We start from the raw sequence: 219,476 nt of genomic DNA, 5'->3' as shown, positions 1-219,476 counted from the left end.
TGCCGTCGAGATCGAAGACCAATGTCGGCGCGCCGACCATCCGCCTACCCCTTCTCCGCAAGGCCCCGCCCGGCGCCGTCTCGCGATTGCCGCATCGGCGTGTAGACTGCGCCCTGTGATTCGTCGAAGGAGTGTAACCTTGCGCGCAGCCATTCGTCTCCTCTCTCTCGGGGCCGCCCTGGCGGCGCCGGTCTTCTTCGCGTCCACCGGCGCGGCGCTCGGCGGCAATTATGAATTTCTCGCCGCCCCGCAGACCGATCTCAACCGCGTCTTTCGGCTCGACCGCGCCAGCGGCGAAGTCGGAGCCTGCCAATATGGGCTGAAGGACGGCGCCGCCGTCGGCGTCACCCTCTGCTATCCGCCGGGCGAGGGCGCCAAGGCCGGGCAATTCAGCGAATACGCCCTCATCGCCTCGCGCCACACGGGCGAAGGCGGCGTGTTTCGCGTCGATCTGCGCTCGGGGCAAATGTCGATCTGCTTCGTCTTGAACGAGAGCTCGGTGGTCTGCACCCCACCGGCGAAATAGCTCGGAGTCTTCTCATGTTTCATGAAAAGACTCCGAGCTTTTGTTTTGACGCGCTTCCAACGCCGAACCGGCGCCCACTTCGGCTGTAGACGCTCTAAGCGTTCGCGCCGGTCTCCGGCCAGAACAAGAGCTCGGCGGCAGAGACAAAGGCGACGAGGCCGCCCAGCAGGCCGAGAGCCACGGCGGCGGGGACATTGTGCTCGAAGCGCAGCAGCCAGGGCGCGAAAGCGGTGAGCGCGCCGAGCACGACATTCACCTCGCGAAAGAGCCGCGTGTAGCTGGTAAGCGCGATCGCCGCGGCGACGACGATAAAGCTGCCGGCGATCCAGCTCACCGCGGCGGCGGTCATATCGTCATGATAGCCGAAGGCCCAGGGCGCGATGCAGACGATCCCACCCAGGATCAGGCAGGCGATGTCATAGGGACGGCCTTCTCCTCGGGGACGGCCCTGCCCTCGCTCGATTGCGCTCGGATCGCTCATGCGCGCCTCCCTTGCCGCGAGCCCTGCGGATCGGGGAGACATAAGGCGCAGGCGGCGCCCTGCCAGAGGCATGGAGGGGCGACGATCGACGCCCGATAGGCGCGCGGCGAAATCATCGCGCCATTGCGAGTCCCAGCGATGCGAGCCCGCGCTCTACTGGACCGCGAGCCCTTGAGCTCGCATCGGCGCGTCGATCGACTCGATTATGTCCCCGTGTCGCCTTAGGATGCGCCATGACGATCAAGATCTACATCGACGGCGACGCCTGCCCCGTGAAAGATGAAACCTACAAAGTCGCCTCTCGCTATGGTTTGCAGACTTTCGTCGTCTCCAACAGCTTTATGCAAATCCCGCGATCGCCGCTGATCGCCCGGATCATCGTCGACGCCGGAGCCGATGTCGCCGACGATTGGATCGCAGAGCAGGTCGTCGCCGGAGATGTGGTCGTCACCAGCGATATTCCTTTGGCTGGACGCGTATTGGCGAAGGAGGCGCATGCGATCGCGCCCTATGGCCGCGCCTTCACGCAGGACTCGATCGGTCTGGCGCTCGCGCAGCGCTCGCTCATGGAGCATATTCGCTCGACCGGCGAAATCACCGGCGGCCCACCGGCATTTTCGTCCGCCAACCGATCGCAATTCCTTCAAGCCTTGGACCAGGCCATCGCCCGAGAGCAGAGACGGCGGCGATGAGCCGATCGGCGCTTTCCGCTGAGAGCTGTAGGGAAAGGCCTTGCCGTCCCTCCTAATCGCTCATGATGCGAACAATACGAGTGATGCAAAAATGAAAGTCTCGACCGCCGAATTCATCAAGAACTACGGCACGCTGGCGGACAAGGCCCTGTCGGAGCCGATCACCATCACCAAGAACGGTCGTGACAGGCTGGTGATGATCTCCGCCGAGGAATACTCCCGCCTCGAGCGCCGCGACCGGCGTGGTCAAGCTGGAAGAGTTCACGGAAGAGGAAATCGCCCTCATCGCCAAGGCGGAGGTTCCGCCCGGTCATGAACGCCTCGATGAGGAGTTGAAAGACTGGCGGCCGTGAGCTGGCCGGTTCCGCAGCCGGGACTGGTGATCCGCTATTCGCATCTGTGGGAGAGCGAGGCCTTCTCCGAGGACAGAACTATTGGACCGAACCTTCGCGCTCTAAAATCAGCCGGACTCCTCAACCTCGCGCCACGCCAGTGCATGGCGCGACTCTTTGGTTCGGGATGGGGAGCGGTGAAGTATGACCCGTTGCGGTCATTGAAAATTGACGCTTGCAAAACCTCTACCCTTTGCAAGGCCTGTTCGCACCAGAGTTAGTCCAAAGGCACCCGCTTAATGGACGCGAGATCAAGGTGTCCAGCACGGTCGCCCACCAGCGACGCCAGAAATGAAGCAAACTCTTTCTGGAAACAGGCAACGTTCTGCCAGTTGTCATGAACGGCCTGCAATATAGCAGGTTCGCATTTGGCGTATTGGCAGATATTGGCGTTTAACACTTGAGCTGCCCATGCAAGCTGGCAGGTCGCATATCCGCCCATCATGGCGCTGGCCACATCGGTCAAGGAATCCTCCATCTCGCCTGTGGAAACCCTGATGTTTCCGTTTGTCCGACGGACTTGAAATCCGAGTTCGGACGAAGCAGGGTTCCCGTGCTTCAGCGCTGATAGATAGCGGAAGATTGACTGCTCCACGGTCCGCCCCTGCTCGTCGGCGAAAACTGCGCTAATGGCGTTGGTAACGTTCTGCGTCACGCTTTGACGGGCGTTTTGATGCTCAACCCAGCGGGTGGCCCACTTCACGTCTGTAGCAGCGTAAGCTAGGTCGAGCTTCGCCTCGAACTGCGACAGCAAAATTATACCTGCTTCGGTCGGGTGCTTTGCTTGAGTGAGAATCAACGCCGCATCGCGCAACCTGATGATGCGCGCGAAGATAATCATCGGCACGAAAATAGCCTCGTTAATCTTTACCTTTTCACGGTAAAAATAGCCGTTGATTTCGCCACAGAGTGCTGTTGCGTCGTGGTGAACCTTGATGGTGAACTCCTCATAGTCTGCTGTCATGTCGATGTTGCCCCTTGCTCCGTGGATAGCTTGGCTTCCTGCTGCCGCGCCTGCCACGTCGCGACAAGAAACGTCGCCATTGCGCCCGCGAGATTAACCGCAAGTTCGGCATGTCGCGCTTGGGGGCGGGCGCGCTTCGGCCCCTGACTATGGGCGTCGCCAAGCTTGTTGCGGATGGAGCCGATCGATTCCACGATCGACTGGCAGCTTCCCAAAATCTGCTTGAAAATCTGCTCCGTGTGTTCGTCTGGGGCGAGCTTAAGCGTCTTGGCGAGTTGCCGGTAAAGCACCGGCAAATCGTCGTCGTCCTTGAAGACGGCATTCGCCTCGTGAAGAATCCATTTGCAGGTGTCTTCCAGCAAGGTGCGGGCGAGCGTGATGGCGGCACGTGGATCCGAAGCCCTTCGCGAGAGCGCTTCTTGCCAGCGGGCGGCGATCTCGTCTGGATTGAAGGCGTGAAGCGCCTTGGCAATCTCGGCGTCGGCTGGGGTGGATCCAGCTGATCCGAGATGGCGAACCTTGAAAATCGGGCTGCCGGACATTTTGTCCGCTTCCTCAATACGAAAACCATCATACGCGAGATGGCGATTCAAGCGAGCGGCAAGGTCATACTGTTCGGGCAATTCGCGTGTTAAAGGATCGAGAACCGCTTCGAGCAACTGAAAAAACTTGGCCTGCGAACAATCATAGATACCCAGAACTTCGAGCACCTGAGAATTGTCGAGGTCGTCATTCAAAAAAAAATGTCGGCGCAAATAATCGGCCATCTGATATTCGTCGAGCCGCGGTGAAGGTGAAGGTGAAGGTAAGGTGTCGATTGGCCAGAGTTTTCTGAGAAATTCAATTTCGTCCAAGGCTCCTGCAAGAGGCACTTTGTCGAGTTCCCCCACAATGCGGCGGCGGGTGAGCGGCGTAATCGTTGGGCCGCTTTTCTCGTCGATTTTCGCGAGGGCCTCACCAAGGTCGGCGTGGTCTTCCTCGTCTTGAATGGCGCGCGCGACTTTCAAGATTTCATCGGCGGGAAGGGACTGAACGCGCTGCATGACGTATTTGTATTTGCTACGAAAAGCTTCTTCTCCGGTGCCTTCGGCAAGGCCATAGCGAACACAGACGCCGGGAACGTCGTAGGCTTTGTGATCAGAAATGACGGACGCGATTAGATGCCGCAAATTCTTGATCGTGGCTGCAGCAGGCCCCTTCGTCATAGCGCAAGCCTCGACATCGTAATTCTGCTCACATTGAACCGGCGCGCCAAGTCTGCCTGCATTGCCGTACCGTCCGCAAGAGCTTTGCGAGCTTCTTCCCGTTGATGGCGCGTAAGGGCAGGGGGCCGCGCCCCATGTGAACGCGGCGCGCCTTTGCGCGCTCGCGGCCCTCGCCGGTGCGGGCTCGGATGAGATCGCGCTCGAACTCGGCCAAGCCGCCCAACACAGTGAGTATAAGCCGTCCGTGCGCCGTCGCGGTATCGGCCCATGCGTCGGCCAAAGATCGGAATCCGGCTCCGGCCTTCGCCACAGCGTCGAGCACGTTGAGAAGGTCGCGCGTCGATCGCGCCAGCCGGTCGAGGCGCGTCACAAGCAACACGTCGCCCTTGCCCAAGGCGGCGAGCGCTCGGCGTAGCTGGGCGCGGTCGGTCTGCGCGCCGCTGGCCATCTCCCTGAACACCTTCTCGGCTCCAGCGGAGCGTAGCGCCTTCACCTGAGCTGAGCGTCAACGCTCTGGTAGGCGGTCGAGACGCGGGCATATCCGAAAACCGTCATGCTGACAGGGTAGAAAAGCGCTAAACTTTTGCAACAAACTTTTGCACGCGCCAAGCCCCTGAAAAACAAGGCGCAGCGTGTGTTACAAAAGTCTTGATTTATGGTACCTAGCTTTCAACACTCAGGCATATTCTCAATCATGCCAATAATAATTGCCGTGCCGTTTTCTCTTACCTGCACACAAACCCGCTCTCCTTGGAATATCTCCAATGTCCCGTCCATCAAGTAGGTGACTTCGCACGTTCCGCCATCGTTAAATTCCATGATGTGCATTACGCGCTCGCCGATTTTGTTTATGATATACGACTTTATGTCTATGATATTGTTTATTCCAATTCGCCTAATAGCTTCGACGTTTATAGTCGCATCGCCATCGACGTGGATGTGTGGTTCCTCTGCCATTGCCGCCTCCTGTTGTTGCGTGGGGCCTACCTACCGGCTTTGTTGCAGTCGCATAAGGCCCAATATGGAACCCTCCCGGAATGTCCGCTCCTGGCGCATCACTGCCCCCGAACACCACGCCCCCCAACCGCGTCAGGTGTTGAATCGGAAATGCAGCACGTCGCCGTCGATGACGACATATTCCTTGCCCTCGAGCCGGAACTTGCCCGCCTCCCGCGCCCCCGCCTCGCCGCGCAGCGCGACATAATCCTCATAGGCGATCGTCTCGGCGCGAATAAAACCCTTCTCGAAATCCGTATGGATGACGGCGGCCGCCTGCGGGGCGCGCGTGCCCTGCTCTATGGTCCAGGCGCGCGCCTCCTTGGGCCCCACGGTGAAATAGGTCACCAGCCGCAGCAGCGTGTAGCCGGCGCGGATGACGCGGTTGAGGCCGGGCTCGGCGAGCCCCACCGCCTCGAGATAATCCTTCTGCTCCTCGGCCGGCAGCACGGCGATCTCGCTCTCGATCTTGGCCGAGACGACGACGCTCGCCGCCCCCTCCTCGCGCGCCCGCGCCGCCACTTTCTCGGAGAAGGAATTGCCCTCGGCCGCGGCGCCTTCCTCGACATTGCAGACATAGAGAACCGGCTTGGACGAGAGCAGGCCGAGCCCGGCGAGCGCGCCGCGCTCCTCCGGCTTGATCTCGACGATGCGGGCCGGCCTGCCGTCGCGCAGCAGGTCGAGGCAGCGGCGCATGAGGTCGAGCAGCTCCTTGGAGTCCTTGTCGCCGCCCTTGGCCTTTTTCTCGAGCGGGATCACCCGCTTTTCCAGGCTGTCGAGATCGGCGAGCATCAGCTCGGTCTCGATCGTCTCTATGTCGCGGATCGGATCGACGCCGCCCTCGACATGGGTGATGTCGCCATCCTCGAAGCAGCGCACCACATGGGCGATGGCGTCGCATTCGCGGATATTGGCGAGAAACTGATTGCCGAGCCCCTCGCCCTTGGAGGCGCCGCGCACCAGCCCGGCGATATCGACGAAGGTGAGGCGCGTCGGGATGATCTGCTTGGAGCCGGCGATCTCGCAGAGCTTGTCGAGGCGCGGATCGGGCACCGCCACCTCGCCGACATTGGGCTCGATCGTGCAGAACGGGTAATTGGCCGCCTGCGCCGCCGCGGTCTGCGTCAGCGCGTTGAAGAGGGTCGACTTGCCGACATTCGGCAGGCCGACGATTCCACATTTGAAGCCCATGGCGTCCGGTTTCCTCGCGCGATCTCGCTGCGGCGCGGTATGGGCGGGGCGGGGCGAAAAGGCAAGGGCCGCGCGAAAGACGCTGCGGCGGCGAGGAAGCGGACGAAAACGCCGATTTCGAAGAATTGGTTTCGCGCGATCGCGGCCGCATCTTCGCCCGGCGGGTTGACCGCGAGCCCGGCAAGGCGGAAAAGCTGCAAAAAGCAATGCGTCGGCAATTTTCGGGCGCGACTCTGGCCGGAACACCATGCGACACACGTTTCGAATTCGACAGGCCGGTCGCGCCTTCGCGACATTCGCTGCGGCGGGACTGCTCGCCTCGACGCCGATTCTCGCTCTGGCGCAGACCGCCGCCGCGCCATCCGCGCCCGCCGCGGCGGCGCCGGCCGCCGCCCCCGCCGCTCCTGCGCCGCAGCCCGCCGCTCCCGCGCCGGCGCCCGCCCCTGCGGCGCCCGCTGCGGCCGAGCCCGCGCCCGCCGCCGCGCCTCAGACCGCGGCCGCGCCCAAACCGAAGCCAAAACCCAAGCCCAAGCCCGCGCCGCCGCGGGAGATGGCGCTCTCCGACGATCCGACCCCGGCGCTGCAGCCCGAGACCTTCTTCGCCACCTCGCTCGCCTCCGAGCGCTACGCCGCGATCGCCGACGCCGGCGGCTGGCCGAAGGTGGGGACGCCGCTACAGCCCGGCGCGCGCGGCAAGGCGGTGGCGGCGCTGCGCCGGCGCCTTTCGGCCGAGGGCGATCTGCCCGCGGAGGCGGCCGGCGGCGAGGCCTGGGACGCAGCGCTCACGCAGGCGGTGAAACATTTCCAGTTCCGCATGGGACTGAGGCAGACCGGGGCCGTCGCCGGTGCGACTTTGCGCGAATTGGACGTGCCGGCCTCGGTGCGCTTTCGCCAGCTCGCCTCCTCGGCGCAGCGGCTCGCCGGCAATGATTTCCCCTTCGGCCCGCGCTATGTCGTGGTCAACATCCCCTCCGCCGCCGTCGACGCCGTGGAGAATGGCCATGTCGCGCGCCGCTATACGGCGATCGTCGGCGATGTCGAGCATCCCTCGCCCGAGGTCGAGGCCAGGATCGGCGCGGTCAATCTCAACCCCACATGGACGGTCCCGGTCTCGATCATCAAGAACGAGATCATGCCCAAAATGCAGAGGGACCCGTCCTACCTGGCCAAGGCGCGCATTCGCGTCTTCGACAATCGCGGAACGGAGATCGAGCCAAAATCGATCAATTGGGCCAATGAGCGGGCCGCGAACTATACGCTGCGCCAGGATAGCGGCGCGCAGAACTCGCTCGGCTCGATTCGCATCGCCATGCCGAACAAGCACGCCGTCTATATGCATGACACGCCGAGCAAGCGGCTCTTCTCGAGCGATTATCGCTTCCTCTCGCATGGCTGCGTGCGCGTCGAGGGCGTCTATGACCTCGCCGCCTGGCTGCTCGAGGGCGCGCCGGGACAATGGGACAGAGCCGCGATCATGGCCAAGATCGGCAGCGAACGCCAGGACGTGACGCTGCCCAAGCCCGTGCCGGTCGTCTGGGTTTATATGACCGGATGGGCTTCCGCGAATGGAACCGTTCACTTCCGCAACGATATATACGGAGTGGACGCGGTGGGCGAAGCGCGCGGAGAGCGCTGATTCGATCTTCGCATCGGAGGGACGGATAAATGCGCGGCGCTTCGATCGTTTTCGCCCTGGCCTTCTCAGGGGCTCTCTGTGCGACGCAAGCCGCAGAGCGGCGCTCCCCTCCGCCGCGGACGGCGGAGACCGTCGTCCTCCCCGTGCAATATTGCGAGAAAATGTGCCCGCAGGACTTCGCGCCCTGCGATCCGCCTTATTTCAAGACCGCGGATTCGCGCTGCGCGCAGGTGGGCGTCGGGCGCTGAGGCGCGAATCCTTCCCCCGCGAAGGGGGAGAAGGTGGCCTCGCGAATGCGCGACGGATGGGCAGGCGCTGTGCGTCGATAAACGGGCGGGGACCCTCATCCGACCCGGCTTCGCCGGGCCACCTTCTCCCGCGAGCGGGAGAAGGATTCGCTTACTCGTCCAGCCCGCGCGCGCTCTCGTGCCAGCGCGAGAGCGCGAGGCGCGACAGCGCCGTCAGCGCCGCATAGATGACGACGCCGGCGAGCGAGACCAGCGCCAGCGCCGCAAACATGCGCGGGATATCGAGGCGATAGCCCGCCTCTGAAATGCGGAAGGCGAGGCCCGCTCCCTGCCCCGCGGCGCCCGCCGCGAGCTCGGCTGCTATCGCGCCGATCAGCGCCAGCCCGCCGCCGATGCGCAGACCCGCGAAAAATTGCGGCAGCGCCGCCGGCGCGCGCAGAAAGACGAGCTTTTGCCAGGGCGAGGCGCGATAGAGATCGAACAGCTCGACGAGCGCGCGATCGACCGAGGCGAGGCCGAGCGAGGTATTGGCGAGTATGGGGAAAAAGGCGACGAGAAAAGCGCAGACAAGCACCGCCTCGCCGGGCGCGAGATAGACCAGCAGCAACGGCGCTATGGCGATGATGGGCGTCACCTGCAGCACGATGGCGAAGGGCATGAGCGCGCGCTCCATCCATCGCGATCGCGAGATCAGCAGCGCCATTGTGACGCCGCCGATCGTCGCCAGCGTCAGCGCCTCCAGCGCCGTCGTCAGAGTGACGATGAGCGAGGAGAAGAGAATCTCGCGATCCCTCACCAGAGTTTCGGCGATGAGGCTCGGCGCCGGCAGCACATAGGGCGGAATGTCCCAGATGCGCACCATCGCCTCCCATGCGGCGAGCGCGCCCATCAGAACGGCGAGCGGCAGCAGCGCGTCGCGCAGCGGAGACCTCTCCCGGGACCGGGCGGCGCTCATTGCTTCTCCTCCCCATAGGCGCCGCGCAGGGCGGCCGAGGCGCGCCGGCACAATTGCGCGAATTGGGGGCTCGTGCGGAATTCCTCGTCGCGCGCGACGGCGGGGTCTATGTCGATCGTATCGACGATCGTCCCGCCGCGGGCGGAGAGCGCCAGAATGCGCGTCGAGAGATAGACGCTCTCATAGATGGAGTGGGTGACGAAGACGACCGTCGTGTCGAGGCTTCGCTTCATCGCGAGCAGATCGTCGCCGAGGCGAAACCGCGTCACCTCGTCCAGCGCGGCGAAGGGCTCGTCCATCAGCAGCAGCCGCGGCCGCGTGACCAGAGCGCGGGCGATGGCGACGCGCATCTTCATGCCGCCGGACAGCTGGCGCGGCAGCGCCGTCTCGAAGTCGGAGAGGCCGACGAGCGCCAGCGTCTCGCGCACCAGCGGCGCGGCTGTTTCACGCGTCTTGCCGGCGAGGCGCAGCGGCAGATAGACATTGGCGAAGACATCGGCCCAGGGCAGCAGCGTCGCCTCCTGGAACACGAAACCGATGTTGTGCGCCGCTTGCGGCTCGCGCCAGTCGAGCATGCCGGCGCTCGGCGTCGCAAGGCCGGCGACGAGCCGCAGCGCCGTCGATTTGCCGCAGCCAGAAGGCCCGAGCAGCGTCAGAAACTCGCCCTTGCGAAGATCGAGGTCGAAATTCTCGAGCGCCATGACGCCATTGGCGAAGCTCTTGCCGATCCCGCGCAGCGAGACGAGAGGCTCCGCCAATGTCGCGACGCCCGCCGTCACTCCACCCCCGCCGCCCGGGAGGGGCGCAGCTCCAGCCCGACCTTCTTATTCACGAAGCGCGTCGTATAGCCCTCGGCGATGGCGAGATCGGCCGGGAAGACGCCGGCCTTGGCCATTTTCTCGAAGAAGCTGCGCACACGCGCGTCGGTCATCGCGCCGAGGCCGAGGGCGATCGAATCGCCGGAATCGACGATGCCACGCTCCTTCAGCTTTTCGACCGAATAGGCGAGCTGGCCCTCGGACATTTCCGGATTATCCTTGCGGATGGCGGCGTTGGCGGCGCTATTGTCACCGTAGATGTAATGATACCAGCCGATGATGGAGGCGTCGACAAAGCGCTGCACGAGATCGGGCTTGGCCGCGATCGTCTCCTTGCGCGCCTCGATCGTCGTCGAATAGCTGTCATAGCCATAATCGGCGAGCAGGAAGACATTCGGCGTAAAGCCGCCCTGGCGAGCGATCTCGAAAGGCTCGGAGGTCAGATAGCCCTGCTGGATCGACTTCTTATCGGCGAGGAATGGCGCCGAATTGAAAGTATAGGGCTTGATCTTCTCTTCCTTGAAGCCGTAAGCTTGGCGAAGCCATTGATAGACCGAGACGAGATTGTCATTGCCAATAAAGGCCGTCGCCTTGGGCAGATCCTCGAAGCGATCGAAGTCCGCGCCCGGATGCGACATGAAGATGATCGGGTCCTTCTGGAACATGGATGCGACGGCGACGATGGGCGCCTTCTGCTGCACGGCGGAGAAGGTCTGAATGAGATTGGCGCCCATGCAGAAATCGACGCGGCCGGCGGCGAGCAGCAGCCGGGCGTTGGATTGCGGCCCGCCCTGCAATATTGTGACGTCCAGGCCGTATTTGGCGTAAGTGCCGTCGACGAGGGCTTGATAGAAGCCGCCATGCTCGGCCTGCGCCCGCCAATTGGTGGCGAAGGAGACCTTGTCCAGCGCGAGGGCCGGAAGGGCCGAGAGGAAGAAAGCCAAAGCCGCGATCTTTGCTGCGAAGCGGTTCGTCATCGATTGCCTCACCTCGATTTTTTCAACAAACTCGGGGCGCATCCTTCTCCCACTTTGTGGGAGAAGGTGGCCCTGCGGAGCAGGGTCGGATGAGGGCCGAGCGGGCTCCAGTCGACGATCCGAACCGCGCGCCAATGCCGATGGGCCCTCATCCGACCTCGCTTCGCGAGGCCACCTTCTCCCGCATGCGGGAGAAGGATGCGCCCCATCGCCCCCGCTATGGCGAACCCCGCCCGAAAGGTCTACCCTCTCCGCCATGCTCCCGTCCCGCTATTGGATCGACCTCACCACCCACGACTTCCGCGACCTCGAGATGGAGCGCGTCATCGCCGTGCTGCCCATCGCCGCGGTAGAGCAGCATGGGCCGCATCTGCCGGTCGGCGTCGACTCGGACATCATGCGCGGCATGATCGAGCGCGTCGCCCTCCGCCTGCCGGACGATCTCGACGCGCTGTTCCTGCCATTGCAAGCGATCGGCGTCTCCATCGAGCATGGCGACTTTCCCGGCACGCTGAGCCTCTCTCATGAGACGGCGCTGCGCCTCCTCTGCGAGATCGGCGAAGGCGTCGCCCGCGCCGGTTGCCGCAAGCTCGTACTCCTCAATTCGCATGGGGGCAACTCGGCGCTGCTCTCCCAGGCGGCGCTGGAGCTGCGCGCCAGCAAGGGGCTGCTCGCCGTCTCTTGCTCCTGGCACCGCTTCGGCTATCCGGACGGGCTGTTCGGCGAGGAGGAGGTCCGGCTCGGCATCCATGGCGGGGAGATCGAGACCTCGCTGATGCTGGCGCTCGCGCCTGATTTCGTCGATATGGCGCAGGCGCGCCATTTCCGCTCCGCGAGCCTCGTTTTCGAGCGCGACTTCACCTGGCTGCGAGCCGACAGGCCGATCGGCTTCGGCTGGATGACGCAGGACCTCTCCAAGGAGGGCGCCATCGGCGATGCGGCGGCGGCCAGCGCCGCCAAAGGCGAGGCCGCGGCCGACTATTGGGCGACCGCCTTCGTCGAGCTTCTGCGCGACGTCGAAGCCTTCGATCTGGAGCGCTTCGCCAAAGCGCCGCGAGACGACGACGAAACCTAATTTATTTTCAGCCTGTTAATAAATAGCGCGCATTCGCCCGCCCCGCTCGGCGAAAACGCGGCGCGCGGCCGAAAACGCCGCAGGGAAGCGGCCTTCCGCCGTCTTTGGAGGCTTTCGCCTCGGCGCGGTTCGGTCTACAACGCGCGCAACTGCGCAGCCAGACGCCAGAGAGGCCCCGACATGACCGAAATCATCGATATTCACGCTCGCGAGATACTCGATTCGCGCGGCAATCCCACGGTCGAGGTCGAGGTCACGCTGGAGGACGGCTCCTTCGGCCGCGCCGCCGTGCCCTCCGGCGCCTCGACCGGCGCGCATGAGGCGGCGGAGAAGCGCGACGGCGACATGACCCGCTATCTCGGCAAGGGCGTGCTGGACGCCGTGCAGAGCGTCAATGAGGACATAGCGGCCGAGCTCACCGGATTCGAGGCCGAGGATCAAGTGGCGGTCGACGAGGCGCTGATCGAGCTCGACGACACGCCGAACAAGTCGCGGCTCGGCGCCAACGCCATTCTCGGCGTCTCTCTCGCCGTCGCCAAGGCGGCCGCCGACGCCTCCTCGCTGCCGCTCTACCGCTATATCGGCGGGGTGCAGGCGCGCGTGCTGCCGGTGCCGATGATGAACATCATCAATGGCGGCGTCCACGCCGACAATCCGATCGACTTCCAGGAATTCATGATCCTGCCGGTCGGCGCGCCGACGGTGCGCGAGGCGATCCGCTGGGGCGCGGAAGTCTTCCACACGCTGAAGGCCGCGCTGAAGAAGGCCGGACTCTCCACCTCCGTGGGCGACGAAGGGGGCTTCGCCCCCAACCTCCCCTCGGCCGAGGCGGCGCTCGACATCATCGTCGAGGCGATCGTGACGGCCGGCTTCGTGCCGGGCGAGGACATCTATCTCGGCGCAGACGTCGCCTCGACCGAGTTCTTCAAGAACGGCAAATATGTCTATGAGGGCGAGAAGACGACGCGCAGCGTGGAGGAGCAGGTCGCCTATCTCGCCAAGCTCGTCGAGGCCTATCCGATCGTCACCATAGAGGACGGCATGGCCGAGGACGATTGGGAGGGCTGGCGCCTGCTGACCGACACGCTCGGCGACAAGATCCAGCTCGTCGGCGACGATGTCTTCGTCACCAATGTCGAGCGCCTGGCGCGCGGCATCGATGAAGACGTCGCCAATTCGCTGCTGGTGAAGGTCAATCAGATCGGCACGCTGACCGAGACGCTGGCCGCCGTCGAGATGGCGCATCGCGCCGCCTATACGACGGTGATCTCGCATCGCTCCGGCGAGACCGAGGATTCGATCATCGCCGACATCGCTGTGGCGACCAATAGCGGCCAGATCAAGACCGGCTCGCTGGCGCGCTCGGACAGAGTGGCGAAATATAATCAGCTCATCCGCATCGAGGAGGAGCTGGGCCCGGCGGCGATCTACGCCGGCCGCAGCGCGCTGAAGGCGCTGGTGTAAAGCCCCCTCCCTCACCCTCCCCCGCTCACGCGGGAGAGGGAATCGGCGACGTTGCGCGAACTTTGGATGAAGGCCCGAATCTGCTCCCTCTCCCGCAAAGCGGGGGAGGGTTGGAGAGGGGGCCTTCGATACGGATATTCGGCTTTCCCCCATGCCCATGGAAAAGACCTTCGACCCCTCGACCATCGAAGCGCGGATGCGCGAGCTCTGGGAAGAGGCGGGCGCCTTTCGCGCCGGCCGGCCGGAGCGCGCCGACGCGAAACCCTTTTCCATCGTCATACCGCCGCCCAATGTCACCGGCTCGCTGCATATGGGCCATGCGCTCAACAATACGCTGCAGGACATTCTGGCGCGCTACCACCGCATGCGCGGCGACGATGTGCTGTGGCAACCGGGCACCGACCATGCGGGCATTGCGACGCAGATGGTTGTCGAGCGCAAGCTCATGGAGCGCCAGCAGCATCGCCGCGAATTGGGCCGCGCGAAGTTCTTGGAGGAAGTCTGGGCCTGGAAGGCGGAATCGGGCGGCGTCATTGTCGAGCAATTGAAACGGCTCGGCGCCTCCTGCGACTGGTCGCGCGAGCGCTTCACGCTGGACGAGGGACTTTCCCGTGCGGTGGTGAAAGTCTTCGTGCAGCTCTATCGCGACGGGCTCCTCTATAAGGACAAGCGCCTCGTCAATTGGGACCCGAAGCTGCTGACCGCCATCTCCGATCTCGAGGTGCAGCAGATCGAGGTAAAGGGCCATTTGTGGCACTTCAAATATCCGGTGGTCTATCACGACGGCCAGCCGACCGGCGAGTTCATCACCGTGGCGACGACGCGCCCCGAGACCATGCTCGGCGACACGGCGGTGGCCGTGCATCCCGAGGATGAGCGCTACACGAAATTGGTCGGCAAGAATGTGCGCCTGCCTCTGGTCGGCCGTCTGATCCCCATCGTCGCCGATGAATATTCGGACCCCGAGAAGGGCACGGGCGCGGTGAAGATCACGCCCGCGCATGACTTCAACGATTTCGAGGTCGGCCGCCGGCATCAGCTGCGTCTCATCAATGTGCTCGACGCCGAAGGCGCCGTGACGCTGAAGGACAATCACGATTTCTTCGACCATGTCGCGCCCTCGCCCGAGCTCGACCTGACGGTCGAGCAGTTGCACGGCCTCAGCCGAGAGAAGGCGCGCGCGCGCGTCGTCGCCATGATGGAGGAGCACGAGCTGCTCGCCGAAGTGTCGGACCATAAGCATATGGTGCCGCATGGCGACCGCTCCGGCGCGGTGCTGGAGCCGCGCCTCACCGACCAATGGTATGTGGACGCCAAGACGCTCGCCGGGCCGGCGCTGGAGGCGGTGCGCTCCGGCCGCACGAATTTCGTGCCGAAAAATTGGGAGAAGACCTATTTCGATTGGCTCGAGAACATCCAGCCCTGGTGCGTGTCGCGCCAGCTCTGGTGGGGCCATCGCATTCCCGCCTGGTATGACGAGGACGGCAATGTCTTCGTCGAGGACAGCGAAGAAGCCGCTTTCGCCGCCGCACGCGCGAAGCACGGACGCGATGTGGCGCTGACGCGCGACGAGGATGTGCTCGACACTTGGTTCTCTTCCGCGCTCTGGCCCTTCTCGACGCTCGGCTGGCCGGATGAGACGAAGGAGCTTTCGCGCTTTTATCCCACCAATGTGCTGGTGACGGGCTTCGACATCATCTTTTTCTGGGTCGCCCGCATGATGATGATGGGCCTCTATTTCAAAAAGGAGGTCCCCTTCCACGACGTCTACATTCACGCCCTCGTCCGCGACGAGAAGGGCGCGAAAATGTCGAAGTCGAAGGGCAACGTCATCGACCCGCTGCATCTCATCAACGAATATGGCGCCGATGCGCTGCGCTTCACCCTCGCCGCCATGGCGGCGCAGGGGCGCGACATCAAGCTGTCGACGCAGCGCGTCGTCGGCTACCGCAATTTCGCGACCAAGCTGTGGAACGCCTCGCGCTTCGCCGAGATCAACGGCTGCGCGCGCGTTTCCGGTTTCGATCCGAAGAAGAATGAGATCACGCTCAATCGCTGGATCGTCAGCGAGGCGGCGCGCGCTTCCGCCGAGATCGCCACGGCGATCGAGGCCTATCGCTTCAACGACGCGGCCGGCGCGGCCTATCGCTTCGTCTGGAACGAGTTCTGCGATTGGTATCTGGAGCTCGCCAAGCCCCTGCTGCAAGGCGAGGATGGCGCGGCGAAGGACGAGACGCGCGCCACCACGGCTTTCCTGCTCGATCAGGTCTATGCGCTGCTGCATCCCTTCATGCCCTTCATCACCGAGGAGCTGTGGGGCGTCAAAGGATTCGAGGGCCCGGCGCGCGAGACGCCGCTGGCGCTGGCGCAATGGCCAGATCTCGCCGGGCTCGAGGACGCCGCCGCGGAAGCGGAGATCGGCTGGATCGTCGATCTCGTCTCGGAAGTGCGCTCCGTGCGCTCGGAGATGAATCTGCCCGCCGGCGCGGAGGTCGCGCTGGTTCTGGTCGGCGCCGACGCGGAGGTTCAGGCGCGCGTCACGCGCTGGGACGAGACCGCGCGCAAGCTCGCGCGTCTTTCGGCGATCTCCTTCGCCGAGGCCGCGCCGGGAAGCAGCGCGCAGCTCATCGTGCGCGGCGTTCTCGCCGCCATTCCGCTCGAGGGCGTCATCGATTTCGCCGCGGAGAAGACGCGTCTCGCCAAGGAGACCGCCAAGCTCGAAGGCGAGGCGAAAAAGATCGAGGCCAAGCTCGGCAACGCCGATTTCGTCGCGCGCGCGCCGGAAGAAGTGGTGGAGGAGAATCGCGAGCGCCTCGAGGAAGCGCGCGCCCGCATCGAGAAGCTGACGGCGGCAGCGAAACGCCTCGGTTGATAGCCAACGCGTCAAAACAAAATCCCAGAGTCTTTCCGCGTTTCAATGAAACACGGAAGAACTCTGGAAACGCTTAATCGGCGCAGTAAGGCGCTCCGTTGGTTCCGATCGCGGCTTCGTTCGCTATGTCGTCGATCGCGCTCAGGACGATCTCCTCGAGCGTCGCCGGCCCGTCCCGCCCTATGGCGTAGAGGGCGTCATCCACATTCTGCTCGACTGTGTGCAGGAAAAGCGCGTCCGGCCGCTCACGTCCCGATTGCGCGAGGGAGAGGTCACGCATAGCGAGCGCGAATTGCGCGCGCGTCGCCAGAAGCGTCCTCGCCAGAGACAGAGCGAGCGCGAATTGCCGCTCGCCGAAAGTGCGCTCCCCTCCTCTTCGCGACGCCGTTCCGGGCCTCTCGGTCGCGCGATTGTCATTGCCGATCGACGGGAAGCCCGATGCCGCATCGAACTGGCGATCCAATCGTCTGAACACTTCCGCATCACGCGCCGAGGCCCGTCGGACGAAGTCTTTCCAACTGCAAATCATGGGCGCCAACTACACAACATGGGCGCAACAAGCCCCACGGTGACACGCTACATCCCGCGTGTTAACCGTAAATGGAAACAAGCTCTGCGCCGAAAATCCCGCATTCGCGCGTCTCTGTCAAGCATATATGAGAGAATGCGTGCCGGAAACGAAAACATATCCCGTATTCGATAGAGGCGGGCTCGCGCACAGATTGGGCCAGGCGGTCGATCTTGCGGGCGGCCCGGCCAAAGTCTTGCGGGACGCCGGGGTCACATCCTCTACTTATAGTCGCTATCTCAATGGAGATAGCGAGGCCTCGGCCGAGAAGCTCGGCCGCATCGCCGAGGTGACGGGGGTCTCGCTCGACTGGCTGGTCCTCGACCGCGGCGCTCCCATATTCGAGGCCGGCGCGGCGCCGCCGGCCATTCCCCTCGGCCCGGATATGGCGCAAATCCCGCTGTGCCGAATCGGCGAGGAGGCCGGCGGCGAGCTGGCGAGCGGCGAGAGACTCGCCTTTCCGCGCGCTTTGCTGCGGCGCCTCGCGACAGAGGCCGAGGCGCTCGAATTTCTGCGCGCGCGGGGCGACTCCATGCGCCCGACGATAGAAGACGGGGCGATCGTGCTGATCGACCGCTCGCAGCGCGACATTATCGGCGACGCGATCTATCTCGTCGCGCTCGACGACGCGCCGCTGATCCGCCGCGTTCGCCGCAATGTCGACGGCGCGCTCACGCTCATCTCCGACAATCGCGCCTGCTACGAGCCGGAGCGATTGGAGCGCGCCGACGCCGACAGGCTGTGCGTGCACGGCCGCGTGCGCTGGACCGAAACGCTGCTCTGACGCCCGCGCGAAAAGGGCGCGCCGCGCATTTGCGTCCCCGCAATCCGCCGGGGGTATCCATCGCGCGGGATCGGGACTATCTTGCCACGCTCCATTCGCCCTCTCGACGAGAGGGCTCGGCGTCACATGCTGCGTGCGCGATGACTCTCACACATAAGCCCGTCGGTCCTGGCAGCCACGTCTTTCTCGTCGACGGCTCGTCCTTCGTCTTCCGCGCCTATTTCCAGTCCATCCGTCAGGACGCGAAATATAATTATCGCAGCGACCGGCTGCCGACCGGCGCGGTGCGGCTGTTCTGCGCCAAGCTGTTCCAATTCATTCGCGAGGGCGCGGCCGACGTCACGCCGACGCATCTCGCCATCATCTTGGACAAATCGGAGAATTCCTTTCGCAAGGAAATCTATCCCGACTATAAGGCGCATCGCCAGGACCCGCCGGCCGATCTCGTCCCGCAATTTCCCCTGATGCGCGCCGCCGTGCGCGCCTTCGGCCTCTTGCCGATCGAGCAGGACGTCTATGAGGCGGACGATCTCATCGCCACATACGCCCGCCAAGCGCGCGCGCGCGGCGCCGATGTGCTGATCGTCTCCGCCGACAAAGACCTCATGCAGCTCATCGACGATAGAGTTTCGATGTACGATCCGGCCTCCGGCGCGCGCGAGGAGCGGCGCATCGGCGTTGCGGAAGTCATCGATTATTTCGGCGTGCCGCCGGAAAAAGTCGTCGATGTGCAGGCGCTCGCCGGCGATTCAACCGACAATGTGCCCGGCGCCAAGGGCATTGGCGTGAAGACCGCCGCGCAGCTCATCAATGAATATGGCGATCTCGACACGCTGCTCGCGCGCGCCGGCGAGATCAAGCAGCCCAAGCGCCGCGAAGTGCTGACCGACCCTACGAGCGTCGCGCTGATCCGCACGTCGGAGAGACTGGTGAAGCTCGTCGACGACGCGCCGCTCGAGATTCCGCTGGACGATCTCGGCCTGCATCAGCCGGACGGCAAGACGCTGGTCGCCTTCCTTCAGGCGATGGAGTTCACGCAGCTCACGCGCCGCGCGGCGGAGATCTATGGCGTCGAGGCGGGTGAGATCGAGCCGGACCCGGCCTTCGTCGGACCGGCGGGCTGGCGTGGCCGCAATGGCGAGGTCGTCGAGGCAGAGGCGGCGGCGCCTGCGCCGTCGGAGCCGAACGCGCCCACCGCGCCTGCGGGAGAGACAGGCGGCTTCACGCCGCAAGCGCTCGCCGAGGCGCGGCGCGAGCAAGGCGTCGCGACGAAGATCGACCGCTCTCTCTATGAGACGGTGACGACGCTGGAGCGTCTCGACGCCTGGATCGCGGAAGCTTTCGCCGCCGGCGTCGTCGCCATGGATACGGAGACCACCTCGCTCGATCCGATGTCCTGCGATCTCGTCGGCGCTTCGCTGGCGACCGCGCTGGGACGCGCCTGCTATATTCCGCTCCAGCATGTCTCGCCGAACGGCGCCGATCTGCTCGGCGGCGAGCCGCCGCCCGCGCAAATTCCGCTCGCAGACGCGATCGCGCGCTTGAAGCCGCTGTTCGAGGCGCGCGGCGTGCTGAAGATCGCGCATAATATGAAATACGACCTCCTCGTTCTGGCGCGCCACGGCATAGATGTCGCGCCGATCGAGGACACGATGCTGCTTTCCTATGTGCTCGACGCCGGCCGCAACAATCACGGCCTCGACGAATTGTCGAAGAAACATCTCGGACATGAGTGCATTCCCTTCTCGGCGGTGGCCGGCTCGGGCCGCACATTTATCGGCTTCGCGCGCGTGCCTTTGGACAAGGCGACAGAATATGCGGCGGAAGATTCGGATGTGGCGCTGCGCCTCTGGCGCGTGCTGAAGCCGCGCCTCGCCGCCGAACATATGGCGAGCGCCTATGCGACGCTGGAGCGGCCCATGGTCGGCGTGCTCGCGGCGATGGAGCAGCGCGGCGTCGCCATAGACCGCAATATTCTCTCGCGCCTCTCCGGCGAATTCGCGCAGGATATGGCGCGGCTTGAAGCCGAGATCTACGAGCTCGCAGGCGAGACGTTCAATCTCGGCTCGCCCAAGCAATTGGGCGATATTCTCTTCGGCAGAATGGGCCTGCCCGGCGCGAAGAAGACCGCGACCGGCGCCTGGTCGACATCGGCCAGCGTGCTCGACGAGCTCGCCGAGAGCGGCAACACATTCGCCGCGCGCATTTTGGATTGGCGGCAGCTCTCCAAGCTGAAATCCACTTACACAGACGCGCTGCCGAGCTTCGTGAACAAGGAGACGCATCGCGTCCACACGTCATATGCGCTGGCGGCGACGACAACGGGACGGCTCTCCTCCTCCGATCCCAATCTGCAGAACATTCCCGTACGCAACGAGGCCGGCCGCAAGATTCGCAAGGCCTTCGTCGCCGAGCCCGGCAATGCGCTCATCTCGGCCGATTATTCGCAGATCGAATTGCGGCTGCTGGCGCATATCGCCGACATTCCGCAATTGCGGCAGGCCTTCGCCGAGGGAATAGACATTCACGCGATGACGGCGAGCGAAATGTTCGGCGTGCCGGTGCAGGGCATGCCTTCGGATGTGCGCCGCCGGGCCAAGGCGATCAATTTCGGCATCATCTACGGCATTTCCGCCTTCGGCCTCGCCAATCAGCTCGGCATTCCGCGCGAGGAGGCGGCCGCCTATATCAAACGCTATTTCGAGCGATTCCCCGGCATTCGCGGCTATATGGACGCGACCAAGAAGATTGTGCGCGAGACCGGCGTCGTCACCACCATCTTCGGCCGCAAATGCCATTTCCCGCGCATCGGCTCATCGAATGCGTCAGAGCGCGCCTTCTTCGAGCGCGCGGCGATCAATGCGCCGATACAGGGCGCGGCCGCCGACATCATCCGCCGCGCTATGGCGCGCATGGATGCGGCGCTGGCGCATGAGAAGCTGAGCGCGCGCATGCTGCTGCAGGTGCATGACGAATTGGTGTTCGAGGCGCCGCTGGAGGAGACCGAGGCGACGATTCGCCTCGTCAAGCGCGTGATGGAGGAGGCCCCGCATCCGGCGGTGACGCTCTCCGTGCCGCTACAGGTGGAAGCCCGCGCCGCGCAGAATTGGGACGAGGCGCATTGACCGGGCGTCCGTCATTGCACGCGTCTCTGCGCTCCTCGCAATGACGGACGGCGTCGCGAAGGACGATCAGAGCCGTTTCACGCCTTCCTCGAAGGTGATGACTTCGTAAGTCGTGTCGTATTTCACGCCGCCATCGATGATCGTGTCGATTTTTTCGGGCGTATCATATTTCTTCATCTTGGTCTTATCGAGATAGAACAGCTCGATGAGCTCGTTATAGACCGATGTGTCGTCGATCGGCAGCACATAGAGCGGCACGCCGCCGAAGCTGATCTGATAGCGCGAGGCGCGATCGAGATCCTTGACATAGATGAAATATTTTCCTTCGGGCTTCACATTCGCGCCGAGGCTCTCGACGAGAGCGGGAAGCTGCTTGAAGCTCGTGAGCGACCCGGCGATGAACGACAATGCCGTGTCGCCATCCTCCGCCCCCGCGATGACCGCCTCCAAAGTGACGGGCGGGTCGAGCGTGAGGGCGATCTCGCCACGGAAGCCGAAACGCCCGGCGTGATGCGTCGCCGCTTTGTGCGAGGGTTTCAGAAGGCGGCCTTCCGCCTCGAGACGGCCGAAGGCTGTGGATTCGATGGAGGTCATGTCGACTTTCAGTTGTCCGTCCAGTCGCGAAAGATTCGAGACAATGACGGCCGAGATCGGTGGAGGCTCGCTTCGTTCGAACGCGTCTCGAGAGGGGGCGTGCGCGCCCGATGGGGCCGGGTTCGTCGATGTTCGAGACGGATAGCGCGAACGGAAGTTGCTCGAATCGCGAGCGAAAAGCTTCCTGTCAAAGGCGTATAGAGCCGGCGCGGTCTAGACAGCCGTCATGGCTTTCGATCCGCGTGGCGCGCAGCGCTCCCACCACTGACAAGCATTTATCACGCCAGGTTTCGCGCGGTTTCTCGGTCATTGCGCGAAGCAGAGCGACGACGCGGCTTTTCCCGATTCACAAGCCGATGTCGTCATGCGGCCGCTCGTTCTTCTCGAGGCCGATGCCGAAACGCGTCCACAATTGCTCATGCACATAATAGAGCGCGATCTTGGAAACGATTTCTGCGCCGGTGATCGCCGCCGCGATCTTCGAATCCTGCGTGAAGGCGAAAGCGACGCCGAAGGTCACGAGGCTGCCGGGCACGCGCCAGGACAAGGATTTGATCAGGCTTCGCAGCGGCGTCTGGCGCAACAAATCCGGCGGTGGCACGCCCTCCATCGAGGCGTAGCTCGCCTCGACGCCATTGCGCGCGCTGCGCTCGGTCCAGGCCGATTGCTTCACCATGCCGACGGCGACCGTCTCATTGGTCACGCGATCGATGAGAATGAATCCGCCGGTTTCACGATTCTTGTCATAAGGGTCGCAGACGACCGCCGTGTCGAGCCATAGCTCCGCTTCGCCGATCTCGTTGAAGGCGAGCGTCACGGCCGGATCGGTCAGCGGCTCGGCGAGCCCGCTCTCGATCTCGATATGAGCGGAAACCGTCTTCACGAAGGCCGGCGTCGTTCGCGTGCCGAGCTTCAACAAATAGCTCTTGTCGACGGTGAGCGGCTCGCGCACCAGCCACAGGAGCTTGGCCGACAGTCGATCGCCGATCTTGGCCGGCGACACCGGCGAGACGATCATGTCGCCGCGCGAAATATCGATCTCTTCCGTCAGCGTCAGCGTGACCGACTGACCCGCGACCGCATGAGCGAGATCGCCGTCGAAAGTGACGATACGCGCGATGGTCGTGTCGCGTCCGGCGGGCAGAACGCGGACGATATCGCCCGGCTTCACATTGCCGCCGGCGATAAAGCCCGAGAAGCCGCGGAAATCATGGGTAGGCCGGTTCACCCATTGCACGGGGAAACGGAAAGGCAGCACGCGGGCGTTGTCGTCCGGCGCGACATTCTCGAGATAGGCGAGCAGCGGCGGACCGGAATACCAGTCCATCTTCTTGCTGGCGTGCACGAGATTGTCGCCGTCCTTGGCGACGAGCGGAATCACCGCGATGGTGAGGAAGCGCAAATGCTCGGCGAAGGCGCGGAAGTCGCGCTCGATCGCGTCGAAAATCTCCTGCGAATAGGAGACGAGGTCCATTTTGTTGACGGCGACGACGACATGGCGCACGCCGAGCATGGAGACGATGACGCTGTGCCGGCGCGTCTGATCGAGCAGGCCCTTGCGCGCATCGACGAGCAGCACGGCGAGTTCCGCCGTCGAGGCGCCCGTCGCCATATTGCGCGTGTATTGCTCATGGCCGGGCGTGTCGGCGACGATGAATTTGCGCTTTTCCGTCGCGAAATAGCGATAGGCGACATCGATGGTGATGCCCTGCTCGCGCTCCGCCGCGAGACCGTCGACGAGCAGCGCGAAATCGAGATCGTCGCCCTGCGTGCCGTGCTTCTTCGAATCCTTCTCGAGCGCCTCGATCAGATCGTCGGCGGCGAGATCGGCGTCATAGAGCAGGCGGCCGATCAGCGTCGACTTGCCGTCATCCACCGAGCCGCAGGTGATGAAGCGCAGCAAGGGCTTGTCGGCGGGCGCCGGGCCGGCGGGGGCGCGCAGCGGCGCGGGCGTGGCGAGGCCGCCGTGCATCAAAAATAACCCTCCTGCTTCTTCTGCTCCATGGAGGAGGAGCCGTCATGGTCGATGAGCCGGCCCTGCCGCTCGGAGGAGCGGCTCGCGCGCATCTCGGCGATGATCTCTTCCAGCGTCGCCGCGGAACTCTCGATCGCGCCGGTCAGAGGATAGCAGCCGAGTGTGCGGAAACGGACTTTTCTCTGCTGGATCGTCTCGCCGGGCTGCAGCTTCAAACGATCGTCGTCGACCATGATCAGCATGCCGCCGCGATCGATCACCGGCCGCTCCTTGGCGAAATAGAGCGGCACGACGTCTATCCCTTCGCGCGCGATATAGTCCCACACATCCGCCTCGGTCCAATTGGACAGAGGGAATACGCGCAGGCTCTCGCCCGGCCCTTTGCGCGCATTGTAGAGCCGCCAGAATTCGGGGCGCTGCGCCTTGGGGTCCCAGCGATGCTGCGCATTGCGGAAGGAGAGCACGCGCTCCTTGGCGCGGGATTTCTCCTCGTCGCGGCGCGCGCCGCCGAAGGCCGCGTCGAATTTCCATTTGTCGAGCGCTTGTTTGAGCGCATCGGTCTTCATGATCTGCGTGTGGAGCTGCGATCCATGCACGGTGGGATCGATGTTCATCGCGACCCCTTCCGGATTGGTGTGGACGAGCAGCTCCAAGCCCGTCTCCGCCGCACGACGATCGCGAAAGGCGATCATCTCCTTGAACTTCCATGTCGTGTCGACATGCAGCAGCGGAAACGGCGGCTTCGACGGGTAGAAGGCCTTCATGGCGAGATGCAGCATCACCGCCGAATCCTTGCCGATCGAATAGAGCATCACCGGCCGCTCGCATTCGGCGACGACCTCGCGCAGGATGTGAATGCTCTCCGCCTCGAGCCTATCGAGATGGCCGAGCGGCTTGGCCGCCAGCGCATTCATCGCATGCTCTCCGGCGCCGGCCCGCGCGTCAGACGTCCATTTGGCCCGACATGCAGGCCGCACTCTTTCTTCTCGTCCTCTTCCCACCACCAGCGGCCGGCGCGCTCGCTCTCGCCGGGCTCGAGCGCGCGCGTGCAGGGCGCGCAGCCGATGGAGAGGAAACCCTTGGCGTGCAGCTCGTTCACGGGAACGCTGAACTCCTCGGTCGCGGCGGCGATGGCCTCGCGCGTGTAATCGGCGAGCGGATTGAGCTTGACGAGCTTGCGCTCTATGTCGAGCTCGATGAGGTTCACCCCCTCGCGCGCCTGCGACTGATCGGCGCGCAGCCCCGTCACCCAGGCGGAGACGCCGGCGAGCACGCGCGAGAGCGGCTCCACCTTGCGCACATGGCAGCAGGCCTTGCGGTTCTCGACCGAGCGATAGAAGCCGTTGACGCCATGCTCGGCGACGAATTCCGCGAGCGGCAGCGCCTGCGGATAGACGGCCTGGATGCGGCGCGCATAGCGCGCCTCCGTCTTCTCCCACAGCGCGATCGTCTCTTCGAAGAGACGCCCGGTGTCGATGGTCACCACATCGATCTCGAGGCCCTGCGTGAAGATCGAATGGGTGACGAGCTGATCCTCTATGCCGAAGCTGGTCGTGAAGACCATGCGCCCGGGAACGACCTCGCGGGCGAGCTTCAAACGATGATCGAGATCGAGCGCCGCCAAGCGCGGGGTGAGAGTTTCGACGATCCACGGCTTCATGCGACGCCCTTTCGTCGGCGTTCGAGAATGGACGCGCCTCCTGGAACGCCGCGCTGATAGGAGAGGCTGCGCGCCTGGCGCGCCTTCGCCCAATTGGCCTCGCCGTGACGCGCGGCGAGCTCGTCGGGGATCTCGATCGAATCGAAGCCGCTGCCGATCGCGTGCAAATATTGGTCCGGCGTCAGCTTTCCGCTCGCCCGCAATTCGCCGGAAAAACCCTCGCGGCGCAGCAGCCGCCCCAGCGAGAAGCCGCGCCCGTCGGTGAAGGCCGGAAAGGCGATGTCGATGAGCGCGAGACGCTCGAAAAAGGGAGCCAGCGTCTTCGGATCTGTCGTATTGGCGACATAGATGCCGACCGCGGCGAGCCGCGCATCGTCGAGCGCCGCCGGAAGCCGCCCGAGCGAGACGATCACCTTGCCGGAGCCGGGCAGAGACTCCTCATCGGCGAGGCGGCGCCACTCGTCCGCGATGAAAGCGCCGTCAGATACCAGAGCCATCCTCGCCCTCCCGGCGCGCCGATTCCTTGAAGCGCTTATGGCCCAAGCGCCGCCAAGTGTCGATGAAAGCTTCGCCGTCGCGCCGCTCGGCGAGATAGAATTCCACCAGGCTCTCGATCACGTCCGGCACCTCTTCCGCTAAGACGCCGGGGCCCAGCAATTCGCCGATCGACGCCGACAGCGTCGGGTCGCCGCCGAGCGTGATCTGATAGGATTCGACGCCCTTCTTCTCGAGGCCCAGAATGCCGATCGCGCCGACATGGTGATGGCCGCAGGCGTTGATGCAGCCGGAAATCTTGATCCCGAGCTTGCCGATGAGACGCTGACGCTCGAGATCGGCGAAACGCTCCGAGATCGCCTGCGCGATCGGAATGGAGCGCGCCGTCGCCAGCGCGCAATAGTCGAGGCCCGGGCAGGAGATGATGTCGCTGATGAGCCCGGCGTTGGCGGTGGAAAGGCCCGCCGCCTCGAGATCGCGCCAGAGAGCGAAGAGCTCATCCTGCTTCACATGCGGGAGAATGATGTTCTGCTCATGGCTGACGCGCAATTCGCCGAAACCATATTTATCCGCGGCGTCGGCGAGCGCGCGCATCTGCGCGGCGGTGGCGTCGCCCGGAATGCCGCCGATCGGCTTCAGCGAGACCGTGACGATGGCGTAGCCGGGAATTTTGTGAGGTGCGACATTCACCGCGGCGAAAGCGGCGAATTGCGCGTTCTCCGCCGCGGCCTGCTCGAAGCCTTCCGATCGCGCGGGCAGAGCCTCATAGGCGGGCGGCGAGAAGGCGGCGACGACGCGGGCGAGCTCCTGCGCGTCATAGGCGAAGGGCGCGCGATCCATGGCGGCGAACTCCGCCTCCACTTGCGAGCGGATCTCGTCGAGCCCGGTCTCATGCACCAAAATCTTGATGCGCGCCTTGTATTTATTGTCGCGGCGGCCGAAGCGGTTGTAGACGCGCAGCACCGCCTCGAGAAATGCGAGCAGATCGGCGCGCGGCAAAAACTCGCGCAGCACTTTGCCGACGAAGGGCGTGCGGCCGAGCCCGCCGCCGACGATCACCTCATAGCCGATCTCGCCGTTCGCATTCTTCACAATGCGCAGGCCGATGTCGTGCACCTTGATCGCGGCGCGGTCATGCTCCGCCCCGCTCACCGCGATCTTGAACTTGCGCGGCAGAAAGCTGAACTCCGCATGGGCGCTCGACCATTGGCGCAGAAATTCCGCCGTCGGCCGCGGGTCCTCGAGTTCATCGGCGGCGACGCCGGCGAAATGATCCGCCGTGATATTGCGGATGCAATTGCCCGAGGTCTGGATCGCATGCATGTCGACATCGGCCAGCGCCTCGAGAATATCGGGGACATCGACGAGCTTGGGCCAATTATATTGGAGATTCTGCCGCGTGGTGAAATGGCCGTAGCCCTTGTCCCATTTGTCGGCGATATAGGCGAGCTGCCGCATCTGCCGCGAGGTCAGCGCGCCATAGGGAATGGCGACGCGCAGCATATAGGCGTGCAGTTGCAGATAGAGCCCGTTCATCAGGCGGAATGGGCGAAATTCGTCCTCCGTCAGCGCGCCGGCGAGGCGCCGCTCGACCTGGCCGCGGAATTCGGCGACGCGCTCGCGCACGAAGGCGCGGTCATGGTCGTCATAGGCGTAGATCGTCGGCGCGGCGTTGGGGCGCGGCGGCAAGGCCGGATCATGCGCTGTCATCGGTCCTCCGCTCCTTGCAGCCACGCCTGTTTCCCGAGGTCGCGCCGCACGCTCGGGCCAGTGGCGCGGAACTTCTCGCGAAAATGCAGCGGCGTCGGCGCGCCGGCCGCATCCACCGAAACCTCGACGAGATAGGCGTCGACGACGCGATTGGCGGCGACATCGGCTTTGCCGACCGCGTCGAGCGTCGCCGCTTCAGCGGCGTCATAAGCAATTTTCGCGCGCAGGAGATCGCGCTCCCAGCCCTCCGCGCCCAGGAAGACGACGTCGCCCTCGGCGAGATCGCTGGCGATGAGGATTTGCGGGTTGGCCGGCCGGGTCATGTCGGCTCCTTGACCAGAGTGAGCTTCAACCCGTCGAGCTCGTCCGACCAGATGATCTGGCAGGAGAGCCGCGAGGTCTCGTGCAGGAACGGCAATTCGTCGAGCTTGTCGATCTCGTCGTCGCGCGGCGGGGCGACCTTGCCGGCCCATTCGGGATCGAGCACGATATGGCAGGACGCGCAGGCGACCGCGCCGCCGCATGTGCCTTCCATGCCCATTCCATAGTCGCGCAAAATCTCCATCAAGCGCCAGCCTTCCACAGGCTCGAGCTCATGGGTGACGCCGTCTGCATCCTCGACCCGGATCACGCTCATCCTCTTCTCCGAGCAGGCGCATTCGCGCCCTTCCATCGGGTGTCGGCCCCGCGCAGAACCGCGCCGGGCAAAGCGGCCCCGCCAGCCGCCGCATGGAGCGGAGACCGTCGTGCGAACCGCAGTCCTTCGACAATGTGAGCCCTACTTATTCGAGGTCGCTGGAATGTCAATTCACTATAAGACAGCGCCGGGCCTCGAAAAACTACAAACGGGCTTCGTGGTATCAACCGGAAAGGTTTCGATCGCGCCGGCCGCCGCGAGAAAAGGCTCGGCGCGCGCAACTCATAAATGGTAAGGGATTTCTGTTCCTGCCGCCCGAACGCGGGCGCGAGCGATATAGGTGCTAGGCCATGGCTCAAAGACCGACCAAAGATTCCAAGCAGAGTTCGGCGCGTGAGGAGCGGCCGCCGATCGTGCGGGAGAAGGCGCCCCCGCTCGCGCCTCCGAGAAGCCGGCCGACGCTCATTCTGGTCGGCGCCGACAAGGGCGGCGTGGGCAAGACCACGATCTCGCGCGTGCTGCTCGACTATCTCGCCGCGAATAATGTCCTGACCCGGGCGTTCGACACCGAGACCCCGCGCGGCACGCTCTATCGCTTTCATCCCGATCAGACGAGCGTCGTCGACCTCACCTCGACGTCGGACCAGATGAAGATCATCGACACTCTGGCAACGGCTCAGATCAAGGTCAGCGTGGTCGACGTTCGCGCCGGCGGGCTGGAGCCCGCCCTGCAGGCGCTGCAGGACACCGGCTTCCTCGATGCGGTGGCGGAGGGAGAAGTCGGCTTCATTCTGTTCCATGTGCTCGGATCGTCCATCGCCTCGCTCGACGAGATCGCAGAAGTCGCGCCCTATGTCGAGGACGCGGACTATTTCCTCGTGAAGAACCATGTCAACGACACCACGTTTTTCGAATGGGACCCGGTGACGCACCGCAAATATTTCGAGAAAGTGGAGACCGCGGGCGAGATCACCATCCCCAAGCTCAATGAATTGTCCTATGAACAAGTGGAGATCGCCGGCGCGCCCTTTTCCACCTTCGTCGCCAATCGAACGGCGGAAGGAGAGCCTGCGGACCATTCCTTCGTCCTTCGCGGCTATGTCCGCACCTGGCAGAACCGGATCGCCGACGAATTCGATCGCATCCGTCTGCTGGATCGGATCGCCGGCAGGGAGGGCGCATAGCGCCGAACTCGGGTGAGCGGTAAAAGCGAGAGCCTCGGTCGGCGCCGAGAGAGTGAGAGATGAGTCGACGCACTTTGGTGTTCGTCGCCTGTTCCCCGCATCCGCGTTCGGGCGTTTCGACGACCGCGCGGCTGCTGACGGACTTCTATCTCTCGCGCCTCACCGAGGTCGAAGGCTTTGACACCGATCCCCACGCTCCGCGCTATCACGAATGGTTTCCGGATCGCACGCGCGTCATCGACACCGCCGACATACGCGGGCAGATCTCTTTGTTCGACCGGCTGCTGGTCGACGACGGGATCCCCAAGATCGTCGATGTCTGGCAGCGGGCCTATGATCGTTTCTTCAAGACGGTGAAGGAGATCGGCTTTGTCGAGGAGGCGCATATGCGCGGCGTCGAGCCGATCCTCCTCTTCCACGTCGACCAGACCGACTCCTCCCTCGCCAGCGCGAAATCGCTCGCCGCCGCCTGGCGCGACCTCTCCATGGTCGTGGTTCAGAACGAGGGCGCCGCGCCGCTCGGGGCCTATGCGCATGAGACGCTCGGCCATTATCCTTCGACGCGTAAATTCGTCATCGGCCCGCTGGACGGCGCCGTAGCGAAAGCTCTGGATGCTCCCGATCTTTCGCTGAGCCGTCTGCTGGTGTCGCCGCCGCCGGAAATGTCCATCGTCATCCGAGCGGCGCTGAAGACATGGATCGCGCCGATCTTCACGCAGTTTCGCAGCTTCGAGCTGCGGCAGGAACTCGACGGCGCGCAATTCCTGAAATAGCCGAAGGGGCGGCTCGCCTCGTCCCGACGAGACGTGCGACGTCAGGCCCTCAAAACATGAGCGAGCCTGAAGGCTCGCGATCCAAGGCGAATTCTGGACCGCGAGCCTTCAGGCTCGCTCTTTCACACGAGCCCGGAGAGAAGCCCCGGCGTCCGGAGATCGGTCTCCGCTCGCCGGCGGCCGTCAGAGACCGAGGGCGGCCTTCAGCTCCTGGAGCTGGCCGAGCTTTTCGGCCGCGACGCGGCGCGCCTCGTCGCTCTTGGCGTCGGCGACATCCTCGCTCGCATCCTTGATATCGGCGTCGATCTTGGCGGCGTCGAGCTCGGCGACCGGAATGGCGTATTCGGCCAGAATGGTGAAGCCGCCGACGCCCACATCAGCAAAGCCGCCGCGCACGAAGAGCTTCGCCTTATTGCCGGCCTCGTCGATCTCGACGACGCCGGGCTTCAGTACCGTCATCACCGGCGCATGATTCTCGAGGACCGTGAACAGGCCTTCGGCGCCGGGCGCGACGACGGCGTCCACCTCTCCCGAGAACAGCAGCTTCTCGGGAGAGACGAGTTCGAAGTGGAACGTGGCCATGAAGGGCTCCGTCGTTCGAGCAGGATTTCGGAATAGCGGGAACCGGCTTTCCGATGACCATCCCGCCAAAAATAAGAACTCCGAGCGGACATGCGTCGCAAGCGACGCATGTCCGCTCGGCGATTAGAAGATCAAGCCGCTTCCTTGGCGAGCTTGGCGGCCTTCTCGACCGCTTCCTCGATCGTGCCGACCATATAGAAGGCGGCCTCCGGGAGGTGATCGTACTGGCCCTCGACGAGGCCCTTGAAGCCCTTGATCGTGTCGGCGAGCGCGACGAGCTTGCCCGGCGCGCCGGTGAACACTTCGGCGACGTGGAAGGGCTGCGACAGGAAGCGCTCGATCTTGCGGGCGCGCGCCACGGTCAGCTTGTCCTCTTCCGAGAGCTCGTCCATGCCGAGAATGGCGATGATGTCCTGCAGCGACTTATAGCGCTGCAGAGTGGACTGAACCTTACGGGCTACGTCGTAATGCTCCTCGCCGACGATCGCCGGGGAGAGCATGCGGGAGGTGGAGTCGAGCGGATCGACCGCCGGATAAATGCCCTTTTCGGCGATGGAGCGGTTCAGCACCGTCGTCGCGTCGAGATGGGCGAAGGAGGCGGCCGGCGCCGGGTCGGTCAGATCGTCGGCCGGCACGTAAATGGCCTGCACCGAGGTGATCGAGCCCTTGGTCGTCGTGGTGATGCGCTCTTGCAGCGCGCCCATGTCGGTGGCGAGGGTCGGCTGATAGCCCACCGCCGAAGGAATGCGGCCGAGCAGAGCCGACACTTCCGAGCCCGCCTGAGTGAAGCGGAAGATGTTGTCGACGAAGAACAGCACGTCCTGGCCCTTGTCGCGGAAGTCCTCGGCGACGGTGAGGCCGGTGAGAGCGACGCGGGCGCGGGCTCCCGGGGGCTCGTTCATCTGGCCATAGACCAGCGCGGCCTTGGAGCCGGCGGCGGAGCCGTTGACGGGCTTCTTGTTGACGCCGCCCTCGATCATCTCGTGATAGAGGTCATTGCCCTCGCGCGTGCGCTCGCCGACGCCGGCGAAGACGGAATAGCCGCCATGCGCCTTGGCGATATTGTTGATGAGCTCCATGATGATGACGGTCTTGCCGACGCCCGCGCCGCCGAACAGGCCGACTTTGCCGCCCTTGGCGTAAGGCGCGAGCAGGTCGACGACCTTGATGCCCGTCTCGAGGATCTGCGCCTCGGTCGCCTGCTCGGCATAGGAAGGCGCCGGCTGGTGAATGGCGCGCCGGGCGGTGGTGACGATCGGGCCGGCCTCGTCGACCGGCTCGCCGATCACATTGATGATGCGGCCGAGCATCTCGTCGCCGACCGGCACCGAGATGGGGGCGCCCGTGTCGGCCACCGGCGTGCCGCGCACGAGGCCTTCCGTCGAGTCCATGGCGATGGTGCGAACCGAGTTCTCGCCGAGATGCTGCGCCACTTCGAGAACGAGGCGATTGCCCTGATTGGTGGTCTCCAGAGCATTCAGGATTTCCGGCAGATGATCGTCGAACTTCACGTCGACGACAGCGCCGATCACCTGCGTGATGTGACCCGTGGGCGTGGGGGTAGCCATTGTCTCGTCCTCTCGGCTGTTGTTCTGGTCAGAGCGCTTCGGCGCCCGAGATGATCTCGATGAGTTCCTTGGTGATGATCGCCTGGCGCGAACGATTGTAGAGCGTCGTCTGCTTTTTGATCATGTCGCCGGCGTTGCGCGTGGCGTTGTCCATCGCGCTCATGCGCGCGCCCTGCTCGGAAGCGGCGTTCTCGAGCAATGCGCGGAAAATCTGCACCGATATGTTGCGCGGCAGCAGCGTCGCCAGAATCTCGTCCTGGCCGGGCTCATATTCGTAGGACGCCTGCGGGCCGCTCGCCGCCGCGTCGTTCTCATTGGCGGAAATCTGCGCCGGGATGAGCTGCAGCGCTGTCGGAAACTGCTGAATCACCGATTTAAAGCGCGAGAAGAACAGCGTCGCCACGTCGAACTCGCCGGTCTCGAACAGATCGATGACCTTGCGGCCGATCGCGTCGCCCTGCTCGAAGCCGAGCTGGCGTATGCCGCGCAGCTCGACCAGCTCGATGATGTTCTTCTCGTAATTGCGGCGGAGCTGGTCATAGCCCTTCTTGCCGACACAGAGAATCTTCACCGTCTTGCCCTGGCCCTGCAGCCGCTGGATATGCTCGCGGGCCAGACGCACGATCGAGGAGTTGAACGCGCCGCAGAGGCCGCGCTCGGCGGCCGCCACGATGAGAAGATGCGTCTCGTCGCGGCCATTGCCGGAGAGCAGCACCGGCGCGCCGGAGGAGACGCCCCCGGCGAGATTGGCCAGCACTTTCTCGATGCGCTCGGCATAGGGACGCGCCGCCTCGGCCGCCGCCTGGGCGCGGCGCAGCTTGGCCGCCGCGACCATCTGCATGGCCTTGGTGATCTTCTGCGTCGCCTTGACGGAAGATATGCGGTTTCGAAGATCCTTCAACGAGGGCATGAGAAAACCCGTCTCATTGCGACCAGAACCGACCCGTCGTCATTGCGAGAAGCGAAGCGGCGATGCGATCGCAGAGCCGCCGGGCGGCTCTGGATTGCTTCGCTTCGCTCGCAATGACGGGCCATTGCTTCCGGTCCTTGGTTGCGCGCGTCAGGCGAAGGATTTCGCGAAGGCGTCGAGGACGCCCTTCAGCTCGGCGGCCGTCGCATCCGGCAGATCCTTCGTCGTGCGGATCGTGTCGAGGATGTTCGCATGCTGGGTGCGCAGCAGCGCCAGCAGACCGTCCTCGAAAGCGCGCACGCGAGCGACCGGCAGCGGATCGAGATAGCCGTTGACGCCGGCGTAGATCACCACCGTCTGCTCTTCCATCTTCAGCGGCGAGAACTGCGGCTGCTTCAACAGCTCGGTCAGGCGCGCGCCGCGATTGAGAAGACGCTGCGTCACCGCATCGAGGTCGGAGCCGAACTGAGCGAAGGCGGCCATCTCGCGATACTGAGCGAGCTCGCCCTTGATCTTGCCGGCGACCTTCTTCGTCGCCTTGGTCTGCGCCGAAGAGCCGACGCGCGACACCGAGAGGCCGACGTTCACCGCCGGGCGGACGCCCTGATAGAACAGATCGGTCTCGAGGAAGATCTGGCCGTCGGTGATCGAGATGACATTCGTCGGAATATAGGCCGACACGTCATTGGCCTGCGTCTCGATGATCGGCAGAGCGGTCAGCGAGCCGGAGCCGCGCTCGTCATTGAGCTTGGCGGCGCGCTCGAGCAGACGCGAATGCAGATAGAACACGTCGCCCGGATAGGCCTCGCGTCCCGGAGGACGGCGCAGCAGCAGCGACATCTGGCGATAGGCGACGGCCTGCTTCGAAAGGTCGTCATAGACGATCACGGCGTGCAGGCCGTTGTCGCGGAAATACTCGCCCATGGCGCAGCCGGCGAAGGGCGCCAGGAACTGCATCGGCGCCGGATCGGAAGCGGTGGCCGCCACGATGATCGAATAGTCGAGCGCGCCGCGCTCCTCCAGCACCTTCACGAATTGCGCGACGGTCGAGCGCTTCTGGCCCACCGCGACATAGACGCAGTAGAGCTTGGCCTTGTCGTCGTCGCCGTCGTTCAGCGACTTCTGGTTCAGGATCGTGTCGAGCGCGACGGCGGTCTTGCCGGTCTGGCGGTCGCCGATGATGAGCTCGCGCTGGCCGCGGCCGATCGGGATCAGCGCGTCGATGGCCTTGAGGCCGGTCGCCATCGGCTCATGCACCGATTTGCGCGGAATGATGCCGGGCGCCTTCACGTCGACGCGGGCGCGCGTCTCGGCGTTGATCGGGCCCTTGCCGTCGATCGGATTGCCGAGCGCGTCCACGACGCGGCCGAGCAGACCCTTGCCGACCGGAACGTCGACGATCGCGCCGGTGCGCTTGACGGTCTGGCCTTCTTTGATCTCGCGGTCGGAGCCGAAGATGACGACGCCGACATTGTCGCTCTCAAGGTTGAGCGCCATGCCGGTGATGCCGTTCTCGAACAGGACGGTCTCGCCGGCTTGGACATTGTCCAGACCATAGACGCGGGCGATGCCGTCGCCGACGGACAGGACCTGACCGACCTCGGCGACTTCGGCCTCATTGCCGAAATTGGCGATCTCGTTCTTGAGGATCGCGGAAATCTCTGCGGCGCGGATAGCCATCAGCCGACCTCTTTCATGCGTGTTCGAATGGAATTGAGCTTGGTCTTCAGCGATGCGTCGAGCATGCGCGAGCCGATTTTGACGACGAGACCGCCGATGATCGCCGGATCGACCTTCACTTCGAGGTCGATCGTCTTGCCGCCGGTGACGCCGAAGAGCGCAGCGCGCAGCGCGCTCTCGTGATGCGAGGCGAGCGGCGCGGCCACGGTGACGTCGGCGCGCACGATGCCCTTGGCGGCGTCATGCAGCTTGCCATAGGCGGCGACGACGGCGGGGAGAAGGAAGAGGCGACGTTTTGTCGCGATGAGCTTCACGAAATTGGCCGCGACGCCCGTGACGCCGGCGGCGTCGAGAATGGGAGAGAGAGCCTTGATCTGCGTCTGCGCAGAATACACCGGGCTCTTGATGAGGCGCTCGAGATCCTTGCTCTCGTCGATCAGCGCGGCGAAGCCGCGCAGCGCCGTCGCGATCTCGTCGGTGGAGCCTTTCTCCACCGCGAGATCATAAAGGGCGGAGGCATATCGCCCCGCTACTCCGGATAGATCGTCTCCGCCTGAAGCCACTTGCGTATCGCTCTCGGATCGCCGTCACTCGAGGCGCCTCGCGCGCAACGCAAATATGCGTGCGACGAAATCCGCAATGGCCTCGAACAACGTGTATTGTCGGGGGAAGGAGCCAAGGGCGACGCCCCAGCTCCAAGGCGATCGTCCCCTAACACAGCATATTTTGCGGCGCAACCCTGGGACGGCTGCGGCGAGGGCAGTTTTCAACGATCGCCCAAAAAAGCGTCACGTCTCCGTCATCGCGCGCGGACCGTCGCCTTGGCCTTTGACAAGGTTGAATTTTTTGGCGCTTCTCGTTTTCTTTGGCGCCGGCGCGCGGGCCTCGGGCGCTTGCGCTCCTCGCGCGCCCATGGCACTGCGAAATCGAAATCCACAGTCGGAGCGAAATCCACAATCGGAGAATTTCATGACGCGAGCGGTGGTCGGCATCATCGGAGGATCGGGCGTCTATCATCTGCCCGGCTTGCAGGATCTTCGCGAGGAGCGCGTCACGACGCCGTGGGGCGATCCTTCCGACGCACTGCATTTCGGCCGCATCGGCGCGACGCAAGTGGTGTTCCTGCCGCGTCACGGGCGCGGTCATGTGTTCTCGCCCTCGGGCATAAACTATCGCGCCAACATTCATGCGCTGAAACAGGCGGGCGTCACCGATCTCGTCTCCGTCTCGGCGTGCGGCTCGTTCAAATCGGAACTCTATCCTGGTCTCTTCGTGCTGCCGGATCAATTCGTCGATCGCACTTTCGGCCGGCAATCGTCGTTTTTCGGCAATGGTTGCGTCGCGCATGTCTCGCTGGCGCATCCGGTCGCGCCTCTGCTCGCCAAGCGCATCGCCGCCGCGGCGCGCGCCGAGACGATCGAGCATTCCGTCGGCGGAACCTATGTCTGCATGGAAGGCCCGCAATTCTCGTCCTATGCGGAATCGCTGACCTATAAGGCCGCGGGCTATGACGTCATCGGCATGACCGCCATGCCGGAGGCCAAGCTGGCGCGGGAAGCGGAGCTCTCTTACGCCACCATCGCCATGGTCACGGATTTCGACTGCTGGCATCCCGAGCACGACAATGTCGACGTCGCCGCGGTCATCGCGGTGGTGCGCGACAACGCCGACAAGGCGAGCCGCCTGCTCGCGCGCCTGCTCGCCGATTTCCCGCAGGAGCACGAGCCCTGCCCCATCGGCTCGGACCGCGCGCTCGACAACGCGATTCTGACGGCGCCCGACGCGCGCGACCCGGAATTGTTGAAAAAGCTCGGCGTCATCGTCGCGCGTGTGAGCGGCGCGGCGGCGTGACGATGTCGTTCAGCCGCGGTTAATGGCGAATTGGCGAGCATGGGCTCCGATAGAAGGAGCATTTCATGCGGATTTTTTCTCTCTTCGCCATTTGCGCGCCGCTGCTCGTCGTAACCTCCGCCCATGCGGCGGAGCGCGCGCATTGGGATTTTCCCGTCGCCGAGGTCCACGGAACGGCGACGCAGAACGTCAAGCCCGATCACGCCGATATTCAGCTCGGCGTCTTCGCCGATAAGCCGACGGCCGCCGAAGCGACGGCCGAGCTCGCGCGCCTGTCCACAGCGCTCATGCAGGACATAGAAGCGGCTGGCGTCGCGCGCAAAAATATCCGTTCGAGAAACGTGCAAGTGGCGCCCCTCTATTCCGAGGAGCGCGACCCGACGAATCGACAAATCATCAAGCGGAGCGCGACAGGATTTCGCGCCTCGACGGATGTCGTCGTCTCGACCTCCGACGTCGATCACGTCGGCGACATCATCGGCCGACTTCTCGGCGCCCACGCCAATCGGCTCAATGGCGTCTGGTTCCGCGTCACCGACAGGTCGGAGCGCGAGGAGATATTGCTCGGCAACGCGATCGCCAATGCGCGTCATCGCGCCGAGCTGCTCGCCGAAGGCGCTTCGATGAAACTCGGCGAGCTGGTGGCGATCGACCTCAATCCAGAATTCGCAATGAGCGAAGCGGCCGACCTTCCCAGCATGCGCCCCGATTCCGGTCCGCGCGCGATCACCATTCCCGTCGATCCGGGCGACGAACGCATAGAGGCGAGCGTGAAAGGCGTTTGGCGGCTGCTGCCGAAATAGCGCGCGAGGGTCCGACGCCGCGTCAATCCTCGCAATTCTCCAGCCACACATCGGCGGAGCCGCGCCGCTCGCAGAGACCCGCGAGATATTTTTCGATGCGGCGCACGCGCTCGGCGTTGGCGGGCGTGCCCGGCGCATAATCCTTCGGATCATTCCCGGCGGCGATGAGCGAGAGAAACTCGTCGTCGTCCAGTTCCGCGAGCGGTTTGCCGAACCATTTGCGCGCCGCCGGGTCGAAGCCGTTCACATCGATGAAAGCAGCGATCTGGGCGCTCTTCGAGGTCAGCGGGCCGACGGCGAATTGCGCGATGAGCGTCTGGCGGATCTTTCCGAAGCCCGGCTTGAAATCGGCGAAATAGAGCTTTTTCACCACGGATTGCGCGACAGTGGTGGCGAGCGGCGCGCTCCAATCGACGCCGCCATGCGTCCAGAAGCTCGGGTCCTGCACCGCGAGCAGCGTCTCTATGCGCGCCCGTGAAAATCCGGGGGGCAGTTTGGCGCCATTGCCCGTTTCCGCCTCATAGCGTGCGAACAACGCCGGCGTGGCGACGCGGGCGAGCGCCACCGAGACCGCCTCATAACCGATGACGGCGGCGAGTGCCGCCCCCGCGAAGGCGGCAAGGGCCGACCCCGCCGTCGCCGCCCCGAACGATCGAGCCCTTCTTCGCGCATCCAACATATGACAACTCCCGCCGATACTCCCGCCGCGTCTCGCCGATCGGGAGATTTGCGAGGAAAATGGGCGGCGACGCGACGAGCCCATGGCCATCTCGCGGCCGAGGCGACTGCGATTGCGGCGACGGGGAGCAAACGTCTTTCGACCGTGAATGCACCGTGAAGCAGCGGTCCGCGTCGAGCGTTACGAAGAACTCATCGAGGCGCAGGAAGGTCGGCGCCCCGAGTAGAGCCACGGGACGCCGGGAGAGAGCAGCTCAGCCCCCGCAGTTCTCTAGCCACACATCGGCGAAGCCCCGCCTGTCGCAGAGCCCGGCGAGATATTTCTCGATGCGGCGCACGCGCTCGGCGTTGGCGGGCGTGCCCGGCGCGTAATCCTTTGGACTATTGTTGGTCGCGACGAGCGAGAGAAACTCGTCGTCGTCCAATTCGGCGAGCGGCTTGCCGAACCATTTTTGCGCCGCGGAATCGAAGCCGTTCACATCGATGAAAGCGGCGAGCTGCGCATTCTTAGAGGTCAGCGGCCCGACCGCGAATTGCGCGATCAGCGTCTGCCGAATCTTCGAGAAGCCCGGCTTGAAATGCTCGAAATAGAGCCGCTTGACGAGGGATTGCGTGACCGTGGTGGCGAGCGGCGCGCTCCAATCGACGCCGCCATGAGTCCAGAAGCTCGGGTCTTGCACCGCGAGCAGCGTCTCGATCCGCTCGCTCGAAAGTCCTTCGGGCAGTTTCGCGCCATTGTCGGTCGCCGCCTCGTAGCGGGCGAAGATCTCCGGCGTCGCGGCGCGGGCGAGCGCGACGGAGACGGCTTCATAACCAGCGAGCCCGAGAAGCGTCGCGACCGCGGCCGCCACCAGGATCGAAAAGAGTCTTCGTTTCGAATCAGCCATGTAAATGTCTCCTCTTTCGAACATCATGATCTTTGCAGTGAAAAGGGGAGGCGTCTCGACGATCCCGCGGCCGGAATGTGGCAAGGGCGCCCTCGCGGTGGCAGGCGGACGAGATGCCTTTCGGCCGAGAATGAGCTATGAAGCGACGAGCCGAACAAAATCCGACGAGATTTCGCACATGACCCTCGCCTCCACGATTCGCACGATTCCCGACTATCCCAAGCCCGGCATCATGTTCCGCGACATCACCACTCTGCTCGGCGACGCCAAGGCGTTTCGCCGCGCGGTGGACGAGCTGGTGCAGCCCTGGGCCGGCACGAAGATCGACAAAGTGGCGGGCATGGAGGCGCGCGGATTCATTCTGGGCGGCGCCGTCGCGCATCAATTGTCGGCCGGCTTCGTGCCCGTGCGCAAGAAGGGCAAGCTGCCGCACACGACCGTCTCCATCGCCTATTCGCTGGAATATGGCGTCGACGAGATGGAGGTGCACGAGGATGCGGTGACGAAGGGCGAGCGGGTGATTCTCGTCGACGATCTCATCGCCACCGGCGGCACGGCGGAAGGCGCCGTGAAGCTGCTGCAGAAGATCGGCGCGGAAGTGATCGCCGCCTGTTTCGTCATCGACCTGCCAGAGCTCGGCGGCGCGAAGAAGATCGAGGCGCTCGGCGTGCCTGTGCGCCGGCTCGTCTCCTTCGACGGGCATTGATTTTGTCGGCCGGGAGCGCTTTTAGCCGCGCCTCGGCCGCTCCTTCGCCAATATCGCGTTTCGTAATCCGTATTTCGCTGATTCTGTAACGACCGCCATGACGTCGAAACCGTCGCGCCCCATCCTGCTCGCCACGGCGCTCGTTCTGAGCTTCGTCGAGATCGGCGTTTTTGCCGCCTTCGCGTCGCGCGGCCCCGCGCAGCGTGCGGAGGCCGCGTCCGAATCGATCGTCGCGGCGCCCGCCGCGAGCGCGCCGCCGCGCGCCGTCGAGCGGCGCTCCAGTCCCTTCGGGGCCGTGCTGCAAAATCTGCGCGGCGCCATCGTCGAGACCGCGCGGCTCGAGGAGCCCGCCCGACGGGACGAGGCGCCGCCGCCGACTGTCGCGGAGCCGATCGCGCCGCCGCCGTCCTTCCTCATGTCGCCGCCTCCTGTCCGGCCGCCGGAGCCGGAGCTTTCCATCGCCGCCCCGCCCGGCGATGCGCCGCTGCCGCCGGCCCGGCCGCGCAATCTCGCGGTCGAGCCGTCGACGACGCCATTGCCGCCCGTCGCCGTCACGCCGCCGTCGGCGCCCGTGGCCATGCCGGCGCTCGCTCTCGCCGCGGCTCCGCCGGCCAATGAGCTGCCGCCCCTCACGCGCCGAGACGACGGGAATTTTCGCATGGGCGCGGCGGTCTATGTCCGCATTTTCAAGAAGGAAGGCGAGCTCGAGCTCTGGCAGAAGCAGGGCGGACATTATGCGCTCTATCGGACCTATCCGATCTGCAAATGGTCCGGCCATCTCGGACCGAAGCTGAGATCCGGGGATTATCAATCACCTGAAGGTTTCTACAGCGTCTCGGCGCGGCAGCTCAATCCGAACTCTCACTATCATCGCGCCTTCGACATCGGCTTTCCCAACGCCTTCGACCGGCAGAACGGCCGCACCGGCGGCGCGCTGATGATCCATGGCGCCTGCAAATCGGTCGGCTGCTTCGCCATGACCGACAAGGTCATAGAGGAGATCTACGGGCTGGTGGAGGCGGCGCTGCGCGGCGGCCAGCACGAGGTCCCGGTCCACATCTTCCCCTTCCGCATGACCGATACGGCCTTCGCCCAGGAGACGCAGGGCGATTGGACGACTTTCTGGTCGGCGCCGCCGGAGCATCAGCAATGGAGCGGCTTCTGGCGGAATTTGAAGGAAGGCTATGATCTCTTCGAGCAGACCGGCGAGCCGCCGACCGCCTATGCCTGCGGATCGCGCTACGCCTTCGGTCCCGCCGGCGGCTCCTGCCGTCGCATCGCCGGCTGGTGATCGATCCCTCGAGCTGCGCGTATGTGACGCTCCACCACCGGCTTCCGTCGACCGTGCCGCTGACGCCGGAGCTGCGACTGCGGCTGCTGGCACGAATATCATTTCGAGCGCCAGCCGCTGCTGTCCATGACGAGCTCGACCAATCTGGACGAAACCGGCCGCTCGAGCCACATTGGGCGCAGACTGCCGGCCGGGGCAAAACGGGAGACGCCGATGGAAGCGACGCAGGAGAATGGTCGCGCGACGGTCGTCACCGACGCCGTGGCCAAAGATGCGCCTCGAGACGCGCTCTGGAACCATATTCTCCGCGAGGCCGAGGACATGCTGGCGCGCGAGCCGGCGATGGCGAGCCTGCTGCTGACCTTCGTGCTCAATCGGCGCTCCTTCGAGGACGCCGTCGCGCGACGATGTGCGGCGCGTCTCGGCGGCGCGGTGACGGAGGACCTGCTCTTCGACGCCTTCGCCCGCGCGCTCGACGCCGATCCCACGATCGGCGAGGCCTTTCGCGCCGACATAAAGGCCGTCGTCGAGCGCGACGCCGCCTGCGGCCGGCTGATCGAGCCGCTGCTGTTCTTCAAGGGCTTCCACGCGCTGCAGACGCATCGGCTGGCGCATTGGCTGTGGCGCAACGGCCAGACCGATTTCGCCCTCTATCTGCAGAGCCGCTCCTCGGACGCCTTTCAGACCGATATTCATCCGGCGGCGCGCTTCGGCCGCGGCATATTTCTCGATCATGCGACCGGGCTCGTCGTCGGCGCGACGGCCCTGGTCGAGGACGACGTCTCCATTCTGCAGAGCGTGACGCTGGGAGGAACCGGCAAGGAGAGCGGCGATCGCCATCCCAAGGTGCGGCGCGGCGTGATGATCGCCGCCGGCGCGAAGATTCTCGGCAATATAGAGGTCGGCGCCTGCTCGCGTGTCGCGGCGGGTTCTGTCGTTCTGCATCCGGTGCCGCGCAATTCCACCGTCGCCGGCGTCCCCGCCAAAGTGGTGGGAACCGCCGGCTGCGCCGAGCCGGCGCGCGACATGGATCAGTTTCTGAACGGCCTGTCGTACGATTCGTTCAGCTATTCCATCTGAGCGCTCAGCGCACGGCCGGCGCCTGCTGGCCGACGCGGCCAGCGAGCTGCGCGAAGGAGAAGCCTTCGCCTTCCGCCGATTCGCGCAGAGCGAGACGCAGCAGCCGCGCGGGAAAACAAATGGCCTCGACATTGGCGTCGCGCAAATCGCGCGGCCGCAACGGATCATTGGCGAGCGAAAGCTCGACGTCGACGAGCAGAGCGTCGATCTCGTCCTGCCCGAGCGCGCCCTTGTCGCGCAATGCGCCGAACAGAGCCGCGAGTATGGCGTAGACGCCCTCGAGCTGAAGATTGGCCGTGTTCATATGTCGCCTCCCACGCCCCTTCAGCGTAACCGCCGGCGCGGCGATTCGATCCATCTGGCGGAGAAAATTCTTTGGACCATCATCGCGAGAGCCGAGCGACGATGCGATCCATAGCCACGAGGCGGTTGCCGGATCACTTCGCACCGCTCGCGATGACGGCCGCTTTCTGATTGCGTGAGCCACAACCCTCGCCCTCATGCCGAGGAGGCGGCACAGCCGCCGTCTTAAAAGCACGAGGGGCGAGTTCCAGAAGGCGACGCGTGACGCTTCTCTCGCCCTTCGAGACGCGGCCTCCGGCCGCTCCTCAGGATGAGGGAAGCTTCGGATGGCTCGATGGATTACGAGGCGCTCCAGCGCAGCACGGGCTTGCGCGCGGCGGCGGCTTCGTCGAGGCGGCGGCGTGGGGCGTGGCGCGGCGCTCGCGTGAAACGGCCCGTCTCGCCGCGCTTCGCGCTGGCGACGAGATCACGCAAAGTCACGACGAAGAGATCGAGCGAGCGCTTCGATTCCGATTCGGTCGGCTCGATCAGCATGGCGCCGTGAACGACGAGCGGGAAATAGATCGTCATCGGATGATAGCCCTCGTCGATTATCGCCTTGGCGAAATCGAGCGTCGTGACGCCGGTTCCCTCGAGAAAAGAATCGTCGAACAGCACCTCATGCATGCAGGCGCGATCGCCGAAAGGCTGACTCATCACATCGCGCAGCGCGGCGCGCAGATAATTGGCCGACAGAACGGCGTCGCGCGAAGCCTGGGCGAGCCCGTCCGCGCCATGCGACAGAATATAGGCGAGCGCGCGCACGAAGGTTCCGAATTGTCCGTGGAACGCCGTGAGCCGGCCGAGGCTCTGCGTTCCACGCGCGTGCTCGACGAGCCGAATCGTCTCGCCCTCGCGCAGGAGAAACGGAACCGGCGCGAAAGGCGCGAGCCGTTCCGAAAGAACAACGGGTCCCGAGCCCGGGCCGCCGCCGCCATGCGGCGTCGAGAAGGTCTTGTGCAGATTGAGATGCATGGCGTCGACGCCCATGTCGCCCGGACGCGCGACCCCGGCGATGGCGTTGAAATTCGCGCCGTCGCAATAGAAGTAACCGCCCGCCTCATGCACGCGCCGCGCTATGGCGACGACATTGCGCTCGAACAGGCCGCACGTATTCGGATTGGTGAGCATGATCGCTGCGACATCCGGGCCGAGCGCGGCGGCGGCCGCCTCTTCGCACACCACGCCATCGGCGCCCGCCTCGATCACGCGCGGGCGAAAGCCGAGCAGAGCGGCGCTCGCCGGATTGGTGCCATGCGCCGATTGCGGAATGAGAATCGTCTTGCGCGTCTCGGCCTCGCCGCGCGCTTCGAGCGCCGCCTTGATCGCCATGAGGCCGCAGAGCTCGCCATGCGCGCCCGCTTTCGGCGAGAGAGCGATCGCGCTCATTCCGGTGAGCGCGAGCAGCCAGCGCGACAGCTCCTCCATCAGCGCGAGCGCGCCCCGCGCCGTCGATTGCGGCTGCAGCGGATGAATATCGGCGAAGCCCTCGAGCCGCGCCATTTTTTCGTTGAGACGCGGATTATGCTTCATCGTGCAGGAGCCGAGCGGGTAGAGCCCGGCGTCGATCGAATAATTCTTGCGCGACAGACGCACATAATGGCGCATCGCCTCGGGCTCCGAGAGGCCCGGCAGGCCGATCGGCCGCCGGCGCTCGAGACCGCCGAGCCGCGACGCGAAGGGCGCGGGCTCTTCCATATCGACGCCGGTCGTATCCGTGCGGCCGATCTCGAAGATCGGCGGCTCCTCCTGATCGAGCCCGCGATTTCCCGAGAAGGTCTCGAAAGCGGAATCCTCTCTATGATCGAGCATCAGAGCGCTCCTCTCAATGCGGCGACGAAGGCCTCGTGATCCTCCGCCGTATCGACCTCGGTGCTGGCGACGATGAGAAGATCGTCGAGACCTTCGCCCGGCAGCAGACGCGAGACCGGAACGCCGGCGAGCACGCCCGCTTCCGCCATATGCTCGACGAGCCGCGCCGCCTCGCCCGGAACACGCAAGGTGAATTCGTTGAAGAAGCTCTCATTGAGCGTTTCGACGCCGGGAACGCCCGCGAGCCGCTCGGCGAGATCGACGGCGCTCGCATGATTGACCCGCGCGAGACGCCGCAGCCCCGCTTCGCCGAGCAGGCTCAGATGAATGCTGAAAGCGAGCGCGCAGAGATTGGAGTTGGTGCATATGTTAGACGTCGCCTTGTCGCGACGAATATGCTGCTCGCGCGCCGAGAGTGTCGCCACATAGCCGCGGCGTCCGTCGGCGTCGACGGTCTCGCCGCAGAGGCGTCCCGGCGTCTGGCGCAGATAGGAAAGCCGCGTCGCGAACAGGCCCAGATAGGGCCCGCCGAATGAGAGCGGATTGCCGAGCGACTGGCCCTCGCCGACGACGATATCCGCGCCCATCTCGCCCGGCGGCGTCAGCAGGCCGAGCGAGACGACCTCGGTGAAGACGGCGATCAGCAGAGCGCCGCGGCGGTGGCAGGCCTCGGCGATCGGCGTGAGATCGCGTAGATTGCCGAACACGTCCGGCGTCTGCACGATGACGCAGGAGACGCTGTCGTCGATCGCCGACGCAATGTCTTCCCTCGCGCGCACGTCCGGCGCGAGGGCGACGATCTCGTCGCCGGCGAAATGCGAGATCGTGCGCAGAACCTCCGCATAATGCGGATGCAGGCCGCCGGAGAGCACGGCCTTGCGCCGCTTGGTGATGCGATGCGCCATCAGCGCCGCCTCGGCGCAGGCGGTCGAGCCGTCATACATGGAGGCGTTGGCGATCTCCATGCCGGTCAGCATGGCGACCTGCGTCTGAAACTCGAAGAGATATTGCAGCGTGCCCTGCGATATCTCCGGCTGATAGGGCGTGTAGCTGGTCAAAAACTCCGAGCGCTGGATCAGATGATCGACGCTCGCCGGAATATGGTGCTTATAAGCGCCTGCGCCGATGAAGAAGGGCGCGCGCGAGGCCGAGAGATTGCGCTTCGCCATAGCGGCGAGCAGACGCTCGATCTCCATCTCCGATTTTGCGCGCGGAAGATCGAGCGGCCCGTCGAGACGCAGCTCCGCGGGCACATCGGCGTAGAGCGCGTCGACATCGGCGACGCCGATCGCGGCGCGCATCTGCGCGCGATCCTCTTGCGTCAAGGGCAGATAGCGCATGGCTCACCCCTCGCTCTCGAGAAAGGCGCGATAGGCGTCCTCATCCATCAGCTCGTCGAGCTCGACGGGATTCTCGACGCGCAGAGTCACCAGCCAGCCGTCGCCGAGCGGATCCTTGTTCACCGCATCCGGCGATGATTCGAGCTGCTCATTGACGGATGCGACCTCGCCGGAGACCGGCGCATAGACCTCGCTCGCCGCCTTGACGCTCTCGATCGTCGCCAATTGCTCGCCTTTGGCGACGCGCTTGCCCGGCGCGGGCAGCTCGACATAGACGATGTCGCCGAGCTGCGACTGCGCGAAATCGGTGATGCCGACGATTGCGAAATCGCCGTCGATGCGCACGAAATCATGATCCTTGGTGTAGCGCTCGCCGCTCATGATCTGTCCTTTCCGGTGGGATCGCGGAAATAGCGATGGGGAACGAAAGGCATCGACACGACCTCGACCAGGACGCGATTGTCGCGAAGGCGACCTTCCAGCCTGGCGCCGGGCGCCGCGAAGGCCGCTTCGACATAGGCCATGGCGATGGGTCGCGAGAGCGTCGGCGAATAGCCGCCCGAGGTGATGCGACCGACGACGCGCCCATCCGGCGCCGCGAGCGTCGCGCCTTCGCGCAATGGCGCCCGGCCTTCGGGAAGGAGGCCGACGCGTTTGCGCGCCGGACCCTCGGTCAAAGCGGCGCGAATGCGCGCATAGCCGGGGAAACCGCCCTGCTCGCGGCGGCGCCGAGCAATGGACCAGGCGAGGCCGGCCTCCACCGGATCGGTCGTCGCGTCCAGATCATGCCCATAGAGGCAGAGCCCCGCCTCGAGCCGCAGCGAGTCGCGCGCGCCGAGCCCGGCCGCCGCGACATCGGGATGGACGAGCAGCGCCTCGGCAAAGGCTTCGGCGAGATGATTGGGGACGGAGATTTCGAAACCATCCTCGCCCGTATAGCCGGAGCGCGATGCGAAAACGCCCGCTCCGCCAAACTCCGCGGCGCGCCAGCCCATGAAGGGCGTGTCGGCGATATCGGGGAGGATATCGGCGAGCGCGGCGGCGGCGCGCGGCCCCTGCAGCGCGAGCAGCGCGCGGCCGGCGAGGACGCTGAGATCGAGCGGCAGCTCCTGTCGCAGATAGGCGAAATCCTGAGCCTTGGCAGCCGCATTGACGATGAGGAGCAATCTTTCGTCACGCCCCGGTAGGCGCGTGATCATCAGATCGTCGAGCACGCCGCCATCCTCGGCGAGAAGCTGGCTATAGCGCGTGCGTTCGGAAGGAAGATCTCGGATATCGGCGGGAACGAGGCTCTCGATCAGCCCGGCGGCGCCGCGGCCGCCGAGAATCGCCTGGCCCATATGGGAGACGTCGAAAAGGCTGGCCTTTTCGCGCGTGTGCAAATGCTCCGCAACGACGCCGGCCTTATAGTGAAGCGGCAGCTCATAGCCCGCGAAAGGCGCCATGCGCGCGCCGAGACGACGATGCAAAGCGTCGAGCGGCGTCTTTTCCAGCGGTGTGAGCGTGGTTGGGGCGAAGCTTTCGCTCAATGGGCGCTCCCGACAGTCGGCGTTCCGCATAGGGCGGATTTCTCCGCCCGGCTCGCGCCCCCTCTGTCTGGAGACCTGAGAGATTCCCTGCAGCGCAGGTTACGCCCGTCGGTGGGCGCGGACGAGCCGCGCCACTTTCCAGAGTGTCTCTTACTTCGCGGTCCTTTTGCCTGAGCGTTTCCGGGGCGGTTGCGCCTTCGGCTCCGGCGCGAGCGCCGGTCTCTTCCGCGAAGATCGACGAGACACTGTAAAGATGAGATCGAAACGCGCGCACGTCAAGCCTCGCGGGCCGGGAAACGCTGCGTCGGTCGGTCGCGCCCTTCAGCCGGGCGCGTCACTCTTCACAATCGGTCGACAGGATCACCTCATCCGGCAATCCCGCCATCGGACTCTTCTCGAAATTCACGCCGACGAGGCGCGCGCACGCCCCGTCTCCCTCGAGAACGACCACGGCTTCGCTCGGCATGTCCTTGAGCGCTTCGATCAATTGCACGACCGTCATCGAACATCCTCACGTCTATTTTCCGACGCGTCGCCACGCGGCGCGTCGGCCGCGCTCAGCCGAATTTGAACAGCACGCCATAGCCGCCGCGCGGATAATTCCACACGATATCGCCCTGCGGCTCGCAGAGGACGCGGCAGGTGCCGCATTCGAGACAGCCGTCCGGCGTGATCTCGACTTGGCCGGAGGCGTTCTGCTCATAGCAGCCGGCCGGACAGATCTTGGTCATCGCCACGAGATTCTTCGACGGCGTCGTGTGCGGTTGCACGACGATATGGGGTTTTCCCTGATCGACGAGATAGCGGTTCTGGAACAGCTTCTCCTCGACTCGCGCAGCTTGCGTCGACATCGCAATTCCTCCTCTCAGCGCCAGGCGCGCGCCAGACGCCATGCATCTCCGACTAAACCCGTCAGCGAGCGCTTCTCGCGGAAGGCTCGGACCGACGCTTTTTCCTTCTCGATCTTCGGCGTGCCGTCGACGCGTAGGAAATTTTCCATCGCCTTCGACACGAGTGTCGGATAGGTGAGGAAGAAATTCTGCGCCTGCGTGTGCAACAACGCCGGCATGTCCTTGTATTTCTTCAGATCCTTCATGACGAAGCTATCGTCGAGGAATTTCTTGTAGAGCGCCAGATTCTGCTTCGTCATCGGATCGCGGCGCGACTTCACCTGGAAAATCGCCTCGCCCGCGAGCCTGCCAGACGTCATAGCAAGATTCGAGCCTTCTCTATGGATGGCGTTGTTGAGCTGGGCGGCGTCGCCGACGACCACCCACCCGTCGCCGAAAAGCTCGGGAATCGTGTTGAAACCGCCCTCGGGAATGAGATGAGCGGCATATTCCTTCACTTCCGAGCCTTCGATCAGCGGCGCGATCGACGGATGCTTCTTGAAATTCTCCAGCATGCCGTAGGGCGTCTCCTCATGTTCGGCGAAATCCGACACGAGGCAGCCAAAGCCGACAGAAATGCTCTCTTTGTTCGTGTAGACGAAGCCCATGCCGGTCATCCCCTTGGAGATGGTGCCGGCCGCCTCGATGACGACGCCCTCGTCGCCATGCAGATTGAAACGCGCTTCGAGCGTCTCGCGCGGCAGGAAGTGCATCTCCTTGACCGCCAGAGCGACATGCTCGGCCTTGGGCGTCGGACGCAGGCCGGCGCGCGCGCCGAGCAATCCGTTGACGCCCTCGGCGATCACGACGACATCGGCGAACACAGTGCCGCCGCTGCGGTCGGTGCGCACGCCGATGACCTTGCCATAGGCGTCGCTGACCAGCTCCATCACCGTCGTCTCGCAGATGACGATCGCGCCCTTCGACTGCACCTGCTTGTTGAACCAGCGGTCGAACTGCGAGCGGATGATGGTGTAGCGGTTCGGCTTCTCCTCGTTGAAGTCATCCGAACGATATTGCATGCCCGTATGCGAGCGGTCGGTCATCATCCAGAAGCGCTGCTCGATGAGATGCCGCTCGAGCGGCGCCTCCTCGCGGAAGTCCGGAATGATCTTCTCCAACATGTCGGCATAGAGAATCCCGCCCTGCACATTCTTGGAGCCCGGATACTCCCCGCGCTCCAGCTGGAGAACGTTGAGACCACGCGAGGCCATGGTGTAGGCCGCAGCGTTGCCGGCCATGCCGGCCCCGATGACGATCGCGTCGAATTTTTCTTCGATCATGACAATCTCCTCGGGATCAGCCGGCGAGCCGGTCGGCGTTTTCGGGCGAGAGCCGCTTGCGGAAAGCTTCCGTCAACGCAGGCAGCAGGCGAATGGCGTCGGTGACGATGCCGATATGCGCGAAATCGAAGATCGGCGCATTCTTGTCGGTGTTGATCGCGACGATGCAATCGGCGCCCTCGACGCCGACGCGATGCTGGATCGCGCCGGAAATGCCGGCGGCAATATAGAGCTTGGGCCGGATCGACTTGCCAGTCTGGCCGATCTGGCGGTCCGAGGTGATCCAGCCTTTCTGCACCAGCGGACGCGAGCCGCCGAACTCCGCGCCGAGCGCGGAGGCGAGATTGCGCACGAGCTGATAATTCTCCGCGCTCTGCAGGCCGAGACCGCCGGCGACGACGACGTCGGCGAAAGCGAGATTGCTCTTCGACGACTCACGGTCCGGGATGAACTTCAGCAGCTTGGTGATGATCTTGTCTTCGTCGAGATCGGCCTTGAACTCGACGACGCGGCCTGTGCGCGTCTCGTCGCGCGTCGGCGTCGGCAATTGGCGCGGACGCACCGTCGCCATTTGCGGGCGATAGTTCAATGTATAGATCGTGCAGAGCAGCGAGCCGCCGAAAGTCGGACGCGTCGCCGCCAGCGAGCCGTCGGCGTCCACCGCGAGCTCGGTGCAGTCGGCGGTGAGGCCGGTCAGCAGCGTCGTCGCCACGGAACCTGCGAGATCGCGGCCGAGCGTCGTGGCGCCGAGCAGCAGGATCTCCGGCTTATGCGTGTTGACGAGCTGAGTGACAGCCTTCGAATAGGGCTCGTTGCGATAATCGCCGAGAATCGGATCCTCGACGAGATAGGCGAGATCAGCGCCGTAGACGAAGGATTCCTGGACGGCCTTGCGTGCCGCCTCGCCCGGCGCACTGAGCACGACGGCGGCGAGATCGACCTTCAGCTGATCCGCGAGCTTGCGGCCGGCGCCGAGCAGCTCCCAGGACACCGGATGCACTTCGCCGCGCTCCAGCTCGACGAACACCCAGACGTGCTTGTAGCCGCGGAAATGCTCCGGGAGCTCCTTCTTCGCGCTGGCGCGGCTCTGCTGCGGCGCGGCGGGGGCGGGCTTGTCGGACATTTTCGCTTCTCCTTTAGAACCCACTGGCCAATTTCGTCATGTCTTCCTCGAGCGCCGGATGGCGCTTGAAGATCGCCTCGAGCAGCGCATCGGCGGATTCCCCGGCGTTCTTTTCCGGCTCCACGAAGGCGGCGCGCTCGGTCCGCACCGGCGGAGCGAACACTTTCTTGACGATCGTCGGCGAACCTTTCAATCCGCATTTCGTAAGATCTTCGATCTCGGCGTCCTTGGCGCTCCAAGTGACGATCTCGGCGCGGGCGGCGCGCAGAGAGTCGGAGATCGAGCCGCGGCGCACCTCATTGGTGCCCTCGAGCATGGCGATGAGACAAGGCATTTTGGTCTTCAGAACCTGCGTGCCGCCCTCGGCGCGCCGCTCGATGACGACCTCGCGCTTCTCCGCATCGGCTTCGACGATTTTGGAGACATAGGTCAACAGCAGAAGGTTGAGACGTTTCGCCACACCCGGGCCGACCTGCGCGGTGTCGCCGTCGATCGTCTGCTTGCCGGTGAAGACGAGATCGAGATCGCCCCAGGTCTTCTCGATCTTGCGGATCGCCTGAGCGAGCGCGTAAGTCGTCGCCAGAGTGTCGGCGCCGGCGAAGAAACGGTCGGTGAGCAGAACCGCGCGATCGGCGCCGATCGCCAGCGCTCTGCGCAGCGAATCCGCCGCCATGGGCGGGCCCATGGTCAACACCGTCACCTCTCCGCCGAATTTGTCGCGCAGCTTGAGCGCCTCTTCGAGCGAGAAGAGATCATAAGGATTGATGATCGTCGGCACGCCCTGGCGCATGATCGTGTTGGTGACAGGATGCACGCGAATCTGGGCGCTGTCGGGAACTTGCTTGATGCAGACCAGTATCTTCATGAGAATCTCCCTCTCGCCATCCCGACTGATGTTTCGATCGTCATCCGTTCGACGTGGTGACCGTGCTAAGAGGCACGAAGGGCTTCTTCGGCTCCTCCTTCGGCTTTACAGCGTCCTTATGCACTTTGAAAAGCCGTTCTTCGATCGGAGAGGATTTCGTGAAATCCTGATAGGCCTTCGCCAAGAAATCACGGCAGGCTTCGCGCACCTCGTCGTCGGACGCGCCCTCGGGCGCCGCCTTGTGAAGATACTCGCCCATGCGTCGCAGAATATGCAGACGCGAGTGTCGCACGATGTTGGGGTCGTATTCGACGCCGAGAAGGTCGAAGAATTCCTCGGCCGCCGACAATTTGCGCAGATCGTCCAAAATGCTCATGGCTTGTTGTCTCCGAATTGCCGGTGGGAGCCCTCGCTGACCCGCGCCTGAAGATGCACGAGCCGCGCTTCGAGAAAATCGATGCGGTCGATGAGCACGGAAATCGCGTCTCCGACCGGATCGGGAATGAGATGGTGCTCGAGGTCGATGCGTCCATCGGGGCCCGAACGTCGACGCTGCTCGCGCACGATGCGACCGGGAATGCCGACCACGGTCATCTCCGGCGGAACATCCTCTATGACCACGGAATTGGCGCCGATGCGCGCGCGCGGTCCGACGCTGATCGGACCCAGTATCTTCGCGCCGGCGCCGATCAGCACGCCGTCTCCGACAGTCGGGTGACGCCGGCCGACAGACCAGGACGTGCCGCCGAGCGTGACGCCGTGATACATTGTGACGTCATCGCCGATCGTCGCCGTTTCCCCGATCACCACGCCGGCGCCGTGATCGATGAAGAAGCGTCCGCCGATCGTCGCGCCTGGATGAATGTCGATATTGGTGACGAGACGCGCGAACCATGACAGCGCGCGCGCGGCGAATTTATGGCCCCCGCGCCAAAGACGATTTGCGATGCGATGCCAAATCAGCGCGTGCACGCCCGGATAGAGCAGCACCACTTCCCAAGTGCTGCGCGCCGCCGGATCGCGTTGCGCGACACAGCCTATGTCCTCGCGGATCAGCGCGAAAAGACCTTTGCTCGAAGCGACGCGGGGCGTGGCGACGATGGAAATGGGGCTCATGACACGCCTCCCACATCATGCTGCGCCGCGATTGCCGCTTCCGCTTGCGCGCGGTCCACGAGGCGAATGAACTCGCCACGATTGACCGGTCTTTTCTGGTCCAGAGCACGCCGCTTGACGTGATCGAGAAGCCGGGCCGCCGTATCGCGGTCGAGAGCGACGCCGATCTCGGCGCATTTCTTCTGGATCGCGCTCAGGCCCGAATGCTTGGCGATGACGATGCGATGCCGTCGCCCGAGCCGAGCAGGATCGAGACCCTGATAGGTGCGCACATCCTTCATCAGCGCGGCGACATGAATGCCCGATTCATGCGTGAATATATCCGAGCCGACCACCGCCTTGGCGCGTCCGATCTTCCGTCGCGCGGCCGCGGCGACCAGACGGGCCACGCCTTGCAGCCGCTTGAGATCGATATTCGTGCGGCCATGCGCGACATGGCCGAGCGCGACCGCGACCTCCTCGAGAGCGGCGTTGCCAGCCCGCTCACCGAGACCGAGCATGGTGACGGATGCATGCGTCGCCCCGCCGCGCACCGCGGCGAGCGTATTGGCGGTGGCGAGACCGACATCGTCATGGCCATGGAACTCGATCGGCAGATCGGTCTCCTCGCGCACCCGACGGATCGATTCATAGGTCGCGAAAGGATCGAGCGTCCCGAGCGTATCGGCGAAGCGAAAACGCGTCGCCCCCGCGGCCGCGGCGGCGCGCACGATCCGACCGATGTCGCGTGGATCGGCGCGAGAGGAATCCTCGCCGCCGAGAGCGACGCTCAGCCCCTTCGAACGCGCATAGGCGACCACTCGCTCGACGCGCGCCGCAGCGCCTTCGACATCTGTCGAGAGCTTCACGCCGATCTGCAATCTCGACATAGGGGACGAGACATTCACATGCGAGACATTGGCGGACAACGCCGCGTCGACGTCGCGTTCGCTCAGTCGGCACCAGGCCATGACGCGGCATGGCAAGCCGTCCGCCGCTATCGCGGCGATCGCCTCGATCTCGTCCCGGCCCATCGCCGGCGTACCAGCCTCGATCTCGTCGACGCCGACAGCGGCCAGCGCTCGCGCGATCGCGAGCTTTTCCGCGGCGGTGAACGCCACGCCCGGCGCCTGCTCGCCATCGCGAAGCGTCGTGTCATTGATGAAGATATAGGGTTGATCGGAGTTCACGGCGGTCGCGCCTATCACGCAAAAACGGGCTTGGAGTCGTTCGTCTTCTTCTCGGCGTCGGCCCAGAAGGGCGACATTTCACGGAGCTTCTCGACGATTCCGGGCAGCGCCTCGATGACGCGATCCACATCCTCCGCGACATTGTCGCGAGAGAAGGAGAAACGCACCGCGCCATGCAGCGCCGCCTCCGGAATCTCCATGGCTTTCAGCACATGGCTCGGCTCCATCGACCCCGACGTGCAGGCAGAACCCGAGGACGCCGCGACGCCGCTGCGATTGAGATGCAACAGGATCGCTTCGCTCTCGACATATTCGAACGCGAGATTGGCGGTGTTCGGCAGACGATCGTGACGATCGCCGTTCACGATGCAATTGGGCACACGCTGGAGGACCGCTTTCTCGAGCCGATCCCGCAGCTCGCGCACGCGGCCCTGCTCTTCCGCCATGTGCGCCAGCGCGAGCTCCGCCGCCTTGCCGAGCCCGATGATCGCCGGAACATTCTCGGTTCCGCCGCGACGGGCCCGTTCTTGATGGCCGCCGCGGATCAGCGGCTTGAAGCGCGAGCCCTTTTTCACATAGAGCGCGCCGATCCCTTTCGGCCCATGCAGCTTGTGCCCTGACAGCGACAGCATGTCGATCGCGCTGTCCTTCAGAGAAATCGGCGTCTTGCCGACGGCTTGCACCGCATCGGTATGGAACAGCGCGCCATGCTCCTTGGCCAGCTCGGCGAGGCCCTCGACGGGAAAGATCGTTCCCGTCTCATTGTTCGCCCACATCAGCGACACGACGGCCACTTTGTCCGACAATGCGACGCGATAGGCGTCGATGTCGAGCTGGCCCGCCTTGTCGACGCCGATGAAATGCACCTTGGCGCGGCCGGTCTTCTCGAGGTGCTCGCAAAGCGACAGAATCGCAGGATGCTCGACCTTGGAGGTGACGATTTCGTTGCGATCCGGCAAAGCCTCGAGCGCCGAGAGGATCGCAGCGTTGTCGCTCTCGGTGCCGCCCGAAGTGTAGATGATCTCGTGATCATGCGTCGCGCCCAGCAGCTGCTGAAGCTGCTGCCGCGCCGCCTTCACCGCGGTCCCGACCTCCGCCCCGAAGGAATGAGCCGAAGACGCGTTGCCGAAATGCTCCGTGAAGAAGGGGAGCATTGCTTCAACGACCGCCGGATCGACTCTGGTCGTCGCATTGTTGTCGAGATAAATCGCCTTCATGACGAACTCCTCAATGAGCGTTCCGACCGACCGGTATCACGCGCATGGGCACGCCCAATTTCGCGATGAGCCGCTCTTGTATTCCCGAAACGGTGACGCTCGCCATCTGACAGCCGACGCAGGCCCCGGTCAGGCTGACGAGCACATTCGAGCCGTCCACGTCGATCAATTCGCAATCGCCGCCGTCCTTGCGCAGATAGACGCGAAGGTCCTCGATCGTCTCCTCGATCAAACGAATCTTCTTCAAATTCGTCATCCCCGCGGGGGAAGGCGAGGACGACGCCGGCGTCAGCGGCGACGCTTCGGCGGCGGGACGCACGGGAGCCGCCGGACGAGGCGCGGCGGCGCTGGCGGGACGCATCGCAGCGCTGAAGAGATTGACCGAACCCGCCGAACGGGGCGCCGCGGGCGCTTGCGGAGCCGCCGCCGAGACCGCCTCGTCGGGGCGCACGCTCACCGAAGCTTGGTCGGCGAGCGCGGCCGCCGCTGCGATCTCGGAGGTGACGCGCAGAATTATATCCTCGACCTGCTCGTAACAAGTCGTGCAGCCTGAGCCCGCCTTTGTGAAGACGGCGACCTGCTCGACCGTCGACAAACCATTGTCTCTTATCGCGCGCTCGATCGCCACAGCGTCGACCCCGTGGCATTTGCAGACGAGCGCGCCTTCTTCGTGCTCGGACCGCCAGACCTCGCCGCGAAAATTCGCGATCGCCGCCTGAAGCGCCTCATGTCCCATTACCGCGCAATGCATCTTCTCGGGCGGCAGGCCCCCGAGATAATCGGCGATGTCGCGATTGGTGATCGCGCGCGCCTGCTCCAGCGTCTTGCCGATGACGAGCTCGGTGAGAGCCGAGGAGGACGCGATCGCCGAGCCGCAGCCGAAGGTCTGAAATTTGGCCTCGAGAACGATCTCGGTGACCGGATCGATGTGCAGCATCAGCTTGAGCGCGTCCCCACACGACAAGGCCCCGACCTCGCCGACCGCATTGGCGCCGAGGAGAGCGCCCGCGTTCTTCGGATTGAAGAAATGCTCCTTGACCGTGTCGGAATATTCCCACATCGCCGCTCTCCCGAAGACGATCAACCGAACGACTTGCCGCAGGAACAGCTCGACTTCGCCTGGGGATTGTCGAAAGTGAAGCCCGCACCCTCGAGCCCGCTCACGAAATCGACTCGCGTGCCGTCGAGATAAGCGAGGGAGCCCTCTTCGACGAAGACCTTGACGCCGTCGCGCTCGAACACATGATCGGCAGGATTGCTCTCATTGACGAGACCCATCGTATATTGGAAGCCCGCGCAGCCGCCGGCCTCGACCATGATGCGCAGCCCCTCAACCTCCTGCCCGGCGCCCGCAATTGCCGAACGCACTGCGTTCACGGCATTGTCTGTGAGTTCGATCATTTGCTTAACCTCTTCCCGGAAAATCATCCGAGTTGGAGGAAGCAACCGCTATGCCAGACCGGTTTGCCATCTCGATTCAGTCGATTCGCAGGGGTTCCGCCTGTCCGCATTCCCACAATGTCGGAGTTCGGACAGGGATAGCGATTCTGCATCGAATCACGCAGAAAACGGCCAGAAAAGCCTGGCCGCGCCGCCGTCGAAATTGGATGAAATCTCGAGACAGATCAGGAATCCGAGGGCTTACCGTGGGAAAGCCGCGCCAGGGCGCTCTCGCCGCTCTCGTCGCCGAAGCAATCGTGGAAATCGCTGCACTCACGGCAGGTCGGCGCGGCGCAAAGGACAAAGCCTTCCATCTCACAAAGAGACCGATAGAAGAACTTCTTCCATTTCATATGGTTGCTGTTGCGCTCGGCGAGGCTCGGAAAGCGCTCTCGCATCAAACGACCGAGCTCGTCGCGCTTGGTCAAGCCGAGGTCCTGCCACAAATGTCGTGGCGACATTGCGCGCTTGGTCAATATCGAGGCCAACCAGCCGGCCTCTTCCGAGGCGTCGACCCGGAACCGCTCCAATAATTGCCGAATCTGGTCTTCCTCATCGTCCAGAGAGACCGATTCCGGTTCCGCGGAAAGGTCGATCAGCGCATGGGCTTCGGGCGCCCAGCGATCGATCAGACGTGCGAGATCCGCGCGTCCGAGCGCTAACGATTGACCGAGCGTCCCCGAACGTCCCCCAGCTTCGCTCAGGCCGAGCGCCAACACGCAGCAGAATACATGCGCCGTGAAAGGGTCGTCGCGTCCGGAATCGCTCGGACGCGACCGCAAGCGCACATAAATGTCCGTCGGGTCGAGGCTCGGCGGAAGGAGCCCGCTCTCCGATCGGCGATCTTCGGAGAGAAAGGCCATTGGCTCAGCCAGCCAGCTGATCGACAGGGACGTGCGTCTGGCAGTCCTTCGGACAGACCTTCGAACACGCCGAGCACCCGATACAATCCTGCTCGCGCTCGACCTTCATGATCTTGCGGTTGAGCTCGCCGTCGAAATCGTCGTCATCGTCATCCGTGACGATGCCGAGGATCGCGCCTTCGGCGTCCACGCCATAAAGCGCCATGACGTCCTGCGGGCAGACTTTGAAACAGCGACCGCATCCGATGCATGTCGCTGGATTGATGTTGGTCAAATAGGACGGCGTCCAATCGGCGCCGCCTCTCGTCTTGAACGCCCCCATCACGCCGTCTCCAATTCCTTGAGTTTCTGGCGCGCGGCTTCGAGAGCCGCATACGCCTCATAGGCTTCCTGCGCGACGGTGAGAATTGTGCCCCAATTGATCGGCAATTCTTCCGACAGATCGTGCAGATTCATCTTCATATTCGTCGCCTTGGCCGAGAGTTTCTTGATCTCGGCCTTCAGCTCGTCGACGGAGCTCATCTTCATCTCTCCTTCGATATCAATAACGAGCCACTTCCGGAAACTTCTGGACCATTTCGACGCCGGCGTCGACGAGCTTCGTGCCTTCGTCCGCGAGCTTCTCCAACGTGTCGAAGCCGAAACGATGCACATCGCGCAACTGCTTGTTGACGACGATCAGCCGGCCCGCGATGAGCACCTGCCGGCCGAAGCCCTCATGGCTCATTTTGATCATCGGCTGAACCATCACGCCCGTCGCGCGCTCGATCGACAGGGCGACGGCGTTATAGAAAAGCTCGACGCGCCAGAGGATCTCGGGGTCCGGATCGCCGATGAGGGGGAGCTGCTTGCGTGCTTCCTTGTCGACGATGTAGGGCTTGATGAGATCGAGGTCTTTCTTGTTCTCCCAGGTGCCGTGCGTATCCTGCGCGCGCCACTGCTTGACGAGCTCCTTGATGAAGAAGCTGTTCGCCGCGTCATTTGCGGTAATCGTCTCGGTCTCAACCATTTGCAGCCTCTTCCTCGAAATCGAAGGTTCTTTCCTGACCCCTCGCCATGACCTTGCGCAGCCATGGCGGCGGCGCGCCCTGCAGAACCACCTTGAGCTTTTCCAGCAGGTCTATGATATTCTCCGGCTGCGACACCTTCATCGGATGTATGCCCGAGGCGACGACGCGCGCGGCGCCTGAGCCGCCGATCGCCGCGATGTAGAGAATTGCGCAGTCCTTGATCGCCTCGAGCTTGGGCTGCAACTTGTCCTCGTTGCCGTCCTCCTGGAGATCGCCCTGGAACTGGATCGCCTCGATGAAGCTGTGTCCTTCCGCGGTGAGCTCATATATCGCGATATTCTTAGCCCAACCGAAATGGGCGTCGACCCGTTCGAGGTCCTGGGTGGCGAATGCGACTTTCATGCTGCCTCCTCGTGGTCAAGCCATCGCGGTCAGTTGGACGAGCTCCGGAGTTGGCTCGCCCCCGAAATGCGTGACATTCTCGTCCTCACGGCGCCAAGTGTCGGGGCCTGGCTCATGCGCCTGTGAGATGAACATATTGCCTATGTTGAAGATGAGCGTCCGCGTGCCGCGGTAGCCCACGGTGAGCTCATGCCCGGCGCCGAGCCGATCGAATGTCGGGAGCCCCAGTCGAAACAACGGGACACCGAGACGCTCCGACGCTTGCCTCCCATGCGAATGGGTCATCATCAGATCCGCGCCTTTGGAACGATGCTCCAAATCCTCGAGATCGCCGATGAGCACTTCGTCGATCGCGAGCTTTTCGAGCACTGGGGATTGCGTCGTCGTGATCGCGGCTTGAAGCTCGGCCCCCATTTCGGTGAGCCATGAGCCGATCGCAAACAAAAGGTCGGGCTCAGCGCCGATCGTCACCTTGCGTCCGCCGAAATGGAAATGGCCATCGAGCATGGCGTCGACCAGCTGCCCCCTCTGCCGCTTGAACTTCTGAGGAACAGGCCGCCCGCTGATGCGCGACAAGAAGCCGATCAATTCGTCATTGGGCGCCAGCCCCGTCAGGCGGTCGAAGAGCACGAAAGGAACGCCGGTGCGCCGCTCCAATGTCGTCGCCGCGAGGCGCATCTGCTCGCCCACCGCAATCGTCCAAGCGGCCGAGCCCATCGCCGCCATTGCCTCTCGCGTCGTTCCGCCGAGCGTGGTCGGCGTGAAATCTTCGGGCAAATGACCGTCGAGCGATCCGGACAGATCCGGAAGGAATGTCGGCTCGAGCCCGAAGCTTTCGATGATGTCGCGCAATTCATCTATGTCGCCCGGCGTCAGATGGCAGCCGGGAAGGACATTGACGCGCTGCGGCGCTCTTTGAGCCGACTTTTCATTCACCGGAACAAACGCCTCGATCAGCTTGGCGACAGTCTTCCCCCAGCCGTCCTGAAACGCGTCTTTGAAATCCGGCGTCGAGACATAGACGATGCCCATGTGATCGAGCTCGGGGTGGCGCTGCCGAACGATCTTGATATAGCCGTCGACATCGTCGCCCTTGGTCTCCGTCACGCCGGTCGAGCATATGCCGATGACATCCGGCTTCGCGCGCTTCGCTATGTTGACGATCGCTTCCTCGACATTCTCCAAACCGCCCAGAACAGTCGCGACTTCGCTCATCGCGGTCGTCTGGAGCGGAATGGCTTCACGAAAATGGCGAACGAACAGCACGAGCCCAAAAGATGTGCAACCTTGCGATCCATGCAGCAATGGCATGCATCCATGCACACCCATGAAAGCGAGCGCCCCGCCAATCGGCTGGCTCATCTTCAACGGATTGACCGCGCAGGCCTTTTTGGAAGTTTCGACTCTAGCCATCGGAGCGCCTCACGCCGCTTTTGATGCAGGAACCGCGCCACTGGCGTTGGCCGCTTCGATCATCTGCTCGAGCGTGTCGCGGCATCCACCGCAGCCCGTGCTCGCATGGGTCGCCTCGGCGAGCGCCTCGACCGTCGTCAGCGAACCCGCCGAGATCGCATCTTCGAGGGCTCCGACGTTCACATTATGGCACTTGCAGACGCGCTTCTCGCGGCGCACTTGCTCTGCTTTCACGGGATCGGCCGCCAGCTCCGCCGCCTCCGCGGCGATCGCCTCGTTCGCCCGATCTTCCCAGGTCTTTTCCTGCCACGGCGGCGGTCGCCGAACCTGCTCCCACACCGGGTTGAAGAACGCCTTGTCGATCTCGTGAACGAGCTCGACCATGCCCTCATAGCCGGCATAGGCGTGGTGCCGCTCTTGATTGATATCGAGCCACGGCATCTTGGCCTTGAGCGCGATGAACTGAGAGCGTCCGCCCGACAGCATGATATCCGCCTGCGCATCTTTGAGCATTTTATACATTTCGCGCGGCGTCATATCGTCGATCATATGGGCGTCTTGACCCATCAGCTCCTTGATGCGCTCCTTGTCCTCCTTGGTGGACTTTTTGACGCTGGTGCCGACGAGCTCCATACCCGCTTCTTGCAGGGCCGCGACGACGGACCAGGATTTCACGCCGCCGGTTATCAGCAGCACCTTCTTGCCGAGCAGCCGCTTCTTATAGGGCGCGATGCGCTCCCATGCGCGCGCCTCTTCGCGCGCGATCACGGCGTCGGTGCGATCCTTCAGCTCGGCGGGCGCTCCCTTTTCGACCAGCAGGCGCGCGATCTCACGGAGCGAATCGCTCATATCGCCGATGCCGTAGAAAGAACCTTCGAAGAAGGGAATATCGTAGCGCTCCTCCATCTTACGCGCGACATTGATCATCGCTTTGGAGCAGACCATCATCGCCGCCTTGGCGCGATGGGAGGATGCGACCTCCTGATATTTTCCGTCACCGGAAATGCAGGAGAGAATACGAATGCCGAGCTCGTCGAGAATCGGCTTCACCTGCCACAACTCACCCGCGAGATTATATTCACCGATGATGTTGATGTCGTAAGGCGTGGTGTATTCCGGCTCCTGCGTGCCGATCACGTGATCGAGGATCGCCTCGCCGGCGAGCTTGTTGCCGAGATTTTTCGGTCCGACGAAGCCGGGCGAATTCACCGGGATGACCGGCTTGTTGAATTTCTTCGCCGCCGCTTTGCAGACCGCGTCGATGTCGTCGCCGATCATAGCCGGAACGCAGGTCTGATAGACGAAGACCGCGGGCGGATCGTATTTGTCGATAATTTCTTTGATCGACTTATAGAGGCGCTTCTCACCCCCGAAGACGACGTCCGTTTCGCCGATGTCCGTGGTGAAACCGGTTCGATAGAGGCTGGAGCCGGATGTCTTGGCTCCGCGATTGTCCCATGAATTGCCTTCGCAGGCTATGGGCCCATGGACGAGATGGGCTACGTCGGTGATCGGCTGAAGAGCGATCTTGGCGCCGTCGAAGGCGCATCCACCGGCTGCGGCGCCGGGCGCCAATTGCTTCGTGCAGCCTTTTTTTCGCTCTTTCTCGGATTTGCCCGCGTTCTTATCGCAACCGGGCTCGTTGAAAACGTCTTGAACTTTTGCGGCCAGCGTGCTCATCCGCGCCTCCTGCAAAGGCCATCGCCTCCCACTCTGCGCACGAATTGCGCCAGCGCGGCGACCGACCTGACGGATCAGGCTCTTGTTGTTCCGCCGGACCGAGACGCTGCTCGACCCGGCGGAAGTTCGTGAACGTCAGCGAATGATGTCGAAGCTATAGTCCGACTTCGCGACGACGTTGGTGTTGCGATCGATCTCGTCGAAGACCTTGTCGAGCAGCCACACCAGGACGTTCAGGCCGCCCTGATAACCCCACACCGGATAACGGTGATAATGGTGGCGATCGAAGACCGGGAAGCCGATGCGGATCAGCGGCGTGCCAGTGTCGCGCTCGAGATACTTGCCGTAGGTGTTGCCGATCAGGAAGTCGACCGGCTCCGTGAACAGCAGCGACCGCATATGCCAGAGATCCTTGCCGGCATACGCCGTGCAGTTCTTGCCGAAAGGCGAGCTGGCGAACAATTGCTTCATCTTCTCTTCCCAGAGCTTGCCGCCATTGGAGGCAAGCACGGTGATCGGCTCGGCGCCGAGCTCCATCAGGAAGGAAGCGAGGCCGTAGCAGAGATCCGGATCGCCGTAGATCGCGAAGCGCTTGCCGTGCAGATGCGCGGAAGAGTCGGCGATCGCGTCGACGAGACGACCGCGCTCGCGGGTCAGCTCCTTCGAGATCGGCTTGCCGGTGACTTCCGAGACCTTCATCAGGAACTCATCCGTCGCGCGGACGCCCACCGGGTGATGGAACGAGTAGGTCTCCTGGCCGCTGGCGGCGATGAGCGGCAGCGTCTTCTCGGTCGAGAAGTGCTGCATCGAGAAGGTCGCCTTGGCATGGATCGCATTGGCGGCGTCTTCGAGCTTCGTGCCGCCGTCATACATGCGGAACTCGCCGTCCGTCGGCGTATCCCAAACATCGCTCGGATCGCCGAGGATCGTATATTCGACGCCCATCGACTCGAAGATGCGCTTCACTTCGCGGATATTGCCGACGACATAGCCGTCGAAACCGCCGATGAAGTTGATCGAATTGTTGGGAACGCGCTCGAGCTTGGGAGCCGTGCCGGCCTTGCCGTTCCAGAAATGCTCGACGATGCCCTTCATGACATTGTCGTAGCCGGTGACATGGCTGCCGACGAAGGCCGGGGTATGCGCGAACGGAACGTCGTAATCGGCGGGAACCGAGCCCTTTTCCTTGGACGTCTTGATGAAGGCGTTCAAGTCGTCGCCGATGACTTCCGCCATGCACGTGGTCGAGACGGAGATCATCTTCGGCTTATACATATTATAGGTGTTGGCGAGGCCGTCGATCATGTTGTTGAGGCCGCCGAACACCGCCGCGTCTTCCGTCATCGAGGAGGAGACGCAAGACGTCGGCTCCTTGAAATGACGCGAGAAGTGCGAGCGGTAATAGGCCACGCAGCCCTGCGAGCCATGCACGAACGGGATCGTGCTCTCGAATCCGAGCGAGGCGAACACCGCGCCGAGCGGTTGGCAGGCCTTGGCCGGATTGACGGTGAGAGCTTCGCGAGCGAAGTTCTTCTCCTGATATTCCTTGGTCTTGGCCCACTCGCGGACGCGCTCGACTTCGGCGTCGGGGTGATGATTCTCGAACTCTTTCTTCTTCTTCTCGAACATCTCAAGATATTCCGGCTGGCGGAATAGGTTGAAATGGTCGAGGACGTTGTCTGCATTCTGTGGCATGTCGATTCCCCTCGTTGTCCGCGAGCTCCCGCTCTCTCGGACCGAGGCGGCGACCCGGCCTCGGTCTCTCCAACGCGAACGGGGGAAGCCCCCGTTCGCGAAGAGAGCGTTTGCAACTCAGTCGATCAAGCCGCCCAAGGCGCCTTGGCGAATTTCCAGACGGGCGAATTGATCGCCATGTCCATGTCGCGAGCGAAGATCGCGAAGCCGTCATAGCCGTGATACGGGCCCGAGTAGTCCCAGCTGTGCATCTGACGGAAGGGCACGCCCATCTTCTGGAAGACGTACTTTTCCTTGATGCCCGAACCAACGAGGTCCGGCTGGATCTTCTCGACGAACTTCTCGAACTCGTAGCCGGTCACGTCGTCATAGATCAGCGTGCCGTCTTTCACATAGTGAGTCGTGCGCTGATAATCGTCGTTGTGGCCGAACTCATAGCCGGTGCCGACGATCTCCATGCCGAGATCCTCATAGGCGCCGATCACGTGACGGGGACGGAGACCGCCCACGAACAGCATGACCTTCTTGCCTTCGAGACGCGGACGGTACTTCGCGATCACCGCGTCCATCAGCGGACGATATTTGGCGATGACGCGCTCGGCGCCTTCCTTGATCTTGTCGTCGAAGTGGCTGGCGATCTTACGCAGCGACTCCTCGATCTTGGACGGTCCGAAGAAGTTGTACTCGACCCACGGAACCCCGTACTTCTCTTCCATGTGACGGGAGATGTAGTTCATCGAGCGATAGCAGTGCAGGACGTTCAGCTTCGCGCGCGGGGTTGCTTCCAGCTCCGCGATCGTGCCGTCGCCCGACCACTGCGCAACGACGCGCAGGCCCATTTCTTCGAGCAGAATGCGCGAAGACCAGGCGTCGCCACCGATGTTGTAGTCGCCGATGATCGCAACGTCGTAAGGAGTCGACTCGAACAGGGCCGGCTTGCCTTCCATCTTGTCGAACACCCAGTCGCGGATCGCGTCATTGGCCAGATGATGGCCGAGAGACTGCGACACGCCGCGGAAACCTTCGCAGCGCACCGGAACGATCGTGTGGCCGTTGTATTCCTTGGTCTTGGCCTTGGAAACAGCCTCGATGTCGTCGCCGATGAGGCCGATCGGGCACTCGGACTGGACGGAGATGCCCTTGTTCAGGGGGAACAGCTCCTGGATCTCGTCGATCAGCTTGGCGAGCTTCTTATCGCCGCCGAACACGATATCCTTCTCCTGGAAGTCCGAAGTGAACTGCATCGTGCCGAAGGTGTCGATGCCGGTCACGCCGATATAGTAGTTACGACGCGACGCCCAGGAATACTGACCGCAGCCCACCGGGCCATGGCTGATGTGGATCATATCCTTGATCGGGCCCCACACGACGCCCTTCGAACCGGCGTAAGCGCAGCCACGGATCGTCATCACGCCGGGGATCGACTTGATGTTGGACTTAACGCCGCAATCCGGCTTGCCATCCTCGAAGGTGCCGAGGTGCTTCGCACGACGCTTGGCGGTTTTTTCAGGATAAACTTCGAGAACCTCTTTGATCAGCGCTTTATTGCGCGCCTTGAGGTCTTCGATCGATTCGGGTTGAGCCAGGCTCATGACGCCATCCCTTTCCAATTGGCCTTGTCTGAAAGATCGGCCCGGCCCCGAATGAGGCCGGGCCTTCGACTTTCAGGCGAATTACGCGATCGCAGCCAGTTCGGCCGCGGACTTGCCGACCTGCGACTCGTCGACCGCCTTCATGACGCCGTGCTCCATGAGGAGGTCTTCGAGTTCGTCCATCGTGATCGGGGTCGGGATGATGCCATTGCCCTTATTGGCATGGACCTTCACCGAGAGGTTACGGTAGTGCTGAGCCTGCGCAGAGTCGGGCGCATATTCGAGGACCGTCATGCGGCGCAGCTCGGCGTGCTGAACGATATTGTCGCGCGGCACGAAGTAGATGAGCTGGGTGCCGAGCTTCTTGGCCAGGGACTCGGCCAGCTCGTATTCCTTGTCGGTCTGGCGCTCGTTGCAGACCAGCCCGCCCAGGCGCACGCCGCCGGAGTTCGCATACTTCAGAATGCCCTTGGAGATGTTGTTGCCGGCATACATGGCCATCATCTCGCCAGACATGACGATGTAGATTTCCTGCGCCTTGTTCTCACGGATCGGCATCGCGAAGCCGCCGCAAACCACGTCGCCGAGCACGTCGTAGGAGACGTAGTCGACGCCGTCATAAGCGCCCTGCTCCTCGAGGAAGTTGATCGAGGTGATGACGCCGCGGCCCGCGCAGCCAACTCCCGGCTCCGGACCACCGGACTCGACGCAACGAATGTCCATGAAGCCGACCTTCATGACGTCCTCGAGCTCGAGATCCTCGACCGAACCGGCCTCGGCCGCGAGCGACAGGATGGTGTCCTGGGCCTTGGCGTGCAGGATCAGGCGGGTCGAGTCGGCCTTCGGATCGCAGCCGACGATCAGGATTTTGTGGCCCGATTGAGCGAGAGCCGCGAGGGTGTTCTGGGAGGTGGTGGACTTGCCAATACCGCCCTTGCCGTAGAACGCGATCTGTCGAAGTTCTGACATTTCTGTCTCCTTAAGATACCGTTTCATTGCGATCGGTGCGCACGGCGCGCAGGCCGAAGTCGATTCGTCCGACCGAGCCCGACGCCGGTTGCGGGATCGCCCCCTTGGTGATCGGGGCCGCCCAATCCGCAGCCACTCGCCTTGCGGGCCCTGTCTCGCAAGCCGCGTGCCAGCCCAGCGACGCGCATCTATATCTTTTATATTCAAATAGTTGGGTGTCCATGGGATGCGGCTTTGGGGAGGTGTGTCAAAGCCGACAGTCATGCGCGGAATCGGACGAAGGGCATTTAGGCGACAGGCTCGTTCGGAACCATTGTAAGATTCGGACATGCCTATGGAACAATGTCTCATTTCCCACGGCATAACGATTGCTTAGAAAGAGGGCAGGAAAACCACGGAGCAGGTGAGATGCAAATCGGCGTCGAAACTTCCAGGGCGGTCGAAAACAAGCGCATTTTCGTCGTCGACGACGACGAGATTATTCGGGCGGCGCTTCAGTTCATGCTGCACGACGAATATGAGACCCATGAGATCGGCTCGCTCGACGCGGCGATCGAGAAGTCCGCGTCGAATAAGCCGGACCTTCTCATTTTGTCGGAAAATGTCGTGAAGGCCGCAGGCCTGCCGATTTTAGCGGAAATCCCGAAGCGGATCGCGGGAGTGAAAGTTCTGGTGATCGTCGATTCTCTTCAGAGCGGTTTCGGCAAGGAGAGCCACGCGGCCGGCGCGCATGGCTATATCGTCAAACCGCTGACCGTCGAATTCGTGCGGCAGAAGGTCGACGTGCTCCTCGGTCGCCGGCAGGGCGTGGCGATACCGCTGAACGTCCTCTGAATCGAAGACCTCCAAATACGCCGAATGAGGCCGGAGCCTCGGCTCCGGCCTTTTTCTTTTCGGCCGAAGATGTTTCGTTGTGGTCGAAAAAAAGAAAACGCCCGCGGCGAGCGCGGGCGTTGCAATGTCCATTTGGTCTGCCGCTCTTTTAGAGCTGCGGCACGATAATCAATCGCTCGACTGGATTCCCGTCGATGAAATGCGATTGTACGATTTCATCGATATCTTCCGGAGTGCGCGGAGCGTACCAGACACCCTGCGGATAAACGACCATCAGCGGGCCGGCGCGGCAAAAGCCCAGGCATGCCGTCGCCGTCATCGAGACATCCGGAAGCGGCTGTGCGCCGAGCTTGGCCTGCAAGCGATCCCACAGCGGCTTGGCGCCGGAGGTCGTGCAACTGCCGCGCGGGTGTCCAGGCGGCCGCTGCTGAAAGCAAGTGAACACGTGGTATTTGAACACTACCGGAAGATCTTCGAGCATTTTCAATTCCTGATGGTCGTGGCCGAGCGCCGGGGTGGCGGTCACGCGGCCGCGTCGGCGGTCGAAGCGGCCACAGCTTGGCCGGTGAGGCTGGCGACGAATTCGGCGAGCGGCGTCTCGATCCGCTCGATATTCTGCTCGCGGAGGAACTTCGCCTCGTTTTTGGTCAACGGGCCTTCGATCACCGCCCAATGCTGATCGGAAGAACGCTTCATGATCTGACGCGCGAAATTTCGCTCGAGCTGAGTCGTGAAGCGGCAACCGAGAAACAGGAAGTTGCGCCCCTTACGGACCGACTGCACGGTCTCGGGAATAGGCGTTTGAATGTCGATCTCTGTCAGGACTTCGACATAGTCCGAGTCGGAAATGACGTAATTCGACGCCGGTCTGACCGAGCCGATCGGTTGATAGAGCAGCGTTTCCCAGGACAAAGTCTCCGGAGGCGCCTCGGCCGGGGCTTTCGCGCCGGAGCCGTCGCGGACGAACTCTTTATTGGGCACGAGCGACAAGTCGGAACGGAAATAATTGACCCAATAGCCGAAATGCTCCGCCTGCGACACGCCTTGGACAATGCCCCAATTCTTTCTGACCGCCAGCGCCTTTTGCGGCAGATCGTCGTACCAGGCGTTGACGACGAGCGGCAGGATGGAGCGTTCGGCGAGCCATTTGTGCAGGACGCTCGGCTCAGGCGTCTGCTCGAAGGCTTTGTTCATCGCCGCGGAGATCGTCTTGCGATGCTTGAAGTTCTCTATGTATTGCGCCGCGGCCGTCAGATTGTTGCGAATCTTGTGCGGCACGGTCGCGGATTTGGTCAGCTGCACGACCAATTCTTCGGGGGCGGCGGGAATCGGGGTCCCGTCTATCGCCAGCGTGAGCACGCCGGGTCCGAGATAGGGAATCACGAGGCCTCGCTCAAACCCCGTTTTGATTGCGCTCAGCACTTGTGTATCTCCTCTCGTCGAACCCGGATTGCTCGTCTTGTCACTGAAGAGTGGCGCTCTTGGCGAGTTCGAGCTCTTCGGGGGTCAGCTTGAACGCGCCGCGACCGCCGGACAGGGCCATGAAGTCCATGGCATAGGCGTTCGTCAGCTTGGTGAACCACTCCTGGCTGGACAGGCTCGCGGGACGCTCGCCAATCTCCAGCACGGTGCCGTCGTTGAAGAAACGGACATGAATGATGACAGATTTGTCGCTCATTTTGATTCCCCTTCGGTTTTCAGCGACCGGAGTCGAAGCCGAGAAGCTCGACCGTGACGTTTTCGGTTCCGAAATTGACTTGGCAAGCGAGACGCGACTTCGAACCCACGCCGACGATCGAATCCAATCGCTCGTTCTCGGCGCGAGTCGTTTTCGACACGCTCTTCCTTCCTTCCTGGACGAAGAGATGGCAGGTGCCGCATTTGGCCTCGCCGCCGCATTTGCTGGATATGCTCTCACCAGCCGCGAGAATTGCGTCCAGAAGTCTGCTGCCCTGCTCGGCCTCGATGGTTTTGCCTGACGGCAGAATGGTCAGTACCGGCATGTCGTTCACTCCTCCTTGCCAAAGGTCCTCACGACTTACATCCAGCAAGTTTCGAACCACTCTAAATTTCACGTCGAACGCCGCGTGGGCGTTCGCTCCAGGCTGAAAATAGCGCGTCGATTTCGGGGATTGGGGGTTTTCATCCGCGAGCGGGGGCGGCTCTGCGCTACTCGCGACGCAGTCACGTCCGTTTCTCGACAATCACATCGCGGAAGATGGCGCGCCGGCCCGCGGGCCGGCGCCTCACTCAGAGATAGATGGCTGCGCCGGCGCCGATATTGATCGAGGCGTCCTTCATCGTGCCGACGATAAAGGCGATCTGATTTTCGGTGAGATGCGCATGGAACGGCAGCGCCACCGCACGGTCGGCGACTTTCTCCGTCACGAAGAAATTGCCGCGGCGATAGCCGAGATCGAAATAGTAGCGCTGCAGATGCAATGGATGCGAATAGGCCGCACCGTCGATCTTTTCGGTCTGCAGATCTTCGATGATCTGGTCGCGGCTCGAACGCGAGAAACGCGTGCCGAGATGCACGACATAGAGGAACCAGTGAACTTCGTCGACGTCCGGCGCGATATAGGGATCCTTGATCCCTTCGAAGGATTTCACATATTGATAGAACCAGCGCTCCACGCGCGTCCGTCGCGCCAGCAGCAGCTCCAGGCGCCGAAACTGCGCGAGCCCGAGCGCCGCCGTGATGTCGCTCATCGCCGCCTGCATGGGCGGAAACGCGCCGAGCACGACGGAAGAGCGCTCCGCGACGCGGCGACTGCGCAGATTGCGAATCGTGGAGGCGCGATCGTCGTCGTCGGTGACGATCATTCCTCCCTCGCCGCAGGCGATGACGCCCGGCTGCGAAAAGTCGAAGACCGAGCAATCGCCGAAGGAGCCGACCAGCTTGCCTTTGTAGATCGAGCCGATCGCCTCCGTCGAATCTTCGATCAGCGCGATCTTCTTCGCGTCGGCGAGCTGGCGAAACGACTCCCAAGGCGCGGGATGACCATTGGTGTTACCCGCGACAATGGCCTTCGTCCGCTCGGTGATGACCGCTTCCGCCTTCTCCGGCGCCAGCGTGCCCGCCCAATAGTCGATGTCTGCGAAGACGGGCCGCGCGCCCGTCAGGGCGATCGCATGTGTCGTCTCCCGGAAAGAATGGGCCGAGGCGACGACTTCGTCGCCCGGGCCGATTCCATAGGAGCGCAGCGTGAGCAGAAGGCCGATCGTGCCGCTGGAGACCGCGATCGCATGCTTGCGACCGAGATAATTGGCGAATTCCGCCTCGAACTCTTCGACTTTGGGTCCAGCGGAGAGCCGCGGCGAAGTGATCGTCTCGACGACCGCGTCCAGATCGCTCTGGGCGAGATCCGGATCATTCATCGGCAGAATGGTCGTCTTCATGCTCGCTCACCTTTTCGGGGCAACCACCAATCCAGTGGCGACAGACGGATCTGCCGTGATCTTGACGCAATGGTCGCGCGCGTCAATCAGGAACAGATCGCAGTTTTCGTAGCTGCGATACGGCGTCTCGTCCTGGATGTCCGCTTTGTCGCATCTCATCGCCGTGAGGCCGGGAGCGACTTGTCTCAGAGCGGAAACGGCCGCCTGATCGGCGGCCGCCGTCGCGAGCGTCGCATCGATCGCCTCAAGTTGCTCGGTCGCGATCGGCATTCTTCAGTCTCCACTCACTTTTTTGGCTTCGACCGTGATCGGAAGCGACGTTTCCGCCGCCATCTCCGGCAACTGAAGCACCCAACCATTCGCGAGGGTCACCGTGCCGCCCCACAATTGAGGGCTTTCCTGTTCGACGATCGGCTCTTCGAGATCCTTCTTCGGCACATAGGCCGAAAGAATACCGTCGGAGCCTCTGCGGATCATGACTTTCACACTGCGCCTCGCTGTTGAATTGACCCTAGTTCTGTAGCAATGTTCATACCGCGAGTCGTGTGAAAAATCGCCGCGTCAGACAGGCTCGATCTCCTCCTGGAGGCAGCCGATCACGACCTTTTCACCGAACTCGACGATATAGATCGGCGTATCGCTCTCGACATGCTCGCCTATTTGGACGATCTCGCCCGGATCTCCGGCCTTGACCAGGAGAGCGTCGGGTTCGTGGCCCGGATGCGAACCATCGTTGAAGAGATCGACAGTGGCGCGCACCCGCATGCCCCAGTCATATCGGATGCTCATCGCTTCGCCTCGTCGGTCGCGGCCTCGACGGCCTCCAACTCCTTTTTGCGCATGCCGACCTTATAGCCCGTATCGACGAATTCGACGCCATAGATGTAGAATTGCTGCAAAAAGGTGCCGATGCTCGAGACGTAGCCGATCTCGCCCTTTTTGACGAGAACCTCGCCGACGTCCTTGCCCGCGAAGGTCCCGTCGTTTCGCACCACCTTTTTCGACTTGACCTTTTCGCCATAGTTGAAGACAGGCGGGTCGTTGAGCTCGACGGAGCCGTCGTCACGGTTGATGTTGCTCATATCCGTTCCTCGATTTGACTGTGGTTGCGCTCGAAAACCTTCTTGCCGGACGGGTCCGGCGTCTTGCCGAGCCGCGCTTCGGCTGTTTCCCTCACGATCGGATCTTCATCCGAGAGCAGCGGTCTAATGTCGGCGACGGCCGCGCGCCGCGCCACCTCATAACGGACGCGCCAATCCGGATCGGCGATGAGATCGGGTAGCTGGGCCACGTCGAGCCGCTGCGCCGCCTCGAAGCGCACGCCGGCGTCGATATCCGTCGTCATGCGCTTTAGCGCCTGCGGCGCGATTCGCTCGGCCACCACGCGCCGCACCTCGACGTCGTCATCCTCGATCATCAGAACGAGAAGATCCGGCGAGATGCGCCGCGCGACCACTTGGCGCACATAATAGTCTCGATCTTCGATCATCGGCAGAAGGTCGACGGGATCGAGCCGATGAGCCACCCTTATGCGCACCTCGCGATGCGGATCGGTGCGGAGCTTGAGAAGATAGCGATTCGGCAAGCGCCGCGCTGCGCTCCAGCGCACCGCCTCTTCGGGATCGTCGAGCAGCGCCGGCAAGAGAAATATCTCGGCCGCCTTGGCGGCGCAGGAACGCACCTCGAAATAGGGATGCGCGAGATAATGCCGCGCAATTTCTGGATTCCAGTCGAAGAAACGGTCGATCCGACGTGCGTAGCGATCGAACAGGCATGCCCGCAGCGGCTTGCAGCGGCCCTGCGCCAGCAGTTCGTTATGGGGGCATGCGGCGCAATCGACAGGAACGCCCAGCCAGTCGATGGCCTCGTCGATCTCGTCAGTCGACATCTTCGGCCTCCATTCCTGCGAGAACGGAGAGGAGAAGCGTCGCGCCGACCTTATCGGTCGGATCGAGCTCCAGCAGCTTTTGCGCGGCCTCGCGCCCTTCCTCATATTCCCCCAGGCGCAGCTGCAGATAAGCATAGCCTTTGAGCACGAACATGAAAAAGCGCGGCATCACCGCTTCGTAATTGGCGAAATCGCCATCGCCCTTCTGCACCTCGCGCCAGTCCAGCGGCAAGGAATTGTCGATCGCCGCGCGCGTGAGGCAGGTCTTGGCGATCTCGAGAGTGTCCTCGAGACGATTCTTGTAGAAGTAAAATCGGTAGAGCCCGATCAGCACGGCGACATGAGTCGGCGCCAACCGACGCGCCTCGAACAAATGCTGCTCGGCGACTTCGCCGAGGTGATAGGTCAGCGCCGCTTCGCGGAGATGGTGCTCGGCTTCCGCCGGCAACCCGGCTCCGAACACGGGAGAAGAGAGGATTTCATCTCCCGTATCGAAGGCCTCGCTGCGTAGAGCGCCATCTCCGTTCAACATGAAGCGTTCCTATCCACTCACGCCACGGGGATCCCCGGCAGCTCGACGACGCTCTGCGTCGACGAGCACCCACAGGCCTTCGCTTTCGGATCGATGAAAGAGAAGCCAGTGGAGGTGGCGGTCTCCTTGAAGTCGATCGTCACGCCATCGAGCAGCAAACGGCTCTGCGCAGGCAGAAACAGCTTGAAGCTCGGGAAGTCGAACGCCTGCTCGCCTTCGCGAGGGGCCGGCTGGACGGAGAACTCCGCGCTCATGCCCGAGCAGCCGCCCGGAGACACATGGAGGCTGAGACCAAAGCCCGGACCGCCGTCGAACATGACGAGGCGACGGATGAACTTCTCCGCGGCGGGAGTGAACTCGATATTCATGCCGCGCCCCCGGCCGCCTGATACCGCGGGAGAGAATTGTCGATGACGCAAGTGTCATCGACAGGGCACACCGCGACGCACTGCGGCACATCGAAATAGCCGATGCATTCGGTGCACTTCTTCGGATTGATGACGAAGGTTCCGTTTTTCTCGGAGATCGCCACATTGGGGCATTCCGCTTCGCACGCCGAGCAGGACGTGCATTGCGAAGCAACGATCTTATAGGTCATTCGCTTGCTCCTCCATCGAGCCGTCACTGAGTTCGAGAGGTGAAGATTCCCGATAACTCGAATTCTTCATGCATTCGCGGTTTCGACCGAAGCACGGGCCGCGAGGCGGCTCGTGCTTCGGTACCGGCGAACGCCGGTCGTTTTGTGTCAGGCCGTGATGAAGGCGCCCTGACGGAGAGTCGCGTCGCCGCGCTCCTTATGCTCGATCTCGCCGCTTTTCACACGATCGAGATAGCGCTTGAAGTAGGTGATCGCCGATTGCTCGATGAACTCGAAGGCGAATTCATCGACGGGGTCGATGCCGGCCTTGACGAGATCGTTCTTCGGGCAACCGCCGATCTTGGCCACGAACACAGCCGTGCAATCATTGATCGCGCGGATGATCGTGTCGAGGCTGTCCTCTTCGCCATAACCGCCCTGGCAATACAGGTCGACGCGGCGATGACCGACGAACTTCGCGCCATGGGTGCTGAGCTCGTAGATCTGGAACTCCTTGGCATGGCCAAAGTGCTCGTTGACGCGGCCGCTGCCCTTGGTCGCCACGGCGATCAGGATCTTGATGTCGACATTGTCCTCGCCGGCGAGCGTCGCCAGCTCGGCGTTCTTGGCCGCCGCGACCTTCTGGCGCTCTTCCTCGACCTTCGTCTGATAAGCCTTGCGGCTCTCGAGATCGTAGGTCACTTCCATCGCCATGATCTTGTCGGTCGTGAACTCCGCGCTGCGATCCTCGCCGAGCAGGCCCACCGCGTCGGCGCGGCACTGGCGGCAATGCCGCATCATGTTCATCTCGCCTTCACAGCTGTCCTGCAGCGCCTTCAGCTCCTGAGCCGTCGGGCCGCGCTGGCCGTTGAGGCCGAACACGGTGCCGTGCTCGGGGGACGAGATGAGCGGCATGATGTTGTGCAGGAACGCCCCGCGCGACTTCACGGCCCTGTTCACCTCGACGAGATGCTTGTCGTTGATGCCCGGGATCATGACCGAGTTGACCTTGCACAGAATGCCGCGCTCGGTCAGCATCTCGAGACCGCGCATCTGATGCTGCGTCAGGATCTCGGCGGCCTCGCGGCCATAGATGCGCTTATGCTCCCAGTAGATCCAGGGATAGATCTGCGCGCCGACGTCCGGATCGACCATGTTGATGGTGATCGTGACGTGATCGACATTGTATTTGGCGATCGTGTCGACATGCTCGGGCAGAGCCAGACCATTCGTCGACAAGCAGAGCTTGATGTCGGGAGCGGTCGCGGCGATCAGCTCGAAGGTCTTGAAGGTCTTCTCCGGATTGGCGAGCGGGTCGCCCGGGCCGGCGATGCCGAGAACGGTCATCTGCGGGATCGTCGACGCGACGGCCAGAACCTTCTTGGAGGCCTGCTCGGGCGTCAGCTTCTCGGAGACGACGCCGGGGCGCGACTCATTGGCGCAATCATATTTGCGATTGCAGTAGTTGCACTGGATATTGCAGGCCGGCGCGACAGCGACGTGCATGCGCGCATAGTGGTGATGCGCCTCTTCGCTGTAGCAAGGATGGTTCTTGACTTTGTCCCAGATTTCCTGCGGCAGGTCGTTTTCACCAGCCGCCGTGCCGCAGCTCGCTTTGCCGCTGCCGCCCGAGGTGCCGCAGCCCTTGTGCTCAGCCACTTTCTGCATCACGTCGTCGATCGATTCAGCCCCGCCGACGTCGACGGTTTCAGTAGATAGAGATTCCATGTTCGGTTCCTCACGAGTTGAAGAGTTTCAAACCCTTGCGGAACGCAGTCGCGACATATCCGTCTGCCATTGCACCGGCGCTGTCGCGGAAGCGGTGTCCGGGCACGAGGTTCGCAACAAGCATGCCATGCCGGAATATTCTTCTAACAACTTGAAATTATGAGATAAGCTTCGATTGTTTGGAAGCTGTCCAAATCCCGACACATGTCGGAAAGCGTCGGATGCGGCTGTCGCTAACGCGACACTTTGACGCGAAGGCGAAAAGCCTGCGCCAGACTCGCCTCGCGCACAGCGTCCAGCCGTCGTGCGACGGGGTTTGCGGGATCTCGCAGCCGGGGCGTCGGGCGCGAGCGGCGGCGACGGCCTTCCGGGCCGCCATCGCCTTCGCCGAGGGCTCAGTCGCTCGCTTGGCGCGACAATTGCCTGCCGGCGCGGCATGAATGACCTCACCCGTGAAAACGATCTCGTCGACTTCGGTGAACTCTCGCCGGCGGTCAATGAACTCTTGCAAAAAGGCGTCCTGGCCTATCGGAGCGACCGGGCGCGCGCGGACGAATTGTTCCGCGAGGCGCTGGAGCTGTCTCCCCAGGAACTGCCCGCCTATTACTGCCTTTATAAGATTCATACTTATATGGGAAACCTCGAGGTGGCCTGGTCGGTGGCCAATCTGGGCCTCGTCGAGGCGACCCGCCAAGCGGGCTGGTCGGTCGATCCGCGGCTCTGGCCGCCGAAAGAAACGGCGCCGGGCTCGGCGGAACGCTTTGCGCTGTACACTTTGAAGGCGTTGAGCTTCATTCAGCTCAAGCGTGGCAATAAAGCGGAAGCTATGGAAAACCTGGGGATTTTGAAGATTCTCGATCCATGCGGATATGTCGGCTGGACGGTTATCTATGAGCTCGCGCAAGGCGTTGCCTGACCTGGCCGGGGCGGGAGCGCGCGCCCCAGCCGCGCCGCGGCGTAGATTTTGTCTCGGTAACGGCACGTTAGTTGCTAAACATTCCAGGGTGAACTATCGATTCCCGCGGAACGTCAGGCACGTCTATGGGATACGAAGCTGGAAGCAGCATGAACACGGCTCAGGCTCGCGCGTTCGACCCGAGCGAATCTGCTCTCGTCGGAATCTACGAAATCTCGAAGCTGTTGGCGTCGCCCAACCGGCTCGAGAAGACTCTGGCGGGGGTGCTGGCGCTCTTGTCGAGCTTTCTCGACATGCGCCATGGCCTCATCGCTCTGCTCGACTCGCATGGCGACCCCGAAGTGGTCGTCGGCTCAGGTTGGAGCGAGGGGAACGCCAAAAAATTCTTCGAGCATCTCCCCGAGCGGGCGGTCGGCCAGATCGTGGCGACCAAAATGCCCCTGGTGGTCGAGAATGTCGCCGCCTCGCCTTTGTTCGAGGGAACAGATCTCTCCGAATGGGGTCCGACGGATGGTCAGCCCTTTTCGCTGATCGGCGTGCCGATCAAGGAAGGGGACGCGGTCGTCGGCACTCTGACGGTCGATCGGGTCTATAGCGACCGCTCCTCGGTTCGCTTCGATCATGACGTCCGATTCCTGACAATGATCGCCAATCTCGTCGGGCAGACGCTGCGGCTCCACAAGCTGATCGGTCGTGATCGCGATCGGCTGATGCAGGAGAAGGCGCGGCTCGAGAAGGGCGACCGCCCCGCGCATATCGAGGCGAAGCTGGATGGCATCAAGGGGATCGTCGGGGAGAGTCCGGCGGTGCGCGCCGTCGTGGACAAGATCCGCATCGTCGCCAAGGCCAAATCGACCGTGCTGCTGCGCGGAGAATCGGGCACCGGCAAGGAGCTGTTCGCCGCCGCGATCCATAATCTCTCGCCCCGGCACAGCAAGCCCTTCGTCAAGCTGAACTGCGCCGCTCTGCCGGAGAGCGTGCTCGAATCCGAATTGTTCGGGCACGAGCGCGGAGCCTTCACCGGCGCCGCCGCCTTGCGCAAGGGCCGGTTCGAGCTCGCTGACGGCGGCACGCTGTTTCTGGACGAGATCGGCGACATCACGCCCGCTTTCCAGGCGAAGCTCCTGCGTGTGCTGCAGGAGGGCGAGTTCGAGCGCGTCGGCGGCACGCGGACGATGAAGGTCGATGTGCGCTTCGTCTGCGCCACCAACCGCAATCTCGAAGAGGCGGTGCAGAAAGGCGAGTTCCGCGCCGATCTCTATTACCGCATCAGCGTGGTGCCGATCTTTTTGCCGCCGCTGCGTGAGCGCAAGGGCGATCTGGCGCCTCTCGCCAGTGAATTTCTGAAGCGCTTCAACCATGAGCAGAACGTTCATCTGACCCTGTCCGACTCGGCGATGGAAGTGCTCAACGAATGCAACTTCCCCGGCAATATTCGCGAGCTCGAGAACTGCGTTTATCGCACGGCGACGCTGGCGCGCGCCGACTCCATCGTCGACAAGGATTTCTCCTGTCGCAATGACGGCTGCTTGTCCTCGGTGCTGTGGAACGGCTCGCGTGAATCGTCGATCGGGGGGCTGCATCCGCCGAGCTTCACGCCGCTGCCGATCGTCTCCAAGCCGCTGGCCCCGCCGCCTCCTCCGCCGGCGCGGCCTCCGGTGGTCCGGCCACCGGTCGAGGAGCCGGCTCCCGTCGCCACGGCGCCCGCCGCCCCCTGTCCGGGAGCGGAGAACTGTACCGTCATCGACGCCGACCATCGCTCCGACCGCGACAAGCTCATCGAAGCAATGGAGCAGGCGGGATGGGTGAAGGCCAAAGCGGCCCGGCTTCTCGGCCTGACGCCCCGGCAGATCGGCTATGCGTTGCAGAAATATGATATCCCCGTGAAGAAGTTCTGATTCGAGGAAAGAAGACGGCTCCCAAAATGGCCGCAGAACCAGAAAGAATAAGCGACGATCCGCTCGATTGGCGCGGTCGCCCCATCCGCTGCCGGGAATGCTCCCATGTGGCGCTCAATCTCGAGGGGCTTTGCCGCAAGGGATCGGCCTGCGTGCGCGACCGGCGAGCCAAGCGCGTCGATCTCTTCTTCCGCGGACATCCGCATCTCGCGGACGCCTATCTCGATCACGTCTATTTCGAGGTGCGGGCGCGCGCGGCGCGCTATGCGTCGGTCCTGCGGCTCCCGCCGCTGCTCGACGATCCGGAGCCCGAAGTTCGCGCCACCGCGGCCTCGCGCCTGCCGGCCTCGCGCGTCGCCCGTCTCGCGCATGATCCCGAACCGCGCGTGCGCATCGTCATCGCCAATCGGCTGGAAGGCGCGGCGCTGCTCGCAATGTATTCGGACCCGGATTATCTGGTCCGCATTCACGTGGTCCGCCGGATCTCGCCGGATCTGCTGCCGATCGCCGTCCATGACGAGGATCCGGAAGTGCGGCGTTGGGTGGCGCGTCGCCTGCCCGAGGATCGGCTGCATCTTCTCGTCAAGGACCCGGAGCCGCTCGTGCGTCTCGTCGTCGCCGAGCGCCTTCCGGAGGATCGTCTCGACGCCATGAGCAAGGACGAGGATTTGCGCATCCGTTTCACAATCGCGGAACGATGCCCACGCGAGATGCTCGGCTCCTTCCTCGACGACGAGGACGAATTGGTGCGCGCCTGCGCGCAGACGCGGCTGGAAAGCGACTGACCACCACGGCCGCGCCGCGTCCAGAGCGTCTCCAGCCGAAGTGAACGCCGGTTCGGCGTTGGAAAATCGTCAAAAAAAAAGCAATCCAGAGCCGGAGCGCCTCTGGATTGCGTGGTCGAAATCGAGATTTCAGGGTCGCGTCAGACCGGCCGGTTCTCGTTGCGATTGCGCACCGGGCCCATAACCGCCAGGCCCTGCTCGTAGGTGATCTTCTCGAACGTCTGGTCGAAGGCGATGCCGGCATTGGCGACGGCGTCGATCTTGCCGCCGATCGACAGCTTCTTCAGATCGTTCTTCTCGATGTAGAACAGCTCGAGCAACTCGTTATAGACCGTCGATTCGTCGATCGGCAGCACATAGAAATTAATGCCGTCGATCTCGACCTGATATTTGCTGAGCAGGTCGATGTTATTGGCGAAGATGAAATATTTGCCGGTCGGGCTGAGCAGCCCCTTCAGCACTTCGGCGACGTTCGCGAGATGCTCGAAGGAGAGAAGCCACTGCGCGAAGAAGTCGAAAGTGGGCTTGCCGGCGTCCGCCACCGCGATCACCTGATCGGAGCACAGTTCCGGCGGACGCGCCTCGTCGGCGAACTGCTGGGCGAATTTCAACGCCAGCTTGCCGCGGAAACCAAAACGCCCCGCCTTTTCGGTCGGGCCCTTATGGACCGGGCTGAGCAGCCGCTTCTGCTGGTCCAAAGTCGAAAACGCCGTATCAGTGATGCTTGTCATGTTGGTTACCCGGATCGTTACGTAGCCAATCCGCCAGTTTGGCGAAGTTCTGCTTCAATGTGTCTCGCAGTCTCACATCATCGACCACCTCTTCGAGCGCGCCCGTCATGCAGGCCATCCACGCGTCGCGCTCGGCGGGTCCGATCGCGAAGCCCATGTGACGCATGCGCAGCCGGGGGTGTCCCCGCTGCTCCGAATAGCTCTTTGGTCCGCCCAGCCATTCGGCCAGATAGAGCTTCAGAACCGCCTTGGTGGGGCCGAGATCCACCGCATGCATCGCGCGAATGTCACGCGCCTGCGGCAGAACGTCCATATTGCGATAGAACGCCTCGACGAGACGATCGACCGCTTCCTGGCCGCCGATGACGTCGAATGCGGTCTTTGTCGATTGCACGGCGTCCATTGTCATGCCTCGCGAGCTAGCAATTCATATGCCGAGGCCTGGGCCTAACGCGATGCGCGCGATTGCGCAACGCCGCCCGGCGGAACGGGCCGCCCGGATCGACGCAGACGGAAACGCCGCCCGAATCCTGCCGCGACATGAGAATAATAAGGCAGAGCAAGGCGCAATTTTATGCATTTACGACTCGGGCGCCCGATTTCGGCGCTGCTCGCCCTTGACAGGGTGGGGCGCCGCTTCCTATTTCATCGCTAGCCTGTTGGCACTCGTCACCCCTGAGTGCTAATAGGCATTTTACGCAATCTTTCGCCCGTGCGTTCCGGCCGGGCTCTGCAACGCAAGGAAGACGACATGGCGTTCCGTCCCCTCCACGACCGGGTCGTGGTCAAGCGCCTCGAAGGCGAAGACAAGACCAAAGGCGGCATCATCATTCCCGACACTGCGAAAGAGAAGCCCGCCGAGGGCAAGATCATCGCCGTCGGCCCCGGCTCCCGTGACGAGAGCGGCAAGCTCGTCGCCCTCGACGTCAAGGAAGGCGACCGCGTGCTGTTCGGCAAATGGTCCGGCACCGAGGTCAAGATCGACGGGGAAGATCTCCTCATCATGAAAGAAAGCGACATTCTGGGCGTCATCGCCTGATCCGGCCGACCCTCGCCCAATCCTTCTTCCAACGGAGCTGAACGACAATGGCAGCCAAGGACATTCGCTTTTCCTCCGACGCGCGCGACCGTATTCTGCGCGGCGTCGAGATTCTCAACAATGCGGTGAAGGTCACCCTCGGTCCCAAGGGCCGCAACGTCGTCATCGAGAAGAGCTTCGGCGCGCCGCGCATCACCAAGGACGGCGTCACCGTCGCCAAGGAGATCGAGCTTTCCGACAAGTTCGAGAATCTCGGCGCGCAGCTCGTGCGTGAGGTCGCCTCCAAGCAGAACGACACCGCCGGCGACGGCACCACGACGGCGACCGTGCTCGCCGCTTCCATCGCCCGCGAAGGCGCCAAGGCCGTCGCGGCCGGCCTCAATCCGCAGGATCTCAAGCGCGGCATCGACCTCGCGGTCGAGGCGGTCGTCGCCGATCTGAAGAAGAACTCCAAGAAGGTCACCTCCAACGACGAGATCGCCCAGGTCGGCACCATCTCGGCCAATGGCGACAGCTATATCGGCCAGGAGATCGCCAAGGCGGTGCAGAAGGTCGGCAATGAGGGCGTGATCACGGTGGAAGAGGCCAAGAGCCTCGACTCCGAGACCGTCATCGTCGAGGGCCTGCAGTTCGACCGCGGCTATCTCTCGCCTTACTTCATCACCAACGCCGAGCGTCTCGTCGCGGAGCTCGAGGACCCCTACATCCTCATCCACGAGAAGAAGCTGTCGACTCTGCAGCCGCTGCTGCCGATCCTCGAGGCCGTGGTGCAGACCGGCAAGCCGCTGCTGATCATCGCCGAGGACGTCGAAGGCGAGGCGCTCGCCACGCTCGTCGTCAACAAGCTGCGTGGCGGGTTGAAGATCGCCGCCGTGAAGGCGCCGGGCTTCGGCGATCGCCGCAAGGCGCAGCTCGAGGACATCGCCATTCTGACGGGCGGCCAGGTCGTCTCCGAGGATCTCGGCATCAAGCTCGAGAGCGTCACGCTGCCCCTGCTCGGCAAGGCCAAGCGCATTCGCATCGACAAAGAGAACACGACGATCATCGACGGCGCCGGCGACAAGAAGGACATCGAGGCCCGCGTCGCCCAGATCAAGGCGCAGGTCGAGGAGACCACCTCGGACTATGACCGCGAGAAGATGCAGGAACGTCTCGCCAAGCTCGCGGGCGGCGTCGCGGTGATCCGCGTCGGCGGCGCGACCGAGGTCGAGGTCAAGGAGAAGAAGGACCGCGTCGACGACGCGCTCAACGCCACCCGCGCCGCTGTGCAGGAAGGCATCTCGCCCGGCGGCGGCGTCGCGCTGCTGCGCGCCATCGCGGCCCTGACAGACGTCAAGGTCGCCAATTCCGACCAGCAGACCGGCGTCGCGATCGTCCGCAAGGCGATCCAGGCTCCGGCCCGCCAGATCGTCGACAACGCCGGCGGCGACGGTGCGGTCGTGGTCGGCAAGCTCCTCGAATCCACGGACTATAATTACGGCTATGACGCCCAGACCGGCGAATATGGCGATCTGGTGAAGCTCGGCATCATCGACCCGACCAAGGTCGTGCGCACGGCGCTGCAGGACGCGGCCTCGATCGCCGGCCTCATCGTCACCACCGAGGCGACGATCACCGAGCAGCCGAAGAAGGACAGCGGTCCGGCTCTGCCGCCCGGCGGCGGCATGGGCGGCATGGATTTCTGATTTTCCATCCCCGACCAGTCCAAGAAGGCCCCGGAGAAATCCGGGGCCTTTTTTGTCGCATCCACGAGCATGTGCGTCGCCGCACGGCCAAGCGCGCCGAAACGCCCGAAAAGAGAGATGTTCCCGATAGGAGCGCCCCCGGGCGTCGAGATCGGGCGGCACAGAAAGCGGCGACATATCGCCGCCCTCGCTCACAAGGGTCTCACGAAAATGTTCAAGCGCTCGATTTTCGCACTCGGCCTCGTCATCGCCGCCGGCGGCTCCGCCTCCGCCGTGATCTCGCCCAATGGCGTTTCTCTGAACGGCTTCTCGACGAACGGCTTCTCGACGAACGGCCTGCACCTCAACGCCCTCACCACGAATGCGTTGAGCGACAATGCGATCACCCTCAACGGATTGCATGTGAACGCGATCACGGCCAATGCGCTGACGTCGAACGCGCTGGTGGAGAATTCGCTCGTGCAGAACTCTCTGACCCAGAACGCTCTGACCCAAAACGCGCTGATCGACAATGGCGTGAAATTCAACGGCTTGGCCACCAGCCCGCTCTCCAATGACGGCCTGCGCGTCATCGCGATCGAATTGCCGGCTCCTGCGCAGACCGCCAAGTAATCTTTACAGACGCGGGCGGGCCGGCGCGCGCCGGCCTTCCTGCGGCTCTTCGAAAGCGTCGCATCATGCAGAAGAAACTCTTCGCCGCGCTATCGGTCGCCTTCGTGGCGGCGACGTCCCCCCTTTGCGCTGCGGAGCTCGAGCTTCTGGACGTCGAGGGAACGCAGTTCGAGGCGAGGCTCTCCGACGGACGCGTGCTCTCCTCGTCCGCTCTCGTCGGCGCGACGCTCACCGTCGCCAGAGGCGCCGGAGCATTGAAGATTCGCATCGACGCCGTCGAACGCGATCCCGGCGACCTCCAGCGGGCCGTCCCGCCGTCGGAGGCGGTCATGCTGCACAGCCTTTCCGTCCAGGGGCCGGACGGCGAATGGAAAAATCTCTGCGATCCCGGCCCGGACGGGCGCCGCCAGGGCTTTCCCGTTCCCGGCCGCGCCAAGGGCGACGGAACCATAGGCGCCGCCGAGCCCGGCGTCTTCGAGCTCACTTGCACAGGCGGGGCTCAGGGAAAATGCGTGCGCTTCGGCTATCGCCCCTGGGAGAAGCGCGAGGATGGAATCTCCATGCGCGACGTCTACAACGCCTGCATCCGGCTGGTGCGCGCCGATTACTCCGGCGACGGCAAGGGCACGACGCGCAACGGCCAGCCGATCGACATTTATGATTTTCTCGGCGTGCAGACGCCCGGCAATGATCCTGGGCATGATTTCGAAGCCGGTTTCTCGCCCGCGGGCGCCGTCTGCGTTCGCCATGTCCGCGTCAAGGCGAATACGAGCCTCGAAGCGCTCGAAGCGCAAACGCCGCGCCTGAAAGGCCGCACCGGAGACATATGCACAGAGGAATTCGCGCGCGCCAATGGCGCCGTCCTTTTCGTGCGCTCTCCGCCCTGAGACGTAGCGGGCGCGACAATTGCGACATTGCAGGATCGCGCCGCCTCGTCTAGCATTATCCGGCTCCGCCCCTCGACGGGCAGAGCCGCAACGCGAGAGCACGACGGGGGAGAGGAATGGCCGATCATCACGAGACTTCGACAGATATGGCGGAGCACCTCGCCACCTATCGCGGCTTTCTGACGATATTGAAAGTGGGAACCGCCGCCTCTGTCATCAGCCTGCTGCTGATGTATTTCTTCCTGGCGCGCTGACAGATCGGCGATCGGCGCGCTGATCGACCGGATTTTCTCTACAGTTTCTGACCGAATGCGAACCGCGCGGCCATCCGGCCGCGGGGAACCGAATCTCCTCGCAATGGAGTTTCGTCAATGCGCATTGCTGTTCAATCCGAGACTGACAAAAATGAGACGCGCGTCGCAGCGACGCCGGAAACCGTAAAAAAATTCAAAGGCCTCGGCGCGGAGGTCGTGGTGCAGTCGGGCGCGGGCGCGATTTCCGGTTTCTCCGATGCGGATTACGCCGCAGCCGGCGCGACGATCGCGCAGAACGCCGCCGGCGCCGCGGACAATGCCGAGGTGGTGCTGCGCGTGCGCCGACCGGCGCCGGGCGAACTCTCCGGCGTAGCGCGTGGCGCGGCCGTGGTCGCCATCGCCGATCCTTTCGGCCATGAGAAAGAGCTCGCGGCCCTCGCCCAGACCGGCGCCACCCTTTTCGCCATGGAGCTCATGCCGCGCATCACCCGCGCGCAGGTCATGGACGTTCTGTCCTCCCAGGCCAATATCGCCGGCTATCGCGCGGTCATCGACGCCGCGGCGGAATATAGCCGCGCCATTCCGATGATGATGACGGCGGCGGGCACGGTTCCGGCCGCCAAAATTTTCATCATGGGCGTCGGCGTCGCCGGCCTGCAGGCGATCGCCACGGCGCGCCGGCTCGGCGGCATCGTCTCGGCGACCGATGTCCGGCCCGCCACCAAGGAACAAGTGGAATCGCTCGGCGCGAAATTCGTCGCAGTCGAGAATGACGAGTTCCGCCAGGCCGAGACCGCCGGCGGCTACGCCAAGGAAATGTCGCCGGAATACCAGGCCGCGCAGGCCGAGCTCGTCGCCGCGCATATCGCCAAGCAGGATATCGTCGTCACGACGGCGCTGATCCCCGGCCGCCCGGCGCCGAGACTCATTTCGGCGGCGGCGGCGCGCTCCATGCGCGCGGGCTCGGTCATCATCGATCTCGCCGCCGAGCGCGGCGGCAATTGCGAGCTGACCAAGCCGGGAGAGACCATCGTCGACAATGGCGTGAAGATCGTCGGCGCGGTCAATCTCGCCGGCCGCCTGCCGGCGACGGCGTCGAGCCTCTACGCAAAAAATCTTTTCGCCTTCGTCGAGACGCTGATCTCCAAAGAGACGCAGGCTCTGGCCATCGATTGGACCGACGAATTGGTGAAGGCGACGGCCCTCACCCGCGACGGCGCCGTCATCGATTCGCGATTTGCGGCTTGATTTCCACGGGCCCACGAGGCCCGCGCGAAGAAAGGGCGTTGTGACATGGCATCCGACACGACACAGCAATTGCTCGAAACGGCCCGCCGCGCAGCCGAAGCGACGCGCCAGCTCGCCGATCAGGCGCAATCCTATTCCGATCAGCTGGCGCAGGTGGCGGCGGCGGCCTCCTCGCACGGCCTCGCCGGCGGCGTCGATCCCGTCGTCTTCCGCCTCGCGATTTTCGCGCTGGCGGTATTCGTCGGCTATTACGTCGTCTGGTCGGTGACGCCGGCGCTGCATACGCCGCTGATGTCGGTCACCAACGCCATCTCTTCCGTCATCGTCGTCGGCGCGCTGCTCTCTGTCGGCGTCGACTCTTCCGCCGACACATCGGGCGGCTCCTCGGTCGCGCGCTGGCTCGGCTTCATCGCGCTCGCCCTCGTCAGCGTCAACATATTCGGCGGCTTCCTCGTCACCGAGCGAATGCTGTCCATGTATAAGAAGAAGGGCTGAGCCATGAGCGGCAATCTCGCGGTCCTTCTCTATCTCGCCGCCGGCATATTGTTCATTCTGGCGCTGCGCGGCCTCTCCTCGCCCGCGACCTCGCGGCAAGGCAATCTCTACGGCATGATCGGCATGGGCGTCGCCGTCGGCACGACTCTGCTGCTGCGCCTGCCGACCCTCGGCGCGCTGATCCTGATATTGATCGGCGCCGGAGCGGGCGGCGGCGTCGGCGCCTATGTGGCGAAGCATGTCGAAATGACGAAGATGCCGCAGCTCGTGGCCTTCTTCCATTCTCTCGTCGGCCTCGCCGCCGTGCTCGTCGCGGGCAGCGCCTTTTTCGCGCCGCAAGCTTTCGGCATAGGCGCGCCCGGCCATATAGAAGGCGGCAGCCTTTTCGAAATGTCGCTCGGCGCGGCGATCGGCGCGATCACCTTCACCGGATCGGTCATCGCCTTTCTGAAGCTCGACGAGCGCATGAGCGGCAAGCCGATCCTGCTGCCCGAGCGTCACACGATCAACATTCTGCTCGGCGTCGCGCTCATCGGCTTCATCGTGCTGTTCGCGACGACGGAGAGCGGCTTCTGGCTGTTTCTCATCATTCTCGTCTCGCTCGCGCTCGGCGTGACGCTCATCATCCCCATCGGCGGCGCCGACATGCCGGTCGTCGTGTCCATGCTCAATTCCTATTCGGGCTGGGCGGCGGCGGGCATCGGCTTCACGCTCGGCAATCTCGCGCTCATCATCACCGGCGCGCTGGTCGGCTCCTCGGGCGCCATCCTCTCCTACATCATGTGCAAGGGGATGAACCGCTCCTTCGTCTCCGTCATTCTCGGCGGCTTCGGCGGCGAGACGGTGGCGGCTGCGGGCGCGGTGGAGAAACGCCCGGTCAAGCAGGGCTCGGCGGAGGACGCCGCTTACATCATGCAGAACGCCGGCAAGATCATCATCGTGCCGGGCTATGGCATGGCGGTGGCGCAGGCGCAGCACGCGCTGCGCGAGATGGCGGACCTCCTGAAAAAGGAGGGCGTCGAGGTGAAATACGCCATTCATCCGGTCGCCGGCCGCATGCCCGGCCATATGAATGTTCTGCTGGCCGAGGCCAATGTGCCTTACGACGAGGTCTTCGAGCTCGAGGACATAAATTCCGAATTCGGCCAAGCGGATGTCGCCTTCGTCATCGGCGCCAATGACGTGACCAATCCCGCCGCCAAGACCGATCCGCAATCGCCGATCTATGGCATGCCGATCCTCGATGTCGAGAAGGCTAAGACGGTTTTGTTCCTCAAGCGCGGCATGGGCTCCGGCTATGCGGGCGTCGAGAATGAGCTGTTCTTCCGGCCCAATACGATGATGCTGTTCGGCGACGCCAAGAAGACCGTGGAGCAGATCGTCAAATCGCTGGCGCATTGATCGAAGGATTGCCCCCTCTCACCTCCCCCGCTTTGCGCTATCGAATAATGCACACATCCTCCTCGCCCCCGCGACGTCATGGCCGGGCTTGTCCCGGCCATGACGGCCGCAGCGTCTCGGGATGGGTGAATCCGATAGCGGGAAGGGTCGAGGGGGCGCTCAGCGCCGCCCGGCCTGACTCGCGATACGCAGCAACGCCCGTCCCGCCTCCATCTCGGCGAGTGACGCATTGGCGCGGGCGCGCTGATTGGCGTCGCGCAAGGCCGGCAGCAGAGCCGCTACTTTCGCCGCGGACCAGATGCGCAAATGCTGCTCGAGCTGCGGCCGCTGCGAGAAGCCGAAGCCGCTGCGCATCAAAATCGTGATCCCGAAATCCGGCCGCCCCTCGCGATCCACGGTGAGCCGCGCGCGATGCAGCGCCATCGCATAGCGCAGCGCGCCGCCCAATAATTGCCCGGCGTCGCCGCCACCGGCGACCGCTCTGTCGAAGGCTTCGCCCGCGGCCCCCGCCTCGCCCGAGAAAGCGTCGAGCACCAGCCGGTCAGCGGCGATATTGGAGGCGTGCGCGACAATGTCCTCGACATCGCCCGCGTCGATCGTCGTCGCGCCATGCTTGTAGAGAATCAGCTTGGCGAGCTCGGAACGGCTCATGCGGCGATCTTCGCCGAGCGCGGCCTGCAGCAGCAGCCGCGCCTCCGGCGTGACGGAAAAGCCCGCCTCGCGCAGGCTGTGATCGATCAGCGCATGCAGGTCCTGCTCGTCGTCGGGATTGCACTCGACGGCGGCGGCGAGCTTCGACGGCTCGATCAGCTTGCGCAAAGGCGCGTCGCGCTTCAGCGCGCCGGCGGTGAGCACGATGGCGCAATCCACTGGCGGCGCGGCGAGCAATTGCTCGAGCGGCGAAAGAATGGATTTGCCGCCCGTCTCGACGATGATCGCCCGGCGGCCGCCGAACAGCGGAATCGTATTGGCTTCGTCCAGCAGCGACAGCGGATCGGCGGCGACGGCGTCGCCGCTCATTTCGACACATTGGAACGGATCATGCCGATCGTCGACGCGCTGCGCGACAATGGCGAGCGCACGTTCGCGCACGAGGCCGGCGTCGGCGCCGTGGAGCAGGAACAGAAAGACCGACGCCGGCGGCGCTTTCACGAAGCGCTCGGCGTCGCGGTTCTTGATGGCGGTCATGAGCGCTCGGGAGCCAGCGAGTAGCGAATAGCGAATAGTTCTACTCGCTATTCGCTATTCGCTCCTCACTTCGACAACGCTGTCGCCACACGCGTGCGGATCATGTCCGAAATGACTTTCGCATCGCGAATCTCGCCGTCGCGCGCGGCGCGCACATTGGCGAGACGATTGCTGAAACGGTCATAGCTCGCGACGCCGAAGGCGACGCCGGAGGTGATGACATGCTCATCGGCGATATTGATCAATTTATATTCGGCGTCGACGACCACCGTCGCCGATGTCGCGCGGCCGGTGACCGTGTCGAGGATCGGCGTCTGCACGCGCTCCTTCAGCGCGACCATCAGCCGATAGCGCGGCGGCACGTCCGAGCCCGTGCCGTTCAAGGCGAAGATCAGCTCGTTGCGGACGTAATGGCCGATGCGGTCCGGGATCGGATCGACCGCGACCGCCTGCAGCTCCGCCGCAAGCGGCGCGTCGGTTCCGATGGGGCCATAGAGCGGCTGCACCGTGCAGGCCGAGAGCGCCAGCGCGGCGAGGGCGGCGGCCATCGGCTTGGACCGCCGGCCTTCAGGCTCGCTCTTTGCGCTGCGAGCCTGAAGGCTCGCAGTCCTGGCGCGCCGTTCAAACGACCACATTGACGATCCTCTTGGGAACGAGAATGAATTTCTTCAACGGCTTGCCTTCCATAGCGCGCAACACGGCCTCCTGCGTCAGCGCCTCCTCGCGGATCGTCGCCTCATCGGCGTCATGGGCCACGAGAATCTCCGCGCGCTTCTTGCCGTTCACCTGCACCGGCAAGCTTATCATGTCCTGCGCGACGAGAGTAGGATCGGCCTCCGGCCAGGGCGCCAGGGAAACGATCTCGGAATGGCCGAGATCGCTCCAGCACTCTTCCGCCACATGCGGCGTCATCGGCGCGATCAGCTGCGCGAACACATCCGCCGCCTCGCGGAAGGCGAAGGCGAGATCGGCGGAGACCGGAACCGTCTCCACCTTGTCGAGCGCCGCGGTCAGCTCATTGGCGTATTCGCGAATGCGGGCGATCGCCGTGTTGAAGCGCAGGCGCTCGATATTGTCGCCGACGGCGGCGATGGTGCGATGCGTCGCCTTGCGCACATCGAGCGCCGCCGCGCCGAATTCGGCCGGCGCGCTGGCGCCGACGGGCGCCGCGGCATTGGCGAGCTCGCCCGCGAGACGATAGACGCGCTGCACGAAGCGCCAGGCGCCCTGCACGCCCTCCTCCGTCCACACCACATCGCGATCGGGCGGCGAATCGGAGAGCACGAAGAGCCGCGCCGTATCGGCGCCATAGCTGGCGATAATGTCGTCCGGATCGACCGTATTGCGCTTCGACTTGGACATTTTCTCGATCGCGCCGATCGCGACCTCTTCGCCGCCATCGATGAGGAAAGCGCGGCGGCCCTTGTCGCTGGTCTCGAAACGCAGCTCGCTGGGCGCGACCCATTTGCCGGAGGCGGCGCGATAGGTCTCATGCACCACCATGCCCTGGGTGAAGAGGCCGGCGAAGGGCTCGGCGACGCCGCCATGGCCGCTGTCGCGAATGGCGCGCGAGAAGAAGCGCGAATAGAGCAGATGCAGAATCGCGTGCTCGATCCCGCCTATATATTGATCCACCGGCAGCCAGCGCGCGAGCTGCTCCGGCGCGGCGGGCGCCGACTCATTGTGCGGATCGGTGAAGCGCGCGTAATACCAGGACGAATCGACGAAAGTGTCCATCGTGTCGGTTTCGCGCCGCGCCGCGGCCCCGCATTTCGGACAGGCGACATTGTTCCATGTCGGATGATGGTCCAGCGGATTGCCCGGCCTGTCGAAGGTCACGTCTTCCGGCAGCTTCACGGGAAGATCGGCGTCCGGCACGGGCACGACGCCGCAATCCGGGCAATGGATGATGGGGATCGGACAGCCCCAATAGCGCTGCCGCGAAATGCCCCAATCGCGCAGCTTGTAATTGATCTTGCGCTCGCCCTGCGGACGGCCGTGCAGCTGCGCGGCCTCGAGACGCTTGGCGACCTCCTCCTTCGCCTCGGCGACGGTGAGCCCGTCGAGGAAGCGTGAATTGACGAGCCGTCCCTCGCCGTCGAAAGCGGTCTCACTGACGATGAGAGTCGCGGGATCGACGCCCTCCGGGCAGACGACAGGAGTCGCGCCGAGGCCATAGCGTAGCGCGAAATCGAGGTCGCGCTGGTCATGCGCCGGGCAGCCGAAAATCGCGCCCGTGCCGTAATCCATCAGGATGAAATTGGCGACATAGACGGGCAGCGTCCAGGAGGGATCGAAGGGATGCGCGACGCGCAGGCCCGTGTCATAGCCCTTCTTCTCGGCGGTCTCGATCGCCGCGACCGACGTGCCGATATGGCGGCATTCCTCGGCGAAGGCGGCGAGCGCCGGGTCGCTCGAAGCCGCGGCGCGGGCGACTGGATGATCGGGCGCCAGCGCGACGAATTTCGCGCCGAACAACGTGTCCGGCCGTGTGGTGAAGACCTCGATCTCGCCCGTCGGGTCATCGGCGATGGCGAAGCGCGCCAGGAGGCCCTCGGAGCGGCCGATCCAATTGCGCTGCATCAGCCGCACCTTCTCCGGCCAGCGGTCGAGCGTGTCGAGCGAGGTGAGAAGATCATCGGCGTATTTGCCGATGCGCAGGAACCATTGCGTCAGCTCGCGCTGCTCCACCAGCGCGCCGGAGCGCCAGCCGCGGCCGTCCACCACCTGCTCATTGGCGAGCACGGTATGGTCCACCGGGTCCCAATTCACCTTGGACTGCTTGCGGTCGACGAGGCCGCCGGCGAGGAAATCCAGGAACAGCTTCTGCTGATGCTTGTAATAGGCGGGATCGCAAGTGGCGATCTCGCGCGACCAGTCGAGCGACAGGCCCATGGATTTGAGCTGCGTCCGCATGCTGGCGATATTGGCGTAGGTCCAGGTCGCGGGGTGCGAGCCGCTCTGCTGAGCGGCGTTCTCCGCCGGCAGGCCGAAAGCGTCCCAGCCCATGGGATGCAGCACGTCGAAGCCCTTGGCGCGCTTATAGCGGGCGATGACGTCGCCCATGGAATAATTGCGCACATGGCCGACATGGATGCGCCCCGACGGATAGGGGAACATTTCGAGCACGTAATATTTCGGCTTCTTCGCGTCGCCGGAGGTGAAAACCTGCCGCTCGTCCCAAATTTTTCGCCATTTGGGCTCGGCCGCGGCGAAGTCGTAGCGTTCTGGTCTCATGGGTCCCGAGCGGTCCTGATCGAATTGTGGAGTTTCGCCTGTAATGCCGGGCGGGGCGGGGCTTGTCAAAGGCGCCTCTCGCCGGGAAGCGGGGCGCGTGCTATATCCGGGCCATGTCGGCGCAAGTGCTCTTCAACCCTCCGACCCGGGAAGGGTTTTCGCCCGAGCAGGGCCTCCAGCATCAGCCTGATCTCTGCGGAGGGGCAATCGCCGAGCGCGAGATGCCGGAGTCCGCGTGTCTGCTGGAGCTGAGAAAAGCAATTTTCGAATCAGAAGCGCGCGTGAGATTCGCGATCGTTCAAGCGAAGAACGAAACGCTGCGCTGGATGTTCGGATACCTCGTCGTGCTGATCGGCGCGACGTACATTATGGTCAAATTCGTCCGCTGAGGCCGCATCTTCCATGACCGTCGTCGATCGGCTGACCGCCGCCAAGGACGCCATCTCCTCACGGGCCCGCGATTGCGGCCGCGACCCGGCCGAGATCACCCTCGTCTGCGTCACCAAGACCTTTCCGGCCGAGGCCGCGGTTCCGCTGCTCGAGGCTGGCCATCGCGTCTTCGGCGAGAATAAAGTGCAGGAGGCGCGCGCCAAATGGGGCGAGCTGCGCCAGCGCTTCTCCGGCGTCGAGCTGCATCTCATCGGCCCGCTGCAATCCAATAAGACGCGCGAGGCGGTCGAGACCTTCGACGTCATAGAGAGCGTCGACCGCCCCAAAATCGCCGAGGCCCTCGCCGAGGAGATGCGCCGCCAGGACAAGCGCCCACGCCTGCTCGTGCAGGTCAACACCGGCGCCGAGCCGCAAAAGGCCGGCGTATTGCCGCAGGAGGCCGACGCCTTCATCGCCGAGTGCCGCGAGAAGCACGGGCTCGAGATCGCCGGCCTGATGTGCGTGCCGCCGGTCGGCGAGCAGGCCTCGCCGCATTTCGCCCTGCTCGCGGAGATCGCCGCCCGCAACGGGCTGAAAGAGCTGTCCATGGGCATGAGCTCGGATTACGAGCTCGCCATTCAGCTCGGCGCCACGCATGTGCGCATCGGCTCGGCCATCATGGGCGAGCGCGACTATTCGAAGCCCTAACCCACCACGATCCGCACGCCTTTCGCCAGACGCGGCAGCAGCCGCGCCATATCGCGCGCCCGCAGCGCCACGCAGCCCGCCGTCGGGCCCAGCGACTCCGTCGCTATATGGAAGAAGATGGCGCTGCCGCGCCCCAGCACGCGCGGGCGGATGTTGTAGTCGAGCACGCCCACGACATCATAGAACCGATCCTGGCGCCAGAGCCGCTCATGGCCGAGCGGCGTCGGCCCGCGCAGCGGCCGATTGTAGAGGAAGGACCGCGCATCGTCGCACCACAGATCCTGCGGGGCGACGAAACGCGCCGGCGTCCCGCGCGGCTTCGCGGCCCGGCCGCGCCGCAGATAGACATAGAGCAGTTCGTGACTGCCGGCCGGCGTCGCGCCGTCGCCCTCGCGCTTGCGGCGCGTCACCCCGGAGCGGCCGAGCGCGCAGGGCAGAACCAGATCGCCCGCGATCAGCCGGCCCTCATGCGGGCGCCCACCGATCCGCCGCGCGACCTTCAGCGCCGCGATCCCGCCGCCGCGGCGGGAAAAAACCTGCCTCATCCGTCTCTCCGTCCTGTCCCCGCCCCGCCTCGTCTTGAACGGAGCCCGCCCTTGGCCGATCATGTTCGCCAGAGCCAGCCCCCGGTAGCGCCATGATCGAAGCGCCGACGCCGCATCCCCGCACCATACTCCTCCTCGCCGTGGCGGGATTGCGCGCGTCTCTCGCGGAGCAGCTCGCGCGCTATTCCGAATTCGCGGTTCGCCCCGCCGCCTCTCCCGAGGAAGCGACGCGCCTGCTCGCCGCCGGCGGCTGCGACATTCTGCTCGTCGACGCCGAGATCGGCGAGGCCTTTGCGCGAACCGCCGCAGAGCGCTTCTGCGGGCCGATCCTCGTCATCGGCGCGGCGAACGCCCCTGCGACTGCGGACGCGCCCGAATATATCGCGCGGCCGTTTCGTTTCGCCCGCCTTCTCTCCCGCCTGCGCGCGCCCGCGCCCGCCGAGGCGCCGGAGCGCCCGATCGTCGTCATCGGCGCCTATCGCTACCGGCCCGGCGCCTTCGAGCTCATCGACGCCGCGCAAAGGCGCCTGTCGCTCACCGAGAAGGAAGCCGAAATACTGACGCGGCTCGCGGCGGCGCGCGGCGCCTCGGTCACGAAAGACATGTTGCTGCGCGACGTTTGGGGCTATCATCCCACGGTGACGACGCGCACGCTGGAGACCCATGTCAGCCGGCTGCGGCGCAAGCTCGAAACCGACCCGGCCGACGCCCGCCTTCTTCTCACCGAAAAGAACGGCTATCGCTTGGTCTTCTCCCCCGCGCGCTGACCGCCCGCCGGGAAGATCGCCCGGAAGAGAAAGCATCCGAGACATGGCTCTCGACGACGACATCGCCAATCTCCGGAGCATTCCTCTGTTCGAGGATTTCGAGATCGAGGCGCTGCGCCTCCTCGCCTTCAGCGCCGAGACGAAATTGCTGCGCGCCGGCGACGCGCTGTTTCGCCGCGGCGAGGCCTCCGACGGCGGCTATATTCTGACCAATGGCTCGATCGCCCTGGAGAAGCACGACGACGGACGCCCCGCCGACAAAGTGCTGCGGCCATTCGCGCTGATCGGCGAGACCGCGCTCGTCACCGAGACGACGCGCCCGGTCACGGCCATAGCCCGCGAGCCGGCGACGATCCTCAAAATCACCCGCGCGCTTTTCCTGCGCATATTGGAAGAGTTTCCCACCACCGCGACGCGCGTGCGCGCCCGCGTCGCCACCCGCCTGACCCAATTGGCGCAGGAGTTGAAATTCGAGGCCTGAGCGGGCATGCGCTCGTCGCCCCTCGGCCTCCCTTGGAATGAAAGTCTCTTTTGCGTGTCGTCGTAAGGAGGAGAAAATGCGTAATTCGTTCAAATCCGGCCTTTTCGCCGCGATCGGCGTGACCTTCGTCCTCGCTTTGTCCAGCGGAGACGCGCTCGCCGGCGTCACCAGCGTCGCGAGCAAGTCGGTCGTCTCGCCGCCGACCTCGGTCGAGCAGGCGCATTACAGCCGCTACCCGCATCGGCATTACGTGCGCTACACGCATCATCGGCGGCCGCTTCGCCGACATCATGCGCTGCGCTACTACCGCTATGGCTATGATCCTGCGGCCGCGGTCATCACCTCGGCGGCGGCCGGGATCATCGCCGCCGGAGCCTATTCGCCCTATTACTCCTATCCTTATGATTACGGATATGGATATGGCTACGGCTATCCATCCTACGGCTATGGATGGGGCGGCGGCCCGGTCGTCTATGGCGGCGGCTGGGGCTATCGCCCGCGCTTCGGCGGCTGGGGCGGCGGCTTCCCGCACGGTGGAGGCTTCCACCGCGTCGGCGGCTTTGGCGGCGGCTTCCATCACGGCGGCGGCTTCGGCGGCGGATTCCATGGCGGCGGATTCCACGGCGGCGGATTCCACCACGGGCGCTGAGCGGCGGCGCTGACGGCGAGGCGGCGACGCCTCGCCTTTTCGTTCGTTTTGTCGCATTCCAGGAACGGCCTGCGTCGCTATTCTCAGGACGATTCGGCGGAACCAAAGCCCGCGCCCCGCGCGGGAACGCAAAACGAGACGAGAGAAATGGCATCTGACCTGGAGAGCGCCGCGCCGATCGTCGGACGCTTCGCCGAACACGAGGCGCGCGCCGCCGTTCTCGCCGAGCTGCACGCCCGGCCTTTCCTGCCGATCGCGCTGCCGCAGCGCGTCTATCATTTCGCCTTCGCCACCAATGAGGAGGAGGCGCGCGCCGATCGCGCCGCTCTCGCCGAGCTGTGCCGCTCGCATATGCTGGTCCCGCAGCCCGGCGACGCCAAATTCCAGCGCCTCTCCATCGGCGATTGGCGGCTGCGCTGGGAGCAGCATACGGAATTCACCACCTACACATGGTCGACGCAGAGGGCGGCGGACGAGCCCTTCACTCATCCCGATCCGCTCGGGAGCGGCGAGATCGCCTTTCGTCCTCCGGGCCGGCTGATCGTCGCGGCCCATCTCTGCGCGATCGAGAGCGGCCATTCGCACGAGCCCTTCGTCTCTCTGTTCAATTCGCAGAGCCTCTGCGTCATCCGCGCGGCCAAGGGCGCGGCGCATGTGATGACCGATTTCGCGCCCGATCCGTTCGGCTTCACCCGGCTGCTGGTCAAGACCAACGCCGTCGGCGCGCTCGAGGTCGGCCGGCTCATTCAGCGCGTGCTGGAGATCGAGACCTATCGCACAATGGCGCTGCTCGGCCTGCCGGAGGCGCGGCGCTCCGGCCCGGCGCTACGCGCCATGGAGCGCGAAATCTCCGACATCACCCAGGCGCTGAGCCAAACCCAGGACATGCGCACCAGTCGCGACTTGCTGAAAGGCCTCGGCGACCTATTGGCGCAGAGCGAGGCGTTGTCGACGCGCACCGCTTTCCGCTTCGGCGCGAGCCGGGCCTATCACGCCATCGTCAAAAACCGGCTGACGCTGATCCAGGAGGCGAAGGAGAGCCAATATACGACGATCTCGGCCTTCTTCAGCGCGCGGCTCGATCCGGCGATCGAGACCTGCAACGCCTTCGAGACGCGGCAGGCGCGCCTCGCCCGCCAGGTGGAGCGCGCCACCGATCTGATGCGCACCGGCATCACTTTCGAGATGGAGCAGCAAAATCGCGATCTGCTCGACGATATGAATCGCCGCGCGCGGCTACAGATGCGCCTGCAAAAGCTGGTCGGCGGGCTCTCCATCGCCGCGCTCAGCTATTATGTCGCAGGTCTCTCGCTCTATTTCTTCAAGGGCGTGAAGGACGCCGGCGCCCTGCCCTTCGGCCTCACCGGCGAGGAGGCGGCGGCGGCGGCCATGCCCTTCGTCATCTTCGGCGCCTGGGCCTTCTGGCAGCGCGTCAAGCGCCTCTCCGCCCAGGCCCAGGAAGAAGAGAAGGTGAGCTGAGGGCAGCCTCTCTCAGAGCGAGCGCGTGAAGCGCAGCACGCCGCCCTTGGCGCCCTTGAGGATCAGATCCGAGCCCTGCGTGTCCCAGAAGGGGCCGGAGAGCATCACCTGCCAAAACTCGTGTTCGATCGCCTGCAGCGCGGGATCGCATTTGGCGTCGGCGACGGCGGGCATGGCCTTGGGGCCGAGCCGATTGCCGCCGACGACGAAGACGCCCGACCAGGATTTGCAGCCCGAGAAGCCCGCGCCGCGCATCGTCGAATCGATGCGGATCCAAATGTCGGCCGGCGGGGCCTTGCCGTTTATGTCCTTGAGATTGAAAATATAATTATGCGGGAACGGCTTATAGTTCGGCGGCGGCTCCTGCGCGGTCGCCTCTTGCTGATCCTTCTCCTTTTGCGCCGGCTTCCCCTTGGCCAGCACGGGGCCGCAGGCGGCGAGGCCGACCAGTAGCGCCGTCAAAATTCGGAGCGCGGTCAGAATTCGTCTCATCCTTCGATCCTTTTCGCGAACGATCCTCATGCGAATCGCTTTTCGGAGAATTGCGCGTGCGTTGTGGTTTTTTTCCGAACGGAAATGCGCCGGAGCTTTCCGACGCGCGCCGGCGAAAAGCGCGAGCGCGCCGCTACAACATGCTGGGCAGAACGCGATCGGGCGGGCGGTGCCCGTCCATGAAAGTCTTGATGTTGATGATGACTTTCTCGCCCATGTCGACGCGTCCCTCATTGGTCGCCGAGCCCATATGCGGCAGCAGCGTGACCTTGCCGGACTTGGCGAGCTTGATCAGCTTGGGCGAGACGGCCGGCTCATGCTCGAAGACGTCGAGGCCGGCGCCGGAAATCTCATCCGCCTCCAGCATGCGAATCAGCGCATTCTCGTCCACGATCTCGCCGCGCGCCGTGTTCACGATGATCGCATGCGGGCGCATCTGCTTCAGCCTGCGGGCCGAGAGCAGATGATAGGTCGCCGGCGTATGCGGGCAGTGAATCGACAGAATGTCGATGCGGGCCAGCATCTGGTCGAGCGATTCCCAATAGGTCGCCTCGAGCTGATCCTCGATCTCGGCCGGCAGGCGGCGGCGATTGTGATAATGGATCGAGAGGCCGAAGGCGCTGGCGCGGCGCGCGAGCGCCTGGCCGATGCGGCCCATGCCGACGATGCCGAGGCGCTTGCCGGTGATGCGATGGCCGAGCATCCAGGTGGGCGACCAGCCGCCCCAGGCGCCGTCCGGAATGGTGCGCGCGCCCTCGACGAGGCGGCGCGCCACGGCCAGGATCAGGCCCATTGTGAGATCAGCCGTGTCCTCGGTGAGGACGCCGGGCGTATTGGTGACGGTGATCGAGCGGCGCAGCGCCGAGGCGACGTCTATGTGGTCGACGCCATTGCCGAAATTGGCGATGAGCTTCAACTGGTCGCCGGCCTGGCCGATGAGGCCGGAATCGATGCGGTCGGTGATCGTCGGCACCAGAACATCCGCGGTGCGGACGGCCTCGACGAGCTCCTCATGCGTCGCCGGGCGGTCGCTCACATTGAGGCGCGTGTCGAAAAGCTCGCACATGCGGGTTTCGATCACCTCGGGGAGCCGACGTGTCACCACGACGAGCGGCTTCTTTTTCGCCATCTTCCCCTTCGTCCTCCCGCCTCGGTCGAATAAGCTCTCCGGCCGCCCGAGGGCGAGCCGTTCCGCCGATCGAGCCTCGGGGGCGCTTCGGTCTCTTCAACCAGGTCTTAACGACGATGGATGAAAAGAGCGTTTCGCCGCCCGCGCCCCTTTCCCATCGAACTTCCTAACAGATGGCGGGACAAAGACAAGACGAGGCGTCGTTCGCAACTGCGAGAGGCGTCTTTCGGGAGAAGAGTAGAAATGGACGAATCGCCCTTTCCGAGCCGAAGACGCGCGGCCGCCGCAATCCGTTTCGCCGTCGCCGTTCTTCTCGCCGCCGCGCCCATGTGCGCCGCGCCGACGGGCGCCGGCGCGCAGCAGCAGGTCGGCTCGGCCTCGGGACTGCCACTGCCGCGTTATGTCAGCCTCAAATCGGACCGCGTCAATCTGCACGAGGGGCCGAGCAAGGAGCATCCGACGCTCTGGGTGTTCGAACGGGCCGGCCTTCCGGTGGAAATCACGGCCGAATTCGAGACCTGGCGGAAAATCCGCGATTCGGAGGGAACCGAGGGCTGGGTGCTGCATTCGCTGCTGTCCGGCCGCCGGACCGCCCTCGTCGCGCCGTGGAAGAAGGAGCCGATTCTCGCCTACGCCAGCGACAGAGTGACGCCGGTGGCGAAACTGTCGCCCGGCGTGGTCGCCAGCCTGCGCCGCTGCGATGGCTCCTGGTGCCGCGTCTCGGGCGAGGGCTTCGACGCCTATGTGAAACAGGAAGGCCTGTGGGGCGTCTATCCGGGGGAGAAGATCGAGTGAAAGGCGGCGCTCGACGTCATTCGACGCGAAGGCCCCCTCCCTCACCCTCTCCCGCTTCCCGCTATCGGATTCACACATCGCGAGACGCTGCGGCCGTCCTGGCCGGGCTTGTCCCGGCCATCCACGCCAAGCAGCTGAGAAACCAAAGGAAGGCGCCTGCCATCGACGGATTTCATCCCATGTCGGGCTCCGCCGGAGCTTCGGCGTCACGCCAAACTTCTTAAGACGCCTCCGCGTGTTGGCGTGGATGGCCGGGACAAGCCCGGCCATGACGGCGCGGGGGGATGTGTGCATTCGATAGCCCGCTTCGCGGGAGAGGGGCAGCGACGTTTCGCGAAGCTTCGATAAAGCGCCGAATCTGCTCCCTCTCCCGCGAAGCGGGGGGAGGGTTGGGGAGGGGGCGCGCGAACATCTTTCATCGACGCAGACGACCAGAGGGCATGCGTTCGCGTCGTTCCCGCTCAGCCCTCGTCCTTGCACAGGCGCACCACCACATCGACGCGGGCGATCCTCATGCCGGGCGGCGGCGGCGGCAGATCGGCGATGTCGACATGCGCGCCCGGAATATCGACGAGCCCCTCGCCGTCGAGCAGAAAATGATGATGTTCCGAGACATTGGTGTCGAAATAGACGCGCGCGCCATCCACCGCGATCTCACGCAGCAGGCCGACGTCGGTGAATTGATGCAAAGTGTTGTAGACGGTGGCGAGCGACACCGGCAGATCGGCGGCCAGCGCCTCCTCGAACAGCTTTTCGGCCGTCACATGGCGGTCGCCCTTGCCGAACAGCAGCCCGCCGAGCGCGACGCGCTGGCGCGTCGGCCGCATTCCGGCGGCCATCAGCCGGCCGCGCAGCCGCCGAATGGCGTCGCCCGGCGCGCGATCATTGGTTTCGACCGTCACTCGCTCGCCCGTCATTTGCTCTATGTTCCCGCCCCGCTTCGTGTCACCCTTTGGTTACAATAGGGAAGCGCGCGGGAGGAGACAACTTTTTCCTAACGCGGCCGCGCGCGGACGGCTCGCCCCCTTTGACCCGGCCGGCGCCTATGTTAACGAATGCGGCTTCCGGCCGGCGGCGCGACCGGAAATCGTCACGTCAGAGACGCAAAAAGGAACATCATGAGCGAACGGCGCTCGTCTTTCGGATATGAGGATCTGCTCGCCTGCGCGCGGGAGGAGCTGTTCGGCCCGGGCAACGCCCAGCTTCCGTTGCCGCCCATGCTCATGTTCGACCGAATCACCGAGATTTTCGAGGACGGCGGCGAGCACGGCAAAGGCTATGTGCGCGCCGAGCTCGACATCAACCCGAGCCTCTGGTTCTTCGATTGCCATTTCAAGGGCAATCCGGTGATGCCGGGGTGCCTGGGCGTCGATTCGCTGTGGCAGCTCACGGGGTTTTTCCTCGGGTGGCTCGATTTGCCGGGCCGCGGCATGGCGCTCGGCGTCGGCGAGGTGAAGTTCAGCGGCCAGGTGCGGCCGCACAATAAGCTCGTCCGCTACGGCGTCGATTTCAAACGCGTGTTCAAATCCAAGCTGGTGCTCGGCATCGCCGACGGCTGGGTGGAAGTGGACGGGCAGCGCATTTATGAAGCAAAAGACCTGAAGGTCGGACTCGCCAAGCCCGAAGCCGCCTCTTGACAGCCTGACGGGACGCCAATCGGGCGGGCGCGAGACGCCGCCAAATCCAGAGACGGGACGACAGAGCCCGCCGGCGCGAGGGAGCTTAGACATGAGACGAGTGGTCGTGACCGGCATGGGCATCGTGTCGTCCATCGGCAATAATACGCAGGAAGTGGTCTCCTCGCTGCACGAGGCGAGGTCCGGCGTCGTCAAGGCGGACAAATACGCCGAACTCGGCTTCCGCTGCCAGGTGCATGGCGCGCCGACGCTCGACCCCTCGACGCTCGTCGACCGCAGGGCCATGCGTTTCCACGCCATGGGCACGGCTTGGAATCATGTCGCCATGGACCAGGCGATCCTCGACTCCGGCCTCGCGCCGGACGAAATCTCCAATGAGCGCACCGGCATCATCATGGGCTCGGGCGGCCCGTCGACCAAGGTCGTCGTCGAATCGGCCGATATCGCCCGCACCAAAGGGCCCAAACGCGTCGGCCCCTTCGCCGTGCCCAAGGCGATGTCCTCCACCGCCTCCGCGACGCTCGCCACCTGGTTCAAGATCAAGGGCGTGAACTATTCGATCTCCTCGGCCTGCGCGACCTCCAATCATTGCATCGGCGCGGCCTATGAGCAGATTCAATGGGGCAAGCAGGATGTGATGTTCGCCGGCGGCTGCGAGGAGCTCGAATGGGAGCTCTCCGTGCTGTTCGACGCCATGGGCGCCATGTCCTCCTCCTATAACGACCGCCCGACGACCGCCTCGCGCGCCTATGACAAGAACCGCGACGGCTTCGTCATCGGCGGCGGCGCCGGCGTGCTGGTGCTGGAGGAATATGAGCGGGCCAAGGCGCGCGGCGCGAAAATCTACGCCGAGCTCGCCGGCTATGGCGCCACCTCGGACGGCTATGACATGGTGCAGCCCTCTGGCGAGGGCGCCATTCGTTGCATGCGCCAGGCGCTCGCCGGCGTGAAGGCGCCGATCGACTATATCAATCCGCACGCCACATCGACGCCGGTCGGCGATCTCAAGGAGATCGAGGCGATTCGCGAAGTGTTCGGCCGCGGCGACAAATGCCCGCCGATCTCGGCGACGAAATCGCTCACCGGCCATTCGCTCGGCGCGACCGGCGTGCAGGAGGCGATCTATTCGCTGCTCATGATGCAGAACGGCTTCATCTGCGAGAGCGCCAACATAGAAGAGCTGGATCCGGAATTCGCCGATATGCCGATCCTGCGCCAGCGGCGCGACAATGTCGCTCTGCGCGCCGTGCTCTCCAATTCCTTCGGTTTCGGCGGCACCAATGCGTCGCTGGTGTTCAAGCACCCCGACGCCTGACGAGATAGGACCATCACGACATGACGGTTTCAACGGGCCTCATGCAAGGCAAACGCGGCCTTGTCATGGGAGTCGCGAATGATCATTCCATCGCCTATGGCATAGCGAGAACGCTGGCGCAGCACGGCGCCTCGCTCGCCTTCACCTATCAGGGCGAAGCGCTGGGCAAGCGGGTGCGGCCGATCGCCGAGGAGCTCGGCTCCGATCTGGTGATTCCCTGCGACGTGGAGGACATCGCTTCCGTCGACGCCGCCTTCGCGCGTCTTGCCGAGGAATGGGGCGAGCTCGATTTTCTCGTCCATTCGATCGGCTATTCGGATAAGAGCGAGCTGAAGGGCCTCTACGCCGACACTTCGCGCGAGAATTTCATCCGCACGCTCGTCATCTCCTGCTTCTCCTTCACCGAGGCGGCCAAGCGCGCCGCGGCGCTGATGAAGAATGGCGGAACCATGCTCACCGTCTCCTTCGGCGGCGGCACGCATGTGATGCCGAACTATAATGTGATGGGCGTCGCCAAGGCGGCGCTCGATTCCTCGGTGCGTTATCTCGCGGCCGATTATGGCGCGCGCGGCATTCGCGTGAACGCCATCTCGCCCGGCCCGGTGCGCACCATGGCGGGCGCGGGCATCACCGGCGCGCGGGCGATGGGCGCGTTTCAGAAGGCGCATGCGCCTTTGCGCCGCATGATCACTCTGGACGAGATCGGCGGCTCGGCGCTCTATTTCCTGTCGGAGCTGTCGGGCGGCGTGACCGGCGAGATTCATCTCGTCGACGCCGGCTACAACATCATGCTGCAGCCACGTCCCGAAGATTTGAACGGCGGCGCCGCAGCGGCGGATTAGGCTCGCGCGCCGCCTCGCCGGCCTTGCCCGCCTCGCCGGCCTTGGCGCTGGCGGCGATGACAGAGAGCCGCGCCAGCTCGACCAGCGTGCCGATATTGGCCTTGGCCATGATATTGGCGCGGTGCAGCTCCACGGCGCGCAGCTCGAGGCCGAGCCCTTGCGCGATATCGCGGCTCGGGCGGCCTTTGGCGACGCCCGCCAGCACGCGCCGCTCGTCCTCGCTCAGCGCGCCGAAGCGCGCGACGATGGCGCGCGTCTCGGCGTCGATCTCCTGCTCGCCGCGCCGCGCCGCCAGCGCGCGCCACACGGAGGCGAGCAGCGCCTCGTCGTCGAAGGGTTTTTCCAGAAGATCGCTGGCGCCGGCGGCGAGCGCCTCGACCGCGATAGAGGCGCCGGCGGAAGCGGTGATGATCACCACCGGCGATGTCGCCCCCGAGGCGCGCAGACGCCGCGTGAGCTCGACGCCGGTCATATCCGGCAGCCGCATGTCGGCGACGACGCAGCCCGTCGTCTCCGGCCCGGCCGCGGCGAGGCAATCCTCCGCGGAGCGATAGGCGCGCGGACGAAAGCCGCGCGAGCGGAACATCAGCGTCAGGGCGTCGCGGATCGCCGGATCGTCGTCGACGAGATGCACGAACGGCGCTGGTCTCATAGGCTGGCCCTTTCCGCGAGAGGAAGTGTGAAGCTGAAAATCGCGCCGCCGCGCGGATTGGGCTCGGCCCATATGCGTCCGCCATGCGCTTCGACGATCGAGCGCGAGATCGAGAGGCCTATGCCCATTCCGCTCGCCTTGGTGCTGCGGAAGGGCTCGAACAGCGCGCCCCCGCCATCCTTCAGCCCATGTCCCGTGTCGGCGACGTCGAGCCGCGCATAGCCATCGGCGGCGGAGGTGGAGAGCGAGAGCTCGCGCCGCGGCGCGCCGTCCATCGCCTCGACGGCGTTGCGCATCAGATTGACGATGACCTGCTGGATCTGCACGCGATCGGCGAGAACCTCGTCGTTCTCGGCGCGCGCGTCGACGTAGACCTGCGCGCCGACATGGCGCGCGCCGGCCACGCCGAGCGATTTCGCCTCCTCGACGAGCGTCGAGAGGCTCTGCACCGTCTTGACCGATTCGCCGCGGGTGACGAATTCGCGCAAACGGCGGACGATATCGCCGGCCCGCATCGCCTGCGCGCCGGCCTTGGCGAGAATATCCTCGATCTCGGCGCTCTGCTTGGGCTTGCGCTGCAGCAGCCAGCGCGCGGTGCGGACATAGGTGGCGATGGCCGAGAAGGGCTGGTTGATCTCATGGGCCAGCGCCGCGGCCAGCTCGCCCATGGCGGCGAGCCGCCCCGCATAGGCGAGCTCCGAGCGCAATTCGCAGAGCAGCGCCTCGGCGGCGCGCTCTTCGGTCAAATCGCGAATGACGGCGATGCGCAGGCGGACGCCGCCGCCGCCGCGCGTCTCGTTCATGGTCAAAGCGATCGGGAAGGTCGAGCCGTCGGGCCGCCGCGCTAGTCCGTCCGAGCGCCGATCCCCGGCCGCGAGGCGGCTCTCGGGCAGCAGCATCGCGGCCTCGACGCCGAGCAACGCCTCGCCGGAGCAGCGGAACAGCGTCCCCGCCGCCGCATTGCCGGCGACCACGACGCCCTTCTCATCGATCGACAGGACCGCGTCTGTGAGACATTCGAGAATGGCCTCGAGGCGCGCCTCGGCGAGACGCAAATCCTCCCCGCCGGCCGCCGCCCGGCGTGACGGCCGTATCGACGCGGGAGCCTCTCGGAGCTCGGCGCGCGAATCGCTCGACGATCGGTCCATCGGCGAGTTCCCTCGAAACCCATTCGCTCTCGAAAAAGCCGGCAGGCCGCCAAACCATCGCCACGGTCGCCGCCTCGGAGTATTCTCCGTTACCGGCGGGTTTCAATTCGCAATCACGCGCAATGCACAGAATTATGATGTGAATTGCTCCGCTTCTGCTTTATTCCACCCGCCGAGTAGAAAAATGGCGTCTCGCTACGTATTTTCCATCGCCCCCGGCGCCTCCTTTCTGGGCGCCTTCACGCGAGCGCTGCTGGATGGCGCGATCATCCCCGGCCTCTCGCGCGAGAGCGGGCCGCTGGCTCTGGCCGCCACCACGATCTATGTGCCGACGCAGCGCGCCGCGCGGGCGCTGGCGGCGCAATTCTCCACCGCGATCGAGGCGCCGGCGGCGCTGCTGCCGCGCATATTGCCGCTCGGCGATCTCGACGAGCAGGAGGCCTCGGCGCTGTTCCACGCCGATCTCGATTCCGGCGAGGCGGCGCTGGAGCTGGCGCTGGCGCCGGCGATCGAGGAACTCGACCGTCGGCTGATCCTCGCCGAGCTGGTGCTGCAATGGGCGCGCGCGCTGCGCCATGCGATCGTCTCCATCGACCCGACCGGCGCCGTCGAGCACGACCCGCGCGAAATGCTGCTGATCGCCCCCTCGCCCGCCAGCGCCTATGCGCTCTCGGGCGAGCTGGCGCGGCTGATCGACGAATTCGCGATCGAGAAACTGAGCGCCGGCGCGCTCGCCGGCCTCGCGGAGGAGGCCTACGACCGCTTCTTCGCGATCACCGCCAACTTCCTGAAAATCGCGCTCGAGGATTGGCCGAATATTCTCGGCGCCCGCGGCCTCATCGACCGCGCCGCGCGGCAGACGGCGCTGATCGAGGCGCAGATCGCCCATCTCGAGCGCGGCGGCGCGCGCGGCCCGGTGATCGCGCTCGGCTCCACCGGCGCGCATCCGGCGACGGCGCGCCTTTTGGCGGCGATCGCGCGAATGGAGCGCGGCGCCGTGATCCTGCCCGGCCTCGACGAGACGCTCGACGACGACGCCTGGCGCCGGGTCGGCGAGGACGGCGAGGGTGAAAGCGACGAGCCGAGCTTCACCCATCCGCAGACTTTGCTGAAACGTCTCCTTTCCACCCTCGGCGTCGCGCGCGAGGAGGTCCGCCCCCTCGGCTCCGCCCCGCCCGTGCTCCAGGCGCGCAGGCGGCTGCTGGCGGAGGCGCTGCGCCCCGCCGATTGCACCGATTATTGGCGCGATTTCCGCGCCGCCGAGGCGGCAGGTTTCGCGGATGCGCTCGCCGGCGTCTCCTTCATCGAGGCGACGGACGAGCGCGAGGAGGCGCTGGCCCTCGCCCTTTCCATGCGCGAGGCGCTGGAGACGCCGGGCCGCACGGCGGCGCTCATCACGCCCGACCGCGACATCGCCCGCCGCGTCTGCGCCGAGCTGGCGCGCTGGGGCGTGGAGGTCGACGATTCGGCCGGCCGACCGCTCGGCTCGACGCCGATCGGCGCGCTGGCCCGGCTCGTCGCCGCCACGGCGGAGGACGGCGCCTCGGCCATAGACGCCGCCGCTCTGCTCGCCCATCCGCTAACGCGCTTCGGCCTCTCGCACGCGGAGATCGAGCGCCTCGCTCCGCTGGTCGAGATCGCCGTGCTGCGCAATGTCGAGAGCGGCGGCAGCTTCGCCGCAATGACCGCGCCGGCGCGCCGGCTCGCCGAGGAGACGCACGCGCATCCGGCGCTGAAGCGCATTAGCGAAGAGGATTGGCGCGCGATCGAAGATCTGCTCGCCCGTCTCGACGACGCGCTTCTCCCCCTCGCCACGCTCACGCCCGAGGCGCGCCTCGGCGCGCGCGCGCGCGCCCATGCGCTGGCGCTGGAACGAATCGCCGGCGAGGAGCCCGCCGGCGAGGGCGTCGAGCAATTGCTGCAGCTCTTCGACGCGCTGGAGGCCTCGGACAGCGCGCTCGTCTTCGACGCCGGCGGCTACGCCTCCTTCTTCGATCGGCTCACCTTCGAGGCGAGCGCGCCCAGCCCGCGCCGCGCGCATCCGCGTCTCAAAATTCTCGGCCTGCTCGAAGCGCGCCTGCTCGACGCCGATCTCGCGCTGCTCGCCGGGCTCGACGAGACGATCTGGCCGCCGCAGGCCGAATCCGGCGCCTTTCTCAATCGCGCCATGCGCCGGCAATTGGGCCTCTCGCCGCCGGAGCGCCGCATCGGCCAGACGGCGCATGATTTCGCCATGGCCTTCGGCGCGGCGGAGGTGGTGGTGAGCCGCGCGAAAAAGCGCGATGGCGCGCCGACCGTGGTGTCGCGCCTCATCGCGCGATTGGCGGCGCTCTCGGGCGAGGCCTTCGACGCCTGCAAGGCGCGCGGCGATGAAAAATGCGCGCTCGCCGCCGCGCTGGATCGCCCGCAGGAGATTCGCGCCATCTCGCGCCCACTGCCGCGCCCGCCCGTGGAGCTGCGGCCGACGCGGCTCAGCGTCACGCGCGTCGAAAAGCTGCGCCGCGATCCCTACTCTGTCTTCGCCGAATATATTCTGCGGCTGCCGCCTCTGCCGCCGCTCGGAGCGCCCAAGGGCGCGCGCGAGATCGGCGTCGCCGTTCATGCCGCGCTGGCGAAATTCCAGGAGGCGCATCCCAAAGGCCCACTGCCGGACGATGCGCGCGCGCTGCTCGTCGATATTGCGCGCGCGGAGCTCGGCGAATTTCTGGACGATCCTTCCTTCCTCGCCTTCGATTGGCCGCGCATAGAGGCCGGCCTCGATCATGCGCTCGCCTTCGAGCGCGAGCGCCGCGAGCAGGCGCGCGAGATTTTCGTGGAGAAAGGCGCCGCTTGGCGGCTGACGCTCGCCGACGGCAGCGTCTTCACCCTCTCCTGCGTCGCCGATCGCATAGAGGTCGACGCGAGCGGCGAAGCTTTCGTCTTCGACTATAAGACCGGCAATCCGCCGACCGCATCACAAGTCGGCGCGGGCTTCTCGCCACAGCTCACATTGGAGGCGGCGATGATCGAGGCCGGCGCCTTCGAATCCATCGGCGCGCCGCGCGTTTCCGGCGCCGCCTATGTGCGGCTCGGCGGCAAGACCGGCGGCGAGACGCAATGGCTGAAATTCAAGGACAAGAGTTTCGCCGATGTCGTCGCCGAGCATCGCGCCAATCTCTTCGTGCTGCTGAATCAGTTTCGCGATTCCGACACGCCCTATCCGTCGCGGCCCTGGGTGGAATTCGCCTCGCGCTACAGCGATTACGACCATCTCGCGCGGGTGAAGGAATGGTCCCGCGACGGCGGTGGCGGGGAGGAGTGACGCTTCGCCGCGAAGTCACGAAGCGTTCACCATGTTCTTTGATGCTTCGGCAAGGAATCGGCCGCCGATTTTCGGCGCTCCCGATTCGGACGGGGTTTGTGCGCGTCTCGTGCCGCAATTCCACTTTCGGGACCGCGGGAAGTGGCCGACGATTCATAAATCGCTAAGCCTGTGATGGCGGTGACGCGCCGCGAAGATACGGCGTTTACGAAGCATTCACCATGATGATTGACGCTTCGGCAAGGAATCGACCGCCCATTTTCGGCGCCCCCGATTCGGACGGGGTTTGTCCACCTCTCGTGCCGCCGCTCTCACTTTGAAACGGCGGAAACGGCGCCGCATTCACTTTTCGCTGAGCCTATCGACGCGACATCCCGCTCCTTGTGCACGGCGGTGTGCGCGGCGGCGACGCCAGACACGGGGCGTCGCGCCGCCGCTTCCGAGGTCGCAAAATGACGCTTGCGCCGTCCCTTGGGTCATAGATTAGACCCTGAGGAACAGGAGGGCTCGTCTGGTGAGAGAGTCGAGACGCAAGGACATGTTGCTGACCGCGGCGGAATGCGCAGAACGCATCGGCGTCACGATTCGCGGCCTCAGAACCTATGAGCAACGCGGCCTGCTGACGCCGGCCCGTTCGGCGAAGGGCTGGAGGCTGTACGGGGAAAAGGAGATCGCCCGCCTTCACGAGGTGCTCGCTCTGAAGCGCTTCGGCCTCAGCCTCGCGCGCATCGCCGCGCTGCTCGAGGGGCGCGCGGCCGATCTCGACCGAACTCTGGGAATGCAGCAGTCGGCGCTCACCGAACAGCGCCAGCGCATCGACGAGAAGCTGGCGCTCGTCGGCGCCGCTCGAACGAAACTCTCCGCGGGCGGCACGCTCTCGCTCGACGAACTCATAACACTCGCAAAGGAGACGACCATGACGCAGACATCGCTCGACCTGATCGCGCAGCGCCGCTACGAGCAGGCGCGCCCACGCAAGATAACGCCCATAGATCCAGAACTCTACGATCGCTACGTCGGCGCCTATCGTTTCGACGCCCTCAGCGGCGGGATCACGATCACGCGCGTCCAGAACCGGCTCTTCAGTCAGGTGACCGGGCAGGCCGCCTATGAGATTTTTCCAGAGAGCGAGACCGAGTTCTTTCTGAAGGTCGTCCCGGCTCAGCTCGTCTTTTCCGTAGACCGCGACCAAACAGCGAATGCGCTGACGATCCATCAGAACGGCATCGAATTGGTCGCGAGGCGGGTCGACGAAACCGAGGCCGAGCGCGCAGAGGAGGAGCTCACGCGTAGAATCCACGATAATCGGCCGCAGCCGGACAGCGAAGAGGCGATCCGCCGAACGATCGATGAAACTCGGCGCGGAGAAATCGACTCCGCGCGCATGACGGAGCCGCTCGCCACATTGGCGCGTGAGCGAGCGGAAGCGATCGCGTCGGAACTCACGGCCAAAGGTGAGTTGAAGGACATTCGCTTCGTCGGCGTCGGCGTGGACGGCTGGGACGTCTATCGCGCGCAATTCGAAAAAAGCGAGACCGAATGGCGCATCGACCTCGCGCCCGACGGCAGGGTCAGGGGCCTTTTCTTCCGCACGCTGCCCTGAGAGGCGCTCGCAGCAGACCGCGCCGCCACGACGAGCGAACAGCGCGACGATGGCGGCGCGTAGAGGCAGCCTTGCTTCGGCGCCGAATGTCGAAACCGATCGTGGTTTTGCCCTGGAAGCGGGCCGCCGGCGGCGGCGGCGCGACGGTCGCCTCGACCATGGCGAGAGCCGCGCGGTCGAGCGCCTCGTCGCCGGCGGATTTGACGATTTTGCGCTCGATCATATGCGGCGCCCCTGCGTCATTCGCTCGCATGTCGGCAATCGGAGGGCGTTTCCGGCGCGATTGTTCGACGACGCATTTTTGCCGCCGGCGGCGCCGAGCCGAGCGCCGAGACACGGCGTTCACGACGCACTCACCACGCCGATTGACGCTTCGGCAAGGAATCGACGGCCCATTTTCGGCGCTCCCGATTCGGACGGGGTTTGTGCGCGTCTCGTGCTGCGGTTCCACTTTCGGGACGGCGGAAACGGGCGTGGGATTCACTTTCCGCTAAGCCTATCGACGCGGCTTCCGGCGCCTTGCGCATGGCGACGAAAGAACCTCGAAGACACGAAGCGTTCACCACGCTTTTTGACGTTTCGGCAAGGAATCGGCCGCCGATTTTCGGCGCCCCCGATTCGGACGGGCTTTGTCCACCTCTCGTGCCATTCTTCCCGCTTCGGGACGACGCGGCGCCGCCGAGGATTCACGTCTCGCTAAGCAAAAGATCGGGGCCGGGGGCGGCGACCGCCTTCGATAGCGGTCAAACTACATTTCTTGTATGGTTTCCCGAAACGGCCTTCGATCCTCATAAACGCCGGATCGACGCGCCGCATTCGGACATGGGCGAGGAATTTGAAATGGCTCTCGAAGGGTCGGATAAAAGCTACCGCAATCGCATCATCTTCGCGAGCCTCGTCGGCACGACGATCGAATTCTTCGACTTCTACATCTACGCCACCGCGGCCGTATCGGTGTTTCCGCTGCTGTTCTTCCCCGCCGGCGCAGGCAGCGCGGCGCTGCTCGCCTCCATGGCGACATTCGGCGTCGCCTTTGTCGCGCGGCCGATCGGCTCCGTCCTCTTCGGCCATTTCGGCGATCGCGTCGGGCGAAAAGCGACTCTCGTCGGCTCGCTGCTGCTGATGGGCCTCGCCACTTTCGCCATCGGCCTCTTGCCGACCTATCATCAGATCGGCCTGTTCGCGCCGGTCCTGCTCACCATTTTCCGCTTCAGCCAGGGCGTCGGCCTCGGCGGCGAATGGTCGGGCGCGGCCCTGCTCGCCACCGAGACCGCCGATAAGGGCAAACGCGCCTGGGCGGCGATGTGGCCGCAGCTCGGCGCGCCGTTCGGATTCATTCTCGCCAATGGATTCTTCCTGACGCTCACCATTCTCTTCGCCTTCGACTCCACGCGCGCGACGCCCGACGAGCATTTCCTCGCCTGGGGCTGGCGGCTGCCCTTTCTGCTCTCCATTCTGCTCGTCACGCTCGGCCTCTATGTGCGCTTGAAGCTGCATGAGACGCCGGTCTTCGCGCGCGCATTGGAGCGCGGCGAGAAATTGAAATCGCCGCTCGCCCATGTGTTTCGCAACAATGCGAAGGAGCTTTTGCTCGGCACATTCATCATGGTCGCGACCTATGGTCTCTTCTATCTGATGACGACGTGGATTCTCTCCTATGGCATAGGCAAGGTCGCGCTCGGCAATCTCGGCATAGGCTATCGCGATTTTCTCGTCTTGCAGCTCATATCCGTGCTGTTCTTCGCCGGCTTCATCCCCGTCTCTGGGCATCTCGCCGACAGGATCGGCCGCCGCAAGCTGCTGCTGATCGTGACGACCGGCATCGTGCTGTTCGGCCTCTCCTTCCGCTACTTCCTCTCCAAGGATCTCATCGGAACCGGCGAGAGCGCCAATCGCGGGCTCATTCTGGTTTTCCTCAGCATCGGCATGTCGCTGATGGGCCTCACCTTCGGGCCTATGTCGGCCATATTGCCGGAGCTTTTTCCCACCAACACGCGCTATACGGGCTCGGGCGTCTCCTATAATCTCGCCTCCATACTCGGCGCGGCGCTGACGCCCTTCGTGGCGACATGGATCGCGCAAAATTACGGAGCGGAATCGGTCGGCCTCTATCTCGCTGCGCTCGGCGCCTCGACGATCACAGCGCTGATCTTCACCAAGGAGACCAAGGCGACCGATCTCGACAGCATGATCGACGAGGTGGTGGCCGAGAACATAGAGAAGACATCGCCGTAGAGCGCTTTGCGATCGATCGAAATTCGCTCCAAAATGGAAACTGGATGAGCGACAGACGCCCCATCGCCAAGGACACGCGGGAGCGGCAACGCGCCGCCTCCGATCCCGCGCGATCGGCCTGGGTCGCGGCCCATGCGGGCTCGGGCAAGACGCATGTTCTCTCGCAGCGCGTGGTGCGTCTGCTGCTCGCCGGCGCGCCGCCCTCGCGCATTCTCTGCCTCACCTACACAAAGGCCGCGGCCGCCAATATGGCGGCGCGCATTTTCGATATTCTCGCCGGCTGGGCGCTGCTCGACGATGAGGCGCTGACCGCGGCCATTCTCGCCACCGGCGCGCCGCAGCCGTCGCGCGCGGAGCTGGTCTTCGCGCGGCGGCTGTTCGCGCGCACGGTGGAGACGCCCGGCGGGCTGAAGATTCAAACGATCCATGCTTTTTGCGAAAGGATTCTGCATCTCTTTCCCTTCGAGGCCAATGTCGCGGCGTCCTTCCGCGTGCTCGACGATCTCGAGCGCGCCGAGCTTTTGGAGCGCGCGCGACGGCAGACGCTCGCCCGCGCCGTGCTGGACGAAGGCGAATTGCGCGCGGCGCTGGAGACGGTGTCGCGGCTCTGCTCGGGCGGCGGCTTCGACGAGCTGATCGCGGAATTGCTCGGCCATCGCGCGGCGCATCGCAATCTGTCGTCGGGCGATTATGCGGAATTGCTGCGCGAGCGGCTGGGGCTGCGCGAGGGCGAGACGCTCGAGGCGGTGGAGCGGGAGATTATCGAGGGCGGAATAGCGCCGCGCGATTGGCCGGGGATCGCGCAGGCGCTGCGCGGCGGCGGGGCGAATGATGGGAAGCTCGCGACGCAATTGACGATCGCCGCGGGGCTCATAGGCCCCCTCCCCGGCCCTCCCCCGCATCGCAAACCGGGTGTTCCCGGTTTGCGCATAGATGACCGAAGTCGGCAACAGCCGACTTCGGGTGGGAGAGGGGGCGCTAGCGAGCAGCGCACCGCTTGTGTGGAAGAGTATCTCGCAATCTTCTTCAAGAAAGACGGCGAGCCGCGCGGACTCGGCAAGCAGAAGATCATTTCTTCCGCGCTTCAAAAACAGCAGCCGGCGTTGCTGGCGCGGCTCGAGGAAGAGCGCGATCGTCTCGTCGCGCTGGTGGAAAAACGCAAGGCGGCGGCGGCGCAGGGTCGCTCCATGGCGCTGGCGCGGATCGGCGACGCCATTCTCTCCGCCTATGAGCGGATGAAGAGCAATCGCGGCCTCTTCGATTTCGACGATCTCATCGAGCGCACGCGCCGGCTGTTTCAAAGCTCCAGCCCGTCCTGGGTGCTCTACAAGCTCGACTCGCGCATCGATCATATTCTCGTCGACGAGGCGCAGGACACGAGCGCGGCGCAATGGGACATATTGGCCGCGCTCGCCGATGAATTCTGCGCCGGCGCCGGCGCCACGCGGCGCATCCGCACCTTCTTCGCCGTGGGCGACGAGAAGCAGTCGATCTTCTCCTTTCAAGGCGCCGCGCCGGAGAAATTCGACGCCATGCGCCGCGATTTCGCGCGCCGCTTTCGCGACGCCGAGCTCGGCTTCGAGACTGTGCGGCTGACGCGCTCCTTCCGCTCCTCGCCGCAAGTGCTCGGCGCGGTGGATATCGTCTTCTCCGTCGAGGAAAATCGGCGCGGCCTCGCGGCAGACCGCGACGAGCCCGCGCCATTGCACGAAGCCTGGAAGAGCGACGTGCCCGGCCTCGTCGAAATATGGGAGCCGGAAGCGTCCCAGGGCGCGGAGACGCCGCAGGATTGGCGGCTGCCGCTGGATTATGTGAACGAGGCCGGCCCGCCGGCGCGGCTCGCGCGCAAGATCGCACGCAAGGTGAAGGCGCTGCTCGCGCCGCAAAATGGCGAATGCGTCGAGGACAAAGGCGCGATGCGTCCCGTGCGGCCCGGCGATGTGATGATATTGGTGCGCAAGCGCGACGCTTTTTTCGAGGGCGTCATTCGCGCGCTGAAGGCGGAGGCCATTGCCGTCGCCGGCGCCGATCGGCTCGATCTCTCCGGCCACATTGCGGTGATGGATCTCGTCGCGCTCGGCCGCGTCGCGCTGCTGCGCGAGGATGATCTCACTTTGGCGACATTGCTGAAATCGCCGCTCCTCGGCTTCACCGACGATGATCTCATCGCCCTCGCGCCCAAACGCGAAGGCGCGCTCATCGATGCGCTCGCCGCCTCGCCGGAGCCGGCGCATAAAGAGGCCGCCACGCGCGTCGAAGCTTGGGCGCGCGAGGCGCGCGCACGCGCGCCATTCGATTTCTACAGCTATATTCTCAGCGCCGGCGGCGGACGCGAGAAGCTGGTCGGGCGGCTCGGCCAGGAGGCCAATGACGCGATCGACGAATTTTTGCGCCTCGCGCTCTCCTTCGAGCGCGAGCAGGCGCAGGGCCTCGCCGGATTTTTGGCGGGCGTCGAGAGCTTGCAGCTCTCCGTCAAGCGCGACATGGAGGCGGCCGGCGACGCCGTGCGCGTGATGACCGTGCATGCCTCCAAGGGGCTGGAGGCGAAGATCGTCTTTTTGCCGGATACTTGCGGCGGCCCCTCCGGCCGGCACGATCCCAAGATCTTCCGGCTCGGCGAGGAGGATGGCGCGACGCTGGTCTGGTCCAGCAATATGGCCGCCGATCCGCCCGCCGTGGCCAGCGCGCGCGAGGCGCTGCGCGAGGCGGCGCGGGAGGAGCATCGCAGATTGCTCTATGTGGCGCTGACGCGCGCCGAGGAACGGCTCTATGTCGGCGGCTTCCATGGGCCGGCGGGCCGCGGCGCCGGCTGCTGGTACGACGCGATCCGCAACGCGCTCGAGCCCGCCTGCGACAGCGCGCCGGACCCGCTCGACGAGACGAAAGAGATTTTGCGTTTCGGCGATGCGGCGCATGGCGCGGCGACGATGGGCGAGGCGCGCGAAGCCGCGGCGATCACCGTCCCGCTTTATGCGCGCGCGCCGGCGCCGGAGGAGCGCGCGCCGGCCCCGCCCTTGCGGCCGGCCACCGCGCTGGCGGCAGCCGATCCTTTCGCCGGCGAGGAGACTTCCGCCGCGCCGACGCGAAGCGACCGCGAAAGGCTGCTCGTCGGACGCCTCACCCATGCGCTGCTGCAACGCCTGCCGGACACGCCGGCGGAGCGGCGCGTCGAGGCGGCTCTGCGCTTTCTGGAGCTGCGCGGCGCCCCGCTCGACGCAGCAGAGCGCGAGCGGCTCGTTTCCGCCGTGCTCGCGGTGATCGGCCACGCCTCGCTCGCGCCTTTGTTCGGGCCGGGCTCGGCGCCGGAGGTGGAGATCGTGGCGAGGCTCGACAGCCCGCGCGGCGAGATCGCCATTTGCGGCCGCATCGACCGACTCGCCGAGACGGAAACAGACGTCATCGTCGCCGATTTCAAGACCGGCGCGCCGCGTCATCCGGCGACGCCCGCGCAATTGCGCCAGCTCGCCGTCTATCGCGCCGCGGCGCTGCGGCTCTATCCGCACAAAAATGTGCGCTGCGCGCTGATCTTCACGCAGAGCGCGACGATAGAGGAGCCGGAGCCCGAGGCGCTGGACGCCGCGCTGGAGGAGATTTTGCGGGAGGTGTGAGCCACGGGAAACGCCGGACGCGCTTTCGCCGCGATTTCCGTCTAGTTTTCGTCATTATCCTCGACGCGCGAATTTTGATCCTCGACGCGCGAATTTTGGGACGTCGGATCATGCAGATCGATCGCGGGGACCGTATCGCCCCGCCGCCTTCGCCGGAGAGGAGCCGCATCTGGATCGGCGCCGTCGTCGCGGTCGCGGCCGCGCTCGGGCTCGCTATCGTCATCGCGCCCGAGCTCGGCGATTTTCTGCGCCGCGAGGCCTATATGGCGGCGAGCGCCATCGGCGCGCCGACCCCGGCCGACGAATATGCCCCCGTCTATGACCGGCTGGAGATGGAGCCGCTGCGGGCCGGCCTCGTCGCCTCGCCCAAAATCTCCGCCCCGCTCGCCAAGCTGCTGCGCGAGCCCTGCGACAAGCGCGCCATCGCCGCTTTGGCCGAGGCGCTGACTGTCGAGGCGGAGGAGCGCGTCGCCGCCCGCGCCTATCGTGGCTTTGCCGACGCTTGTCCCGACAGCGCGATTGAGAAGGGCCGCGCGAGCGAGCTGTTTTTGCGCATCGGCGACGCCGACAGCGCCTTGAAGATCGCCGATGCGCTGATCTCCGAGCAGCCGATTTTTCCGGATTTTCACTATCTGCGCGCGCGGGCGCTTTTTGCCGCCAAGCGCTATGACGCGGCGATCGGCGAATTCAAGACGACGATCGAGCTGTTCCACGATCGCGCCAAGGTCAATGAGAAGCTGTTCATCGATCTCGCCAACGCCTATGTCGCGGTCGGCAAGCCCTGCGACGCGGCTTTCACCCTCTTTTCCTGGATCGCGCTCGACCCGCCTCGGCGCGGCACCTCTGGAGCGCGCAAGCGCGTCGAGGAATATGGCGCGCTCGGCTGCCGCAATCTCCCCGCCTTCGACGAGCCGAAGAAATTGTGAGGGATTTCGGACGCAGGAACGATCGAAACGACATTTCCTTCATGCCGAGGAGCGGCCGAAGGCCGCGTCTCGAAGCACGAGGGAAATTTCATGCGCGGCCCTTCTGGAGCTCCCCCTCGCGCTTCGAGACGGCCGCTTCGCGACCTCCTTGTAAACAATGTTTGCTGCTCAGCATGAGGGGAGGGTTGCTGCTTCCTCTGGAAATTAAGCTCGCGTTTCGTGGCGCGGAAAGCGCTCACAGCTTGGAGACGACGACGAGGCGCTTGACCTCGCCGCGCTCGAAGGCGCGCAGGAAGGCGGCGTAGTTCCTGAACGAGATGCAGCCGTTGGAGTCGCCGCGCGGGCCGAGCATATAAGTATGCGCCAGCAGGCCGGCGCGGCCGAAGATCGCGCCCTCGCCGCCGACCGGCGTCAGCCTTATCGCGCGCACGCCATGGAACAGGCTCTCGCGGAAGGTGAGATCATAAGTATGCGGCGGCGTCGCGCCATGCATGCGCACATGCACGAAGCGCGGATCGTCGAATTTGTCGCCGAGGCCCGAATGCGCCTCGAGACGCGTGCCGTCCGGCAGATAGACCGTATGCGCGCTGATGTCGTAGACGGCCGTCTGATTGTCATAGGCCGAAGTCGGATTGCGCGTCAGGGAGCGCAGGCCGTCGAACAGCCCCGTCTCCGGCGCCGCATAGGCCAGCGCCCTGCCGGTCGGCTGCAGCGGGCCGAAGACCTTCTCGAAGAAGGAGCGGCTGTCCTCCCCCTGCGCCGGCGCGGAGGCCGACTTGCGCGCGCCGCGGACCGCCGGGCCGAGAGGCGCCGAGACGAGAGGGCCATGGACGCGCAGGCCGAATTCGGACGGACGCGGCGGCGGCAGCGGCGCGCTGTCGTCCTCCTCCTCGGCGAGTTGCGGCCCGGCGGCCGACGGCTCCAGCCCCGCGTCCTTGCGGACCGGCGGCGTGGGCGCGACGAGGGGCGCGGCGAGGAGCGCGGGTTGCGGCGTCTCCAGCGAGGCGACAACGGTTCTGGGCGCGGCATGAGCGCGCAGATCGCCGACCAGAACGCCGAAGGGAATGGAGAAAGACTCGTGAGACGTCGAGGCTGTCGCGGCCGTCGAAGCCGTGGTCTCGGCCGGAGAGTCGATCTCGAGCGCGGCGTTGGCGATCGGCCGCGGCGGCTGCACGGCGCCCTCGGGGGCGCGCATCGCCAGCCCCGCCAGCCCCCCCACAGTGAGGGCGCCGGCGAGGAAGAGAGTCGTGGTCAGAATACGGCGAGAGATTTCACGGCGCGGCAAGGAATTGAGCAAGTATCGTTCACCGGGACTCTTTCTCATCCACCCCCACTTTCGGAAGGACTTCCGTTACTCACACTGTCGAAGCGCTTCTCTCGAAGCCATTCGACTACGCCACACGCGCCCGGAACGAGGTTTGATCTGACCGACCCCGAGCATTTTTTAGAAACTGAAGTTACAATTTGGCGGTTTTTTGTCCGCTCTACGTAGCTTCAGCGCGAGTATTCGCAAGCTCTACGCACCGAGCCTCCGCGCTCGACGCGAGGGCGATCGGCGTGAGCTGTGCCGAGCTCGGAAGCAAATTACGCCCCAATATAGTAAAGATTTTCGTAAATCCTTCGCATAAGCTCGATGGCGCGCCGGAGCCGGCCCCGACGCGAAGAGGCATGCGCCAAAGGGGCTTTTCTTCTATATTCGCCGCTTCCGAGGGAGCTTCGCATGAGCGGAGAGATCGCCAATTCGCACATGAGCCGCGTGCGCTCGGTCGTCGCGGACGCGGCCGCGCCGGCGCGCTCGGCGGTCGCCGCCTCCTGGCGGCGCTGCGTCACGCTCCATGGGCTCGATCCGGAGACGGCCTGCGCGCCGGACATTCTCACCGAGGCGCAATTGCGGGAGGCGCGCGAAAGGCTGGAGCCGCTGGCCTTGGTCGCGCAGAGCGTGGTGGATCGGCTCGCCGCGGCGATCGCCGATCTCGGCTGCTGCGTGCTGCTCGCCGACGCGCAGGGCGTGCCGTTGGAACGACGCGGCGCGGCTTCCGACGCCGCCGTCTTCGACGAGCGCGGGCTGCGGCCCGGCGCGCTGTGGAGCGAGGCGCATCAAGGCACCAACGCCATCGGCGCCGCGCTGGTCGAAGAGCGCGCGCTGACGATCCATCGCGACCAGCATTTTCACACGCGCAACACGGGGCTGAGCTGCACGGCCGCGCCGATCTTCGATCAATTGGGACGGCTCGCGGCGGCGCTCGACGTCTCCTCCTGCCGCGAGACTCTCGCCGACGGCCTCGCCAATCTGCTCGCCGTCGCCGTGGTCGACGCCGCGCGGACGATAGAGGCGCTGAACTTCCGCCACGCTTTCGCCGATGCGCGCATTCTGCTCTCGCCGCAGGCGGATCGAAACGCCGCCTCGCTGATCGCGGTGGATCGGCACGATCTCGTCATCGGCGCGACGCGGGCGGCGCGGCTCGAGCTCGGCGTGACCGACGCGCGCATTGCGGCGCAGCTCGCGGCGGCCGATCTGCTGGCCGGCGGCGCCGAGGCGCAGGCCGAGCTGCAAAAGACCGCGCTCGAGGACGCCGAGCGCGGCGCCATTCGCCGCGCGCTCGCCCGCGCCAATGGCAATGTGACGGCGGCCGCGCGCCTGCTCGGCGTCAGCCGCGCCACGCTGCATCGCAAGCTCGGCCGGCTCGGATTGTCGCAGGGACATTAGAAACCGCCCGAGTGTCGCAAATCTGCGACACCTTGCGCTCGTTCATGCGTTCCCCCCTCTGGCGCGACCCGGCGCGCGGGCGGATGATCTCCCCCGACGCCACAAAGGCGCGTGAAACAGCCAAGGGGAAACGTCATGACGAGGCCCGAATTCCTCCGCTCCGCCACGCCCAAATTCGAGGCGCGCTACGAGAATTTCATCGGCGGCCGCTGGGTCGCCCCACGCGCCGGTCGCTATTTCGAGAATGTGACGCCGGTCAATGGGCAGATTCTCTGCGAGGTCGCACGCTCCGACGAGACCGACATAGAGCTCGCGCTCGACGCCGCCCATGCCGCCAAGGACGCCTGGGGCCGCACCAGCGTCGGCGAACGCTCGCGCATTCTCAACGCCGTCGCCGATCGCATGGAGCAAAATCTCGCGGCGCTGGCGGAGGCCGAGAGCTGGGACAATGGCAAGCCGATCCGCGAGACGACCGCCGCCGACATTCCGCTCGCCATCGATCATTTCCGCTATTTCGCTTCGGTGATTCGCGCGCAGGAAGGCGGCATATCGGAGCTCGATCACGACACGGTCGCCTATCATTTTCACGAGCCGCTCGGCGTCGTCGGCCAGATCATTCCGTGGAATTTCCCGCTGCTGATGGCGGCGTGGAAGCTCGCCCCCGCGCTCGCCGCCGGCAATTGCGTGGTGCTGAAACCCGCGGAGCAGACGCCCGCCTCCATACTCGTATGGGCGAAGATCGTCGGCGATCTTCTGCCGGCGGGCGTCGTCAATATCGTCAACGGCTTCGGCCTCGAGGCAGGCAAGCCGCTCGCCTCCTCGACGCGCATCGCCAAGATCGCCTTCACCGGCGAGACCAGCACGGGACGGCTGATCGGCGAATATGCCGCGCGCAATCTGATCCCCGTGACATTGGAGCTCGGCGGCAAATCGCCCAATATCTTCTTCGCCGATGTCGCGGCCGAGGACGACGCCTTCCTCGACAAGGCGCTCGAAGGCTTCGCCATGTTCGCGCTCAATCAGGGCGAGGTCTGCACCTGCCCGAGCCGCGCGCTGGTGCAGCGGAGCATCTACGACAAATTCATCGAGAAGGCGGTGAAGCGCGTCGGCGCCATCGTACAGGGAGACCCGCTCGACGCGAGGACGATGATCGGCGCGCAGGCCTCCAAGGAGCAGATGGAGAAGATCCTCGGCTATTTCGACATCGGCCAGAAGGAGGGCGCGGAAATTTTGATCGGCGGCGGACGCGCCGAGCTCGGCGGCGATCTCTCCGGCGGCTATTATGTGAAGCCCACAGTGCTCGCCGGCAATAATAAGATGCGCGTGTTCCAGGAGGAGATCTTCGGACCCGTGGTGTCGGTGACCGTCTTCGACACGGATGAAGAGGCGGTGGCGATCGCCAATGACACGATTTTCGGCCTCGGCGCCGGCGTGTGGACGCGCGACATCAACCGCGCCTTTCGCGTCGGCCGCGCTGTGCAGGCGGGACGCGTGTGGACCAATTGCTATCACGCCTATCCGGCCCATGCCGCCTTCGGCGGCTACAAGCAATCGGGCGTCGGCCGCGAGAATCATCGCATGATGCTGGATCACTATCAGCAGACGAAGAATCTGCTGGTCAGCTATAGCCCGGACAAGCTCGGCTTCTTCTGAGCGTCCGGCCGGGGCGGCCGTCTCCTCCCTGCGGCCGCCCCGCTCCCATCGAATTAATTGCTCTAGCGCCCAGAGACTGAACGAGCCCGATGACCCATTACGTCGCTATCGTCGAAGAGGAAGAGGGAAAGGCGGTCGGCGTCTGGTTCCCCGATCTGCCTGGCTGCGTCTCCGCGGGCGATAGTCTCGACGAGGCGATGGCCAACGCCGCCGAGGCGCTGACGCTCTGGGTGGACGTCGCGCTCGAGCACGGCCAGCCGATCCCCGCGCCGCGCAGCCTCGTCGATTTGAAGCGCGACCCGGAAATTTCCCCGGACCTGTCGCAGTTCATGGTGGCGCTGATCCCGCTGCGGCCGCAGCTCGACGCTGCGCAATAAATCCCCTCGACGACCCTCCCCATGCGACAGCCCGGCCGCCAACGGGGCCTTGACCGCGTCACCCGCCCGACTTAACAGCCTGACCCCGGGGGGAAGTTCGGATCGAGCGCATTGGGCCGGCAGGCCCGCTCCGTCCGCCGTTGCGAGGACGGAAATGCGACGCTGGCTCCTGCTCCTCTTGCTGATCCCCCTCGCGCTCGGCCTCTGGCGCCTGCGCGGCGACGCCTATGGCTCCGACGCCTTCCTCGGCTATGTCGAGGGTGAGCTTCTCTATATCGGCCCGGTGGAAGGCGAGCGTCTCGCCCGGCTCGACGTCGAGGCCGGCAGAGCGGTGACGGAGGGCGAGCCGCTCTTCTCCATGGCCACTCCCGTGCTCGATCGCCAGCGCGCCGAGGCCGCCGCGCGGCTGGCGCAAATGCAGGCGCAGCTCGAAAATCTGCGCGCCTCCATGAATCGTCCGCAGCAGATCGCCGTGCTGCAGGCGGCCGTCGAGCGCGCCCGCGCCTCGCTCGCGCTCTCGGCCGCCGAATATGAGCGCAAGCGCATCCTCACTTCGCATGGCAATGCGCCGAGATCGGCGCTCGATCAGGCGGTGATGGCCCGCGACCGCGACAAGGCCGCGCTCACCGAGGCGGAGCGCCAGATCGAGGTCGCGCGCCTGCCGAGCCGCAATCAGGAGATCGAGGCCGCGCAATCGGCCATCGTCATGGCGCGCGCGCAGATCGAGCAGCTCGACACGCGCATCGCGCGACAAAAGGTCGTCGCGCCGGCGGCGGGCGTGGTGCAGGATATTTTCTTCCGCGCTGGCGAGATGGTCGTCGCCGGCCAGCCGGCGCTCTCCCTGCTGCCGCCGGAGAATCGCAAAGTGCGCTTCTATGTTCCGCAGGCGCGGCTCGTCGAGGCGCGGCTCGGCGCGCGCGTCGCCGTCGAATGCGACGGCTGCGAGAAGGGCCTTTCGGGCCGCATCGGCTTCATCGCCCAGCGCGAGGAATATACGCCGCCCGTCATCTTCAGCGATCAGGAACGCGCCAAGCTCGTCTTCAAAGTGGAGGCGCGGCTCGAGGAGAAGGCGCTGCTGCTGCCGCTCGGCCTGCCGGTCCAAGTGCGCCTCTCCGCCGAGAGCGCGGCGCCGTGAGCGCCGCCGGCGTCGCCATAGAGGCCGAAGGGCTGACCAAATCCTTCGGCGGCCGCAAGGTGGTCGACAATCTCACAATGCGCGTCGAGCGCGGCCGCATCCACGGCTTTCTCGGCCCCAATGGCAGCGGCAAGACGACGACGATCCGCATGCTCTGCGGATTGCTGACGCCTGATTCCGGCCGCGGCTCCTGTCTCGGCTACGACATTCGCACGCAGCAGAACGAGATCAAGCGCCAGGTCGGCTATATGACGCAGCGCTTCTCGCTCTATGGCGATTTGTCGATCCGCGAGAATCTGGAGTTCGTCGCGCGCATCTATGGCCTTCCGCGACCCGTCGAGGCGGCTCGCGAGGCGATCATTCGCTTAGGGTTGGACAAGCGCGCCGAGCAGCTCGCCGGCGAGCTCTCCGGCGGCTGGAAGCAGCGGCTGGCGCTCGCAGCCTGCATATTGCCCGGCCCGGCGCTGCTGCTGCTCGACGAGCCGACGGCGGGCGTCGATCCCAAAGCGCGGCGCGATTTCTGGGACGAGATTCATTCGCTCGCCGCCGGCGGCCTCACCGTGCTGGTCTCCACCCATTACATGGACGAGGCCGAGCGCTGCCACGAAATCGCCTATATCGCCGATGGACGCCTGTTGGCGCAGGGGACGATCGCCGAGATCGTCGCCCGCTCCGGCCTCTCCACTTACGTCGTGACCGGCCCCGATCTCGGCGCGCTCGCGGCGCGGCTGAAGGCGACGAAGGGCGTCGACATGGTCGCGCCCTTCGGCATGGCGCTGCATGTCGCCGGACGCGACGCCGCGCGCCTTGCCGAGATCGTGCGCGAATTCGGCGAGAGCGCGCCGCAGCAATGGACGCGCGGCGAGCCCTCGCTCGAGGATGTGTTCATCGACCTCATGACGCATATAGAGGCGCGACGATGATGTGGACGCCGCAGGCGCGCGCCTCGCTCGGGCGTCTCTATGCGATGTTCGTGAAGGAGCTGATCCAGCTGCGCCGCGATCGCGTGACGCTGGCGATGATCGTCGGCATTCCGCTCATTCAGCTCTTGCTGTTCGGCTACGCCATCAACGCCGATCCCAAGCATCTCGCCACGGCGCTGCTGGTGCAGGACGACGGGCCGCTGGCGCGCTCTTTCGTCGCCGCGCTGCGCGCCACCGATTATTTCGACATCGTCGCCGCCGCCACGGACGAAACCGATGCGGAGAAGCTGATCCTCTCCAATCGCGTGCAATTCGTCATCGAGATTCCGCCCGACTTCGGCCGGCGCGTGATCCGCGGCGAGAAGCCGCCGCTGCTGCTGGTCGCCGACGCCACCGATCCGACCGCGACCGGCGGCGCCGTCTCGGCGGTGACGGCGGCGGCCGCGAGCGCGCTCGACCGCGAGCTCACGGGTCCGCTCGCGCGGCTCGCGCAAGGGCCGGCGCCCTTCGAGGTGCGCGTGCATCGGCGCTACAACGCCGCAGGCGAGACGCGGCGCAATATCGTGCCCGGGCTCGTCGGCACCATTCTCACAATGACCATGCTGATCTACACCGCGCTGTCGGTGACGCGCGAGATCGAGCGCGGCACGATGGAGTCGCTGCTGGCCATGCCGGTGCGGCCGACCGAGATCATGCTCGGCAAGATCGCGCCTTATGTCGTCGTCGGCGGCGTGCAGATGGGCATCATCCTCGTCGTCGCGACAATGCTGTTCGGCGTGCCGATCGTCGGCTCGCTTTTCGTGCTCGGCCCGCTGACGCTCTTGTTCATCACCGCCAATCTCTCGGTCGGCTACACATTCTCGACGATCGCCATCAATCAATTGCAGGCGATCCAAATGACCTTCTTCTTCTTCCTGCCCAATATGCTGCTCTCGGGCTTCTTCTTCCCCTTCCACGGCATGCCGCAATGGGCGCAATATGTCGGCGAGGCGCTGCCGCTCACCCATTATCTGCGCATCGTGCGCTCCATCATGCTGAAAGGCTCGAGCTTTAGCGATCTGACCAGCGACAGTCTCGCGCTCGGCGTCTTCACTCTGGTCGCGATGAGCGTCGCGGTGATGCGCTTCCGGCAGACGCTAGACTGAGGCGGGGCGCGCTTGACCGGGCCATGGGCCCGCGCCAGGATGAAGAGGCGGTCGGCCGGCGCGCGAAATCATCGGATCGCGGCGGCCGAATACACGCCGCAGCCGGAGGGCCGGTCATGAACGCTTTTAGTCGCAATATGCTGCTCGCGCTCGGCGTCGTCGGGCTCGGCTATTTCCTGTGGTCGATGTTCGTGGCCAGCCGATATCAAGCGCTGTGCGAGATTTCCTATTGGTCCGCGACCGAGGCGCAGCTGAGCGCCTGCGACGACAGGATCGCCACGCTGCCGAAAAATTGACGAGGCCGCGCCGCGCGCGCATGTCGGAAATGATCGCATGAACGTCAGATTTTACGGCATCGCGGCGATCTCGCTCTTTCTCGTGGCGCGCGCGCCACATGCGCTCGCGACAGAAATTCATCTCGATTGCGGGCGATCCAGTCAGACGGTCGCGGTCGATATCGACACCGAGCGGCGCTTCGTGCAGCTCGTTTGGGAGGAAGGCGTCGCCGAGGAATATCGCGACGGCGAATCCTATGTCTCCGGTTCGAGCGGCTCCAGCGAAACGCAGAAGGTCACTTATGCGGTCAGCGTCGACAAGAACGCCGTGACCTTCGGCCAGGATCGCGTCTGCGCCGCCGCTGGCGGCAAATGTCGGGACCAACATTTCCGCAACCTGCTCGACATCGCCTCCGGCACGCTGAAATATGACGATGGCGGCGTCATCGCTGTGCTGAAATGCGCCCCCGCGCCACCCGGGCGTCGATTCTAGCCCCGCGCGCAACGCTCGAGGTCGCCCTTGCGCCGAGGCGGCGCGGTCGCCTAAGAGAGCGCATCCGACGCGCCTGTCCGCTCTGCGTCGCTTCGACTTGAAAATCCGATGAAAGGGCCCGCATGGCCGACGATGACGACTATGTCTATGACGAAGCGAGCGGCGAATGGCGCCCGGCGTCGGAGCTGGCCGCAGCCGCGGCCGCAGCCAAAGCGACCGTCGTGAAGGATGCGGCCGGCAATGTCCTCGCCGACGGCGACTCCGTCATCCTCATCAAGGATCTGAAGGTGAAGGGCGCCAATCAGACGTTGAAGCAGGGCACGGTGATCCGCTCGATTCGCCTCACCGACGATCCGGAGGAGATCGATTGCCGCCACGACAGCATCAAAGGGCTGGTGCTACGAACGGAATTCGTGAAGAAGCGCTGAGCGAGCGCTTCGACGCCTTCAATGCCCGTTGTCGTCATGGCTTTTGCCATGGCCATTCGCGAGGCGCTCCGACAGAGCGAAAGCCAAAGTGGAGACGACGAAGGTCAGATGAATGCCGAGATAGAAATACAGATCCCGGTCGTTCATATGCGGCACGTCCATGAAGGCTTCGAGCAATTTGATCGCGGAGATGGCGACGATCGTCGAGAGCAGCTTCAGCTTCAGCTCGGAGAAATCGATCGCCCCCATCCATTCCGGCCAGCCGGGCTGATTCTTCGTGTCGACCCTGGAGACGAAATTCTCATAGACCGAGAGCATGACCGTCACCACCAGCGCGCCGGTGAGCGTCATGTCGATGAGGTCGAGCACCAGCAGCGTCATATTGGATTCGGTGGCGGTGACGAGATGCGCCGTCGCCTCGAAGAGATGGACGCCGGCTTTATAGAGCAGCTCGAGCAGGCCCACCGCCAGCATGACGAAGAAGGGCGCCAGCAGCCAGCGCGACAGGAACAGGAAGGATTCGAATAAGCGCTTCATCTTCGACTCGTTCGGCGTGAGGGCGGCGGAGGCGTACACGAATTCGCCCCTCCGGCCAAGCTCCCGCGGGCGCGATCGGCCCGGGCGCGATCGATCTTGGTCCCCGGCCGCGGGGCGAATCGGGTGAAGCTTTCCTCATCCTGAGGAGCGGCCGCAGGCCACGTCTCGAAGGACGAGGAAAGCTTCATGCGCCGCCTTCTGGAGCTCGCCCTCGTGCTTCGAGACGGCTCCTGGGAGCCTCCTCAGCATGAGGGCGAGGATTGTCGTCCCTCGCCCGAGCGCCCCGCCTGCCCGCGGAATCGCCTTGACCCCTGCGGTCGTCTCCCGTAACGTCGGCCCCGGATTTGGACTGGGAGCGGACCGTGAAGGGCATTCTTCTCGTAGGCAGGGCGCTGGAGACGGAACGGGTCTGAGCCCGACTTTCCGCCGCTAGCGCTTATCCGAGGCCCTCTTGGGGGCCTTTTTTATTGCCTGCGTGGCGTCCGCCCGCTGTCGTAGAGCGTTTCCAGCCGAAGTGGACGCCGGTTCGGCGTCGAAACAAAAGCCGGGAGTCTTTTCATGTTTCCGTGAAAAGATTCTAGAGGTCGCAGAAACCGGAGCTCGAGAAATATGGCGAAGCAAATGACCGGAGCGGAAATGGTCGTCGAGGCCCTGAAGGATCAGGGCGTCGAAGTTCTTTTCGGCTATCCCGGCGGCGCCGTGCTTCCCATTTATGACGTGCTCTTCCATCAGGAGAAGGTGCGGCACATTCTCGTGCGCCACGAGCAGGGCGCGGCCCATGCCGCGGAGGGCTACGCCCGCTCCTCCGGCCGGCCCGGCGTGCTGCTCGTCACCTCCGGCCCCGGCGCCACCAACACCATCACCGGCCTCACCGACGCGCTGATGGACTCCATTCCGCTGGTCTGCATCACCGGCCAGGTGCCGACGCATCTCATCGGCTCCGACGCCTTTCAGGAATGCGACACGGTCGGCATCACCCGCCACTGCACCAAGCATAATTATCTGGTGAAGAACGTCGACGATCTGCCGCGCATATTGCACGAGGCGTTCTATGTCGCCTCCAACGGGCGGCCGGGCCCCGTCGTCATCGACATTCCCAAGGATGTGCAATTCGCATCCGGGACCTATACGGGCCCGCGCAATGTCCATCACAAGACCTATCAGCCCAAGCTCGACGCCGACAACGACTCGATCCGCCGCGCTGTGAAGATGATGGCCGCCGCCAAGCGGCCGATCTTCTATACCGGCGGCGGCGTCGTCAATTCCGGCCCAGCGGCCTCGACGCTGCTGCGCGAATTGGTCTCGCTCACCGGCTTTCCGATCACCTCGACGCTGATGGGCCTCGGCGCCTATCCGGGCTCCGGACCGGGCTGGCTGGGAATGCTGGGAATGCACGGCACATTCGAGGCTAATAACGCCATGCACGACTGCGATCTGATGATCGCCGTCGGCTCGCGTTTCGACGATCGCATCACTGGAAGGCTCGACGCCTTCTCCCCCGGCTCCAAGAAGATCCACATCGACATCGACCGCTCCTCGATCAACAAGAATGTGAAGGTCGATCTGCCGATCGTCGGCGATTGCGGCCATGTGCTGGAGAGCCTGGTGCGCGTCTGGCGCGCGGAGGCGATGCATGCGGAGAAGCAGCCGCTCGACGCCTGGTGGAAGAAGATCGACGAATGGCGCGATCGCAAGTCGCTGGCCTTCCGCAATTCGGACAAGGTGATCAAGCCGCAATACGCCGTGCAGCGGCTCTATGCGCTCACCAAGGATCGTGACCCCTATATCACCACCGAGGTCGGCCAGCATCAGATGTGGGCCGCGCAGCATTATCACTTCGAGGAGCCCAATCGCTGGATGACCTCGGGCGGGCTCGGCACCATGGGCTATGGCCTGCCGGCGGCGATCGGCGCGCAGCTCGCGCATCCAAAATCGCTCGTCGTCGATATCGCCGGCGAGGCGTCGATCCTGATGAATATTCAGGAGATGTCGACGGCGATCCAATATCGGCTGCCGGTCAAGATATTCATCCTCAACAATGAATATATGGGCATGGTGCGCCAGTGGCAGGAGCTGCTGCATGGCGGACGCTACTCGCACTCCTATTCCGAGGCGCTGCCCGATTTCGTGAAGCTGGCGGAGGCCTTCGGCGCCAAGGGAATCCGCTGCTCCGACCCGGCCGATCTCGATCGCGCGATCCAGGAGATGATCGACTATGACGGGCCGGTGATCTTCGACTGTCTCGTCGAGAAAAACGAGAATTGCTTCCCGATGATCCCCTCGGGCAAGGCGCATAACGACATGCTGCTCGCCGATCTCTCGGACGACGCCGGCGTCGAGCTCGGCTCGATCATCGACGAGAAGGGCAAGATGCTGGTGTGAGAAGAGCGAATAGCGAGTAGCGAATAGAGCTGCTCCGCTTTCGACTATTCGCTGCTCGTTATTCGCTACTCGCTGGAAACAGAAACATGAACGCTCCCCTCTCCCCGCCCTCACCCTACTCGTCCCCGACGTCCCGCTCCAATGTGGAGACGCATACGCTCGCCGTGCTGGTCGACAATGAGCCGGGCGTGCTGGCGCGCGTCGTCGGCCTGTTCTCCGGGCGCGGCTATAATATCGAGAGCCTGACGGTCGCCGAGGTGGCGCATGGCGAGCAGCTTTCGCGCATCACCGTCGTCACCTCCGGCACGCCGGAGACGATCGAGCAGATCCATCATCAGCTCGAGCGGCTGGTGCCGGTCCACAAGGTCACCGATCTCACCGTCTCCGCGCGCTCGCTCGAGCGCGAGCTGGCCATGGTCAAGGTCCGCGGCAAGGGCGAGAACCGCAATGCGGCGCTTCAGCTCGCCGAGGCGTTCCGGGCGAGGGTCGTCGACGCCACGACGGAGAGCTTCATCTTCGAGCTGACCGGAAAGCCCAATAAAATCGACGAGTTCGTCGATCTGATGCGCCCGATCGGGCTCGTCGAGGTGTCGCGGACGGGCGTCGCGGCCATCTCGCGCGGACCGGACCCGATCTGACCGCGCAAATCCTTAATTTTTGACCTTCGCGCAATGGACGCGTAGAAAGGTCGGCGAAATGCGCCGTTATCTCGCAGTCTTCCCGAGATGACGGAAAAGCCACGTAAAATCAATCAGGAAAGACGGACCGCCGGCGCCGGCCGGCGGTTGAAGAACTCTTGAAGGCAAGCGACGGCGGCCTGTCGTCCTGCGGGGGAAAGCGAGAATATGCGCGTCTATTACGATCGGGATGCCGACATCAATCTGATCAAGGGCAAGAAGGTCGCGGTGGTGGGCTATGGCAGCCAGGGCCACGCCCATGTCCTGAACCTCAAGGATTCCGGCGTCGGCGAGGTCGCGGTGGCGCTGCGCAAGGGCTCCGCCTCCGCCAAAAAGGCCGAGGGCGCCGGCGTCAAGGTGATGGAGGTGGCCGAGGCCGCCAAATGGGCCGATGTCGTCATGATGCTGACGCCGGACGAGCTGCAGGGCGAGATCTACGCCGCCGAGCTGGAGCCGAATCTCAAGCCCGGCGCGGCGCTGTTCTTCGCCCATGGCCTCAACATCCACTTCAACCTGATCGAGCCGCGCAAGGATCTCGACGTCATCATGGTCGCGCCCAAGGGCCCGGGCCATACGGTGCGCGGCGAATATCTGAAGGGCGGCGGCGTGCCCTGCCTCATCGCCGTGCATCAGAACGCTTCCGGCAATGCGCTCGAGCTCGGCCTCTCCTACGCCTCGGCGATCGGCGGCGGCCGCGCCGGCATCATCGAGACGAGCTTCCGCGAGGAATGCGAGACCGACCTGTTCGGCGAGCAGGTCGTGCTCTGCGGCGGCCTCGTCGAGCTGATCCGCAATGGCTTCGAGACTCTGGTCGAGGCCGGCTATGCGCCGGAGATGGCCTATTTCGAATGCCTCCACGAGGTGAAGCTGATCGTCGACCTCATCTATGAGGGCGGCATCGCCAATATGAATTATTCGGTCTCCAACACGGCCGAATATGGCGAATATGTCACCGGCCCACGCATCATCACCAAGGACACCAAGGCCGAGATGAAGCGCGTCCTCGAGGACATCCAATCCGGCAAATTCACCCGCGACTGGATGCTCGAGAACAAGGTGAGCCAGACATCCTTCAAGGCCACCCGGGCCCGCAACGCGGCCCATCCGATCGAGGAGGTCGGCGGACGCCTGCGCGGCATGATGCCCTGGATCGGCAAGAACCGGCTGGTCGACAAGGATCGCAACTAGTCGAGCTCTTCGAAGGAGGGGGATATCGCGAAAGTCAGCTCGGATCGAACGCGTCGTCGAAAGGGAGCGGCGGGGCGGCCGCCCTCGCGACGGGGGAGCGCGATGCAGCCAAATATCGACGAGCCGGATGAGGAGCATCGTCGCGAATTGAGACGCAATGTTTCCGAGATCACGCGCCTGCGCATGGCGGGCAGGATCGACGAGATGTTGGGCTACTTCGCACCCGATGTCGTCGTGCATTATCACGGCACCAAGGAGGGCTTGTTCCTTCCGGGCGTCCTCCATGGCTGCGACGCCTTCCGGGAGAATATCCGGCTGACCGACGTCAATTACGAGCCACTCGGCGGCGAGGTGCTCGACATTCTCGTCGACGGCGAGCGGACGGTGGTCCGATGGCGCAACTCCTGGCGCCATCGCAATTCCGGCCATACGGCGACGCTGGACATGGCGCATTTCTTGTACTGGCGGAACGGGAAAGTCGTCGAGCTGCTCGAATATCTCGACTATCACGGCTGGGGACGCTCCGCCGCGGACGCGCTGATCGAGCGGGACGAGCCTTAGAGCGTTTGCAGCCGAAGTGGACGCCGGTTCGGCGTTGGAAACGCGTCGAAACAAAAGCTTGGTTGAGCGATTTCCGGTCGAACGACTCCGTTCGACCGGGAGAGCGCTCTAGCCCCGATAATCGCGGATCGAGGCGTTGCATGACGAATTGCGAAGATTTTTTCTCTCGCGCGCCGCCCGGGCTCGATCGCGACGAGATCCTGCGCCGTGTCGAGCTGCTCGCGGCGCAGCCCGCCGCGAACGGCGACTTCGGCGTCGTCCGGGATTTCTGCTCGCCCGACGTCGTCTGCGAATTCGTCGGCGACAAATCGCGCATCCCCTACGCCGGCCGCCACATCGGCGTCGACGCGCTGCTCCACATATTGCGCGCGATCAATATAGACTTCGCCCAATCGGAGCCGCTGATCGACGACGTCATCATCGACGGCGGCCGCGTCGCGATCCGGCGCAGCGTCCGCTGGCGGCACCGCGGCGCCGGCCTCGAAGGCCGTGTCGATCTCGCCGATTTCATGCGTTTCGAGAACGGCCTCGTCGTCGAATTGATCGAGTTCCGCGACTCGATCACCATCCTCAACATTCAGGGCGATCCGTCCTGGCCTTAGCCGAGCCCGCGCCCTTCCCATGCGATTGCGCTTTTCCACTCTCGACGTGTTCACGACGCGTCGCTTCGCCGGCAATCCGCTCGCCGTCGTGCTCGGCGCGGACGGGCTCGATTGCGCGACGATGCAGGCGATCGCCCGCGAGTTCAATCTGAGCGAGACCGTCTTCGTGCTGGAGCCGCGCGATCCGGTGAACACGGCCCGGCTGCGCATCTTCACGCCGGGCGTCGAGCTGCCATTCGCCGGCCATCCGACCGTCGGAACGGCGGTGCTGCTGGCGACGCTGCGCGCGCCGGAGATGGTGACGCGCCACGGCGTCGTCATCGCGCTGGAGGAAGAGATCGGCCTCGTCCGCTGCGAGGTCGTTCGGGACGCCTCCGGCGCCGTTCTGGCCCGCTTCGAGGCGCCGCGCCTGCCCGTCCGCGGCGCGCCGGCGCCGGACGCCGAGCCGCTGGCGCATGCGCTCGGCCTCGAGGCGGAGGAGATCGGCTTTAGCCGCCACATCCCGTCGAGCTTCTCCGCGGGGGTGGAGCTGGTTTTCGTTCCGGTCCGCTCCCGCGCGGCGCTCGATCGCGCGCGGCCGGACCCTGCCGCCTTCCCCGCCCTGCTGGGCGAGCGCATCGGCGCCTATCTCTACACGAGCGAGACCGTGGAGCCGTCGAGCGCGGTCTGCGCCAGAATGTTCGCCAATGGCGTCGGCATTGGCGAGGACCCGGCGACGGGCTCCGCCGCGGCGGCCTTCGCCGGCGTCGCCCACGCCTTCGAGTCGCCCGAGGACGGCGAGCATGAATTCGTCATCGAGCAGGGCTACGCCATGGGGCGCCCCTCCCGCATCATTCTCGGCTCGCGCATCGAATCGGGCCGGCTCGCCGCGGTCACAGTGGCGGGACATGCGGTCCTGATTCAGCGCGGGGACCTCGACCTATGAGCGACGCGTTCGAGATCGCCACCGTCGCCGCACTGCATTGCGTCGTCGAGCCGCATGATTGGGCCTTCGACCGGCTGCGCGGCGCGGAGATCGACGCCCATTGGGCGGAGCGGCGCGCCGCGATTCCGGCCCTCTTCGACGGGCCGGTGCTGCTCGCCCATGGCGTCTCGCGCGGCGATGGCGCGACGCTCGGCGTCAAATTCTTTCAAACGCGCTTCTCGCGCTTTCTCGCCTGGCGGGATTTCGGCTTTCCGGACGCCGCCGTCCATAATTGCTTCTCCATGCCGGCGCTGCGCTCGGCCGACGGCGCCTTTCTGCTCGGCGAGATGGGCGCGGAACATTCCGCCGCCGGCGCGATCTATTTCCCCGCCGGCACGCCGGACCCGAGCGATCTGCGCGACGGGCTCGTCGATCTCGAGGCCAATCTGCTGCGCGAGCTCGAGGAGGAGACCGGCGTCACGCCGCAGGAGGTGGCGCTCGCTCCCGACTGGACCATCGTCTTCGCCGGGCCGCGCGTCGCCTGCATGCGAATCGCCCAATCGCCGCTCGCCGCCGCCGAGCTCGAAGCGCGCGTGACGGCCCGTATCGCCTCGCAAAAGAAGCCCGAGCTGGCCGGCGTGCGCATGGCGGCGCGGCGCGCCGATCTGGCCGAGCCGCGCATGCTGGACTTCATCCGCCGTTTTCTCGAGCCGCTGCTCCCCGAATGAGCAAATCGGGGCTGAATTTCCTGCGGGCGCAGTGTAGATTGCTCGTCATGAGCAAAGTGCAAGCGATCGGCGGCCACACCATCGGCGGCCATGCGGCGCGACCGGGCGGCCCGACGCCGCCCGAGGACAGCGCGCGCGCCATTCGCGGCGCTCTGCTCGGCCGCTCGCTCGTTCTCGTCGGCATGATGGGCTCCGGCAAGACCTCGATCGGCCAGCGCCTGGCGCAGCGGCTCGGCCTGCCGTTCAAGGACGCCGACGCCGAGATCGTCGCCGCCGCGGCAGGGATGCCGATCCCCGATATTTTCGCCAAATATGGCGAGGCGCATTTCCGCGACTGCGAGCGCCGCGTCATCGCCCGCCTGCTGGCCGGCGAGCCCTGCGTGCTGGCGACCGGCGGCGGCGCCTTCATGGACGAGACCACACGCAGCCGCGTGAAGGAGCGCGGCGTCTCGCTCTGGTTCGACGCCGCCCATGACGTTTTGCTGCGCCGCGTGCGCCGCAAGGGCGACCGGCCGCTGCTGCAGACCAGCGACCCCGCCGCCGTGCTGCGCCGGCTGATGGACGAGCGCTATCCGGTCTACCGCCAGGCCGACATCGCCGTCCTCTCCCGCGACGTGCCGCATGAGGTGATGGTCGAGGAGACGGTGACGGCGCTGCTCGCCTGGGCCGTGGGCGCGCCGGAAAGCGCCACGACACAAGGGTTTACCAGATTCATGACGTCACGAACGCCGCCCGCCCCCGTCGATCCGCAGACTGTCGAGGTGGGGCTCGGCGACCGCGCCTATGACATCATCATCGGCGCCGGCCTGCTCGAGCAGGCCGGCGAGCATCTCGCGCGCATCGCGCCGGGCGCGGCCTGCGCCATCGTCACCGACGCCAATGTCGCGCGGCTGCAGCTCCCCGTGCTGCGCCACAGCCTCGAGAGCCGGGGCATTCGCGCCACCTCCATCATCGTCGAGCCCGGCGAGGGCTCGAAGTCCTTCCCCGTCTTCCAGCGCGTCTGCGAGGAGATTCTCGAGGCCCGCATAGAGCGGCGCGACATTGTGCTGGCGCTCGGCGGCGGCGTCGTCGGCGATCTCGCCGGCTTCGCGGCGGCGAGCGTGCGGCGCGGCTCGCGCTTCGTGCAGGTGCCGACGACTTTGCTGGCGCAGGTAGACTCCTCCGTCGGCGGCAAGACCGGCATCAACACGCCGCAGGGCAAGAATCTCGTCGGCGCCTTCTATCAGCCCGCGCTGGTGCTGGCCGATGTCGACGCTCTGGCGACGCTGCCGCTGCGCGAGTTCCGCGCCGGCTACGCCGAGGTCGTCAAATACGGCCTCATCGACGACGCCTTCTTCTTCGAATGGCTGGAGAACAACGCCTCCGCCGTCTTCGCCGACCGCGCCGCGCGCGTCGAGGCGATCTCGGTGAGCTGCCGCTCCAAGGCCAAGATCGTCGCCCGCGACGAGACCGAGCAGGGCGACCGCGCGCTGCTCAATCTCGGCCATACTTTCGGCCATGCGCTGGAGCGGCTCGTCCATTACGACAGCGCGCGCCTCGTCCACGGCGAGGGCGTCGCCATCGGCCTCGTCAGCGCCTTCCGCTTCTCGGCGCGGCTCGGCCTCGCCAGCCTGCAGGACGCCGAGCGCGTCGGCCGCCATCTGGCGCGCGTCGGCCTGCCGACCCGCATCCGCGACATTCCCGGCTGGCGCGACGACGCCGACGCCATGCTCGACGCCATGTTCCAGGACAAGAAGGTCGAGCGCGGCGCGCTCACCTTCATTCTGGCGCGTGGGATCGGACGATCTTTCGTCGCCAAGGGCATCGAGGTCGATGCCGTGCGCAGCTTCCTCAAAGACGAGATCGCCCGCGAGTAGGCGCGAATAGGTTCATCATGCACGGCGGCGTCGAAACGGGCCTCGAGAAGATCGACATTTGGGTCGCGGCCTTCGTGGTCCTGCTATGCGTTCTGCTGTCGGCCTTCTTCTCCGCCTCGGAGACGGCGCTGACCGCCGCCTCGCACGCCCATATGCATGCGCTGGAGAAGGAGGGCGACCGCCGCGCGACGCTCGTCAACCGGCTGCTGCGCCAGCGCAATCGCATGATCGCGGCGCTGCTGCTCGGCTCCACGCTCGTCAATATCGGCGGCTCGGCCTTCACGACGAGCGTGCTGGTCTATCTCACCGGCGAGAGCGGCGCCGTCTACGCCACCATCATCATGACCATTCTGCTGCTGGTCTTCGCGGAGGTTCTGCCGAAGACGGTGGCGATCAACCATCCCGACCGGCTGTCGCTGCGCGTCGCCCGCGTCATCAGCCTGTTCGTCGCCATCTTCGGCCCGCTGCTCATCGGCGTCGAGGCCTTTGTGCGCGGCGTGCTGAAGCTCGCCGGCGTCGAGATCGGCCATGGCCGCACGCTGCTCTCGCCCTATGACGAGCTCAAGAGCGCCGTCGACATCATGCACGAAGAGGGAACCGTCGAGCGCAATTGGCGCGACATGTTCGGCGGCGTGCTCGATCTTCAGGTGCTGCATGTCGCCGATGTGATGATCCATCGCACCAAAATGCGCACGATAGACGCCGATCTGCCGCCCGAGCAGATCGTGCGCGAGGTGCTGGCCTCGCCCTTCACGCGCATGCCGCTATGGCGCGACCAGCCGGATAATTTCATCGGCGTCATCCACTCCAAGGACCTCTTGCGCGCGCTCGACGCGGCGGGAGCGGATTTCTCCAAGCTCAGCATAGACGACATTGCGCTCGAGCCATGGTTCGTGCCGGAATCGACGACGCTCGAGGATCAGCTCGAGGCCTTTCTCAAGCGCAAGACGCATTTCGCGCTCGTCGTCGACGAATATGGCGAGGTGATGGGCCTCGTCACGCTCGAGGATATTTTGGAGGAGATCGTCGGCGATATTCGCGACGAGCATGACCTCGCCATGCAGGGCGTGCGCCCGCAGGAGGACGGCTCGGTGCTCGTCGACGGCGCCGTGCCGGTGCGCGACCTCAACCGAGTGATGGAGTGGAGCCTGCCGGACGAGGAGGCGACGACGATCGCCGGCCTCGTCATCCATGAGGCGGCGGCCATTCCCGAGGCGGGGCAGGTGTTCAACTTCCACGGTTTCCGCTTCGAGGTGCTGCGCAAGATGCGCAATCGCATCACCGTGCTGAAAGTGACGCCCGCCGAGGCCAAGGAGCCGGACTGACGCGCGCCCGGATCACGGCGCGCTCTCCTCGGCCGGCCCTTCGTCGAAGCGTCGCCGCGCCGCGACAATCGCCGGATGGCTCTGCTCCGCCCAGCGAATGAGCGCCGCGAGCGGCTCCAACATCGCCTCGCCCAGGGACGTCAGCCGATAGTCCACGCTCGGCGGCTTGGTCGGATAGACCGAGCGCGCGACCAATCCGTCCCGCTCCAGATTGCGCAGCGTCTGCGTCAGCATGCGCTTGGAAATATCCGGCGCCGCGCGGGTGAGCGCGCCGAATCGCTGTGGCCCGCCGGCCAGCGCCATCACTATCAGCGTCGTCCATTTGTCGCCGACGCGATCCAGCACGTCGCGCACCGGACAGCGGCTCGCGTCCAGGACCAGGCTCCGCCATTCGGCGAATTTGCGCGCGAGTTCGTCCCGCCCGCTCGGCGAGACGGTTCCCTCGAGGTCACCACGTCCCAAAAAACTGCCTCCTTCACGGGGTTAGCGGTCTCGGATAGTTACCTTGTATCAGAAATGAACCTGGAAAGAACCATCCCATGACCTCGATCATCACCCCGCGCATTTTCGTGACCGGCGCGACCGGCCAGCTCGGCCGGCTCGTCATCCACGCGCTGCTGCGAAGCGGGCCCGCGACGCAGATCATCGCCGGCGTGCGCCGGACCGACAGCGACGCCGCCCGCGCCCTCGCCGCGCTCGGGGTCGAGCTGCGAATCGCCGATTACGCGCGGCCGGAGACGCTCGCGACGGCCTTCGAAGGCGTCGACCGGCTGTTGCTGATCTCGTCGAGCGAAGTGGGCCAGAGAACGGCTCAGCATCGCAATGTGATAGAGGCGGCGACGCGGGCTGGCGTCGGCCTCATCGCCTATACGAGCCTGCTGCGCGCCGATGTCTCGCCGCTGGCGCTGGCGCAGGAGCACCGTGAGACGGAAGCTGTCTTGCGCGCCAGCGGAACGCCTTTCGTGCTGCTGCGCAACGGCTGGTACACGGAAAATTACGCCGCCTCCATCGCGCCGGCGCTGGCGCATGGCGTCTTCATCGGCGCGGCAGGCGATGGCAGGATCGCCTCCGCCGCGCGCGCCGATTACGCCGAGGCCGCGGCCGCCGTGCTGACGGGCGCGGATCATGCCGGCCGCATCTATGAATTGGCCGGAGACGACGCCTATACGCTCACCGAATTCGCCGCCGCGATCAGCGAAGCCTCGGGGCGAAAGATCATCTATCGGAACCTGTCCGAGGCCGATTTCGCCGCCGCTCTCGTCGGCGCCGGCCTGCCGGACGGATTCGCCGCTCTGCTCGCCGATTCCGACGCCGGCGCGGCAAAAGGCGCGCTATTCGACAATGGCGGCCAGTTCAGGGCGCTGATCGGTCGACCGACGACGCCTTACGAGGTCACGATCGCGCAGACATGGGCGACTCTCGCCGCATCCTCCAGCGCCGAATGACCGACGCTTCGATCCCGCGCGTGCGGGTGATAAGCTCCCGCGTATGAGCAAAGCGGCGACGGATTTCTCCACGGTCACGGTCGGCGCGCCTTTGCGCATCGCGACCTTCGGCAATCATTTGCCGCTCGCCCTCATCGCCGGCCCCTGCGCGCTGGAGAGCCGCGCCCAGGGCCTCGAAATCGCGCAGGAGCTGGCCGAGCTCGCCGATCGGCTGAAGCTCGGCGTCGTCTTCAAAGCCTCCTTCGACAAGGCCAATCGCAGCTCGGGAGCCTCGGGGCGCGGCCTCGGCCTTGCCGCCTCTCTGCCCATCTTCGCCGAGATCAAGGAGCGCTTCGGTCTGCCCATCCTCACCGACGTGCATGAGACGACGCAATGCGCGCCTGTCGCAGAGGTTGCGGATATTCTGCAAATCCCCGCCTTCCTCTGCCGCCAGACCGACCTTCTCGCGGCGGCGGCGCGGACGGGACGCGTCGTCAATGTGAAGAAGGGCCAGTTCCTCGCGCCCTGGGACATGCGCCACGCCATCGACAAGCTGCGCGCCGAGGGCGCCGTCGGCGCGCTGGCGACGGAGCGCGGAACCAGCTTCGGCTATAATGCGCTGGTCTCAGACATGCGCGCGCTGCCCATTCTGGCCGAGACGACGGGCGTTCCGATCGTCTTCGACGCCACCCATTCCGTGCAGCAGCCGGGTGGGCTCGGCGCGGCCTCCGGCGGCGAACGGCGCTTCGTTCCTGTGCTGGCGCGGGCGGCGGTGGCGGTGGGCATCGCCGGCCTGTTCATCGAGACGCATCCAGACCCGGATAGCGCCGTCTCAGACGGGCCCAATATGATCGCGCTGCGCGATTTGCCGGCGCTGATCGAGGCGCTTCTCCCCTTCGATCGGCTCGCCAAAGCGCTCGCGTCGCGATAGCGCGCGTCAGCCCCGCCCGCGATAGGGCGGCACGCCCTGGTCGGGCAGCCAGAGACCCGCGGGCGGCTCGCCCGTCTGCCAGAAGACGTCGATCGGTATGCCGCCGCGCGGATACCAATAGCCGCCGATGCGCAGCCAGCGCGGCGTCAGCGCCGCCACGAGGTCCTTGGCGATGCGTATGGTGCAATCCTCATGGAAGGCGCCGTGATTGCGATAGCTGCCGAGATAGAGCTTCAGCGATTTCGATTCGACGAGCCATTCCATCGGCGCGTAGTCGATGACGATATGCGCGAAATCCGGCTGGCCGGTCACCGGGCACAGCGAGGTGAATTCCGGCGCGACGAAGCGGACGAGATAGGTCTCGCCCGGATGCGGATTGGCGACGAGGTCGAGCTCGGCCTCTTCGGGCGATTGCGGCAGCGGCGCCTTCTGCCCGAGAAGCGCGGCGCCCTTATGCGTCTTCGTCATGCCGAAAGCTCTTAACCCTGCGCGGGCGCGCGTCAATCGGGAATGAGGTCGGAGTGAAAACGGCGCGCGAGCTCGATCATCGCGCCCGCAGCCACGGCCGCGCCGGCGATGAGCGCGAAAAAGCCCGCGCCCGAGAGGCTGGACCAGAAACCGCCGAGCCAGCCGCCGAGGAAATTGCCGGCGAACATGGTCAAGAACCAGGCGCCCATCGCCATTGAGCGCGAGCGCGGCGGCGCGAGACGCGAAACGAGCGAGAGCGTGATCGGCGAAAAACACAATTCGCCGAGTGTGAGCACGACGAAATAGACCGTGAGCCAGAGCCAGCTCGACAGGCCCTCGCCGCGCATCGCCGCGGCCAAAACGAGGATGAGATAGGCGAGGCCGAGGCCGAAACAGCCGAGCGACAGTTTGACGATGGTCGGCGGCTCCCGCCCCGCCGCCGACAGCCGCGCCCATAGCGCGACGAGCGGCGGCGTGAACAGGAAGATCATCAGCGGATTAAAGGCCTGGAACCAGGTGACGGGAATTTCGCCGCGCCAGAACAGAAGATCGACATCGCGATCGGTGAAGCGCTCCGCCCATAATGCGATGGTGTTGCCCTGCTGCTCATAGCCCGCCCAGAAGAGAATGGCCGGCGGCGCCAGCAGCAGCAGGCGGAGCAATGCGCGCCCATCGCTGCGCAATTCCGCGCGCTCATCGACGATGCGCGCCGGCGCGGTCTCGACCGGCAGGCTGGGCAGGCCCGCGAGATAGGTCACGAGGCCGATCGCCATGCCGACTCCGGCGCTGACGAAGCCATAATGCCAGCCGAGCGTCTCCCCGAGCGTTCCGCTCACCAGCGGCGAGAAAAACGCGCCGACATTTATGCCGACATAGAAGATCGAGAAGGCGCGGTCGCGGCGCGCGTCATGCGGCGCATAGAGCCCGCCGACTTGCGTGACGATGTTGGGCTTGAAGGCGCCATTGCCGAGCGCCAGCGTCAGAAGCGCGAGGAGAAACAGGCTCTCCGACGCCATCATGAAATGGCCGGCCATCATCAGCGCCGCGCCGAGGATCACCGTGTAGCGGCGCCCGAGCCAGCGATCGGCGAGGAGGCCGCCGAGAATGGGCGTCAGATAGACGAAGCCGGTGTAGAGCCCATAGATCTGCGAGGCGAAGGGCTGCGGCGCCAGCGGGCCGAAGAGGAATTCGAGCGCGCGCTTCAATGTGTCGAGGCCGATGACGCGCTCGGCGCCGCGCCCAGCGCGAGCAGATGATCGACCATATAGAGGACGAGCAGAGCGCGCATTCCATAATAGGAGAAGCGCTCCCACATTTCCGTCGCGAAGAGAAAGGCGAGGCCGCGCGGATGGCCGAACAGCTCGGCCCTTCGCGCAGTGCCGATCACAGGCGCTCGCCCGCATCCGGCCGCAGGATCTTTTTCAAAATATCCGGCGGGATGCGAATATCGGCGACTTTCCACGTCCAATCCGAGAGGGCGAAGACGATCGCGACGCCGTCCTTATGCGTGATGCGGAACCGCGTCGGCGACAAAATCTCGAAGCGATGCGCGAAACGCCGGAGATCGATCTCCTTTTGCGCGCCGCCCTCGCCGCCGCCTGCGGCCGGCGCATGCCGCGCCAGCAAGGCGCCGATGGCCGCGGGCGAGACGAAACGATCGACGGCCGTATCGATGAGAGCGGGCCCGATCGCGGCCAGCAGGCCGGCGCCGAGCCGGGCGCCGGGGCTGCGATTCTTATCCGCCTCATCGAGCGCGCGCGTCATGACGATGGTCGCGAGCTGCTCCTTGATCGAGGACCGCACGGCGGGAAAATCGACATGGTCGGATATGGCCTCGGCGTTTCCCGCTTTCACGCCCGCCTCGAGCTGGCGCAGCGACAGAAAGGCGTAGCCGGCGTAGAGGAGCGCCAGAGCGAGAAGGGCGAAAACGGCGATGAGGGCGCGTCGCATGATCGTTTCCCCGGGACGGCCGCGTCGAAGATGCAGATCGCGCGGCGGCCCGTCGGTTCTCGTCCATATGGGGGCGACGTTGCAAGCCCCGGACCGCGCCCGAGGATTATGCGCTCGTCCGCTCGCGCACGCGAGACCGTCTTCGCTGCGCCCTCGCGTCATGACGGCGTCATTGGCTCGTCGCGACCCCGAAACTCCCTCTTGTTAACCCTCCCCGCGCGGGAGCGAAGGCCGACGCCGACGCGGCCCGTTTCAACGGAGCGGAAATATGCAAAAAATCCTTTTCAGTCTCAGGGCGGGCTCGCCCGTCATGTTCGGCGTCTTCCTTGCGGTCTCGCTCGGCGCGCAAGCCCATGCGGCGCCGGTCTGCCGGCTCGGCGGCGGCGTCAAACATGTCGTGCATCTGCAATTCGACAATGTCCATCTGCGCCGCGACAATCCGAATGTGCCATCGGACCTCGAGCAGATGCCCAATCTGCTGAACTTCCTCATCCAGAATGGCGTAGTCAGCGGCAATCACTATACCGGCCTCATCTCGCATACGGCCGTCGATCTCGTCACCGGCATGACGGGTCTCTATCCCGATCGCAACGGGCTGCCGGTCTCCAACAGCTATCGCCTTTTCGACGCGAGCAACCATCCGACGGGATCGCATTCCGACTTCGTCTATTGGACCGCCAAGGATGCGACCGACGGCCTGCCGGTGCTGCTCTCCGACAATGGCAAGACCGCGCCCGCGCCCTGGGCGGCCTTCACCCGCGCGGGCTGCGACGTCGGCGCCTTCTCGGTCGCCGACATCGACTTCGAGACATTGCCGGGCGATATCGCGACGGTCTTTGGAACCACCTCGACGCAATATTCGACGGTCGTCGCGCAGCTCGCCTCCACCAATCCCAAGACGAGAGCGCTGCCGACCGCGAATTGGCTCGGCGTCGCCGTGCATTGCGCGCAGGGCAGCCCGCGCTGCGCCTCCGGCGGTCCCGATTTGCTGCCGGACGAGCCCGGCGGCTATGCGGGTTTCAACGCGCTCTATGGCGCGGCGAATGTGCAGCCGGTGATTTCGTCCTCGGGCCCCGTCAAGGACCTCGACGGCAATGTGATCGCCGATTCGCAGGGCAACCCCGGCTTCCCGGGCTTCAATCCGACCGCTTCGCAGACGCTCGGATATGTCGCGACGCTGCTCGAGGCGGGCGTGCCCGTCGTCTATGGCTATATCGCGCCGACCCATGATCAGCGCGGCATTTCCTCCGACACCTCGACGCCGACCTTCGGTCCGGGCGAGAAAGGCTATGTCGAGCAGAACAAGATCTACGACAATGCTTTCGGAAAATTCTTCGCGCGGCTGAAGGCCGACGGCATAGACGAGACTAATACGATCTTCCTCGTCACCGCCGATGAGAACGACCATTTCGTCGGCGGAACGGCGACGCCTGCGAATTGCGACGGCGTCGCGACGCCTTGCGCCTACCTCTATCCGGGCGCGACGACGCGCAGCGTCGGCGAGCTGACGGTCAATCTCGACTCCACCATATTGTCGGAGACCGGCGCCGCGCCCGCGCCCTTCCTCGTCCATTCCGACTCGGCGCCCGTCGTCTATCTCGACGGCAATCCGGCGCCGACCGACGCTGCGACCCGCATCTTCGAAAAGCAGATCGGCGCGCTGACCTGGGTCAATCCGCTTCCCGGCAAGAACAACCATGTCGATCGCCTCGAAGCCTATGTCGCCGATCGCGCCGAGATGAAGCTGCTGCACATGCTCACCGCGAGCCCGGCGCGCAATCCGACGCTGACGCTATTCGGCGCCGAGGATTACTTCTTCCAGACGACCAGAGGCTCGCTGCCGCTCGCGCCGCTCGCCGACTGCGCGACCAAGCCGACCGACTGCGTGTTCCAGAACACCGGCTTCGCCTGGAACCACGGCGACGTGCAGCAGGACATCGTGCGCACATGGTTCGGCCTCGCCGGCCCCGGCGTGAAGAAAAACGGCCGCAGCGACGCCGTGTTCACGGACCATACCGATCTGCGCCCGACGCTGATGACGCTCGTCGGTCTCGTCGACGACTATGTCCATGACGGGCGCGTCATCGTCGAGGCGATCGAACCGCATGCGCTCGCCTGGCCGCTGCGCGGCGAAACCGGTGAAGCCTATGCTCGCCTGGCGCGGGCCTATAAGCAGATCAACGCTCCGCTCGGCGCGCTCGGCCGCGCCTCGCTCGCCGCCGCGACGCGGGCGATCAATGGCGATGACGCGTCCTATGCGGCCTATCTCTCGATCATGCAGCGACTGACGGAGGATCGCGACGCGCTCGCGCTCGAGATCAAGACTGCGCTCGACGCCGCCGCCTTCCAGGGCCGCCGGCTGCAGGAGAACCACGCCGAACGTCTCGCAGAGCGCGCGTTGCGGCTGATCGAGGCGCTGCGCTTCTTCCGGCTGGGGCGCGAGGCGCACTGAGGAACGGCGCCGAGAGCGGAATGCTCGCTCGAGGCGCCTCACGCCCGAGAGAATCTCTCCACGGCGCGCGACCGGCGACGGTCGCGCGCCGTCTTCGCGTTGTTCGGGCATGGGGAGGCCTGGGGCGCCGACGGTCACGGCCGACGCGGCGCTTCGACCCGTAGCACGCTCGTCGACTTTTTTTGGGGGGATGCGCGGGGTTCGCCGAAGCCGCTTCAAAATCACGACACGTCTGGCGGGGCGAACTCTTCAGAGTTCGTTGGCGCCGAGAGAGGACACTTATTTTGCTCATAAACAGCTGTTATTTATGTGCCTTTGTTGCACGAATTTTCAAGGATATCGCCAGGGACGCCACTACGCGCGCCCGGTCACACCCTTACTCGTAAACCATGCCGACCTCACGTCGTTTGCAGCAAAGCCTTCCTTCGGACCTTGAAGCCAAGCGCATCTGTCGCTGTTCGCGCCGGCCGAATAAGAGAAAATGAAGAACGGGATTCATCCCGCTGGCGGCCACGTCCGGATTCGAGTCCAGGTAGTAGTCACCATCGAAGCCGGCTTTCGCTAGGCGACGCTGCTCTCGGCAAATCGCAATTTTGTTCAGCAAGAAAAACTTGTGGTCGATCAAAATCCGACTCAGCCAATTTGGTCGCGCGAGCTCGAAATGAAGCTTGCTCAGGGTCTCGTCTCTTTCAGCGACCAACGCAGTGTTGGTCTCGAGCAGCATGCCGTTGTGCGCATTGGCGGCGGCGACGCATGCATCCGATCGCGCGAGCTTCTCCCGCAGGCTCTCCATGTCAGTCGCCAGGAAGCGGCTTCGTTCCGCGAGGAACGCTTTTTCCGCGTTCAGCGTTTCGATCTCCTGCCACGTTTGCTTACGGAAGCTCTCCATTTCATTCGTCAGCGAGAGGACCCGCTCCATGAGGAGAGCTTTTTCCGCATTCAGCGTGTCGCTCGCCAGTCTCATACTCTCGACCTTGCGGAACAAATCACCCCGCTCTTCGTAGAGCGTGCGAGTTTCGACGCTGTGCAGAAGATCGCGCCAAGCGGCGAGCGCGTGGCTCGACATGTCCGCCTTGAACCTGCGTCTGATGCGCGCGCGGCGCCTATGACTCGGTTTTAGGGCAGAAAGCGGCTTCTCCGCGAGCCGCGCTGCAATTACAAAAAATCCAGCGTCGTTTTTCTCGGCGCCGACGGACACGAAAAACTGATCATAGGCTTGGCGGAAGCTATCGGCGAGGTCTTCGTGGAAGCAAAGTTGCCGACGCGCTGGGACGCCGCAAATTCTATCGAGGTCGCACGCAATTGCGATCCCCCGAGCAACGGCGAGCAGCGCCGCTTGAGGGTGAACCTCGTGGAGACATTTCGTCGCGTAGCGGATTTGCGAAAAACGGCCGCCCGCTCCCTGCATGCGAGAAATGAGCATGACGTGACGATCACTCAATCCCAAGATGTCTCCGGGGACGAAAGTGAAAGATAAGATGAACAACTTTTCGTTGTCCATATTGAACCACAGCGATAGCTCGCCTTCGTGCTGGCGCCGGCTCGTGATCGAGGCTGTTATCGAAAAGAAGTGTTCACCCACCATGCTGCGCCAGACGATCTTTTCGCCGAACATCAACTCGTGCAATGCGGTGGTTGTGACGCCTTCAGCCAAATATGCATAATTGTGCAAATACGCCCTAAAGCGCGCCGTCTGGTCCAATCCATGCGCCAAATACACTTGTTGGAAATATTTCATTTCGAGAGGAGAGGAAAAATTCCAAATGGAGTTTGTAAATTCGTCCGAATGGACAAAGCGCGCAACAAGTTCCCAAATAGTCGGCGCGTCCGCCAAATGATCAGCCACAACCCGGTCGTTTTCGGGACCGCGACGCAAAATCATCATGTAACAGTCAAGGACATCATCGCGCGTGGCCAGGGCACTCATGCCAATCGCACTCTCAGAGCGTTCGATGGTTACGAAGACATTTCTCGATTGTTTCAATATCACGATCAAGCACAAATCGCCGCCCATGTTTTCGTGTTTATATCGTTTTGATTAACAGTTTGAATTGCAAGGTATCTTCCGGTTTTGGCCGACGGCCGGCGGACGTCTATTCCTGCTCGTCGACCTCGATCGCTTCGATCACCCGCCGGCCTTCCCCGCCCCGGGCCGAACGAAGCGCGTTACCCAAAGCTGAAGTCTATTTTTGTCCAGCAGCTTATACGCCGTCTCTCACGGCTTGGCGCCCCGAATGATGGTATCTGAAAATCGGCTTCGATACTCTCGGCATGGCGGCATCCGCGAGACACCGGCCGCCTTCAGCGAACCAATACCACCGTAGAGGCGCGACGCCCAAAGACGAGCAGCAACGCTCGCCGATACTCTACGAAGATAAGCTGTCGAGGAAACGGGCATCGCTCGCCGTTTGGCGGCGCTCTACTACGACGCTCTGCGAGAGTGAGTTGGTGCCCAGGAGAGGACTCGAACCTCCACGGCTTTCACCACTGGTACCTGAAACCAGCGCGTCTACCAATTCCGCCACCTGGGCAACGCGGCTCTCTTACGAGGACGACGCTCCGCTTGTCAATGGCGCTCGTCATGCTTCGGTCACGCTCGCGGGGCGCATTCCCTTTCCGACCAAATCGCGCTAGAGCATCCGCCCGAAACGGAGCGATTTTTTTCGAGCGCTCCGACTATTCGACCGAATCGGCGTGGGGCGAAGAATGAGCGCAGATGTGAACGATACCGGGCGGCTCGTGACGGTGTTCGGCGGGTCGGGATTCATCGGGCGCCATGTGGTGGCCGCTCTCGCGCGCGACGGCTGGCGCGTGCGCGTCGCCTGCCGGCGGCCGGACCTCGCCTTTTTCCTGCAGCCGCTGGGCAAGGTGGGGCAGATCTTCCCGGTGCAGGCCAATCTGCGCAATCCGGCCTCCGTGGCCGCCGCGGTGCGCGGGGCCGAGGCCGTCGTCAATCTGGTCGGCGTGCTGGCCGAGGGCGGCAAGCAGAAATTCTCCACCCTCCACGCCCAGGGCGCCAGGGCCGTCGCCGAGGCCGCCGTCGCCGCGGGCGTCGAGCATTTCGTGCATGTCTCGGCCATAGGCGCGGACAAGGATTCGCATTCGGTCTACGCCCGCACCAAGGCGGAGGGCGAGGCCGCGATTCGCGCCGCCTTCCCCGGCGCGGTGATCTTTCGCCCCTCTGTCGTCTTCGGCCCGGAGGATCAGTTCTTCAACCGCTTCGCCGCGATCGGCCGCTATCTGCCGGTCGAGCCCATCATCGGCGAGGCGACCCGCTTCCAGCCGGTCTATGTCGGCGATGTGGCGCACGCCGTCGCGCTGGCGGTGGACGGCCGCGCCCAGGCCGGCGCCACCTATGAGCTCGGCGGCCCGGAGGTGAAGACCTTCCGCGCGCTCGTCGAATATGCGCTGAAGGTCGCCGAGCGCGACACCAAGATCTTGCCGCTCTCCTTCGCGACCGGGGCGCTCCTCGCGCGCATCACGCAGACGCTGCATTCTCTGTCGCTCGGCCTGTTCCCGAGCCTGCTGACGACGACGGTCGATCAGGTGGAGCTGCTGCGCCACGACAATGTCGTCTCCGCCGACGCCAAGGCCGCCGGGCTGACGCTTCAGGGGCTGGGGATCGCGCCGACGGCGATAGAGACGATCGTCCCATCCTATCTCTATCGCTACCGCAAGACCGGGCAGTATCAGGCGCAGCGGCTCGCCTGAGCCGCGCCGCCGTCAGCCGGCCCGCGCCGTCGCGCGGGCCGAGGCGGCGAGCCGCCTGTGCAGCCGCACCATGAAGGCGACGCCGAACAGAGGCGTGAACAGATTGAGCCCCGGCACGGAGACGAAGCCGGCGATGAACAGCCCCGCGAGAAACAAGGTCGTCGCATGGCGGCGCGTCAGCTCGCGGGCCTCCTCCAGCGAGCAATAGCGCGTCGCCGCGAAGGCGAAATATTCCCGGCCGAACAAATAGGCGTTGGCGAGCACGAAGACGATGGCGTTGACGCCCGGCACCAGCAGCAGCATGAGGGCGACGAGATTGACGCAAGCCGAGACCAGCGCGAAGCGCAGCGCCATGACCATCGCCTGACCGGCCGGCAGCGGACGCCCGCGCGGCCCGTGAGGATCGATCTCCTCCTCGACGACATCGGCGAGATCGTCCAAGAAAAACCCCGCGACCAATATGGAGATCGGCGCGATGAGAAAGGCGAGGCCGACGACGAGGCCGGCGCCGGTCGCAAAAGTGACGACCGTTCGCAACCAATAATTGTCGAGGGTGAGGAAAGAGAGCGCGGCCTTGTCCAGGCCGGTCCAGGCGAGCGCCAGCAGGACGAAGGTCAGGCCGAGGCTCTTGAGCAGCACAGTGCGGAAGGGCGGGGAGAAGATCTGACGGGCGGCGTCGAGGGCGGCTTGCAGCATGAGGGCTCCGAGCGGGAATTCGCCGTCAACATGGGGGGATGCGGGCGCGGGCGCAAGCCGCGCCGGGAACTGCCACGCCGGGAACTGCCGCGCCGGGCGAGGCTCGGCCGCAGGCGACGCCGGCGCGGAATTTGTGCTAGGGGACTGCGTCATTCACGAGGGGGCGCGGCGCAGCCCGGATTCGAAAGGCGAGGTCTTCGCATTGATCGGACGACATTGGTTCAGACAGCGCCCCCGCTCCGAGGAGGTTCCGGTCGCGAATTTTGCGGGCGACGAGACGCGCGCGCCGTCATACCAGAACGCCGTCGATCCGATTCCGGGCTCGGGCCGCCATTTTCCCGCCGAATGCGGCCGCACGGCCGGACGGCGGCCGGTGTTTCACGATCGCTGTGATCTCATCGTCGCCATCCTCCCGATATTTTCCATATTCGCCAGACGGAGCCCCGCAGCCGTCTGACGGCGTCCCGCGGCGCAGCGCGCGAACCCCTCTCGCCACGCGTTTGTCGCCTGATCCGACAAGCGCGCGCCGGCGCGAAGCGCAGCGGCCTCGCGTCTCTTCACAAAGGAACGGCATGAGCATTCAGGACAACGCCCATCAGCTCCCCGTCGGCAGACGCGTCTTGCGCGCGCTTCGCTCCCTGGTCGGGTTGAGGAACGACCCGCTCCCCGTGACGCACGTCAAGCTGAATCGCAGCCAATACAAGACGATCTGGAACGCCGTCTCGGTCTCCGAGGACGATGCGAAATTGGCGGTCAGCGGCTATCTCGACGAAGAAACCTATCGGCGGATGGGCGAGGACACGCGCAACACGCTCCAATCCACTGTCGGCGTCGGGCCGGAGGATGTCGTGCTCGAGATCGGAGCGGGCGTCGGCCGCGTGGGCGCCGCGCTGGCGCCCATCTGCAAAGAATGGATCGGCGTCGACGTCTCCGAGAACATGGTCGGCCATATTCGCCAGCGTCTCGCGGCTTTCGACAATGTGCGCGCCGTCGCCACCAGCGGCTTCGACCTCGCCGCCGTGCCGGACGCTTCCGTCGATCTCGTCTACAGCACGGTCGTCTTCATGCATCTCGAGGAATGGGATCGCTACAACTACATCAAAGAGGGCTTCCGCATCCTGCGGCCCGGCGGTCGCATGCTCGTCGACAATGTCGACATCACCACCGATTCCGGCTGGAAATTCTTCGAGGAGCATTGCGCGATTCCGCCCTTCGAGCGGCCGGCGCAGATCAGCAAGACCTCGACGCCGCAGGAGCTCGAAACCTATTTCCGCCGCGCGGGCTTCGAGGCCATAGAGCAGGCGCACGTCAATCTGTGGATCATCACCTTCGGACGCAAGCCCGCGGAGGATGCCGCGGCGGCCCCGGAAGCCCCCTCCGCCGCCGACTAGAGTCTTTCTGTGTTTCCTTGAAACACAGAAAGACTCTAGGCTATTGTTTTGACGCGTTTCCAACGCCGAACCGGCGTCCACTTCGGCTGGAAACGCTCTGACGGCGTAAATATTGCTTTCATGCCGCCCGAGGAACAAGGGGCGCATGAAGACATTTCTCGACTGGTCGGCCTATGACACCTATGGCATAGGCGACGCCTATTCCGGCATTCCGGCGACGGGCGGCAATTACGCCAAGGCCGTGGCCGTGTGCATGCACAGCCGCGACTGCCAGAAATCCGGCAAGGGCGTCATGTGCCCGAGCTATCGCGTCACCGGCGACGTCAAGCACTCGACCGAGGCGCGCGTCGCCGCCTTCAAGGCCGCGCTCAATGACGGAACCGACGAGCGCGCCTTCGCCGACCCCCGCCTCGACGAGGCGATGGATCTCTGCGTCTCCTGCAAAGCGTGCAAGAAGGAATGTCCCAGCGCCGTCGATATGACGCTGATCAAGACCGAATATCTCGCTCAGCGCCATGAGATCGTCGGCGTGCCGAAGCGGCTGCGCCTGTTCGGCGGCGTGCCGGAATGGGCGGGGCGCCATCGCGCGCTGCTACGCTTCGGCATTCGACTGCGCAATCGCTCGCGTCTTCTGTCCAAGCTCGCGGAAAAATGGATCGGCGTCACCGCCCGCCGTCCGATTCCCGAGCCCGCGCCCGCGGCTTTCGCCCGCTCCGCCCCCGCGGCCGGCGTCGGCGCGCGCGGCGAGGTGATCCTCTTCGTCGACACTTTCTGTCATCACTTCGATCCGCATGTGGCCGAGGCCGCCGTCGAGGTGCTGGAGCATGCCGGCTATAGCGTGCGCATCGCCGAGCCGGCGCCGACCGACGCGGAGCCGGACCGTCCGCTGTGCTGCGGCCGCACCTATCTCACCACCGGAATGGTGAAGAAGGCGCGCGGCGAGGCGGAGCGCGTGCTCGCCGCCTTCCGCGGCGAGATCGCCGCCAAGACGCCGATCATCGGCCTCGAGCCCTCCTGCCTGCTGTCGCTGCGCGACGAGCTCTACAGCCTCGGCCTCGGGCCGGAGGTCGGCGATCTCGGCAAGCAGCTCTTTCTGCTCGAGGAGTTTCTCGCCCGCGAGCATCAGAACAAGGGCCTGCGCCTCGCGCTGAAGCCGCTCGATCTGCCCAAGGCGGTGGTGCATGGCCATTGCCATCAGAAGGCCTTCGGCGTGATGAAGGCGACGAAAAAAGTGCTCGGCTGGATTCCGGGCTTTACCTTCGACATCGTCGAGACGAGCTGCTGCGGCATGGCCGGCAGCTTCGGCCTGGAGGCCGAGCATTACGAGACCTCGATGAAAATGGCGGAGCTGTCGCTGCTGCCGGCGATGCGCGACGCCGCGCCCGATGCGCCGCTGATCGCCAATGGCTTCTCCTGCCGTCATCAGATCGAGCATGGCAGCGGCCGCAAGGCGCGGCATATCGCGCTTCTGCTGCGCGACGCGCTGCAACCAGCGCAGCCCGCGGAATAGGACCCTAGGTCAAAACTCTCGAAAACCACCGAGGCCGTCATGGCCGGGCTTGTCCCGGCCATCCACGCCAAGCGGCGGAGACATCGTCGGAAAGCGCCCGCGATCTGCGGATTTCTCGATCTTCGCGTTTGCTGGCTTCGTCGCGGACCCAGGTCGCGGAGACTGTCGCCGCAACTGTGGCGTCACGCGAAATTCTGTAAGAATCCTCAGCGCTCAGGCGTGGATGGCCGGGACGAGCCCGGCCATGACGGCCTCCTGGAAATATGTGACTCCCTTAGCCCTGAAGGGGAAGGTGGAAAGCGCGCTCTTGCCAGAGGCCCATAAGGCTCGCTTCGCGCGCAACCGTCCAGCTTTGTCGGCTATCCGACAGAATTGAACGCCCGCTCTCTCAGCTCTCCCCGGCGCGGCGCTGGGAGAGCTCCTCCATCAGCGCCGAAACCGTGTCGAGCAGGCGGATCGCGCCGGGCAGGCGGGAATGGGCATTCTGCTGCGCCTCGCCCACGGGCTCGAGCCCGCGCCACCAGTCGATGAAATGGTCGATCAGCGCCCGCCCCGAAATTTCCTCGAAGGTCAGGCCCGGAAACGCGTCCAGGCCGAAGGCCGCCTCGAAGTCCCGCAGGCAATCCTCGACATAGCGGGCGTCGGTCCCATTGAGCGCGAAAGGCCGCTCCGGCGCGCGACGCACCATGCGGACCTCGCTCAGCTCCGGAATATAGTCCTTGATCACAGCCCCTGCTCCGTCGCCGCGGACACCGCTGCGAGCGTCCCCATCAATTGCGGCGCCAGTCTGCGCGCGCGCGGCATGGCGCGACGCTTGCATTTTCGAGGAATGACCATGACAGCGACCGATGCGGCGCAAGCCGACCCGCCGACAGGCGAGAGAGGGCCGGTTCCGCCGGCGCTCAAACGATTCATCTGGGACATTCAGTCGATGGTCGAGCTCGCCGACAGCGAGCGGGAGATTCTCCTCATCGGCCGCGATCTGATGACCCGCCTCGTCGCCAGCGACGACTGCCTGCCCGCCGTTTTCGCCGCCGCTTCGCCGGCGCAGGGCCGACAGTTCCAGCTCTATAGCGATGGAGAGGAGCGGTTTACCGTCGTCGCCTCGGTGCTCGCGGGCGGCGCCGGCCTGTCGCTGGAGCAGCAGGGCGTCTGGGAGATCATCGGCGTGTTGCGCGGCGCGGTGGCGCGGCGACTGCCCGCGGCGCCGGAGGGAGCCGGCGCGCTGGCGAAAGGCGCCGTAGAAGCGCGGCTCTCGAAAACGGGCCCCTCCGCCGCTCTCGCCAATGCGCTGGCCGAGGAGGTTTCGATCGCCATCCATGTCTACGGCGGCGCGGTCGGCGGCATGATCCGGCGGTCCGTCTCGCCCGCGGGCGCGATCGGCGAGGGCGAGCCTTACGCCAATGGCGAAGCGACGCCGCCCTATGATATTTTCACGATCCAGACCGAGATAAAGGACTGACGAAAGGTCGCAAACGCCCGCTCCCTCACCCTCCCCCGCTGCGCGGGAGAGGGAGTCTGCGACGTCTCGCGAACCTTCGATGAAGCGCCGAATCTGTCCCCTCTCCCGCGCAGCGGGGGAGGGTTGGGGAGGGGGCCGCCTCAGCGCACCGAGACGAAGCGATCCGTCGGCAATATCGCCGCCTGGCCGGCGAAGGCCTGCGCCTGGCCGCTCGCCGTCGAGGGCGCGAACAATCCCGAATCGGCGCGCGCGGCGGAGCGCGGCGCGGCGAAAGTGGCTCCGAGCGTCGTGCCTCCCGGAAGGCGGCTGGCCGAGACGGCCGTCGTCAGCGTCTGGAAATTGGAGCGGTCGAGACGCGCCGGCACCAGCTCGACCCTGGGCGCCGCGGGCTTGGCCGCAGGCGCCGGCTTGACGGCGAAAATGCGCAGCTCCGGCGCGCCGACATCGCTCCCATAGGGAAGGGATTGGGCGGCGGAGGGCGCATAGGCGAGCAGCGGCTCCGGCTTGGCGACGGGTGGCGGCGCGGGACGCGGGGCCGGCTGCGGGATGCTGCGCGTCGCCTCTTCCGTGACGCCGCCGCGCAGGCTGGCGGCGCCGAGATCGACGAGGCTCGCAATGGCCCCGCCGGCCCGACGGGCAGAGGCTGGGGCGGGAGAGGAAGTGGAAGCGGGCGGAGCCGCGGCCGGAATGCTCGCCAACGACGCGAGCTCGCTCGGCCGCGTCGGCGGCAGAGGCGCTCCGGCGAACGCGAGAAACATTGGTCGCCGCGGCGGCAGCGGCGCGGCGATCGCGGCCTCGAGCTTCGCGTCGATCCTGGCCTCCTCGGCCGAAATCCCGAGAGAGGCGACGGCGACGGGCCTCTCCCGCTCCGCGGAGCGGGCTGCGGCGGGCGGCTCGGCGGCGGACGCGACGCGCAGCTGCGTCTCGCCGCGCGGCAGATTGCGTTCGGCTGTGGCGATGCGGCTCGGCGGCTCGGCCTCGACGCTCTCCTCCTCCTCGGCGGAGGCGCGCGCCGAGCGGCGCGGCGCCAGCGACGCCCATTGCTTGCGCGCGGTGGGCGGCGGCGCCGTCGCGACGGCGTTGTCCTCGTCCTCCTCGCCGCCGCCGCCGAACAGCATGGCGAAGAGACCCTTGCTCTGGCGCTGGACCGCCGGCACATAGGCGCCGTTGCCGCGCGCCTCGATCTCGGCCTTGGCCTCCTCGTAACGCGCGAGCGGCTGATTATTGGTCGGCAGATGCACCGTCTTGCCGTCCGGGAACAAATGGGCGAGCTGCTCATAGCTCATGCGCGGCCAGGAGCGGACGCCGCCGACGTCGAGATGGACGAAAGGCGTGCCGGCGGTCGGATAATAGCCGACGCCGCCGCGCTGCATGCGCATGCCGATCTCGCGGATCTGCTCCATCGACATGCCGGGCATGGTCGTGTCCATCGCCTTGCCGAGCATATGCTGCGAATATTTCGCCACGGCGCGCGAGCGGCGGCGCAGCATGGCGTTGGTCTCCGGCGAGCGATAGGCGGAGACGACATGGACGGGATCGCTCCCGCCCGCCTGCCGATAAGCCTCCCACACGACATCGAACAGATGCGGGTCCATATTGGTCGGCTCGTCGCGCCGCCAGTCGCGCAGGAACCAGTTCAGCTGCTCCAACACGGATTGGTCGTAGCGGCCGCCGACCAGATAGGTCGCGGCGATCTGCTCTTTGGTGTGGGTGTGGAAGAGATAGAGCGTGCGCGTCTCGCCATTGGCGACCGCATCTTCGGTGAAGGACGGAGTCAGCGCCGATAGGAGCGCCGCCGCGGCGCTGATCAGCCGCGCGATAGACCGTCGTGAGAGGAGAGGCGCGCCTTCCCGCCAGTCGTCCAAAACGTCGCTTCTTTCCGCTGGTCGACGGGCGGTCGCCCGACGAAATGAACTTTAGGACGCGAGCGCCGAACGCACCGACGATCGATCGCGTGTGGTCCCTGCGGGCGCCTCGGCGCCGCTGGGCGCGGTCTGCTCCTGCGACGGGCGAATCGCTCTCGCCCGAGAAGGAGTGACGCTATTTCGACATAATGGCGAAAAATTGCCCAGTCGCCATTGCGACACAATGTCGAGCTCACGTTGAAAGTCAATGCGTCGCGACGGGGGCGAGCGGCAGGACGAAGGCGCCGGAGGCCAGAATCGGCTGGCCGCCGGGGATGAGCGGAGCCGGCGCGGCCATGTCCGCAAGCTCCTCGAGGCGCGCCCGCCCCTGCGCGTCGCCGCTGGTGAAAGCGGCCGAGGGCGGGCGGCGCGGCGGCTCGGGAGCCTCGACCGGGGCCACGCCATTGCCGCGAATGGAGGCCGTCGTCATCGCATCGACCGCCCCGGTCGCCGCCAGCCGATCGCGCTCGGCGAGGGCGAGACGGATCGGCCCCTGCGGCGGCGAGGTCGGATCGGCGAAGGCCTGCGACACGGCGCCCCGCACTTTCTGGGCGAGATCGCCGAGCGGATCGGAGGCTGGCGCGGCGGAGGCGATCGCCTGGGCGGCGCGCCTGCCGCGGCCGGCGGAGGCGATGATCGTGCGATCGCTGCCGTTGCAATTGCGAATGCCGAGCGAAATCAGCTCATTGCCGGTCAAAACCCGATATTGGCGGGTCAGATAGCCGAGCCGCTCGCGCACCGCGGCGGGATAGTAATTGAACAGCTCGGCGGAGACGCCGGCGTCGGTCTGATGGTCTATCGCATTATAGGCGAGATGGAATTTGACCAGCGAGTCCGGATAGACGCAGACATTGGGCAGGCTGAGAGCCATTGTGCAGGCCGACCGGCATTCATGCAGGCGAACCTCGCGGCCCTCGCGGCGATACATTTCGGTTTGGGCCTGATACTCCGTGACGAGACCGCCGACATCCTTATAGACGACGACCGGCGCCGGAGCAGGCGGCGGCGACAGATATCCCAAGCAACACCCCTACGCTCTACTGACGTCCGACAAGAGAAGATTCACCGCATCATGGTGAATAATCTCTTAAAGGCCGGATCATCCTCTGATGCCGACCCTCAGGCCGGGCGCGGGACGTTCTTGCAAGACATTGCGGCGAAAATGAAAAAGGGCGGCGGGACGGCCGCCGGTCTTCAGCGACACCTCGCCCGTCGGCTCGACGGCGGCCGACGTTTCCACGAGGCGGCGGAAGTTCTGCTTGTGGAGATGGCGGCCGGCGATGGCCTCCACTGTGCGCTGCAGCTCGGTGAGCGTGAACGCCGGCGGCATCAGCTCGAAGATCACCGGGCGATATTTCATCTTGGCGCGCAGCCGGCCCATCGCCGTCGCCAGAATCCGACGATGATCGTGCTGCATGGGCGCGCCGAGCGGCGGCGGCTTCGCGCCGCGCTTCAACGCCGCCTCGCGGCCGTCGCGCCAGGCCTCCTCGACGAGGCCGGCCTCATAGAGCAGCTCATAGCGCTCGAGCGCATTCTCCTCGTCGAGCCCCCGGCCCTGGGGCCGAAACAGGAGATTGACGCGGTCGCGCCGCCGCAGGCCGGAGGAGGAGAGCGCGTCCGGCGCCTCCTCCACCCAGGCCGAGAGGCCCGGCAATATGGTCGTCTCCATCGGCTCTGGCCGGCCGCCGCGCCAATCCTCCCAGGGGAAGAACTCATACCAGCTGCGGAAGCCGCGAATATCGCCGGCCTGCCCCTCGGCGATGCGGGTCAGCGCCAGATAGCCGACGGAGACCACATGCGGATCGCGGTCGCCGGCGCGGGCGTGGCGGCCGCGGTCGCCGAATGTATAGAGCTGCTCGACATAGCCGAGCGTCATGCCGGTCTGTTCGGCGACCCAGGCGCGCAGGCCGATCTCGAAAGTGCGGTGATGGACCGGATCGAAGGGGCCGGAGGGCAGCGCGGCGCGCGCATCCTCGCCGGAGGCGGCGACTGTGAGGATGAACGGCTCGTCCTCCTGCGCGGCGACGATCGCCGCCGTGAGGCCGATCCCGACCGGCAGCGGCCCCTCGGGCTCGCGCAGCGGTTTTTGCGGCTCGCGCAGATGGTCGAAACTCGTCATGGGAAGCTGGTCATGGAGTTCGCGTCAGGCGAGCTCGAGCGCGAAGGGCGCACCCTCGTAGCAATCGGCGCCGCGGCCGATCTCGGCGATGGCCGCCGTCATGCGGCCGTCGCGAGAGAGAATGCGATCGGCGAGCGCGACGATACGGCGATTGGGCGTCGCCGTCGGCGAGGCGCGGCGCAGCTCGCGCGCGAGTTCCGCCTCGGCCCGCTGCGGCGCCAGCGCGCAGGCGAGGATGAAGGCGGCCGCCGGCGAGCGGCTGACGCCGGCATAGCAATGAATGACCAGCGGCTCGCGCCGGTCCCATGCCCCGGCGAAGTCGAGCAGTCTCTGAATATGCGCGCAATTGGCGAGCACATGGCCCTCCTGATCCGCCTCTATGTCGGAGACGGCGAGACGCAAATGGCGCTCGGGGACGATCTCGCTCGGGCGGGCCAGCGAGGAGCCGGCGGTCAGAATGGTGATGAGCGAGCGCGCCCCGCTGGCGCGCACCGTGTCGACGACCTTCGTAAGCGAACAGACATAGAGGTGCGCCATGTCTCACCTTCTCTGTGTCACTTCGATGCCTCACCCTCGATGCGTCGCTCCTCGCCTCGCTCGACGGCGGCGAAGCGCGCCAAAAAGCGCTGCTGCGCGGCCTCGACCGAAAGCGGCTCCAACGCTTGCGCGAAAGCGTCGGGGCCCAGCGCTGGATGGCCGAAGATGCGCTCGGCTTCCGCGCGTGTAAAGCCGGCGAGACCCACCGCCTCGAAAAAAGCCGAGGCGCGATCCGCCCGCTTGGCGAGACGCAGCAGCGCGGCGTCCGGCTCCGGCGGCAGCGAGAAGCGCAGCAGGATCGCCCTCAGAATGCGTTTCTCCACGCTCTTGTATGTGTCGCCGATGACCGCTTTGAAGGGGGAGATCATGTCGCCGATCACATATTCCGGCGCGTCATGGAGCAGCATGACCAAGCGCCCCTCGCGCCCGAGCCCGGGCGAGAGCGCGCAGGCGATCTCCTCGACCAGCAGGCTGTGCTGGGCGACCGAGAATATATGTGGGCCGCGCGTCTGGCCGTTCCAGCGAGCGACGCGGGCGAGGCCATGGGCGATATCCTCGATTTCGACATCCAGCGGCGAGGGATCGAGCAGATCGAGCCGGCGGCCGGACAGCATGCGCTGCCAAGCGCGGGGGGCGGCCTCCGGCTTTCCGGTCTTCACGCCGCGCATCTGTGGCACTCCGCCAGATGATCGTCGACCATGCCGACCGCCTGCATGAAGGCGTAGACGATCGTCGGGCCGCAAAAGGCGAAGCCGCGCGCTTTCAGATCCTTGGCGAGGCGGCGCGAAATATCCGTCTGCGTCGGAATCCCCGCCGTCGTGCGCGGGCGGTTGACGATCGGGACCCCATCGACGAAATCCCAGAGATAATTGGAAAAACCGACGCGCTCCTCGATCTCTATCCAGGCGCGCGCCGAGGCGATGGCGCCTTCGATCTTGGCGCGATTGCGGATGATTGCCTGATTTTGCATCAAAGTTTCGACGCGCGCGGCGTCGAATCGCACGATGGAATGCGGATCGAATCCCTCGAAAGCGACGCGGAAGCCCTCGCGGCGGCGCAGAATGGAGATCCAGGAGAGGCCCGCCTGGAATCCGTCGAGGATCAGTTTTTCATAGAGAGCGCGCGATCCGTGCTCCGGCCGGCCCCATTCTTCGTCGTGATAAGCGACGTAGAGCGAATCGTAACCCGCCCAAGGACAACGCAAAAGCCCGTCCGGATGAGCGAGCGCCGGCGCATCGCGCCAGGCGATTGGATTTTCACGTTTGGCGGCCATCGCCCCTTCCCTCACGCTTTCTTCGCGCCATCTGAGCCGAAAGAGCGTTTCATAACATCCTCATTGTGGTCCCGGCGAACTTGCGGCCCATGCCTCGATGCAAGACAATTGGCACAGGCCGTGCTCGCAGTGCGGCCGTCGGGAGCCGATTGCGCCGAGGAATCTTCATCGGCGACGGCGCTCACCAAGGAGAAATTTAATGTCGATCCGTCTCGTCTCTTACGCTGCTGCCGGCGCTCTCGCAGTCGCCCTGGCCGCCGTCGCCGCGGGTGAAGCGAAAGCGCAGGCGAATGTTTTGAAGGAATGCGGCTCGCAATATCAAGCCGCCAAGGCCGCCAACGAACTGAAGGGAAAGAGCTGGCAGGAGTTTCTGAAGGCGTGCCGCGTGCGCCTCTCGGAGCAGCCCGGCGAGACCGCGCCGGCCGCCGCCGCGCCCGCTCCGACCCCGGCTCCCGCGCCGGCCGCCGCCGCGCCCGAGCCCGCTCCCGTCCCGGCTCCCGCGGCTGCGACGCCCGCCCCGACTCCCGCCCCCGCCCCCACGGTCGCGGCCCCTGCGGCGAAGCCGGCCAAGCCCGTCTCCGAGGGCAAGGCCGCCCAGACCGCGCGCCAGAAGAAATGCGGCGCCGAATGGAAGGCCAAGAAGGCCGAGCTGCTCAAGGCCGACCCCAAGGCGACCTGGCCGAAATATTGGAGCGAGTGCAACAAGCGCCTCAAAGCCGCAGGCGAGTGACGCGCCGACCCGAGCGAGACTATCGACAGGCCCGGCGCGACGCGCCGGGCTTTTTTGTCTCTCGAGAGAAAGACTCGGCGCGACGCGCCGAGCTTTTTTGCTTCGCGAGCGAGACTCGGCGCGACGCGCCGGGCTTTTTGCTTCTCGAGCGAAACCCTGCGCGACGCGCCCAGCTCGCGCTTCCGAGAGTGGAGAGAGCCAGACCGCCTCTTGCGGCGCGGTCGCGATTCATGGCACAGGCTGCGGGTCGCGAGACGATGGCGAGGCGCCCGGCAAGAGGCGCGAGAAGCGGGAGAAACCGGAAATTGGACAAGATCGAGCTGCGTAAGCTGCAGGCCTTCTTGCGCCGATCGCTCGGCAATGAGGAGATTCGCGTGACCGCGGATCCCAAGAACCCCGACGATGCAGCGGTTCACCTCGGCGAGCGCAAGATCGCCTCCATCTCCGTCGACGACGAGGACGGCGACCGCTCCTTCGCCTTCGCGATGAAGCTGCCCGTCGGCCGCGAGACGCTGCAATCCTATCTGCGCAAGCTGTTCGAGAACGACAGGCTGACGATCGCTCCGCGCGGCCGCAAGACCGATTCGGTCGAGCTCAATTGCGGCGAGGATTTCCTCGGCGTCATCTCCGCCGACGATCCCAAGCAGCAGAGCTATACGCTGCAGGTCGCCATATTGGACTTCGATCTCGACGATTTCTGACCGCGTCTGGAGCGTTTCCAGCCGAAGTGAACGCCGGTTCGGCGTTGGAAGCGCGTCGAAACAAAAGACTCGAGGCCGCTCAACGCGGCCGCGGCCGATCTGCGTCGATCGAGACCAGAAAGGCGCGCACCCCCCGCGCGAGCTCCTCCCAATCGCGCAGCAGCGAAGCGGAAAAACGCGCCTCGACGTCCAGATTCTTCCAGCGCAGCGCCCATAGGCAGGGAGCCGAGCCGAGAAACCCCGCGTCGCGTCGCGGGCAGCGCGCGAAGAACTCCCGGCCGTCGGGCGGCGCGAGATAGAGCTGCTCGAGCTCATAGGGCGATCCCGGCTCGAAGCGCCGCATCACCAGCCCGCCCGGACCGCCCCAGACCTCGCTCTCCAGAAAGCGCGCATAGAGACGCGACGGCCGCTCGGCTGGATCGAGCGCCTCGTCGCGCGGCCCGAGCGTGATGAAGACGCGCATCGGGTCGAGCTCCTCGGAGGCGCGTCGCCGCGGATCGGCGGAGGGCTTTTGCGGCGGGGCGAAATCCGGGAGAACGGCGAGAAAGGAGAGACGCTCGAGCGCGCCGCCATAGCGCGTCGATTCGTCGCGCGCAAAGGCGGGCGCATAGGCGAAGCGCGCGCCGCCGAGGCTGGCGGCGACGATCGTCGGCTCGGCTTCGTCGGTTTTTCTCAGCAGGCGATTGGCCCCCGCGACGAGCAGCGCCAGCACCAGAGCGATGAGGAAGAGACGCATGACTCTCGGGAAAGGGGAGCGAGGGACGATGGGCCGAGCTTAGCCGATTCCGGCCGGCTTCGCGCCGGCTCTCGAGGGATCGCATCCAAAAGCGCGGCGCGACGGCGCGGCTGTCATCGGATCGCTGCAGCCGCGCGCTCCTATGCGCGGCGCGAGCCGGCGCCATTGTCACGACATGAGAATGACGGACAGTCACGCCCGAGCCGGATTCCGGTTCGAATGCGGCGTCGGCGACGCCCAGTTACCAGCGTTTTCCACACAATCGATAATAATGGAGGTCAATATGCGTTCGATGAGCAAAGGGTTTGCGTCCCGCTTGTCCCTCTTGGCCCTGGCCGCCTTCGGCCTGGGGTTCGCGCCCGATGCGAACGCCGGCCAAACGCATGGCTGCTCGCTCTCGAGCCTGCGCGGCGCTTACGCCGTCAAGCTGGACGGCGTCATGCAAGTTCCCAGCCTTCCCGAGCGGAAACTCAATCTGATCGCCTCCGTCACTTTCGACGGCGCAGGCAAATTCAGCGCCAATGTGACCGGCAGAATCAATGGCGACCCGATCACCGGGCCGTTCGCCGGCGTGTATTCGCTGGCGAGCGATTGCAACGGCGCTCTGGATCTGACCCAGGTCTTCAAGGGCTTCTCCAACGTGCAGGCCGACATCATCGCGATCGAACGGGGGAAAGAATTGTTTCTCGTCATCGATTCCGCCGCTCCTCCTGCCAATCCCGCCATCATCCAGGTCAGCGGCGTCGCCAAGCGCCTCCGCGGCGAGGACTGAGGACGCCAAAAATCCGCAGACGAGAGGAGGGCGCGCGGTCTTCGCGCGCCTTTCGATTTGGGCGGACCCTTTTTCCGCCGATGCACGCCCCGCAGCGCGACTTCGAACGGGCCGAGAGTCCTTCCGTGTTTCATTGAAACACGGAAGGACTCTCGGCTTTTGTTTTGACGCGTTTCCGACGCCGAACCGGTGTCCACTTCGGCTGGAAACGCTCTGACGTCTCCGCTCGCGGTTTCCTCTTCCCGCCAAAGACACTAGAAAGCCGGCGAAGCCCCTGCGCGCCTCGATCCGAGGCCGCCCGCAGAAAAGGGCGCGGGAGACGAGGACCATGCCCCTCTATAAAATCGACGGCGTCGCGCCGCGCCTGCCGGCCTCCGGCCGCTTCTTTGTCGCGCCGAACGCCCATGTCATCGGCCGCGTGCAGCTGGACGAGGACGCCAATATCTGGTTCGGCTGCGTGCTGCGCGGCGACAATGAATGGATCATCGTGGGCGCGCGCAGCAATATTCAGGAGAACAGCATTCTCCACACCGATATGGGCTTTCCGCTGACCATCGGCGCCGATTGCACCATCGGCCATGGCGTCATTCTGCACAGCTGCCTCATCGGCGAGGCCAGCCTCATCGGCATGGGCGCGACCATCCTCAATGGCGCGAAAATCGGCCGCAACTGCCTCGTCGGGGCCAATTCGCTGGTCACCGAGAACAAGGAATTTCCCGACAATTCGCTGATCGTCGGCGCGCCGGCGCGCGTCGTGCGCACGCTCGACGAGGGCGCGCTGGCGCGCAATCTCGAATCGGCGAGACATTATGTCGAGAACGCCGAGCGTTACGCCAAAGGGCTGGAGCCGATCTGAACGCCGCGGCGCGCCCTGCCGAAGGGCGCGCCGAACCTCGCCTCAGCGCGCCGCGAAGAGCGGGGCGTTCGGATCGTCGATCGCGATCCAGACATTCTGGTCGAGCTGCGACTGCCGCTTGACGAAACGATAGGGCGTGTTGGTCCAGGGCCGCACGGCGTCGTTCATATTGTCGAGAACGAATTCGCCGCGATTGGTCTTGATGGTCAAGATCGCATGACCGTCGCCGTTCTTCTCCTTCACCACCGTCATCAGCAGCGCGGCGCGCGGATAGCCGAGCTCGATCAGCATGCGCCGCTTCATCAGCGCATAGTCCTCGCAATCGCCCTTGCCGTCGGTGGAGTAGTCCCAGCGATCGACGACGCCCCAATGCTCCATGTCGGAGACGGGCTCGATCGCATGATTGACATGGGCGTTGACGCGCTGAATGTCCTTATAGGCTTTGGCGGTGAGATCGATGTCGCGCGGCGCCGAGGCGTCGATGTCGCATTCCCCGCGATAGCGATGACAAAAATCCAGCCATCCGTAAGGGACGCTCGTCTCCGGCCCGAGAGCGGCATGCAGCAGCGGCTCGGAGGCCGCCCGGCCGGACGCCGTTCCCCACAAGGAGATCGCGCCGGCCAACGCCGCGCTCATCGTCAGTCTCGCCACTCTACGCAACATCTTCGTCGTCTCCCGAATGTGGAGACGAGAATAGATTTATTATTTTGCCCGCTCGGTAAGTCGAAAGCTCAGTTTTTCAGCCAATGCATTTAGATTTGGCGGAATTTTTCGTAAGTATACCAAGTCGTGACCGAAATAGGCGGAATTTTACGGTATTTTCCGTAATAGGCTGAAACGACGTGATTTTCTAGCGGTTGGCCGGCTGCGCAGACGCCCGCCCGAGCGAGCGCTTCTGCTCGGCCGGAGCGCATTCGTTAACGCGGGAGCCGGAATCGTCGTTAACGGGCTTGCCTCGGCGGCGGCGAGGGACGAGATTGCGCCTGCGGCCATGGTTCCGTCTCAAAGGCGGCGTAGGAACGCGGGCGGAGTTTCCATCGGGGTTCGACGACGATGTTGCTGCGCTTCGCAATTGCCCTGGCGATGAGCCTTCTCGCCTGCGTCATCGCCGACGCGCCGGTCGCCGAGCCGTTCAATCGCGTGGCGGAAAATCCCTTCATCGCCCGGCGCAGCGCGCTCGAGACCCATATCGACGAATGGCGGCTCGCCCTGCGCCTCTCGGGCGAGCAGGAGCGGCTGTTCTCGACCTTCGAGCAGCAATTGCATGTCGTGGTTCGGGAGCGCGACGCCGCCATTGTCGCCGCGGCGATCGACCGCAATCGCGACAATGTTCCGCGCGATCCCGGCGCGCCGCTGCGCGCCCGCGCCGACCGGCTGAGCCGGCATGTGGAGACTCTGCGCGCCCTCGCCGACGCCGAGACGAGCTTCTACGCCTCGCTCTCCGACGAGCAGCGGCGCATCGCGGACCGTGTGCTGCCACGGGACGTACTCGGGGTCCATGACCTGTTCCGCCGCCGTGGCGTGCGCCCCGACCGGAACGGCTAGTGGCGAATGCGCGCAATCGCCGAAGCCCCCTCCCTCCGAGCTTCTCGTCGCAGACACCCGCCAATTTCCGCCCTTCGCCGCGAGACAAGACATGAAACCTGTTTCGGCCGCCCCGAGCGCCCGCCCAGCCCGCCACGCCGCAGTCGGCCGCTCGGGGCTTCCGGTCTGCGCCCTCTTGGTCTGCGCCCTCTTGGTCACGACTCTGGCGCAGCCGGCCTTCGCCGCCGGCAACAATGACAAGCCGCCGGCGCTCGAGCCCGCGCCCGCCGCCCCGCCGGTGATCGGCAAATCGGCGCATGAGCCCGCGCCGGCGCGCAAGCGGCTGACCAAATTCGAGGCGCGACGCATCCGCCACGCCTGCCAGGGGCGCGCCAATGAGCGCGGCCTCGCCGGGCCCGAACGCGAGAGCTTTTTGGGGCGATGCTATTTCGGCCGCGTCTCGACGCGGGTCGAGCGCCAGCAATGCCGACAGGAAGCGACGGCGCGAGGCGTCGAGCGGACGAGCCTGCGCGCCTTTTTGCGCGAATGCGTGAGGGAACGCCTGCGCGCCAAAGACGAGCGAAAAGACTGAGACGAGCGAAAAGACTGAGCGCTAGGGCCCCGCGCCGCGCTCAGTGGCGCACCACCAGCACCGAGCATTTGGCATGGCGCACGATCGTCTTGGCGTTGGAGCCGAGCAGATAGGTCGACATCGCCGGCCGATGCGAGCCGAGCACGATGAGATCGGCGCCCCACTCCTCCGCCTCGGCGAGCACCTCGGGATAGATCGCGCCGAAGCGCACCGCCGTGGTCACCAGAGTCTTCGGATAATCGAGCTTGGCCGCGACATCGGCGAGCTCCTGCTCGGCCGAGGTGCGCAGCTCCTCGTCGAAATTCGGCGGGATATAGTCGATGAAGGCGACGGGAACCAGCGATTGCACATTGACGAGGCGCAGTTTCGGCTGAGCCGCGCCTCTGGCGAAGGAAAGCGCCTCGTCCAGCGCGAGACGCGTCAGCTCCGGTTCGGTCAAATCCAGGGGAATGAGAATTTTCTCATGCATGGGCGCTCGCTCCTGTGCTCGACCCGAAACCTCTTCTCGATGTAAGCCTCGCGCTCCCGTTTTTTCAGGGGGCGACCTCGCGCGGCGAAATGTCGCGCGCGTCGATCTCGGCCTGGGTCAGATCGCCCTCGCGGGCCGTGGGACGAAATTCGGACCGGCTCGCCGCGACGGCTTCTATATGGCGTCCGATCTCCGGATTGCGCTGCGTGAAAACATGCAGGTCGAAAGCGTCGAGGATCAGCAGCTTGATCGGCGTCGCCGCGCGCACATTGGCGGTGCGGCGCGTCTTGCGCAGCAGCGCGATCTCGCCGAAGAACTGCCCCTCGCCGAGCCGCACGGGGCCGCTCGGCAGCTCCACCTCCACCTCGCCGGCGGCGATGAAATACATGGAATGGGCCGGCTCGCCCCGCCGCACCACCAGCGCGCCCGCCGGCAGCGATTGCGCGCGCAGATAGCGCATGATCTCGGCGATGGTGGAGGCGTCGAGCGTGGCGAACAGCGGCGCCTTGGCCACCATGCTCCAGGTGACGACGAATTCGCGGCGATGGATCTCCTCCGCGAAGGCGGTGGCGACGATGCCGACCGGCAGGCCGAGCATGACGAATCCCATGACCATGGAGATCGCCGCTATGACGCGCCCGGCCGACGTATGCGGCACCACATCGCCATAGCCGACCGTGGCGATCGTCTGGATCGCCCACCACATGGAGGCGGGAATGGAGCGGAAGGCCTCCGGCTGCGCGTCATGCTCGACGACATGCATGGCGGTCGCCATGAACAGCACGACGCCGAACAATACGATGCCGGAGGCGGCGAGCGCTTTTCGCTCCGCCTCCAGCACGGCGAAGATGGAGCGAATGCCCGGCGAGTAGCGCGCCAACTTGAAGAAGCGCGCGAGGCGCAGGAACAAGAGGATGCGCAGATCGGCCGCGACGAACACCGAAAGATAGATCGGCGCGATGGCGATGAGATCGATGATCGCCGAAGTCGAGAAGAGGAAGGCGAGGCGCGCCTGCGCCGGCCGCAGGGCGGCATAGAGCGTGTGGTCCGGCGCGCTCCATATGCGCAGCGCATATTCGACGCTGAAGGCGGCGACGGCGACATATTCGACGGCGCGGAAGATCGGGCCGTAGCGCGCCGCAAGGTCGGGATCGGATTCGAGGATCACCGAGCCGACGGAGAGAACGACCAGCGCGACCAGCGCGCCATGGACGATTTGCGCCGCGCGGTCGCCGACGCCGCCGCTGTCGAGAAGAAAATGAACGCGGCGGCGAAGACGAGACAGCGGCGACAGCGCGTCGTCGCTCACTGGGCCGCCTTGAGTCGCAGCGTTTCCTCTACCGCCGCGAGGGCGGCGTCGAGCGCGGAGGCGTCCGGCCCGCCGGCCTGGGCGAGATCGGGCCGGCCGCCGCCGCCCTTGCCGCCCAGCTTCTCGCTGGCGACGCGCACGAGATCGACGGCATTGTAGAGCGCGGTCAGATCAGCGGTCACGCCGACGACGACGCCCGCCTTGCCGTCGGCCGAGGCGTTGGCGATGGCGACGATTCCGGAGCCGATCGTCTTCTTGGCCTCGTCGACCAGGGATTTGAGATCCTTGGCGTCTATGCCGCTGACGGCTTTGGCGAAAAGCTTCACGCCGGCGACGTCGCGCACCGGGGCGGCCGCGCCATCGCCGCCGCCGCCCATGGCCAGCTTGCGCTTGGCGTCGGCGAGCTCGCGCTCCAAATGCTTGCGCTCTTCGATGAGGCTGGCGAGCCGCGCCGGCGCGTCCTCGACAGACGCGCGCACGAGCGCCGCGATCTCGCGCAGCGCCTTCGACTCCAAGACGAGTTGCGCGCGGGCGCCTTCCGCCGTCTTGGCCTCGATGCGGCGCACGCCGGAGGCGACGGCCCCCTGCGAGACGATGCTGATGAGGCCGATGTCGCCGGTGCGGCGCACATGGGTGCCGCCGCAGAGCTCGACGGAAAAGGCGCGATCGACGTCGACCGGTGCATGGCCCATGGCGACGACGCGCACCTCATCGCCATATTTCTCGCCGAACAGCGCGCGCGCGCCGGAGCGAATGGCCTCGTCCTGGTCCATCAGCCGCGTCTCGACCGGCGCATTGTCCTGCACCACCTCATTGGCGATCTGCTCGACGGCGGCGATCTCTTCCTCGCTCAAGGGCTTGGGATGAGTGAAGTCGAAGCGCAGCCGGTCCGGCGCGACGAGCGAGCCTTTTTGCGCGACATGCTCGCCGAGCACGCGGCGCAGCGCCTCATGCAGAATATGCGTCGCCGAATGATTGGCGCGCACGGCGTTGCGGCGAGCGTGGTCGACCTCGAGCTCGAGCGCGAGGCCGGGAAGAAGCGCGCCCTCCTCGACGACGCCCTCATGGACGAAGAGGCCGCCGACCTTCTTTTGTGTCTGGGTGACGCGGAAGCGCACGCCCTTGGCGCGCAGGACGCCGATATCGCCGATCTGGCCGCCGGATTCGGCGTAAAAGGGCGTCTGATTCAGCAGCACGGCGCCGCGCGCGCCGGTCTCGAGCCGGAACGTTTCCGCTCCTTCATGCAGAAGGGCGACGATCTGGCCCTCGGCCTTCTCCGTCTCATAGCCCAGGAATTCTGTCGCGCCGAGACGCTCCTCGAGCGCGAACCAGACCGCCTCCGTCGCCGTCTCGCCGGAGCCGGCCCAGGCTTTTCGCGCCTCGGCGCGCTGGCGCTCCATCGCGGTTTCGAAAGCCGCCTTGTCCACGACGATCCCGCGCGGGCGCAACGCATCCTCGGTGAGATCGAGCGGGAAGCCGTATGTGTCGTAGAGCTTGAAGGCGGTCTCGCCGGAAAAACGCGCGCCGGCGGTGAGCGACGCGCTCTCCTCGTCGAGAATGGAGAGGCCGCGGACCAGCGTCTGGCGGAAACGCGTCTCCTCGGTGAGCAGCGTATCGCGAATGAGGCTCTCGGCGCGGGTCAGCTCGGGATAGGCGAGGCCCATTTCGGCGACGAGCGCGCCGACGAGGCGATGCATCAGCGGCTCGGCGGCGCCCAGCAGCTGCGCATGGCGCATGGCGCGGCGCATGATCCGGCGCAGCACATAGCCGCGCCCCTCATTGGAGGGGGTGACGCCATCGGCGACGAGAAAGGCGGAGGCGCGCAAATGATCGGCGATGACGCGATGGCTCGCCGCCTGCGGGCCGGCCGAGTCGACATTGGTCGCATCGGCCACGGCGCCGATGAGGCGGCGGAAGAGGTCGATCTCGAAGACGGAATGCACGCCCTGCAGGAGGGCTGCGATGCGCTCGAGCCCCATGCCGGTGTCGATCGAGGGGCGCGGCAGCGGCGCGCGCTCGCCCGGCGCCGTCTGATCATATTGCATGAAGACGAGGTTCCAGAATTCTAAGAACCGGTCGCCGTCCTCGTCGGGGCTGCCGGGCGGGCCGCCGGCGACGCTCTCCCCCTGGTCGTAGAAAATCTCCGAACAGGGGCCGCAGGGGCCGACATCGCCCATGCTCCAGAAATTATCGCTCGTCGGAATGCGGATGATGCGGTCGTCGGAGAAGCCGGCGATCTTTTTCCACAGGCCGAAGGCCTCGTCGTCGTCGTGATAGACGGTGACGAGCAGCTTTTCGCGCGGCAGCGCCAATTCGCGGCTGACGAGATTCCAGGCGAGCTCGATCGCGCCTTCCTTGAAATAATCGCCGAAGGAGAAATTGCCGAGCATTTCGAAAAAGGTCAGATGGCGCGCCGTATAGCCGACATTGTCGAGGTCATTGTGCTTGCCGCCGGCGCGCATGCATTTCTGCGCGGTCGTCGCGCGCGCGTAATGGCGTTTCTCGAAACCGGTGAAGACATTCTTGAACTGCACCATGCCGGCGTTGGTGAACATCAGCGTGGGGTCGTTCTGCGGGACGAGCGGCGAGGATGCGACCTTCTCGTGTCCATTGCGCGAGAAATAGTCGAGAAAGGTCGAACGGATCTGGTTGACGCCACTCATATCGGTTCTTGTCGCCCGCTGGTTCGGCTCAAATGCCCTCGAACGCGCGCTCGGCCGTAACCGTCGCAGGGGATGAGGAAAAGGCCCGGCGCGAACCGAGCCCTTCTAGAGCATTTGCCGGCGAAGTGAAACACCGCGGCCGCGAGACGCTCGATCGGCGGCGCGCTACTCCTCCGCGCCGGCGCCATCCTCCTCGCCGCCGGCGTCGAGGATGCGCTCGGCGATGAGGCCGGAATTCTCGCGGATCGCCTGCTCGATCCGCTCGGCGGCCTCTTTGTTCTGCCTGAGGAAGGTCTTGGCGTTCTCGCGGCCCTGGCCGAGACGCTGGCTGTCATAGGAGAACCAAGCCCCGGATTTCTCGACGACGCCGGCCTTCACGCCGAGATCGACGAGCTCGCCGACCTTGGAGATGCCCTCGCCATACATGATGTCGAACTCGACCTGCTTGAAAGGCGGAGCGACCTTGTTCTTGACGACCTTGACGCGGGTCTGGTTGCCGGTGACCTCGTCGCGGTCCTTGATGGAGCCGATGCGGCGAATGTCGAGCCGGACGGACGCGTAGAATTTCAAGGCGTTGCCGCCGGTCGTCGTCTCCGGCGAGCCATACATCACGCCGATCTTCATGCGGATCTGATTGATGAAGATGACGAGCGTGTTGGAGCGCGAGATGGAGGCGGTGAGCTTGCGCAGCGCCTGGCTCATCAGACGCGCCTGCAGGCCGGGCTGCACATCGCCCATCTCGCCCTCGATCTCGGCGCGCGGCGTCAGCGCGGCGACCGAATCGACGACGAGCACATCCACCGCGCCGGAGCGCACCAGAGTGTCGGTGATCTCCAGCGCCTGCTCGCCCGTGTCGGGCTGCGAGATCAGCAATTCCTCAAGATTGACGCCGAGCTTGCGGGCGTAGACCGGATCGAGCGCATGCTCGGCGTCGACGAAGGCGCAGACGCCGCCCTTCTTCTGCGCCTCGGCGATCACATGCAGCGTCAGCGTCGTCTTGCCCGATGATTCCGGCCCGTAGATCTCCACGACACGGCCGCGCGGCAGGCCGCCGACGCCGAGCGCTATGTCGAGCCCGAGCGAGCCGGTGGAGATCGTCTCGATCTCGACGGCCTTCTGATTCTTGCCGAGCCGCATGATCGAGCCTTTGCCGAAGGCCCGCTCGATCTGCGACAAAGCGGCGTCCAGCGCCTTGGTCTTGTCCACGGAGGTTCCTTCCACGAGGCGGAGATTGGCTTGGCTCACGGCGATGATTCCTTCTGGCACAGGCAGGGCGGCAGGCGCAACGCGAGATGCGGCCCGGAAGCGAGAGAGCGGCGAAAGACTTGTGATGATCGGATCGGGATCGGATACGAAGCTCGATGGGGAGATTGTATCCCATTTGTTCTCGTCGCCAAGTTCTTTTTTTGTTCCGCATGAATTTTCCCGCGGAGACGCGCGCAGACGACGCGCCGAAGATACGCCGAAGACGCGCCGGCGCCGACAGCGGCATGGAACCAGCTTGAAGTCCGCGAGTTCCTCGGCGTAAGGGTCCAGAGCCGGCTCCCGGCGTTTTTCTTCGATCGACAGCGGAGTTTCGACAGCCTATGAGCGACACGCGCGCGCCCTCCCGTCCCGACGCCGTCCTCGATCCCGCCGATCCGCGCTGGGCGCGGCTGCATCGGCTGATCGACACGCATTCGCTGCTGCGCGGCGATTTCACGCTCTCCTCGGGCCGCAAGAGCAATTATCTCTTCCAGCTCCGCCAGACGACCATGTTGCCCGAGGGCGCGCATCTCATCGCCGACATCGTCGTGGACTATATGAAGGCGCAGTCGATCGCCGGCGTCGGCGGGCTCGCCGTGGGGGCGGTGCCGATGGTGGCGGCGATCGCGGCGGTGAGCTTTGCCAAGGGCGCGCCGGTCGAGGCCTTTTTCGTGCGCAAGGAGGCCAAGGGCCATGGCGCGCGGGAGCGCATCGACGGCTATGTGCCCAAGGACGGCGAGGCGCTGATCGTGGACGATGTGGCGACGACGGGCGGCTCCATCATCGAGGCCATCGCCGGCATGAAGGAGGAGCACCCGCAGGCGCGCGCGACGCGCGCGCTGGTCGTCATCGACCGCGAGGAAGGTGCGGCGGAAAAGCTCGCCGAAAAAGGAATCACGCTGGTGTCGATCTTCAAGCGCCGGGATTTCACGATCTGAAGGGAGAGCGGGATGAATTTGGTGACGCCGACTTTCTTGGGCTTGCTCGCCATGGCGGCGCCGGCCATCGCGCAATCGACCGATCCGACGGCGGGGCGACGCCTCGCCGTGTCGCTCTGCGTCGAATGCCACCGCATAGACGACAAGACGCCGGCCAAGGACGAGGCTTCCAAGGCGCCGAGCTTCGTCGATGTGGCGCGCATGCCCTCGACCACCGAGCTCGCGCTCGAGGTCTTTTTGCGCAGCTCACATCGGCAAATGCCCAATCTCATCCTCACGCCGGACGAGATCGATTCGCTTTCCGCCTATATCATCGGCCTCGCACCGAAGAAGTGACCCGCGACATCACCGCCCCGGCGCTTTCGGGCATTCCGGGCCGAGAAATTTCGCGTCGATGGTGAAGCCCGAGCGTTCTCGCGTGACGCCGCCGGCTTGCGTGAGCGTGATTTTCGACTGAGCGCGATACCAGCTCGTGAAATCTCCCGTGATGAGGAGGCTCGTCGTTTCGCGCGCGCCGCCGAGGTCGCAAGAAAATGTGACGATGAATTCGCCTCGAGCCGATTCGACGGTCGGCTTCGCGCAATTCTCGCGAGCGGCCCCGAGGATGCCGTCGCCGACCTCGATGCAGACCTCATGCGTCTGCAATCCTACTTCCGGCGAGATCGTGGTGATCCGCCAGAAGCCGGGCCGGCGCTGCGGCAGCTCGGCGGCGGGGCTCGGCGCTGGCGGCGGCGTTTCAGCGCCCGCATTCGTCGCGCACGAAATCGTGGCGATCCACGAAATCGCGGCGATCAATGTCGCAAAACGCAGATGACGATCGGTGTGGACGCTCACGCTTCGCCTCGATCTCAGACGATATGGCTTCGGCCGGGGCGCGGAATATGTAGCGCTCTCTCCGTCGAGGCAATACGTCGTCGAGGGGAGAAGATGCAGGCTTTCAAGGATTTGCTCCCGCACCTGCTTTCGTTTTTTCCCGATGCGCCGCAGCGCGTGACGCGCGGCTTCCTCGCGGGAAGCCGCGCGACAAGGCGTTACGCCCTGGCCTGACCGGCCGCGCCTTCGATCTTGGGAATACGCAGCACCTGGCCGGGATAGATTTTGTCGGGATCGGAGAGCAGCGGGCGATTGGCGGCGAAAATCTCCTCGAATTTACCGCCCTTGCCGTGGCCATATTGCGTCTCGGCGATCTTCCACAGCGTGTCCCCCTGGCGCACCTTGTAGAAGAGCGATTCCGTCTCCTGCTTGCCGACGACGATATTGCTCTCGACCTGCGAGACGCCCTTGGTGTTGCCGACCGCGAGCACGATCTTCTCGGCCTCGCTGGTCGAAGGCGCCTTGCCGCCGAGCTTCACCTTGTCGCCCTCGACCGAGATTTCGATCTTGGAGGCGTCGAGACCCTTCTTCTCGATCTCCTTCTTCAATTCTTCCGGCGGAGCCGCGGCATTTTCAGTCGCGCCCTTGGGCGAGGGCGCGTCCTTGGCGATCGGCTCGCCGCTCTTCGAGTTGTTCCAGAAATTGAAGAGACCCATGTGTCGACCTCCTTCGGGTGTGGCGTGAGCGCGAGCGCCGGTGGAGGACGCCGCGGGGCGTTACATAGGGCGCGCCGCGCTCAGGCGACCCCGCGCGAGAGGCGCTCTCGAGAGAGGAGCTCTCGAGAAAGGCCTTGGCTTGCCGCCTCGACCCATAGCTTCGCCGCCAGAGGGGAGAAATGCAGGCCGTCGTCGGTCATCTCCGGCCGCCGCGCGCCGCCGTCCGAGAGGCGCGCCTGCAGATCGACGACGGCGAGGCCGCGCGCTTCGGCGAGCGCGCGCATCAGCCGATTGGCCTCGTCTATGCGCGGCGCCTGCGCAGGGTCGGCGACATGGGGCGCGAGCATGAGGACGCCTTGCGCATCCTCCGGCAGGCGGCGGAGAAGAGCGCGGAAATCATGGTCGATCTGCGCGAGCGGCGCCGCGTCGAAGAGCAGATCGTTGAGCCCCCCGTCGATGACGAAGCAGCATGCGCCCATCATGCGCGCCTCGACGATCTGCGCGCCTATGTCTTTCAGCGTCGCGCCGCCGAGCGCGAGGCGAAGCACGTCGAAAGGCCGCGAGCCGAGGCTTTGCCAATCGCATTGCGCCGCGAGACTGTCGCCGACAATGGCGTAGCGCGGCGGACGCAGCCGCGCGACGCGCCGAAAGAGCGCGATGCGAAACGCCCGCCGCGCGCCGGCGTCCGAAAGGACGATCAGCGCGCCGCCGAAAAGAAGGAGAAAGGCGAGACCGAAAAAAATCAGCGCGAATGTCGTGACCATGCCGGCTCCCTACTCGCTGGCGTCATGGCGGCGCCATAGATGCAGCAGGAGAGAGGAAGCCCCCATGATCCTGCGCGCCGCCAAAATCCTTCTCGTCCTCTGCGCCGGCCTGCTGGGCCTCGCCAGCGGCTTCGACAATATCTTCGACTACGACACGAATTTCGAGGTGGTGCGCCATGTCGCCTCCATGGATACGACAAACGCCGACCCGGCGATGATGCGCCGCGCCATCCGCTCCGACACGCTCTATCGGCTGATCTATGCCGGCATCACTGCGACGGAGCTCGCCTATGGCGCGCTCTGCCTCTATGGCGCGCTGCGGCTTTTTGGCGCATGGCGAGGCGATGCGGCGCGCTTCGAAGCGGCCAAGGAATTCGCCATAGGCGGGCTCGCGCTCGGCTTCGCGCTCTATTTTCTGGGCTTCATGATCATCGGCGGCGAGTGGTTCCAAATGTGGCGTTCCATTGATTGGAACTTCCAGCAACCGGCGTTTCGCTTCATCGGTTGCCTCGGTTTCATCCTCGTCTTCCTCGCCATGCCGGAGCCGGCGCGCGGCGCGCGTGGCTGACGCGGCGACGCGCATTGTTTGGAACCGATCCAATCTATGGAGTTTGACGGGATTGTCGCTCCTTCACTAGATTTCGCGCGCCTCGCTCATTGGGAGAGTTCCTCCCTCGATTGGAGAATCTTATGGCGCTCGCGTTCCGACCGCGCCTCACGGCGCTCGTCGCCTTTTTTCTCCTCGCCGCGACAGCGACGGCGATCTGCCTCGAATCGGCGCCGCCGCCGCTCTCCGACGCGCGGTCGGCGGACGAAGCCGGCCTCGCGCCGCGCGAGCTGCTGGGCAAGAAGATTTTCGAGGACAAGCTGCTCTCCGAGCCCGCGGGCCTCTCCTGCGCCTCCTGCCATGATCCGGCCAAGGCGTTTCAGGGAAACAATGGCTCGCCGATCGCCGCGCTCGCGCGCGGCAGCCGGCCGGATGCGCTCGGGACGCGCAAGACGCCGACGCTTTCTTATGTCTCCTTCAGCCCGCGCTTTCATTTCATGAAGAAGAAGGACGAAGAGAGTGGCGAGACGGAGCTGGTTCCCGTCGGCGGACAATTTTGGGATGGGCGCGCGGATGATCTCGTCGCGCAGGTCGAGGGGCCGCTGCTCAATCCGCGCGAGATGAGCAATCCGTCGAAAGCCGCCGTCGTCGACAAGATCAAAACCGGCCCCTATGCCGATCTCGCGCGACGCGTCTATGGCGAGAAGCTTTTCGAGAGCGATTCCGCCTTCGAGAAATTGGCGCGCGCCGTCGCCGCCTATGAGAGCACCGAACGCTTTCATCCCTTCTCGTCGAAATTCGACGATGTTCTGCGCGGGCGCGAGAAATTGACGGCGGAGGAGGCGCGCGGCTTTGCGCTGTTCAAGGACAAGAAGAAGGGCAATTGCCTCGCCTGCCATGTCGGCGAGGAGAAGTCGCGCCGCCCGCAGGACTGGCTGTTCACCGATTTCAGCTATGACGCGCTCGGCGCGCCGCGCAATTTCGCGATCCCCGACAATAAGGACGAGGCGCACATCGATCTCGGCCTGTGCAAACGCGAGGGCCTCGCGAAGATCGCCCCCAAGGGCTTCGACGTCGAGAGCCTCTGCGGCCAGTTCAAGGCGCCGACCCTGCGCAATATCGCCGTGACCGGCCCCTATCTGCACAATGGCGTCTTCACGAGCCTGCGCGACGTCATCGCCTTTTATGCGACCCGCGACACCGATCCTGCGCGCTGGTATCCGAAGACGGATGGCGCGACTACGAAATATGACGATCTGCCGGAAAAGTTCCACGACAATGTGAATGTCAAGGAAGTCCCCTATGATCGAAAGCCCGGCGAGACGCCGCGGCTCGACGAAGGCGAGATCGACGCCATCGTCGCCTTTCTCCACACGCTGACCGACCGTCCCGCGCCCGCCGGCCGGGCCGAGAAATAGCGCCGCCTCCGCCGCGAAAAGGCCATAAGCATTGGGCCCGATAGCGCCTCCTTTTCTTCGAGGAGGCGGCCCATGCGGCTTCGCGTCACACTGCTCGTCTGCATTTCATCGACTGTCGCTTTCGCCGCCGCGCAGGCGAAAGAGACGATCGTCGAGGCCGTCTCGACCATCGACAGCGTCGTCGTCCATCCCGACGCCGCGACGGTGACGCGCAGGGCGACGCTCGATCTTTCCCCTGGCGCTTCGACCATTCTCCTCAAAAATCTGCCCTTTTCGCTCGACCCCGAGTCGCTGCGCGTCTCCGGCGAAGCCAATGGGCGCGTGACGATCGGCGCCGTCGAAGCACGCCTCGCGCCGGCCGAGACCCATGCGCCGGACTCGGCGATCGAATCCAAGCTGAAGCAGTTGCGCGGCGCGCGCGAGACTCTGCAGGTCACGCTCGACGCGCTCGCCGCCAAGCAGGCCATGATCACGCGCTATTCGCAGGCCGGCCCGGAGAAGATCGCGCCCGAGGCGCGACCGCTGGCGATCGGCGAATGGAACACGGCTTTCGACGCGATCGGCTCCGCGCTGACGAAGACCGGCGAAGATTTGCGCAATGCGCGCGCCAAGGCGAAGGAGCTCGACGACGAGATCCATGCGCTCGAAGCCGGAAGCGGCGCGCGCGCGACGCGGCGTCCGGCGCGCGAGGCAGCCATCGCCGTCGAATCGGCGAGCGGCGGAAGACTGCAATTGACGCTCGCCTATCTCGTCTCCAACGCCTATTGGCGGCCCGCCTATGACGCGCGGCTCGACACGAGCGGCAAGGACGGCAAGCCGCAGCTCGAGCTCACGCGCCGCGCCGCGGTGACGCAGAATACGGGCGAGGATTGGAGCGATGTCGCGCTCACCGTCTCGACGACGCGGGCGCATCGCGGCGCGGCGGCGCCCGAGGTGCAGCCGCAGCGGGTGAGCTTTTACGAGCCGCCTGTCGTTTATGCGCGGAAAGCCGTCGCGCCAGCGGCGGCGCTCGATCGCAGCGCCGCAATGCGCAGACCGGAGGAGTCGGCGACCCTCGCCGCGCCTGTCCCCCCGGCGCCGGAGCCTGCGCCTGTGGAGCAGCAGACGGCCGCGCTCGAATCCAACGCTTTTCAGGCGAGCTTCAAAATCGCAGGACGCGTCGGCGCGCCCGGCGATGGCGCGACCAAGAGCTTCATCCTCTCCTCGCGCCGCATAGAGCCGACGCTCGTCGCGCGCGTCGCGCCGGCGCTCGATCCGACGGCTTTTCTCGAAGCGCGCATCGTCAATGAGGAGGACGCGCCGCTCCTGCCCGGCCCGGTCGCCGTGCAGCGCGACGGCGTCCATGTCGGACAGAGCCGCATCGCCTTCGTCGCGCCGGGAGAGGCGGTCGAGCTCGGCTTCGGCGCCGATGACAAGATCAAGGTCGCGCGCGCGCCGGTCAAACGCGTCGAGAATGAGCCGAGCTGGTTCGGCCAGACAAAATATGAGACGCGCGACTTCAAGACGACGATCCATAATCTGCATGATTTCGTCGTTCCGACGACGGTGATCGACCAGATTCCCTTCTCCGAGAGCACGGTGATCACGATCGAGACGCTGCCGCAGACGACGGCGCCCACGGCGAAGCAGGTGGCGGACAAGCGCGGCGTGATGGCCTGGAGCTTCGACGCGAAGCCCGGCGAGACGAAGGAGTTGCGCCTCGCCTATCGCGTGAAATGGCCGGCGGAGCGCGAGATCGTCACCCAGCCGGCGCCCATCGCTCAGCGGTGAGGGACTTGAAAGCGCCTTCGGCGCAGCCATTTGAGTGATGTCGAAGCGCTCGCTCGCCGAGGAGGTCTCCCCCTATGCATGTCAATATCGCCGCGGCGGAAGCCGCGATCACCGCCGCGCGCAAGCGCGCCGCCGAGCTCGGCACGAAAATGTGCATCGCCGTCGTCGATTCGGGCGCCGATCTCAAAGCCTTCTACCGCATGGACGACGCCTGGGTCGGCAGCATCGACATTGCGATCAAGAAGGCGAAGACGGCCGTCTTCTTCGGAATGCCGACCGGCGAGATCGGCAAATTGTCGCAGCCGGGCGGCCCGCTCTACGGCATAGAGCATTCCAATGACGGGCTCATCACCTTCCCCGGCGGCCTGCCGATCGTCGATGAGGACGGCGTGCTCGTCGGCGCCATCGGCGTGAGCGGCAGCTCGGTGGAGAATGATCACGCCGTCGCGCTCTCCGGCGTCGCCGTCGTCGGCGTCAGCGATCTGCCGGCGCATCCCTGGCGGACGTGAGCGAGCGCCCGTCGAGCCGAACCGTGTCGAGCCGAGCCGTGTCCAGCCATGCCTCCCATTGCGCCGACGCGCCGATGAAATCGGCGAGCGCTTCATAGCCGCCGCGATTGGGGTGGGCGCCGTCGCCGGCGTCCGCCTCACGCCGAAACACCGCGCAGCTCGCGATGAAGCCGCGCGCTTCGATATAGGGAATGCGCAGCCCGGCGCTGAGGCGGCGCATTTCGCCGCAGAGCCTTTCGATGCGCGCCTCGACGCGCGGCGCGCCCGGTAGAAACGGCCCGACCATAAGAACCGGCGCGAGCATGGCGGCGTCGCGCAGCATTTTCTCCGCATGGGCGAGAGTCGTCTCGAGCGGCAATCGCGCGCGGCCCGCTTCATCCTCCGTGCAATCATTGGCGCCGAAGGAGAACAGCAAACGCGCGTCGCAGCCCGCGGGCAGACGGCGGCGCGCCTCCTCCTCCCAACGCGCGGCGATGTCGGCGCTGGTGTCGCGGCGAATGCCGAGATTATAGGAGGTGACGTCCCGGCCCGCGCGGCGCGCGCGCGAGACCAGCCGCCCGACCCAGCCGAGGCCGTCGTCATCGCCCGTTCCATTGACGAAGCTGTCGCCGAAAAAGCAGATGCGGATCGGCGCGGTCATTCCTCCTCCGCACTCCATCCGCACAGCGCGAGCGCCTCCAGCATATGCGACGGCGCCGGGGCGCGGACGACGATGCGCTCCTTGTTCTCGCGCATCGGAATGTCGATCTCGCGCGCGTGAAGATGCAGCGGCGGCGCGCCTTCGCGCTTGCCATGGCCATAGACCGGATCGCCGAGGATCGGCCAGCCCATCGCCTGGGCGTGAACGCGCAGCTGATGCGTGCGGCCCGTCTGCGGCTTCAGCTCGACAAAGGCGAGATCATTGCCCTGCGCGTCGCGGCAGCGACCCATCACGCGCCAATCGGTCTGCGCCGGCTGGCCCAGCGGATCGGGCCGCATCCACCAGCCGCGCGTCGAATCGAGCCGGCCGAGCGCCATGTCGATATGGCCCTCCTCCGCCTGCGGCGCGCCTTCGACGATCGCCCAATAGGTCTTTTTGATGCGCCCGTCATGGAAGAGCTTGCCGAGCCGCTCCAGCGCCTTGCGGTGACGGCCGAGCACGAGGCAGCCGGAGGTGTCGCGATCGAGCCGATGCGCGAGCGCCGGCGCGCGCGGCAGGCCGAAGCGCAGCGCGTCGAAATGATCCTCGAGATTGTCGCCGCCCTTGGGGCCGCGATGCACGGGCAGGCCGGCCGGCTTGTCGACGACGAGCATCAGCCCATCCCGATAGAGGAGGCGCGAGACGAGTTGGTCGGGAGTCATGGAAGCATCCTAATCGAAACGCGCGGCGATTTCGCCCGCCCGCGCGCCGGCGGCCCCTTGCCGCCCTCGGGCGCGCGCTAGCTAGAGACATGCGGAGCCAGCCATCCTCGAGGGCTCGCGATAAGAACAACGGAGAGAGACGATGGCCGAAGAAGACCAAGTCGACCGCATGACGTCGCGGAACGCCTATATTTTCGGAGGAGTCGGAGCCGTGCTCGGCGCCGTCATGGGAGCCGGCGTCGTCGGCTTTCCGGCGGCGATCGGGGCCGTGATCATCGGCGCGCTGCTCGGCGGCATACTCGGATCCTTCATCGTCACCAAATGACAAGACAGGTGACGTCGCCCGAACGGAGCGCGGCCGCCATGGCCGCCGCGCTCCCGCCAGCGCGCGTCAGGCCGAATGGCCGAGATGCGCCAGCAGGAAGTCGAGCGCCCCGATGCGCTCCAGCAGCCAATAGGCGCCGAGCAGCGCAATGACCGCCGATAGCGCGTAGACGAGCTGCGGGCTGCGCTTGCCGCCGGTCTGCTTGTCGATGAACAGCAGCGTCGGCACGAAGACCAGCACGATCGCCACCTGGCCGAGCTCCACGCCTATGTTGAAGGAGGCGAGCGCCGGCAGCACGGCGTCCGCCGGCACGCCGAGCTCCTTCAAGCCGCTGGCGAAGCCGAAGCCGTGGATGAAGCCGAAGAAAAACGTGTCGCGCCAGCGTCCGTCGACGCGGCGCGAGAAGAAATTCTCGACCGCGACATAGATGATCGAAGCGGCGATCGCCGCCTCCACCCATTGCGAGGGCAGCGTGACGATATCGAGCGCGGCCAGCGACAGCGTGACCGAATGCGAGACGGTGAAGGCGGTGACGATCTTCACCACCGGCCAGACGCGCGTCGCCCACAGCAGAATGGCGATCAAAAAGGAAATGTGGTCATAGCCGGTGAGAATATGCTCGACGCCGGCCTGCACGAATTTCCACATTAGCTGCCAGACGGTCTCCAACGGCTTGGAGAGATCGAGCGGCGAATCGGCGGGATAGAGCATGGTCTCGCCGGCGTTGCTCCCCGTCAGCGTGACGAGATGCTTGGCCTTGGAGCCCGCGGCCGCCAGCAGTTTTTTCGCATCATAGAAAATCTGGCCGGGGACGCTCGCGCAATCGAACGTCAGCTTCACCAATGCGCTGTCGGCATTGGCGGGGTCCTCGCCGGAATAGTCGATGCGCCCCGCGCAGGCCCGCCCCTCGGCGTCATGCATCGAGACGCGGCGCTGAATGAGCTTGCCGATCTCGCTCTCCAGCACGCCCGGCTGCGAAATATCGACGCCGGCGCGCTCCGCCATGGTCTGCGAGAAGATGCGCTCGAGATCGGTCGCCAGAAAGCCGACGTCGACCCGATAGATTCCCTCTTTCTCGGGGATGATCTTGGCGGTCGAAATATCGGCCGTATGGGCGAAGGCCGGCGCGACCAAGGCCAGCAGCGCGGCGACGACGATCGATAAGCATTTCAACGACCAGCTCATTTTCGAAGGACTCCGGCGAAGCCTAGAGCGTTTCCGGTTCGGCGTTGGAAACGCGTCAAAATAAAAGCCGAGAGTCTTTCCGTGTTTCGATGAAACACGGAAAGACTCTCGAGGACGGGCCGCGCACAATGCCCGAGGTCGCGAAAATCGACAAGACCGCGCCCCGGGGCGCGGCGCGCGATTGCGGCGCCGGCGTGGGACGGGTAAAAACAACGACATGCGGCCGAGCCCGGACCGCGACGCGGGGGAGCGTTCCGATATGCAGCGTGTCACCATGACCATCGATGACGATCTCATGGCCGCTCTCGACCAGTATATGGAGGCCGGAGGGCACCAGAATCGGTCCGAAGCGGTGCGCGATCTCGTGCGCGCCGGCCTGATGAAGCAGCCGAAAGTCGACGACCGCGACCGCGCTTGCATCGGCGCGCTCGTCTATCTCTACGATCATGAGACGCGGCAATTGTCGAAGCGGCTGATGAATGATCATCACAGCCACGCCGATCTCTCCATCGCCGCGCTGCATGTTCATGTCGACGCCGAGACCTGCCTCGAGGTGTCGCTGCTGCGCGGCCGCAAATCCGAGGTGGAGCATTTCGCCCAGCATGTGATCGGCGAGCGCGGCGTGCGCTATGGCCAGCTCGTCGTCGCGCCGGCGGAGGCGCATTCGCCCGAGGAGGCCTCCGCGCCGAAGCCCCACCACGGGCACACTCACGCCTGAGGCCGCTGCGACGAAATTGCAACGGCTACGATAAAAGCGCGGGGGCCAGTTGACCGCGACCACGGCTGTATGATCAACTAAGAAAAAAAACATACGGAGCCGGGGAGCATGACCAGCCGACGCAGCGCGAGACTGTCCACTATCGCCTTGACGGCCGCGCTCTGGAGCGGCGCGGGCGTCGCTCAGGAGTCGCTGCCGGAGATCGAGATCGGCGCAGAGCAACCCGCCGGGCGCTCCTCGACCGCCGCCCTGGCCCCCGAGGCGAAACCCGCCGCAACGATCGATGCGTCCAGCCAGGAGATCACCACCGGCGAGAAGCTCAATTCGACGCCCTTCTCGCGCCCCGCCGAGGCGCTCGAGAATGCGACGCCCGGCCTCGTCATCACGCAGCACAGCGGCGAGGGCAAGGCGAACCAATATTTCCTGCGCGGCTTCCAGCTCGATCACGGCACGGATTTCTCGCTGACGCTGGACGGAATGCCGATCAACATGCGCACCCATGGCCATGGCCAGGGCTATGCGGACGCGAATTTTCTGATCCCCGAGCTCCTGGGCTCGGTGGTGGCGCGCAAGGGCCCCTATTTCGCCGACAAGGGCGACTTCGCCTCCGCCGGCGCGGTCGACATGCAATATGTCGACAAGGTCGAGCCGGGCTATTTCTCGGCCACCGGCGGCAGCTTCGCCTATGGCCGGCTGCTCGGCGTCAAATCCTTCGAGGTGAATGGCGGCAATCTGCTCTCGGCCATCGAATCCAGCATATACAACGGCCCCTGGGACCGGCCGGACGAGGTGCGCAAGATCAATTCTGTGCTGCGCTGGTCGCGCGGCACGCAGGAGGACGGCGTCTCCATCACCGCAATGGCCTACGCCAATCGCTGGTTTTCCTCCGACCAGATCCCCTCGCGCGCCGTCTACGGCGGGGTCATTCCGCTCTGGGGCAATATCGACCGCACCGACGGCGGCGACGCCAGCCGCTTCAGCCTCTCGGCGCGCTGGAGCCAGACCGACGGAAACAGCGCCTCGCGCATAGAGGCCTATGCGATCCGCTCGACGCTCGATCTCTACAATAATTTCACCTATTTCCTCGCGCAGCCCGACCTCGGCGACCAGTTCCGCCAGTTCGACCGGCGCACGGTGCTCGGCCTCAACGCGCAGCATGCGATCAAATACGAGCTCTTCGAGCTGCCGGTGGAGACTCGCTTCGGCCTTCAGACGCGCTACGACAATATCCGCGTCGGCCTGCAGGACACATGGCGCCGTCAGGCCTATGACTCCATCTCCAACAGCCAGGTCGTCGAGGGCAGCGTCGGCCTGTGGACCGACACGGCGATCCGTTGGACCCCCTGGCTGCGCACCGTCACGGGCGTGCGTTTCGACTATTACGGCGCGAGCGTCGGCAGCGTGCAGGACCCGCTCTCCGCGCCCAAGGACGGCAATGGCGATCCCATCTGGACAGGACCGTGGAACTCCGGCTCCAAGAGCGCGACGCTCGGCAGCCCCAAGGTCAGCATAATTCTGGGGCCGTTCGAGAAGACCGAATTCTTCTTGAATTTCGGTGAGGGCTTCCACTCCACCGACGCGCGCGGAACCGTCACCAATCTGAGCCCGGCGGACGGCTCCCAGGTCGCGACCATTCCCCTGCTGGTGAAGTCGCGCGGCGCCGAGATCGGCGCGCGCACGCGATTCTTCGAGGGGCTCGAATCCTCGGTCTCCTTCTGGTGGCTGAACTTCGACTCGGAGAATCAGTTCGAAGGCGATTCCGGCAACACCGCCTTCGGCCGGCCGAGCCGGCGATATGGCGTCGAGATCAATAATCACTATTCGCCGCTGCCCTGGCTGCATTTCGACGGCAATGTGTCGCTCGCCCATTCGCGCTTCCGCGGCGTCGACCAGCGGCAGGCGCTGGCCTGGATCGATCTGCTGCAGCCCGGCTCTTTCGGATATGGGACCTATGTCGGCAACGCCCCCGGCAATTACATTCCGGACGCGCCGAACATAGTGGCGCTCGGCGCGATCGAGCTCGGCGAGGCAAAGGGCTGGTTCGGCGCGCTGCGCTATCGCTATTTCGGCCAACGGCCGCTCACCGAAGACGGCGCGATCAAATCGCCGGCGACCGGCTCGCTCAACCTGCGAATCGGCTATCGCTTCGACAATGGCTGGAAGATTCAGGCGGATGCGTTCAACGTCACCAATTCGCGCTCCGACATGATCACTTATGGCTATGGATCGCTGATTCCGTCCGATCCGCTCTATGGCCTGTGCAAGGCGGGCGTCGCGCCGGGGAATGTCTGCTCGGTCGGCGTGATGGGCCGTCATTTCAAGCCGATGGAGCCGCCGGCGGTGCGCGTCACGGTGAGCGGGCCGCTGCCTTTCTGAGCAGAGGCCACGCGACTTTCATTTCACGATCTGGCGTCGTGCGGGAAGCTCGGCTAGGCTGACTTCCCCGCGCGACGCATCGAACTCGCCGCCTTTTCGGCCTTCGTCGCGCAAATCCATTTTCCGGCGCGCGATTTTTTTCGACGCTCCGATTCGTTGCGAAAGAGGCGATTATGTCCGACATAAAGGCCAAGAAGAAGCTCGTGATCTTCTGCGACGGCACCTGGAACGAGCCGACGAAGCGCGGCACCAATGTCGTCCGCATGCTGCAGGCGACGGATTTCGCCGACGCCGACGACCGGCCGCAGCTCACCCATTACATCGCCGGCGTCGGCACGCGCAAAGACGAGAAAGTCATCGGCGGCGCATTCGGCTTCGGCATCTCGGACAATATCAAGGACGCCTACGCCTTCATCGTCAGCAATTACGAGGTCGGCGACGAGATCTATCTCTTCGGCTTCAGCCGCGGCGCCTACACCGCCCGCAGCATCGCCGGGCTCGTTCACAATCTCGGCGTTCTGCACCGCTGGAATCTGCCGCTCGTCTCGATCGCCTATGACCATTACAAGGACAGAGCGGACGAATGGCGGCCGAATGGCGCGGCGGCGCAGAAGTTTCGCGATGAAAATTGCCATCCCTATCCGGTGAAGATCAAATTCCTCGGCGTCTGGGACACGGTCGGCGCGCTCGGCGCCCCCTATGGCGAAATTTTCGGCCGGCTGATCGACAAATTCTTCCAGACGAGCTTCCATAATGTGACGCTGAGCACCAGCGTCGACGCCGCCTATCATGCGCTGGCGGCGGACGAGCGTCGCTGGCCGTTCCGGCCGACGCCGATCGCGCTCACCGACTATCATCGCGCGCGCAACGCGGCGAACCTCGCGGAAAAGGGCTTTCCGCTCTATGCGGAACGGTGGTTTCCGGGCGTCCATTCCAATGTCGGCGGCGGCTACCCAGAGCATGGCCTCTCCGACTATGCGCTGGTGTGGATGGCCGAGCGCGCCGCGCAGAATGGTCTGAAGCTCCTGCATTTCCCCGACGTCAAATTCTCCGTCGACCGCCCCTTCGGGCCCGATCCGGCGGAAAAAATCGAGAACAGCCAGACTTTCGGCTATCGGCTCGCGACGGTCTTGCTCGTGAAGCTGCCGGCGACGCTCGGCCTGCCCTCCGTCTATCCGAAGGAGGATCAAGGGCTCGCGAAACATGTGAGCTGGACCGGCGATTATTTGAGGCCGATCGACCCTGCCGAGGATTCCGCTCCGGTACGCGAAAAGGCCGATGTCGACGCTTCCTATCGTCCGAAGCAGCAGCCGCCCGTCGTCGCTGCGCAGACGGAGACGGTCTAAGAGAGGGAGCCCGGGTGAGACGCGGGCCGAATCAGCACAGGCGCTCTCTCATATGGAAGCGCAGCACGACGTTGATGCGCCGCTGATAGCCGGGACCTTCCTTCTTGAAAAAGTCGACGAGGTCCTGGTCCAAGCGAATGGAGATCGCCTGCTTCTTCGGCGGAATGACGACCTCCGCCTTGCTCCAGTCGATGGGCTCGAATTCCGCCCAATCGGGATCGCCCGCTATCGCCGCGTCGATGTCGGAATCCGCCCGCTCATCAATGCGCTGCGGGGCTTTCGTCGAACCGTTCTCGGCCGAGTTACCTTTCACTCGTCTTCGTCCCCGAGGCCCGAGCCTATAGCACTCGCCGAAGATCGACGTATATACAATCGCATGTCACGTCGAGTCGGCGACGCGCCGCAACAGGCCGATCGCATTGTGGGTAGCGGGCACAATCGCCGACGCCGCGCGCGCCGGGCGCTGCGACAATGCTACTAGGGGCACGATGCGATACCCTCCCTCCTTCCTCGACGAAATTCGCGCCCGCGTGCCGGTCTCCGCCGTGGTCTCGCGGAAGGTCAAGCTCAAGAAGGAGGGGCGCGAGTGGCGGGGCCTCTCGCCCTTCAACGCCGAGAAGACGCCCTCCTTCTATGTCAACGATCCCAAGGGCTTCTTCCATGATTTCTCCTCCGGCAAGCATGGGGACGGCTTCGCCTTTCTGATGGAGACGGAAGGCCTCACCTTTCCCGAGGCGGTGGAGCGGCTGGCCGGAATGGCCGGCCTGCCCATGCCGGTCGAGACCAAAGAGGCGCAGGAGGCCGAGGAGCGCCGCGCCTCGCTGACCGAAGTGCTGGAATGGGCGGCGCAATTTTTCGAGAAGCAATTGCGCGGGAGCGTCGGCGCCGAGGCGCGCGCCTATCTCGCCCGCCGCGAGCTGGGCGAAAAGGAGCAGGCGCAGTTTCGCTTGGGCTTCGGGCCGGGCGAGCGCTATGCGCTGCGCGATCATCTCGCCGCCAAGGGCGCCAGCGTCGAGACGATGACCGAGGCCGGCCTGCTCGTCCATGGCGAGGATATCGCCGTCCCCTATGATCGGTTCCGCAATCGGATCATTTTCCCGATCTGCGACCGCTCCGGCCGCGTCATCGCCTTCGGCGGGCGGGCGATGGAGAAGGACGCCAAGGCCAAATATCTGAATTCGCCGGAGACGCCGCTCTTCCACAAGGGCGCGACGCTCTACAATCTGCACAATGCCCGCAAAGCCGCGCATGAGGCGGGAAACATCATCGCCGTAGAGGGCTATGTCGACGTCATCGCCATGACCGCGGCGGGCTTTCCGCAGACGGTGGCGCCGCTCGGCACCGCGCTGACGGCCGATCAATGCGGCCTGCTCTGGAACCATGCCGAAGAGCCGATTCTCTGCTTCGACGGCGACAAGGCCGGCCGCAACGCCGCTTTCCGAGCGATCGACACGGCCCTGCCGCTGATCGGCCCCGGCCGCAGCCTGCGCTTCGCTCTGCTGCCGGAGGGGCAGGACCCGGACGAGCTCTACCGCTCCGGCGGCCCCTCGGCCGTGGCGGCGGCGGTGGCGGCGGCGCGCCCGCTGGTCGAGCTGCTCTGGGCGCGGGAGACCGAGGGCGTCCCGCTCGACACGCCGGAGCGGCGCGCCGCGCTCGAGCGCCGCCTCGGCGAGCTCGGCCGCGCCATCGCCGACGAGACGCTGCGCCGTCACTATCAAAAAGAATTTTCCGACCGCTGCAATTCGCTGTTCGGCCGCGCGCGCGGCCCGTCGCCACGCCGGCCGGACATGCGCCGCGGCGGCGGCCCGCAGCGCTTCCGCCGGGATTTCGAGCCCTCGCGCGGCCCGCTGACGATCGGCGCGGCGCTCGCCAATTCTCCGCTCTATCGCGGCACGACGCCGGCCATCGTCCCGAGAGAGGCGCTGATCCTATTGATTTTGATGAATCACCCGGATCTCCTCGCCGCCCATCTCGAGGCGGTGACGGCGCTCGACTTCGCCTCGGCAGAGGGCGAGAAGCTGCGCGCCGTGCTGGTGCGCAGCCTCGCCGACGGGGCGAGCGCGCGCGAAGAATTCGCTCGCGCCGCCGCCGCGGCCGGGCTAGAAGCTTTTTGCGAGCGGCTGGCCGGCATGGGCGCCCATGCAACCCTGTGGAGCGTGCGCGCCGAGGCGGCCCCGGCGGACGCCGCCGAGAGCCTGCGCCAAGCTCTCGTCTTGCAACATCGCGTGCGCGCATTAGATAAAGAACTTCGGAAAATCGAGGCGAGGTTGGCGACGGCCCCCAACGACCACGATTCCGCGCGCTTAAGCGATATTCAGGCGCAATTGAACGCGCTCGATGGAACCGAAGCCGCTCTCGACGGGTTCGGTTCCCAGTCGGGCCGTTCGTCGAGAAGCCTTTGACCCGCAAGCCGAACGGCCGGCGAGCCAAAGCTCTACCGATCTGGTTAGGTCGACGTTAAGCCCTGGCCGCGACTGTGGGCCTGGGCGAATCGGTCAAACCCGCTGCGGAGACCGCCGGCTTGTCTCGAGACCCGCTCTGTGGTTTTCGTTGAGCTCTGTGGTTTTCGTTAAAATGCGGCGAGCGAAAAAGTGAACGATCCCGGCATGGCGCGGCCTTCGGCTCGGGAAGGCGGCGTGGGGTGGGGCTTGGAGCGAAGAATGGCGAAGAAAGACGAGGAGAAGGTCGAAAACGAGGGCGCGGTCGCGGTGGAAACCGCCGACGGTCCTCTGCTCGACCTCAACGACGCCGCCGTCAAGCGGATGATCAAGCTCGCCAAGAAGCGCGGCTTCGTCACTTACACCGAGCTCAACGCCGTCCTGCCGTCCGAGGAAGTCTCCTCGGACCAGATCGAGGACATTTATGCGATGCTCCAGGAGATGGGCATCACCGTCTCCGAGGGCGAAGACCCCGATGAGGCCGAGGGCGAGGAGCAGGCGGAAGAGGAGGAGGCCGAGGGCGGCGAGCTCGTCGAGACGCCCCGCGCGACCGCCGTCGCCACGCGCACATCCGAGCCCGCCGACCGCACCGACGATCCCGTGCGCATGTATCTGCGCGAGATGGGCTCGGTCGAGCTGCTGTCGCGCGAGGGCGAGATCGCCATCGCCAAACGCATAGAGGCGGGACGCGAGGCGATGATCGCCGGGCTCTGCGAGAGCCCGCTGACCTTCCAGGCCATCATCATCTGGCGCGAGGAGCTGGAGGCCGGCAAGGTTCTGCTGCGCGACATCATCGACCTCGAGGCGACCTATGCCGGGCCCGAGGGCAAGAACGCCGGCAAGCCTCCGGTCACGCCGCAGGATCTCGCGCCCGCCACCGCGCCGCGCACTCCGCCGGCCGCGCTGGGCGACGCCGGCGCGCCGGCAGAGGAGGCCTTCGAGGAGGAGGACGACCTCGAGAATTCCGTCTCGCTCTCCGCCATGGAGACCGAGCTCAAGCCCAAAGTGCTGGAGACCTTCGCCCGCGTCGCCGACGCCTATAAGAAGCTGCGCCGGCTGCAGGACCAGAATGTCGAGAACAAGCTCAAGAATGAGACGCTGACCCCGGCTCAGGACCGCAAATACAAGCAGCTCAAGAAAGAGATCGTCACCGACGTCAAGTCTCTCTCCTTGAACCAGAACCGTATCGAGGCGCTGGTCGAGCAGCTCTACGACATCAACAAGCGCCTCATCGGCTATGAGACCAAGCTGCTGCGCCTCGCCGATGCGCAGGGCGTGCAGCGCGAGGACTTCATCGACAAGTTCCAGGGCTCGGAGCTCGATCCGAAATGGATCATGCGCGTCTCCAAGCTCGGCTCGCGCGGCTGGAAGGAATTCGTCGCCAACGAAAAGGACCGGATCAAGGAGCTGCGCGGCGAGATTCACGCGCTGGCCACCGAGACCGGCCTCGAGATCGCCGAGTTCCGCAAGATCGTCCATATGGTTCAAAAGGGCGAGCGCGAGGCCCGGCAGGCGAAGAAGGAGATGGTGGAGGCGAACCTCCGTCTCGTGATCTCCATCGCCAAGAAATACACCAATCGCGGCCTGCAGTTCCTGGACCTCATCCAGGAGGGCAATATCGGCCTGATGAAGGCGGTCGATAAGTTCGAATATCGCCGCGGCTATAAATTCTCGACGTATGCGACGTGGTGGATTCGTCAGGCGATCACGCGCTCCATCGCGGATCAGGCGCGCACGATCCGCATTCCGGTGCATATGATCGAGACGATCAACAAGATCGTGCGCACCTCGCGCCAGATGCTGCACGAGATCGGCCGCGAGCCGACGCCGGAGGAGCTGTCCGAGAAGCTCGCCATGCCGCTGGAAAAAGTGCGCAAGGTGCTGAAGATCGCCAAGGAGCCGATCAGCCTGGAGACGCCGATCGGCGACGAGGAGGATTCGCATCTCGGCGATTTCATCGAGGACAAGAACGCCATTCTCCCGATCGAGGCGGCGATCCAGTCCAATCTGCGCGAGACGACGACGCGCGTATTGGCCTCGCTGACGCCGCGCGAAGAACGCGTGCTGCGCATGCGCTTCGGCATCGGCATGAACACCGACCATACGCTCGAGGAAGTCGGCCAGCAGTTCTCGGTGACGCGCGAGCGCATTCGCCAGATCGAGGCGAAGGCGCTGCGCAAGCTGAAGCATCCGAGCCGCTCGCGGAAGCTGCGGAGCTTCCTGGACAATTGAGTCAGCGGCGATGCCGACGATCGCTTCGTTCTACGGCATCGCCATTCAAATGTTTTTCGACGACCACAACCCACCGCATTTCCATGCGCGCTATGGCCGCGCGAAAGCGCTGGTCAGGATTGCCGATGGAAAGATCATCTCGGGCGAGTTGCCGCCGACAGCGGCGCGGATCGTCCGAGAATGGGCGCTGGCCAGAAAGCCGGAGCTTGAAGAAAATTGGCGCCGGGGACTGTCTTTTCAGCCCCTCGAGCGCATAGCGGGACCCGACCACGATGGCTGAATTTCCCATGGTGGATGTGATCAAGCTGAAGCCGCTCGACGGCTTCAAGCTATGGGTGCGATTTACCGACGGGTCCCAGGGCGTCTGCGATTTTACCGCAATGATCGCCGAAGACGGACCAATGATCGTGCCCTTGCGTGAGGCCGCCTATTTCAATCGCGTCTTCGTCGAAATGGGCGCCCCGACCTGGCCCAATGGTTTCGACATCGATCCCATACACCTTTATATGAAAATGAAGGCGGCCTGCCTGCTGGAGCATGTGGCCACGGCGTGAGCGCACGAATGCCGCCGTCGCTCGTCGATACTTGCTTCCGTCATGGATGAACCCGTTGCGGCCAATACGCGCAAGCGCCGCGGCGTCGTCTACACGCCCGCTCCCATCGCCCGTTTTCTCGTCGCGCGCACCATAGCGCTCACGCTCGACGAGCGGCGCGCCGCTCTCCTTGCGCAGCATGGCGGATGCGAGACGCCCGCTTTCTGGCGCGCATGGCTCGACGCTCTTCGTTGCTTCAGGATCATCGATCCCGCCTGCGGCGATGGCGCGCTTCTCGACGCCGCCTTCGACGAAATGGCGCGACGCTATGAGGAGACGGCGCTCGGCGCGGCGATCGCGCTCGATGCGGCGCGCGAGACGATCGCCAATAATCTCTTCGGCGTGGACATAGATGCGCGCGCGGTGGAAGCCGCGCGCCGCGCGCTGTGGAGCCGATGCCCGCAGATCGCCGCGACGAGCGAGCCTGAAGGCTCGCGGTCCAGTCGCCGCCTCGGACAGCGAGCCTTCAGGCTCGCTCTCGATCCAAACCGTCCTCACGACAATTTGCGCGTCGGCGACAGCCTCATCGACGATATTGCGGCGCGCGAGGGAGGCTTCGATATCGTCATCGGCAATCCGCCCTATGTGCGGATGGAATATCTGAAAGCGGCGAAGCCCTATCTCGCGAAACATTACGCCGTCGCCGCCGAGCGCGCCGATCTCTACGCCTATTTCTTCGAGAAGGGCGTGCGATTGCTGAAAGACGGCGGACGACTGGGCTTCATCTCCTCGTCGAGCTTCTTTCGCACCGGCGCCGGCGAGAGCTTGCGCCGCTTCCTCGCCGAGAATGCGACGATCGAAAGCGTCGTCGATTTCGGCGATTTGCGCGTCTTCGACGGCGTCGTCACCTATCCGGCGATCGTGACGCTGAAGAAGAACGCCGAGCGCGGCGGTGTGTCCTTTCTGCTGTTGAAGGATCGCGCGCCGCAGGATCTCGAAACGGAGTTTGCGGAGAATGCGCGGCCCATGCCGCAGACGCGGCTCGGCGCCTCCTCCTGGCGCTTCGAGGAGGAGGCGCTGGCGCTGCTGCGCGCGAAGATCGCGCAGGGCCGCAAGACGCTGCGCGAGGTCTATGGATCGCCGCTCTGGGGGATCAAGACGGGGCTCAACGCGGCTTTCGTCATCGACGGCGCGACGCGCGACGCGCTCATCGCCGCCGATCCGCGCAGCGCCGAGATTTTGAAACCCTATGCTCGCGGTGGAAGCATCGGCCGCTGGCGCAGAGCGAGCGAGGATTGGCTCGTCGATGCGCCGAAAGGCGCTTTCGACATTGCGGAATATCCGGCCGTGGAGGCATGGTTCGCGCCGCTGCGCTCACGGCTCGAGGGCCGCGCCACGCGACAAAAATGGTTCGAGCTGCAACAGGCGCAGCTCGCCTATCGCGCCGGCTTCTCGGCGCCGAAGATCGTGTTTCCGGATATTTCGCAAGGGCCGAAATTCGCGCTCGACGACAGCGGCGCGCTCATCGACGCCACCGCCTTCTGCCTGCCCTGCGCCGATCTCGCGCTGCTCGCCTTTCTCAATTCGCGGCTCTGCTGGTTCGTGCTGCATTCGGTGTCCAATCCGCTGCGCGGCGGCAAATGGCGGTTGCGGCTGAAGACCCAATATTTGGAGCCGCTGCCGCTGCCCGATCTCGATGCGCAGGCCACGGAACGACTCGCGGCATTGGCGCGCGCCAATGGCGAGGCCGCCCGCCGGCGCAGCGAGACCGACGACCCCGACGAGGCCGCGCGCCTCTCCGCCGAGATCGAGAGCCGAGAAAGGGAGATCGATGCGATCGTCTACGCCTTCTTCGGTCTCTCCGATGCGGAGACCGCGCTTCTCGAAGCCTCGCTCGCGGGTCAATATTGACACGCGAAATCCCGCCCGGATTGCGCTATATTGCGCCGCATGAACCCGCATCTGCGCCCGATCGGCCTTCCGCTCGAGACTCAGGCCGCCGAGGGACTCCCCCGGCGCTGCTGGAGCGTGGCGGAAATCGAGGAGATGCTCCGCGCCGGCATTATCGATGAAGACGAGCGGTTCGAGCTGATCGGCGGGGAGGTCGTGCCAATGTCGCCGAAGGGCGCCCGACACGAATGGGTGAAGATCGCGGTTAATCGCTTCCTTATCAAAGCAGCGCCCCCACATCTCGAGGTTGCCCCGGAAACAACGCTACGCCTCGATGCGCGCACCTTCGTCGAGCCGGATTTCTGCGTCTTTCCGCGCGATCTGCCCCTCACCGCCCTCGATGGGCCGGCGGTGCTGCTGGCGATCGAGATCGCCGATTCGAGCCTCGCCTATGACAAGGGCCGCAAGATCGGCGTCTACGCCGCTTTCGGCGTGCGCGAGGTCTGGGTCGTCGACGCCGTGCGGGCCGTGACCTTCATTCATCGCCGGCTTGGCGCGGCGGGCTATGCGGAGATCGTCGAGCACGCCAGCGTAGCGCGCCTCGAGCCCATGCTCGCGCCCGAGCTCTCCTTCAGCCTCGCCGAGCTCGGCGTGACGCCTGGCGCGGAGAAGCAGTAATCCCATGACGCCGACGACGATCGCCCGGCCATCGACGACCACGGCGCTGCTGCGCGGCTTTCTGCGCAAATGCCCACGTTGCGGGTCCGGCGCGCTCTTCGACGGCTATCTGAAGCGCGCGGACGTCTGCCCGCATTGCGCGGAGAGCTTCATCGGCGTCGACGCCGACGATGGCCCGGCCTGGCTCACCATCGGCGTCGTCGCTCATATCATCGTTCCGCTGCTGATCTTTCTGGAGACGCGCGCAACGCTGTCCTATGGCGCAGAGGCGGCGCTGGCGCTGTCCGCGACCATCGTTTCCACCCTGCTGCTGCTGCCGCTATGCAAGGGGTTTTTCATCGCGGCGGTGTGGTCGCTGTCGAAAAAGACGGACTGACGCGCGGCCGCGCGAAAGACGTTGAAGGCGAAGATCGCCGTCGCTGCGAAAGTCATGACCGAGCCGGCGATCGTCACCGACTCGCCCCAGGCGAGACCACGCAGGACAGCCGCAATTCCCGGCGCCATCAGCGACAGGCCGAGGACGGCGAGGCTGAGATGCGCGACGGCGAGCCGCGCCGCGCGCTCCGGATGCGCCTCATAGAACAGGCCGGCCAGAAACATCGCGACCCAGCCGACGAGATTTATATGCGCATGCACGGGGGCGAGAGCGAAATCATGCGCTGCGCCCATGTGCATTCCGAGCGCCATGCCGATGAGCGCGAAGATCATTCCAAAACGTAGAAACCAAGCCGAGATCATTTTTCGTCCTTTCATTTCATGAGCGCGCGCGACGCCCGCTCACGCTCCTACGGCGTTGCGCAGCGGCGCCCGTGCGGCGCGGATCATCGCCTCGACCTCATCGGCGACGCGCTCGGCTCCGCCGCCTTCTTCCGCGATCGCCCGCGCGAGCCTTTGCGCATTGCGAGCGAAGCTCGGCTCATCCAGCAGCCGGCGGATGGCGGCGGCGATCTCGGCCGCGCTCGCTTCGCGCGGCAATCGCAAGCCGACGCCGTGATATTCGACGCGCGCGGCGTTTTCGCCCTGGTCGCGGCCCATGGGGAGCACGAGGACCGGCGCGCCGGCGCGAAGCGCGCGCAAAGTGGTGCCATGGCCGCCATGGGTGACGACGCAGGCGGCGTGCTGGATGATGTCGTCATGCGAGCCGCCGTCGAGAATCTCGACATTGGGCGGCGCGGGAAGCGAACGCCCCGCGAGCGCGGCGCCGAGCGTCACCACGCCGCGAATGGGAAGCGCGCCGAGCGCTTCGATCGCCGCGGCGAGCGTGGCCTCCTGCTTCTGATAGGTCGTGCTGAAGGAAACGAGCACGCTCGGCCGGTCGTCGGATTTCGGCGCGGCGCTTTTGACCGCCCATCCCGGCTGCTCGAGCAGCGGCCCGACATAGCGCACATGAGACGGCAGCTCGTCGGCGGGAAAATCGAAGGCTTTCGCCGTGCCGAGCAGCAGCAGGTCGGCGCGGAACTGATCCAGCGTCCGTGTCAGTGGCGGCAGGCCGAAATGGGCGCGTGCGGCGTTGATCTGCGGCAGGAAGGCGTCGAACAACGCGTCGACCCTTGTGGCGGCTTCGAGATCGCGGCGACGCTCGTCGTCATTGGCGGCGGGGAAGAAGCCCGGACCGAAAGGCGGATGGCCGGGCAAGGGGACGAGGCTGACATTGGCGGCGAGCAGCGCATGCGGAAGGTCGAGCGCTTCCGCCGCGACCATTCCGCCGAACAGAACATCGGAGCCGATGATGGCGTCGGTCGGCTCCGCTCGCGCGGCCTCGACGACATCTTCCGCATAGCGGAGCGCCGGGCCGAGAAAAATGGCTCGCGCCCAGGCGATGAAGGCGGAGAGGTCGTCCGGCTGCTCCCAATCGCGCGCGAAGCAGCTCTGCGGAGAGCGGTCGGGCCGGTTGGGCGCGCGCTTCCAGGGCAAAACGCGGGCGCCGGCGGCGCGCGCTTGCGGCAATATGCTGTCGTCGCCGATGAAGCGCACGTCATGTCCGCGCGCGGAAAGCGCACGGATCGCGGCGATCGTCGGCGGGACATTGCCGCCGCCTTCCCAGCCGAGCACGAGCAAATGGGATTTGTCGGTTCGCAAAGTCATATCCATTGCTCCTCAATGCAAAATTTCAGCAATCAGCGCGGACATCAGCCGCACGGTTTCCTCGATCGAATGCCCCTGCGTTCGACGAAACAGGAACCAGCTCCAAACATCGGTCGCGACGAGCAGATGCGAGAGGCGAGTGAGGCGCTCGCCCTCGGGAAAAGCGGCGAGGCGCGGCGCGAATATGTGTTCGACCCAGCGCCGATGGCCAGTTCGGCCGTTTTCGAGCGTCGCGGCGATCTCTGGGATGCGCCCTTCGAGTGAAAGCAGACGCAGCACCATCTCGCCGGTCGCTTCGTAATCGGCGACCACGATCGCAGCCGCGCCGACGAGGTCGCCCGTCTTTGTGGCGGCGCGCCGCGTCTCGATCTCATTGCCGATGTGGCGGGTGAATGCGGCGAGCAGTCCCGCCTTGCCGCCGAATCGGCGGATGACGGTCTGGCGCGTCGTGCCGGCGCGGTGAGCCACATCGTCGAGCGTGAGCTCATCGTACCAGCGCTCTTCCAAAAGAGCGCGGAAACCCGTGACAATCGCGTCGTCGGTCTCGCGAGAGGCCGCGGCGCGCGCCGTTTGAACATAGCTTCGCTTGCTCGTCAATTTCATGATACAATGAGTATCACGAAATTTGCGCAAGCGTCAACGGACGTGCGAGACGCCTTCGGTCCGACGATTCCGAGTGAGATTAGGCTGTCGAAAGCGAGCCTATCGCTCGTCGCGCGGCTCCGGCTCGCGCGGTTCCAGAGGATGGCCGGCGGCGGCCCAGCCGTCCGTGCCCTGCGAGAACCAGGATACGTCGGAATAGCCGAGCGCCAGCGCGCGCTTGGCGGCGTTCCACGACATCCAGCAATCGGCGAGGCAATAGAAGACGAGCGGGCGGCTCTTGTCTTCGGCGGTCGCCCTGGCGAGGCCGCTTTCGAAATAGCGAAGCGCGGCCGGCGACAATTCGCCATAGCCGGTCTCCGGCAGCCAGACGCCGCCCGGAATGTCGAAACGCGGCTTGTCGCGCCAGACGGCGTCGGGCGGCAGGCCGGCAGGCTTCGGCGGACGCGGCAAAACATCGACGAACACCGCCGCCTTGTCCCGCCAGATCGCGAAGGCCTGCGGCGTGTCGACGACGCGAGCGCCGCGCAATGTCGCCGGGACGGCGGCGCGAAAATCGGACAGCCGATAGCCCTGCGGCTCCGGGACGGTCTCGGCGGCCGCCGTCGCCGCGGCGAGGAGAGCGAGGCCGATCGCGCCGATGAACCGCGCGCCCGTCTTTTGACGCCGCCGCATCATGGCGCGGGCGTGATCGGCGCGTCGGCCTCGTCGATCATGGGCACACCGAAATCGGCGAGCAATTTGTCGATCTCAGTCTGGTTCTGGGCGATGAGCCGATTGAGCTCGCGCTTCCATTCCTGATCGGAATGGCGCACCCCCATGGCGATGCGGAAGCTCATGCGCGCGCCCTTGTCCCCTGTGAGCAGGGCCAGCTTCAGCCGGCCGCCGGATTTTTTCGCATGATAGCCGGCGAATGGCCCCCAGAGAACAGCGACGTCGATCGCGCCGCTCTCGAGATCGCGAATCATATCGGCGCCCGGCGCATCGACGCGCGTGTCGACGACGAGCGGATAAGGCTTGACGGCCGCGAGCAGCCCGTAGCGAGCCAGCAGATTGCCGGGCGGCGTATTGGCGACGAGGCCGATGCGCTTGTTCTTGGCGAGACGCGGATCGGCGAGCGAGCTCAGCCCCTCGAGATCGGAGCCCGCGCGATAGACCACCGCATAGGAGGTTCGGTAATAGGGATTGGTCGGCTGAACGAGATCGTCGCCCTGCGGCATCCCCATCACCACATCGCACAAATGCGCGTTGAGCGTGTTGCGGATGAAGCCGGTCGCGCCGGGATAATAGGAATAGGCGATATCCTTGCCGAGCTTCTTGGCCAGGAGCTCCGCGAGCTTGTTCTCGAACCCCGCTCCGGCGCTGTTGGAAAAGGGGAGATTGCTCGGATCGGCGCAGACGCGCAGAACCTTGGGATCGACGAGCTCGATCGAGCCAGCGGCGTCGTCGACGCCCGAAGGACGCGCGACGAGGCCCGGCGACTGCGAATGCGCCGGGGCCGTCGCGAGCAGACTCGCGACGGCGACCAGGGAAAATGCGAGACGGCGCGACATGACGAGCCCTCGGCCGGTTCCGCCGGCAGCCGGCGCTCCGAGCCTCACTCGGCGCTCCTGCACTATTTGGCGCTCATGCACTTCGCTTCGGCCTCGGCGAAAGCCGCGGGCTTCTCGGCCTTCTTCTCCGGACGGCCGCGGCCGACCGCCTCGGTCGAACGGGCGCGCAGATAGATATAGAGGTCGTCGATGTAGCACATCGCGTTCTTGTTCTCGGCGAAAGCCGGCATCACGCTGTCATTGCCCGCCTGCTTGTTCTCGCGGCCGCCGACGACGATGCCGTAGAACTCGGCGTAATTGAAGATCTTGACCGAATTCTTCAGCGCCGGCGCATAGGTCGAGCCTTCGGCGTTGGGGCCGTGGCAGACGTGGCACTCGGCGTGATAGCGGCGATAGCCGGAGAAAGTGTACCAGTCGACCGCGCCATCCGCCTGGACCTTATAGGTCGGGTCGCCCTTGGCGTCGAACCATTTGCCGTCCACTTCCTTGACCGCGGTCGGGTCGCCCGGCGGTTCGGCCCGCACGGTCGTTCCAAAACCCATGAAGACGCTCAGGGCCAGAGCCCCGACGAGCGGCAGTCTCATTACTCCATCCTCCAGCAGTTTCCATCCACTTAAACACGCAGCGCTCGGCGACGCGCCAGAAGGCGTTCGCCGAGCGCCAATCTTATTTTTGGCCGCCTCAGTTCGCCGGAGCGATGATCGGCAGAGCGTAATCGGGCAGAGCGAAGACGGTCAGCACGCCGCCGAGGGCGGTGTAGTCGGACAGCGCCTTATAGCCGCCGACCGCGCCGAGGCCTTCGTTGCTCTTGGACAGGCCGGCCGCGAGGCCGATGCCGGCCCAGCCGCCGACGCCGGACAGAACCGCGACATACTGCTTGCCCTTGTGCTCATAGGTCATCACATTGCCGATGATGCCCGACGGAGTCTTGTACTTATAAAGCTCCTTGCCGGTCTTCACGTCGACGGCCTTCAGATAGCCCTCGAGCGTGCCGTAGAAGGCGAGCCCGCCGGAGGTCGTGACCGCTCCGGACCAGACCGAGAACTGCTCCTTGTTGGACCAGACGATCTTGCCGACGCGAGCGTCCCAAGCGATGAAATTGCCCATGTGGCTGTCGCCGGGCGGCGGGAACATCTCCAGCGTCGCGCCGACATAGGGCTGACCCGCCGTGTAGCTGACGCGGAAGGGCTCATAGTCCATGCAGACGTGGTTGGTCGGCACGTAGAACAGGCCGGTGTCCGGCGAGAAGGACGCGGGCTGCATGTCCTTGGAGCCGAGAGCCGCCGGGCAGACGCCCTTGGTGTTGACGTCCTCGCCGTTCTGCTCGGTCGAATATTTCGACACGACCAGCGGACGGCCATAGGTGGGGGAGTTCTTGTCCTGATCGACCTTGGTCGCCCAATTGACGGCCGGGTCATACTTCTCGGCGACGAGCAGCTCGCCGGTCACGCGGTCGAGCGTATAGCCGAAGCCGTTACGATCGAAGTGGACGGCGGTCTTGCGCGGCTGACCATTGATCGTCTGATTGGCGAGGATCACCTCGTTGATGCCGTCATAATCCCACTCGTCGTGGGGCGTCATCTGATAGACCCACTTGGCGACGCCGGTGTCGAGATCGCGCGCCCACAGAGTCATGGACCAGCGATTGTCGCCCGGACGCTGCTTGGGGTTCCAGGTCGAGGGATTGCCGGAGCCGTAGTAGACGAGGTTCAGCTCGGGATCATAGGAATACCAGCCCCAGGTGGTGCCGCCGCCGATCTGCCACTGATCGCCTTCCCAGGTCTTGAGGGAGGAATCCTTGCCGACCGGCTTGCCGAGGAAGGTGGTCTTCTCGGGGTCGAGCAGAACCTCGGAGTCCGGACCTTCCGAATAGCCGCGCCAAGCGAGGCTGCCGTCCTTGACGTTATAGGCGGTGATGCTGCCGCGCACGCCGAACTCGCCGCCGGCGATGCCGACGAACACTTTGTCCTTGAAGACATGCGGAGCGGCGGTCGAGGTGGCGCCCTTGGAGGGATCGCCGTTCTTCACCGACCAGACCAGCTTGCCGGTCTTGGCGTCGAGAGCGACGAGGGTGGTGTCGGCCTGGGCCAGGAAGATCTTGCCGTCGCCATAGGCGAGGCCGCGATTCACGGTGTCGCAGCACATGACCGGAACGACGCTCGGATCCTGCTTGGGCTCATACTTCCAGAGGATCTTGCCTTCGTTGTTGAGGTCGAGGGCGTAGACGATGTTGGGGAACGGCGTATGCAGATACATCACGTCGCCGAGCACCAGCGGCGCGCCTTCGTGGCCGCGCAGCACGCCGGTCGAGAAGCTCCAGGCCGGAGCCAGCTTGCCGACGTTCTCGGTGGTGATCTGCTTCAGCTTGGAATAACGCAGATTGGCGTAGTCGCCGGTCGGCAAAACCCAATCCTTCGGATTCTTCTGGAGATCGAGCAGCTCGTCGGCGGCGTTCGCCACGCCGGCCCCGAACAGCGCGAGAATCCCCACCGAAGTCGACAACAACAGCTTATGCATGAGCTTTTCCTCCTGACGACATACCGTGCAAAAGGCCCGGCCACGCCGCCGACATCGCGCCTTTCCGACGCCCTAAGGCTTTGGGAAGCCGTTTCCTGATTTTTGCCACGACGATCGGACGGAAACGCCGCGCCCGCAGCTCCGTCCATATCCTCGCTGAGACGCCTTCCGGTTCCCGGCCGGAAAGCCTCTTTTAGGTCGGAAACGGCGGGATAATATGTCGCACAGAATTGAAGCGCAATCCCCAAATCCCGTTCCCGACTTTCCTGATTTCTCGCATGAAACCCGCGAAAAACAAGGTCGAAAAACCCATGCTGCAACGCACTATTCGACAGCTCGCCATCGCGCTCTTCTGTCTCGTCGCGAGCGCCGCGAGCAGCTTCGAGCTGACGGAGATCGCGCCCGGCGTTTTCGTTCATCAGGGGCAGATGGCCTTGATGACCCGTGACAACTTGGGCGGCATCGCCAATCTCGGAGCGATCGTCGGCGCGGAGGCGATCGCGGTCGTCGACACGGGCGGCAGCCGCGCGGAGGGGGAGGCGTTTCTCGCTGCATTGCAACAACGCTCGACCAAGCCCATCCGCTATGTCATCGACACTCATGTCCATCCGGATCATATTTTCGGGAATATTGCCTTCAAAGGGACGGGAGCCGTCTTCGTCGGCCACAAAAATCTGCCGCGCGCCATGGCGACGCGCGGCCCGCATTATCTGTCTTCTTTTCGCGAGGCGCTGGGAGAGCTCGTCGACGATGTGATGCTGGTTCCGCCGAGCCTCACCGTCGAACGCGAGACGATTCTCGATCTCGGCGGCCGCCAGATCGTGCTGAAGGCCTGGCGCACCGCCCATAGCGACGCCGATCTCACCGTGCTCGACCGGCGGAGCGGCACGCTGTTCGCCGGCGATCTCCTGTTTTTGCGGCATGTGCCGATCGTCGACGGAAGCCTGCTCGGCTTCCTCGCCGTCATCGACGAATTGCGCGCGATCGAGGCGGCCCGCGTCGTCCCCGGCCACGGGCCGGCGGTCGCTCCCTGGCCACAGGCGCTCGACGCGCAAAAGGCCTATCTCGACCACCTCACCCGCGATCTGCGCGCCGATATCGCCAAAGGGGCGACGCTCGCCGATTCGGCGAAGACGGCCGGTCGCGGCGAGCGGCCCAATTGGCTGCTCTTCGACGATTATCACGCCCGCAACGCCACGGCCGGTTTCGCCGAGCTCGAATGGGAGACCCCTTGAGCCCGCCGCGCAGAGAGAGCTATGCTTTTAAAAAAGCCGGAGGACCACAGATGAGCCCATGGACCGCGAGCCTTCAGGCTCGCAAGAAGCAGAGCGAAAGCGAGCCTGAAGGCTCGCGGTCCGGTCTCCTTCGTCTCGCGACCGCGGCGGCCCTCTGCCTCTCGGCCGGCGTGGCGCTTGCGCAGGAGCCCAAGATCGATCCCTGGCCGGGCCTCGTCACCGATATTTTCCAGAACCGCGCAATAACGCCGCATGAGGGCGTGGTGGCGCTCGATGCGCCGAAGCGGGCCGAGGACGCCGCCATCGTGCCGATGACGATCTCCCTCGTCGCGCCGGCATTGCGCGCGGCGACGCTGGTCATCGACGAGAATCCCATGCCCATGGCGGCGGCCTTCTCCTTCGGCGAGGGCGCCGGCGTCGTGAAGATCGAGACGCGCGTGCGCGTGAATTCCTACACCAATGTGCATGTCGTCGGCCAAACGGCGGATGGCGCGCTGCATTCGGTGGTGAAATTCGTGAAGGCCTCGGGCGGCTGCTCGGCGCCGGCGATCAAGGACCAGGACGAGGCGAGCGCCAATCTCGGCAAGATGAAATATCGGGAGTTCACGAGCGAGAACCCCACGCTGCGCGAGGCGCAGATCATGATCCGCCATCCCAATAATTCCGGGATGCAAATGGACCCGCTCACCCGCGCCTATATTCCCGCCCATTATGTCGACAAGGTCGAGGTGCGGCAGGGCGAGGCGCTGATCTTCTCCATGGAGGGCGGAATTTCCCTGTCGGAGGATCCGAGCTTCCGCTTCGTCTACAAGCCCAATGGCGCCAAGACGATCCGCGTCGAGGCGCATGACAATGAGGGCGGCGTCTTCAAAGGGGAGTGGCCGATCGGCGGGGCGTCGTGAGGGAAGCGAGTAGCGAGTAGCGAGTAGTTCTTCTCGCTATTCGCTACTCGCTACTCGCTATTCGCTCCCGCGTCGCCGCGACCCATTCGCGGGCGCGCGCCTCGGGGTCCGCGGCGCGCAGCACGTCGGTGACGACGCAGGCGCTGTCGGCGCCCGCGGCCAGAGCGGCGCGGGCCCGCTCCGGCGTCAGCCCGCCGATGGCGACGAGTGGAATCTCGCCGACGCGGCGTTTCCAGACGCCGACCTTCTCGAGGCCCTGCGGCGCGAAGGCCATTTGCTTCAGCAGCGTCGGATAGATCGGCCCCAGGGCGACATAATCGGGGACGAGAGCCAGCGCCCGCTCGAGCTCGGCCTCGTTATGGGTGCTGACGCCGAGCCTAATTCCCTGCGCTCTGATCGCGGCGATGTCGGCGGTGTCGAGATCGCCCTGGCCGAGATGCACGAAATCGCAAGCCAGCTCGATGGCGAGCCGCCAATGATCATTGACGACGAGCTGCGCGCCATAGGCCGCGCAGAGATCGCGGGCGCAGGCGATCTCCTCGCGCAGCGTCGCCTCGTCGCGATCCTTGACGCGCAATTGCACGAGCCGCACGCCCTGCGGCAGCAACCGCGGTAGCCAATCGACGGCGTCGACGATGAGATAGAAGGGGTCGAGCAAGAGCGCGCTCACGCCTTGCGCCCGTCGTCGAAGGCGCGGCCGAGCACAGGCGTCGACGGCGCCGCCATGTCGCGCGGCTCGATGAGACCGGCGAGATAGGCCGCGCGGCCGGCCTCGATGGCGAGCGCGAAGGCCCGCGCCATAGAGGCCGGATCGCGCGCGCCGGCGACCGCTGTGTTGAGCAGAGCGCCGTCGAAGCCGAGCTCCATGACGGCGGCGGCCTGCGAGGGCGCGCCGAGGCCGGCGTCGACGATGAGCGGCGTGCCCGGAAAATGCGCGCGCAGCGCCCGCAGGCCGAAGAGATTATTGATCCCGCGAGCGGAGCCGATGGGCGCCGCCCAGGGCATCAGCACGCGGCAACCGGCGTCGAGCAGCCTGTCCGCCACGACGAGATCCTCGGTCGTATAGGGAAAGACGCAAAAGCCGTCGTCGCAGAGAATGCGCGCCGCCTCGACGAGGCCGAACACATCGGGTTGGAGCGTGTCCTCCTCGCCGATGACCTCGAGCTTGATCCAATTGGTTCCGAACAGCTCGCGCGCCATTTGCGCGGTGGCGACGGCCTCCTTGGCGGTGCGGCAGCCGGCGGTGTTGGGCAGCACGCGCACGCCGATCTCGCGAATGAGGCTCCAGAAGCTCTCGCCCGCCCGCGAGCCGCCGGCCTCCCGCCGCAGCGAGACGGTGACGATCTCCACGCCCGCGGCGCGGATCGCCTCGGCGAGGATAGCGGGCGAAGGATAGCGCGCCGTGCCGAGCAGGAAACGGGAGGACAGTCTCGCATCATAGACGACGAGGTCGTCGGGCTTGCTCATCCGAATATTCACCCTCCCTGCCGTGGCGTGACGATCTCGACCGTATCGTCTTCGACCAAAGGTGTCTCGCCGCGGTCCTTGCTGCGCACGAATTCCTGATTCACGGCCGTGGCGACAGTCTGATCGCCGAAGCCCAATTCGTCGATGAGCCGCTCGAGCGTGGGCGCCTCAACCTCGAGCGTCTGCCCATTCACCCTGATCCGCATTCATGACCTCCGGGAAGACCTCGCCCGTGAAGAGAAAACGCGCGACGCGACGCGCCAGCGCCGGCGCCAGCAGAAAGCCGTGCCGATAGAGGCCGTTGACATAGAGCGCGCGGCCCCGGCGCGTGATGCGCGGCAGATTGTCGGGGAAAGCCGGCCGCACATCCGAGCCCGTCTCGACGATCTCCGCCTCCGCGAAAGCGGGATGGATCGCGAAAGCCGAATTGATGAGCTCCACGATGGAGCGCGCGGTGACGCGGGAGCGCTCCTCATTCTCGATCATCGTCGCGCCGACCATGAACACCCCCTCCCCTCGCGGGACGACATAGACCGGATGGCGCGGATGCAACATGCGCACGGGACGGGACAATTGGATCTCCTCGCTGCGCAGCACCAGCATCTCGCCCTTGACGCCGCGCAGTTCCGGCAGCTCGCCGCGCGCGGAAAAGCCGCGGCAGTCGATGGTCCAATCGGCCCGCGGCGCCGATTCGGCGCAGAGCCGGACTCGGACATTGTCCATTGTCTGAAGCCGCTCGAACAGCGCCCGCATCGCCGCACGCGGCTCGAGATGCGCCTCCTCGCGAAAATAGAGGCCGCCCGAAAAGCGCCCGGCCAGCGCCGGCTCGAGAGTGGCGAGGCCGTCCTCGTCCAGCCGCTCGAAACGGCGGGTGCGCCGCGCGAAATCGGTGAGCTCGGCGCGATCGCGCGGCGGCGCGACGACGAGGCTGCCGGCGATGGTCGCGACGGGAATATCCTGCGTCCAGAAGGCGAGCGCCTCCTCGCCGAGCTCGGCGACGATGGGCTCGGCGCTCTGCAATTCGCACCAGGGCGCGATCATGCCGCCGGCGTAATAGGAACAGCCGCGCCCCGGCCCCACAGCTTTTTCGATCAGCTCGACCTCGGCGCCGAAGGGCGCGCCGGCGCGGGCGATCTCGAAAGCCGCGGTCAGGCCGGCCACCCCGGCGCCGATCACGCAGATCAGCATCGGCGCGGCTCGGCGACGCGAGGCGAGCGGCCGAGAGCGCCTCGGCCGAGCGAAAACAGGAACATGCGACCTCCCTACGCCAGCGCGAACTGGATCAGGTTCGAAGGGTCGCCGAGCCGCTTGTTCTAAAGCTATTCGGCCTCTCAGCCTCTCGCCGCGCGCCGAGCGCGCCGGCGGCGAGGCTCCCCCGGGCGGAGCCGAGAGTCGCGCAGGAGCGGCGACGCGTCAAGCGTCGCCGCGCGCCCCTACTCCTGCGGGGCGCGAGCGGTGATCGCCAGGGCGTGAACGCGGCCGGCCAGCTCCTCGGCGAGCAGCGTGTTGACAATTCTGTGCCGCTCGACCAGCTTCTTGCCGGCGAAAGCCTCGCTCACCACCTCGATGCGAAAATGGCTTTCGCCATCCTGATGATGGCCGCCGTGACCGGCGTGCTTGTCCGACTCGTCGATCACCTTCAAGGTGAGCGGCGCGAGCCCTTCGGTCAGTTTCGATCTTATGCTTGCCTGGACGGCGCCGATATTGCCTTGTGCGGCCATAGTGGAATCCTCCTCGTCCCCGCCACCCAAGCAAAATTCCCGCCGAATGAAATTGGCGTCGGGTTCCGCTTGCAGCCGGCGGCCAGTCTACCATAATGCAGCGCCATGGATTTGAATTCGCCCCTCTTCGATCGTATCCGCGTGAAGCCCGAGCAGAGGCAGGAGCGCCGCGAGACCCGTTTTCGCTGCGACGCCCCGGGCTGCGAGGCGGAGGGGGCCCATCGCGCGCCCATGGGCCGGCTGCGCGAGGGACAATATTTCTGCTTCTGCCTGGAGCACGTGCGGGAATACAATAACTCCTACAATTACTTCAACGGCATGAGCGATGAGGACGTCGCCCGCTATCTGAAGGACGCCACCACCGGCCATCGCCCCACATGGTCGATGGGCGTGAAGCGCGGACAGGCGGCGTTCCGCGAGGACCCGCTGCGGGCCGAGAATTTGGCCGATCCGCTGGGCCTCTACCGGCAGAAGGCGCATCGCGGACGACCGCAGGCGGAGGCCGCCCCGCGCTATTCGGCCGTGACGATCAAGGCGCTGAACGCGCTCGGCCTCGACGAGACCGCCGGTGCGGAAGCGATCAAGACGCGCTATAAGGAACTCGTCAAACGTCACCATCCAGACGCCAATGGCGGAGATCGCTCCTGCGAGGAAAGACTGCGGGAGATCATTCACGCGTATAAGACGCTGCGAGCGGCCAAGCTCGTTTGAACAAGCTCGTTTGACCAGGCCTTGCCGGCGCGAATGTCGCGAGCGCGCGTCGGCGAAACGGAGGATCAATGTCAACCCCAAGCGACAAAGCGGCCGGGTCCGCGCCCCTGCCGGACCTAAAAGTCTCCGTGCGCCAGCTGTTCGGCATCGACTCCGATCTCGAGGTTCCCGCCTATTCCGAGCGGAGCGAGCATGTTCCGGACAAGGACCCCGACTATCTCTTCGACCGCGAGACGACGCTCGCCATTCTCGCCGGTTTCGCCCGCAACCGCCGTGTGATGGTCACGGGCTATCATGGCACCGGCAAATCCACCCATATCGAGCAGGTCGCCGCCCGCCTCAACTGGCCCTGCGTGCGCGTCAATCTCGACAGCCATGTCTCGCGCATCGATCTCGTCGGCAAGGACGCGATCGTGCTGAAGGACGGCAAGCAGGTCACCGAGTTCCGCGACGGCATTCTGCCCTGGGCGCTCCAGCACAATATCGCGCTCTGCTTCGACGAATATGACGCCGGCCGCCCGGATGTGATGTTCGTCATTCAGCGCGTGCTGGAAGTCTCCGGCCGGCTGACGCTGCTCGATCAGAACCGCGTCATCCGCCCGCATCCGGCCTTCCGCCTGTTCGCCACCGCCAACACGGTCGGCCTCGGCGACACATCCGGCCTCTATCACGGCACGCAGCAGATCAATCAGGGCCAGATGGACCGCTGGTCGATCGTCTCGACGCTCAATTATCTGCCGCATGACGCCGAGACCAATATCGTGCTCGCCAAGGTGAAGAGCTTCAATGCGACCAAGGAAGGCCGCGACGCCGTCAATAAGATGGTGCGCGTCGCCGATCTTTCGCGCAACGCCTTCATGTCCGGCGATCTCTCGACGGTGATGAGCCCGCGCACGGTCATCACCTGGGCGGAGAATTCGGAGATTTTCGGCGATGTCGGCTTCGCCTTCCGGCTCACCTTCCTGAACAAATGCGACGAGCTCGAGCGTCCGCTGGTCGCCGAATTCTATCAGCGCTGCTTCGGCAAGGAATTGCCCGAGAGCGCGGTGAATGTGGTGATGTCCTGAACGCTTTTCCGTCATCGCGAGGAGCGTAGCGACGAAGCGATCCAGAGCCGCGCCGCGGCTCTGGATCGCTTCGCTCGGCTCGCAATGACGAAAAAATCATCGCGCCCGATCACGCTCAGCGCTTTTTGTTCTCGTCCCGCTCGTTTCCATCGCGCGCCAGCATATCCGGCCGCCTCGCGCGCGTCAGCTCGACGGCGCGCTCATGGCGCCAGCGCGCGATTTTGGCGTGATCGCCGCAGAGCAGAATGTCGGGAATCGCACGGCCCTCGAAATCGCGCGGCCGCGTATATTGTGGATATTCGAGCAGGCCCGACTCGAAGCTCTCCTCTTCGCCCGAGGCGGTCTCTCCCATAATGCCGGGCAGGAGCCGCACGCAGGCGTCGATAACCGCCATCGCCGCGATCTCGCCGCCCGAGAGCACATAATCGCCGATCGAAACCTCCTCCAGCGCGCGCGCCTCGATGATGCGTTCATCGACGCCCTCGAAACGCCCGCAGAGAATGACCGCGCCCTCTCCGGCGGCGAGCTTGCGCACGCGCTGCTGCGTGAGCGGCGCGCCGCGCGGGCTCATCAGCAAGCGCGGGCGCGCATCGCCCTGCGGCGCGGCGGCGTCGATCGCGGCGGCGAGAACATCGGCGCGCATCACCATGCCGGGACCACCGCCGGCCGGCGTGTCATCGACGGCGCGATGACGGCCCAATCCCTGCTCGCGAATATTGCGGGCCTCCAGAGCCCAGAGGCCGCGTGCGAGCCCGTCGCCGGCGAGGGACAAGCCCAGCGGGCCGGGAAACATTTCCGGGAAGAGGGTGAGGATGGTCGCGCGCCACATGCGGCCGGTTATGGCATGCGGGCCGAGAGCGGGGAAGGAGCCCGCCGCGACTTCGAGCCCGACATCGCCAGGGAACCGCCGAGCGGGAATCGCACGCCCGCCGAGCGGTCGAGATCTAGCAAGACCAGGTATCATTTCGGATGATCTGAATTTTTAACGGTCCATTTACGAAGATCGCACCAGCCTCATATCGTTTTCTTCTTATTTTTTGGAGCAAACACATGTGGCGACTTTTCAATGCTCTATGCATGCTGTCCGTCGTCGCTCTGCTCGGTCTGCTCGGCGGAGAGGCGCGGTCCCTGCCGGAACGGCCGCAATGGCGGTCCGATGTCGACGGCATGGGTTGCGGCAATCTCGATCGCGGCTCGCTCGCCGTCTCCGCCAGACTTTTCAGCGTTCCGGCCTCGGCCGGCCCGCGCGCGCATTGGACCTCTCCGGCCGAAATCAGCGCCAGAGCTCTCGTTTGGCAGCCTCCGGGCGAGATCGCCGCCACGCGGGCCGTGGACTTTGTCGCCACGGCCTCGATCGCTCCGCCGGCCTCGAGCTGGACTCCTCCGGCGGAGATCGCCGCGAAAACCCCGGGACACCGCTCGACCTTCGCCGACCCCTCGCGCATCTGGCTGCCGCCGATGGAGATCGCCGCCGCGAAAACCGCGGTTCGGAGCATCGACGGCGGCGTCGGCCGCGCCGTCCAGGCCTCGGCCGAATTTCCTGTCTCGGAATGGGTCGGCCCGAGCGAGATCGCGGGCGAGAGCCCGGCCATCGAGCACAGATCCGCCTTCACCAGCGGCGCTCGCGACTGGCGGCCGCCGGCGGAGATCGCCCTGACGAGAGCCTCTGCCGATGGAGTCGATGACGTCGCAGGCCTCGCCGCCCTGGCCTCGCCCAGCCGTCCGCGCGCGAATTGGGCCCCTCCGGCCGAGATCGCCAAACCCTTGTCGATATCGCTCGGCCCCGCGATCGCGAACCGCGCCCTGGTTTGGCTGCAGCCGGCGGAAATCGCGAAATCCAGGATCGCGATGCAGTGAGCGATTTTGCCAACGGCCGCTCGAGCACGGCGCCGGCGGCCGTTTCCTCCGGCGCGGCAAAGCCGCCGAGCCTATTCTTCGGATGTGTCTTCGTCGGAGGTCGGCGGCTCCACCACCACACGCCCACCCGCCACATCGACGATGGGAACCACCGCCTTGGTGAAAGGCAGGAGGATCGTCTCGCCGCCCGCGGGCGGCTGCACCTCCAATAAATCGCCCGCGCCGAAATTGCGCACGGCGATCACCACGCCGAGCGTCTCGCCCGCGCGCGTCTCCGCCCGCAGCCCCTCGAGATCGGCGAGATAGAATTCGTCCTCCTCCGGCTCCGGCAGCGCCGCGCGCGGAAGATAGAGCTCGACGCCTGTGAGCGCCGTCGCCGCCTCGCGGTCGCGCACGCCCTCGAGACGCGCGACGAACATGTCCTTGCCCAGAGGCCGCAGCGAAGCGATGACGAAACGGCGCGCGCCGCTCGCATCGAACAAGGGACCATAGGTGGAGATCGCCGAAGGATCGGCGGTGAAGCTCTGCAGGCGGATTTCGCCGCGCACGCCATGCGCGGCGCCGAGCCGGCCGAGGAGAACCGCGTTCTTCATACGGCGCAGAAAGCGAGCCTGAAGGCTCGCGGTCCAGAGCGGGCGTCGCATCGCCGGACGAGCGAAGCGCTCCAGGGGCCGCCGCGCGGCCCCGGATTGCTTCGCTTCGCTCGCAATGACGACGTCATCAGGCCGAGGCGGCCTCGGCCGCCGCGGCGGCGGCGGCGCGCTCCTGGGCCTTCTTCTTCGGCTGGGCCTTCTGCGGATTGCTGCGCGCCTCGCGCTTGCCGACGCCGACGCTCTCGAGCAGGCGGGCGACGCGATCGGTCGCCTGCGCGCCCTTGGCGATCCACTCCTTCGCTTTCTCGGCGTCGAGCACCAGACGATCGGCGGCGTCCTTCGGCTTCAGCGGATCGAAAGTGCCGAGGCGCTCGATGAAGCGGCCATCGCGGGGCGAGCGCGAATCGGCGACGACGACGCGATAGAAGGGACGCTTCTTGGCGCCGCCGCGGGAGAGTCTGATCTTCAGGGACATTTGGTTCTTCCTTTGTGAGAGCGAATAGCGAGTAGCGAGTAGCGAATTGAGGAAGGCGAGCTATTCGCTACTCCCTATTCGCTATTCGCCCCTTCATTTCTTCTTCCCGAACGGGTTGAGCCCGCTCAGGAAACCTCCGCCGCCGCCGAGGCCCGGAAGCGTCGGCTTGGCGGAGAATGCGGAAGCCGGCGGCGCAGCGGGAATGCTGGGGCCGGCGCCGGGCGGCGGGGCGCCGCCCATTTTCTTCTGCAATTGCGCGAGCTGCTCGGGCGAAGGCGCCTGCATGCCGCCCATTCCCATCATCTGCGCGGCCTTGGCCATCATCCCGCCGCCCTTGCCGCCGCCTTTGCCGCCGCCCATGGCCTTCATCATGTCGGCCATCTGGCGATGCTGCTTCAAGAGCTTGTTGATCTCCTCCACCTTCGCGCCGGAGCCCGCCGCTATGCGGCGCTTGCGCGAGGCTTTGAGAATGTCGGGATTGCGCCGCTCCTTGGGCGTCATCGACAGAATGATGGCGCGCTGGCGCTTGAACATCTTGTCGTCGATATTGGCGGAGGCGATCTGCTCCTTCATCTTGGCGACGCCGGGGAGCAGCCCCATTATGCCGCCGAAGCCGCCGACCTTCTCCATCATCGACAGCTGATCGGCCAGATCCTGCAGATCGAACTTGCCTTTCGCCATGCGCTCGGCGGCGCGGGCGGCCTGCTCCTGATCGACGGCGGCGGCAGCTTTCTCGACCAGCGCGACAATGTCGCCCATGCCGAGAATGCGATTGGCGATGCGCTGCGGCGAGAATTCGTCGAGCGCATCCATCTTCTCGCCGGTGGCGATCAGCTTGATCGGCTTGCCGGTGACGGCGCGCATGGAGAGCGCCGCGCCGCCGCGGCCATCGCCATCGACGCGCGTCAGCACAATGCCTGTGAGGCCGACGCGATCATCGAAATTCTTGGCGAGATTGACCGCGTCCTGACCGGTCAGCGCATCGACGACGAGCAGAATCTCATGCGGCTTGGAGACGGCCTTGATCTGCGCCATCTCCTCCATCAGCGGCTCGTCTATATGCGTGCGGCCCGCCGTGTCGAGCATCACCACGTCATAGCCTTCGCGCCGCGCCGTCTCCTCGGCGCGCTTGGCGATCTTCACCGGGTCCTGGCCCGGCACGATCGCCAGAGTGTCGACATTCACCTGCCGGCCGAGAATGGCGAGCTGCTCCTGCGCGGCGGGACGCTTCACGTCCAGCGAGGCCATCAGCACGCGCTTGCCGTGACGCTCGGTCAGGCGCTTGGCGATCTTGGCCGTGGTCGTCGTCTTGCCGGCGCCCTGGAGGCCGACCAGCATGATGGCGACCGGCGGGGCGGCGTCGAGATCGATCGGCTGCGCGGTGGAGCCGAGCGTCTCGACCATGACGTCATTGACGATCTTGACGACCATCTGGCCGGGCGAGACCGACTTCACCACATTGGCGCCGACGGCCTTCGCCTGCACGCTGTCGGTGAAGGAGCGCACGACGTCGAGCGCGACATCCGCCTCGAGCAGAGCGCGGCGCACCTCGCGCAGAGCCTCGGCGACATCGGCCTCCGAAAGGGCGCCGCGCCGCGTGAGCTTGTCGAATATGCCGGAGAGCTTGTCGGAAAGGCCCTCGAACATGCGGTTCTCCTGCGGGGCGAGTAGCGAATAGCGAGTAGCGAGTAGAGCCGAAGATCGATCTATTCGCTACTCGCTATTCGCCATTCGCTTCTCCAAAGCAAATCGCGCCCGGGGGCGCATGGCGCTGCCGGACGTTGGCCCTTCGCCTCTGGGGCGAATGGGCTAGTCATAGGTCATCTCTGACGAGATTGGCGCGTTTTTAGGCGCTGGGGGCCGGGAAGTCAACGCGGAGCGTGGCGGGCGATCGGGTGAGATCGAGAAGGGGCGTTTCATCCGCCCCTTCAGGGCTATCGAATGCCCACATCCTCCTCACCCCCGCGACGTCTTGGCCGGGCTGGTCCCGGCCATCCACGCCAACGCGCGCCGAAGCGTCTAAGAAGTTTGGCGTGCCGCCGAAACTCCGGCGGACCCCGCCGGGGGACGAATTCGCCGATGGTTGGCGCTTTCCTTTGGTTTCTCAGCTGCTCGGCGTGGATGGCCGGGACAAGCCCGGCCAGGACGGCTGCAGCGTCTCACGAAGTGTGCATTCAATTCTCGTTCCCTCCAATGCGCGACGGCTTCATTCCTTCTCCCGCTTGCGGGAGAAGGTGGCCCGGCGTAGCCGGGTCGGATGAGGGCCCGTGCAGATGAGCCGTTTCGAATTCAATTAAAAGGCAGCGTGCAACTCGGCAAGCGGCAGGGACCCTCATCCGACCCTCGCTGACGCGAGGGCCACCTTCTCCCACAAGTGGGAGAAGGAAGCGCGCCGAAGACTCGACACACGAAACGACTCCATCAACTGCGGGAGCGAGGCGGATAGGCGCATTCGATGGCCGCCATCCCGGAGAGGGGCGAAAAACTTGCCCCAAAACCATGGCCCGGGGGTTTCCTCTTTCGAGAAAACGTGAAATCGCTCTGCCGACAGACAAGGGCCGTGTTTCGGGCGCCGGCCGCCTCCTCTCCCCGCTCGCGGGGAAGGGAGGAATGCGGCGTTCGGAATCGTTGGTCGATGGGAAAGACGATGGCTGAGACAGAAGAATTGCCCCCGCGCGAAGCTATGGATTACGACGTCGTGATCGTCGGAGCCGGCCCGGCCGGCCTTTCCGCGGCGATCCGCCTCAAGCAGATTTCCCCCGATCTCTCCGTCGTCGTCATCGAGAAGGGCTCGGAGCCCGGCGCGCATATTCTCTCCGGCGCGGTCATCGATCCGATCGGCCTCGACCGCCTGCTGCCGGATTGGCGCGAGGACGAGGACCGGCCGCTCAAAACGCAGGTCGATGATGATCAATTCTATCTGCTGACGCAGAAAAGCGGCTTCCGCATCCCCAATGCGCTAATGCCCAAGCTCATGAACAATCATGGCAATTTCGTCGGCTCGCTGGGCAATGTGGCGCGCTGGCTGGCGGCGAAGGCGGAAGGCCTCGGCGTCGAGATCTATCCGGGCTTCGCCGGCGCCGAATTGCTCTATGGCGAGACGGGCGAGATCCTCGGCGTCGCCACGGGCGACATGGGGATCGGGCGCGACGGCCAACCCAAGGACAGCTTCACCCGCGGCATGGAGCTGCGCGGCAAATATACGCTGATCGCCGAGGGCGCGCGCGGCTCGCTGGCCAAGGAGATCATCGCCAAATTCGGCCTCTCGCAAGGGCGCGAGCCGCAGAAATTCGGCATCGGCTTCAAGGAGCTCTGGCGCATCGACAAGGCCAGGCACAAGGCCGGGCTCGTGCAGCACAGCTTCGGCTGGCCGCTCACATCCGATACGGGCGGCGGCTCCTTCCTCTATCATTTCGACGAAGACTATGTGTCGATCGGCTTCGTCGTGCATCTCAACTATTCCAATCCGACGCTCTCGCCCTTCGACGAATTCCAGCGCTTCAAGACGCATCCGCAGATCGCGCCGACGCTGGAAGGCGGCACGCGCATCTCCTATGGCGCGCGCGCGCTCACCGAAGGCGGCTGGCAGAGCGTGCCCAAGCTCACCTTCCCCGGCGGCGCGCTGCTGGGCTGCGCGGCCGGCTTCATGAATGTCCCGCGCATAAAGGGCTCGCACAACGCCGTGCTGTCGGGAATTCTCGCCGCCGATCATGTGGCGAAGGCGCTGGAAGAGGGCCGCGCCCATGACGAGGTCGCGAGCTATGAGGCGGCGTGGCGCGCGTCGGACATCGGCCGCGATCTGAAGCCGGTGCGCAACGTCAAGCCGCTGTGGTCGAAATTCGGCACCTATATCGGCGCGCCGCTCTATGGCTTCGACATGTGGACGAACGAGCTGCTCGGCGTCTCGCTCTTCGGCACGCTGAAGCACGGCAAGCCGGATCACGCCTGCCTGAAGCCGCTGAAGGATGTTCAGCGGCTCTCTTATCCCAAGCTCGCGAGCAAGCTCGTCTTCGACAAGCTCTCCTCTGTGTTCGTCTCCAACACCAATCACGAGGAGGATCAGCCGGTCCATCTGAAGCTCGCCGATCCTTCGATCCCGATCGAGACGAATCTGCCGCTCTATGGCGAGCCGGCGCGGCTCTATTGTCCGGCCGGCGTCTATGAGGTCGTCTATGCGGACGAGGCGGCCAAGAGCGATCCGCGCTTCGTGATCAACGCGCAAAATTGCGTGCACTGCAAGACCTGCGACATCAAGGACCCGGCGCAGAACATCAATTGGGTTCCGCCGGAGGGCGGCGGCGGCCCGAATTATCCGAATATGTGAGCTTCTGTCGGTCGGGCGATCCGCGGTAGGCGCCATGCCGGCGTCTACCGGCCGCCGCTCGCCGCCTGCGCCAACCATTGCGAGCGCCAATGTTCTTTCTTCTTTCCAAGATCGCCGAATTCTTCATCAATCCTCCGCATATCGCCCTATTGCTCGCCGCGATCGGCGTCGTTCTGCTGTTCACGCGCTTCGCGAAGACGGGCCGCGCGCTGGCGACGGCGGGAATGCTCGCCCTTCTCGCAATGTCCTTCTCGCCGCTCGCGATCTATCTGGCGCTGCCCTTGGAGAATCGCTTCGCGCGGCCGGCGGCGGATATGCCGGCGCCCGATGGAATCATCGTGCTCGGCGGCGCCTTCGACGAGAACATCAGCATGGCGCGCGGCGGCGTCGCCTTCAATGATGCGGCCGAGCGATTGACGGCCGCGGTCGAATTGTCGCGCCGCTATCCGCACGCGCGCATTCTCTTCTCGGGAGGCTCGGCGTCGATGCGCGGCTCGTCCTATTCCGAGGCGGAGGTCGCCGGACGATTTCTCGAGCAGATGGGCGTCGATCCGCAACGGATCATTCTCGAGAACAAATCACGCAACACATTCGAGAACGCCGTCTACTCCCGCAAGCTGGCGTCGCCGCAGCCGGGAGAGCGCTGGCTTCTGGTCACATCGGCGATGCATATGCCGCGCTCCGTCGGCATTTTTCGACGCGTGGATTTTCCGGCGATCCCCTATCCCGTCGCCTATCACACGCGGGGGTCCTGGATGGACGTCAGCCTTCACAAGAACGCGGCGGAAATGCTCCGCGTGATCGATCTCGCGGCGCATGAATGGGTCGGCCTCCTCGCCTATCGGCTGACCGGCAAGACCGACGCGCTGTTTCCGGCGCCCGAAGCGGGCCAGTAGACGCGCGTCACTGCGCCCGCCCGATCAGATCAGTCGCGCGAAGACTTCTCGTCAGTCGCGCGAGGACTTCCTGGAGCGGGAGGCGCCCGCCGCCTCGGAGCGTCCGCTCGGGGTCGCCGCGGTCCAGGAGCCGTGCTTCATCTCCAGGAACAGCGAGATCGCCTGGGCGCGATTGCGCACCTCGAGCTTCTCGAACAAATTGCGCAGATGGAATTTGATCGTGTTGATCGAGACGCCGAAATCCTTGGCGAGCTGGTTGTTGGTGTGTCCCGAGCCCAGCGCCGAGAGCAGGCTGCGCTCGCGCAAAGTGAGATTCTCCAGCGGATCGGCGCGCATCTTGCGGATGTCGACGAAGGGAAACACCATGTCGCCCGCGGCGACGGAGGCGAGCACGTCGAGCAGCCGCTCCGGCGGAGCGCGCTTGCTGACGAAGCCGGCGCCGCCCAATTGCAGCGTCTCCGCCGGCGCGGCGGGATCATTGGTGCCGCTGTAGACGACGATCTTGGGCGCGGAGGGCTGGCGCGACAGCGCGCGCAGCACTTCACGCGCATGCAGCGTCGGCAATTGCCAGCCGATGATGGCGATCTGAAACCGCTGCAGCTTGGCGGCGTCCAGAAACTCCTCGCCGTCGGTGACCTTCAGCACGAGATTGAATCGGCGGTCGTCGGCGAGCAGCGCCTCAAGCCCGGCGAGAATGAGCGGGCTCTTGTCGGCGATGGCGACGTCGATCGGAAAGGCCGCTCCCGCCTCGCCGCGATCTTCGCCGGTCCGCTCGGCCTTCTGGCGCAGAGCGGTCGGCGCGGCGTCGGCCGCCGCCTGCGTCGACGGACGTTCGGGCGCGCGGATCGGACCGGGACGTCCGACAGCTCGCAATCGCTCATCTCCGAGCTTCGTCGAAGACGTCGAGGCCATGGGCCACTCCAAAGTGAAAACGCTGCCGTCGCAGCCGGGTCGGACCCGGGCGGCGGCGCCCCCCGAGTGGGTAGGCCAGACTATATAACCTGCGGCTTCCATTTGAAAGCCTCGGCGCGACTTTCGCAACGCTCGAGGCGGAATCTTTCACGCCCGGCGGGGGATTTCTTCGGCCAAAAAGAAGCGGCGCATCGAACGAGCCGATGCGCCGCATCATGTTCCGTAGCGGTTCTGAAGCGTCAGTCGCTCAGGACCCAGCGAGCGGCGAAATAAGCCGCGGCGCCGAGCGCGATGATCGCGATCATGCCAACCGGCGTCGCCGCATAGCTCGTAAGCTCGAGAATTGCTCCCATAACGCTTCCTCCTCTTTAACGCCCGATCTCGTTCAGGCTGCCAGCCGCGCAACGATATCACCCAGGATAGACGAAGTCTCGCCTCTCGAGTGCGATACGCTTTGGTGGATATCGTCGCCGCCTCGAATTCCGAGAACGCCCTACACGGGCCGACCGCGATCCGAGACGCGCCGACGGTCTGTCACGCTCGGCGCGATCCTCTTCGAACGACCGAACGAAGCCGCGATCCACGCCCGCGACACGTTGGTGGCAATTATATTAGCCTTTGATGCTCGTCAAGATGCGGCGCCGCCTCCATCGCCGCCTTTGGGGCTTGCGAAGGCGCGTGCGGCGCCGTTAATGAAGCTGCGGCTCGACGAAGAAAAACAGAAAACCGACGCCAATGGCCCGTCCCTCTCTCACCTTCATCGTCGTCGCCGGACTCGCGACGCTCATCGGCGCCGTCTGGTTCTTCGGCTATCGCCGGACGCCCGCCTGTTCGGGCGATGGCCGCTATATGGCGACGGTCCAGCAGTGCCGCGCCTATGGCCTCGACGCCGGCCTCTGCGCCGGCGCGGTGGAGAAAGCGCGCGCGATCGTCGCCCGCGTCGCGCCGCATACGGAAACGTCCTTCGATTGCGAAGTGCGCTTTTCCGAATGTTTCACCGGACCGGACGGGCGCTTCACGCCCGCGCCCTCCTTCTGTCTCGCGCCAGGGTCGGCGGAGCCCCGCGAGGTGCGCTATCTCGAATACGAATCCGACCGGCTGAACCGCAAGAAGACGCGCGAGATCCGCATCGACTGAAAACGCGCGGCTTTTGTTTTGACGCGTTTCCGACGCCGAACCGGCGTCCACTTCGGCTGGAAACGCGCGGCTTTTGTTATGACGCGTTTCCGAACGCCGAACCGGCGTCCGCTTCGGCTTGGAAACGCTTTTTATTGATCCGCCGCCTGGCGACGCCCGCCGAGATGGAACTCGGCCGGCTCGACGACCAGCATCCCGACCGTGGTGCGCAGAGCCATGCGATAGGGCACCACCGCATGCGCCATGGGCAGAGGCGCGAGCCAGACGGTGATGTCGTTGTTCTCCGCCATGAAGCGCGTCGAGGCGCTGTCCGGCCGATGGCCGGCGATCGGATGATAACGCGCCGTGCAGACCGAGACCGGCCCGGAATAGCCGCGCGTCTCGACATTGCGCATCTCGACATAAGAGAGGGTCACGTCGAAACGCGTCACGCCGTCGAAGACGGGGATGGTCCGATTGCAGGCGGAGGGCCCGACGAGCGGCTCGCTCGCCGGAACGCTCATGATCAGCGCGCTCACCGGATCGGTGATGTGGGATTTGTTGCTGTCCGTCACCGGAATGCGGACGGGCATGTCCCAAGGCGCCGGATCGACATGAACAGCGCGCACGGAATTGCCGGCGAGCGCCATGCGGACGGTGCGCGTCTCGTAAGTGTTGGAAGTGGTGTTGGCGTAGCTCGCCGGCGCGAGCCCCTCATGCGAGACGACGCCGGCCGCGGTGGCGGCGCCGCGCGTGTCGTTGACGAGAGAGGCGAGGCCGGTCGTGCGCATCGAAATGTCGATGCGATAATTGCGTCCGTCGACGACGCCGTCGGCCGAAGCATGGCCGATCGACAGGCCGAGCAGGCTCAGCGAGAAATGCGCCTTGAGCGTCTCCGCTCGGCACGGCGAGGCCGCCAGGAGCAGCGCGAGCGCGACGAGCTCCTTGGTCGAGCCGCGTCCGGCTCCCACCGGAACGAATGAGAAAAACGCCATTCGAAGACCTGCGATCGATCGAATCAGTCCTCGCCACGATGGGCCAGGCGCGGGCGCTTGTCGATGCTCGCATCGCGCCGGAGAATGGGCCCGCTTCAGGCCGACTCCTGCCAGCTGCCGTCGGCGAATATGCGCCACGCGCGCAGACCCGCTTTGGCGACCACGATGCGGCCGGCCTTCGCCTCGCTCACGAGATGCTTGAATACGAGAGGATTGCGCCAGGAAAACGGCTTTTCGGGGTCGCAGACCGCATGATATTCGTCGCTGTCGGGATCGTCCATCAGCAGCGTGCCGACCTTGTCCGGCCGCAGCTGGACGCCGAGCGAGCGCTCCTCCTTCCAGCGGCAGTGATAGTCGCGGCACACGTCGGGCCGCGTGGCGTAGACGCCGCAGCCGCTCGTCTTCGTGCAGTGCGCGCACCAGACGCCGGCCTTTTTGGTGAATTCCTCGATCTCCAGCACCTTGCAACAGAAAGCGCAGGGACCGCAGGCCTTGCCGGGAATGTCGAGCATGGTCTCGATTTTCGTCTTTTCGGCGATTTTGGGAGCGAATCGATTCTGCTACATTGCTACAACGATCGCAACGTCGGCGCCATCGGCCCCGGAGGGGCGGCAGGATCGCCGCCGAGAGGATCGCCGTTTAGAAGATCGCAGCCGAGAAGATTGCCGCCGAGAAGATCGCGGCCTGGAGGATCGCAATGACGACCGCCGCTCCGAACAACGATCCCGAGACGCTGTTCGTCTCGACGCAATGGCTCGCCGACCATCTCCACGCCCCGGACGTCATCGTCTTCGACGCCTCCTGGCATATGCCCGCCGCCGGCCGCGACGCCCATGCCGAATATATCGACGCCCATATTCCGGGCGCGGTCTTCTTCGACCTAGACGCCGTCGCCGACCATTCGACCGACCTGCCGCATATGCTGCCGGACCCGGTCGCCTTCTCCTCGTCGGCGCGCAAGCTCGGCCTCGGGGACGGAATGCACGCCATCGTCTATGACAGCCTCGGCCTGTTCTCGGCGCCGCGCCTGTGGTGGACGCTGCGCGTCTTCGGCGTCGCCTATGTCTCAATTCTCGAAGGCGGCCTGCCTGCTTGGAAGGCGGAAGGCCGCCCGCTCGAGCAGGGCGAGGCGCGCCGGCCGCCGCGCCATTTCACCGCGCGAATGGACCATGCCCTCGTCGCCGACGCCGCCGATGTGATGCGGGCGCTCGCCGACGGCTCCGCGCAGGTCGTCGACATGCGTTCGGCCGAGCGTTTCGCGGGCAGCGTTCCCGAGCCGCGCCCCGGCCTGCGCGCCGGCCATATGCCCGGCGCGCTCAATCTGCCCTTCGGCAATCTCGTCGCCGACGGGCGCATGAAGGCGCCGGAGGCGCTGGAGCAGGTCTTCGCCGGGGCGAAGCTCGATCCCGAGCGGCCCATTATCGCGAGCTGCGGCTCCGGCCTCACCGCCTCCATCCTGAGCCTGGCGCTGGCGGCCTCGGGACGCCGGCCGGCCACGGTTTATGACGGCTCCTGGTCCGAATGGGGCGCGCGCGCCGACCTTCCCGTAACAACCGGCTCATGAGCAAATTGACCGTTTGCAGGGCGCCGACGCCTTTCTATTGGGCAGCGTCGTTGATTTTCGGCATGGCGCATTTTTGTGACAAATGCTAGAAGCGCGGCGGTTCTTCGGCGAGGCGGATGCGTTCGAGTTCGGGGAACCCGAGTCGGGATGCGGGGAAAGGTGAATGAAGAAAATCGAGGCGATCATCAAACCTTTCAAGCTCGATGAAGTAAAAGAAGCGCTTCAAGGCGCCGGCCTGCAGGGCATTACTGTCACCGAGGCGAAGGGTTTCGGTCGCCAGAAGGGGCATACCGAGCTGTATCGCGGCGCGGAATATGTGGTCGATTTTCTTCCCAAGGTGAAAATCGAGATCGTGCTCGCCGACGATGCGGTGGATCGCGCGGTCGAAGCCATCCGCAAAGCCGCGCAGACCGGACGCATCGGCGACGGAAAAATCTTCGTCTCGAACGTCGAAGGCGCAATCCGGATTCGCACGGGCGAAACCGGCGCGGACGCGATCTAGCCGGCGCCGAATTCGCTACGCCCCGCAGCCCCGCGGCTGACATTCGCGTCCCTTTAAACCGGACTCGACCGTCCACATCGAACTAAAGGCTCCACGACATGACAACGGCCAAGGACGTTCTCAAGCAGATCGCCGATAACGACGTAAAATATGTGGATTTCCGCTTCACGGATCCGCGCGGCAAGTGGCAGCACGTCACCTTCGACGTGTCGATCGTCGACGAGGACGCGCTGAACGAGGGCATCATGTTCGATGGCTCCTCCATCGCCGGCTGGAAGGCGATCAACGAGTCGGACATGACGCTGCTGCCCGATCTCTCGACGGTCACGCACGACCCCTTCTTCGCCGCCTCCACTTTGTCGATCGTCTGCGACGTCGTCGAGCCCACGACCGGCCAGCCCTATAACCGCGATCCGCGCGGCATCGCCAAAAAGGCCCAGGCCTATCTGCAATCGACCGGCGTCGGCGACACCTCCTTCTTCGGTCCGGAAGCCGAATTCTTCGTCTTCGACGACGTGCGCTTCTCGACCGACCCCTACAACACCGGCTTCACCGTCGACTCCGTCGAGCTGCCCACCAATTCCGACACCGCCTATGAGGGCGGCAATCTCGGCCATCGCGTGCGCACCAAGGGCGGCTATTTCCCGGTTCCGCCGATCGACTCCGCGCAGGACATGCGCGGCGAGATGCTGGCGGCCATGGCGTCCATGGGCGTCGCCGTCGAG

General features: G+C 65.0%; 227 protein-coding genes, 1 tRNA gene and 2 riboswitches (2 of these 230 cut by a window edge). Of the genes, 102 read left to right on the top strand and 126 right to left on the bottom strand.

The window, feature by feature from the left end:
* Window positions 1-40: the 5' end (the start) of an HAD-IA family hydrolase gene (locus tag AC6IY7_RS10890; protein WP_497779020.1), read on the bottom strand. Its footprint begins 653 nt before the window's first position; only the first 40 of its 693 coding nucleotides appear in the window; the start codon lies at window positions 38-40; its stop codon lies beyond the left edge, outside the window.
* 99 nt (window positions 41-139) lie between these two features.
* Here AC6IY7_RS10890 and AC6IY7_RS10885 point away from each other — a divergent pair, with 99 nt between their 5' ends.
* Window positions 140-526 carry a hypothetical protein gene (locus tag AC6IY7_RS10885; RefSeq protein WP_497779018.1) on the top strand — a complete coding sequence of 129 codons (387 nt, stop codon included), beginning with the start codon at window positions 140-142 and terminating at the stop codon, window positions 524-526.
* 94 nt (window positions 527-620) lie between these two features.
* On the opposite strand, the gene AC6IY7_RS10880 is transcribed toward AC6IY7_RS10885, so the two are convergent.
* Window positions 621-1,007, bottom strand: a complete 387-nt coding sequence (locus tag AC6IY7_RS10880) for an SPW repeat domain-containing protein (RefSeq protein ID WP_497779017.1) — start codon at window positions 1,005-1,007, stop codon at window positions 621-623.
* Between the two features lie 233 nt (window positions 1,008-1,240).
* On the opposite strand from AC6IY7_RS10880, the gene AC6IY7_RS10875 reads away from it, so the two are divergent.
* Both AC6IY7_RS10875 and AC6IY7_RS10870 read left to right on the top strand, forming a co-directional pair.
* Window positions 1,241-1,699, top strand: coding sequence for a YaiI/YqxD family protein (locus AC6IY7_RS10875; RefSeq protein WP_497779015.1), 459 nt, complete (start codon window positions 1,241-1,243; stop codon window positions 1,697-1,699).
* A gap of 91 nt (window positions 1,700-1,790) precedes the next feature.
* The gene (locus tag AC6IY7_RS10870) at window positions 1,791-2,015 is read left to right on the top strand and encodes a type II toxin-antitoxin system prevent-host-death family antitoxin (protein ID WP_497779014.1); all 225 of its coding nucleotides are present in this window, start codon (window positions 1,791-1,793) and stop codon (window positions 2,013-2,015) included.
* A 293-nt stretch (window positions 2,016-2,308) separates the two neighbouring features.
* Here the strand turns inward: AC6IY7_RS10870 and AC6IY7_RS10865 are convergent, their stop codons facing one another.
* The 5 genes from AC6IY7_RS10865 to ychF form a co-directional block, all read right to left on the bottom strand.
* The gene (locus AC6IY7_RS10865) at window positions 2,309-3,055 is read right to left on the bottom strand and encodes a hypothetical protein (RefSeq protein WP_497779013.1); all 747 of its coding nucleotides are present in this window, start codon (window positions 3,053-3,055) and stop codon (window positions 2,309-2,311) included.
* The gene (locus AC6IY7_RS10860; protein WP_497779012.1) at window positions 3,052-4,260 is read right to left on the bottom strand and encodes an abortive infection family protein; all 1,209 of its coding nucleotides are present in this window, start codon (window positions 4,258-4,260) and stop codon (window positions 3,052-3,054) included. The genes AC6IY7_RS10865 and AC6IY7_RS10860 overlap by 4 nt, the downstream gene beginning before the upstream one ends.
* A 28-nt stretch (window positions 4,261-4,288) precedes the next feature.
* Entirely contained in the window at window positions 4,289-4,708 is a 420-nt protein-coding gene (locus AC6IY7_RS10855; protein WP_497779011.1) for a recombinase family protein, read from the bottom strand.
* A gap of 221 nt (window positions 4,709-4,929) precedes the next feature.
* The gene (locus AC6IY7_RS10850) at window positions 4,930-5,217 is read right to left on the bottom strand and encodes a hypothetical protein (protein WP_497779010.1); all 288 of its coding nucleotides are present in this window, start codon (window positions 5,215-5,217) and stop codon (window positions 4,930-4,932) included.
* Between the two features lie 132 nt (window positions 5,218-5,349).
* Window positions 5,350-6,447, bottom strand: a complete 1,098-nt coding sequence (gene ychF / locus AC6IY7_RS10845) for a redox-regulated ATPase YchF (protein ID WP_497779009.1) — start codon at window positions 6,445-6,447, stop codon at window positions 5,350-5,352.
* Window positions 6,448-6,694: 247 nt separating this feature from the next.
* Here ychF and AC6IY7_RS10840 point away from each other — a divergent pair, with 247 nt between their 5' ends.
* A complete protein-coding gene (locus AC6IY7_RS10840; RefSeq protein WP_497779007.1) occupies window positions 6,695-8,083 on the top strand; it encodes a L,D-transpeptidase family protein in 1,389 nt (462 codons plus the stop codon).
* 399 nt (window positions 8,084-8,482) lie between these two features.
* Here AC6IY7_RS10840 and AC6IY7_RS10835 read toward each other — a convergent pair whose 3' ends face one another.
* The 3 genes from AC6IY7_RS10835 to AC6IY7_RS10825 are packed head-to-tail and all read right to left on the bottom strand — an operon-like array spanning window position 8,483 to window position 11,081.
* A complete protein-coding gene (locus tag AC6IY7_RS10835) occupies window positions 8,483-9,286 on the bottom strand; it encodes an ABC transporter permease (protein WP_497779006.1) in 804 nt (267 codons plus the stop codon).
* A complete protein-coding gene (locus AC6IY7_RS10830; RefSeq protein ID WP_497779005.1) occupies window positions 9,283-10,065 on the bottom strand; it encodes an ABC transporter ATP-binding protein in 783 nt (260 codons plus the stop codon). The genes AC6IY7_RS10835 and AC6IY7_RS10830 overlap by 4 nt, the downstream gene beginning before the upstream one ends.
* Window positions 10,062-11,081, bottom strand: a complete 1,020-nt coding sequence (locus AC6IY7_RS10825) for an ABC transporter substrate-binding protein (protein ID WP_497779004.1) — start codon at window positions 11,079-11,081, stop codon at window positions 10,062-10,064. Before AC6IY7_RS10825 ends, AC6IY7_RS10830 begins: the two co-directional genes overlap by 4 nt.
* Window positions 11,082-11,337: 256 nt before the next feature.
* On the opposite strand from AC6IY7_RS10825, the gene AC6IY7_RS10820 reads away from it, so the two are divergent.
* The 3 genes from AC6IY7_RS10820 (at window position 11,338) to AC6IY7_RS10810 (ending at window position 16,492) form a co-directional block, all read left to right on the top strand.
* On the top strand, window positions 11,338-12,156 hold the full coding sequence (locus AC6IY7_RS10820; protein WP_497779002.1) for a creatininase family protein: 819 nt from the start codon (window positions 11,338-11,340) through the stop codon (window positions 12,154-12,156).
* Window positions 12,157-12,336: 180 nt separating this feature from the next.
* The gene (gene eno / locus AC6IY7_RS10815; RefSeq protein WP_497779001.1) at window positions 12,337-13,620 is read left to right on the top strand and encodes a phosphopyruvate hydratase; all 1,284 of its coding nucleotides are present in this window, start codon (window positions 12,337-12,339) and stop codon (window positions 13,618-13,620) included.
* A 157-nt stretch (window positions 13,621-13,777) separates the two neighbouring features.
* Complete coding sequence (locus tag AC6IY7_RS10810) at window positions 13,778-16,492, top strand: valine--tRNA ligase (RefSeq protein WP_497782826.1); 2,715 nt, start codon at window positions 13,778-13,780, stop codon at window positions 16,490-16,492.
* Between the two features lie 73 nt (window positions 16,493-16,565).
* Here AC6IY7_RS10810 and AC6IY7_RS10805 read toward each other — a convergent pair whose 3' ends face one another.
* Entirely contained in the window at window positions 16,566-16,967 is a 402-nt protein-coding gene (locus tag AC6IY7_RS10805; RefSeq protein ID WP_497778999.1) for a hypothetical protein, read from the bottom strand.
* Between the two features lie 247 nt (window positions 16,968-17,214).
* Between AC6IY7_RS10805 and AC6IY7_RS10800 the strand changes: the two genes are divergently transcribed.
* Both AC6IY7_RS10800 and polA read left to right on the top strand, forming a co-directional pair.
* Window positions 17,215-17,844, top strand: a complete 630-nt coding sequence (locus tag AC6IY7_RS10800) for a S24 family peptidase (protein ID WP_497778998.1) — start codon at window positions 17,215-17,217, stop codon at window positions 17,842-17,844.
* 140 nt (window positions 17,845-17,984) lie between these two features.
* Window positions 17,985-20,969 (top strand): DNA polymerase I, encoded by a 2,985-nt coding sequence (polA, locus tag AC6IY7_RS10795; RefSeq protein WP_497778997.1) that lies wholly within the window; start codon window positions 17,985-17,987, stop codon window positions 20,967-20,969.
* A gap of 66 nt (window positions 20,970-21,035) precedes the next feature.
* On the opposite strand, the gene AC6IY7_RS10790 is transcribed toward polA, so the two are convergent.
* The 8 genes from AC6IY7_RS10790 to AC6IY7_RS10755 all read right to left on the bottom strand — a co-directional run bounded on the left by AC6IY7_RS10790 (window position 21,036) and on the right by AC6IY7_RS10755 (window position 28,040).
* Window positions 21,036-21,563 carry a hypothetical protein gene (locus tag AC6IY7_RS10790; protein WP_497778996.1) on the bottom strand — a complete coding sequence of 176 codons (528 nt, stop codon included), beginning with the start codon at window positions 21,561-21,563 and terminating at the stop codon, window positions 21,036-21,038.
* 346 nt (window positions 21,564-21,909) lie between these two features.
* Window positions 21,910-23,535, bottom strand: coding sequence for a sulfate adenylyltransferase subunit CysN (gene cysN / locus AC6IY7_RS10785; RefSeq protein ID WP_497782825.1), 1,626 nt, complete (start codon window positions 23,533-23,535; stop codon window positions 21,910-21,912).
* A complete protein-coding gene (gene cysD, locus AC6IY7_RS10780; RefSeq protein ID WP_497778995.1) occupies window positions 23,535-24,452 on the bottom strand; it encodes a sulfate adenylyltransferase subunit CysD in 918 nt (305 codons plus the stop codon). Before cysD ends, cysN begins: the two co-directional genes overlap by 1 nt.
* Window positions 24,449-25,198: a phosphoadenylyl-sulfate reductase gene (locus tag AC6IY7_RS10775; protein ID WP_497778994.1), complete on the bottom strand. Its 750-nt coding sequence runs from the start codon at window positions 25,196-25,198 to the stop codon at window positions 24,449-24,451. Before AC6IY7_RS10775 ends, cysD begins: the two co-directional genes overlap by 4 nt.
* The gene (locus tag AC6IY7_RS10770; protein WP_497778993.1) at window positions 25,195-25,695 is read right to left on the bottom strand and encodes a DUF934 domain-containing protein; all 501 of its coding nucleotides are present in this window, start codon (window positions 25,693-25,695) and stop codon (window positions 25,195-25,197) included. Before AC6IY7_RS10770 ends, AC6IY7_RS10775 begins: the two co-directional genes overlap by 4 nt.
* A complete protein-coding gene (locus AC6IY7_RS10765) occupies window positions 25,679-27,403 on the bottom strand; it encodes a nitrite/sulfite reductase (RefSeq protein ID WP_497778992.1) in 1,725 nt (574 codons plus the stop codon). The genes AC6IY7_RS10770 and AC6IY7_RS10765 overlap by 17 nt, the downstream gene beginning before the upstream one ends.
* Window positions 27,400-27,726, bottom strand: coding sequence for a DUF2849 domain-containing protein (locus AC6IY7_RS10760; RefSeq protein ID WP_497778991.1), 327 nt, complete (start codon window positions 27,724-27,726; stop codon window positions 27,400-27,402). Before AC6IY7_RS10760 ends, AC6IY7_RS10765 begins: the two co-directional genes overlap by 4 nt.
* Window positions 27,723-28,040: a 2Fe-2S iron-sulfur cluster-binding protein gene (locus tag AC6IY7_RS10755; RefSeq protein WP_497778990.1), complete on the bottom strand. Its 318-nt coding sequence runs from the start codon at window positions 28,038-28,040 to the stop codon at window positions 27,723-27,725. Before AC6IY7_RS10755 ends, AC6IY7_RS10760 begins: the two co-directional genes overlap by 4 nt.
* A gap of 350 nt (window positions 28,041-28,390) precedes the next feature.
* Here AC6IY7_RS10755 and AC6IY7_RS10750 point away from each other — a divergent pair, with 350 nt between their 5' ends.
* Together AC6IY7_RS10750 and AC6IY7_RS10745 are read left to right on the top strand one after the other, a co-directional pair.
* Window positions 28,391-29,224: a P-loop NTPase family protein gene (locus AC6IY7_RS10750; RefSeq protein WP_497778988.1), complete on the top strand. Its 834-nt coding sequence runs from the start codon at window positions 28,391-28,393 to the stop codon at window positions 29,222-29,224.
* 59 nt (window positions 29,225-29,283) lie between these two features.
* Window positions 29,284-29,997, top strand: a complete 714-nt coding sequence (locus AC6IY7_RS10745) for a hypothetical protein (protein ID WP_497778986.1) — start codon at window positions 29,284-29,286, stop codon at window positions 29,995-29,997.
* A gap of 183 nt (window positions 29,998-30,180) precedes the next feature.
* On the opposite strand, the gene AC6IY7_RS10740 is transcribed toward AC6IY7_RS10745, so the two are convergent.
* From AC6IY7_RS10740 to AC6IY7_RS10720, 5 genes are all read right to left on the bottom strand, one after another.
* Window positions 30,181-30,579 carry a F0F1 ATP synthase subunit epsilon gene (locus tag AC6IY7_RS10740; protein ID WP_497778985.1) on the bottom strand — a complete coding sequence of 133 codons (399 nt, stop codon included), beginning with the start codon at window positions 30,577-30,579 and terminating at the stop codon, window positions 30,181-30,183.
* Between the two features lie 131 nt (window positions 30,580-30,710).
* Entirely contained in the window at window positions 30,711-32,147 is a 1,437-nt protein-coding gene (gene atpD / locus AC6IY7_RS10735) for a F0F1 ATP synthase subunit beta (RefSeq protein WP_497778984.1), read from the bottom strand.
* A 28-nt stretch (window positions 32,148-32,175) separates the two neighbouring features.
* Window positions 32,176-33,057: a F0F1 ATP synthase subunit gamma gene (locus AC6IY7_RS10730; protein ID WP_497778983.1), complete on the bottom strand. Its 882-nt coding sequence runs from the start codon at window positions 33,055-33,057 to the stop codon at window positions 32,176-32,178.
* A gap of 150 nt (window positions 33,058-33,207) precedes the next feature.
* Window positions 33,208-34,737, bottom strand: coding sequence for a F0F1 ATP synthase subunit alpha (atpA, locus tag AC6IY7_RS10725; protein ID WP_497778981.1), 1,530 nt, complete (start codon window positions 34,735-34,737; stop codon window positions 33,208-33,210).
* A complete protein-coding gene (locus AC6IY7_RS10720; RefSeq protein WP_497778980.1) occupies window positions 34,737-35,300 on the bottom strand; it encodes a F0F1 ATP synthase subunit delta in 564 nt (187 codons plus the stop codon). The genes atpA and AC6IY7_RS10720 overlap by 1 nt, the downstream gene beginning before the upstream one ends.
* 406 nt (window positions 35,301-35,706) lie before the next feature.
* On the opposite strand from AC6IY7_RS10720, the gene AC6IY7_RS10715 reads away from it, so the two are divergent.
* Together AC6IY7_RS10715 and AC6IY7_RS10710 are read left to right on the top strand one after the other, a co-directional pair.
* Window positions 35,707-36,588: an S-methyl-5'-thioadenosine phosphorylase gene (locus AC6IY7_RS10715; protein ID WP_497778978.1), complete on the top strand. Its 882-nt coding sequence runs from the start codon at window positions 35,707-35,709 to the stop codon at window positions 36,586-36,588.
* A gap of 65 nt (window positions 36,589-36,653) precedes the next feature.
* A complete protein-coding gene (locus tag AC6IY7_RS10710; RefSeq protein ID WP_497778976.1) occupies window positions 36,654-37,391 on the top strand; it encodes an SIMPL domain-containing protein in 738 nt (245 codons plus the stop codon).
* A gap of 22 nt (window positions 37,392-37,413) precedes the next feature.
* Here the strand turns inward: AC6IY7_RS10710 and AC6IY7_RS10705 are convergent, their stop codons facing one another.
* Both AC6IY7_RS10705 and AC6IY7_RS10700 read right to left on the bottom strand, forming a co-directional pair.
* Complete coding sequence (locus AC6IY7_RS10705) at window positions 37,414-38,070, bottom strand: transglycosylase domain-containing protein (RefSeq protein ID WP_497778974.1); 657 nt, start codon at window positions 38,068-38,070, stop codon at window positions 37,414-37,416.
* A gap of 253 nt (window positions 38,071-38,323) precedes the next feature.
* A complete protein-coding gene (locus tag AC6IY7_RS10700) occupies window positions 38,324-38,956 on the bottom strand; it encodes a transglycosylase domain-containing protein (protein ID WP_497778973.1) in 633 nt (210 codons plus the stop codon).
* A gap of 178 nt (window positions 38,957-39,134) precedes the next feature.
* Between AC6IY7_RS10700 and AC6IY7_RS10695 the strand changes: the two genes are divergently transcribed.
* The 3 genes from AC6IY7_RS10695 to cysE (AC6IY7_RS10685) all read left to right on the top strand — a co-directional run bounded on the left by AC6IY7_RS10695 (window position 39,135) and on the right by cysE (AC6IY7_RS10685) (window position 42,033).
* Window positions 39,135-39,662 (top strand): adenine phosphoribosyltransferase, encoded by a 528-nt coding sequence (locus AC6IY7_RS10695; protein WP_497778971.1) that lies wholly within the window; start codon window positions 39,135-39,137, stop codon window positions 39,660-39,662.
* A gap of 97 nt (window positions 39,663-39,759) precedes the next feature.
* Window positions 39,760-40,953 (top strand): L,D-transpeptidase family protein, encoded by a 1,194-nt coding sequence (locus AC6IY7_RS10690; RefSeq protein WP_497778970.1) that lies wholly within the window; start codon window positions 39,760-39,762, stop codon window positions 40,951-40,953.
* A 321-nt stretch (window positions 40,954-41,274) separates the two neighbouring features.
* Window positions 41,275-42,033: a serine O-acetyltransferase gene (gene cysE / locus AC6IY7_RS10685; RefSeq protein WP_497782824.1), complete on the top strand. Its 759-nt coding sequence runs from the start codon at window positions 41,275-41,277 to the stop codon at window positions 42,031-42,033.
* Window positions 42,034-42,037: 4 nt separating this feature from the next.
* On the opposite strand, the gene AC6IY7_RS10680 is transcribed toward cysE (AC6IY7_RS10685), so the two are convergent.
* The 26 genes from AC6IY7_RS10680 to nifH form a co-directional block, all read right to left on the bottom strand.
* Complete coding sequence (locus tag AC6IY7_RS10680; protein WP_497778968.1) at window positions 42,038-42,337, bottom strand: hypothetical protein; 300 nt, start codon at window positions 42,335-42,337, stop codon at window positions 42,038-42,040.
* Between the two features lie 338 nt (window positions 42,338-42,675).
* The gene (gcvPB, locus tag AC6IY7_RS10675; RefSeq protein ID WP_497778966.1) at window positions 42,676-44,187 is read right to left on the bottom strand and encodes an aminomethyl-transferring glycine dehydrogenase subunit GcvPB; all 1,512 of its coding nucleotides are present in this window, start codon (window positions 44,185-44,187) and stop codon (window positions 42,676-42,678) included.
* Window positions 44,187-45,527: an aminomethyl-transferring glycine dehydrogenase subunit GcvPA gene (gcvPA, locus tag AC6IY7_RS10670; protein ID WP_497778965.1), complete on the bottom strand. Its 1,341-nt coding sequence runs from the start codon at window positions 45,525-45,527 to the stop codon at window positions 44,187-44,189. Before gcvPA ends, gcvPB begins: the two co-directional genes overlap by 1 nt.
* 3 nt (window positions 45,528-45,530) lie before the next feature.
* Window positions 45,531-45,908: a glycine cleavage system protein GcvH gene (gene gcvH, locus AC6IY7_RS10665; RefSeq protein WP_497778963.1), complete on the bottom strand. Its 378-nt coding sequence runs from the start codon at window positions 45,906-45,908 to the stop codon at window positions 45,531-45,533.
* On the bottom strand, window positions 45,905-47,056 hold the full coding sequence (gene gcvT, locus AC6IY7_RS10660; protein ID WP_497778961.1) for a glycine cleavage system aminomethyltransferase GcvT: 1,152 nt from the start codon (window positions 47,054-47,056) through the stop codon (window positions 45,905-45,907). Before gcvT ends, gcvH begins: the two co-directional genes overlap by 4 nt.
* A 148-nt stretch (window positions 47,057-47,204) precedes the next feature.
* Window positions 47,205-47,294, bottom strand: a riboswitch (glycine riboswitch).
* A gap of 96 nt (window positions 47,295-47,390) precedes the next feature.
* Complete coding sequence (locus AC6IY7_RS10655) at window positions 47,391-47,558, bottom strand: hypothetical protein (RefSeq protein ID WP_196408592.1); 168 nt, start codon at window positions 47,556-47,558, stop codon at window positions 47,391-47,393.
* Window positions 47,559-47,613: 55 nt separating this feature from the next.
* Window positions 47,614-47,907, bottom strand: coding sequence for a ferredoxin family protein (locus tag AC6IY7_RS10650; protein ID WP_024881116.1), 294 nt, complete (start codon window positions 47,905-47,907; stop codon window positions 47,614-47,616).
* 14 nt (window positions 47,908-47,921) lie between these two features.
* Entirely contained in the window at window positions 47,922-49,229 is a 1,308-nt protein-coding gene (locus tag AC6IY7_RS10645; protein WP_497778960.1) for an FAD-dependent oxidoreductase, read from the bottom strand.
* Between the two features lie 16 nt (window positions 49,230-49,245).
* Complete coding sequence (locus tag AC6IY7_RS10640) at window positions 49,246-50,352, bottom strand: electron transfer flavoprotein subunit alpha/FixB family protein (RefSeq protein WP_497778959.1); 1,107 nt, start codon at window positions 50,350-50,352, stop codon at window positions 49,246-49,248.
* 13 nt (window positions 50,353-50,365) lie between these two features.
* Entirely contained in the window at window positions 50,366-51,217 is an 852-nt protein-coding gene (locus AC6IY7_RS10635; protein WP_497778957.1) for an electron transfer flavoprotein subunit beta/FixA family protein, read from the bottom strand.
* Between the two features lie 40 nt (window positions 51,218-51,257).
* Window positions 51,258-51,593, bottom strand: a complete 336-nt coding sequence (gene nifW / locus AC6IY7_RS10630) for a nitrogenase stabilizing/protective protein NifW (protein WP_196408588.1) — start codon at window positions 51,591-51,593, stop codon at window positions 51,258-51,260.
* Window positions 51,590-52,333 (bottom strand): serine O-acetyltransferase, encoded by a 744-nt coding sequence (gene cysE / locus AC6IY7_RS10625; protein WP_497778956.1) that lies wholly within the window; start codon window positions 52,331-52,333, stop codon window positions 51,590-51,592. The genes nifW and cysE (AC6IY7_RS10625) overlap by 4 nt, the downstream gene beginning before the upstream one ends.
* Window positions 52,330-53,502 (bottom strand): homocitrate synthase, encoded by a 1,173-nt coding sequence (nifV, locus tag AC6IY7_RS10620; protein WP_497778954.1) that lies wholly within the window; start codon window positions 53,500-53,502, stop codon window positions 52,330-52,332. Before nifV ends, cysE (AC6IY7_RS10625) begins: the two co-directional genes overlap by 4 nt.
* A gap of 14 nt (window positions 53,503-53,516) precedes the next feature.
* The gene (nifS, locus tag AC6IY7_RS10615; protein WP_497778953.1) at window positions 53,517-54,719 is read right to left on the bottom strand and encodes a cysteine desulfurase NifS; all 1,203 of its coding nucleotides are present in this window, start codon (window positions 54,717-54,719) and stop codon (window positions 53,517-53,519) included.
* Between the two features lie 10 nt (window positions 54,720-54,729).
* Window positions 54,730-55,779 (bottom strand): Fe-S cluster assembly protein NifU, encoded by a 1,050-nt coding sequence (gene nifU / locus AC6IY7_RS10610; protein WP_497778952.1) that lies wholly within the window; start codon window positions 55,777-55,779, stop codon window positions 54,730-54,732.
* A gap of 20 nt (window positions 55,780-55,799) precedes the next feature.
* Window positions 55,800-56,120 (bottom strand): HesB/IscA family protein, encoded by a 321-nt coding sequence (locus AC6IY7_RS10605; RefSeq protein ID WP_497778950.1) that lies wholly within the window; start codon window positions 56,118-56,120, stop codon window positions 55,800-55,802.
* A 224-nt stretch (window positions 56,121-56,344) separates the two neighbouring features.
* On the bottom strand, window positions 56,345-57,022 hold the full coding sequence (locus AC6IY7_RS10600; protein WP_497778948.1) for a nitrogen fixation protein NifQ: 678 nt from the start codon (window positions 57,020-57,022) through the stop codon (window positions 56,345-56,347).
* A gap of 4 nt (window positions 57,023-57,026) precedes the next feature.
* The gene (gene fdxB / locus AC6IY7_RS10595) at window positions 57,027-57,344 is read right to left on the bottom strand and encodes a ferredoxin III, nif-specific (protein WP_497778946.1); all 318 of its coding nucleotides are present in this window, start codon (window positions 57,342-57,344) and stop codon (window positions 57,027-57,029) included.
* Complete coding sequence (locus AC6IY7_RS10590; protein WP_196408581.1) at window positions 57,344-57,544, bottom strand: CCE_0567 family metalloprotein; 201 nt, start codon at window positions 57,542-57,544, stop codon at window positions 57,344-57,346. The genes fdxB and AC6IY7_RS10590 overlap by 1 nt, the downstream gene beginning before the upstream one ends.
* Window positions 57,545-57,563: 19 nt before the next feature.
* The gene (locus tag AC6IY7_RS10585; protein WP_497778943.1) at window positions 57,564-58,031 is read right to left on the bottom strand and encodes a NifX-associated nitrogen fixation protein; all 468 of its coding nucleotides are present in this window, start codon (window positions 58,029-58,031) and stop codon (window positions 57,564-57,566) included.
* Window positions 58,024-58,434 carry a nitrogen fixation protein NifX gene (gene nifX, locus AC6IY7_RS10580; protein WP_497778942.1) on the bottom strand — a complete coding sequence of 137 codons (411 nt, stop codon included), beginning with the start codon at window positions 58,432-58,434 and terminating at the stop codon, window positions 58,024-58,026. The genes AC6IY7_RS10585 and nifX overlap by 8 nt, the downstream gene beginning before the upstream one ends.
* Before the next feature lie 15 nt (window positions 58,435-58,449).
* On the bottom strand, window positions 58,450-59,847 hold the full coding sequence (gene nifN, locus AC6IY7_RS10575; protein ID WP_497778940.1) for a nitrogenase iron-molybdenum cofactor biosynthesis protein NifN: 1,398 nt from the start codon (window positions 59,845-59,847) through the stop codon (window positions 58,450-58,452).
* 9 nt (window positions 59,848-59,856) lie between these two features.
* On the bottom strand, window positions 59,857-61,527 hold the full coding sequence (nifE, locus tag AC6IY7_RS10570; RefSeq protein ID WP_497778938.1) for a nitrogenase iron-molybdenum cofactor biosynthesis protein NifE: 1,671 nt from the start codon (window positions 61,525-61,527) through the stop codon (window positions 59,857-59,859).
* Window positions 61,528-61,662: 135 nt separating this feature from the next.
* On the bottom strand, window positions 61,663-63,222 hold the full coding sequence (gene nifK / locus AC6IY7_RS10565; RefSeq protein ID WP_497778937.1) for a nitrogenase molybdenum-iron protein subunit beta: 1,560 nt from the start codon (window positions 63,220-63,222) through the stop codon (window positions 61,663-61,665).
* A gap of 125 nt (window positions 63,223-63,347) precedes the next feature.
* Window positions 63,348-64,814: a nitrogenase molybdenum-iron protein alpha chain gene (gene nifD, locus AC6IY7_RS10560; RefSeq protein WP_024881132.1), complete on the bottom strand. Its 1,467-nt coding sequence runs from the start codon at window positions 64,812-64,814 to the stop codon at window positions 63,348-63,350.
* Between the two features lie 81 nt (window positions 64,815-64,895).
* Entirely contained in the window at window positions 64,896-65,783 is an 888-nt protein-coding gene (nifH, locus tag AC6IY7_RS10555) for a nitrogenase iron protein (protein WP_497778933.1), read from the bottom strand.
* A 408-nt stretch (window positions 65,784-66,191) separates the two neighbouring features.
* Between nifH and AC6IY7_RS10550 the strand changes: the two genes are divergently transcribed.
* Window positions 66,192-66,617, top strand: a complete 426-nt coding sequence (locus AC6IY7_RS10550) for a response regulator (protein WP_497778931.1) — start codon at window positions 66,192-66,194, stop codon at window positions 66,615-66,617.
* A gap of 148 nt (window positions 66,618-66,765) precedes the next feature.
* On the opposite strand, the gene AC6IY7_RS10545 is transcribed toward AC6IY7_RS10550, so the two are convergent.
* The 14 genes from AC6IY7_RS10545 to nifB form a co-directional block, all read right to left on the bottom strand.
* Window positions 66,766-67,098, bottom strand: coding sequence for a (2Fe-2S) ferredoxin domain-containing protein (locus tag AC6IY7_RS10545; protein ID WP_196408573.1), 333 nt, complete (start codon window positions 67,096-67,098; stop codon window positions 66,766-66,768).
* Between the two features lie 41 nt (window positions 67,099-67,139).
* Complete coding sequence (locus AC6IY7_RS10540) at window positions 67,140-68,039, bottom strand: SIR2 family NAD-dependent protein deacylase (protein WP_497778929.1); 900 nt, start codon at window positions 68,037-68,039, stop codon at window positions 67,140-67,142.
* A 40-nt stretch (window positions 68,040-68,079) separates the two neighbouring features.
* Window positions 68,080-68,295: a hypothetical protein gene (locus AC6IY7_RS10535; RefSeq protein WP_497778927.1), complete on the bottom strand. Its 216-nt coding sequence runs from the start codon at window positions 68,293-68,295 to the stop codon at window positions 68,080-68,082.
* 19 nt (window positions 68,296-68,314) lie between these two features.
* On the bottom strand, window positions 68,315-68,620 hold the full coding sequence (locus AC6IY7_RS10530) for a 2Fe-2S iron-sulfur cluster-binding protein (protein ID WP_497782823.1): 306 nt from the start codon (window positions 68,618-68,620) through the stop codon (window positions 68,315-68,317).
* Window positions 68,621-68,867: 247 nt separating this feature from the next.
* Window positions 68,868-70,019 carry a DegT/DnrJ/EryC1/StrS family aminotransferase gene (locus AC6IY7_RS10525; RefSeq protein WP_497778926.1) on the bottom strand — a complete coding sequence of 384 codons (1,152 nt, stop codon included), beginning with the start codon at window positions 70,017-70,019 and terminating at the stop codon, window positions 68,868-68,870.
* Between the two features lie 6 nt (window positions 70,020-70,025).
* Window positions 70,026-70,289: a DUF6129 family protein gene (locus AC6IY7_RS10520; protein WP_497778925.1), complete on the bottom strand. Its 264-nt coding sequence runs from the start codon at window positions 70,287-70,289 to the stop codon at window positions 70,026-70,028.
* Between the two features lie 3 nt (window positions 70,290-70,292).
* The gene (gene nifT / locus AC6IY7_RS10515; protein WP_497778924.1) at window positions 70,293-70,505 is read right to left on the bottom strand and encodes a putative nitrogen fixation protein NifT; all 213 of its coding nucleotides are present in this window, start codon (window positions 70,503-70,505) and stop codon (window positions 70,293-70,295) included.
* A 75-nt stretch (window positions 70,506-70,580) separates the two neighbouring features.
* Window positions 70,581-70,808, bottom strand: coding sequence for a nitrogen fixation protein NifZ (locus AC6IY7_RS10510; RefSeq protein WP_497778922.1), 228 nt, complete (start codon window positions 70,806-70,808; stop codon window positions 70,581-70,583).
* Window positions 70,805-71,101, bottom strand: a complete 297-nt coding sequence (locus AC6IY7_RS10505; RefSeq protein WP_497778921.1) for a nitrogen fixation protein NifZ — start codon at window positions 71,099-71,101, stop codon at window positions 70,805-70,807. The genes AC6IY7_RS10510 and AC6IY7_RS10505 overlap by 4 nt, the downstream gene beginning before the upstream one ends.
* Window positions 71,098-71,907, bottom strand: a complete 810-nt coding sequence (locus AC6IY7_RS10500; protein ID WP_497778920.1) for a 4Fe4S-binding leucine-rich repeat protein — start codon at window positions 71,905-71,907, stop codon at window positions 71,098-71,100. The genes AC6IY7_RS10505 and AC6IY7_RS10500 overlap by 4 nt, the downstream gene beginning before the upstream one ends.
* The gene (locus tag AC6IY7_RS10495; protein WP_497778919.1) at window positions 71,897-72,439 is read right to left on the bottom strand and encodes a hypothetical protein; all 543 of its coding nucleotides are present in this window, start codon (window positions 72,437-72,439) and stop codon (window positions 71,897-71,899) included. Before AC6IY7_RS10495 ends, AC6IY7_RS10500 begins: the two co-directional genes overlap by 11 nt.
* Before the next feature lie 17 nt (window positions 72,440-72,456).
* Window positions 72,457-72,807, bottom strand: a complete 351-nt coding sequence (locus AC6IY7_RS10490) for a HesB/IscA family protein (RefSeq protein ID WP_497778918.1) — start codon at window positions 72,805-72,807, stop codon at window positions 72,457-72,459.
* On the bottom strand, window positions 72,804-73,037 hold the full coding sequence (locus AC6IY7_RS10485) for a 4Fe-4S dicluster domain-containing protein (RefSeq protein ID WP_018267906.1): 234 nt from the start codon (window positions 73,035-73,037) through the stop codon (window positions 72,804-72,806). The genes AC6IY7_RS10490 and AC6IY7_RS10485 overlap by 4 nt, the downstream gene beginning before the upstream one ends.
* A 147-nt stretch (window positions 73,038-73,184) precedes the next feature.
* A complete protein-coding gene (gene nifB / locus AC6IY7_RS10480) occupies window positions 73,185-74,744 on the bottom strand; it encodes a nitrogenase cofactor biosynthesis protein NifB (RefSeq protein WP_497778917.1) in 1,560 nt (519 codons plus the stop codon).
* Window positions 74,745-75,180: 436 nt separating this feature from the next.
* Between nifB and AC6IY7_RS10475 the strand changes: the two genes are divergently transcribed.
* From AC6IY7_RS10475 to AC6IY7_RS10465, 3 genes are all read left to right on the top strand, one after another.
* The gene (locus AC6IY7_RS10475) at window positions 75,181-75,660 is read left to right on the top strand and encodes a hypothetical protein (protein ID WP_497778914.1); all 480 of its coding nucleotides are present in this window, start codon (window positions 75,181-75,183) and stop codon (window positions 75,658-75,660) included.
* A 125-nt stretch (window positions 75,661-75,785) separates the two neighbouring features.
* Window positions 75,786-77,558 carry a nif-specific transcriptional activator NifA gene (nifA, locus tag AC6IY7_RS10470; RefSeq protein WP_497778912.1) on the top strand — a complete coding sequence of 591 codons (1,773 nt, stop codon included), beginning with the start codon at window positions 75,786-75,788 and terminating at the stop codon, window positions 77,556-77,558.
* Between the two features lie 26 nt (window positions 77,559-77,584).
* Window positions 77,585-78,343, top strand: a complete 759-nt coding sequence (locus tag AC6IY7_RS10465; protein ID WP_497778909.1) for a 4Fe4S-binding leucine-rich repeat protein — start codon at window positions 77,585-77,587, stop codon at window positions 78,341-78,343.
* Between the two features lie 140 nt (window positions 78,344-78,483).
* Here the strand turns inward: AC6IY7_RS10465 and AC6IY7_RS10460 are convergent, their stop codons facing one another.
* Window positions 78,484-79,074, bottom strand: a complete 591-nt coding sequence (locus tag AC6IY7_RS10460; RefSeq protein WP_196408559.1) for a hypothetical protein — start codon at window positions 79,072-79,074, stop codon at window positions 78,484-78,486.
* Entirely contained in the window at window positions 79,058-79,477 is a 420-nt protein-coding gene (locus tag AC6IY7_RS10455) for a group II truncated hemoglobin (protein WP_497778906.1), read from the bottom strand. The genes AC6IY7_RS10460 and AC6IY7_RS10455 overlap by 17 nt, the downstream gene beginning before the upstream one ends.
* A 348-nt stretch (window positions 79,478-79,825) precedes the next feature.
* On the opposite strand from AC6IY7_RS10455, the gene groES reads away from it, so the two are divergent.
* The 8 genes from groES (at window position 79,826) to AC6IY7_RS10415 (ending at window position 86,695) form a co-directional block, all read left to right on the top strand.
* The gene (groES, locus tag AC6IY7_RS10450; RefSeq protein ID WP_196408557.1) at window positions 79,826-80,113 is read left to right on the top strand and encodes a co-chaperone GroES; all 288 of its coding nucleotides are present in this window, start codon (window positions 79,826-79,828) and stop codon (window positions 80,111-80,113) included.
* A 47-nt stretch (window positions 80,114-80,160) separates the two neighbouring features.
* Window positions 80,161-81,798 (top strand): chaperonin GroEL, encoded by a 1,638-nt coding sequence (groL, locus tag AC6IY7_RS10445; protein ID WP_497778903.1) that lies wholly within the window; start codon window positions 80,161-80,163, stop codon window positions 81,796-81,798.
* Between the two features lie 210 nt (window positions 81,799-82,008).
* Window positions 82,009-82,410 (top strand): hypothetical protein, encoded by a 402-nt coding sequence (locus AC6IY7_RS10440; protein WP_497778901.1) that lies wholly within the window; start codon window positions 82,009-82,011, stop codon window positions 82,408-82,410.
* 65 nt (window positions 82,411-82,475) lie between these two features.
* Window positions 82,476-83,297 (top strand): ADYC domain-containing protein, encoded by an 822-nt coding sequence (locus AC6IY7_RS10435; protein WP_497778899.1) that lies wholly within the window; start codon window positions 82,476-82,478, stop codon window positions 83,295-83,297.
* Between the two features lie 116 nt (window positions 83,298-83,413).
* Window positions 83,414-83,551: an aa3-type cytochrome c oxidase subunit IV gene (locus AC6IY7_RS10430; RefSeq protein WP_497778897.1), complete on the top strand. Its 138-nt coding sequence runs from the start codon at window positions 83,414-83,416 to the stop codon at window positions 83,549-83,551.
* Between the two features lie 117 nt (window positions 83,552-83,668).
* Window positions 83,669-84,799: a Re/Si-specific NAD(P)(+) transhydrogenase subunit alpha gene (locus tag AC6IY7_RS10425; RefSeq protein WP_497778895.1), complete on the top strand. Its 1,131-nt coding sequence runs from the start codon at window positions 83,669-83,671 to the stop codon at window positions 84,797-84,799.
* Between the two features lie 45 nt (window positions 84,800-84,844).
* Window positions 84,845-85,294 (top strand): NAD(P) transhydrogenase subunit alpha part 2, encoded by a 450-nt coding sequence (locus tag AC6IY7_RS10420; RefSeq protein ID WP_497778894.1) that lies wholly within the window; start codon window positions 84,845-84,847, stop codon window positions 85,292-85,294.
* Window positions 85,295-85,297: 3 nt separating this feature from the next.
* Window positions 85,298-86,695 carry an NAD(P)(+) transhydrogenase (Re/Si-specific) subunit beta gene (locus AC6IY7_RS10415; RefSeq protein ID WP_497778892.1) on the top strand — a complete coding sequence of 466 codons (1,398 nt, stop codon included), beginning with the start codon at window positions 85,298-85,300 and terminating at the stop codon, window positions 86,693-86,695.
* Between the two features lie 159 nt (window positions 86,696-86,854).
* On the opposite strand, the gene holA is transcribed toward AC6IY7_RS10415, so the two are convergent.
* The 3 genes from holA to leuS form a co-directional block, all read right to left on the bottom strand.
* The gene (gene holA / locus AC6IY7_RS10410; RefSeq protein WP_497778890.1) at window positions 86,855-87,883 is read right to left on the bottom strand and encodes a DNA polymerase III subunit delta; all 1,029 of its coding nucleotides are present in this window, start codon (window positions 87,881-87,883) and stop codon (window positions 86,855-86,857) included.
* A gap of 65 nt (window positions 87,884-87,948) precedes the next feature.
* Entirely contained in the window at window positions 87,949-88,431 is a 483-nt protein-coding gene (locus AC6IY7_RS10405; protein WP_497778889.1) for a hypothetical protein, read from the bottom strand.
* A 73-nt stretch (window positions 88,432-88,504) separates the two neighbouring features.
* A complete protein-coding gene (gene leuS / locus AC6IY7_RS10400; protein ID WP_497778888.1) occupies window positions 88,505-91,120 on the bottom strand; it encodes a leucine--tRNA ligase in 2,616 nt (871 codons plus the stop codon).
* Window positions 91,121-91,233: 113 nt separating this feature from the next.
* Here leuS and AC6IY7_RS10395 point away from each other — a divergent pair, with 113 nt between their 5' ends.
* Window positions 91,234-91,509, top strand: coding sequence for a hypothetical protein (locus AC6IY7_RS10395; RefSeq protein WP_497778887.1), 276 nt, complete (start codon window positions 91,234-91,236; stop codon window positions 91,507-91,509).
* 13 nt (window positions 91,510-91,522) lie between these two features.
* A complete protein-coding gene (locus AC6IY7_RS10390) occupies window positions 91,523-92,197 on the top strand; it encodes a YggS family pyridoxal phosphate-dependent enzyme (RefSeq protein WP_497778884.1) in 675 nt (224 codons plus the stop codon).
* Here AC6IY7_RS10390 and AC6IY7_RS10385 read toward each other — a convergent pair.
* A complete protein-coding gene (locus tag AC6IY7_RS10385) occupies window positions 92,194-92,742 on the bottom strand; it encodes a L,D-transpeptidase family protein (protein WP_497778883.1) in 549 nt (182 codons plus the stop codon). The two genes, AC6IY7_RS10390 and AC6IY7_RS10385, sit on opposite strands and share 4 nt — an antisense overlap.
* 92 nt (window positions 92,743-92,834) lie before the next feature.
* Here AC6IY7_RS10385 and AC6IY7_RS10380 point away from each other — a divergent pair, with 92 nt between their 5' ends.
* The 4 genes from AC6IY7_RS10380 (at window position 92,835) to AC6IY7_RS10365 (ending at window position 96,118) form a co-directional block, all read left to right on the top strand.
* Window positions 92,835-93,509 (top strand): winged helix-turn-helix domain-containing protein, encoded by a 675-nt coding sequence (locus AC6IY7_RS10380; RefSeq protein ID WP_497778882.1) that lies wholly within the window; start codon window positions 92,835-92,837, stop codon window positions 93,507-93,509.
* A 43-nt stretch (window positions 93,510-93,552) separates the two neighbouring features.
* A complete protein-coding gene (locus AC6IY7_RS10375; protein ID WP_497778880.1) occupies window positions 93,553-93,990 on the top strand; it encodes a cyclic nucleotide-binding domain-containing protein in 438 nt (145 codons plus the stop codon).
* Between the two features lie 76 nt (window positions 93,991-94,066).
* Window positions 94,067-94,639, top strand: a complete 573-nt coding sequence (locus AC6IY7_RS10370) for a hypothetical protein (protein WP_497778879.1) — start codon at window positions 94,067-94,069, stop codon at window positions 94,637-94,639.
* Window positions 94,640-94,786: 147 nt separating this feature from the next.
* Window positions 94,787-96,118 carry a DUF3422 family protein gene (locus tag AC6IY7_RS10365; RefSeq protein ID WP_497778878.1) on the top strand — a complete coding sequence of 444 codons (1,332 nt, stop codon included), beginning with the start codon at window positions 94,787-94,789 and terminating at the stop codon, window positions 96,116-96,118.
* Window positions 96,119-96,130: 12 nt separating this feature from the next.
* Here AC6IY7_RS10365 and AC6IY7_RS10360 read toward each other — a convergent pair whose 3' ends face one another.
* Both AC6IY7_RS10360 and AC6IY7_RS10355 read right to left on the bottom strand, forming a co-directional pair.
* Complete coding sequence (locus AC6IY7_RS10360) at window positions 96,131-96,610, bottom strand: META domain-containing protein (RefSeq protein WP_497778877.1); 480 nt, start codon at window positions 96,608-96,610, stop codon at window positions 96,131-96,133.
* A 133-nt stretch (window positions 96,611-96,743) separates the two neighbouring features.
* Window positions 96,744-97,739, bottom strand: a complete 996-nt coding sequence (locus AC6IY7_RS10355) for a 2-hydroxyacid dehydrogenase (RefSeq protein WP_497778876.1) — start codon at window positions 97,737-97,739, stop codon at window positions 96,744-96,746.
* A gap of 243 nt (window positions 97,740-97,982) precedes the next feature.
* Between AC6IY7_RS10355 and AC6IY7_RS10350 the strand changes: the two genes are divergently transcribed.
* Window positions 97,983-98,534, top strand: coding sequence for an SH3 domain-containing protein (locus AC6IY7_RS10350; protein WP_497778875.1), 552 nt, complete (start codon window positions 97,983-97,985; stop codon window positions 98,532-98,534).
* A gap of 461 nt (window positions 98,535-98,995) precedes the next feature.
* Here the strand turns inward: AC6IY7_RS10350 and irrA are convergent, their stop codons facing one another.
* Window positions 98,996-99,451: an iron response transcriptional regulator IrrA gene (irrA, locus tag AC6IY7_RS10345; protein WP_497778874.1), complete on the bottom strand. Its 456-nt coding sequence runs from the start codon at window positions 99,449-99,451 to the stop codon at window positions 98,996-98,998.
* 201 nt (window positions 99,452-99,652) lie between these two features.
* On the opposite strand from irrA, the gene fabA reads away from it, so the two are divergent.
* The 3 genes from fabA (at window position 99,653) to fabI (ending at window position 102,328) form a co-directional block, all read left to right on the top strand.
* Window positions 99,653-100,171: a 3-hydroxyacyl-[acyl-carrier-protein] dehydratase FabA gene (fabA, locus tag AC6IY7_RS10340; RefSeq protein ID WP_497778873.1), complete on the top strand. Its 519-nt coding sequence runs from the start codon at window positions 99,653-99,655 to the stop codon at window positions 100,169-100,171.
* Between the two features lie 91 nt (window positions 100,172-100,262).
* Window positions 100,263-101,486, top strand: a complete 1,224-nt coding sequence (gene fabB / locus AC6IY7_RS10335) for a beta-ketoacyl-ACP synthase I (RefSeq protein ID WP_497778872.1) — start codon at window positions 100,263-100,265, stop codon at window positions 101,484-101,486.
* 20 nt (window positions 101,487-101,506) lie between these two features.
* On the top strand, window positions 101,507-102,328 hold the full coding sequence (fabI, locus tag AC6IY7_RS10330) for an enoyl-ACP reductase FabI (RefSeq protein WP_497778871.1): 822 nt from the start codon (window positions 101,507-101,509) through the stop codon (window positions 102,326-102,328).
* On the opposite strand, the gene AC6IY7_RS10325 is transcribed toward fabI, so the two are convergent.
* Together AC6IY7_RS10325 and AC6IY7_RS10320 are read right to left on the bottom strand one after the other, a co-directional pair.
* The gene (locus tag AC6IY7_RS10325; RefSeq protein ID WP_497778870.1) at window positions 102,273-102,980 is read right to left on the bottom strand and encodes a response regulator transcription factor; all 708 of its coding nucleotides are present in this window, start codon (window positions 102,978-102,980) and stop codon (window positions 102,273-102,275) included. The two genes, fabI and AC6IY7_RS10325, sit on opposite strands and share 56 nt — an antisense overlap.
* Window positions 102,977-104,128, bottom strand: a complete 1,152-nt coding sequence (locus AC6IY7_RS10320) for a sensor histidine kinase (protein WP_497778869.1) — start codon at window positions 104,126-104,128, stop codon at window positions 102,977-102,979. Before AC6IY7_RS10320 ends, AC6IY7_RS10325 begins: the two co-directional genes overlap by 4 nt.
* A gap of 184 nt (window positions 104,129-104,312) precedes the next feature.
* Between AC6IY7_RS10320 and addB the strand changes: the two genes are divergently transcribed.
* Both addB and AC6IY7_RS10310 read left to right on the top strand, forming a co-directional pair.
* Window positions 104,313-107,429 carry a double-strand break repair protein AddB gene (gene addB, locus AC6IY7_RS10315; RefSeq protein ID WP_497778868.1) on the top strand — a complete coding sequence of 1,039 codons (3,117 nt, stop codon included), beginning with the start codon at window positions 104,313-104,315 and terminating at the stop codon, window positions 107,427-107,429.
* A gap of 514 nt (window positions 107,430-107,943) precedes the next feature.
* On the top strand, window positions 107,944-109,032 hold the full coding sequence (locus tag AC6IY7_RS10310) for a MerR family transcriptional regulator (RefSeq protein ID WP_497778867.1): 1,089 nt from the start codon (window positions 107,944-107,946) through the stop codon (window positions 109,030-109,032).
* Here AC6IY7_RS10310 and AC6IY7_RS10305 read toward each other — a convergent pair.
* Window positions 109,001-109,255, bottom strand: a complete 255-nt coding sequence (locus AC6IY7_RS10305) for a TonB family protein (protein WP_497778866.1) — start codon at window positions 109,253-109,255, stop codon at window positions 109,001-109,003. The two genes, AC6IY7_RS10310 and AC6IY7_RS10305, sit on opposite strands and share 32 nt — an antisense overlap.
* Before the next feature lie 617 nt (window positions 109,256-109,872).
* Here AC6IY7_RS10305 and AC6IY7_RS10300 point away from each other — a divergent pair.
* The 3 genes from AC6IY7_RS10300 to AC6IY7_RS10290 all read left to right on the top strand — a co-directional run bounded on the left by AC6IY7_RS10300 (window position 109,873) and on the right by AC6IY7_RS10290 (window position 115,801).
* Complete coding sequence (locus tag AC6IY7_RS10300; RefSeq protein ID WP_497778865.1) at window positions 109,873-111,267, top strand: MFS transporter; 1,395 nt, start codon at window positions 109,873-109,875, stop codon at window positions 111,265-111,267.
* Between the two features lie 44 nt (window positions 111,268-111,311).
* On the top strand, window positions 111,312-114,875 hold the full coding sequence (gene addA, locus AC6IY7_RS10295) for a double-strand break repair helicase AddA (RefSeq protein WP_497778864.1): 3,564 nt from the start codon (window positions 111,312-111,314) through the stop codon (window positions 114,873-114,875).
* 110 nt (window positions 114,876-114,985) lie between these two features.
* Window positions 114,986-115,801 (top strand): tetratricopeptide repeat protein, encoded by an 816-nt coding sequence (locus AC6IY7_RS10290; RefSeq protein WP_497778863.1) that lies wholly within the window; start codon window positions 114,986-114,988, stop codon window positions 115,799-115,801.
* 235 nt (window positions 115,802-116,036) lie between these two features.
* Here AC6IY7_RS10290 and AC6IY7_RS10285 read toward each other — a convergent pair whose 3' ends face one another.
* The gene (locus tag AC6IY7_RS10285) at window positions 116,037-117,098 is read right to left on the bottom strand and encodes a DUF2778 domain-containing protein (protein WP_497778862.1); all 1,062 of its coding nucleotides are present in this window, start codon (window positions 117,096-117,098) and stop codon (window positions 116,037-116,039) included.
* A 423-nt stretch (window positions 117,099-117,521) separates the two neighbouring features.
* Between AC6IY7_RS10285 and AC6IY7_RS10280 the strand changes: the two genes are divergently transcribed.
* The 9 genes from AC6IY7_RS10280 to AC6IY7_RS10240 all read left to right on the top strand — a co-directional run bounded on the left by AC6IY7_RS10280 (window position 117,522) and on the right by AC6IY7_RS10240 (window position 124,937).
* A complete protein-coding gene (locus AC6IY7_RS10280) occupies window positions 117,522-118,508 on the top strand; it encodes a helix-turn-helix domain-containing protein (protein WP_497778861.1) in 987 nt (328 codons plus the stop codon).
* Window positions 118,509-118,643: 135 nt separating this feature from the next.
* A complete protein-coding gene (gene adh, locus AC6IY7_RS10275; protein ID WP_497778860.1) occupies window positions 118,644-120,161 on the top strand; it encodes an aldehyde dehydrogenase in 1,518 nt (505 codons plus the stop codon).
* Window positions 120,162-120,250: 89 nt separating this feature from the next.
* Entirely contained in the window at window positions 120,251-120,538 is a 288-nt protein-coding gene (locus tag AC6IY7_RS10270) for a type II toxin-antitoxin system HicB family antitoxin (RefSeq protein WP_497778859.1), read from the top strand.
* A 154-nt stretch (window positions 120,539-120,692) separates the two neighbouring features.
* Window positions 120,693-121,673: an HlyD family secretion protein gene (locus AC6IY7_RS10265; RefSeq protein ID WP_497778858.1), complete on the top strand. Its 981-nt coding sequence runs from the start codon at window positions 120,693-120,695 to the stop codon at window positions 121,671-121,673.
* Window positions 121,670-122,596 carry an ABC transporter ATP-binding protein gene (locus tag AC6IY7_RS10260; RefSeq protein WP_497778857.1) on the top strand — a complete coding sequence of 309 codons (927 nt, stop codon included), beginning with the start codon at window positions 121,670-121,672 and terminating at the stop codon, window positions 122,594-122,596. Before AC6IY7_RS10265 ends, AC6IY7_RS10260 begins: the two co-directional genes overlap by 4 nt.
* Window positions 122,593-123,741: an ABC transporter permease gene (locus tag AC6IY7_RS10255; protein WP_497778856.1), complete on the top strand. Its 1,149-nt coding sequence runs from the start codon at window positions 122,593-122,595 to the stop codon at window positions 123,739-123,741. The genes AC6IY7_RS10260 and AC6IY7_RS10255 overlap by 4 nt, the downstream gene beginning before the upstream one ends.
* A 116-nt stretch (window positions 123,742-123,857) precedes the next feature.
* Window positions 123,858-124,037, top strand: coding sequence for a hypothetical protein (locus AC6IY7_RS10250; protein WP_497778855.1), 180 nt, complete (start codon window positions 123,858-123,860; stop codon window positions 124,035-124,037).
* Between the two features lie 37 nt (window positions 124,038-124,074).
* Window positions 124,075-124,509: a hypothetical protein gene (locus tag AC6IY7_RS10245; protein ID WP_497778854.1), complete on the top strand. Its 435-nt coding sequence runs from the start codon at window positions 124,075-124,077 to the stop codon at window positions 124,507-124,509.
* A gap of 122 nt (window positions 124,510-124,631) precedes the next feature.
* Entirely contained in the window at window positions 124,632-124,937 is a 306-nt protein-coding gene (locus AC6IY7_RS10240; protein ID WP_497778853.1) for an alkylphosphonate utilization protein, read from the top strand.
* An 18-nt stretch (window positions 124,938-124,955) separates the two neighbouring features.
* On the opposite strand, the gene AC6IY7_RS10235 is transcribed toward AC6IY7_RS10240, so the two are convergent.
* Window positions 124,956-125,474 carry a TIGR00645 family protein gene (locus tag AC6IY7_RS10235; RefSeq protein WP_497778852.1) on the bottom strand — a complete coding sequence of 173 codons (519 nt, stop codon included), beginning with the start codon at window positions 125,472-125,474 and terminating at the stop codon, window positions 124,956-124,958.
* A gap of 609 nt (window positions 125,475-126,083) precedes the next feature.
* Here AC6IY7_RS10235 and AC6IY7_RS10230 point away from each other — a divergent pair.
* From AC6IY7_RS10230 to AC6IY7_RS10190, 9 genes are all read left to right on the top strand, one after another.
* Window positions 126,084-127,856, top strand: coding sequence for an acetolactate synthase 3 large subunit (locus tag AC6IY7_RS10230; RefSeq protein WP_497778851.1), 1,773 nt, complete (start codon window positions 126,084-126,086; stop codon window positions 127,854-127,856).
* Between the two features lie 86 nt (window positions 127,857-127,942).
* Entirely contained in the window at window positions 127,943-128,494 is a 552-nt protein-coding gene (ilvN, locus tag AC6IY7_RS10225) for an acetolactate synthase small subunit (RefSeq protein ID WP_497778850.1), read from the top strand.
* Window positions 128,495-128,701: 207 nt separating this feature from the next.
* A complete protein-coding gene (gene ilvC / locus AC6IY7_RS10220; protein ID WP_497778849.1) occupies window positions 128,702-129,721 on the top strand; it encodes a ketol-acid reductoisomerase in 1,020 nt (339 codons plus the stop codon).
* A gap of 102 nt (window positions 129,722-129,823) precedes the next feature.
* Window positions 129,824-130,282 (top strand): nuclear transport factor 2 family protein, encoded by a 459-nt coding sequence (locus tag AC6IY7_RS10215; protein ID WP_497778848.1) that lies wholly within the window; start codon window positions 129,824-129,826, stop codon window positions 130,280-130,282.
* Between the two features lie 140 nt (window positions 130,283-130,422).
* Complete coding sequence (locus AC6IY7_RS10210) at window positions 130,423-130,884, top strand: nuclear transport factor 2 family protein (RefSeq protein WP_497778847.1); 462 nt, start codon at window positions 130,423-130,425, stop codon at window positions 130,882-130,884.
* Between the two features lie 19 nt (window positions 130,885-130,903).
* On the top strand, window positions 130,904-131,809 hold the full coding sequence (locus AC6IY7_RS10205; protein WP_497778846.1) for a PhzF family phenazine biosynthesis protein: 906 nt from the start codon (window positions 130,904-130,906) through the stop codon (window positions 131,807-131,809).
* Window positions 131,806-132,516, top strand: a complete 711-nt coding sequence (locus AC6IY7_RS10200; RefSeq protein WP_497778845.1) for an NUDIX hydrolase — start codon at window positions 131,806-131,808, stop codon at window positions 132,514-132,516. The genes AC6IY7_RS10205 and AC6IY7_RS10200 overlap by 4 nt, the downstream gene beginning before the upstream one ends.
* A 47-nt stretch (window positions 132,517-132,563) precedes the next feature.
* A complete protein-coding gene (gene aroB, locus AC6IY7_RS10195; protein ID WP_497778844.1) occupies window positions 132,564-134,372 on the top strand; it encodes a 3-dehydroquinate synthase in 1,809 nt (602 codons plus the stop codon).
* A gap of 17 nt (window positions 134,373-134,389) precedes the next feature.
* Window positions 134,390-135,697, top strand: a complete 1,308-nt coding sequence (locus AC6IY7_RS10190) for an HlyC/CorC family transporter (protein WP_497778843.1) — start codon at window positions 134,390-134,392, stop codon at window positions 135,695-135,697.
* 12 nt (window positions 135,698-135,709) lie between these two features.
* Here the strand turns inward: AC6IY7_RS10190 and AC6IY7_RS10185 are convergent, their stop codons facing one another.
* Window positions 135,710-136,159 carry a winged helix-turn-helix transcriptional regulator gene (locus tag AC6IY7_RS10185; protein ID WP_497778842.1) on the bottom strand — a complete coding sequence of 150 codons (450 nt, stop codon included), beginning with the start codon at window positions 136,157-136,159 and terminating at the stop codon, window positions 135,710-135,712.
* 77 nt (window positions 136,160-136,236) lie between these two features.
* Between AC6IY7_RS10185 and AC6IY7_RS10180 the strand changes: the two genes are divergently transcribed.
* Complete coding sequence (locus AC6IY7_RS10180; protein WP_497778841.1) at window positions 136,237-137,142, top strand: SDR family oxidoreductase; 906 nt, start codon at window positions 136,237-136,239, stop codon at window positions 137,140-137,142.
* A gap of 43 nt (window positions 137,143-137,185) precedes the next feature.
* A complete protein-coding gene (gene kdsA / locus AC6IY7_RS10175; RefSeq protein WP_497778840.1) occupies window positions 137,186-138,052 on the top strand; it encodes a 3-deoxy-8-phosphooctulonate synthase in 867 nt (288 codons plus the stop codon).
* A gap of 6 nt (window positions 138,053-138,058) precedes the next feature.
* Here the strand turns inward: kdsA and queF are convergent, their stop codons facing one another.
* From queF to AC6IY7_RS10155, 4 genes are read right to left on the bottom strand one after another with little or no spacing between them, the layout of a single operon-like run.
* Window positions 138,059-138,520: a preQ(1) synthase gene (gene queF, locus AC6IY7_RS10170; protein ID WP_497778839.1), complete on the bottom strand. Its 462-nt coding sequence runs from the start codon at window positions 138,518-138,520 to the stop codon at window positions 138,059-138,061.
* Between the two features lie 32 nt (window positions 138,521-138,552).
* Window positions 138,553-139,725 (bottom strand): peptide MFS transporter, encoded by a 1,173-nt coding sequence (locus AC6IY7_RS10165; protein WP_497778838.1) that lies wholly within the window; start codon window positions 139,723-139,725, stop codon window positions 138,553-138,555.
* Entirely contained in the window at window positions 139,722-139,907 is a 186-nt protein-coding gene (locus AC6IY7_RS10160; RefSeq protein WP_497778837.1) for a hypothetical protein, read from the bottom strand. The genes AC6IY7_RS10165 and AC6IY7_RS10160 overlap by 4 nt, the downstream gene beginning before the upstream one ends.
* Window positions 139,904-140,470, bottom strand: coding sequence for a DUF2939 domain-containing protein (locus AC6IY7_RS10155; protein WP_497778836.1), 567 nt, complete (start codon window positions 140,468-140,470; stop codon window positions 139,904-139,906). Before AC6IY7_RS10155 ends, AC6IY7_RS10160 begins: the two co-directional genes overlap by 4 nt.
* A 268-nt stretch (window positions 140,471-140,738) precedes the next feature.
* Between AC6IY7_RS10155 and AC6IY7_RS10150 the strand changes: the two genes are divergently transcribed.
* Complete coding sequence (locus AC6IY7_RS10150) at window positions 140,739-142,922, top strand: hypothetical protein (protein ID WP_497778835.1); 2,184 nt, start codon at window positions 140,739-140,741, stop codon at window positions 142,920-142,922.
* Between the two features lie 376 nt (window positions 142,923-143,298).
* Here AC6IY7_RS10150 and AC6IY7_RS10145 read toward each other — a convergent pair whose 3' ends face one another.
* Both AC6IY7_RS10145 and AC6IY7_RS10140 read right to left on the bottom strand, forming a co-directional pair.
* Entirely contained in the window at window positions 143,299-144,912 is a 1,614-nt protein-coding gene (locus tag AC6IY7_RS10145) for a DUF535 family protein (RefSeq protein WP_497782822.1), read from the bottom strand.
* A 456-nt stretch (window positions 144,913-145,368) separates the two neighbouring features.
* A tRNA-Leu gene (locus tag AC6IY7_RS10140) sits at window positions 145,369-145,453 on the bottom strand.
* A 175-nt stretch (window positions 145,454-145,628) separates the two neighbouring features.
* Between AC6IY7_RS10140 and AC6IY7_RS10135 the strand changes: the two genes are divergently transcribed.
* The gene (locus tag AC6IY7_RS10135; RefSeq protein WP_497778834.1) at window positions 145,629-146,633 is read left to right on the top strand and encodes a complex I NDUFA9 subunit family protein; all 1,005 of its coding nucleotides are present in this window, start codon (window positions 145,629-145,631) and stop codon (window positions 146,631-146,633) included.
* Between the two features lie 12 nt (window positions 146,634-146,645).
* On the opposite strand, the gene AC6IY7_RS10130 is transcribed toward AC6IY7_RS10135, so the two are convergent.
* Window positions 146,646-147,329 (bottom strand): sulfate transporter family protein, encoded by a 684-nt coding sequence (locus AC6IY7_RS10130; protein WP_497778833.1) that lies wholly within the window; start codon window positions 147,327-147,329, stop codon window positions 146,646-146,648.
* 668 nt (window positions 147,330-147,997) lie between these two features.
* On the opposite strand from AC6IY7_RS10130, the gene AC6IY7_RS10125 reads away from it, so the two are divergent.
* The gene (locus AC6IY7_RS10125; RefSeq protein ID WP_497778832.1) at window positions 147,998-148,720 is read left to right on the top strand and encodes a class I SAM-dependent methyltransferase; all 723 of its coding nucleotides are present in this window, start codon (window positions 147,998-148,000) and stop codon (window positions 148,718-148,720) included.
* 145 nt (window positions 148,721-148,865) lie between these two features.
* Entirely contained in the window at window positions 148,866-150,230 is a 1,365-nt protein-coding gene (locus AC6IY7_RS10120) for a (Fe-S)-binding protein (RefSeq protein ID WP_497778831.1), read from the top strand.
* A 388-nt stretch (window positions 150,231-150,618) separates the two neighbouring features.
* Here the strand turns inward: AC6IY7_RS10120 and AC6IY7_RS10115 are convergent, their stop codons facing one another.
* Window positions 150,619-150,957, bottom strand: coding sequence for a hypothetical protein (locus AC6IY7_RS10115; protein WP_497778830.1), 339 nt, complete (start codon window positions 150,955-150,957; stop codon window positions 150,619-150,621).
* Between the two features lie 108 nt (window positions 150,958-151,065).
* On the opposite strand from AC6IY7_RS10115, the gene AC6IY7_RS10110 reads away from it, so the two are divergent.
* A complete protein-coding gene (locus AC6IY7_RS10110) occupies window positions 151,066-151,692 on the top strand; it encodes a cysteine dioxygenase family protein (protein WP_497778829.1) in 627 nt (208 codons plus the stop codon).
* 140 nt (window positions 151,693-151,832) lie between these two features.
* Here AC6IY7_RS10110 and AC6IY7_RS10105 read toward each other — a convergent pair whose 3' ends face one another.
* The 6 genes from AC6IY7_RS10105 to AC6IY7_RS10080 all read right to left on the bottom strand — a co-directional run bounded on the left by AC6IY7_RS10105 (window position 151,833) and on the right by AC6IY7_RS10080 (window position 157,525).
* On the bottom strand, window positions 151,833-153,557 hold the full coding sequence (locus AC6IY7_RS10105; protein ID WP_497778828.1) for a peptidoglycan L,D-endopeptidase MepK: 1,725 nt from the start codon (window positions 153,555-153,557) through the stop codon (window positions 151,833-151,835).
* Window positions 153,558-153,801: 244 nt separating this feature from the next.
* Window positions 153,802-154,617 (bottom strand): hypothetical protein, encoded by an 816-nt coding sequence (locus AC6IY7_RS10100; protein WP_497778827.1) that lies wholly within the window; start codon window positions 154,615-154,617, stop codon window positions 153,802-153,804.
* Window positions 154,618-154,695: 78 nt separating this feature from the next.
* Complete coding sequence (locus tag AC6IY7_RS10095; RefSeq protein ID WP_497778826.1) at window positions 154,696-155,715, bottom strand: NUDIX hydrolase; 1,020 nt, start codon at window positions 155,713-155,715, stop codon at window positions 154,696-154,698.
* Between the two features lie 24 nt (window positions 155,716-155,739).
* Window positions 155,740-156,252: a tyrosine phosphatase family protein gene (locus AC6IY7_RS10090; RefSeq protein WP_497778825.1), complete on the bottom strand. Its 513-nt coding sequence runs from the start codon at window positions 156,250-156,252 to the stop codon at window positions 155,740-155,742.
* Between the two features lie 17 nt (window positions 156,253-156,269).
* Complete coding sequence (locus AC6IY7_RS10085; protein ID WP_497778824.1) at window positions 156,270-156,920, bottom strand: HD domain-containing protein; 651 nt, start codon at window positions 156,918-156,920, stop codon at window positions 156,270-156,272.
* Entirely contained in the window at window positions 156,908-157,525 is a 618-nt protein-coding gene (locus AC6IY7_RS10080; RefSeq protein WP_497778823.1) for a DNA-3-methyladenine glycosylase I, read from the bottom strand. The genes AC6IY7_RS10085 and AC6IY7_RS10080 overlap by 13 nt, the downstream gene beginning before the upstream one ends.
* Window positions 157,526-157,724: 199 nt before the next feature.
* On the opposite strand from AC6IY7_RS10080, the gene AC6IY7_RS10075 reads away from it, so the two are divergent.
* Together AC6IY7_RS10075 and AC6IY7_RS10070 are read left to right on the top strand one after the other, a co-directional pair.
* Window positions 157,725-158,255 carry a hypothetical protein gene (locus AC6IY7_RS10075; protein WP_497778822.1) on the top strand — a complete coding sequence of 177 codons (531 nt, stop codon included), beginning with the start codon at window positions 157,725-157,727 and terminating at the stop codon, window positions 158,253-158,255.
* Between the two features lie 305 nt (window positions 158,256-158,560).
* Complete coding sequence (locus AC6IY7_RS10070; RefSeq protein WP_497778821.1) at window positions 158,561-158,956, top strand: DUF3126 family protein; 396 nt, start codon at window positions 158,561-158,563, stop codon at window positions 158,954-158,956.
* Between the two features lie 79 nt (window positions 158,957-159,035).
* Here AC6IY7_RS10070 and AC6IY7_RS10065 read toward each other — a convergent pair whose 3' ends face one another.
* On the bottom strand, window positions 159,036-159,692 hold the full coding sequence (locus AC6IY7_RS10065) for a hypothetical protein (protein WP_497778820.1): 657 nt from the start codon (window positions 159,690-159,692) through the stop codon (window positions 159,036-159,038).
* 175 nt (window positions 159,693-159,867) lie between these two features.
* Here AC6IY7_RS10065 and AC6IY7_RS10060 point away from each other — a divergent pair, with 175 nt between their 5' ends.
* Complete coding sequence (locus tag AC6IY7_RS10060; RefSeq protein ID WP_497778819.1) at window positions 159,868-160,464, top strand: hypothetical protein; 597 nt, start codon at window positions 159,868-159,870, stop codon at window positions 160,462-160,464.
* A 328-nt stretch (window positions 160,465-160,792) separates the two neighbouring features.
* On the top strand, window positions 160,793-161,320 hold the full coding sequence (locus AC6IY7_RS10055; protein WP_497778818.1) for a gamma carbonic anhydrase family protein: 528 nt from the start codon (window positions 160,793-160,795) through the stop codon (window positions 161,318-161,320).
* Window positions 161,321-161,362: 42 nt separating this feature from the next.
* Here AC6IY7_RS10055 and AC6IY7_RS10050 read toward each other — a convergent pair whose 3' ends face one another.
* Window positions 161,363-161,956, bottom strand: a complete 594-nt coding sequence (locus AC6IY7_RS10050; protein WP_497778817.1) for a transglutaminase-like cysteine peptidase — start codon at window positions 161,954-161,956, stop codon at window positions 161,363-161,365.
* Window positions 161,957-162,373: 417 nt separating this feature from the next.
* Between AC6IY7_RS10050 and AC6IY7_RS10045 the strand changes: the two genes are divergently transcribed.
* Together AC6IY7_RS10045 and AC6IY7_RS10040 are read left to right on the top strand one after the other, a co-directional pair.
* The gene (locus AC6IY7_RS10045; protein ID WP_497778816.1) at window positions 162,374-162,865 is read left to right on the top strand and encodes a Spy/CpxP family protein refolding chaperone; all 492 of its coding nucleotides are present in this window, start codon (window positions 162,374-162,376) and stop codon (window positions 162,863-162,865) included.
* 91 nt (window positions 162,866-162,956) lie between these two features.
* Complete coding sequence (locus AC6IY7_RS10040; RefSeq protein ID WP_497778815.1) at window positions 162,957-163,436, top strand: hypothetical protein; 480 nt, start codon at window positions 162,957-162,959, stop codon at window positions 163,434-163,436.
* 40 nt (window positions 163,437-163,476) lie between these two features.
* Here AC6IY7_RS10040 and AC6IY7_RS10035 read toward each other — a convergent pair whose 3' ends face one another.
* From AC6IY7_RS10035 to recA, 4 genes are all read right to left on the bottom strand, one after another.
* Window positions 163,477-163,905: a universal stress protein gene (locus tag AC6IY7_RS10035; RefSeq protein ID WP_497778814.1), complete on the bottom strand. Its 429-nt coding sequence runs from the start codon at window positions 163,903-163,905 to the stop codon at window positions 163,477-163,479.
* 64 nt (window positions 163,906-163,969) lie between these two features.
* Window positions 163,970-165,214 carry a cyclic nucleotide-gated ion channel gene (locus AC6IY7_RS10030; RefSeq protein ID WP_497778813.1) on the bottom strand — a complete coding sequence of 415 codons (1,245 nt, stop codon included), beginning with the start codon at window positions 165,212-165,214 and terminating at the stop codon, window positions 163,970-163,972.
* Window positions 165,211-167,877, bottom strand: coding sequence for an alanine--tRNA ligase (gene alaS / locus AC6IY7_RS10025; RefSeq protein WP_497778812.1), 2,667 nt, complete (start codon window positions 167,875-167,877; stop codon window positions 165,211-165,213). The genes AC6IY7_RS10030 and alaS overlap by 4 nt, the downstream gene beginning before the upstream one ends.
* A gap of 165 nt (window positions 167,878-168,042) precedes the next feature.
* Window positions 168,043-169,122 carry a recombinase RecA gene (recA, locus tag AC6IY7_RS10020; protein WP_196408478.1) on the bottom strand — a complete coding sequence of 360 codons (1,080 nt, stop codon included), beginning with the start codon at window positions 169,120-169,122 and terminating at the stop codon, window positions 168,043-168,045.
* 341 nt (window positions 169,123-169,463) lie between these two features.
* On the opposite strand from recA, the gene pyrE reads away from it, so the two are divergent.
* Window positions 169,464-170,060, top strand: a complete 597-nt coding sequence (pyrE, locus tag AC6IY7_RS10015; protein ID WP_497778811.1) for an orotate phosphoribosyltransferase — start codon at window positions 169,464-169,466, stop codon at window positions 170,058-170,060.
* Window positions 170,061-170,072: 12 nt separating this feature from the next.
* Window positions 170,073-170,396: a c-type cytochrome gene (locus AC6IY7_RS10010; protein WP_497778810.1), complete on the top strand. Its 324-nt coding sequence runs from the start codon at window positions 170,073-170,075 to the stop codon at window positions 170,394-170,396.
* Window positions 170,397-170,405: 9 nt separating this feature from the next.
* Here the strand turns inward: AC6IY7_RS10010 and AC6IY7_RS10005 are convergent, their stop codons facing one another.
* From AC6IY7_RS10005 to AC6IY7_RS09995, 3 genes are all read right to left on the bottom strand, one after another.
* Window positions 170,406-171,017 (bottom strand): DUF3617 domain-containing protein, encoded by a 612-nt coding sequence (locus AC6IY7_RS10005; protein WP_497778809.1) that lies wholly within the window; start codon window positions 171,015-171,017, stop codon window positions 170,406-170,408.
* Between the two features lie 74 nt (window positions 171,018-171,091).
* Entirely contained in the window at window positions 171,092-171,589 is a 498-nt protein-coding gene (lysM, locus tag AC6IY7_RS10000; protein WP_497778808.1) for a peptidoglycan-binding protein LysM, read from the bottom strand.
* An 80-nt stretch (window positions 171,590-171,669) separates the two neighbouring features.
* On the bottom strand, window positions 171,670-172,353 hold the full coding sequence (locus AC6IY7_RS09995) for an SGNH/GDSL hydrolase family protein (protein ID WP_497778807.1): 684 nt from the start codon (window positions 172,351-172,353) through the stop codon (window positions 171,670-171,672).
* Window positions 172,354-172,417: 64 nt separating this feature from the next.
* On the opposite strand from AC6IY7_RS09995, the gene AC6IY7_RS09990 reads away from it, so the two are divergent.
* The 4 genes from AC6IY7_RS09990 (at window position 172,418) to AC6IY7_RS09975 (ending at window position 176,597) form a co-directional block, all read left to right on the top strand.
* A complete protein-coding gene (locus tag AC6IY7_RS09990) occupies window positions 172,418-172,921 on the top strand; it encodes a DUF2165 family protein (RefSeq protein WP_497778806.1) in 504 nt (167 codons plus the stop codon).
* Window positions 172,922-173,043: 122 nt separating this feature from the next.
* Window positions 173,044-174,318 (top strand): cytochrome-c peroxidase, encoded by a 1,275-nt coding sequence (locus tag AC6IY7_RS09985; protein ID WP_497778805.1) that lies wholly within the window; start codon window positions 173,044-173,046, stop codon window positions 174,316-174,318.
* Between the two features lie 72 nt (window positions 174,319-174,390).
* Window positions 174,391-176,088, top strand: coding sequence for a mucoidy inhibitor MuiA family protein (locus AC6IY7_RS09980; RefSeq protein WP_497778804.1), 1,698 nt, complete (start codon window positions 174,391-174,393; stop codon window positions 176,086-176,088).
* A 74-nt stretch (window positions 176,089-176,162) separates the two neighbouring features.
* The gene (locus tag AC6IY7_RS09975; protein ID WP_497778803.1) at window positions 176,163-176,597 is read left to right on the top strand and encodes a GlcG/HbpS family heme-binding protein; all 435 of its coding nucleotides are present in this window, start codon (window positions 176,163-176,165) and stop codon (window positions 176,595-176,597) included.
* Here the strand turns inward: AC6IY7_RS09975 and AC6IY7_RS09970 are convergent.
* Together AC6IY7_RS09970 and AC6IY7_RS09965 are read right to left on the bottom strand one after the other, a co-directional pair.
* Window positions 176,563-177,237 (bottom strand): GDSL-type esterase/lipase family protein, encoded by a 675-nt coding sequence (locus AC6IY7_RS09970; RefSeq protein ID WP_497778802.1) that lies wholly within the window; start codon window positions 177,235-177,237, stop codon window positions 176,563-176,565. The two genes, AC6IY7_RS09975 and AC6IY7_RS09970, sit on opposite strands and share 35 nt — an antisense overlap.
* Window positions 177,234-177,938: an RluA family pseudouridine synthase gene (locus AC6IY7_RS09965; RefSeq protein ID WP_497778801.1), complete on the bottom strand. Its 705-nt coding sequence runs from the start codon at window positions 177,936-177,938 to the stop codon at window positions 177,234-177,236. The genes AC6IY7_RS09970 and AC6IY7_RS09965 overlap by 4 nt, the downstream gene beginning before the upstream one ends.
* A gap of 142 nt (window positions 177,939-178,080) precedes the next feature.
* Between AC6IY7_RS09965 and AC6IY7_RS09960 the strand changes: the two genes are divergently transcribed.
* Complete coding sequence (locus AC6IY7_RS09960; RefSeq protein ID WP_497778800.1) at window positions 178,081-178,263, top strand: hypothetical protein; 183 nt, start codon at window positions 178,081-178,083, stop codon at window positions 178,261-178,263.
* Window positions 178,264-178,329: 66 nt separating this feature from the next.
* On the opposite strand, the gene AC6IY7_RS09955 is transcribed toward AC6IY7_RS09960, so the two are convergent.
* The gene (locus tag AC6IY7_RS09955) at window positions 178,330-179,448 is read right to left on the bottom strand and encodes a HupE/UreJ family protein (protein ID WP_497778799.1); all 1,119 of its coding nucleotides are present in this window, start codon (window positions 179,446-179,448) and stop codon (window positions 178,330-178,332) included.
* Between the two features lie 259 nt (window positions 179,449-179,707).
* Between AC6IY7_RS09955 and nikR the strand changes: the two genes are divergently transcribed.
* The 3 genes from nikR (at window position 179,708) to AC6IY7_RS09940 (ending at window position 183,888) form a co-directional block, all read left to right on the top strand.
* Window positions 179,708-180,166, top strand: a complete 459-nt coding sequence (gene nikR / locus AC6IY7_RS09950; RefSeq protein ID WP_497778798.1) for a nickel-responsive transcriptional regulator NikR — start codon at window positions 179,708-179,710, stop codon at window positions 180,164-180,166.
* A gap of 108 nt (window positions 180,167-180,274) precedes the next feature.
* On the top strand, window positions 180,275-182,542 hold the full coding sequence (locus AC6IY7_RS09945) for a TonB-dependent receptor (RefSeq protein ID WP_497778797.1): 2,268 nt from the start codon (window positions 180,275-180,277) through the stop codon (window positions 182,540-182,542).
* A gap of 173 nt (window positions 182,543-182,715) precedes the next feature.
* On the top strand, window positions 182,716-183,888 hold the full coding sequence (locus AC6IY7_RS09940) for a T6SS phospholipase effector Tle1-like catalytic domain-containing protein (RefSeq protein ID WP_497778796.1): 1,173 nt from the start codon (window positions 182,716-182,718) through the stop codon (window positions 183,886-183,888).
* A gap of 31 nt (window positions 183,889-183,919) precedes the next feature.
* On the opposite strand, the gene AC6IY7_RS09935 is transcribed toward AC6IY7_RS09940, so the two are convergent.
* Complete coding sequence (locus AC6IY7_RS09935; protein WP_497778795.1) at window positions 183,920-184,201, bottom strand: BrnA antitoxin family protein; 282 nt, start codon at window positions 184,199-184,201, stop codon at window positions 183,920-183,922.
* Window positions 184,202-184,376: 175 nt separating this feature from the next.
* On the opposite strand from AC6IY7_RS09935, the gene dnaG reads away from it, so the two are divergent.
* The 7 genes from dnaG (at window position 184,377) to AC6IY7_RS09900 (ending at window position 192,035) form a co-directional block, all read left to right on the top strand.
* Complete coding sequence (dnaG, locus tag AC6IY7_RS09930; protein WP_497778794.1) at window positions 184,377-186,290, top strand: DNA primase; 1,914 nt, start codon at window positions 184,377-184,379, stop codon at window positions 186,288-186,290.
* A 258-nt stretch (window positions 186,291-186,548) separates the two neighbouring features.
* Window positions 186,549-188,558, top strand: a complete 2,010-nt coding sequence (gene rpoD / locus AC6IY7_RS09925) for an RNA polymerase sigma factor RpoD (protein WP_497778793.1) — start codon at window positions 186,549-186,551, stop codon at window positions 188,556-188,558.
* A gap of 10 nt (window positions 188,559-188,568) precedes the next feature.
* Window positions 188,569-188,838, top strand: coding sequence for a DUF4160 domain-containing protein (locus AC6IY7_RS09920; RefSeq protein WP_497778792.1), 270 nt, complete (start codon window positions 188,569-188,571; stop codon window positions 188,836-188,838).
* Window positions 188,831-189,112 carry a DUF2442 domain-containing protein gene (locus AC6IY7_RS09915; protein WP_497778791.1) on the top strand — a complete coding sequence of 94 codons (282 nt, stop codon included), beginning with the start codon at window positions 188,831-188,833 and terminating at the stop codon, window positions 189,110-189,112. Before AC6IY7_RS09920 ends, AC6IY7_RS09915 begins: the two co-directional genes overlap by 8 nt.
* Before the next feature lie 42 nt (window positions 189,113-189,154).
* A complete protein-coding gene (locus AC6IY7_RS09910; protein ID WP_497778790.1) occupies window positions 189,155-191,002 on the top strand; it encodes an Eco57I restriction-modification methylase domain-containing protein in 1,848 nt (615 codons plus the stop codon).
* A 39-nt stretch (window positions 191,003-191,041) separates the two neighbouring features.
* Window positions 191,042-191,659 (top strand): Uma2 family endonuclease, encoded by a 618-nt coding sequence (locus AC6IY7_RS09905; protein ID WP_497778789.1) that lies wholly within the window; start codon window positions 191,042-191,044, stop codon window positions 191,657-191,659.
* A 4-nt stretch (window positions 191,660-191,663) separates the two neighbouring features.
* Window positions 191,664-192,035, top strand: coding sequence for a DUF983 domain-containing protein (locus tag AC6IY7_RS09900; protein ID WP_497778788.1), 372 nt, complete (start codon window positions 191,664-191,666; stop codon window positions 192,033-192,035).
* Between the two features lie 401 nt (window positions 192,036-192,436).
* Here the strand turns inward: AC6IY7_RS09900 and AC6IY7_RS09895 are convergent, their stop codons facing one another.
* The 6 genes from AC6IY7_RS09895 to xoxF5 all read right to left on the bottom strand — a co-directional run bounded on the left by AC6IY7_RS09895 (window position 192,437) and on the right by xoxF5 (window position 198,414).
* Entirely contained in the window at window positions 192,437-193,744 is a 1,308-nt protein-coding gene (locus AC6IY7_RS09895) for a glycosyltransferase (RefSeq protein WP_497778787.1), read from the bottom strand.
* 12 nt (window positions 193,745-193,756) lie between these two features.
* Entirely contained in the window at window positions 193,757-194,347 is a 591-nt protein-coding gene (locus AC6IY7_RS09890) for a TetR/AcrR family transcriptional regulator (protein WP_497778786.1), read from the bottom strand.
* A 99-nt stretch (window positions 194,348-194,446) separates the two neighbouring features.
* Complete coding sequence (locus tag AC6IY7_RS09885; RefSeq protein WP_497782821.1) at window positions 194,447-195,019, bottom strand: PQQ-dependent catabolism-associated CXXCW motif protein; 573 nt, start codon at window positions 195,017-195,019, stop codon at window positions 194,447-194,449.
* Complete coding sequence (locus AC6IY7_RS09880; RefSeq protein WP_497778785.1) at window positions 195,019-195,897, bottom strand: substrate-binding domain-containing protein; 879 nt, start codon at window positions 195,895-195,897, stop codon at window positions 195,019-195,021. The genes AC6IY7_RS09885 and AC6IY7_RS09880 overlap by 1 nt, the downstream gene beginning before the upstream one ends.
* Window positions 195,898-195,959: 62 nt before the next feature.
* Window positions 195,960-196,481 (bottom strand): c-type cytochrome, methanol metabolism-related, encoded by a 522-nt coding sequence (locus AC6IY7_RS09875; RefSeq protein WP_497778784.1) that lies wholly within the window; start codon window positions 196,479-196,481, stop codon window positions 195,960-195,962.
* Between the two features lie 97 nt (window positions 196,482-196,578).
* Complete coding sequence (gene xoxF5 / locus AC6IY7_RS09870) at window positions 196,579-198,414, bottom strand: lanthanide-dependent methanol dehydrogenase XoxF5 (RefSeq protein WP_497778783.1); 1,836 nt, start codon at window positions 198,412-198,414, stop codon at window positions 196,579-196,581.
* 311 nt (window positions 198,415-198,725) lie between these two features.
* On the opposite strand from xoxF5, the gene AC6IY7_RS09865 reads away from it, so the two are divergent.
* Both AC6IY7_RS09865 and AC6IY7_RS09860 read left to right on the top strand, forming a co-directional pair.
* Window positions 198,726-199,649, top strand: coding sequence for a quinoprotein relay system zinc metallohydrolase 2 (locus tag AC6IY7_RS09865; protein ID WP_497778782.1), 924 nt, complete (start codon window positions 198,726-198,728; stop codon window positions 199,647-199,649).
* A 50-nt stretch (window positions 199,650-199,699) separates the two neighbouring features.
* A complete protein-coding gene (locus AC6IY7_RS09860) occupies window positions 199,700-200,551 on the top strand; it encodes a quinoprotein dehydrogenase-associated SoxYZ-like carrier (protein WP_497778781.1) in 852 nt (283 codons plus the stop codon).
* A gap of 43 nt (window positions 200,552-200,594) precedes the next feature.
* Here AC6IY7_RS09860 and AC6IY7_RS09855 read toward each other — a convergent pair whose 3' ends face one another.
* The 5 genes from AC6IY7_RS09855 to AC6IY7_RS09835 form a co-directional block, all read right to left on the bottom strand.
* Complete coding sequence (locus AC6IY7_RS09855) at window positions 200,595-201,221, bottom strand: thiamine phosphate synthase (RefSeq protein ID WP_497778780.1); 627 nt, start codon at window positions 201,219-201,221, stop codon at window positions 200,595-200,597.
* Window positions 201,218-202,018, bottom strand: a complete 801-nt coding sequence (locus AC6IY7_RS09850) for a thiazole synthase (protein WP_497778779.1) — start codon at window positions 202,016-202,018, stop codon at window positions 201,218-201,220. The genes AC6IY7_RS09855 and AC6IY7_RS09850 overlap by 4 nt, the downstream gene beginning before the upstream one ends.
* Before the next feature lie 8 nt (window positions 202,019-202,026).
* On the bottom strand, window positions 202,027-202,224 hold the full coding sequence (thiS, locus tag AC6IY7_RS09845) for a sulfur carrier protein ThiS (RefSeq protein WP_497778778.1): 198 nt from the start codon (window positions 202,222-202,224) through the stop codon (window positions 202,027-202,029).
* On the bottom strand, window positions 202,187-203,206 hold the full coding sequence (locus tag AC6IY7_RS09840; RefSeq protein WP_497778777.1) for an FAD-dependent oxidoreductase: 1,020 nt from the start codon (window positions 203,204-203,206) through the stop codon (window positions 202,187-202,189). The genes thiS and AC6IY7_RS09840 overlap by 38 nt, the downstream gene beginning before the upstream one ends.
* A gap of 54 nt (window positions 203,207-203,260) precedes the next feature.
* A riboswitch (TPP riboswitch) is annotated at window positions 203,261-203,405 on the bottom strand.
* Window positions 203,406-203,451: 46 nt separating this feature from the next.
* Window positions 203,452-203,739, bottom strand: a complete 288-nt coding sequence (locus AC6IY7_RS09835) for a BolA family protein (protein WP_497778776.1) — start codon at window positions 203,737-203,739, stop codon at window positions 203,452-203,454.
* 105 nt (window positions 203,740-203,844) lie between these two features.
* On the opposite strand from AC6IY7_RS09835, the gene AC6IY7_RS09830 reads away from it, so the two are divergent.
* Together AC6IY7_RS09830 and cobS are read left to right on the top strand one after the other, a co-directional pair.
* A complete protein-coding gene (locus AC6IY7_RS09830) occupies window positions 203,845-204,450 on the top strand; it encodes a J domain-containing protein (RefSeq protein ID WP_497778775.1) in 606 nt (201 codons plus the stop codon).
* 68 nt (window positions 204,451-204,518) lie between these two features.
* Window positions 204,519-205,517 carry a cobaltochelatase subunit CobS gene (gene cobS, locus AC6IY7_RS09825; protein WP_497778774.1) on the top strand — a complete coding sequence of 333 codons (999 nt, stop codon included), beginning with the start codon at window positions 204,519-204,521 and terminating at the stop codon, window positions 205,515-205,517.
* 115 nt (window positions 205,518-205,632) lie between these two features.
* Here cobS and trmD read toward each other — a convergent pair whose 3' ends face one another.
* Window positions 205,633-206,346, bottom strand: coding sequence for a tRNA (guanosine(37)-N1)-methyltransferase TrmD (trmD, locus tag AC6IY7_RS09820; protein WP_497782820.1), 714 nt, complete (start codon window positions 206,344-206,346; stop codon window positions 205,633-205,635).
* Between the two features lie 221 nt (window positions 206,347-206,567).
* Here trmD and AC6IY7_RS09815 point away from each other — a divergent pair, with 221 nt between their 5' ends.
* Window positions 206,568-207,374, top strand: a complete 807-nt coding sequence (locus AC6IY7_RS09815) for a hypothetical protein (RefSeq protein ID WP_497778773.1) — start codon at window positions 206,568-206,570, stop codon at window positions 207,372-207,374.
* A gap of 71 nt (window positions 207,375-207,445) precedes the next feature.
* On the opposite strand, the gene rimM is transcribed toward AC6IY7_RS09815, so the two are convergent.
* The 3 genes from rimM to ffh form a co-directional block, all read right to left on the bottom strand.
* Entirely contained in the window at window positions 207,446-207,967 is a 522-nt protein-coding gene (rimM, locus tag AC6IY7_RS09810; RefSeq protein ID WP_497782819.1) for a ribosome maturation factor RimM, read from the bottom strand.
* Between the two features lie 127 nt (window positions 207,968-208,094).
* Window positions 208,095-208,442 carry a 30S ribosomal protein S16 gene (gene rpsP / locus AC6IY7_RS09805; protein ID WP_497778772.1) on the bottom strand — a complete coding sequence of 116 codons (348 nt, stop codon included), beginning with the start codon at window positions 208,440-208,442 and terminating at the stop codon, window positions 208,095-208,097.
* Window positions 208,443-208,535: 93 nt separating this feature from the next.
* Complete coding sequence (ffh, locus tag AC6IY7_RS09800) at window positions 208,536-210,089, bottom strand: signal recognition particle protein (protein ID WP_497778771.1); 1,554 nt, start codon at window positions 210,087-210,089, stop codon at window positions 208,536-208,538.
* A gap of 1,000 nt (window positions 210,090-211,089) precedes the next feature.
* On the opposite strand from ffh, the gene AC6IY7_RS09795 reads away from it, so the two are divergent.
* Both AC6IY7_RS09795 and AC6IY7_RS09790 read left to right on the top strand, forming a co-directional pair.
* Window positions 211,090-212,766: an electron transfer flavoprotein-ubiquinone oxidoreductase gene (locus AC6IY7_RS09795; RefSeq protein WP_497778770.1), complete on the top strand. Its 1,677-nt coding sequence runs from the start codon at window positions 211,090-211,092 to the stop codon at window positions 212,764-212,766.
* A gap of 89 nt (window positions 212,767-212,855) precedes the next feature.
* Complete coding sequence (locus tag AC6IY7_RS09790) at window positions 212,856-213,662, top strand: YdcF family protein (protein WP_497778769.1); 807 nt, start codon at window positions 212,856-212,858, stop codon at window positions 213,660-213,662.
* A 51-nt stretch (window positions 213,663-213,713) separates the two neighbouring features.
* Here AC6IY7_RS09790 and AC6IY7_RS09785 read toward each other — a convergent pair whose 3' ends face one another.
* The gene (locus tag AC6IY7_RS09785; RefSeq protein ID WP_497778768.1) at window positions 213,714-214,574 is read right to left on the bottom strand and encodes a LuxR C-terminal-related transcriptional regulator; all 861 of its coding nucleotides are present in this window, start codon (window positions 214,572-214,574) and stop codon (window positions 213,714-213,716) included.
* Window positions 214,575-215,309: 735 nt separating this feature from the next.
* Between AC6IY7_RS09785 and AC6IY7_RS09780 the strand changes: the two genes are divergently transcribed.
* The gene (locus tag AC6IY7_RS09780) at window positions 215,310-215,711 is read left to right on the top strand and encodes a hypothetical protein (RefSeq protein WP_497778767.1); all 402 of its coding nucleotides are present in this window, start codon (window positions 215,310-215,312) and stop codon (window positions 215,709-215,711) included.
* 131 nt (window positions 215,712-215,842) lie between these two features.
* Here the strand turns inward: AC6IY7_RS09780 and AC6IY7_RS09775 are convergent, their stop codons facing one another.
* Together AC6IY7_RS09775 and AC6IY7_RS09770 are read right to left on the bottom strand one after the other, a co-directional pair.
* Window positions 215,843-216,685, bottom strand: a complete 843-nt coding sequence (locus AC6IY7_RS09775) for a DUF3108 domain-containing protein (RefSeq protein WP_497778766.1) — start codon at window positions 216,683-216,685, stop codon at window positions 215,843-215,845.
* A 95-nt stretch (window positions 216,686-216,780) separates the two neighbouring features.
* The gene (locus AC6IY7_RS09770) at window positions 216,781-217,197 is read right to left on the bottom strand and encodes a CxxCxxCC domain-containing protein (protein ID WP_497778765.1); all 417 of its coding nucleotides are present in this window, start codon (window positions 217,195-217,197) and stop codon (window positions 216,781-216,783) included.
* A gap of 185 nt (window positions 217,198-217,382) precedes the next feature.
* Here AC6IY7_RS09770 and sseA point away from each other — a divergent pair, with 185 nt between their 5' ends.
* The 3 genes from sseA to glnA all read left to right on the top strand — a co-directional run.
* Entirely contained in the window at window positions 217,383-218,249 is an 867-nt protein-coding gene (sseA, locus tag AC6IY7_RS09765; RefSeq protein WP_497778764.1) for a 3-mercaptopyruvate sulfurtransferase, read from the top strand.
* Window positions 218,250-218,412: 163 nt separating this feature from the next.
* Window positions 218,413-218,751, top strand: coding sequence for a P-II family nitrogen regulator (locus AC6IY7_RS09760; RefSeq protein ID WP_196408163.1), 339 nt, complete (start codon window positions 218,413-218,415; stop codon window positions 218,749-218,751).
* A gap of 98 nt (window positions 218,752-218,849) precedes the next feature.
* A protein-coding gene (gene glnA, locus AC6IY7_RS09755; protein ID WP_497778763.1) for a type I glutamate--ammonia ligase crosses the window boundary here: on the top strand, window positions 218,850-219,476 show its 5' portion. Its footprint extends 783 nt past the window's final position; the window shows 627 of its 1,410 coding nt (coding positions 1-627); its start codon is at window positions 218,850-218,852; the stop codon falls past the right edge of the window.

This window comes from Methylosinus sp. is20ea, from assembly GCF_059718135.1.
The sequence above is the reverse complement of the archived record's forward strand: the minus strand, read 5'-3'. Positions and strand labels throughout refer to the sequence as shown.

Bases quoted from the DNA above. Each gene is read 5' to 3' on its own strand.
- AC6IY7_RS10350 (WP_497778875.1), top strand. From the start codon at position 97,983: ATGGACGAATCGCCCTTTCCGAGCCGAAGACGCGCGGCCGCCGCAATC.
- AC6IY7_RS10860 (WP_497779012.1), bottom strand. From the start codon at position 4,260: ATGACGAAGGGGCCTGCTGCAGCCACGATCAAGAATTTGCGGCATCTA.
- cysE (WP_497778956.1), bottom strand. From the start codon at position 52,333: ATGAGCCCCATTTCCATCGTCGCCACGCCCCGCGTCGCTTCGAGCAAA.
- AC6IY7_RS10475 (WP_497778914.1), top strand. From the start codon at position 75,181: ATGAATGACCTCACCCGTGAAAACGATCTCGTCGACTTCGGTGAACTC.
- AC6IY7_RS10320 (WP_497778869.1), bottom strand. From the start codon at position 104,128: ATGGACCGATCGTCGAGCGATTCGCGCGCCGAGCTCCGAGAGGCTCCC.
- AC6IY7_RS10420 (WP_497778894.1), top strand. From the start codon at position 84,845: ATGGCATCCGACACGACACAGCAATTGCTCGAAACGGCCCGCCGCGCA.
- AC6IY7_RS10850 (WP_497779010.1), bottom strand. From the start codon at position 5,217: ATGGCAGAGGAACCACACATCCACGTCGATGGCGATGCGACTATAAAC.
- AC6IY7_RS10060 (WP_497778819.1), top strand. From the start codon at position 159,868: ATGAGAATGACGGACAGTCACGCCCGAGCCGGATTCCGGTTCGAATGC.
- AC6IY7_RS10745 (WP_497778986.1), top strand. From the start codon at position 29,284: ATGAGTCGACGCACTTTGGTGTTCGTCGCCTGTTCCCCGCATCCGCGT.
- rpsP (WP_497778772.1), bottom strand. From the start codon at position 208,442: ATGTCCCTGAAGATCAGACTCTCCCGCGGCGGCGCCAAGAAGCGTCCC.
- AC6IY7_RS10155 (WP_497778836.1), bottom strand. From the start codon at position 140,470: ATGCGACGCGCCCTCATCGCCGTTTTCGCCCTTCTCGCTCTGGCGCTC.
- AC6IY7_RS10765 (WP_497778992.1), bottom strand. From the start codon at position 27,403: ATGACAGCGCATGATCCGGCCTTGCCGCCGCGCCCCAACGCCGCGCCG.
- AC6IY7_RS10055 (WP_497778818.1), top strand. From the start codon at position 160,793: ATGCCCCTCTATAAAATCGACGGCGTCGCGCCGCGCCTGCCGGCCTCC.
- AC6IY7_RS10530 (WP_497782823.1), bottom strand. From the start codon at position 68,620: ATGCCGGTACTGACCATTCTGCCGTCAGGCAAAACCATCGAGGCCGAG.
- AC6IY7_RS10390 (WP_497778884.1), top strand. From the start codon at position 91,523: ATGACCGTCGTCGATCGGCTGACCGCCGCCAAGGACGCCATCTCCTCA.
- AC6IY7_RS10465 (WP_497778909.1), top strand. From the start codon at position 77,585: ATGGCCGCAGAACCAGAAAGAATAAGCGACGATCCGCTCGATTGGCGC.
- lysM (WP_497778808.1), bottom strand. From the start codon at position 171,589: ATGGGTCTCTTCAATTTCTGGAACAACTCGAAGAGCGGCGAGCCGATC.
- AC6IY7_RS10150 (WP_497778835.1), top strand. From the start codon at position 140,739: ATGCAAAAAATCCTTTTCAGTCTCAGGGCGGGCTCGCCCGTCATGTTC.
- nikR (WP_497778798.1), top strand. From the start codon at position 179,708: ATGCAGCGTGTCACCATGACCATCGATGACGATCTCATGGCCGCTCTC.
- atpD (WP_497778984.1), bottom strand. From the start codon at position 32,147: ATGGCTACCCCCACGCCCACGGGTCACATCACGCAGGTGATCGGCGCT.
- AC6IY7_RS09910 (WP_497778790.1), top strand. From the start codon at position 189,155: ATGGATGAACCCGTTGCGGCCAATACGCGCAAGCGCCGCGGCGTCGTC.
- ilvC (WP_497778849.1), top strand. From the start codon at position 128,702: ATGCGCGTCTATTACGATCGGGATGCCGACATCAATCTGATCAAGGGC.
- AC6IY7_RS10180 (WP_497778841.1), top strand. From the start codon at position 136,237: ATGACCTCGATCATCACCCCGCGCATTTTCGTGACCGGCGCGACCGGC.
- AC6IY7_RS10875 (WP_497779015.1), top strand. From the start codon at position 1,241: ATGACGATCAAGATCTACATCGACGGCGACGCCTGCCCCGTGAAAGAT.
- AC6IY7_RS10050 (WP_497778817.1), bottom strand. From the start codon at position 161,956: ATGAGCGCGGCGTTGGCCGGCGCGATCTCCTTGTGGGGAACGGCGTCC.
- gcvPA (WP_497778965.1), bottom strand. From the start codon at position 45,527: ATGCGCTATCTGCCCTTGACGCAAGAGGATCGCGCGCAGATGCGCGCC.
- AC6IY7_RS10365 (WP_497778878.1), top strand. From the start codon at position 94,787: ATGGCATCTGACCTGGAGAGCGCCGCGCCGATCGTCGGACGCTTCGCC.
- cobS (WP_497778774.1), top strand. From the start codon at position 204,519: ATGTCAACCCCAAGCGACAAAGCGGCCGGGTCCGCGCCCCTGCCGGAC.
- AC6IY7_RS10395 (WP_497778887.1), top strand. From the start codon at position 91,234: ATGTCGGCGCAAGTGCTCTTCAACCCTCCGACCCGGGAAGGGTTTTCG.
- cysE (WP_497782824.1), top strand. From the start codon at position 41,275: ATGCTGGCGCGCGAGCCGGCGATGGCGAGCCTGCTGCTGACCTTCGTG.
- AC6IY7_RS10810 (WP_497782826.1), top strand. From the start codon at position 13,778: ATGGAAAAGACCTTCGACCCCTCGACCATCGAAGCGCGGATGCGCGAG.
- AC6IY7_RS09850 (WP_497778779.1), bottom strand. From the start codon at position 202,018: ATGAGCAAGCCCGACGACCTCGTCGTCTATGATGCGAGACTGTCCTCC.
- AC6IY7_RS10375 (WP_497778880.1), top strand. From the start codon at position 93,553: ATGGCTCTCGACGACGACATCGCCAATCTCCGGAGCATTCCTCTGTTC.
- AC6IY7_RS10245 (WP_497778854.1), top strand. From the start codon at position 124,075: ATGAACGTCAGATTTTACGGCATCGCGGCGATCTCGCTCTTTCTCGTG.
- AC6IY7_RS10210 (WP_497778847.1), top strand. From the start codon at position 130,423: ATGACGAATTGCGAAGATTTTTTCTCTCGCGCGCCGCCCGGGCTCGAT.
- ffh (WP_497778771.1), bottom strand. From the start codon at position 210,089: ATGTTCGAGGGCCTTTCCGACAAGCTCTCCGGCATATTCGACAAGCTC.
- AC6IY7_RS10300 (WP_497778865.1), top strand. From the start codon at position 109,873: ATGGCTCTCGAAGGGTCGGATAAAAGCTACCGCAATCGCATCATCTTC.
- AC6IY7_RS10120 (WP_497778831.1), top strand. From the start codon at position 148,866: ATGAAGACATTTCTCGACTGGTCGGCCTATGACACCTATGGCATAGGC.
- AC6IY7_RS10240 (WP_497778853.1), top strand. From the start codon at position 124,632: ATGGCCGACGATGACGACTATGTCTATGACGAAGCGAGCGGCGAATGG.
- AC6IY7_RS09885 (WP_497782821.1), bottom strand. From the start codon at position 195,019: ATGCGGCGGCGTCAAAAGACGGGCGCGCGGTTCATCGGCGCGATCGGC.
- groL (WP_497778903.1), top strand. From the start codon at position 80,161: ATGGCAGCCAAGGACATTCGCTTTTCCTCCGACGCGCGCGACCGTATT.
- addA (WP_497778864.1), top strand. From the start codon at position 111,312: ATGAGCGACAGACGCCCCATCGCCAAGGACACGCGGGAGCGGCAACGC.
- AC6IY7_RS10135 (WP_497778834.1), top strand. From the start codon at position 145,629: ATGAGCGCAGATGTGAACGATACCGGGCGGCTCGTGACGGTGTTCGGC.
- AC6IY7_RS10835 (WP_497779006.1), bottom strand. From the start codon at position 9,286: ATGAGCGCCGCCCGGTCCCGGGAGAGGTCTCCGCTGCGCGACGCGCTG.
- polA (WP_497778997.1), top strand. From the start codon at position 17,985: ATGACTCTCACACATAAGCCCGTCGGTCCTGGCAGCCACGTCTTTCTC.
- AC6IY7_RS09965 (WP_497778801.1), bottom strand. From the start codon at position 177,938: ATGACTCCCGACCAACTCGTCTCGCGCCTCCTCTATCGGGATGGGCTG.
- nifS (WP_497778953.1), bottom strand. From the start codon at position 54,719: ATGAAGGCGATTTATCTCGACAACAATGCGACGACCAGAGTCGATCCG.
- AC6IY7_RS10355 (WP_497778876.1), bottom strand. From the start codon at position 97,739: ATGGCGAAAAAGAAGCCGCTCGTCGTGGTGACACGTCGGCTCCCCGAG.
- AC6IY7_RS10760 (WP_497778991.1), bottom strand. From the start codon at position 27,726: ATGACCCGGCCGGCCAACCCGCAAATCCTCATCGCCAGCGATCTCGCC.
- groES (WP_196408557.1), top strand. From the start codon at position 79,826: ATGGCGTTCCGTCCCCTCCACGACCGGGTCGTGGTCAAGCGCCTCGAA.
- nifW (WP_196408588.1), bottom strand. From the start codon at position 51,593: ATGAGCATTTTGGACGATCTGCGCAAATTGTCGGCGGCCGAGGAATTC.
- eno (WP_497779001.1), top strand. From the start codon at position 12,337: ATGACCGAAATCATCGATATTCACGCTCGCGAGATACTCGATTCGCGC.
- AC6IY7_RS10855 (WP_497779011.1), bottom strand. From the start codon at position 4,708: ATGGCCAGCGGCGCGCAGACCGACCGCGCCCAGCTACGCCGAGCGCTC.
- AC6IY7_RS09980 (WP_497778804.1), top strand. From the start codon at position 174,391: ATGCGGCTTCGCGTCACACTGCTCGTCTGCATTTCATCGACTGTCGCT.
- atpA (WP_497778981.1), bottom strand. From the start codon at position 34,737: ATGGCTATCCGCGCCGCAGAGATTTCCGCGATCCTCAAGAACGAGATC.
- AC6IY7_RS09790 (WP_497778769.1), top strand. From the start codon at position 212,856: ATGTTCTTTCTTCTTTCCAAGATCGCCGAATTCTTCATCAATCCTCCG.
- AC6IY7_RS10090 (WP_497778825.1), bottom strand. From the start codon at position 156,252: ATGGCGCACCTCTATGTCTGTTCGCTTACGAAGGTCGTCGACACGGTG.
- AC6IY7_RS10435 (WP_497778899.1), top strand. From the start codon at position 82,476: ATGCAGAAGAAACTCTTCGCCGCGCTATCGGTCGCCTTCGTGGCGGCG.
- AC6IY7_RS10700 (WP_497778973.1), bottom strand. From the start codon at position 38,956: ATGGCTGATTCGAAACGAAGACTCTTTTCGATCCTGGTGGCGGCCGCG.
- AC6IY7_RS09970 (WP_497778802.1), bottom strand. From the start codon at position 177,237: ATGACCGCGCCGATCCGCATCTGCTTTTTCGGCGACAGCTTCGTCAAT.
- AC6IY7_RS09990 (WP_497778806.1), top strand. From the start codon at position 172,418: ATGATCCTGCGCGCCGCCAAAATCCTTCTCGTCCTCTGCGCCGGCCTG.
- AC6IY7_RS10075 (WP_497778822.1), top strand. From the start codon at position 157,725: ATGTCGATCCGTCTCGTCTCTTACGCTGCTGCCGGCGCTCTCGCAGTC.
- xoxF5 (WP_497778783.1), bottom strand. From the start codon at position 198,414: ATGCATAAGCTGTTGTTGTCGACTTCGGTGGGGATTCTCGCGCTGTTC.
- AC6IY7_RS10425 (WP_497778895.1), top strand. From the start codon at position 83,669: ATGCGCATTGCTGTTCAATCCGAGACTGACAAAAATGAGACGCGCGTC.
- AC6IY7_RS10840 (WP_497779007.1), top strand. From the start codon at position 6,695: ATGCGACACACGTTTCGAATTCGACAGGCCGGTCGCGCCTTCGCGACA.
- cysD (WP_497778995.1), bottom strand. From the start codon at position 24,452: ATGAATGCGCTGGCGGCCAAGCCGCTCGGCCATCTCGATAGGCTCGAG.
- AC6IY7_RS10305 (WP_497778866.1), bottom strand. From the start codon at position 109,255: ATGATCGAGCGCAAAATCGTCAAATCCGCCGGCGACGAGGCGCTCGAC.
- AC6IY7_RS09875 (WP_497778784.1), bottom strand. From the start codon at position 196,481: ATGAGACTGCCGCTCGTCGGGGCTCTGGCCCTGAGCGTCTTCATGGGT.
- AC6IY7_RS10415 (WP_497778892.1), top strand. From the start codon at position 85,298: ATGAGCGGCAATCTCGCGGTCCTTCTCTATCTCGCCGCCGGCATATTG.
- AC6IY7_RS10870 (WP_497779014.1), top strand. From the start codon at position 1,791: ATGAAAGTCTCGACCGCCGAATTCATCAAGAACTACGGCACGCTGGCG.
- fabA (WP_497778873.1), top strand. From the start codon at position 99,653: ATGAGCGAACGGCGCTCGTCTTTCGGATATGAGGATCTGCTCGCCTGC.
- AC6IY7_RS10265 (WP_497778858.1), top strand. From the start codon at position 120,693: ATGCGACGCTGGCTCCTGCTCCTCTTGCTGATCCCCCTCGCGCTCGGC.
- AC6IY7_RS10650 (WP_024881116.1), bottom strand. From the start codon at position 47,907: ATGTCGACGCAAGCTGCGCGAGTCGAGGAGAAGCTGTTCCAGAACCGC.
- thiS (WP_497778778.1), bottom strand. From the start codon at position 202,224: ATGCGGATCAGGGTGAATGGGCAGACGCTCGAGGTTGAGGCGCCCACG.
- AC6IY7_RS09890 (WP_497778786.1), bottom strand. From the start codon at position 194,347: ATGAAATTGACGAGCAAGCGAAGCTATGTTCAAACGGCGCGCGCCGCG.
- AC6IY7_RS10270 (WP_497778859.1), top strand. From the start codon at position 120,251: ATGACCCATTACGTCGCTATCGTCGAAGAGGAAGAGGGAAAGGCGGTC.
- AC6IY7_RS09940 (WP_497778796.1), top strand. From the start codon at position 182,716: ATGTCCGACATAAAGGCCAAGAAGAAGCTCGTGATCTTCTGCGACGGC.
- pyrE (WP_497778811.1), top strand. From the start codon at position 169,464: ATGAGCGACACGCGCGCGCCCTCCCGTCCCGACGCCGTCCTCGATCCC.
- fabB (WP_497778872.1), top strand. From the start codon at position 100,263: ATGAGACGAGTGGTCGTGACCGGCATGGGCATCGTGTCGTCCATCGGC.
- AC6IY7_RS09770 (WP_497778765.1), bottom strand. From the start codon at position 217,197: ATGCTCGACATTCCCGGCAAGGCCTGCGGTCCCTGCGCTTTCTGTTGC.
- AC6IY7_RS09780 (WP_497778767.1), top strand. From the start codon at position 215,310: ATGGCCCGTCCCTCTCTCACCTTCATCGTCGTCGCCGGACTCGCGACG.
- ychF (WP_497779009.1), bottom strand. From the start codon at position 6,447: ATGGGCTTCAAATGTGGAATCGTCGGCCTGCCGAATGTCGGCAAGTCG.
- holA (WP_497778890.1), bottom strand. From the start codon at position 87,883: ATGACCGCCATCAAGAACCGCGACGCCGAGCGCTTCGTGAAAGCGCCG.
- AC6IY7_RS10750 (WP_497778988.1), top strand. From the start codon at position 28,391: ATGGCTCAAAGACCGACCAAAGATTCCAAGCAGAGTTCGGCGCGTGAG.
- fdxB (WP_497778946.1), bottom strand. From the start codon at position 57,344: ATGGGGGCGTTCAAGACGAGAGGCGGCGCCGATTGGACGCCGTCCTAT.
- nifU (WP_497778952.1), bottom strand. From the start codon at position 55,779: ATGTGGGAATATTCCGACACGGTCAAGGAGCATTTCTTCAATCCGAAG.
- AC6IY7_RS10325 (WP_497778870.1), bottom strand. From the start codon at position 102,980: ATGAGACCAGCGCCGTTCGTGCATCTCGTCGACGACGATCCGGCGATC.
- dnaG (WP_497778794.1), top strand. From the start codon at position 184,377: ATGCGATACCCTCCCTCCTTCCTCGACGAAATTCGCGCCCGCGTGCCG.
- AC6IY7_RS10825 (WP_497779004.1), bottom strand. From the start codon at position 11,081: ATGACGAACCGCTTCGCAGCAAAGATCGCGGCTTTGGCTTTCTTCCTC.
- AC6IY7_RS10380 (WP_497778882.1), top strand. From the start codon at position 92,835: ATGATCGAAGCGCCGACGCCGCATCCCCGCACCATACTCCTCCTCGCC.
- AC6IY7_RS09840 (WP_497778777.1), bottom strand. From the start codon at position 203,206: ATGCTGATCTGCGTGATCGGCGCCGGGGTGGCCGGCCTGACCGCGGCT.
- AC6IY7_RS10680 (WP_497778968.1), bottom strand. From the start codon at position 42,337: ATGAACACGGCCAATCTTCAGCTCGAGGGCGTCTACGCCATACTCGCG.
- AC6IY7_RS10710 (WP_497778976.1), top strand. From the start codon at position 36,654: ATGCGGATTTTTTCTCTCTTCGCCATTTGCGCGCCGCTGCTCGTCGTA.
- irrA (WP_497778874.1), bottom strand. From the start codon at position 99,451: ATGACGGGCGAGCGAGTGACGGTCGAAACCAATGATCGCGCGCCGGGC.
- AC6IY7_RS09905 (WP_497778789.1), top strand. From the start codon at position 191,042: ATGAACCCGCATCTGCGCCCGATCGGCCTTCCGCTCGAGACTCAGGCC.
- AC6IY7_RS09895 (WP_497778787.1), bottom strand. From the start codon at position 193,744: ATGACTTTGCGAACCGACAAATCCCATTTGCTCGTGCTCGGCTGGGAA.
- AC6IY7_RS09975 (WP_497778803.1), top strand. From the start codon at position 176,163: ATGCATGTCAATATCGCCGCGGCGGAAGCCGCGATCACCGCCGCGCGC.
- AC6IY7_RS10520 (WP_497778925.1), bottom strand. From the start codon at position 70,289: ATGCCGATCGCGACCGAGCAACTTGAGGCGATCGATGCGACGCTCGCG.
- AC6IY7_RS10085 (WP_497778824.1), bottom strand. From the start codon at position 156,920: ATGCGCGGCGTGAAGACCGGAAAGCCGGAGGCCGCCCCCCGCGCTTGG.
- AC6IY7_RS10775 (WP_497778994.1), bottom strand. From the start codon at position 25,198: ATGAAGCCGTGGATCGTCGAAACTCTCACCCCGCGCTTGGCGGCGCTC.
- AC6IY7_RS10640 (WP_497778959.1), bottom strand. From the start codon at position 50,352: ATGTCCGACAAGCCCGCCCCCGCCGCGCCGCAGCAGAGCCGCGCCAGC.
- AC6IY7_RS10655 (WP_196408592.1), bottom strand. From the start codon at position 47,558: ATGACGGTCGTGCAATTGATCGAAGCGCTCAAGGACATGCCGAGCGAA.
- AC6IY7_RS09960 (WP_497778800.1), top strand. From the start codon at position 178,081: ATGGCCGAAGAAGACCAAGTCGACCGCATGACGTCGCGGAACGCCTAT.
- addB (WP_497778868.1), top strand. From the start codon at position 104,313: ATGGCGTCTCGCTACGTATTTTCCATCGCCCCCGGCGCCTCCTTTCTG.
- cysN (WP_497782825.1), bottom strand. From the start codon at position 23,535: ATGCACGGCGGCCTCGCCACGCCCGCGCCGCTGCGCGCCCCCGCCGGC.
- AC6IY7_RS09865 (WP_497778782.1), top strand. From the start codon at position 198,726: ATGCTGCAACGCACTATTCGACAGCTCGCCATCGCGCTCTTCTGTCTC.
- adh (WP_497778860.1), top strand. From the start codon at position 118,644: ATGACGAGGCCCGAATTCCTCCGCTCCGCCACGCCCAAATTCGAGGCG.
- AC6IY7_RS10495 (WP_497778919.1), bottom strand. From the start codon at position 72,439: ATGTTGAACGGAGATGGCGCTCTACGCAGCGAGGCCTTCGATACGGGA.
- AC6IY7_RS10065 (WP_497778820.1), bottom strand. From the start codon at position 159,692: ATGCGTCTCTTCCTCATCGCTCTGGTGCTGGCGCTGCTCGTCGCGGGG.
- AC6IY7_RS10045 (WP_497778816.1), top strand. From the start codon at position 162,374: ATGTTGCTGCGCTTCGCAATTGCCCTGGCGATGAGCCTTCTCGCCTGC.
- alaS (WP_497778812.1), bottom strand. From the start codon at position 167,877: ATGAGTGGCGTCAACCAGATCCGTTCGACCTTTCTCGACTATTTCTCG.
- AC6IY7_RS09760 (WP_196408163.1), top strand. From the start codon at position 218,413: ATGAAGAAAATCGAGGCGATCATCAAACCTTTCAAGCTCGATGAAGTA.
- AC6IY7_RS10755 (WP_497778990.1), bottom strand. From the start codon at position 28,040: ATGAGCGTGATCCGGGTCGAGGATGCAGACGGCGTCACCCATGAGCTC.
- AC6IY7_RS10440 (WP_497778901.1), top strand. From the start codon at position 82,009: ATGTTCAAGCGCTCGATTTTCGCACTCGGCCTCGTCATCGCCGCCGGC.
- nifA (WP_497778912.1), top strand. From the start codon at position 75,786: ATGGGATACGAAGCTGGAAGCAGCATGAACACGGCTCAGGCTCGCGCG.
- AC6IY7_RS10705 (WP_497778974.1), bottom strand. From the start codon at position 38,070: ATGTTGGATGCGCGAAGAAGGGCTCGATCGTTCGGGGCGGCGACGGCG.
- AC6IY7_RS10590 (WP_196408581.1), bottom strand. From the start codon at position 57,544: ATGAGCTCCGTCGACGAGCTGAAGGCCGAGATCAAGAAACTCTCGGCC.
- AC6IY7_RS10490 (WP_497778918.1), bottom strand. From the start codon at position 72,807: ATGAATATCGAGTTCACTCCCGCCGCGGAGAAGTTCATCCGTCGCCTC.
- AC6IY7_RS09985 (WP_497778805.1), top strand. From the start codon at position 173,044: ATGGCGCTCGCGTTCCGACCGCGCCTCACGGCGCTCGTCGCCTTTTTT.
- AC6IY7_RS10095 (WP_497778826.1), bottom strand. From the start codon at position 155,715: ATGACGAGTTTCGACCATCTGCGCGAGCCGCAAAAACCGCTGCGCGAG.
- AC6IY7_RS10550 (WP_497778931.1), top strand. From the start codon at position 66,192: ATGCAAATCGGCGTCGAAACTTCCAGGGCGGTCGAAAACAAGCGCATT.
- AC6IY7_RS10255 (WP_497778856.1), top strand. From the start codon at position 122,593: ATGATGTGGACGCCGCAGGCGCGCGCCTCGCTCGGGCGTCTCTATGCG.
- AC6IY7_RS10635 (WP_497778957.1), bottom strand. From the start codon at position 51,217: ATGAAGATACTGGTCTGCATCAAGCAAGTTCCCGACAGCGCCCAGATT.
- gcvH (WP_497778963.1), bottom strand. From the start codon at position 45,908: ATGAGCGGCGAGCGCTACACCAAGGATCATGATTTCGTGCGCATCGAC.
- AC6IY7_RS10230 (WP_497778851.1), top strand. From the start codon at position 126,084: ATGGCGAAGCAAATGACCGGAGCGGAAATGGTCGTCGAGGCCCTGAAG.
- AC6IY7_RS10600 (WP_497778948.1), bottom strand. From the start codon at position 57,022: ATGGCCTTTCTCTCCGAAGATCGCCGATCGGAGAGCGGGCTCCTTCCG.
- AC6IY7_RS10370 (WP_497778879.1), top strand. From the start codon at position 94,067: ATGCGTAATTCGTTCAAATCCGGCCTTTTCGCCGCGATCGGCGTGACC.
- sseA (WP_497778764.1), top strand. From the start codon at position 217,383: ATGACGACCGCCGCTCCGAACAACGATCCCGAGACGCTGTTCGTCTCG.
- AC6IY7_RS10455 (WP_497778906.1), bottom strand. From the start codon at position 79,477: ATGGACGCCGTGCAATCGACAAAGACCGCATTCGACGTCATCGGCGGC.
- AC6IY7_RS10585 (WP_497778943.1), bottom strand. From the start codon at position 58,031: ATGGTTGAGACCGAGACGATTACCGCAAATGACGCGGCGAACAGCTTC.
- AC6IY7_RS10510 (WP_497778922.1), bottom strand. From the start codon at position 70,808: ATGAGCATCCGATATGACTGGGGCATGCGGGTGCGCGCCACTGTCGAT.
- gcvPB (WP_497778966.1), bottom strand. From the start codon at position 44,187: ATGCTCGATCATAGAGAGGATTCCGCTTTCGAGACCTTCTCGGGAAAT.
- AC6IY7_RS10820 (WP_497779002.1), top strand. From the start codon at position 11,338: ATGCTCCCGTCCCGCTATTGGATCGACCTCACCACCCACGACTTCCGC.
- AC6IY7_RS10280 (WP_497778861.1), top strand. From the start codon at position 117,522: ATGAGCGGAGAGATCGCCAATTCGCACATGAGCCGCGTGCGCTCGGTC.
- AC6IY7_RS10715 (WP_497778978.1), top strand. From the start codon at position 35,707: ATGACGCGAGCGGTGGTCGGCATCATCGGAGGATCGGGCGTCTATCAT.
- AC6IY7_RS09835 (WP_497778776.1), bottom strand. From the start codon at position 203,739: ATGGCCGCACAAGGCAATATCGGCGCCGTCCAGGCAAGCATAAGATCG.
- AC6IY7_RS10645 (WP_497778960.1), bottom strand. From the start codon at position 49,229: ATGATCGAAGAAAAATTCGACGCGATCGTCATCGGGGCCGGCATGGCC.
- AC6IY7_RS10545 (WP_196408573.1), bottom strand. From the start codon at position 67,098: ATGCTCGAAGATCTTCCGGTAGTGTTCAAATACCACGTGTTCACTTGC.
- rpoD (WP_497778793.1), top strand. From the start codon at position 186,549: ATGGCGAAGAAAGACGAGGAGAAGGTCGAAAACGAGGGCGCGGTCGCG.
- AC6IY7_RS09920 (WP_497778792.1), top strand. From the start codon at position 188,569: ATGCCGACGATCGCTTCGTTCTACGGCATCGCCATTCAAATGTTTTTC.
- AC6IY7_RS10695 (WP_497778971.1), top strand. From the start codon at position 39,135: ATGACCCTCGCCTCCACGATTCGCACGATTCCCGACTATCCCAAGCCC.
- AC6IY7_RS10215 (WP_497778848.1), top strand. From the start codon at position 129,824: ATGCAGCCAAATATCGACGAGCCGGATGAGGAGCATCGTCGCGAATTG.
- AC6IY7_RS10605 (WP_497778950.1), bottom strand. From the start codon at position 56,120: ATGATCGAACTCACAGACAATGCCGTGAACGCAGTGCGTTCGGCAATT.
- AC6IY7_RS10740 (WP_497778985.1), bottom strand. From the start codon at position 30,579: ATGGCCACGTTCCACTTCGAACTCGTCTCTCCCGAGAAGCTGCTGTTC.
- trmD (WP_497782820.1), bottom strand. From the start codon at position 206,346: ATGTGGCGCGCGACCATCCTCACCCTCTTCCCGGAAATGTTTCCCGGC.
- rimM (WP_497782819.1), bottom strand. From the start codon at position 207,967: ATGAAGAACGCGGTTCTCCTCGGCCGGCTCGGCGCCGCGCATGGCGTG.
- AC6IY7_RS10235 (WP_497778852.1), bottom strand. From the start codon at position 125,474: ATGAAGCGCTTATTCGAATCCTTCCTGTTCCTGTCGCGCTGGCTGCTG.
- AC6IY7_RS09815 (WP_497778773.1), top strand. From the start codon at position 206,568: ATGTGGCGACTTTTCAATGCTCTATGCATGCTGTCCGTCGTCGCTCTG.
- AC6IY7_RS10405 (WP_497778889.1), bottom strand. From the start codon at position 88,431: ATGGCCGCCGCCCTCGCCGCGCTGGCGCTCTCGGCCTGCACGGTGCAG.
- AC6IY7_RS09880 (WP_497778785.1), bottom strand. From the start codon at position 195,897: ATGTCGCGCCGTCTCGCATTTTCCCTGGTCGCCGTCGCGAGTCTGCTC.
- AC6IY7_RS09945 (WP_497778797.1), top strand. From the start codon at position 180,275: ATGACCAGCCGACGCAGCGCGAGACTGTCCACTATCGCCTTGACGGCC.
- AC6IY7_RS09915 (WP_497778791.1), top strand. From the start codon at position 188,831: ATGGCTGAATTTCCCATGGTGGATGTGATCAAGCTGAAGCCGCTCGAC.
- nifB (WP_497778917.1), bottom strand. From the start codon at position 74,744: ATGGAATCTCTATCTACTGAAACCGTCGACGTCGGCGGGGCTGAATCG.
- AC6IY7_RS10770 (WP_497778993.1), bottom strand. From the start codon at position 25,695: ATGGCTCTGGTATCTGACGGCGCTTTCATCGCGGACGAGTGGCGCCGC.
- AC6IY7_RS09785 (WP_497778768.1), bottom strand. From the start codon at position 214,574: ATGGCCTCGACGTCTTCGACGAAGCTCGGAGATGAGCGATTGCGAGCT.
- AC6IY7_RS10205 (WP_497778846.1), top strand. From the start codon at position 130,904: ATGCGATTGCGCTTTTCCACTCTCGACGTGTTCACGACGCGTCGCTTC.
- nifN (WP_497778940.1), bottom strand. From the start codon at position 59,847: ATGGCTAGAGTCGAAACTTCCAAAAAGGCCTGCGCGGTCAATCCGTTG.
- AC6IY7_RS10880 (WP_497779017.1), bottom strand. From the start codon at position 1,007: ATGAGCGATCCGAGCGCAATCGAGCGAGGGCAGGGCCGTCCCCGAGGA.
- nifH (WP_497778933.1), bottom strand. From the start codon at position 65,783: ATGTCAGAACTTCGACAGATCGCGTTCTACGGCAAGGGCGGTATTGGC.
- AC6IY7_RS10130 (WP_497778833.1), bottom strand. From the start codon at position 147,329: ATGCTGCAAGCCGCCCTCGACGCCGCCCGTCAGATCTTCTCCCCGCCC.
- AC6IY7_RS10525 (WP_497778926.1), bottom strand. From the start codon at position 70,019: ATGAAGACGACCATTCTGCCGATGAATGATCCGGATCTCGCCCAGAGC.
- AC6IY7_RS10730 (WP_497778983.1), bottom strand. From the start codon at position 33,057: ATGCCCTCGTTGAAGGATCTTCGAAACCGCATATCTTCCGTCAAGGCG.
- AC6IY7_RS10080 (WP_497778823.1), bottom strand. From the start codon at position 157,525: ATGGCCGCCAAACGTGAAAATCCAATCGCCTGGCGCGATGCGCCGGCG.
- AC6IY7_RS09795 (WP_497778770.1), top strand. From the start codon at position 211,090: ATGGCTGAGACAGAAGAATTGCCCCCGCGCGAAGCTATGGATTACGAC.
- AC6IY7_RS09955 (WP_497778799.1), bottom strand. From the start codon at position 179,448: ATGAGCTGGTCGTTGAAATGCTTATCGATCGTCGTCGCCGCGCTGCTG.
- AC6IY7_RS10505 (WP_497778921.1), bottom strand. From the start codon at position 71,101: ATGAGCAACATCAACCGTGACGACGGCTCCGTCGAGCTCAACGACCCG.
- nifX (WP_497778942.1), bottom strand. From the start codon at position 58,434: ATGAAAGTCGCATTCGCCACCCAGGACCTCGAACGGGTCGACGCCCAT.
- AC6IY7_RS10200 (WP_497778845.1), top strand. From the start codon at position 131,806: ATGAGCGACGCGTTCGAGATCGCCACCGTCGCCGCACTGCATTGCGTC.
- ilvN (WP_497778850.1), top strand. From the start codon at position 127,943: ATGAACGCTCCCCTCTCCCCGCCCTCACCCTACTCGTCCCCGACGTCC.
- AC6IY7_RS10010 (WP_497778810.1), top strand. From the start codon at position 170,073: ATGAATTTGGTGACGCCGACTTTCTTGGGCTTGCTCGCCATGGCGGCG.
- aroB (WP_497778844.1), top strand. From the start codon at position 132,564: ATGAGCAAAGTGCAAGCGATCGGCGGCCACACCATCGGCGGCCATGCG.
- AC6IY7_RS10460 (WP_196408559.1), bottom strand. From the start codon at position 79,074: ATGACAAGCATCACTGATACGGCGTTTTCGACTTTGGACCAGCAGAAG.
- AC6IY7_RS10430 (WP_497778897.1), top strand. From the start codon at position 83,414: ATGGCCGATCATCACGAGACTTCGACAGATATGGCGGAGCACCTCGCC.
- queF (WP_497778839.1), bottom strand. From the start codon at position 138,520: ATGACGAAGACGCATAAGGGCGCCGCGCTTCTCGGGCAGAAGGCGCCG.
- nifE (WP_497778938.1), bottom strand. From the start codon at position 61,527: ATGAGCACGCTGGCCGCAAAAGTTCAAGACGTTTTCAACGAGCCCGGT.
- AC6IY7_RS10485 (WP_018267906.1), bottom strand. From the start codon at position 73,037: ATGACCTATAAGATCGTTGCTTCGCAATGCACGTCCTGCTCGGCGTGC.
- AC6IY7_RS09830 (WP_497778775.1), top strand. From the start codon at position 203,845: ATGGATTTGAATTCGCCCCTCTTCGATCGTATCCGCGTGAAGCCCGAG.
- AC6IY7_RS10690 (WP_497778970.1), top strand. From the start codon at position 39,760: ATGACGTCGAAACCGTCGCGCCCCATCCTGCTCGCCACGGCGCTCGTT.
- AC6IY7_RS10035 (WP_497778814.1), bottom strand. From the start codon at position 163,905: ATGCATGAGAAAATTCTCATTCCCCTGGATTTGACCGAACCGGAGCTG.
- AC6IY7_RS10535 (WP_497778927.1), bottom strand. From the start codon at position 68,295: ATGAGCGACAAATCTGTCATCATTCATGTCCGTTTCTTCAACGACGGC.
- AC6IY7_RS10250 (WP_497778855.1), top strand. From the start codon at position 123,858: ATGAACGCTTTTAGTCGCAATATGCTGCTCGCGCTCGGCGTCGTCGGG.
- AC6IY7_RS09995 (WP_497778807.1), bottom strand. From the start codon at position 172,353: ATGGTCACGACATTCGCGCTGATTTTTTTCGGTCTCGCCTTTCTCCTT.
- AC6IY7_RS09900 (WP_497778788.1), top strand. From the start codon at position 191,664: ATGACGCCGACGACGATCGCCCGGCCATCGACGACCACGGCGCTGCTG.
- AC6IY7_RS10190 (WP_497778843.1), top strand. From the start codon at position 134,390: ATGCACGGCGGCGTCGAAACGGGCCTCGAGAAGATCGACATTTGGGTC.
- AC6IY7_RS10790 (WP_497778996.1), bottom strand. From the start codon at position 21,563: ATGACCTCCATCGAATCCACAGCCTTCGGCCGTCTCGAGGCGGAAGGC.
- AC6IY7_RS10290 (WP_497778863.1), top strand. From the start codon at position 114,986: ATGCAGATCGATCGCGGGGACCGTATCGCCCCGCCGCCTTCGCCGGAG.
- AC6IY7_RS10110 (WP_497778829.1), top strand. From the start codon at position 151,066: ATGACAGCGACCGATGCGGCGCAAGCCGACCCGCCGACAGGCGAGAGA.
- AC6IY7_RS10360 (WP_497778877.1), bottom strand. From the start codon at position 96,610: ATGAGACGAATTCTGACCGCGCTCCGAATTTTGACGGCGCTACTGGTC.
- AC6IY7_RS09775 (WP_497778766.1), bottom strand. From the start codon at position 216,685: ATGGCGTTTTTCTCATTCGTTCCGGTGGGAGCCGGACGCGGCTCGACC.
- AC6IY7_RS10385 (WP_497778883.1), bottom strand. From the start codon at position 92,742: ATGAGGCAGGTTTTTTCCCGCCGCGGCGGCGGGATCGCGGCGCTGAAG.
- nifD (WP_024881132.1), bottom strand. From the start codon at position 64,814: ATGAGCCTGGCTCAACCCGAATCGATCGAAGACCTCAAGGCGCGCAAT.
- AC6IY7_RS10040 (WP_497778815.1), top strand. From the start codon at position 162,957: ATGAAACCTGTTTCGGCCGCCCCGAGCGCCCGCCCAGCCCGCCACGCC.
- nifK (WP_497778937.1), bottom strand. From the start codon at position 63,222: ATGCCACAGAATGCAGACAACGTCCTCGACCATTTCAACCTATTCCGC.
- AC6IY7_RS10500 (WP_497778920.1), bottom strand. From the start codon at position 71,907: ATGTCGACTGACGAGATCGACGAGGCCATCGACTGGCTGGGCGTTCCT.
- kdsA (WP_497778840.1), top strand. From the start codon at position 137,186: ATGAGCAAAGCGGCGACGGATTTCTCCACGGTCACGGTCGGCGCGCCT.
- AC6IY7_RS09860 (WP_497778781.1), top strand. From the start codon at position 199,700: ATGAGCCCATGGACCGCGAGCCTTCAGGCTCGCAAGAAGCAGAGCGAA.
- fabI (WP_497778871.1), top strand. From the start codon at position 101,507: ATGACGGTTTCAACGGGCCTCATGCAAGGCAAACGCGGCCTTGTCATG.
- leuS (WP_497778888.1), bottom strand. From the start codon at position 91,120: ATGAGACCAGAACGCTACGACTTCGCCGCGGCCGAGCCCAAATGGCGA.
- AC6IY7_RS10865 (WP_497779013.1), bottom strand. From the start codon at position 3,055: ATGACAGCAGACTATGAGGAGTTCACCATCAAGGTTCACCACGACGCA.